Origin of the sequence: Klebsiella sp. D-Nf1, from assembly GCF_002810515.1 — a bacterium.
Taxonomy (GTDB): domain Bacteria; phylum Pseudomonadota; class Gammaproteobacteria; order Enterobacterales; family Enterobacteriaceae; genus Klebsiella; species Klebsiella variicola.
This window is the reverse complement of record NZ_PIOK01000001.1, coordinates 1,141,714-1,367,848: the sequence shown is the minus strand read 5'-3', so window position 1 is coordinate 1,367,848 and position 226,135 is coordinate 1,141,714. Positions and strand designations below refer to the sequence as shown.

Here is a 226,135-nt window from a genome sequence, read left to right as displayed (position 1 = left end):
GTTTTCCAGCCGTTTTTTGGCCAGGTCCACGCTCTGCAAAGTGAAATCCAGGCCGCTTTCGCGCAGGGCGATGTGCGAGGCAAGGGAACAGGCGCCGGGTTTGTAGAACAGTTTCATGCGTAACTCCTCGTGGCTGCAGTTTTCTGTATGTTAGTCCCGCCAGGGGTAAAAAAAAAGCCGCTAACCTAACGTTAGCGGCTTAAAAATAATTGGTTTTCCCTGCGGCGTCAGGCTGCCGCGGTTTCGCGTGCTTTCAGGTCTGCGCTGTCGTCCTGAGTCATACGATTCAACTTCGGCGCGGTCAGCAGCATCAGGGCGGCAATAACCGCGGTGACGATACCAATCTGCAGGAACACGTGGCCGTAGACTTCCAGCGACACCAGCGGGTCAGTAACGTTTTCCGGCACCGCCATCAGGTTGGCGATTTTCCCGGCGATGATCGCCGCGCCGGCGGTGGTGAGGAACCAGCTGCCCATAATGAAGCCCATCAGACGCTGAGGAACCAGCTGAGCGACCATCGCCAGACCGAGGCCGGAAATCATCAGCTCACCGATAGACTGCAGCGCGTAGCTCAGGATGAGCCAGTTAACCGAGACGATACCTGCGTCGCTGGCGAACTTCGCCCCTAAAGGCAGGACGAGGAACGCGCCAGAGCACAGCACCATACCGAAAGCGAATTTATGCGGCATCGGCATGCGGTCGCCCATCTTGTTATAAATGGCTGCCAGAATAGGGCTACCAATCATGATCCAGAACGGGTTCAACGCCTGATACTGTTCCGGTTCGAAGGCGATACCGAGGATCGAGTGCTCAACGTTACGGATAGCGAAGAAGTTCAGGGAGGTCGGCATCTGGCTGTACAGTACGAAGAAGACAATCGCTTCTACCATAAGCAGGAAGGCGACGATCATTTTACGACGTGCGGCACCTTTCAGACCCATGGTTTCTTTGGCGAAAATCACGACGATACCCAGCGCGACGACGCCCAGCACCATACGTGCGATACCCTGGTTGTGCAGCAGCCAGGTGGCGATGGCGACCAGCACCACCACGCCAGCGATGGTCGCCAGCAGTTTACCCATGTGTACCGGGGCAAAGTCCGGTTTGGAGCCGTACTGTTTAACCCATTTCTGGCAGAAGGCAAAGTTAATAATCGTGATCACCATCCCCACCACGCTGAGGGCAAACGCCACGCTCCAGCCGAAGCGAGCGGCCAGCCACGGGGTTGCCAGCATAGAGAAGAACGAACCGATGTTGATGGACATATAGTACATGGTAAATGCACCGTCCAGACGTGGGTCGTTTTTGTCATAGCAGGTCGAAAGCAGGGAAGACGGGTTGGCTTTAAACAGGCCGTTACCGACGGCGATGGTCGCCATACCCATATAGACGATGGCAGCATCATGGCCGGACCAGGCCACTAGTGCGTAGCCGATGGCCAGCACGACAGCGCCCAGCATGATGACACGTTTGGTGCCGAGCACTTTGTCGCCCAGCCAGCCGCCAATGGCAACCAGGCCATAGACCAGCGCGCTAAAGGAGGAGAACAGAGTAATGGAATCCGCTTCCGACATACCCAGCTGTTTTACCAGGTAAACGGCCATGATCCCTTGCAGGCCGTAATAACCAAAACGCTCCCATAACTCGATCGAGAAAATGAGATAGAACGCGCGTGGTTGCTTGAAAGCGTTCAGACTCACACTTTCTGCTGGTTTATTGTTTGCAGTAGACACATATACCTCTTTTTTTACATCCCATATTTACTGGGGGGTGTTCGGGGCGCAATCTCGTTGGACCGCCGCCTTTATAGTTATTTTGGGAGGGAAAACGGCAGGTAATGTTCACTATCCTGGCGCATCAGGCAAGGCCTTTGTAATAATCTGTTACACATAATATGCGCGGCATAATGCTCCGGACATATGAATGTTATCCAGAGTTAAATTTCACAGTTTCGTTATCGTTGCTATTTTTATCTTTTTAATCAGCCTGATTTTGCCAAAAAGGCGATATATTCTGCTGAATGGCCTTATGGGCAGTGATATGGTCCATTATCCTAAAAATTAATGGGCTATTATCCTGACAATCTTTGCTCAATCGTTGTAATGCCTGACATTTATTTTCATTTTCACAACATGTAATCAACATAAAGTTGCGAGCATGATCTTGATCACAAATGTATAGAAATTTTGCGGCGAGAAAAAATGAATAAACTGACTGTTCGTTATATGACCGGATTATTACCCACCATAAAGCACATTTTCTGGTGTTAACGACGGGTTAAATGCATAAATTCGAGCCATAACTGAAAGTGAGGTTATGGCTCAGGCGAAGGTATCAGGCGTAGACTTTCTCTTTGAATTCGCAGAGGTCTTCAATCAGGCAGGAGCCGCAGCGCGGCTTGCGGGCAATGCAGGTATAACGTCCGTGCAGGATCAACCAGTGATGACAGTCGACCTTAAACTCGGCGGGGACCACCTTCAGAAGCTTCTCTTCCACCTGCTCAACATTCTTGCCCGGGGCGAACTGCGTCCGATTACAAACGCGGAAGATGTGCGTGTCCACGGCGATGGTTGGCCAGCCAAAGGCGGTATTCAGCACCACGTTGGCGGTTTTACGGCCCACGCCGGGCAGTGCTTCCAGCGCTGCTCTGTCTTCCGGCACCTCGCCGTTGTGCTGCTCCAGCAGGATGCGGCAGGTCTTGATGACATTTTCCGCTTTGCTGTTAAACAGGCCGATAGTCTTGATATACGATTTCACCCCATCCACCCCCAGCGCCAGCATCGCTGCGGGCGTATTGGCCACCGGATAGAGTTTGGCTGTCGCTTTGTTGACGCTGACGTCGGTGGCCTGCGCCGAAAGCAGAACGGCAATCAGCAGCTCGAACGGCGAACTGAAATGCAGTTCGGTAGTGGGGTGGGGATCGTTTTCCCGCAGCCTGGTGAGGATCGCCAGGCGTTTGGCTTTGTTCATATTATGCTTTCCCTGTCACGTCAGACGGGGCGACAGAAACGGCCCGGGCCGCTTGCGCCTTCCGCTGCTTGCTACGTTCATCGATGAGGTATTTTACCGCCAGCATCATGCCGAGGCCAATAAAGGCGCCTGGCGGCAGCATAGCCAGCAGGAAGGGGGTATCCGTATGGAAAACTTCGATGCGCAGCACCTTCGCCCAGCTGCCAAGCAGACTATCGGCGCCGTCAAATAGCGTGCCGTTGCCAAGGATCTCGCGCAGGGAGCCCAGCACAAACATCGCGCAGGTGGCGCCCATGCCGATAGAAAAGCCATCCAGCGCCGACAGCGCCGGCCCTTTTTTGGCGGCAAAGGCTTCGGCGCGGCCCACCACGATGCAGTTGGTTACGATAAGCGGGATGAAAATCCCCAGCGACTGGTACAGGCCGAAGGCATAGGCGTTGATCAGCATCTGTACGACGCTCACCACCGAGGCGATGATCATCACGTAGATGGGAATACGGATCTCCGCCGGCGTCCAGCGGCGCAGGCTGGAGATGGTCAGGTTGGTTAAGGTCAGCACCAGGGTGGTCGCCAGGCCCAACCCAAGGGCGTTGGTGGCGGTCGAGGTGACTGCCAGCAGAGGGCACATACCTAGCAGCTGTACCAGGGCGGAGTTATTTTTCCACAGACCCTGGACGATGACGTCTTTAACTTCGCTCATGGTTATTCTCCACAGGCGGTGAATTCAGGAAGTTGCGCAGGCAGCGTTTGTGCATACAGGCCTGCGCGCTTAACGGCATTGACCACCGCCCGGGGGGTGATGGTGGCGCCGGTGAACTGGTCAAAATCGCCGCCATCTTTTTTGACCGCCCAGTGGCTGTCGCCCTGGCCGTGGATGACTTTCCCGGCAAAATGGGTGATCCAGTCCGACAGACGAAGCTCAATTTTATCGCCCAGACCCGGCGTTTCATGGTGCTCGGTCACGCGGGTGCCGAGGACGGTGCCGCTAAAATCGGCGGCAACCAGCAACTGTATTGCCCCGGAGTAGCCATCCGGCGCGGTGGCTTCCATGACCGCGCCGATCGGCTGGTCGTTATTCTTAGCGATCCATACTTTATGCTGGCCTTTGCCCAGCGCCGGGGCGCTGACCAGATAGCAGCTCTTGAGCAGATCGTTATTATAGCGGTCGGCAGGTAAGACCTGATCAAATAACGCTTTCTGCTGCAGGGCCGCCTGCTGATCAATAGTGCTTTTCGTCAGTTCATTGATCGCCGCCGTCAGCCCGGTGGAACCGGCGGCAAACAGCGCCAGCGTGACGCCGTGTTTTCGCATCGTTTTTAACATCATCGCTCTCTCAACGGTGGCCATACACGCGCGGACGCGTGTAGTAATCGATCAGCGGCACGGTAATATTCGCCAGCAGAACGGCAAATGCCACGCCATCCGGGTAACCGCCGAAGCTGCGAATAAGCCACACCAGCAGGCCGGCGAGGGCGCCAAAGATCAGACGGCCGCGGTTGGTTGTTGAAGCCGTCACCGGGTCGGTCAGAATAAAGAAAGCGCCGAGCATGGTGGCGCCAGAGAACAAATGCATCTGCGGCGACGCCAGGCTCTGCGGCGAGAATAACCAGCCGAGGGTGGCACACAGGCCAAGGCTGACGAGAAAGCTGACCGGAATATGCCAGCGGATCGCTTTCTGCCACAGCAGGAACAGACCGCCCGCCAGCCAGGCGATATTCACCCACTGCCAGCCAAGGCCCGCCAGTACGCCACCGTAAACCGGCAATTGCAGCACCTGCTGGACGCTATGCCCGGCATGCAGAGAGGTTTTAAAGGTATCCAGCGGCGTTGCCTGGCTGATGCCGTCAATACCCAGTCGCAGGCTGGCCATGTCGCCCCCGGCGGCGGTATGCCCGGTGAAGATCATCTGCAGCACATCGCTGAACGCCGGAATCTGGGCGGCAATTTCATATGAAGGCAACCAGGAGGTCATCTGTACCGGGAACGAAATCAGCAGCACGACGTAGCCGATCATCGCCGGGTTGAACGGGTTATGGCCTAATCCACCGTACAGCTGCTTGGCGATCACCACGGCAAAGGCAGTGCCGAGCACCACCATCCACCAGGGGGCCAGCGGCGGAATACTCACCGCCAGAAGCAGGCCAGTGAGCAGGGCGGAATTGTCCTTCAGGGTCGCCACAATATGCTGTTTACGCAGTTTGAGAATTGCGGCTTCCGTTGCCCAGGCCGTCAATGCGGCGAGGACAATCTGCAGTACGGTACCCCAGCCGAAAAACCAGGTCTGGACCACAATGCCAGGCACGGCGGCGAGCAGCACCAGCAGCATAATGCGCGAGGTCTGCCGCTGGTTATGGGTATAGGGGGAGCTTGCGATTCTGAAAACCATTTATTCCTCGTTAACTGCCTGCTGTGTTGCTTTACGCGCCTGAACGCGAGCGATCGCCGCGGCGACGGCCGCTTTGCGTGGGTCGTCATTGGCTGCGGCTGACGCGATATCCGGTTGTGCGGCCTGCTGTTCGGCTTTGCGCGCTTTGGCGCGGGCGATAGCGGCTTCCACCGCGGCCTTGCGCGGATCGACGGCGTCCGTTGCCGGGGTTTCCACCGGCGCGGCCTGCTGTTCGGCTTTGCGCGCTTTGGCGCGGGCGATAGCGGCTTCCACCGCGGCCTTGCGCGGATCGACGGCGTCCGTTGCCGGGGTTTCCACCGGCGCGGCCTGCTGTTCGGCTTTACGCGCCTTGGCGCGGGCGATAGCGGCTTCCACCGCGGCCTTGCGTGGGTCGACGGTGTCGGTTGCCGGCGTGTCTACCGGTGTAGCCTGCTGTTCGGCTTTACGCGCCTTGGCGCGGGCGATAGCGGCTTCCACCGCGGCCTTGCGTGGGTCGACGGTGTCAGTTGCCGGGGTTTCCACCGGCGCGGCCTGCTGCTGTGCTTTGCGTGCCCGGGCTTCGGCCTTCCGCGCTTCGCGGGCGGCAATTGCCTCGCTGTTATCCGGTTTGGCGCCAGACTGAATCACGATCGGTTGCGACGCATCACGCTGTTTGTCGCGTACCCGAGCCAGAGCGGCGTTAATCGCATCCTGATCTTTGGCGGCAGGCTGAACGGCAGCTTTTTTATGCCGTTCGGCGCGGGCGGCTTTTTCACGCTCCAGGCGCGCCTGTCGGGCTTCGAATCGCGCTTTGGCTTCTGCGGCGCGCTGCTCTTCCTGGCGAATCGCGCTGATCTCCGCTTTCTCCTGACGGAAGTACTGCACCAGCGGAATATTGCTTGGGCAAACCCACGCGCAGGCGCCGCATTCGATGCAGTCCGCCAGATTGTGCGCGGTAGCTTTATCGTGCTGCTGGCCTTTGCTGAACCAGTACAGCTGCTGCGGTAGCAGATCGGCCGGACAAGCGTCGGCGCAGGCGCTGCAGCGAATGCAGCCTTTTTCTTCCTGCGGCTCGCCCATCTCGCTGGCGGAAGGCGCCAGCAGACAGTTGGTGATCTTCACCACCGGGACGTCCAGCCCCGGCAGGGTAAAGCCCATCAGCGGGCCGCCCATGATCACCATCGGCTCGGCGCTGGCGCAGAAGCCGGCGTCGTTTAGCAGATGGCGTACCGGGGTACCAAGGCGCGCCCAGACGTTGCCTGGCCGCGAGACCGCCTCGCCGGTCAGGGTGACCACGCGCTCCGTTAACGGCTCGCCGTCAATCACCGCGCGTTTTATCGCATAGGCCGTCCCCACGTTCTGCATCAGCACGCCAATATCCGACGAACGACCGCCGTGGGGCACCTGCTTGCCAGTGAGAATTTGGGTAAGCTGCTTGGCCCCGCCGGAGGGGTATTTAGTGGGGATCACCCGCAGCGAGATGCCATGGGCGTCGCAGAGCACCGCCCGCAGCATCGAAATGGCCTGAGGTTTATTGTCTTCAATGCCGATCAGCACTTCGTCAGGCTGCAGAATATGCGCGAGGATGCGGATCCCGTCGACAATCTGCGCCGCGCAATCCTGCATCAGGCGGTCGTCCGCCGTGATATAGGGTTCGCATTCGGCGGCGTTAATAATCAGCGTCTTAATTTTATCGCCGCCGCCGCGCAGTTTGCTGCCGGTGGGGAAACCGGCCCCGCCGAGGCCCGCGACGCCAAACTGATGAATGCGTTCGATAAGCGCTTCGCGCGTGCGGACCTGATAATCACTCCAGCCATCGCGCTCAATCCAGCGGTCTTCGCCGTCGGCGTCAATGATCACGCTCATCTCCGCCAGCGCCGACGGATGAGCGGTGGTGTGCGGGGCGATGGCGGCAACGGTACCGGAGGTCGGGGCGTGTACGGGCAGCATTCTTCCCCATCCGCGGGTCAGCGGCTGCCCGCGCTGCACCCGATCGCCCACCTTGACGCACAGTTCGCCTTCGGCGCCAATATGCTGCTTCAGCGGAATGATAAGGCGCTGCGGCAGGGAAACCTGGCGCAGTGGGGTACCGTTAGACTGGGTTTTCATTTCTGGCGGATGAATACCGCCGTTAAAATCCCAGACTTTATCTTTTCGGAAAGCGGAAAATAACTTAAACATGTTGTTCCACAGGAATATTACGCACCGGGATCGTATGGAGATCCCATTTCCAGGTTTCCGGGGTGGTCGCCACCGGAACGAGCGAAATGCACTGGGTCGGGCAGGGGGCTACGCACAGATTACAACCGGTGCACAGGTCGTTCATCACGGTATGCATGGCGCGGGTTGCCCCGACAATCGCATCCACCGGACACGCCTGGATGCATTTGGTGCAGCCAATGCAGTTCGGCTCGTCGATTACCGCGAGCATGCGAACTGGCTCCGCCTCCTGTTCATCGCCATCGACCGGCTGCGGGTCGACGTTCAGTAAGGCAGCGATTTTTAACATCACGGCTTCGCCACCTGGCGCGCAGCGGTTAATTTTTTCACCCTGGGCACCGACAGCTTCCGCATAGGGGCGGCAGCCGGGGTATCCGCACTGCCCACACTGGCTCTGCGGTAACAGTTCATCAATTTTTTCCACCACCGGGTCGTCCTGCACCGCGAAACGGCGGGAGGCATACCCCAGTATTAAGCCGAAAATCAGCCCTAAGAGGCTGATGGCGATGACGGCTATCCAGACTGCGCTCATTACAACTTCACCAAACCACTAAAGCCCATAAAGGCCAGAGACATTAAACCGGCGGTAATCAATGCGATGGCATTACCGCGAAACGGCGCGGGCACATCGGCCACCACCAGGCGCTCGCGGATCGCCGCGAACAGCACCATCACCAGCGAGAAACCGACGGCGGCGGCAAAGCCGTACAGCGCGGACTGCAGGAAATTGTGCCCCAGATTAATATTCAGCAGCGCCACCCCGAGTACGGCACAGTTGGTGGTGATCAGCGGCAGAAAGATACCCAGCAGGCGATAGAGCGCCGGGCTGGTTTTACGCACCACCATTTCAGTGAACTGGACCACCACGGCGATGACCAGAATAAAGGCCAGCGTGCGTAAATAAACCAGATTTAACGGGATAAGGATCCAGGTATCGATCAGCCAGGCGCATATAGAGGCCAGCGTCATCACGAAGGTGGTGGCAAGCCCCATCCCCATTGCGGTTTCCAGCTTTTTGGAAACCCCCATAAACGGGCACAGGCCAAGAAACTTCACCAGAACGAAGTTATTGACAAGGACAGTACCAATAAAGAGCAGTAAATAATCAGCCATCATGCGACCTGAAACGAAAAAAAGCCGCTTATTATCGAATAAAACGATACCGGCGACAACAGGTTAAATGTGGGGTTATTACGGATGAACAAAGGTCCGTTTTACCCGCTGTGAACGGCGAAAATAGGGCGCCAGGAGCGCGGCAGCCAACAGTGGAAACAGCAGTTGACGCAAAGCAAGAACATCCGAGACGGGAGAGAAGGCAAAAGCCTTTATCGCCAGCAGCAGAGTAATGAGCAACCAGATAATATAGTGCTTAGGGACCAGCGAGCGCCGCTTGAAGAACGCGATAGTCAGCCAAAGCGTGTAATACCACATGGCGACAGCAAACAGCAGCGAAGCGAGCCACAGTACCATATGTCCGGTGCTCATTGCGCGCAGCAGGGCATACGTCTGCGTCGACATGAGGGCATTGGCAAAAAACAGCAGCGATAAGGAGGCGCTCAACAGCGCCACCAGCAACCAGGCCAGCGGTGCCAGCAGCCATCCGCCGATGCGTTCTGCAGATTGAGACGTCATGTTACTCCCCTATTCAACGCCAGTAATGAAAATCAGGCCGGGAAGTATAAGCAACTGGCGTGAAGGATGACAGCCTTACTGCACGAATCGCCAAACGGATTTAGGCACCTGGCCCACATCGAACAATTTACCGCCGGAGACCAGCTCTGCCCGGCGGTGGTCGGCCGCACGATACATATTCACGATCTCTTCGGTGTCGGTCAGGGAGTAGTTAAGGTGATCAAATAGTTTTTCAAGACTTTCGAGCGAACTGATTTTGCGGAATTTTAATAAATAGTCCAGAACGGTCATTTTCGTATCCATTTTATAATCGGAATAATTATGTTGAATATTATCAGCATTCACTAAACCTACTCTCAACCAACGGCGCCTTCTGAATGGGGCCGGGTGGAATGATTCAGGTTATATAAACCCATGACAAGGGGCGAGAGCCGACCTTGAAGAGCAGGGAGAAGTTTAAGAATATTCTAAAACCAGACCGGGCGCCGAATGGCGCCCGCGAGTGAAGATTAACGCTGTTCGCCGTGACTGGCAATAACAGATTTGTACCAATAAAAACTCTTCTTTCGTTTGCGTGCCAGATTTTGCTGGTGATCGACATAGACAAAGCCGTACTGCTTTTGATACCCGTTAAGCCAGCTCAGCAGATCGATAAACGACCAGGGATAATAGCCGCGCACATCCGCCCCTAGCGCCAGCGCCTTTTCCACGGCGCCAATATGGCTGCTCAGGTAGTCGATTCGCGGGTCGTCGACCACTTCACCGGCAATAATCGGGTCTTTCGCCCCCAGGCCATTTTCGGTGATATAGATCGGGATATCGCCATAGCGTTCCTTGATCATCATCATGCCGTCCGTCAGCCCCTGCGGCCAGATTTCCCATCCCCATTCGGTATAGGTGCTCTGCGGATTACGCACGAAATAGAACAACCCCTCCACGCCAGGTTCGCCACCGGTGGGGATGTCGGGCGGCAGGGCGGACACCGTTTCCCGGCGATAGTAATTCAGCCCAATAAAGTCACAGCGGTTCTCGCGCAGCAGTGCGTCATCGTCCGGGGAAAAGCGCGGTACCCCCCACAGAGCCTGGGTCTGCGCCAGCAGAGCAGCAGGATAGGTGCCTTTCAGTACCGGGTCGTAAAGCCAGTGAGTATGGATGGCGTCAGCCAGTTCGGTGGCCTTTTTGTCCGCCTCACTGTCGGTGAGCGGAGTATGCGGCTGTAGCACATTGACGAAGCCAATCTCGCCCGCCACGCCACTCTTGCGGAACGCCTTCACCGCCAGCGCATGGGCGATAAACACGTGGTGGCAGGCCTGAATGGCACGCGCTGGATCGCGGACCGCCGGGGGATGCAGACCGTTGATGTAGCCGTGGCCAATGAACACGATGGTTTCGTTAAAGGTCGCCCACAGCTTCACCCGTGAACCAAAGCGCGCATAGCACAGGCGGGCGTACTCGGCGAAGGCCTCGGCGGTACTCCGTGCTTCCCAGCCGCCCTCATCCTGCAGGGCCTGCGGCAGGTCCCAGTGATAGAGGGTGATCATCGGCTCAATATTGTGCGCCAGCAGTTCGTCGATCAGATCGCTGTAAAACTGTACTCCCGCTTCATTCACTTCACCGCGCCCGTTGGGCAGCAGTCGTGGCCAGGAGATAGAGAATCGATAACTTTGCAGGCCCATTTCGGCCATTAAAGCGACGTCTTCGCGAAAACGGTGATAGTGGTCGACCGCGACATCGCCGGTGGTGCCTTCAAAGGTGGTACCCGGCAGGTGAGAGTAGATATCCCAGATTGACGGTCCTTTGCCGTCTGCGTCGTGCCCACCTTCAACCTGATACGCTGCGGTAGCGGCACCCCATAAAAAATTGTGCGGAAAAGCGGCCATGAATAAGCTCCCTGTCTGATGATAAAGGGAGTGTAATGAAAGCGATGATAACTGTGCAACCGGTTTCTGAAACCGGTTGCACAGTTGCGAAGCGGGTCACTGTTTTACGGCGGCGCTACTTTGTCTGCACCACATCCGCTGGCGGTGGGGCCTGATAGTTATCAATATGGTGCGCGATAACCAAAAGCAGTGCGGAAATACCAAAAACAATCCAGCCAATAAGTTCTACAATACGGGTAAAAACAGTCGTCATAACACGTCAATATCCTTTGAACACAGCGTGAAATGTTACTCCATGGTCAGCAGATCACAAGGGGTATCTGTCTGATTTTGCACATGTGCGGGAAAAAATCGGGGTGTTAAATGATAAATTTTGCTCACTATTTGTAAGATTATTCTCATCAACATGATATTGACATCAGCTGAATAAGTGAGGCGGTAACATGAGTGACGCGATCCGGGTAGGGCTATTAGGCTACGGTTACGCCAGCAAAACGTTTCACGCGCCGCTGATCGGCGGCACGCCGGGCATGGCGTTGACGATGGTCTCCAGCAGCGAGGCCGGCAAAGTTCATGACGACTGGCCAGGGGTGAGGGTGGTGAGTGCGGCAAAGGACTTGCTCAACGATCCTGATATTGATCTGGTGGTCATCGCCACCCCGAACGACACCCACTTTCCGCTGGCGAAAGCGGCGCTGGAAGCGGGCAAGCATGTGGTAGTGGATAAACCTTTTACCGTGACACTGTCACAAGCGCGCGAGCTGGAGGGGCTGGCGAAGCATTGTGGCCGGGTGCTGTCGGTGTTTCATAACCGCCGCTGGGACAGTGATTTCTTAACCGTCAGGGCACTGATTAACGAAGGTCAACTGGGGGAAGTGTGTTACTTCGAGTCGCATTTCGATCGCTTCCGCCCCCAGGTGCGCCAGCGCTGGCGGGAACAGGGAGGCCCCGGAAGTGGGATTTGGTATGATCTGGGGCCGCATCTGCTCGATCAGGCGGTGGTGCTGTTTGGTCTGCCGGTGAGTATCACGGTCGATCTCGCTCAACTTCGCCCCGGCGCGCAATCCACCGACTATTTTCACGCCGTACTGGCCTATCCCCAGCGGCGGGTGGTGTTGCACGGTACGCTACTCGCCGCCGCAGAGAGCGCGCGCTTTATCATCCACGGCTCGCGGGCCAGCTATATTAAGTATGGCCTTGATCCCCAGGAGGAACGGCTAAAAAACGGTGAGCGGCTGCCGCAGGAGGACTGGGGGTATGATATGCGCGACGGTACTCTGACCCGCGCCGAAGGCGACGAACGAAGCGAGGAGACATGGCTGACGCTGCCGGGCAATTATCCCGCCTATTATGCCGCCATTCGCGATGCGCTTAACGGGGAGGGAGAAAACCCGGTCCCGGCCAGCGAGGCGATTCAGATCATGACGTTGATTGAGCTGGGTATCGAGTCGGCCAGACATCGCGCCACGCTCAGCCTGGTGTGAGGGGGAGCCCGGCAGCGCGGCCGCCGGGCTGGTGATCAACCTTTCGCCACCCGCTGAATGTGAGCGGCTTTTTCCTGTTCGCTCAGAAACGCCTGGGTCAGACCGTTGATCTGCGCCTGACGGATCTGCTCCCGGCTCAGGCCCGCCGCCGGCGCCGCCACGGTGTACTCGTGAATGATATCGACGCCCTGCACCGCCGGATCGTCAGTGTTGAGGCTCGCCAGCACGCCGTGCTCAAGGAACTGCTTCAGCGGATGTTGGGCCAGCGAAGCCACGGTGCTGGTTTGCACATTCGAGGTCAGGCACGATTCAATGCCGATCTGATGTTCGGCCAGGTAGTCCATCAGGGCCGGATCCTCTACCGCTTTGACCCCATGACCGATGCGCTCCGCGCCCAGCTCGCGGATGGCCTGCCAGATACTTTCCGGTCCGGCCGCTTCGCCAGCGTGGACGGTAATATGCCAGCCAGCGTCGCGGGCCTGATTAAAATGGTTGAGGAACAGCGCGCCCGGGAAGCCCAGCTCATCACCGGCCAGATCCAGCGCGGTGATGCCCTCGCGGTGGGCGAGCAGCGCCGCCAGCTCTTCCTGACAGGCCGCTTCGCCGAAGGTGCGGCTCAGAATGCCGATCAGGCGGGCGTCGACCTGAAAATCGCGGCTGCCTTCACGTACGCCCGCGATCACTGCTTCTACCACGCCGTCGACGGGAAGCTGGTGGGTCATCGCCATATAGCGAGGAGAGAAGCGCAGCTCAACGTAGTGCAGGCCATTGCGCGCGGCGTCTTCGACGTTCTCGTATGCCACGCGACGGCAGGCTTCCAGTGAAGCAAGGACTTTAACCCCCCAGTCGAGCTTGGCGAGAAAACTGACCAGATCGGGCTCGAGGCTGGTGACCTGGACGTGGGGACGCAGCGTGTCGAGGGTGGAAGCGGGAAGGGCGATATTAAACTCGCGGCCAAGATCGAGGATGGTTTGGGCCCGGATGTTACCGTCAAGGTGGCGGTGAATGTCGGTTAATGGCAATGAAGAATCAATCATGGTCGCACTCTTTTTTTAGTTAAAGTGCACGTCATTATACAACATGTACATAACTGTTTAAAAGCATTGAAAAAATCCATTCGATACAAACAGCTGGGGGCACTCAGGTCATTTTTCCGCTCTTTTTCGCTGCGCCATTTTAAAACGAGCACGACGTTCATGATTGACGCGATCCTGACCAGACCAGAAAAGCGCACGCGCTGACCGCGGCGCCGGCAAGGCAGACCGCCTGCCATCCCCAATGGGAATAAAGTTGCGTGGCGACGATAGCGCCTGCCGCGCTGCCCAGCGAATAAAAACACATGTAAGCCCCAACCAGCCGGCTTGCCGCTGCAGGCCTGGCGGCAATAATCAGGCTCTGGTTGGTGACATGCACGGCCTGCACCGCGAAGTCCAGTGCGATAACACCCACTATTAGCCAGAGCAGAGAGGTTTCGGCAAAGGCGATAGGCAACCATGAGAGCGCCAGCAGCGTCAGCGCCAGGCCGGTCGTGCGCTGCGCCCATCCCTGGTCAGCCCACTTGCCCGCCCTTGAGGCGGCCAGCACGCCAGCGATGCCGGCCAGGCCAAACATCCCTGTCTGGGTATGCGACAGGGAAAGGGCGGTGAGCGGCATGACCATGGTCGTCCACAGCATACTGAAAGCGGCGAAGATCAGTAGCGCCAGGATCCCGCGCTTTCTCAATTGCGGTTCAGTGGTATACAGCTGAAAAACTGACTTCAGTAAGGAAAGGTAAGTGGGCTTTTGCGACTGCGGCGTGGGCGACGGCATGACTTTCCAGACGACGCCGGCAATCAACAACATCAGACAGGCAGCCGTGAGATAAACGGCTCGCCAGCCGGCGATATCAGCGATCGCGCCTGATATAAAACGAGACAACAGGATGCCTGAAACAATTCCGCTGGTCAGGGTACCCACCGCCTGGCCCCGTTTCTGCGGCGTCGCCAGTATCGCCACCCACGCCACCATCAACTGCACCACCACCGCCATCAGGCCAACGATCAGCATGGCACCCAGCAGGATCGCGATATTTGGGGATAACCCTGCCACGACTAACGCCACCACTGACAGCAACAGCTGAGTCATCATCACGTGTTTACGGTTCAACCCGTCCCCGAGCGGAACCAGGAACAGCAAGCCGATGGCATAGCCCACCTGTGTCGCGGTGATGACGCTGCCTATCATGCCGGGCGACACCTTCAGGCTGACCGCCATCGAGTCGAGTAAAGGCTGAGCTGAATAAACGTTGGCTACCGCCAGCGCGCAGGTCAGTGAAAACAGCGTCGTTATCCCCGCGGTCAGCATCGTTGCAGGGGCGGAGGCGGTCGGGATTTCGTGCTCGGTACACAAACTTGCCTTGCATTTCATAAGAGGCCTGCACTCTGGTTGCTTTTTAAAACTAGTGTGCCTATAAAATTAGCCATAGTGGTTTTCTTTTGCAACTGCTACGTGTGAAGATTAAGCTGGCATCAGTAGACTGATTGACGGAGAGCACGCAGATGGCGAAACAGGAATCACTCAGAACCAGTGAATGTCCGGTGGCAAGGACGCTGGAATCAATTGGTGAACGCTGGTGCCTGATGATTATTCGCGAGGCATTTGACGATGTGCGGCGATTCAGTGAGTTTCAAAAGAATCTAGGGCTGGCCAAAAATATCCTTGCCTCGCGGCTGAAGCACCTGGTCGATATCGGTATTTTCGAGATTTTACCGGCATCGGATGGCAGCGCCTACAAGGAATATGTCCTGACTGAAAAGGGGCGATCTGTGTTTCCCATTGTTGTGGCGATGCGGCAATGGGGAGAGCGTTATATGTTTGATCACGGGGAAACCTATTCTGTCCTGCTGGATAACGAACACGGTCAGCCGCTTCAGTATCTGGATGTGCGTTCCGCTCAGGGGGAGAAACTGCAACCTGGCGACTGCCATCGCCGGCGCGTTGTGTCGGATATCAGCGGTGAATGAAGGCCTGAAGAGGGGCGCGGTGCGGTGGGAATCGGTTCGATGACATCGCGCCCCGGCCGTACAGCGAAAAGCGGACATATTAGCGTTCGGCAACCTTCGTTTCAGGTAAATCTATGATAACCAGTGTGCCAAAGCTGCCTGTTTCCACAATATGAGGAATGCCAGCTTTGGCGACATAAAGCTGGCCAGGCGTGACAGAGATTTTTTCTCCTTTCACATTCAGCTCCAGACGTCCGTCAATGACCAGTAACCCCTCGTCATACTCATGTACTTCTTCGATTAATGAGCGTTCATCCATTCGTAAAACTTTGAGATTCGCTGTGCCAATGCGGCCTAATACTTGTGAGTGCCAGGCTTCCGGTAACACCTGTGCTTCGGCGCTAAGGTCATAAAGCGACATAACGTATTCCCTTTGATATTCGTTTTAGGTACTTATGTCATAGAAATGCTCTGCCGTCCTATAACAAATATGGAAAAACAAGTCGAAGAAGTGGCTAACCCTTTCTCCTCAGCCCCTTGCCCCCCAGAATATTGACATATCTTTTTCCTGGTGGCTTGTGATGACCCCCCCTGTGCGTCGGGACAGGCGACTCACTGCCAGCAGAATAATCATTTACATTTATATTTTATTTGAATGTATTCATGTTACATATTAAATTCTGCTTACTTTATCGACGATGAGGCAAGGATGCGGATGTGGAGAGCGTAATCCATAACAATATTGAGGGTTTTCTGCTGCTGTTATTAAGCATGTGGCCGATTCTGATTGTGGTCTTTATTGGCGTTGCGATTTCTTTCTATACCATGCTGTTACGCAAAACGGCGCTGGCCTGCCTGCTGTTCGCCGTCGCCATCGGCGCCGCAGGCTGGAGCTTCGCTTAGCGTCTGTTCTCAGGGTTTATCCAGCAGGCTCATGCTGGAGGTGGCGGCGCCATCATTGAGATTGGACGGTGCATGCCAGTCGCGGCCAGCCAGCGCGCTATCGCCCTGGCCGCTGCTGGCGACGGTATCCTCCTGTGTCGATATCGTCGAGCCCGCCAGTGCTTCATCTGCCCCCGACTGATCGGGCAGGGAGCTGGTATACCCGCCATTGTCCGAGTAAGTATCCATACCATTCACTTCATTCGGGACCGTGTCGGTGGTGGTGCCATCATCGTTTATGCAAAATGATCCGCCAATGCCATTAGGCTGGCAGTCCGCGGCAAAAGCCGGGCCGGCCAGCGAGGCCAGCAACAATAGCGGTAAGCCGATTTTCTTCATTCTCATCTCCATGCGCAACGTGGCTCGACAGATGCTCTCTACTATAGAGAAGGACAGGGCGGTGGAAGGTGACAAAACTGTTTAATTTTGTAATAGCGGACTGACGTCCGGTTGCCCGTTCGCTTCAGCAGGTCGAGGCAGGCTGCGCCTTCCCGGAGCGGCGCACTGCGCTAATCAATTGTTAATTCAACGTAAAGGTTAATGAAAATTTAAGAGAAGGCCGCTATGTTGGCGACATCACTCTTTCCATGAAGGAAATTCCATGCGCGATAAATATTCGGGCCTGCAGATCGGTATTCACTGGTTGGTCTTTTTGCTGGTGGTGGTGGCTTATGCGGCAATGGAGCTACGTGGATTTTTCCCCCGTAGCGACCGGCCGCTGATTAATATGATTCATGTCTCCTGCGGGATCACCATCTGCGTGCTGATGGTGACGCGTCTGCTGGTGCGGCTGAAGTCGCCAGCGCCGCCGATCGTGCCGAAACCGTCGCCGATGATGACCGGTTTTGCTCATCTTGGCCATCTGGTTATCTATCTGCTGTTTATTGCCCTACCGCTGATTGGCATGGTGATGATGTACTGGCGCGGAAATCCCTGGTACGCCTTTGGCCTGACCATGCCGTATGCCCCGCAGAGCGATTTTGAGCGAGTGGACACCCTGAAGGCGATCCATGAATGGTTAGCCAACGCGGGCTACTTCGTGATTGGCCTGCATGCCCTTGCCGCGCTGGTCCATCATTACTGGTGGAAAGATAATACCCTGCTGCGGATGATGCCCCGTAAGCGCTAAATAGTCGTTACCGTTTTGCCTGACCCCGTCCCGCGACGGGGTTTTTTTTGCCTTTATGGGCAATAAAATATAGTATACCCCCCTATATGATACGGAGGCGTAATCGTGCCACATTCACCTGAAGATAAAAAACGGGCGCTCAGTCGCGTACGACGCATCCGCGGCCAAGTCGAAGCCCTCGAGCGCGCGCTGGAGTCCGGCGAACCCTGCATGACAATCCTGCAGCAGATTGCCTCGATTCGCGGTGCGGCAAATGGCCTGATGGGCGAAATGGTGGAGATCCACCTGCAGGACGAGCTGGTTAGCGGCGAGACCACCCCGGACCAGCGGGCCGCGAGAATGGCAGAGGTCGGTCATCTGCTACGATCCTATTTAAAATAACATCACGACGAGGAAGAGACAGTTATGAAATCACGCGCAGCAGTTGCCTTTGGCCCTGGCCAGCCGTTAAAAATCGTAGAGATTGACGTCGCGCCGCCGAAGAAAGGCGAAGTTCTGGTCAAAATCACCCACACCGGCGTGTGCCACACCGATGCCTTCACCCTCTCCGGCGACGATCCGGAAGGTGTTTTCCCGGCGGTACTGGGCCATGAAGGCGGCGGGGTTGTCGTGGAAGTGGGCGAGGGCGTCACCAGCCTTAAGCCGGGCGACCACGTGATCCCGCTGTATACCGCGGAATGCGGCGAGTGCAAGTTTTGTAAGTCGGGTAAAACCAATCTCTGTCAGGCGGTGCGTGCCACCCAGGGTAAAGGGCTGATGCCAGACGGCACCACCCGTTTCTCCTATAACGGCGAACCGATTTATCACTATATGGGCACCAGCACCTTCAGCGAATATACGGTTTGCGCCGAGATTTCGCTGGCGAAAGTCAATCCGCAGGCGCCGCTGGATAAAGTGTGTCTGCTGGGCTGTGGTGTCACCACCGGTATCGGCGCAGTGCACAATACGGCGAAGGTCAAGCCCGGGGATAGCGTCGCGGTCTTTGGTCTGGGCGGCATTGGCCTGGCGGTGATCCAGGGCGCGGTGCAGGCGCAGGCCGGACGCATTCTGGCGGTCGATACCAACCCGGATAAGTTCACCCTCGCCAAAGAGATGGGCGCAACCGACTTTATCAACCCGAACGACTACGATAAGCCGATTCAGGATGTGATTGTCGAGTTGACCGACGGCGGGGTGGATTTCAGCTTCGAGTGCATCGGCAATGTCAACGTGATGCGCGCCGCGCTGGAGTGCTGCCATAAAGGCTGGGGTGAGAGCGTGATCATCGGTGTAGCCGGTGCGGGCCAGGAGATCAAGACCCGTCCGTTCCAGCTGGTGACCGGCCGCGTGTGGCGCGGTTCCGCCTTCGGCGGCGTGAAAGGGCGCAGTCAGCTGCCGGGAATGGTGGAAGACGCCATGGCCGGTAAAATTCGCCTCGACCCGTTTATTACCCATCGCCTGCCGCTGGAGCAGATTAACGAGGCCTTTGATCTGATGCATGAAGGCAAATCGATTCGCACCGTGATCCACTTTGGCGACCAGTAATCGCTAACGCTGATGGCGTATCGTCACCCATACAAAAAGGGCCCGGATGGGCCCTTTTGCTTAGGTCGATCAGTGATGGTCTGGGAGCGCGTAGGCGATGATGTAATCGCCGCGATCCGGTGACTGACGGGCGCCGCCAGCATTGATAATAATGTACTGCTTACCGGTTTTCGGTGAGACGTAGGTCATCGGGCCGGACTGGCTGCCGACCGGCAGACGCGATTTCCAGATCTCTTTGCCGTTCGCGGTATCAAAGGCGCGCAGGTAGAAATCCTGGGTACCGGCGAAGAACAGCAGTCCGGACTGTGTGGACAGCGACGCGCCAAGGGTCGGCATGCCGATCGGAATGGGCATGTGCATACGGATCCCCAGCGGCCCGGTATCTTCTACGGTGCCAACCGGTACCTGCCACACCAGTTTCCCGGTTTTCAGATCCACCGCGGACATGGTGCCGAACGGCGGTTTCTGGCATGGAATGCCCAGCGGCGACAGGAAACGTTCGCGCATGGCGCCAAACGGCGTGCCTTCCATCGGCACGATGCCCATCTCGATCCCGCTGGCGTCTTTCGCCACCTTCGCGCGCGGTACCATATAGTTGGCGAGGCCCAGACGCATATCGTTGACGAACATCAGGCTGTTGTTCGGATCCACCGAAACGCTGCCCCAGTTCATGCCGCCGAGCGAGCCCGGGAACTGCAGGGAACGGTCTTCACCTGGCGGGGTAAAGACGCCCTGATGGCGCATCTCTTTGAACTGAATACGGCACAGCAGCAGGTCGATCGGTGTCGCCCCCCACATGTCGGATTCGGTCAACGTCTGGTTGCCGATCATCGGCATCCCTACCGAGTAAGGTTGCGTCGGAGAGTAGCGTTCACCTTTGACGTTGCCCGCCGGTACCGGACGCTCTTCCACTTTGGCCACCGGCTCGCCGGTCTCGCGGTTGAGCATAAAGATCATGCCCTGCTTGCTGGTTTGCACCAGCACCGGAGTGGTACCACCCTTGCCGTCAGGCAGATCGTACAGCAGCGGCTGAGACGGCAGGTCAAAGTCCCACAGATCGTGGTGCGTGGTCTGGAAGTGCCAGCGCACCTGGCCGGTGGTGGCATCCACAGCCACGATAGAGGAGCTGTATTTATCGTCCAGCGCGGTACGTTCGCCGCCAAAGAAATCTGGCGTGGCGTTGCCGGTTGGCAGATAGATCAGATTCAGCTTCGCGTCGTAGGACATCGCCGACCAGACGTTTGGCGTACCGCGCGTATAGGTCTGGCCTTCCGGCGGAACACCGGTCAGCGCTGGATTGCCGGGATCCCACGCCCACGCCAGTTTGCCGGTGTGGACGTCAAACGCGCGGACCACGCCCGGCGGTTCGCCGGTGGAGTAGTTATCCGCGACGCGGCCGCCCACCACTACCACATTGCCCGCTACCAGCGGGGTGGAGGTCTGCTGATAGTAGCCCGCTTTCACTTCACCCATGCCGACGCTGAGGTCGACAATACCGCCATCGCCGAAGCTTTCGCACAGTTTACCGGTATCGGCATCAATGGCGATCAGGCGGGCGTCGATCGTCGGCAGGAACAGACGACGGGAACAGGCGGCAGGCTGCGTGCCTGACGCTGGCGCGGTTTGCGCCTGGCTATCTTCGTAATAGCCTAAGCCGCGGCAGCGCTGCCAGTTGGGCGAAGAGGATTTGGAGTCATAGCGCCATTTCTCTTTCCCACTGTCCACATCCAGCGCCAGCACTTTGCTGTAAGGGGTGCAGACGTACAGAGTATCGCCAATCTGCAGCGGGGTGTTTTGATCTTCCGCCCCGGAACCATTGCTCTGCGGGATATCGCCAGTATGCGCTACCCAGGCCACCTGTAGCTGGTTGACGTTCTGTTTGTTGATTTGGTCCAGCGCGGCGAAACGGTCGCCGTGGGTGGTGTTACCCCAGTGCGCCCAGTTTTTCTGCTGTTCGCCCGGCGCGACGGGCTTCACTGGCACCGCTTCAGTGGCGCTAACCAGTGGTTCGGATTTGAACATCCAGCCAAAGCTCACCGCCAGCGCCACGGCGAGAACGGCGGCAACGCCATATGCCGGGCCTTTTTTTGCCGGTGGGCTGGCGAGGAAAGGCCAGACCAGGGCGGCAAGGAAGGCCAGCACACCAAGCGCAAACAGGCGCGAGAAGAGCGGCCAGTAGTTCCAGCCAGCGTCACTAATCGCCCAGATCACCGAGGCGATAAACGCCACGGCGTATAACAAAATACCACCGCGGCGGTTGCGGAAAATCAACACCGCCGCGATGACCATCACCACGCCCATCAGCGCGAAGTACAGTGTACCGCCGACGAGGGCCAGTTTTGCCCCAAGAATACCCACAGCCAGACCGATGATAAGCATCAGTCCGGCGAGAAGCCACTGCAGGATCCGGGGGAATCCGCGCGGCGCGTTGCCAGTTGCCATGTAATCTCCTTAACCACTCCCGCCACTTCATCATGAACCAAATGAAACAGGTGCTTTCTGTTTTATTTTTGAATGAAGAGGTTTGTACCTTCATAAACGCAGGTTTATTGCTTGATGTGATTTCGAATGAACCATTTGGTGAAATCGCGATATGATAGATCTGTTAAAGAAATTTACGCAATTGTTAATGAATGATTTCGCACTAAATGATTATTTTGCTAAATGTGTTGCGCCGTCAGGCGCACCACATCGAAGCGCATAGGCTCCCCGGCAGGGGCTACCGGGGAGAAAGCGGGGTCAGGCAGGCATTGACTTGCGGATGGCGCTGAGCAGGGTTTGCGTACCTGGCGTGAGCGTCGCATCGACGCGGGTTAGAATGCCGATGGGCTCTCCGGCGCCCTGGGTGGCAATTGGCAGGGCGCTCAGCACGCCACGGCGAAGATCGTCTTTCACCGCCCCGGAAGGTACGAACCACACATAGTCAAAATCGACCGTCAGCTGGCGTGACAGCGAAGCCGAGAGGGTCTCGATACAGCCGGCGGGCATTTTACAGCCCTGGCTCTGGAGCAACGTTTCGGCGTTTTGCCGCGGTACGGTGCCCTTCGGCGAAACGACGACGGGCCACTCCATCACCCGGCTCAGGGTCACGGTCTCCTGAAGCAGGGGGTGTCCCGGGCGAACCACCAGTTTCAGGGATTCGAGGAACAGCAGTTCATAGTTGAGTCCACTCATCAGATCCGGGTCGGACATGCGTCCGATACCGATATCGATCTCCCCGGATTTTAACCCCGCCAGCAGCATGGTGTTGTTCATGGTGGCGACCTGCAGCGTGATGTCTTTTTGCTGCTTATGGAACTGGCCGATCACCGTTGGCAGGATCCCCAGCGCGGCGGTAGGCAGCGCGCCGATACGCACAATGTCGTTATTCAGCCCCTCTTTACGGTTCAGCGCCTGACCCGCTGAGTTAAGGGCATCAAGTACCTTAACGGCATGAGTCAGAAACTGTTCGCCGACCAGGGTGAGTTGCGCCCCCAGACGGCCCCGCTCGAACAGCCGGGTACCGGTTAGCTGTTCAAGCTCGTTAAGCGTTTTCGAGAGTGCAGGCTGGCTCAGATTTAAAGTTTCAGCCGCGCGCCCCAGCGTTCCCTGTTGAGCGACGGCCACGAAGGTGTGTAGATGGCGCAAGCGAATGCGCTGACTGAAGAGACCATTTTTTTCCATAGTAGATGATGTTAAAAACACAGCGGTGAAAGAGACAAGCGGCCTTGTTTAAATTTGATAACCAGATAGCAAAATATTATTAACATTTGACCTGATTACATTACAAGATCTTTCCCCACGGTTTAAAACGCCTTCCCCCCGCTGGACGGGGGGAAGGCGTTTATCGGCGTGGCCGCTAGATATCGAAAAAGACGGTTTCGTTTTCGCCCTGCAGATAAATATCGAAGTGATAGACCACTTCCGAACCACGAACCTCGCGTTCGGCGATTAAGGTTTTGCGTCTCACTTCCCACTCGATCAGATTCAGTACCGGGTCGCTGGCGTTGGCCTCGTGTTCATCGGCGAAATACATCCGCGTGTTCAGGCCGATGTTGATCCCCCGCGCGACCACCCACAGGTTGACGTGCGGCGCCATCAGGCGGCCATCGCGGCCGACAACCGGGCCCGGCTTAATGGTGTCAAAGCGCCAGACGCCGGAGGTGAAATCAGAGCAGGTACGCCCCCAGCCGCGGAAGCCCGGGTCGACGGCTTTCTGCTGCTGACGGTCGTCAGGATGGTTATAGCGTCCCGCGGCGTTGGCCTGCCAGATCTCCAGCAGCACATCACGGACCGGTGTTCCGGAGCCGTCGATAACCCGGCCTTCAATGGTGATCCGCTCCCCGGTGGTATCGGCGGTGGTGAGGACCGGGCCAAAGTTTTTCTCAAAAATATGAAAGCCCGCGGCGTCAGGCGCCAGACCGATATGAACATAGGGTCCCGCCGTCTGCGAGGCGGTTTCAGGCAGATACTGTTTCATCGGGCGGCCCCCTGAGTGCGATTTTCAAACAGCGTGGCGCGATGGCCGCGCAGAACAAGGTCGAAGCGGTAGGCCAGGCAATCCAGCGGTACGGCGGCGTGCATGTCCAGCTCGGCGATCAGCGTGCGCACGGCGTCGTCATTATTAATGGTCCGGACGATCGGGCACTGTTTGATCAGCGGGTCGCCTTCGAAATACATCTGGGTGATCAGGCGCTGCGCCCAGGCGTCACCCGAGAGCGAGAAATGAATATGCGCCGGACGCCAGTCGCTGGCCTGGTTACGCCACGGGTAGGGGCCGGGCTTGATAGTGCGAAAACAGTAATAACCGTTTTCATCGGTCAGCACCCGGCCGCAGCCGCCGAAGTTCGGGTCAATCGGGGCCAGATACTGATCTTTTTTATGTCGGTAGCGGCCGCCGGCATTGGCCTGCCAGACTTCCACCAGGGTGTTTTTCATCGGTCGGCCAAAACCATCACGCACATAACCGTGGACAATGATCCGCTCGCCAATCGGCAGGCCTTCTTTGGCATAGTTAAGGATGAGGTCATTATCCAGAGGGCCTAGATCGTCGCGGCTAAAGACCGGCCCGGTGATCTCTGACAGCGAGTTCTGCAGGGAGATCAGGGCATTCTTCGGTGAGCGCAGGACGCTGGTTTTATAGCCCGGCGCGTAAGCGGGCGGGTGACTACTGTAATCGCGATGGATGACCTCGCGCGGGGACCATTTGTCGTTCATCGGGTACTCCGTGTAGACGGTAGAGGGGCATGTTGTTGTAATGTCGCCAGAAACAGTGTGTGTAAATGCATTGTTAATTTAAAGTGAAATTACCGGGTGTTTTTCATAACCGTGGGTTATGTTTTGTGCAATGACTGCTAGCGGAAGCAGGTTATCGCCATCACAGTTTGTAAATTCTTCCCCCCGCCAGGAGGCAGCTTTCCTACACTCCAGGAAGTATTCACTGGAGGTAACACATCATGGCGAACACCATCACGGCTGATGAGATTCGGGAGCACTTTTCGCAGGCCATGTCGGCCATGTACCAGCAGGAAGTTCCGCAGTACGGGACGCTGCTGGAGCTGGTGGCAGACGTCAATCTGGCGGTACTGGAAAATAATCCGCAGCTGCATGAACAACTGGCCAATGCCGACGAGCTGGCGCGCTTAAACGTGGAGCGCCACGGCGCAATCCGCGTGGGCACAGCGGAGGAACTGGCGACGCTGCGTCGCATGTTTGCCATCATGGGGATGTATCCCGTCAGCTATTACGATCTCTCACAGGCCGGCGTGCCGGTCCATTCCACGGCCTTTCGTCCCATCGACGATGCCGCGCTGGCGCGCAATCCGTTTCGGGTTTTCACCTCGCTGCTGCGCCTGGAGCTGATTGAAAATCGCGCCCTGCGCGAGCGGGCCGAGGCCATCCTTGCCCGGCGCAAAATCTTTACCCCCCGCTGTCTGGCGCTGATTGCGCAGTATGAAGCTGAGGGCGAATTCACCTCTGCCGACGCGCGCGAGTTTGTGCAGGAGGCGCTGGAGACCTTCCGCTGGCACCGGCATGCCACCGTCGATGAGGAGACCTACCATGCTCTGCATCGCGAGCACCGCCTGATTGCCGATGTGGTCTGCTTTCCGGGATGCCATATCAATCACCTCACGCCGCGGACGCTGGATATTGACCGCGCCCAGGCCCTGATGCCCGAGTGTGGTATTGAACCCAAAGCGCTGATTGAAGGGCCACCGCGCCGGGAGGTCCCGATCCTCCTGCGGCAGACCAGCTTTAAGGCGCTTGAGGAGCCGGTGATGTTCGCCGGTGAGCATAAAGGCACCCACAGCGCCCGCTTTGGTGAAATTGAGCAACGCGGCATTGCGCTGACGCTAAAAGGACGCGCGCTGTACGACCGCCTGCTGCAGGCAGCGGGGACCGGAAAGGACAATCTCAGCCATCAGTTGCATCTGCAGGAGGTATTCCGCGAATTCCCGGACAGCGAATTTTTGCTCCGCCAGCAGGGGCTGGCCTGGTTTCGCTACCGCCTGACGCCCGCCGGCGAGGCGCATCGCCAGGCGTTTCGCCCGGGCGACGATCCGCAGCCGTTGATTGAGCGCGGGTGGGTGGTTGCCCAGCCGATTATCTATGAAGACTTTTTACCGGTCAGCGCAGCGGGTATTTTTCAGTCCAATCTGGGCAACGAAACGCAGGCGCGCAGCCACGGGAATGCCAGCCGCGAGGCCTTTGAGGCGGCGCTGGGCTGCCCGGTGGAGGATGAGTTTGCCCTGTACCGACAGGCGGAGGAGCGCAGCAAACGACGTTGCGGTCTGCTGTAAAATCAGTACCCTGCTGGCATCAGCCTTACAGGGAGCAGGTTATGCAACATCCGTCGAAACCGTTGGCGAAAACCCGCCAGGGAACCGTATCCGGGAGCGCAGAGCAGGGGATCCATATCTGGCGCGGCATTCCGTATGCCGCGCCGCCTGTGGGCCCGCTGCGCTGGCGCGCGCCGCAACCTCCTGCCCGCTGGCAGGGCGTCCGCCAGGCCGACGCCTTTTCCGCCGCCAGCTGGCAGGACATTGACTACTGCCGTGAGCTCGGCGGCGGCGATCCCGGCGCTTTCAGCGAAGACTGCTTATATCTCAATATCTGGGCACCTGCTGCTGCGGCGCAGCCGCTGCCGGTGATGGTCTGGCTGCACGGCGGCGGGTTTACCATCGGCGCCGGCAGCCTGCCGCCTTACGATGGCAAAGCGCTTGCCAGCCGCGGCGTGGTGGTGGTGACGGTCAACTACCGACTGGGCCACCTCGGCTTCTTCGCCCATCCGGCGCTGGAGGAAGAGGCGGGCGAACGTCTCTATAATTTCGCGCTGCTCGATCAGATTGCCGCTCTGCAGTGGGTTCAGGAGAATATCCATGCCTTTGGCGGGGATGCCGCTAACGTCACGCTGTTTGGCGAATCCGCCGGGGCGCGCAGCGTGCTGTCGCTGATGGCCTCGCCGAAAGCGAAAGGGTTGTTCCATAAAGCGATTATTCAGAGCGGGTATACGTTACCCGACCTGCCGCGAGAGAAGGCGCTGGAGAAAGGCCGCCTGCTGGCGGAACACTTTGCCTTACCGCAAGCCAGCGCTGAGGAATTACGGGCGATCCCCGCGGAGGCCTTCTGGTCACTCACCGCGCCGCTGAACACAGGGCCGGCCCCCATCGTCGGCGACGCGGTGCTGCCGCAGCCGATGCTGGAGACCTTTTTTGCCGGACGTCAGCACCCAATGCCGGTGATGATCGGCTCCAACAGCGATGAAGCCAGCGTGATGGCCGTGTTTGGCGTCGATATCGCCGGGCAGATCCAGAAGCTGCGCCGTGAGCGTCGCCTGGGACTGGGTCTGATCAAACTCCTTTATCCCGGCGTGAAGGGCGATGAAGCGCTGGGGCGGGAAGTGTGCCGCGATATGGCCTTCACTACCCTCGGTTATGTGGTGATGCAGGCGCAGCAGCGTGTGGGGCAGCCGTGCTGGCGCTACTGGTTTGATTATGTTGCGGAAGCGGAGCATGACACCTATCCGCACGGCGCCTGGCATGGCAACGAGGTGCCCTACGTGTTTGATAACCTGCGGTTGACCGACCCGGTGTGTCAGTACGCCAGCGAAGCGGATCTGGCCTTCGCCGCTCAGGTCGCTGATTACTGGGCCCAGTTTGCTCGCGTCGCCAGCGGCGACCAGGCGCTTGCCGGCGCGGTGCGCTGGCCAGCGTGCCTGCGCGGACGGGATCGTCTGTTGCGCATTGGCCTGCATAAGCGTGCCGGCTTTAAAGTGGAAAATCGCTTTATGCGCGCCCGGCTGGCGCTGTTTCGCCGGGTGATGAAGCATCACGTGACGCTGGAGTGAATGCGCTGAGGGCGGCTGAGTCACTGCCGCCACCGGTTGGTGGCGGCGTTCACTCACATGACGACCACGGGCTTTATCACCTTACCAGACGCCGAATCGGCGAAAGCCTGGTTGATATCGGCCAGCGGGTAGCGAACGATAAGCTTATCGATAGGGAATTTCCCCTGCTTATACTGCTGCACCAGCAGTGGAATAAACAGCGCCGGGACGGCATCACCCTCAATCACCCCGACCAGCGACTTGCCCTCCGCCATCAGATCGTTCTGCACGTTAAAAGTGATATCCCCGGTAAAGCCGACGATGGCCACCGTACCTAATGGTTTCACCGCGTGCACGGCCTGCAGCACGATGGCCGATACGCCGGTGGTTTCCACCGCGTAGTGAGCGCCTTTGCCGGTGATCTGTTTAATCAGGGCGACGGCATCCTGTTCCTTGCCATTGATCTGATGGGTGGCGCCCAGTTCGCCCGCGAGGGCGAGGCGACTGGCATGAATATCGACAGCGATGATCTGCGAACAGCCGGTTAATTTCGCCGCCATGATGGCGCTGAGCCCCACGGCGCCGCAGCCAAACACCACAATCGATTCCCCAATCACCGGTTTCAGGCGGTTGAGCACCGTCCCGCTGCCGGTCTGGATGCCGCAGCCCAGCGGGCCGAGCAGGGTGAGATCGACCTCCGGGTCGACCACCACGGCGTTGCTGGCGCGGGTGACCACATACTGGCTGAAGGACGACTGGCCAAAGAACAGGGACAGATCCTGATCGCCCAGCCGATAGGGGGTGGTGCCATCCTCGCGTCGGCCGCCAAAATTAAGCGTATTAAAATCTTCGCAAGCCGAAGGGTGGTTGCTTAAACAATTTTCGCAATGGTGGCAGGCGGCATAGCTGAGCACCACGTGGTCTCCCACCCTGATACCGCTGACCGCCTCCCCGACGCTGGCGACGATCCCGGCGCCTTCATGGCCGAGGATGGCTGGCATAGGCACCACTCCCGGGTTATCACGCATCACCGCGTCGGTATGACAGACCCCGGTGGCGACAATTTTCACTAATATCTCATCCTTTCCCGGTGGGGAGACGTCGACATCCTTGAGGACGAAAGGTTGCTGGTAGCCCAGCGTGACGGCTGCTTTCACTTGCATGGCATGACTCCTGAATGAATTCCCTGGAGAGCGTGGCGGGACAGCCCGAACGGCTCTCCCGTGTTGGCCGCTAACATGACGAAATATAGCGGTTACCGGTGAAAAGTTAGCACCGGATGTGGCGGAAATTTGCGCCAATTGTGCCTAAAAAAAAGCATGGCGCTGGGGCATAGGTGTGATGAATATAACGCAGCGGGGAAAAGCTATCCGCTCAATAGTCAGGCGAAAAAAGCGGCAGACAGTGTGTTCGCCTCCCGGCCAAACGCCGAAGGAAAAGTAAAAAAACGGGCTGTTCTGGTAGACAGGGCTTTTTTACCTTTTTTCTGCGGGCAACAATTGGATTATTAATCGTTTTTGTCTAGAGTGGGCGGAATTTATCACGCAGCGTGATGACGCGTTGCGAATCAATTCACCCGTGCAGAAGGACGCTTTCTCAGGCATGAACCGCAGACGTTTTCTTAAATCTTCCATGGCTGTTGCCGCCGTATGCGGAACGTCAGGAGTCGCATCCTTATTCAGTCAGGCCGCTTTTGCCGAAGACGCGGGCATTGCCGACGGGCAGACGCGTCGTTTCGATTACACCGTGCTGCAGGCGATGGCCCACGATCTGGCGCGCCAGCCATGGGGCGGCGCCCCGCGCGATCTGCCGCCAACGCTGGCCAATCTGACTCCGCAGGCTTATAACAGCATCCAGTATGACGCCAACCACTCGCTGTGGAACAACATTGAAGAACGCAAACTGGACATCCAGTTTTTCCACGTCGGGATGGGGTTCCGTCGCCGCGTGCGGATGTTCTCTCTTGACGCCGCCACCCAGCAGGCGCGCGAGATCCATTTCCGCCCTGAGCTGTTTAAGTACAATGACGCCGGGGTCGACACCCGCCAGCTGGAAGGCCAGTCCGACCTTGGCTTCGCCGGATTCCGGGTGTTTAAAGCGCCGGAGCTGGCGCGCCGCGATATCGTGGCGTTCCTCGGCGCCAGCTACTTCCGCGCGGTAGACAGCACTTACCAGTACGGCCTGTCGGCTCGCGGGTTGGCGGTGGACACCTTTACCGATACCCCGGAAGAGTTCCCTGATTTCACCTCCTTCTGGTTCGAAACGGTTAAAGGGGACGCCACGGTCTTTACCGTTTACGCGCTGCTGGATAGCCCGAGCATCACCGGGGCCTACAAATTCACCATCCATTGCCAGGATACCCAGGTCATCATGGATGTGGAAAACCACCTTTATGCCCGCAAGGACATCAAACAGCTGGGTATCGCGCCGATGACCAGTATGTTCAGCTGCGGCAACAACGAGCGCCGGATGTGCGATACCATCCACCCGCAGATCCACGACTCCGATCGGCTGTCGATGTGGTTGGGGAACGGCGAATGGGTCTGCCGGCCGCTGAATAACCCGCAGAAGCTGCAGTTCAACGCCTTCCAGGACAAGAACCCGCGCGGCTTCGGTCTGCTGCAGCTGGACCGCGATTTCTCCCATTACCAGGACGTGATGGGCTGGTATAACAAGCGTCCCAGCCTGTGGGTTGAGCCGCGTAACCAGTGGGGGAAAGGGGCGGTCAGCCTGATGGAGATCCCGACCACCGGCGAAACGCTGGATAATATCGTCTGCTTCTGGCAGCCGGAAAAAGCGGTGAAGGCGGGCGACGAACTGGACTTCCGCTACCGTCTCTACTGGAGCGCGCAGCCGCCGGTGAGCACTCCGCTGGCGCGTGTGCTCGCCACCCGCACCGGGATGGGGGGCTTCCCGGAAGGCTGGGCGCCGGGCGAGCACTATCCGGATAAGTGGGCGCGCCGTTTTGCCATCGACTTTGTCGGCGGCGATCTGAAGGCCGCCGCGCCGCGCGGTATTGAACCGGTGATCACCCTCTCCAGCGGCGAAGCGAAGCAGATTGAGATCCTCTATGTTGAGCCGTTCGATGGCTACCGGATCCTCTTCGACTGGTATCCGACCTCCGACTCGACCGACCCGGTGGAGATGCGCCTGTTCCTGCGCTGTCAGGGCGAAGCTATCAGCGAAACCTGGCTCTATCAGTACTTCCCGCCGGCGCCGGATAAACGTAACTACGTTGACGACCGGATCATGAAATAGTCCCGTGACAGCCGCGGCCCGCAGGCAACGCCTGTGGGCCAGTAGAGAACCCCATGACTACAGACATTCCCGCAGTACCTGAGTCGATCCCGGTGACCGACGCGCTGACGCTTATCGCGATTGATGAGCGCTACGTCAGCGATCTGCACCAACTGGTGGTCAAAAACCGCCACTGGCTGCAGCAATCGCTTAACTGGCCCGCCGAAGTGAACAGCGAAGAGGAGACCCGCCGCCATGTGCAGGGTAACGTGATTCTGCATCAGCGGGATTACGCCAAAATGTTTTTGCTGTTTCTTGACCATCGACTCGTTGGCGTCCTGTCGTTCAACCAGATCGAGCCGCAGAACAAAACGGCCTATATCGGCTACTGGATCGATGAAGATCACCAGGGGCAGGGGCTGCTTTCGCGCTCCCTGCAGGTCTTTATCCACCATTATGCCCGCAGCGGGCTGGTGCGCCGGTTTGTGATCAAATGCCGGGTGGCCAATACCCGCAGTAACCAGGTGGCGTTGCGCAATGGGTTCGTTCTTGAAGGTTGCCTCAGGCAGGCCGAGTATCTGAACGGCAGCTATGACGATCAGAATATCTATGCGCGCATTATTGACCGCGACGAGGCGCTAGAGGGCGCCTAACAGCGGCGTACGGGTGATGTGCTGCTGGCCGTCAAGCGTTTTCGGGCCGCGCAAATGAATGGCCTCTCCCTCCTGCGCGGCGATCTGCACCTCGTCATTGATGGTGACCTGGTGCTCAATGATCACATCGCCGAGGATAACGGTCCGCCCCTGGATCAGCACGTCGTCGTCGAGCAGAATCGGACCACCGCGCAGCTGCGCCTCGCCACCGACCATCGCCCGGTGCTTTAACAGGCAGTTGCCTTCAATCACCGCATTCTCCGCCACCTGCGAACTGTAGCGCACGGTGGGGATGGCATCCTCTCCGCGACCGGCGATCAGACGCGCATGACCATAAACCCGAGCGTTATCGCACACCCAGACGTCGTTTTCTTCGTTCCCCTCCAGTCTTGCCTGGTCGAATACTTCTGCCCGATGTTCGACAAAAGCGTGCTCGACAAAGGCATCGCCGTAGATTTGCGCCTGGTGGAGAATACGCGAGGCGCTAACAGTGGCTCGCTGATAAATCTGCAGGACTTTGTCGCGATCGGCGGTCAGCCCGCGGGCGGCAATCACCTGGCAGTGGGGCAGGAGACGCGCTTCGTCGGCAAGACGACAATAGCCGCGCACCTGGCTGTGATTAACCGTGACGTTGTCACTTATCTGCGCGTGATGGCTAATGTGCGAGGCGTGAATGCATGCCCGTCCGCTGATGGCGGCCTCATGGCTGACCACGCAAGGCCCGGTTACGCGGGCGTCGTCGCGGATGCATGCCCCGGCGAAAACCACGCTGTTGGCATCGTAGATCCAGCACAAGCCCTGTTGGCTGAGAGCGCTTTCCTCGTCAACCCAGCCGCCTTCGCTGCCCGCTTTCACGTCAGCGAAATCGATAAGCGCCACTATCTGGCGCAGGGTGACGCTCTGTTTGCCATCCTCTTGCTGGTAACAATACTGCCGGGTCTGTTCGCTGAGACGGTATTTACGCATTCCCGATCCTCATTACTTATGGTTAACATAAACATAGCAAAGATCGCCGTAGCGCGCGGGATAAGGTTCCTTTAAAATGCAACTTCAAATTAAATTGATATCATCAACAAAATGAAGAACAAGCAAACGCCGCGGCAGGCGCTGAACCTGCCGGCAGGCTATTTTGGTATGGTGCTCGGCACCATCGGAATGGGCTTCGCCTGGCGCTACGCCAGCACGCTCTGGCCGGTTAGCCGCAGCATCGGCGATGGTCTGGTGATGCTGGCGATTGCGATGTGGGCGCTGCTCAGCATGGCGTTTATCAGCCGGGCAATTCGCTTTCCGGCGAGCGTGCTACGGGAGATGCGTCATCCGGTCAGCAGCAGCTTTGTCAGCCTGTTTCCGGCCACTACGCTGCTGGTGGCGATCGGGCTAGTGCCCTGGTGGCGACCGCTGGCGCTGGGATTGTTTGTGCCGGGGGTGGCGCTGCAGCTTGCCTATGCCGCCTGGCAAAGTGGCGGCTTGTGGCGGGGGACGCATCCTCACGAGGCCACCACGCCGGGGCTCTATCTGCCCACGGTGGCCAATAATTTCATTAGCGCGATGGCCTGCGGCGCGCTGGGATTTACCGACGCGGGGCTGGTGTTCCTCGGCGCCGGGGTCTTCTCCTGGTTGAGCCTCGAGCCGGCGATCCTCCAGCGTCTGCGCAGCGCGGGCGAGCTGCCGACGCCGCTGCGCACCTCGCTGGGGATCCAGCTGGCGCCTGCGCTGGTGGCCTGCAGCGCCTGGCTCAGCGTCAACGGTGGGGAAGCGGATACCTTCGCGAAGCTGCTGTTTGGTTACGGCCTGCTGCAGCTACTGTTCATGCTGCGCCTGATGCCCTGGTATCTTCGCCAGCCGTTCAATGCTTCCTTCTGGAGCTTCTCGTTCGGTATTTCCGCGCTGGCCACCACCGGCCTGCATCTCGGCCAGGCCAGGGCGGACGGCTTTTTTCACCATCTGGCAATGCCGCTGTTTATTTTTAGCAATCTGGTTGTCGGCCTGCTGTTACTGCGCACAATTTTGCTGTTAGTGAGCGGGAAACTGCTGGTACAGGTCGACCGGGAAACACTCCTGAATAAGAAGGAAAGATCATGACAACGCGTGACGCGGATTATTTTAGTGAAAAATATGGCCTGACACGCACCCATTCCGAGGTGCTGCATGCTGCGACGGTGGTGCCGCCGGGGCGGGCGCTGGATCTGGGCTGTGGCAACGGGCGTAACAGCCTTTATCTGGCGGCGAACGGATTCACGGTGACGGCGTGGGATAAAAATCCGATGAGCATCAATAATCTGGAAAGTATTCGCGCTGCCGAGGCGCTGGAAAATCTCCGCACCGCGGTAACAGACCTCAATAACCTGACCTTTGATGGGGAATATGACCTGATCCTCTCCACCGTGGTGATGATGTTCCTGGAGCCTGACACCATCCCGGGCCTGATCGCCAATATGCAACGCTGCACCGCCGCCGGCGGCTATAACCTGATTGTGGCGGCGATGGATACCGAAGACTATCCCTGCACCGTCGGCTTTCCGTTTGCCTTTAAACCCGATGAGCTTCGTGAATATTACCAGGGCTGGGAGCTGCTGAAATACAATGAGGACGTCGGCGAGCTGCATCGCACCGACGCCAACGGCAATCGCATCAAACTGCGCTTCGCCACCCTGTTGGCGCGCAAGCCTGCCTGATATGCGGCGGCGTGGGGAATCAGGACGTGGCCCGCGCCGCGTAGTAAGGTGAAGAGCAGGGAAAATAAGCGACGAAGTCCCCGTAAAAAAGAGGGATAAAAAGCAGGCTTCTGCCTGTTTTAAGTGATTATTTAATAACGTAATGTTCATCCTATCAATATTTGTAAATCTTCCTTGACGAAGCCCATTTTTTGTCACAAAACTAGTGGGTCTTATTTGCTATAACGTCTGCCGAAAAAAACTGCATTTACAGGGATCTCTCTATGCGTACTCGCGTGTTATTGAAAGTCGCCGCTCTGGCGGGGATGTTAGCGTTGACCGGCTGTGCGTCGAAAGTGGCGCAACCGAATCAGTATTCGGGCTTCTTAAAAGATTATTCCAACCTGAAAGAAACGACCTCCGCCTCCGGCAAGCCTGAGCTGCGCTGGATCGATCCAAACTACAATCCGGCCAACTACGATAACGTCGTGTACCATCCGGTAACCTATTATCCCGTCCCGAAACCGACCACCCAGGTAGGGGAAAAGGCGCTGCAGGATATTCTGAATTACACGAACAAAGAACTGAAACAGGCTATTTCGGAGCGTAAACCGTTGGCCACTACCGCCGGCAAACGCAGCCTCATCTTCCGTGGCGCGATCACCGGTGTGGACTCCAGCAAAGAGGGACTGCAGTTCTATGAAGTGATCCCGGTCGCCATGATTGTTGCGGGTACCCAGGCCGCCACTGGCCATCGTACTATGGACACCGACCTCTATTTTGAAGCCGAGCTGATCGACGCCAGCACGAACAAGCCGGTGATCAAGGTTGTTCGTAAAGGGGAAGGCAAAACCCTGGCCAATGAAAACACGCCGCTGACCGTCGATACCCTGAAGCAGGTGATCGATGATATGGCAGTGGACGCCGTCAAATTTGACCCTTCTCAGCGTTAATCGCACCAGCGCCGTCTGACCGACGGCGCTGTTCTCCCTGATATCGCCTTCTCAGGCCAGCTTGCGACGCAGCAGCAGCTGTTCCGGTTTGGCAAACATCACCAGGTTACCCAGCAAGATCAGCGCCAGCCCGATAACGGCGTTGCTGTGCCAGATATATCCTTCATAGACGGTGGAAATGGATAACGCCACCAGCGGAAACAGCAGCGTACTGTAGGCGGCTTTGCTGGCGCCGATGCGCCCCACGAGAGTGAAATAGGCCCCAAAGGCAATGACCGAGCCGAACAGCGCCAGGTAAAGCAGGGCGCCGAGGTAACTGACGGTCCACTCCGGCATAAAATTATCGCCACGTAGCAGGGCGATCGCGCCCATCACCAGCGTCCCGTAGAGCATCGCCCAACTGTTGGTGGTGAGGGTTTCCAGCCCTCGCCGCTGGTGGCGAATGCTGAACATATTGCCCAGTGAAAAGCCGTAGGTGCCCAGGGCGCTCAGACCGATCCCCCACAGCAGCGAGGCGTTTAGCCCATTGGCCAGCAGGTCATCCCAGAATAGGGTGACGATACCGGCGAGGCCCAGTGCGGCGGCGGCCCAGAAGCGGCCCGGCGGCTGCTGGCGAAAAAAAAGAAAGCTGTTAATGGCGTTAAACAGTACGGCCATGGAAAAGATCACCGATTCCAGACCGGTGTTGATCCAGGCCGCGGCGGTATAAAAACACCAGAAATTAAAGCAGAAGACGCAGCAGCCCTGCAGCAGGCAGCAAAAGTGATCTTTCGCGCCCAGCGGCCGTAGCCGTCGCGTGACAAGCAGAATCGTCAGCATCGTGATGCTGGCCACGGCAAAGCGCCAAAAAATGGATACCGGCGCCGCCACCGGCCCTTGTTGTAAAAAAATCGCAATCCACGTTGTACCCCAGATCACGACAACGAGTGCATAAAGTAATGCGTTCACCCTGACTCTCCTCTGCTTGTTGAAGGGAGGAGTATGCCGCCTGTCGCAACCGGCAGCTTTCACCCGCTTGTTGTCGGCTTGCAAATTCTTGCGCTTATTTGTCATTCGCCTGCGGTGAGGACTGGAAACCGCGCGGGAGTCTCCCTAGACTAGAGCTTTTACGGGCAGATGCGTGAAGGCGATGGGTTACGGGACGTTTGAAACATTACGGCGACAGAACGCGGTGCTGCGGGGCACGGTGGAGCTGAATTCCGGAATTCAACTGGCCGCCTGGTACAACAATTGCGATACCGTGACGGTGCGCAGCGATCACCATACGTTGAGCCTGTACGTCGCCGATGGCTATGAAAGCTATCAAAAGACGCCGCACGGCTGGAAAAATGGCGGCGGCCCGGATCGCTTTTGTCTGATGCCGAAAGGGGATGAGAGCGTCTGGGATATCCGCGGCGATCTGTCTTTTGTGCATCTCTACTGTACCGATGAGCACCTGCGCCGCGTCGGCGAAGAGGTGTGGGATCGTAGCCCGGCAAACTTCACCCTGCAGGAAAAAACCTTCGCCAGCGATGACAAAATCACCGCGGTGTACCGCCAGTTTTTACTGGCCAATGACTGGCGACAGCCGGCGAACCAGTTGACCCTCAGCGCCGCCAGCAGCTTACTGCTCACCCATCTGATCCAGCACTACTCCACCGTGCAGTGGCGTTTGCCGACGGTCACCGGAGGGCTGGCGCCGGGCGTGAAGCGTCACGTGCTGGCCTGGATCGATGCCCACCTCGATCAGCCGCTGACCCTGGCCGACCTGGCGCAGCAGGCGGGACTCAGTGAGTTCCATTTTGCCCGCATGTTCCGCCAGTCGTTGAATATGGCCCCGCATCAATACGTCATGCAGCAGCGAATGGCCAGGGCGCAAAATCTGCTCTGCCACAGCGCGCTGCCGTTAACGGAGATTGCGCTGGTCTGCGGCTTCAGCTCCGCCAGCCATTTCAGCCATCGGGTGAAAGCGGCCACCGGCCTGACGCCGTCCCAGCTACGGGCGGCGCAGCGCGGATAAGACGCCATAGCTTACCCCACCAAGCACCACGCCCCAGAAGGCCGACCCAATTCCCGCCAGCGTCACGCCGCTGGCGGTGACCAGGAAGGTCAGCACCGCCGCATCGCGTTCACTGGCCTGATGTACCGCCTGAAACAGGCTGCCGCCGATGGTGCCGAGCAGCGCCAGGCCGGCCAGCATCTGGATCCACGCCGTTGGTAAGGCCGACATCAGGGCGGTGATCGACCCGCCAAACAGACCGGCCAGCAGATAAAAACCGCCTGCCGCCATGGCCGCCAGCCAGCGCTGTTGCGGATCCGGATGCGCTTCCGGACTCTGGCAAATCGCGGCGGTGATCGCCGCGATGCAGAGGGAGTACACCCCAAACGGCGCCAGCAATAGCGCCAGTCCTCCACAGACGACGAGCAGTGCCGACACCGGTACGGTGTAGCCGGATGCCTGCAGGGTGGCGAACCCGGGAGCGTTCTGCGAGGCCATGGTGACGAGGAAAAACGGCAGGCCGACGCTGAGCAGCAGCGCCGGGGTAAACTGCGGCGCGATCCACTCCGGTGCCGCGAAGGCCAGCGGTACGGCCGTCCTGGCGACGTCCCCGGAGGCCGCCGCGATCAGCGCCCCCACCACCAGCGCGGCGACTACCGCGAAGCGGGGCCACAGCGCTTTACAGAGAAGCCAGGCGGCGAGCATGCCGCCGCACAGCAGCAGATGGTCCTGCAAGCCGGCGAAGGCCTGCAAACCGAAACGCAGCAGGATCCCGGCCAGCATCGCGGCGGCCAGCGAATGGGGAATGATCTTCATCAGCCGGGCAAACAGGCCCGTCACGCCGCAAAGGACGATCAGCGCGTTGGCGAAGATAAACACCCCCACGGCCTCGGCGAGGGTGACCCCCTGTAGACCGCTGACCAGCAGCGCGGCACCCGGCGTTGACCAGGCGGTGAGCACAGGAACTTTACGCCAGCCGCTCAGCGCAAGGGTGCTGATACCCATGGCGAGGCCAAGGGCCGTCATCCAGCCGGCGATCTGCCCGGGGGTAGCGCCAGCAGATGCAGCAGCTTGCCAGATAATGGCGGCTGAACTGGCGTAGCCCACCAGTACAGCGACGAAACCCGCCAACAGCGTGGGAAGAGGAAGGGTAAACGAGCGCATAGGGTTCTCTTGTGCGTTATAACATACGAATACTCTATCACTGTGCGTTATAGCGCACAAGGTGCGGATGTGGAGAGCGTAAGACAGCTGTTCGCATCGGTGATATGCCGAGAAACGCCCTGTAGAATCAGGCAAATGGGGATATACTCTTGCCTGTACAAGTCAGGAGGTAGGATGAATATTGCGCAACATCTGGCGGCAACGCTCAAAACCCTGCGCCAGCAGCGTGGCTGGAGCTTGTCGCGTCTGGCAGAAGAGACGGGGGTGTCGAAAGCCATGCTGGGGCAGATTGAGCGTAATGAATCGAGCCCGACGGTGGCGACGCTGTGGAAGATTGCTACCGGACTGAACGTGCCGTTTTCGGCGTTTATCGTTCCGGACGCCAGCGCGGCGCCTTCCGCTTTTGATCCGCAGCAGCAGGCGATGGTGGTGACCCCGGTCTTCCCGTGGGATCCGGAGCTGCGCTTTGACCATTTTTCGATAACCCTTGCCCCCGGCGCGTTGAGCGAATCGACGCCGCATGAGAGAGGGGTGATTGAACATGTGGTGGTGATTAGCGGCGCCCTGGATCTCTGTTTACAGGGAGAGTGGCATTTACTGCAGCCAGGTGAGGGACGGCGCTTCGCCGGCGATGAGGCGCATGCGTATCGTAACCGCGGCGTTCAGGCGGCCCATTTCCATTCTCTTATCCATTATCCAAAAGAAAAAACCGCGGGCGAACCCGCGGCCAGACAAGATGACTGATGATAACCACTCACAACGTGACGAGGAAAATCCGGAATACGTGATGACAGTACGCTGCGCGAGGATGTGAAGGAACTATCTTTTCCATCAATACTTTGCTGAAAAATGAAAATTCGTCGTCGCGCGGCGGTGGAAAAGGTTTTCGTCTGTGCCCGGTTCTGACTACAATAGCCGCCATTTCGACCCCCTTATACTGGATAACAACACGCGTATGCGCCTGCACAATCATCGTCTTGAACTTCTTAGTCCTGCCCGCGACGCCGGTATCGCTCGCGAAGCGATCCTCCACGGCGCCGACGCCGTTTATATCGGTGGGCCTGACTTTGGCGCTCGTCACAATGCCAGCAACAGCCTGAGCGACATCACCAGTCTGGTGCCTTTTGCCCATCGCTATGGCGCCAAAATCTTTGTCACACTGAACACCATTCTGCATGATGATGAGCTGGAGCCGGCGCAGCGGCTGATTACCGATCTTTATGAGGCGGGCGTTGACGCGCTGATTGTGCAGGATATGGGGATCATGGAGCTGGATCTGCCGCCGATTGAGCTGCACGCCAGCACCCAGTGCGATATCCGCAGCGTGGAAAAAGCGAAATTTCTCTCCGACGCCGGCTTCAGCCAGATCGTGCTGGCGCGTGAACTGAATCTCAGTCAGATCAAAGCCATTTACGACCATACCGACGCGACCATTGAATTCTTTATTCATGGCGCGCTGTGCGTGGCCTATTCCGGTCAGTGCAACATTTCGCACGCCCAGACCGGACGTAGCGCCAACCGGGGCGACTGCTCGCAGGCTTGCCGCCTGCCGTATACCCTGAAAGACGATCAGGGACGGGTGGTGGCCTATGAAAAACATCTCCTGTCGATGAAGGACAACGATCAGACCGCCAACCTGGCGGCGCTGATCGACGCCGGGGTACGTTCCTTCAAAATTGAAGGCCGTTACAAAGACATGAGTTATGTGAAAAACATCACTGCGCACTACCGTCAAATGCTGGATGCCATTATCGAAGACCGCGGCGACCTGGCGCGCGCCTCGGCAGGGCGCACCGAGCACTTTTTTATTCCGTCTACCGATAAAACCTTCCACCGCGGCAGCACCGATTACTTCGTCAATGCCCGTAAAGGCGACATCGGCGCCTTTGATTCGCCGAAATTTATCGGGCTGCCGGTGGGCGAAGTCTTGAAGGTGGGGAAAGACCATCTTGATGTCGAAGTGAGCGAACCGTTAACCAACGGCGATGGCCTTAACGTGATGATCAAGCGTGAAGTGGTGGGCTTCCGTGCCAATACGGTGGAGAAAACCGGCGAAAATCGCTATCGGGTGTGGCCGAACGAGATGCCGGCGGATCTGCACAAAGCGCGTCCGCACCAGGCGCTTAACCGTAACCTCGATCACAACTGGCAGCAGGCGCTGCTGAAGACCTCCAGCGAACGCCGCATCGCCGTGGACGTTACGCTGAGCGGCTGGCAGGAACAGCTGGTTCTGACCATGACCTGTGAAGATGGCGTCAGCGTGACCCATACACTCGACGGAGAGTTCGCCGAAGCCAACCAGGCAGAAAAAGCGCTGGCCAATTTGCGTGACGGTGTCACAAAACTGGGGCAGACCATTTACTACCCGCGCGAGGTGCAGGTCAACCTGCCGCCGCTGTTTGTCCCCAACAGCCTGCTCAACCAGCTGCGTCGTGAAACGGCTGAAATGCTGGATGAAGCGCGCCTCAACGCCTGGCAACGCGGCACCCGCAAGCCGGTCTCCGTACCGCCGCCGGTCTATCCGGAGACCCATCTCTCCTTCCTCGCCAACGTCTATAACCATAAGGCGCGGGCCTTTTACCAGCGCTATGGCGTACAACTGATTGACGCCGCCTATGAAGCGCACGAAGAGAAGGGCGATGTGCCGGTGATGATCACCAAACATTGTCTGCGGTTTGCCTTCAACCTCTGCCCGAAACAGGCGAAAGGCTCCATCAAGAGCTGGAAAGCCACGCCGATGCAGTTGATCCACGGCGATGAAGTGCTGACCCTGAAATTTGACTGTCGCCCGTGCGAAATGCATGTCGTCGGGAAGATTAAAAATCACATCCTCAAAATGCCGCTTCCAGGGAGCATCGTCGCCTCCGTCAGCCCGGATGAGCTGATGAAGACCCTGCCGAAACGCAAAGGGGCCTGATCCAGCACGACGCTACTGGCAGTGAGGCGCCCGCGGTTTGCGGGCATCCTGCCAGCGGTGATGCTCGCGCAGGTCGGCGGCAGCCTCCTCGCACTGACTGCGAAGCTCATCGCTGTCCGCCTCGTGCAGCAGTTGCTGTTCGAGGCTTTGCACCGGAAAGTAATCGTGCCCCTGACGGTGGGCCAGCAGATGTCCTGAAAACAGCGCGCACAGCAACAGCAGCGCGCTCATGCTTCTCCTCAACATACCTTTTCTCTGCGAATCAATGGAGTGGGCTTACTATGCCAGGCGCTGTGCAGGTTTTTTTCTCGGCTTCTCAAAGAAGGGCAAGATTTTGTCAACGGTGGCTGAAGGACGATGAAAAAAAGCCTGGCGCAGAAGGCCAGGCCTGAGGGATTACGCTTTTGGCGGCAGCGGTTTCCCGCTGTGCTTGCCGTCACGCTGCGGCTGCTTGCCGTCACGCTGCGGCTGTTTGCCGTTGTGTTGCGCTTGCTTACCATCGTGTTGGCCGTTTTTCGCCGGCGGTTTACCCTGATGCTGCGCGCCTTTTTCTGGCGGCGGCGGCGGGTTGTCGGCAGCGAAAGCCCATGACGATATTCCCAGCGTCATCACGGCGGACAGTAAAGCTAACTTCTTCATAGCAATATCCTTTCTTCTGATGTATCGCCGTATTTCATCAGGCAAAAGTGAAGATAAGATGGAGAAGTCCCTTTTCGGACTTCTCTGCATCCCACTCAGACTTTTAGCCCTGCGGCGGTCATCAGCAGGCGAAACAGCAGGCTGATGGCGGCCAGCGTCAGTACGCTGCCTCCCCAGATCGCGATCAGCCACAGCAGACGTTTAGGCCAGGCAGTATGCATCAGTGATATCCCTCCCCGGGCTGAACTTTGCCGCGGAACACGTAATAGCTCCAGCAGGTGTAGCCAAGAATGACCGGAATAATCAGCAGTGCGCCCACCAGCATAAAGCCCTGGCTTTGCGGGGGAGCGGCAGCCTGCCACAGCGTGATGGCCGGCGGGATAATATGCGGCCAGATGCTGATCCCCAGTCCGCTAAAGCCGAGAAAGACCAGCCCCAGCGTCAGCGTGAAGGGCGAAACATGGCGGTCGCGCTGATGCAGCGTGCGCCACAGCCAGCCGCTGATGAGGAGCACCAGCAGCGGCACCGGCAGCAGGAAATAGAGATTCGGCAGGCTGAACCAGCGGGCGGCAATTGCCGGGTGCGCCAGCGGAGTCCACAGGCTGATGACGGCAAACACCGCCAGCAGGGCAACCAGCAGCTGCCGCGATGCGCTGCGCATCCGCTGCTGCAGCGCGCCTTCGCTTTTCATCACCAGCCAGGTGGCGCCGAGCAGCGCATAGGCCACGCACAGCCCGAGTCCGCAAAACAGGCTGAACGGGGTCAGCCAGTCAAACATGCCGCCGCTGAAGGCGCGACCGCTGACGGTGAAACCGTTGATCACCGCCCCGACCACCACGCCCTGGCTGAAGGTCGCCAGCAGGGAACCGCCAAAAAAGGCACGGTCCCAGAAGGGCCGGTGCGACGGCGTGGCCTGGAAGCGAAACTCAAAGGCGACGCCGCGAAAAATCAGGCCGATCAGCATCAGGGTCAGGGGGATCGACAGGGCGTCGATTATCACCGCGTAGGCGAGGGGAAAAGCGCCAAACAGACCGGCGCCGCCCAGTACCAGCCAGGTCTCATTGCCATCCCACACCGGGGCGACGCTGTTGACCATCACGTCGCGCTCGGTGCTGCCCCGTACTGTGCCAAACAGCATGCCGATGCCCAGATCAAAGCCATCCATGACGATGTACATCAGCGTGGCAAAGACGATAATCACGAACCAGATCACCGATAATTCGATACCCATTAGCGGGACTCCTTCTGCAGATAACCTTCAGTGGCGGCGGATAGCGGGCGGGCTGGCGTACCGGTTGTCGCGGGCTGCACCTCCTGCGGCCCCTTGCGGATCAGACGCAGCATATAGCTGTAGCCGACGCCGAAGACGGCGCTGTAGACCACGATAAAGGTCAATAAACTGACCGACATATGCAGGTCACCGTGAGCGGAAACGGCGTCTGCAGTGCGCTGAACGCCATACACCACCCATGGCTGACGGCCCACTTCGGTGGTCACCCAGCCAGCGAGAATAGCAATCAGTCCTGAAGGGCCCATCCACAGCGCAAAGCGCAGAAATGGCCGTGAATGGTACAGTCGGCCGCTGCGACGCAGCCACAGGGCCAGTACGCCGAGCAGAAGCATCAGCATGCCAAGACCGGCCATCAGGCGAAACGACCAGAACACCACGGTAGCGTTCGGGCGATCCTCAGGAGCGAACTCTTTCAACGCCGGCACCTGTTTATCAAGGCTGTGGGTGAGGATCAGGCTGCCCAGGGCCGGGATCTCAAGCCCGTAGCGGGTGCGCTCCTGCTCCATATCAGGCCAGCCAAACAGCAGCAACGGCGTTGGCTCGCCCGGCGGGTTTTCCCAGTGGCCCTCAATGGCGGCTATTTTCGCCGGCTGGTGTTTCAGGGTATTCAGACCATGCATATCGCCGATCAGCGCCTGGACGGGGGCAACCAGCAGCGTCATCCAGAGCGCCATAGAGAACATCTTACGGATCGCCGGCGACTGATTGCCGCGCAGCAGATGCCAGGCCGCCGAGGCGCCGACAAACAGCGCGCTGCTGAGAAACGCCGCCACTGTCATATGCAGTAAGCGGTAGGGGAACGACGGGTTAAAGATCACCGCCAGCCAGTCGACGGGCACCACCTGGCCATCGACGATCTCAAACCCTTGCGGGGTCTGCATCCAGCTGTTAGAGGCGAGGATCCAGAAGGTCGAGATGATGGTGCCCAGCGCCACCATACAGGTGGCGAAAAAGTGCAGCCCCGGCCCCACGCGGTTCCAGCCGAAGAGCATCACTCCGAGAAAGCCTGCTTCCAGAAAGAACGCTGTCAGGACTTCATAGGTCAGCAGGGGGCCGGTAATGCTGCCCGCGAACTGAGAGAAACCGCTCCAGTTGGTGCCGAACTGATAGGCCATCACCAGCCCGGAAACCACCCCCATGCCGAAGTTGACGGCGAAGATTTTCGACCAGAAGTGGTACAGCGAACGCCAGGTGGGATTTTTGCTTTTTAGCCACAGGCCTTCGAGTACCGCCAGGTAGCTGGCCAGCCCAATAGTAATGGCGGGAAAGATAATATGAAATGAGACCGTAAAGGCGAATTGAATTCGCGCAAGATGGAATGCATCAAGACCGAACATGCAGGACTCCACAACAAAATTGATTCAGCGCAATTTTAGGCAGGGAGAAGGCAAGGGGGCAGAAGCAGTCCGGCCATTTTTTATCATAACAGTTGGCCGCTGTTATGATTTTTCACCTCGCGTCCAGATCATCGGCCGGCACGAATAAATACCGATGGGGTGGGTCGCTTAACCAACAGACCAGCGGAGATTTGGCCGTTATCCCGGGGCCGGTTGATCGGCGGACTCGGCCGCCGGTACGGCACTGCTTCTGGCCGGAATAATATATCCCGAATATCACGCGGTGCTGTATTAATTCTTGCGATAATGCACAGCGAGTTTTAGCGTCATTTATTCTCACGCATTAGTATGAGAATAAGTAAAAACGCTGAGCGGGTTAATCGTAAATTAAATAATAATAAATTGTCGACTCCGCGGGTAATTTGTACTGTATGCGCTCGGGAATAAATAAAAAGGAATGCCCATGTCTGAAAAAGGATTACAGAGTTTGTGCATTACGCTTGGCGTGATGATTATCTTCTGGTTTGCGTTAATCTCGCTATTCTGGGTGGTGATATTTTAAACCCATCCCGTGCTATGACGGGGACGCGACTGCCGCTGCAGATATAACAGTTACAGGAAACTATGATTTTTTTATAACTGATATATGATAATGAGAGGTTATCGTACGGGGACGGCCGCAATGAAAAAGTATCAACAGCTGGCGCAGCAGCTGACCGAACAGATCGCGCTTGGCGTCTGGTTGCCTGGCGATCGGCTGCCGTCGCTGCGCGAGCAGGTGATCAGCAGCGGCATGAGCTTTATGACCGTCAGCCATGCCTATCAGCTGCTGGAAAGCCAGGGGCGCATCGTCGCCCGTCCACAGTCGGGTTATTATGTCGCCCCCCAGCCGGTGAAGCTCCGGCAGCCGGCGCCGCCTGCCCTGGTGACCCGCGATGAAGCTGTCGATATCAATACCTATATCTTTGAGGTGCTACAGGCCAGCCGCCAGGCGTCGATGCTGCCCTTTGCCTCGGCCTTTCCGGACCCGCGTCTCTTCCCGCTGCAGCAGCTTAACCGCTCGCTGGCGCAGGTGAGCAAAACCGCCACCGCCATGAGCGTCATTGAGAACCTGCCGCCGGGCAATGCGGAGCTGCGGCACGCCATTGCCCGACGCTATGCCCTGCAGGGGATGAACATCTCGCCGGACGAGATCGTCATTACCGCCGGGGCGCTGGAGGCGCTTAACCTCAGCCTGCAGGCGGTGACCGAGCCGGGCGACTGGGTGGTGGTGGAAAACCCCTGTTTCTACGGCGCCCTGCAGGCGCTGGAGAGGCTGCGCCTGAAGGCGCTGTCGGTGGCGACCGACGTCAAAGAGGGCATTGACCTGACGGCGCTGGAAGCGGCCCTGCAAAATTACCCGGTCAAGGCCTGCTGGCTGATGACTAACGGGCAAAACCCGCTCGGCTTCACCCTTAGCGCCGAAAAAAAAGCGGCGCTGGTGGCGCTGCTGGCGCGCTATAACGTGATGCTGATAGAAGATGATGTCTACAGCGAGCTTTACTTTGGTCGCGAGAAACCGCTACCGGCGAAATACTGGGACCATCAGGATATGACGCTGCACTGCAGCTCGTTTTCAAAATGTCTGGTGCCCGGGTTTCGTATCGGCTGGGTGGCGGCCGGCAAACAGGCGCGGCGGATCCAGCAACTGCAACTGATGAGTACGCTCTCCACCAGCTCGCCGATGCAGTTAGCCCTGGTGGATTATCTGTCCACCAAGCGCTATGACGCCCACCTGCGCCGTTTGCGCCGCCAGCTGGCGGAGCGTAAACAGCTGGCCTGGCAGGCGCTGCTGCGCCATCTGCCGCCGGAGGTTATCATCCACCACAGCGACAGCGGCTACTTTCTGTGGATTGAACTGCCGGAAGGGGCCGACGCCAGCGCGCTAAGCGCCCGGGCGCTGGCGTCGCACATCAGCATTGCCCCGGGAAAAATGTTCTCCACCTCCGCCAGCTGGACCTCGTTTTTCCGTTTTAATACCGCCTGGGGCTGGGGAGAACGCGAAGAGCAGGGGGTGAGGCGGCTGGGTGAACTTATTCGTGAGCAGCTTACCTGACGACTCAGGCTATTTTTCGTCGCCATCAACTCTCGGAAAAAATAAATGCGGGTGAGTTTTTATCAAGGCCGGTCATTATTTTACCGGCGCTCACCATAGGAAATATGCATACCCCTCCTTTTTCTCTAACTCGTTGTCTATAATCCATAAAGTCCTGCTTGTGTTGGCGATTTTTGCGTAATGCGTCCCGGGTCACAACCTGAATAAATTCCCCAGGGGGCGTTAATCCGCTGACTACCCTTATTTCAGGAGATATTTTTACGGCACGGCTGCCGCTAATTACCTTGTGACAGGAGTAACACCTGATGAGCAAAAAATTTGCCCGTTGCAGCCTTTATGTGCTGAGTATGGCCTGTTTGACCGTGCAGGCGGCGGAGCCACTCACCTCGCTGGATAAACCGGAAGGGCGGCTCGATATTATTGCCTGGCCGGGGTATATCGAACGCGGCCAGACTGACAAGCAGTACGACTGGGTCACCCAGTTTGAAAAAGAGACCGGGTGTCAGGTTAATGTCAAAACCGCCGCTACCTCTGACGAGATGGTCAGCCTGATGGCCAAGGGGGGCTACGATCTGGTGACCGCGTCGGGCGATGCCTCGCTGCGTCTGATCATGGGCAAACGCGTTCAGCCGATTAACACCGCGCTGATTGCCGGCTGGCACACCCTCGACCCACGCATTGCGCAAGGGGCATGGTTTAACGTCGGCGGTAAAGCCTACGGCACGCCGTATCAGTGGGGGCCGAACCTGCTGATGTACAACACCCGCGTATTCCCGACGCCGCCGGACAGCTGGAGCGTGGTCTTCGTTAAACAGAACCTGCCGGACGGCAAAACCAATCAGGGGCGAGTGCAGGCCTATGATGGCCCGATCTATATCGCTGACGCCGCGCTGTTTGTCAAAGCCACCCAGCCGCAGCTGGGGATCGAAGATCCCTATCAACTGACCGAAACCCAGTATAACGCGGTGCTGAAAGTGCTGCGCGACCAGCAACCGCTGATCCATCGCTACTGGCATGACGCCACCGTGCAGATGAACGACTTCAAAAACGAAGGGGTGGCCGCCTCGAGCTCGTGGCCCTATCAGGCCAACGGCCTGAAGGCTGAAGGCCAGCCCATCGCCACCGTGTTTCCGAAGGAGGGAGTGACCGGCTGGGCGGATACCACCATGTTGCACAGCGAAGCGAAGCATCCGGTCTGCGCCTACAAATGGATGAACTGGTCGCTCACGCCGAAGGTGCAGGGCGATGTGGCGGCCTGGTTCGGCTCGCTCCCGGTGGTGCCAGAGGGGTGTAAAGCCAGCGCGCTGCTCGGTGATAAAGGCTGTGAAACCAACGGCTATGACCAGTTTACCCGGATCCACTTCTGGAAAACGCCGGTTGCCGAAGGCGGGAAATTCGTACCCTACAGCCGCTGGACTCAGGACTATATTGCGATAATGGGCGGCCGCTAAGGACGGGAGGCAGACAATGACGTACGCGGTCGAGTTTCAGAATGTTTCGCGCCTGTACGGCGATGTGCGGGCCGTAGATGGGGTTAGCATAGGCATTAGGGATGGTGAATTTTTCTCAATGCTGGGGCCCTCCGGTTCGGGCAAAACCACCTGCCTGCGGCTGATTGCCGGTTTCGAGCAGCTCTCCGGCGGCACCATCCGTATTTTCGGTCAGCCAGCCAGCGAACTGCCGCCCTGGCAGCGGGATGTGAATACGGTGTTCCAGGACTATGCGCTGTTTCCCCATATGTCGATCCTCGACAACGTCGCCTACGGCCTGATGGTCAAAGGCATGGCGAAGAAAGCGCGCCATGCCCGCGCCCAGGAAGCGCTGGAAAAAGTGGCCCTTGGTTTTGCTCATCATCGCAAGCCTTCTCAGCTCTCCGGCGGCCAGCGGCAGCGGGTCGCGATTGCCCGGGCGCTGGTGAACCAGCCGCGGGTGCTGCTGCTCGATGAGCCGCTGGGCGCGCTGGATTTGAAGCTGCGCGAGCAGATGCAGGTGGAGCTGAAAAAGCTGCAGCAGTCGCTGGGGATCACCTTCATCTTCGTGACCCACGACCAGAGCGAAGCGTTGTCTATGTCAGACCGCGTGGCGGTGTTTAACAATGGGCGCATCGAACAGGTGGATGCGCCGCAGGATCTCTATCTGCATCCGAAGACCGCGTTTGTCGCTGGCTTTGTCGGTACCGCCAACGTTTTTGAAGCCGAGGCGGCCCGGCGATTGTGCGGCATGCCGGGCAACTGGTCGCTGCGTCCGGAGCATGTTCGCCTGCAGGGCGGCGGCGAGGTTCAGGTACAGGGCGTGGTGCAGGCGGTACAGTATCAGGGGGCGGCGACACGGATTGAGCTCAGGCTGGCGGAGGGGGACAAGCTGCTGGTCAGCCAGGCGAATATCGATGGCGCGGCGGCAGCCAGCGCCCCGCGGATGGGGCAAACAGTGCTGGCGTCATGGTCGCGGTCAGCGATGACCCCGCTGGAAAGCGGAGGCTGAGATGACCATGACGATGATTCCTGCGCAGGCCGGGCGCGTATCCGGGATCTTCTGGCGTCGGCCAGCATTGGGCCTGTTTTTACTGCTGCTCGGGCCGCTGATGTGGTTTGGCATCGTCTATCTGGGATCACTCCTGACCCTGCTGTGGCAGAGTATTTATACCTTTGACGACTTCACCATGTCGGTGACCAGCGACTTTACGCTGGCCAACCTGCGGGCGCTGTTCAACCCCGCCAATTACGACATTATTGTCCGTACCCTGGTGATGGCCCTGAGTGTGACGCTCGCCAGCGCCATTCTGGCGCTGCCGATGGCCTGGTACATGGCTCGCTATACCAGCGGCAAAATGAAGGCTTTCTTTTATATCGCGGTGATGTTGCCGATGTGGGCCAGCTATATCGTCAAAGCCTACGCGTGGGTACTGCTGCTGGCCAAAGATGGCGTGGCGCAGTGGTTTCTGGGCCATCTTGGACTGGAAGGGGCGCTGAATGCGCTTCTGACCGTCCCGGCGGTCGGCGGCAACACCTTGTCCACCTCCGGGCTGGGACGCTTTCTGGTGTTCGTCTACATCTGGCTGCCGTTTATGATCCTGCCGGTGCAGGCGGCGCTGGAGCGCATTCCGGGCTCCTTGCTGCAGGCGTCGGCCGATCTTGGCGCCGGGCCACGACAGACCTTCCGCTATGTAGTTCTGCCGCTGGCTATCCCCGGCATTGCCGCCGGATCGATTTTCACCTTCTCGCTGACGCTGGGCGACTTTATCGTGCCGCAGCTGGTCGGGCCGCCGGGGTACTTTATCGGCAACATGGTCTACTCACAGCAGGGGGCGATAGGCAATATGCCGATGGCGGCGGCGTTCACCCTGGTGCCGATCGTGCTGATTGCCCTTTATCTGGCGTTCGTGAAACGTCTGGGAGCCTTCGATGCACTCTGAACGCGCACCCTGGTATCTGCAACTGGCGACCTGGGGCGGAGTGGTGTTCCTCCACTTCCCGTTGCTGATCATTGCCATCTATGCTTTTAATACGGAGGATGCGGCCTTCAGCTTTCCGCCGCAGGGGTTGACGCTACGCTGGTTTAGCGAGGCAGCAGGGCGTAGCGATATTCTCGAGTCCGTGACGTTGTCACTTAAAATTGCCGCCCTGTCGACGGCCATTGCCTTAGTACTTGGCACGCTGGCTGCAGGTGCCCTGTGGCGCAGCACTTTTTTTGGTAAGAATGCGGTATCGCTACTGCTGCTGTTACCGATCGCCCTGCCGGGGATCATTACCGGCCTGGCGCTGCTGACGGCGTTTAAAGCCGTCGGTCTCGAGCCAGGACTACTGACCATTGTGGTGGGGCACGCGACCTTTTGTGTGGTGGTGGTGTTTAACAACGTCATCGCCCGCTTTCGTCGGACCTCGTGGAGCCTGGTGGAAGCCTCGATGGATCTGGGCGCGACCGGCTGGCAGACCTTTCGCTACGTGGTGTTGCCCAATCTGGGATCGGCGCTGCTGGCGGGGGGAATGCTGGCCTTCGCGCTGTCGTTTGATGAAATTATCGTCACTACTTTTACCGCGGGGCATGAGCGTACATTGCCGCTGTGGTTACTGAATCAGCTGGGGCGGCCGCGCGATGTGCCCGTCACCAACGTTGTCGCGCTGTTGGTGATGCTGGTAACGACGATACCAATCTTAGGGGCCTGGTGGCTCACCCGTGACGGCGATAACGACGCCGGAAACGGGAAATAAAACCATGAAACAGGATAATGCTATGCAACACAACCTTTTGATAAACGGTAAGTTAGTGGCAGGTGAAGGCGAAAAGGTGCCGGTATACAACCCTGCGACCGGCGATGTGATCCTGGAGATTGCCGAAGCGACAGCGGCCCAGGTCGATGCCGCCGTTGAGGCGGCGGATCGGGCGTTCGATGCCTGGAGCCAGACAACGCCGAAAACGCGCTCGGAATGCTTGCTGAAGCTGGCGGACGCCATCGCGGCGCAGGCGGAGACCCTGGCGCAGCTGGAGTCGCTGAACTGCGGCAAGCCGTTGCACTGCGTGATTAACGATGAGATGCCGGCCATTGCGGACGTCTTCCGCTTCTTCGCCGGCGCCGCCCGCTGCCTGCCGGGAATGGCCGCCGGAGAGTATCTCGAAGGGCATACCTCAATGATCCGCCGCGACCCGGTGGGCGTGGTGGCCTCTATCGCCCCCTGGAATTATCCCCTGATGATGGCGGCCTGGAAGCTGGCCCCGGCGCTGGCGGCAGGCAATTGCGTGGTGATAAAACCCTCGGAGATCACCCCCCTGACGGCGCTGAAGCTGGCGGAGCTGGCAAAAGATATCTTCCCCGAAGGGGTGATCAACGTGCTGTTTGGCCGCGGCAAAACGGTAGGCGACCCGCTGACCTCGCATGCCAAAGTGCGAATGGTTTCGCTGACCGGGTCGATTGCCACCGGGGCCCATATCATCAGCCATACCGCCTCGTCGATCAAACGCACCCACATGGAGCTGGGCGGCAAGGCGCCGGTCATTGTTTTTGACGACGCGGATATCGATGCGGTAGTCGACGGGGTACGAACCTTCGGCTTTTATAACGCCGGCCAGGACTGCACGGCTGCCTGCCGGATCTACGCTCAGCAGGGTATTTACGACCAACTGGTGGAGAAACTCGGGGCGGCGGTGGCCAGCCTGAAAATGGGCGCGCCAGAGGATGCCTCTACCGAGCTGGGACCGCTGAGCTCGCTGGCGCATCTTGAAAGGGTTAGTGCCGCAGTGGAAGCCGCAAAGGCACTGCCGCATATTAAAGTGGTCACCGGCGGTCGCCGGGCTGACGGCGCGGGCTATTACTTCCAGCCGACGCTGCTTGCCGGCGCCCGGCAGGAAGACGCCATTGTGCAGCGCGAAGTGTTTGGCCCGGTGGTCAGTGTGACGCCTTTCAGCGATGAAGCGCAGGCCCTGAGCTGGGCGAATGATTCCCAGTATGGTCTGGCGTCCTCGGTATGGACCAAAGATGTTGGCCGCGCCCACCGGCTTAGCGCCAGGCTGCAGTATGGCTGCACCTGGGTCAACACCCACTTTATGCTGGTGAGCGAAATGCCGCACGGCGGCCAGAAACTGTCGGGCTACGGAAAGGACATGTCGATGTATGGCCTTGAGGATTATACTGTGGTCCGCCATGTCATGGTTAAGCATGGCTAAAGCATTGACCCTTTAGTGGCTGGCGATGATTGCGCGACGGTTGTGTTAGTTCGCTAATAGTCACAATGGCAAAAATTGTCAAAAATCAGCGAGGGGGATATGAGATTATTCTGATGCCCCTTCAAGAGCTAAGCCAATGTGAGTGCCGGAGATAAGCGCCGGATGGGGCCCGCCAGTCACCCTGGGCGCGTTGCGCCCGGCGGGTGAGGCGACAACGTCGCGGTCCGCGAGCGTATACCGGCCTCTGCCTGTTGGCAGGGGCTTTTTTATGCCCTCGGCGTCGCGGGATGAAGACCGAATAGCCATCAGGAAGCGCATCGTCTGCCCGCCATTCAGCGCTTGGTTTTTTTGCTCGGCAAACTGGCGCTACGACGGTCACGAATATAGGAAATAAGATTATACACCGCCGCGACCAACAGGATCAGCGCGATGACCAGCGTGATGATTCCGGACATATCCACCTCGAAATATAAAAAGCGCCCTGGCGCCAAAACATTACCAATAGTTATGAATGTAAGTATTATCTGAAGGGAAGGCAAATGATATTTGTTGTCATTTAGCGCTATTTTTGGCGATTAACCGCGAGATCCACAATGAAGGGGTTATGTAACAACGGCTTGTAGCGGCCTTTTATCGTATTAAGATGGAGGCCCTGCGTGGAATATCGCATTTTTGGTGAACGCGGCGACAATCTTTTCCCCCTGAGAACGGGGACATATTATCTTTATCAGACCAATCGAATTGCCCTGAACCGAAATTATTTCACGACTATAAATAAGGATTTAATATTTGCTGTTATTGCATGATATTTGTTCTGAATATTAAATATTCCGTGAGGCGGGCAAAATGCAGGCTGCAGAGGCGCGTGGGCGCTGCCGGGTTTGACTTTCCGTCGCTGCTCATGCGATCATTTAGCGCATATTAGGTTTTAACGTTGATGTCGCTGTGAAAATTTTGGCTTTTATTCTGCTGGCTATCGGCGCTGTGACGCTGAGCTATGGTAACGCCCCGGCAAAACGCATTCAGGGCTGTGAGAACGCGGGAGTGGGGCAGGCCGTCTGCGCTGCCGCCGAATGGGATAGTGAACAGATGAATTTTCTGCCGCACTATAACCCGGAGCTTAATAAGGTTATTGCGGCAGGCCAGTCAGCACCTGTCGCTTATAACCTTTATAATATCGCCCGTGTTCGCGCGTAAAAAAGCAGCCCCAGTGGGCTGCTTTTTTAGGTTTCGTTGCTGAGTAAAATCATTAAAACCAGCCAAATCTCACGGACAGCAGGCTGATAAGTACGCACGCGGCGCAGACATTAATCAGAATGACGGTTTTGCTGGAGACATCCATAACGCCACCTTAATGAGTAAGTCCCTAAAGGTATAGTACGGCGCCTGCGGTTGCGCTATCGGATTAAGACGAATCAGGCTTTATTCTCAATATTCAGCCCGTTTCTGAATTTGTTATACAGGTATCTCTGAATCACGACGTCATGGCAGATGATCATCCCACCATGGAACGCCCCTCAGGGAAGGAAGAGTAAGAATGACGTTATATCAAAAAATGCTGGTGTTTTACGCCATTATGGGCGTGATATGCGCCGTGATTAGCTGGTTTTTGACCAAAGAGAGCCGGGTGATCCGCCTGCTGGCGGCCCTGTTGATCGGCGCCACCTGGCCGTTCAGCTTTCCGATGGCGCTGCTCGTCTCGCTGTTTTAACCCTCAGATGCCGGACGGCAGAAAAGGGTGGCGGAAAGGGTAAGGTTACTGTATAAAAAAACAGTAATCTTATCATGGAGGCATACAGGTGAACGGTTTCTTTTCCTCCGTCGCAGGCGCCACGCTGCGTTGGCTCGATCTTCCGGGAGATGGCCTCCCGGTGGTGTTTATCCACGGTCTCGGCTGCGCGTCATCCTACGATTATCCCCGCGTCGCCAGCGATCCTGCGCTGAACGGACGGCGTAAAATACTCATCGATCTGCCAGGCTTCGGCTACAGCGATAAACCGCATGACTTTAGTTACAACATACATATTCAAGCGCAAGTCGTGGAGCAGCTACTTAACCATCTGTGCCTGCAGCGCTTCGCGCTGTTCGGTCATAGCATGGGAGGAAGCATCGCCATCGAAGCGGCGGGGCTGTTGGGCGAGCGCGTGACCACGCTGCTGGTCTCAGAACCCAATCTGTTTGCCGGCGGCGGTGAGTACAGCAGGCGCATTGCGGCGCAGACAGAGGCGGCCTTTATTGCCGAAGGCTATGCCAGAATGCTGGCTGAGGAGCGCTCGCCATGGGCTGGCTGTTTGCAAAACAGCGCGCCCTGGGCCGTCTGGCGGGCCGCCAGCAGCCTGATGCGCGGCAGCGATACCCCCTGGTTTACTCAGCTCTGCCAGCTGCGCTGTCAAAAAAGGCTGATCGTCGGCGAGCTCTCGCTGCCTTATGCCGATATTGACCTGACTGAGGCGCAAGGGATCCCGGTCGGGATTGTGCCCCGCGGGGGGCACTCGATGGCGTGGGAGAATCCGCAAGGGCTGGCGCAGATCATCGCCAGCCAGGGTTAAAAGAATACCGGCTCAGAAAGGGAGTTCGCGGGGCTGGGTCTGGAGTGTTATCCAGCGCAGCTCGGTGAATTCCGCGATGCCGGCCCGGCCCCCAAAGCGGCCATAGCCCGAGGCTTTGCAGCCGCCAAACGGCATTTGCGCTTCATCATGCACCGTTGGGCCATTGATATGGCAAATGCCCGTTTGCAGACGTTGCGCCACGTTCCACGCTCTGGCGCTGTCGCGGCTGTAGACCGCAGCGGAAAGACCGTATTCACTGTCGTTGGCTACCGTCAGCGCCTCTTCTTCATTCTTAACCCGAATAATCGCTTTTACCGGGCCGAAGGACTCTTCGTTCCACAGCCGCATCTCGCGGGTCACGCCGTCCAGCAAGGTCGGCGCCATGTGGGTATCGCTTGCTTTACCACCGGTTAGCAGGCGAGCGCCTTTGGCTAACGCATCGTCGATTAACGCGTTGCAGCGGGTGATGGTGTTCATATCAACCACCGGCCCCGTCAGGCTGGCGGGCAGGGCGGCGGCGCGCCTGGCCAGCAGCGGGATAAACACCTCCGCTACGGCGTTGTCGACAATAATGCGCTCGGTGGACATGCAGATCTGGCCGGCATTGGCGAAGGCGCCAAAAACCGCGCCCGCCGCCGCTTGCTCGATATCAGCATCGTCCAGCACCAGCAGCGGCGCTTTACCGCCGAGCTCCAGCACCGCCGGTTTAAGATATTGCCCGCAGGTGCGGGCGATAATCCGCCCCACCGGCGTGGAGCCGGTAAAGTTAACGCGCCGCACCGCCGGGTGGGCGATGAGCGACTCCACCAGCGCCGGCGCATCTTCAGGCGCACAGGTAAGATAGTTCACCACCCCCGGCGGGAAGCCCGCCGCGTCAAGGGCGTCGATAATCAGTCCCTGAGTGGCCGGCGACAGCTCCGCGCCCTTGAGGATCACTGCGTTGCCGCAGGCTAGCGGCGTTGCCAGCGCCCGGGTAGCCAGAATCAGCGGTGCGTTCCACGGCGCCATGCCCAGTACCACCCCCGCTCCCTGGCGGACGCCCATCGCCAGGTTGCCCGGCACGTTGGAAGGAATAATTTGCCCTTCAATTTGGGTGGTCAGCGCCGCCGCTTCGCGCAGGATATCGGCCGCCAGATGAACGTTAAAGCCGGCCCAGTGCGCGGTCGCGCCGGTCTCCGCCGCCATGGCGGCGATAAATTTAGCCTCCCGCAACAGCATATGTTCCGCGGCGTCGAGCAGTAAGCGACGCCGTTCCGCCGGAGGGGTATCACGCCACAGTGGGAAGGCTTTCGCCGCGGCCTCGATGCAGCGTTTGCCGTCGGCGAGACTGGCGGCGGCGGCCACCGAGGCGACGTCGTCGTGGGCCGGGTGGCGGCGGGTAAAGGTGCGGCGGCCTTCGGCATCGTGCCACTGGCCGTCAATGTACAGATTGCAGGTGATTGTCATGGTGGAAACCTCTTGTTCTGCGGTTCCCCCAGTGTACCGGGCACTACTGATGGTGAGCGTGAGCAGGGCGGTTATCGCACATTTTTTTGCAGGAATTATGTGTGGCTCACAACATCCCGACACCCGCTGGCGTAAAAAACAGCGCTACGCCGATTAAAACAGCGATTTCAGCGTGATTTGCATAAGGTGATAGCCATTGATTATTTGCCGGAGGCGGGCGCCTGTGCTGATATTACGGTTCTTATAATCAATAATCAGGACTTATAACCATGTCTACAGGGAAAACCACGCTGGCGCTGCTGCTGAGCGCACTGCTGCCGGCCGGCGCCGCCTGGGCCGCTGGCAATGACACACTGGTCTACTGCTCAGAGGCCTCCCCGGAGTCCTTTAACCCGCAAATCGCCAGCTCCGGCCCGTCGTTTGTCGCCAGCTCGCAGGTGCTGTATAACCGCCTGGTCACTTTTGACCCGGTGAAGAACACGCCGATCCCGTCGCTGGCCACCGAGTGGCACGTCTCTGAGGATGGCAAAACCTGGACCTTTACTCTGCGTCAGGGGGTGAAGTTCAACAGCAACAAATTCTTCAAACCAACCCGCGATTTTAACGCCGACGACGTCCTGTTTTCCGTGCTGCGCCAGATGGATCCTCAGCATCCCTATCACAAGGTGTCGCAGGGGAACTATGAGTACTTCCACGACGTGGGCCTCGATAAGTTGATTAAGTCGGTGAAAAAGGTCGATGACTATCACGTCCAGTTCGTGCTTAACGAGCCGAACGCGGCGTTTCTTGCCGACTGGGGTATGGACTTCGCCTCTATTCTGTCGGCGGAGTATGGCGAGGCGATGCTGAAGAAAGGGACGCCAGAGAATGTTGATAACTGGCCTGTCGGTACCGGGCCGTATGCCCTGCAGCAGTATAAAGTGGATTCCCAAATCCGCTATATCGCCAATCCCCACTACTGGGAAGGCGAGGTACCGACTAAGCACCTGATCTTCTCCATTACGCCGAACGTCGAGACCCGTCTGGCGAAACTGCAGACCAACGAGTGCCAGATTATTCCTGCGCCTTCGCCGGTTCAGTTCCCGGTGATTAAGGGCAATAAAGATCTGGCGCTGCATGCGGTTGAAGCGCTGAATGTCGGCTATCTGGCGTTCAACACGGAGAAAAAACCGTTTGATAATGTGCTGGTGCGCCAGGCGTTAAACTATGCCACCGACAAGCAGGCGATCGTCAAGGCGGTATTCCTCGATTCCGGCAGCGTGGCGAAATCACCGATCCCATCCGCGATGCTCGGGTATAAGAAAGATCTCCCGGACTACGACTATGATCCGCAGAAAGCCAAAGCGCTGCTCAAGCAGGCGGGTCTGGAGCAAGGGACGGAAGTGACCCTGTGGTCGATGCCGGTCCAGCGCCCCTACAACCCGAACTCGAAGCGGATCGCCGAAATGATCCAAAACGACTGGGCTAAAGTGGGCGTGAAAGCGAAGATTGTCAGCTATGAATGGGGCGAATACCTTGCTGGTATGCGCAAGGGAGAAGATGACAGCGCATTGTTTGGCTGGATGTCGGACAACGGCGACCCGGACAACTTTGCCGGCACGCTGCTCAGCTGTGATAATATCCAGACCGGCTCCAATGTCGCCCACTGGTGCGATAAGTCCTATGACGCGCTGGTGAAGAAAGCGCTGCTGGTGAGCGATCCGCAGGCGCGCGCCAAACTCTATGAACAGGCGCAAGAGATCTTCTACCAGCAGGCGCCGTGGATCACCCTGGCGACCGGCAAGACCTTCTATGCCACCCGTAGCAACGTCAGCGGCTACCGCGTGAGCATGATGGGGAGCGATTTTTCCAAAGCGAAGCTGAATTAAGCGAAAGGAGAACAGGATGGCACATCTGGATGAGGTTATCGTCAAAGTCGATAACACCCTTGCCGAGGGCGTTATCACTCATATGAATGAGCTGCTGATCGCCCTGAGCGATGATCCACAACTCAGCCGTGAGGAACGCTATACCCAGCAGCAGCGCCTGCGCACTGCCATCGCCCACCATGGGCGACAGCATCAGGAAGAGCTGGACGCACGCCGCGAGCAACTGACGAAAGGCGGCGCGATCCTCTGAAGATGCGCTCAGAACTGGCGCCTGGCCACCAGCCAGGCGCCCACCACCAGCATCACCGCGCCGCATAACGGCCCAATCAGCCCCCGCACCGGCACGCCGTGGGCGCGTACTAAATCCATGATCAACCCGCCAACCAGTTGGCTGGCGACCAGTACCGCAATGGTGGTGGCCGCGCCCACGCTCTGATAGCCGCTGATGCTGGCGAAGACGAAAAAGGACCCCAGCAGGCCGGGGATCAGCGTCCACCACTTCACGCTCAGGGCCAGCTCCTGAAAGCCGGCGACTCCCTGGCGCAGCAGTAACATCGTCACGAAAATAACAATTCCCACCAGCGAATTGAGCAGCATGGCGATAAGGATCGTCGACGCCGACTGGGTGATGCGCACCATCAGGGTATTTTGCACCACCAGACCAACGCCGGCGGCGACCAGGCAGGCGAGGGTAAGCGACGCATTCATGCCTTGCCGTCCGGATCCTGACGCTCATCCAGCTGCAGCTGCATAAAGGTGAGATCCAGCCAGCGACCAAATTTGGTTCCTACCTGCGGCATCTGCCCGGTGGTGATAAAGCCCAGCGTTTCGTGCAGATGCAGCGAAGCGTGGTTCTGCGATTCGATACCGGCGACCATCACATGTTTATTCAGCCGACGCGCTTCGGCGATCAGCGCAACCAGCAGTTTGCGGCCCAGCCCTTTCCCCTGATGATCGGGGTGAACGTACACCGAATGCTCTACGGTGTGGCGGAAACCGTCAAACGCGCGCCAGTCGCCAAAAGAGGAATAGCCGGTGATGACACCGTTTTCCTCGTTCACCAGCACCGGAAAGCCTGCCAGTTGGCGGGCTTCAAACCACGCGATGCGGTTGTCGGTATCCACGGTTTTATCATTCCAGATGGCGGCGGTATGCACGACGGCGTGGTTATAGATCTCGGCGATCGCCGCACAGTCGTCTTTAATGGCAGGGCGGATGGACATAGCAAACCTCAGTTTTTTGTACACTATAGTAGTACGATATTATTACAATAATGAACATCGCGCTGTCATCCGTTTTCCGCATAATTTTTACTGATGACCCGGTAATAACGCGGCCAGACGGGCAGTTGTGTAATGGGTGGATGCACACTATAGTATTACGTTATGAATACTATAGAAGACAACCTCAATCAGCGCATCAGTGCACGCATCCGCATCGAGCGCGAGTCCCGCGGTTGGTCGCTGAACGACCTCGCCGAACGGGCCGGCGCCTCGCGGGCGATGATCCATAAAATCGAGCGCGGCGAAAGCAGCCCGACGGCCTCGATGCTGGGCCGTCTTTCCGGCGCCTTCGGCATCAGTATGTCAACGCTGATCGCCCGGGCGGAAATGCAGGAGGGTAAGCTGCTACGCTTCGCCAGCCAGCCGGTGTGGCACGACCCGCAAAGCCACTATCTCCGCCGCCATGTCTCGCCGCGCAGCGATCTGCCGATCGATCTGGTGCAGATTGAGCTGCCGCCTGGCAGCGATGTGCCCATGCCGGCCTCTTCCTATGCGCTCGCCCGCCAGCTTATCTGGCTGCAGCAGGGCGAGCTGGTGTTTGTCGAAGGGACTACCCGTCATCAGATGCAGAAGGGGGATTGTCTGGAGCTTGGCCCGCCCAACGATTGTCGCTTTATCAATGAATCTGCGGAGACCTGCGTCTATCTGGTGGTTCGCCTTAATCAATCGCCATCCGGCTCTTAATGGTAAAGCACGTTGCGCATAAAGCAGCTAGCCTCAGTACAGTCTGCTAACAAGAGGAGTTTGCTATGACAGTTCAACCGCAACGCCAACACCGCTGGGTACTGGCTTCCCGCCCCCATGGTGAACCGACGGCAGAGAATTTCCGCCTGGAAGAGAGCGAGGTGCCGACGCCGGGACCGGGGCAGGTTCTGCTGCGTACCGTTTATTTATCGCTCGACCCCTATATGCGCGGGCGCATGAGCGACGCGCCTTCTTATTCGCCACCGGTGGCCATTGGCGCGGTGATGGTGGGAGGGACCGTGAGCCGCGTGGTCACCTCAAATCATGCTGATTTTCAACCTGGCGACTGGGTGCTGGGCTACAGCGGCTGGCAGGATTATGAACTCTCCGATGGCAACGGACTGGTGAAGCTGGGTGACGACCCGCAACACCCGTCCTGGTCGCTGGGAGTCCTGGGGATGCCGGGCTTCACCGCCTACATGGGATTGCTGGACATCGGCCAGCCGAAAGCGGGCGAAACGCTGGTGGTCGCCGCGGCGACCGGGCCGGTGGGCGCCACGGTTGGACAGATCGGCAAAATTAAGGGCTGCCGTACCGTCGGGATTGCCGGCGGCGCGGAGAAGTGTCGCTATGCGGTTGAGACGTTAGGCTTTGATGTCTGCCTTGACCATCGCGCCGCGGATTTCGCCGAACAGCTGGCCCAGGCCTGCCCGCAGGGTATTGACGTTTACTACGAAAACGTCGGCGGCAAGGTCTTTGACACGGTGCTGCCGCTGCTGAATACCGCGGCGCGGGTCCCGGTCTGCGGGCTGGTGAGCGGCTATAACGCCACCGGTCTGCCGGACGGACCAGACCGTCTGCCGCTGCTGATGGCGACCATCCTCAAGAAGCGCATTCGGATGCAGGGCTTTATTATCGGCCAGGATTACGGGCATCGGATCGCGGAATTCCAGCAGCAGATGGGGCGCTGGGTGCAGGAGGGGAAAATCAAATATCGCGAACAGCTGATCGACGGTCTGGAGCAGGCGCCGCAGGCGCTGATCGGCCTGTTAAAAGGTGAGAACTTTGGTAAGGTGGTGATCCGCGTCGCGGCGGACGACTAGTCCGGCGGATCCGACTTACTCTGCCCCTTTTCCCGCGACGGAAAAGGGGCGTGTCAGGCGTGTCAGGCGTAAAAGGCTAACCGCTGGGCGAGCAGATCGACAAAGGCTTCGCGGTCCACATCCAGCATCAGGGTGGTATTGGGTGGGTTGCCGGTCAGATGGTAGTAATCGACCACCGTCATCCCCTGGGTATATTTTCCTTCCGTTTCCACGCCGACCCAGCGTTCGATAGTGGTAAAGATCTCCGGCTTGAGGAGCCAGGCGATGGTGCAGGGATCGTGCAGCGGCGCGCCGTCGAACCCCCACTTTTCATCCTTGTGGTAGGCCATAAAGAAGTCGAGCAGCTCGGCGACAATGGTCGACACCGGGTTGCCAATCTGGCGGAATCGCTCGATATCCGCAGGGTGGATTTGCGCCTTATGGGTGACGTCAAGGCCCGCCATCACCACCGGGATCCCCGACTGAAAGACCATTTCCGCGGCCTGCGGATCGACGAAAATATTAAACTCCGCCGCTGGCTGCCAGTTGCCCAGCCCCATTGCGCCCCCCATGATCACGATGCGGGCGATTTTCGCGTGCAGCTCCGGGTGGCAGGCGAGCAGCAGGGCCACGTTAGTTTGTGGCCCGGTGGCCACCAGGGTTACCGGCTCCTGGCTTTCCCGCAGCACCCTGGCCATCAGCTCGACGGCGGTGCAGTTCTGCGGGGCAAAGGTTGGTTCCGGCAGGCTTGGGCCATCCAGTCCGCTCTCGCCGTGCACGTTATCGGCGATGATCAGATCGCGCATCAACGGTTTCCGAGCGCCGCCGGCAACCGGGATATCCGGCCGGTTCAGCAGCGTCAGCATACGCAGCACGTTGTGCAGGGTCTTGTCCGGCGTCTGATTGCCCGCGGAGGCGGTGACGGCTTTTACCTCCAGCTCCGGCGAGGCGAGGGCGAGGACCAGGGCGATCGCGTCATCATGTCCCGGATCGCAATCAATCATCATCGGCAGTGCCATAGCAGCTCCTTGTTGGCGTTGTTCTGTGACCAGACTAACGCTGTGAGGCGAGGCAGACGAGATGGTGTGCAGAATTGTGTGATGGAGGCCACGATTGCTGCGATGGCATCGCGTATCGTCACGTGACCGTCCGCAATCATGTTGCCTCGTTTTGCGGTGGCGCAAGCTGGCGCCCGCCGCGGCGCGATATAATTAAAAAATCGCTAATCCTTACGGATATTAATGGTTTGCTTTTCAGCGAGCGGATTCTTATCCTTAAGAAAACTCAAGAGGTTATTACGATGAAAGATGTAGTAGATAAATGCAGCACCAAAGGTTGCGCCATTGATGTCGGGACGATCATTGATAACGAAGACTGCGTCTACCGGGCCGAGAAGGTGTTCCCGAGCCGCGAAGAAGCAGAATCCACCGTTGCTGCCGTGCGCGAACGTGCCGCCGCCGCGGCGCCGGCCAGTGAACCGCCGCAGGTTGATTACACCATTGCCGCCGCCGGCGACGCGGTGAAACTCGATCTCGCCATCGCCTTCTCCTGCCAGGCGGAAAAGATCATTTTCGAGTTATCCCTGCGAAATCTGCTTTAACCCGCGTCCGTGGCGGAAGCGCAACAACGTTAAGCCTTCGCCCGCCGCTCCGCGGGCGAAGTCGAGTGTTATTCGAAGCGCCAGGCGAGGTTCAGGCCGATGCCGTAGTTACGTCCGGGGGCAGGCTCGTAGTAGCGCCCGTTGGACTCATTAACGATAACGGACCCGACGTACTCCCGGTCGAACAGGTTGTCGATGCGGCCGAACAGATCCATATCCATCCTGCCATAGCTCCATTTATAGCCGGTCGTCAGGCCAACCACCGTCCAGGAAGGCGCTTTAGCCGTGTTTTCGTCATTGGCCATGATGTCGCTCATGTAGCGAATATCGCTGCCGGCGTACCAGCCCTGCTCCGGCTGATAGCCAAAGGAGGCGAAGCCCATATTGCGTGCGATCCCCGGAATGCGGTTGCCGTTGCAGCTGGCGTCGTCGCAGACGTTGGTGCGATAGGTCGCGTCCAGCCAGGTCCATGCCGCCTTCAGACGCCAGCTCTCGCCAAACTGCTGATCCAGTCCCAGCTCCATCCCCTGACGACGGGTTTTGCCGGCGTTTTTATAGCTGGTGCGCCCGCCGCTGCTGCTGTCGACCACGATCTCATTATCAGTATTGGTCTGGAACAGGGCGGCGGTGAGCAGCCCATTGCCGATCCGCGTCTTACTGCCGATCTCCACCGTGTCGTTGGTGGAGGGCTTCAGACCGAAATTGAGGCCGCTCTGGTTATCGGAGCGGTATGACAGCTCGTTGATAGTCGGCGTCTCGAAGCCGCGGCCAGCGGAGAGGTAGACGTTCCACGCGTCGGTCAGGGCATACTTCAGCGAGCCTGCGGGCAGCCACTTGTGATAGCTGGCATCGCCGCTGTCATCGCCATTGCCTGGGGTGATGTAGTAGTCATTCGAGTCGAACCATACTGAGCTGTAGCGAACCCCGGCATCGAGCGAGAGTTTGCCCGTTAACTGCCACTGGGTCTGCAGGTAGGGGTCGACGTTCCACATCAGGTTGCGTTCGTTACGGCGCAGCGCGCCCTGTTCGCCATACTGTGGCGCGCCGTTGACCATCACAAAGTTTTCATACCCTTTGCGGCGCTCGCTCATGTTCTCGTAATCGAGACCGGCGGTCAGGGTGACGGGCACCAGCAACTCTCCGCGATGGGTCAGGCGGGTATCGATCCCCTGGTAGTGACGGGTGAGATCGATCACCCCGCCCGCATGGCTCGGTTTCAGCTGCGGTGCGCGGGGGATCGACTGGTACTGCGTGGTTTCGCGTTCACCGGCGTACATCATGACGCTGAGATCGTCCTGGGCGCTGAGCTGGCGCTCATAGCGCAGACCGGCCTGGGTCTGCCGGGTATTCTTGCGGGTATCATACTGGTCGCCGCGCGGCGACTGGCGCGGGTTATCGCGCCATTCGTCGGCGGTTAAGCCGCCGGCGTCATTGGCTTTGATATCGACGCTGTTCAGCAGCAGAGTCAGCTTACTGACATCGTTGATGCGCACCCCCAGTCGGGCGTTCGCCAGATTTTTGCGGGCGCCGCTGTGGTCACGATAGCCATGGGTGGTGAAGCGGTTGGTCGAGACCGTGTAATCCACATCGCCTGCGTGGCTGCCGTCGCCAACCGCGCCAGTGGCCTTCATCCCGTAGTGCCAGGTACCGAAGCTGCCATAGTAGCTACTGGCTTCCACGGTGGGCGGCTGGGTACCGGTCTGGCTGGTGACGTTGATCACTCCGCCGGACGAGTTACCGTACAGGGCAGAGAAGGGACCGCGCAGCACCTCAATAGTGTCAACGCTGCCAATATCGATATTCGAGGTCTGCCCCTGGCCGTCGGGCATGGTCGCCGGAATGCCATCGACATAGATGCGCAGTCCGCGTACGCCATAGGTTGAGCGGGAGCCAAAGCCACGAATCGACAGTTGCAGATCCTGGGCATAGTTTTGCCGGTTCTGCACCTGCAGGCCCGGCACGGCGCCCAGTGATTCAGAGAGGTTGACGCGCGGGGCGGCCTGGCGCATTTCATCCCCATTGACCACGCTGACGGCGGCGGGGGTATCCAGTTCAGAAACAGTGGTTGGCGCGGCGGTCACCACCATGGTTTGTTCATCAGCGGCCTGGGCGGCGGCGATGAGCGGCAGCAGCAGAGCCGGCAGGGCCGCGTGACGCACGGATAGGATTTTCATCGATAGTACTCGGGAGACGAACCAAATGGAACATATGTAGATATGTTACCCCGTTTGTAAAATATTTGAAAATTATTAACCGCCGTTGGTTAACGGATCGTGCTTCTTGCTGATGAATTTACCGAACTACAACAATTAGCGCTCCACTTTGAGATAAATAATGATTACTATTCGCATTCAAAAATAAAGGTAAAGCGAGGACTTTACCGCCGGAAGCGATGTCGGGTCAGCACATACTGGTTTATCAAAGGGAGTCGTCATGTCACTACGTCATTTTGCCGCGCCGCGTCTGCGCCATTCACTGTTATTCACCTCTCTGCTGCTGGCAGGTAGCTTTAGCGCCCACGCTGCGGATGAGATGCTGCGTAAGGCCGTCGGAAAAGGGGCCTACGAAATGGCCTACAGCCAGCAGGAGAACGCGTTATGGGTCGCCACGTCGCAGAGTCGCTCACTGGACAAGGGCGGTATTGTTTATCGTCTTGACCCCACCACCCTGGACGTGACGCAGATTATTCACAACGATCTGAAGCCGTTCGGCGCTGCTATCAACCATGCCACCGGCACGCTGTGGTTTGGCAATACCGTCGACAGCACCGTCACCGCCATTGACGCCAAAACCGGCGCGGTGAAAGGGCGTCTGGTGCTGGACGAGCGTCAGCGCAGTGAAACCGTGCGCCCGCTGCAGCCGCGCGAGCTGGCGGTCAATGAGCAGACCAACACGGTCTACATTACCGGTCTGGGCAAAGAGAGCGTGATTTGGGTGGTGGATGGCGCGACCCTGAAGCTGAAAACCACTATTACCGGCACCGGGGCGATGGCGACGGGCCTGGCGCTCGATCCGCAGGCGAAACGTCTCTATACCACCAATGCCGATGGCGAACTGCTGACCATCGACAGCGAGAGCAACACCATTGTGTCGCGCAAAAAATTGCAGGACGATGGCAAAGCGCACTTCTACTTAAACCTGAGCCTTGATACCGCCGGTCACCGCGCCTTTATCACCGACAGCAAGCAGCCGGAAGTGCTGGTGGTTGATACCCGCGACGGTAAGGTGCTGGAGAAAATCGCCGCGCCGGAATCGCTGGCGGTGCTGTTTAACCCGACGCGTAATGAAGCCTATGTGACGCACCGTAAGGCCGGGGAAGTCAGCGTCATCGACGGCAAGCGCTACAAGATCGTGAAGACCTTTAAAACGCCGACTCACCCCAACAGCCTGGCACTCTCTGATGACGGCAAAACGCTGTACGTCAGCGTGAAGCAGGCTTCCAGCCGTGAGAAAGAGGCCACTGCGCCGGATGATGTGATCCGCATCGCGCTGTAAGATGCCCGGGCGCGACGACGATCGGTCAAAGTCGCGCCCCGTATGCCGTCCGGCACCTCACCCTCTGTTACAAACGCGTATTGGCCTGATAAACCAGATGGTTATACACTTAACCCTTTCCCGCCTCGCGCGGGCAGTGGTAATCAGTGGAGATAAAATGAAAAAGCCATTTATGGTGATTTGCGCCGGTGCGATGCTGGCGCTGCTGGCAGGCTGTTCGTCCAACTACGTTATGACCACCAAAAGCGGTCAGACGATCGTCACCCACGGCAAGCCGCAGCTGGATAAAGAAACGGGGATGACAAGCTATATCGATGAGTCGGGTAATAAGCGGGAAATTAACAGCAGCGACGTGTCGCAGCTGGTTGAGGATAACTAAATCCTGACCTCCCGGTTTACCCGCGACGGACAAACCGGGAGTCCTGCCTGTTACTTCCTGAGCGTCGGCGCCGTACTGTGGATCGCATGCACGCGTTTACGCACGCCAAACCAGCCAGCTACCAGCAGCACCGCCAGCAGTGGAATTGAGCCAATGGTGTAAGTGCCGTTCGGATAATCGAAGGCCATCAGCACCAGCACGCTGAACAGGAACAGCAGCGTCAGCCAGGAGGTGAATGGCGCCCCCGGCATTCTGAAGCTCACCTTCGCCGCTTTTCCTTCCTTGATCGCTTTGCGCAGACGCATCTGACACACCACGATAAAGCCCCACGAAGCAATGATCCCCAGCGACGCGACGTTCAGCACGATCTCAAACACCTGCGACGGCACCAGATAGTTGAGGAACACCCCCACCACATACACCGCCAGCGTCGCCAGGATCCCGGCGTAAGGGACGTGGTGACGGCTCATCTTCGACATAAACTTCGGCGCGGAGCCCCCCATCGACATGGAACGCAGGATACGTCCGGTGCTGTAGAGGCCGGAGTTGAGGCTGGAGAGGGCGGCGGTTAATACCACGATGTTCATCACGCTGCCGATATAAGGCACGCCCAGTTTTGAGAAGAAGGTGACGAACGGGCTCTGTCCTGCCTGGTAGGCGGTCCACGGCAGGAGCAGCACCAGCAGCACCACTGAACCGACGTAGAACAGGCCGATACGCCAGATCACGCTGTTAATGGCCTTCGGTACCATCGACTCCGGATCTTTACACTCGCCGGCCGCGGTGCCCACCAGTTCAATGGAGGCGAAGGCAAAGACCACGCCCTGCACCAGCACCAGCGCCGGCAGAAGGCCGTGAGGGAAGAATCCGCCGTTATCAGTGATCAGGTGTAAGCCGGTGGTATTACCGTCCAGCGGCTTACCGGATCCGAGAAAAATGGTGCCGACCACAAGGAACGCAACGATAGCCAGCACTTTGACCAGCGCGAACCAGAATTCCATCTCGGCGAACCATTTTACGCCGATCATGTTCATGGTACCGACGATCGCCAGCGCGCCAAGGGCGAAGACCCACTGTGGCACATCGCCAAACGCGCCCCAGTAGTGCATATACAGCGCCACGGCGGTGATATCGACGATCCCGGTCATGGCCCAGTTAACGAAGTACATCCAGCCGGCCACGTAAGCGGCCTTTTCACCGAGGAATTCCCTGGCATAGGAGACGAAGCTGCCGCTCGAGGGTCGGTGGAGAACCAGTTCGCCGAGGGCGCGAAGAATAAAGAAGGAGAAGATGCCGCAGACCAGATAGACCAGTGCGAGCGCTGGCCCTGCCATTTGTAAACGTGCCCCGGCGCCGAGGAACAAACCGGTACCGATAGCGCCGCCGATGGCGATCATCTGTACCTGACGGTTGCCCATCGCTTTGTGATAACCCGCTTCATGCGAGTTGAGCCAGTGGCGTTTTGCAGCATGGTGCTCCGCTGCAGTGTCGTGTTTCGTATTCATTGATGTATCAGTTTCCTGTCAATGCCCATGTTTGCAGCCGGAGTGGATGACGGCTGGCACATTATGCTGGCTTTCTCATCATTCTGACGTAGGAGATAAGCTCAGACATGGCGCTGAATCCTACACGTAACGTAATAGTTACGCACCTAAAACATTTACCGATAGCATTTGACAGATTTATCAATGAGATCAGCGTCGCAGAGTTTCCAGCAACAGAGTGAAAGCGCTGGTATGCTGGCGTCGACTGGGGTAGTAGAGATGGTAGCCGGGGAAGGTGGGGGTCCAGTCCGCCAGCACTTGCACCAGCCGGCCACTGGCTAAGGCCTCCGCCACGCAGTCATCCGGAACGTAGGCCAGACCGAGGCCCGCCTCCGCCGCATCGATGCGCTGCGGCAGGCTGTTGAGGATCACTTGCCCCTCCACCCGGACCTGGATATCCCGGCCGTCGCGTGCAAACTCCCAGGCGTAAAGTCCACCTCGTGTCGGCAGGCGCAGATTGATGCAGCGATGCTGCGCAAGATCCCAGGGCGTCTGCGGCGTACCGGCCTGCTGCAGATAGGCTGGCGAACCCACTACCGCCATCCGCATATCCGGGGCAATGCGCACGGCAATCATCTCTTTCGCCACCTGTTCGCCGAGTCGCACCCCGGCGTCAAACCGGCCATCCACGATATCCGTGAGGCCATTATCAACAGTGATTTCGATGTTAATATCCGGATATTGCAGCATAAATGGCTTTAGCGCCGGCCAGAGTACAGTACTGGTGGCATGCTCCCCGGCGGTGATGCGCAGGTTGCCCGCCGGGCGTTCGCGCGTATCGCGCAGCGCGGTCAGCGCCCGCTCCATCTCCTCCAGATGCGGACCGAGGCGCTGTATCAGTCGCTCACCCGCCTCGGTCGGTACCACGCTGCGGGTGGTGCGGGTCAGCAGCCGCACATCGAGACGCGCTTCGAGATGGCGCATGGCATGGCTGAGCGCCGACTGTGACACGCCGAGCTGGGCCGCTGCGCGGGTAAAGCTGCGCTCACGCGCCACCACCATAAAGGAGAGCAGATCGTTTACGTTCTCTTTTAGCATAATCTTTCCGGATTGATGAATACCGCTCACAGGTACGCAGATTGTAAGCCCGACGGAGGGGAGGCGCCAGTCTGATAGCCGGACGCAGTGGAGCAGAATGACCACCACGGTTAACAACGCAGGGTTTAATTCATCAAGACGGTGAATGTAATGTAAGATGTCCAAAAAACTGCAGCGCCAGGCGAACCCACACAATGACACCCTTACACTTTCATAAATATCACGGGCTGGGTAATGATTACCTGGTATGCCATCGCGACGTTGCCGAACAGTTGAGCAACGAGCATATTCAAATGCTGTGCCATCGCCACTATGGCGTGGGATCGGATGGTCTGCTGATCGACAGCGGCGATCAGATCAATCCCACACTGCGTATTATCAATCCGGACGGCTCTGAGGCGGAGAAAAGCGGTAACGGGCTACGGATCTATGCGCGTTATCTTTTTGATATCGGTCGTGTTGGCCATGAGCCCTTTCTGGTACACACGGCGGGCGGTGACGTTTATTGCACTGTGCATGGCGATGTTCATCAGATTAGCGTCGACATGGGGCGGGCGAATTTCAATCCGGCGGCGCTGCCCGCCTTAGTGAATTTGCCTGAGGCGGTGAATTATCCTTTGCCGCTGGCGGATGAAACCCTGTCCGTCGTGCTGGTCTCCATGGGCAATCCCCACTGCGTTGTCCTCGTCGATAAGCTCGACCTGGCGCAGGTTCATCGTTTAGGGCCGCAAATCGAAAACCATTCCTTGTTCCCCAAACGCACCAATGTCCAGTTCGTGGAAGTTATCGATCGCCATACGCTAAAGATTGGTATCTGGGAGCGGGGCGCCGGGTTCACGATGGCCTCCGGGAGCAGCAGTTGCGCGGCTGCCAGCGCGATGCGCCGGTTAGGGAAGGTGGACGATCGGGTGGATGTCAACATGCCTGGTGGTCAGCTGCACATCACCTTCGACGCGGATTTTCAGGTCCGTATGCGTGGCCCGGTGCATAAAATCGCCAGCCTGACGCTGGATAAAGACTGCTTTGTTGGCGGCAGCGCCATCTTCACTGGCGCTGCATAACAGGTGGCGCGGTCAGCCTGAAATTAACTCTTCTGAGGATCAGCCGACGGCCCGTTTGCCGAACAAACGATGGTGGCATGATCCCACCAGGCATTGTGCTTAACATCGGTGGCAAGGACGCTAAACTGCGCCTGCTGTATCTCATTCAGTAAAGCCGGGAGGGGTTTAAGCGTACGCCAGGGCTGCCCCTCTTTCAGGAGATGATGCTTGACAGGATCGTAAGTGGCGAGGTCTTCAGCATAACGAGGAAGCCCGCACATCGAGCCGATCACCAGCCGGCCTGCGGGTTTCAGCAATCTTCTCGCCTCGGCGAAAAAACGGCGACGCTCATCTTCCAGCAGACAATGTAAACAGCTGCCATCAATGATTAAGGCAAACTGGGCATCCTCACATTGAGAAAGATGACAGACGTTGCCGACGAAAAATGTGGCGTCCAGACCCGCTTGCTGAAAACGGTCTTCTGCCCAGCGGATCGCCGTTTCGGACACATCAACACCCGATACGGCATAGCCTCTTTCCGCCAGATACTCGGCAGCCATGGCACCATTGCCACATCCCAGTTCAAGTACCGGCGCGCCGGGAGCGGGTAAATAGCCATGGGCATCCAGCCAATGAAATGTTTTTTCTTGTTGTATCTTTGCCCTGGCAAAACCATCACCCGCCCAGGCGCTGGCTCCGTTGGCTAACAGTTGTCTGTAGCGGGCTTCATAGGGGTTCATCCTGAAAACACCTTTTATCATTGATAAACATCACTACTATATACGCCATTTAACATTGAAATAAGTATTCGTTTGGCTACCAGGGAGAAACAGAGATGAACATCAACGTGGTCGGCACCAGCGGCTCAGGCAAATCCACTCTGGCCCGGCGCCTGGCGCACAGGCTGGGACTACCCTGGATCGAGCTCGATCGCCTGTACTGGCGGCCGAACTGGCAGGGCACACCGGATGAGGCGTTTTTCGCCGCTATTGCCGCCGCTACGGCCTCGCCGGGCTGGGTGTTGGATGGCAATTACAATCGCAGCCGCAGCGTCAAATGGCGCGAGGTGGATCTGGTGATCTGGGTCGACTATAGCCTCTGGCGCACGCTGCGCCAGGCGGTGTGGCGGGCGGCGAGCCGCGCGTGGCGGCATCAGGAGCTGTGGCCGGGCACGGGCAACCGCGAGAGCTTTCGCCGTTCGTTCTGCAGCCGGGAATCCATTATCCTCTGGACGCTGAAAACCTGGCGGCAGAATCGCCGACGCTATCTGGCCGATATGCAGGATCCGCAATATCGTCATATTCGCTTCGTCCGGGTGCGCAATCCGCGGCAGGCTGAGGCGCTGCTCCGCGAGCTGGAAGCGCAGCGGTCAGGCGGGCATATCTAATTTTCAGCAGTACACATGTGAATTAATTGTTTCTCAATAGTTAGCAGAGATTTTAATAATGCAGGCACGTACTTTCATATGAGCCTGCGAAATGTCTTATCGAATCAGTATCCTGGATAAAAGTCCGCTTGCCGCCGGGGAAACCGCCGCGCAGGCGCTGGCGCGTACATTAACGCTGGCGCAACACGCCGAAGCCTGGGGCTATCACCGCTTCTGGGTCGCCGAACACCACAATACCGATCAGCTGGCGAGCCCCTCGCCGGAGCTGGTTATCGCCTGGCTGCTGGGCCACACCCGGCGCATTCGCCTCGGGTCCGGCGGCGTCATGCTCCAGCACTATAGCCCCTATAAGGTCGCGGAAAACTTTAACCTGCTGGCCGCCCTCGCGCCGGGTCGCATCGATCTCGGCGTCGGCAAAGCGCCTGGCGGGCTGCCGCTCTCCACCCGCGCCCTGCAGCAGGGCCTGCATCAGGAGGAGAAAGGAACCTTTGCCGATCAGCTGGCGCAACTGGATAACTGGCTGTCGCTGACTGAGCCCGGTGGAGAGGAGAGCCTGCGCGCCACGCCGATCCCGCCGCGTCGGGCCGAGGGTTTCCTGCTCGGCGCCAGCCTGGAGAGTGCGGAACTGGCGGCTCGTCTTGACTGGAACTTTGTGTTTGCCGCTCATCTCAATGGTGACAGCGCCCTGCGCCGCACGGTGATCAACCGCTGGCGCGAGCTCAGCCCGCGTGAGGCGATTGTCGCCGTGCAGGTGGTGGTGGCTGACGATCCGGCCACCGCCGCCGCGCTGGCGCAGCAGGTCGAGGTGTGGGGCGTCGAGCTGGAGAACGGCCAGCGGGTGACCGTCGGCAGTGAGGCTCAGGCCGTCGCCTTTGCCCGCCAGGCCGGCAGCCGGCCGACGCGCATTGCCCGCCGTGAATCTTCGCTGATTTCGGGCACCCCCGAACAGGTTAAAGCCCGGCTTGACGCGCTGCAGGCGGAAGATCAGCTGGATGAATTAATCATTGATACCCCTATTAGCGACGGGCCAGCGCGCCTGCACTCCCTGCGCCTGCTGGCGCAGGCTCACTACGGCAAGGAGGTGCTGAATGTCCTTTGAACAACAACTGATTAGCTGGCGGCGCGAGCTGCACCAGAACCCGGAGCTCTCCCTGCAGGAGGTGGCCACCACCGCGCGGATCCGCGACTGGCTGCAGAGCGGCGGGCTGACTCTGCTGCCCTACGATCTGAAAACCGGGCTGGTCACCGAAGTCGGCAGCGGCGACAAGGTGGTTGCCCTGCGGGCGGACATCGACGCGTTGCCCATCGAGGAGGCGACCAGTCTGTCCTATCGCTCGCAGAACCCCGGGGTGATGCATGCCTGCGGCCATGATATTCACACCAGCGTGATGCTGGGGGCGGCGCTGCTGCTGAAGGAGCGGGAAGCGGAACTCCCGGGGCGGGTGCGGATCCTGTTTCAGCCGGCGGAGGAAAATTTTGGCGGGGCGAAAACCCTGATCCGTGCCGGGGCGCTGGAGGACGTGTCGGCGATCTTTGGCATGCACAATGAGCCCGGCCTGCCGGTGGGCGAATTTGCCACCCGCGGCGGCGCGTTCTACGCCAACGTCGATCGCTTCGTCTTCAAAGTGACCGGGAAGGGGGCGCATGCCGCCCGCCCACATGAAGGAAAGGATGCGATCCTGCTGGCCAGCCAGCTGGTGACGGTGCTGCAGAGCGTGGCCAGCCGGGAAGTGAACACCCTCGACTCGGTGGTGCTCAGCGTGACGCGGATCCAGGGAGGCAATACCTGGAACGTGCTGCCGGAGAGCGTTGAGCTGGAAGGGACGCTGCGTACTCACAGCAGTGAAGTGCAGCAGCGGGTCAAGGCCCGGGTCAGCGAGATCGCGGCCGGTTTCGCTAGCGCCTTTGGCGCACAGATTGATGTCTTCTGGTATGCCGGCCCGACGGCCCTGGTCAATGACGCCCGCTGGGCCGACTTCGCCAGCGATGTGGCGGCCCAGGCCGGGTACCGTACCCATCACGCCGATCTGCATCTCGGTGGCGAAGATTTTGCGGTCTATCTTCAGCATATTCCCGGGGCGTTCGTCAGCATCGGCAGCGCCAGCGAATATGGTCTGCACCATCCGGCATTTAATCCGGACGAACGGCTTATTGCGCCCGCAGCGCACTATTTCGCCCAGCTGGCGGAGCAGGCATTACAACATATTTAATGGATGACAGGGGAAGGGGTAACTATGTCTGAAAATCGACAATTGCGTCTGGGAACGATATTACATGGCGCATCGGGAAATATGTCCGCCTGGCGTCATCCGGCGGCGCAGGCGGACGCCAGTATTAATTTTAACTTTGTCACGCAGACGGCGTTAAAAGCGGAAGAGGGGAAGCTGGATTTTATTTTTGTCGCCGACGGGTTATATATCAATGAAAAATCGATTCCCCATTTTTTAAATCGCTTCGAACCTTTAACGGTACTTTCCGCGCTGGCCGCGGTCACCCGGCGTCTGGGACTGGTGGGGACCTTATCCACTTCGTATAGCGAGCCGTTTACTACCGCCCGCCAGTTCGCCAGCCTCGACCATTTAAGCCAGGGACGGGCGGGGTGGAATGTCGTCACTTCGCCGCTGGAAGGGTCGGCGAAAAACTTCTCCCGGGCCCAGCATCCGGATCATGCGCTGCGCTATTGCATTGCCGATGAATATCTGCAGGTGGTGAAAGGCTTATGGGATTCGTGGGAAGAGGACGCCTTCGTGCGCAATAAAGAGAGCGGCCAGTTCTTTGACAAAAATAAACTGCATACGCTCGATCACCACGGCGATTTCTTTAAAGTTGCCGGCCCGCTGAACATTGCCCGCACGCCACAGGGACGGCCGATTATTTTCCAGGCCGGCGCGTCGGACGACGGCAAGAAATTAGCCGCACGCCACGCCGATGCCATTTTTACCCATCAGGAATCGCTGGCCGAGGCGCAGGCATTTTATCAGGATGTCAAAAGCCAACTCAGCGCATATCAGCGCACCCCGGACCAACTGCATATCTTCCAGGGCGTCAGCGTCATCGTCGGGGATGACGCTGAGGATGCGGAACGTCAGTACCAGACTACCGCGGCGCTGGTCTCCATCGAGGATGCGCTGAATTATCTGGGGCGGTATTTCGAACATCATGATTTTTCGCAGTATCCGCTTGATGAGCCGTTCCCGGATATTGGCGACCTCGGACAAAACAGCTTCCGCAGTACCACCGACGAGATTAAACGTCATGCGCGCGAGCGGGGATTAACCCTGCGCCAGGTGGCCCTGGAGGCAGCGAGCCCGCGTCCGCGCTTTACCGGCACCGCCAGCGATGTCGCCGATGGCCTGCAATTGTGGTTCGAACAGCACGCGGCGGACGGCTTCATTATTCAGGGCGGCACGCCGGAAACCTTCCCGCGCTTTGTGGATGAGGTGGTTCCGCTGTTACAGGCGCGCGGCCTGTTCCGTCGCGACTATCCGGGCACCACCCTGCGGGAAAGTCTGGGTCTGGCGCTACCTGCTAATCAATTCCAAAAATAATAAAAGAGAATCACGCTATGCAGAAAACAACACTCTTGCTGGCCGTCGCGTTGGCATTTAGCGCCTCGTCGTGGGCACAGGACGTCAAGATCAATGGCACCGGGGTGAGCCTGGAGGCCAACAAAACGCCGATTCACACCGCGAAAAATCCACAGGCCATTGCGCTGTTGCCGAAAGATCTGCATCTGGCGGTGCCGGGGAAATTCACCGTCGCGGTGGCAGCCCTGAACTCACCACCGCTGACGGTCTTCGCCGATGACAACAAAACCCTGCTCGGCAGCGAGACGGATATCGCCCGACTGGTGGCGGAGAGCCTCGGACTGGAAGTGAACGTGGTTCCTACTTCATGGGAAGACTGGCCGCTGGGGGTCACCTCCGGCAAATATGATGCCGCGATCAGCAATATTACCGTTACCAAAGAGCGCAAAGAGAAGTTCGATTTCGCCACCTACCGCAAAGATTCGCTGGGCTTCTACGTCAAAAGCACCAGTCCGCTGAGCAAAATTGACAAGGCGGAAGACATCGCCGGGCTGAAGATTATCGTCGGCTCCGGTACTAACCAGGAGGCGATCCTGCTGGCGTGGAATGCAGAGAACGTCAAGAAGGGGCTGAAGCCGTTTACCCCGGTCTACACCAAGGATGACGCCGCTCAGACGCTGGCCCTGCAGACCGGGCGCGCCGATGCCTACTTCGGCCCCAACGTGATAGGCGCGTGGAAGGCGGCGCTGACCGGCAAAACCAAACTGGTGGGCAGCGTCGACGGCGGCTGGCCGAAAGCGGCGCATATCGCGGTGACGCTGAAAAAAGACAGCGGGCTGGTGAATGCCGTCCAGGCGGCGCTGAACGGCGCTATCGCCAGCGGCGATTACGCCAAAGTGCTTAACCGCTGGGGCGAAGGGGTGGAGAGTATTCCGCAATCAGAAATCAACCCACCCGGACTGGGCGACTGACAGGAGGCGCGATGAGCGAAGCATTCCGCGATATTTCTCCGGACGCACCGGAGCTGCAGCCGATTATTAGCGGGCTGTTTGCCGAATATGCCGCCCGCTACGGCGACTATTTTTCCCGCGATGCGGAAGTGGAGTTGACTGAGTGGTATTTGCCGCCGCAGGGGCTGTTTATCGTCCTTGAGCGTGAGGGCGAAATTATCGCCACCGGCGCGTATAAACCGAAAGATCGCCACACCGCGGAGATCAAACGTATCTGGACGCACCGCCGTCTGCGCCAGCAGGGGCTGGCGGCGAAGGTGGTCCAGGAGCTGGAGCGGCGGGCGGTGCTGGCCGGGTACAGCCATATCTACCTGACTACCGGCTTCCGTCAACCGGAGGCGGTAAAGCTCTATCTCAGCCAGGGGTATGAGGCGCAGTTTGACCTCACGCGAGACCCGGAAGAGTACAGCCAGCCGCCCTATGATGGCCGACTGCGGTTCACTAAAGCGCTGGCGGTGAGCGCCTTCAGCCACAGCGCCTGAGGAGGCATGATGCATTCATCTGAAACAATAAAAGTGGTGCCGGCGCGCTATCCGCTGCGGGTGGTCGGGGCGCTGGTCGCCCTGCTGGTGCTGGCGGTGGTGATCCAGTCGGTGGCCTTTAACCCGCGCTGGGAGTGGGGCGTCTTCGCCCGCTGGTTCTTCGACCCGGTGATCCTCGAGGGGTTGGGACAAACCCTGCTCCTGACCCTGCTCGGCACGGTGCTGAGCGTGATCTTCGGCGGCCTGCTGGCGCTGGCCCGCTTATCCTCATCGTGGCTGCTCAGCAGCCTCGCCTGGGGCTATATCTGGCTGTTTCGCTCGCTGCCGCTGATTGTGGTGCTGATTATTCTGTACAACTTTTCTTATCTCTACGACACCCTGTCGCTGGGGATCCCCTTTACCGGCGTCACCTGGGCCAGCTATCAGACCATTAACGTGCTGGGGCAATTCTCCACGGCGGTGGTGGGCCTGACGCTGGTGCAGAGCGCCTATACCGCGGAGATCATTCGCGGCGGCTTTTTGGGGGTCGACCATGGGCAGTATGAAGCCGCCGCCGCGCTGGGGCTTCCCGCCTGGCGACGTACGCTGCGCATTATTTTGCCGCAGGCGCTGCGCACCATCCTGCCCTCCGGCTTCAATGAGATCATCAGTCTGGCCAAGGGAACGGCGATGGTGTACGTCCTGGCGATGCCGGAACTGTTCTACACCATCCAGATGATCTACAACCGTACCCAGGAGGTGATCCCGCTGTTGATGGTTGGCGCCGCCTGGTATCTGGCGATTACCAGCGTCCTCTCCGCCATTCAGTATCTGGTGGAACGCGCCCTGGCGCGCAGCGAGCGCCGCTCGGCGGTAAACAGCGCCCGCAGCAGCCGTCTGAATCAACCAGCACGTCAACCACAGCCGCAGGAGGCCGTTCATGCCCAGCTCTCATAATGGCCATATCTCTATCACTGGGGTCAGCAAATACTATGGCCGCCACAAGGCGCTGGACGATGTGTCGCTGGAGATCCCCCCGGGCACGGTGACGGTGATCCTCGGCCCTTCCGGCTCGGGCAAGTCCACGCTGCTGCGCACCATCAATCACCTCGAACGCGTCGATGAGGGATTTATTCAGATTGACGGCGACTATATCGGCTATCGCCGCAAAGGCGACAAGCTGTATGAGATGAAAGAGAAGGAGATCCTCCGCCAGCGGATCAACGTCGGCTACGTTTTCCAGAATTTTAACCTGTTTCCGCATCTGACGGTGCTGGAGAATCTGATAGAGGCGCCGATCGCCCACAAGCAGGTCACGCGCAAAGAGGCCATTGCCCGCGCCTATGAACTGCTGGACGTCGTCGGACTGCGCAATAAAGCCGACGCCTGGTCGCGGCATCTCTCCGGTGGCCAGCAGCAGCGTATCGCGATTGCCCGGGCGCTGGCACTGGACCCGCGGGTGATCCTGTTTGATGAGCCCACCTCGGCGCTGGATCCGGAGCTGGTGGGCGAGGTACTGGATGTGATCAAGAAGCTGGCGCGCTCCGGTACCACCCTGGTGGTGGTGACCCACGAGGTAGGCTTTGCCCGCGAGGTGGCCGACCAGGTGGTGTTTATGGTCGACGGCAGGATCGTCGAGCAGGGCAGCAGCGACGAGGTGCTCAACCATCCGCAGCATCCGCGTACGCGACAGTTTTTATCCAGGGTGCTGCCGTCATGAACAGAGCGATAGTGACCCTTGTGCTCAGCGCCCTCGCCATGGACGCTCATGCGGCGCTGGATCTGCGCGCCAATGAGCAGCCATTGCCGGTCACCCGCGACCCGCAGGCGATAGCGAAAATTCCGCCAGGCTATCGCTTCGTGGAGCCGGGGACGCTAACGGTGGCGATCTCGGCGCTCAATTCGCCGCCGCTGGCGCTGCTGGCCAGCGACAACCGCACGCGGATCGGCAGCGACCCGGATGTTGCCCGCCTGCTGGCCGGAAGTCTTGGCCTGAAACTCAGGCTGGTGCCCACCGCGTGGGAGGACTGGCCGCTGGGCATCGCCTCCGGCCGCTACGACGTGGCGCTGATCAATATCGCGGTGACCGAGAAGCGCAAAGAGAAGTTCGATTTTGCGACTTACCGGGTGGACTCCCTGGCCTTCTCGGTGAAATCCACCAGCGACATCGCCGCGGTAAACGGACCAGCTGACCTCGCCGGGCGCAAAGTGATCGTCGGGTCCGGCACCAATCAGGAACGGATCCTGCTGGGCTGGAACGACGACAACCGGGCAGCCGGGCGGCCGCTGGCCCAGCCGGTCTACCTGACCGATGATGCCTCCGGCAATCTCTATATCCAGTCCGGGCGAGCGGATATCTTTTTCGGCCCGCAGTCGGTGGCAGCCTATAAGGCCGCCCTTAACGGCCAGACCCGGGTGGTGGGCCTGGGGCCGAAAAAAGCGTGGGTGGCGACGACCACCAAAAAAGGCAACGGCCTGGTCTTTGCCCTGCAGGCAGCCCTCGACGGGGCGATTGCCCGCGGTGAATATCAGCAGGTGCTGGCGCGCTGGGGGGAGCAGGGCGAGGCGGTGGCGCAGTCGGTGGTCAACCCGCCGGGGATTACCTACTAAAAAACCGCTGTTTCGCCGGAGTACGACGCGAAACAGCGGAGGCGAATGCTCGCCAGGGTCTTCAATCAAACGGTGCGCGGAGTGAGCGTCAAGCGATCCAGCGGCCCAACGATAAACAGATAGGAGAACAGGCCCAGCACGCCCATGGAACCGACGTAGAGGATGGCGTAATCAAACGAGTGGGTGTTGGCGAGGATCACCCCGATGACCAGCGGTGTAATGATGCTCGCCAGGTTGCCGCACATATTGAACACGCCACCGGCAATACCGAGCATCTCTTTCGGCGAGGTGTCGCTCAGCACGCACCAGCCGAGGTTCCCGAAACCTTTGGCAAAGAACGCCAGACTCATGGCGGCGATCACCACCACTTCCGAAGAGGTGTAGTTGGCGACGACAATGACGCAGGAGAGCAGCATACCGCAGATCACCGGGAGCTTACGAGCGGTGGTCAGACTGTAACCGCGTTTCAGCAGCCAGTCCGAAAACACGCCGCCCAGCAGGCCGCCGATAAATCCGGCAATGGCCGGGATACTGGCGACAAAGCCGACCTTGAGGATTGACATGCCTTTAGCCTGGTAGAGGTAAGTCGGAAACCAGGTGAGGAAGAACCAGGTAATCGATGTGACGCAGAACTGGCCGATATAAACCCCGATCATCATGCGATTGACGCAGACGCTTTTAATCTGCGCGAGAGTTAATTTTTGCGGCGTTTTTTGGCTACCTAATTCCGGTACGCCGCCGCCTTCACGAATATAATTGAGCTCCTGCGGGTTAATTTTAGGGTGATGTGAAGGATCCTTAACTTTTACCAGCCAGAATATTCCCAGCACCACCCCGATAGCACCAATATAATAAAAGACATAGTGCCAGCTTAAATTATGCAGAATGATGGTCATCAGCGGCGTAATAATGCCCAGCGAAATATACTGCGCGGCCTGATAGACCGAGGTGACAAATCCACGCTCTTTATTGGGGAACCACTGGACGCTCAGGCGACTGTTGGCCGGAAAAGCGGGCGCTTCAATGGCGCCCATCATCAGACGCAGGATCACCAGCACCACCAGCGGACTGGCAAACAAATAAATAGTGCCCTGAAACATAGTGACGACCGACCAGCCAATCAGCGCGCAGCCGTAGACCAACCGCGAACCATATTTATCCAGCAGCCAGCCACCGGGGATTTGCATAATGACGTAGGAAATACCAAACACCGAAAAGGCCAGGCCCATTGCTTCAGGATCAAAACCTAACTCTTTACTCATCATCGGCGCGACAACGGACAGGGTGGCCCGGTCAGCATAATTAAATACGGTCGCGAGAAATAAAAAAACTAATATACCGTAACGCACGTTGCTGCGTTTTATTTGCTGTTGCATGTTATTCAACTCCTTTGCAGGGTTGTGAAGACACGTCATCTTTCATACTGCCTTAATGCTTGCCTGAATGATTTCGTGTATTGCGAGTACAGCGGGTCAGCGATTATTTCCGGTGGCGCTGCGCTTACCGGGGCTACGGGTTCTCAGTGGTCTGCGGACCGGTAGCCCGGATAAGGCGTGGACGCCGTCATCCGGGAAAAGTCATTACGGGCGTGTTCCAAACTCGCAGCTTTGCTGGGTCCAGCGGCGGGCCTGCTCGCTGAGGGTGAAGCCCAGACCATGGCGTTCGGAAACCCACATCCGGCCATCGCGCAGTTCTAACTGCTCGTTAAACAGCGGGTTCAGCCACTCGAAGTGCTCCAGCCACGGTTCCAGCGGGTAGGCGGCGGCGAGATGCAGGTGCACCTCCATCGCAAAGTGCGGGGCCAGTTTGCGACCGTGCTTCGCGGCCAGATCCATTATTTTCAGGAACGGGGAGATCCCACCGACGCGCGGGGCATCCGGTTGCACGAAGTCGCTGGCGTTGCCGAGGATCAACTGCTCATGTTCGCGGAAGCTGGTCAGCATCTCGCCGGTGGCAATCGGCGTATCCAGCGCGGCGGCCAGCTGCGCGTGGCCTTCGACGTCATAGGCATCCAGCGGCTCCTCAATCCAGATCAGATTGAACGGCTCCATTTTGCGCCCCATGCGGATGGCGGTTTCGCGATCCCACTGCTGGTTGGCATCGACCATCAGCGGGAAGTCATCACCCAGCACTTCGCGCACCGCCGTCAGACGACGGATATCCTCGGCAGTATTAGGCTGACCGACTTTTAGTTTAATCCCGCCGATGCCGTTTTCACGGGAGATAGCCACGTTTTTCAACACCTGATCCAGGGGGGTATGCAGGAAGCCGCCGGAAGTGTTGTAGCACTGCACGGAATCACGATGTGAACCCAGCAGTTTGGCCAGCGGTAGACCGGCGCGTTTGGCTTTCATATCCCACAGGGCAATATCGATAGGGGAGATAGCTTGTACCGCCATGCCGCTACGGCCGACGGAAGCCCCGGCCCACAACAGTTTGGTGTAGATCTTGTCGATGTCGTTTGGATCTTCGCCAAGCAGATTATCGGCTATCTCTTTGGCGTGAGCGTAAATGCCCTGGCCGCCCGCACGTTTTGAGTAGCTAAAGCCAACGCCGGTGAATCCATCCCGGGAATGAATTTCCGCGATGATAATCGCCACTTCGGTCAGCGGTTTTTGGCGACCGGTCAGCACTTTGGCATCGCTGACGGGAGTGGCCAGCGGCAGAAAAGCCAGCGACAGCCTGACGTGGTCAATGCGGTCACCGGTTTCAGCGGCGGTTTTGACGCCGGTGGTTTTGGCGTAGGTTACGGACTCGGAATTGGCGCTTGAGGTCATAGTGGTGTCCTTTTCGATAATAAAATGATTGCGCTATCATTTGTAATGGTGAAATGCTTTTGACGCTATGGTAGTGGTTTTAATTTGTACAAACGATCACAATTGGCCGTTATAAAGGCGAAAAATTTGCTGTGCAGGTCACGATCCAAAACAGTTTGTGAAAAGTGACAAGTTATAATGATAGCGATAACATTTTCTATTGCAGGTCGTTGATTCTGTTAGGGGAGACGCGGCGGTCGCTGGCAATTACGTGGGGCATCATCAATAATGCCCACAGGAAACGACTTAACACAGGGGCTTAGCCGTGAAAAGCAAAAAACCGACGCGGGCGCCGACGCTGGAGGATGTGGCTCGCAGCGCCGGGTTGTCGCCGATGACGGTCAGTCGGGCGTTGAATACGCCCCAGCTGGTCAGGCCAAAAACGGTAGAGAAAGTGATGCAGGCGGTGCAGGCGACGGGCTATATCCCCAATGCGCTGGCCGGCGGCCTCGCCTCCAGGCGCAGCAAACTGGTGGCGGTCGTGGTACCGCAAATCAATAACAATATGTTTGTCGATACCATCCAGGCGCTGAGCGATACCCTGGCGGCGCGCGGCTACCATATGCTGCTGTGCGTGGCGGGCTATGACCGGCAGACCGAAGCCGAGCTGGTCTCCACCTTGCTTTCGCGGCGCCCGGATGGCGTGGTGTTAACCGGCATCCAGCATGCACCGCTGTTAAAGAAAACGATTCTTAACGCCGCCACGCCGGTGGTGGAAATCTGGGATCTCACCCCGACGCCGCTGGATATGCTGGTCGGTTTTTCCCATGAAAAAGTGGGCGAAACCATTGGCGAGTACGTGCTGGAGAAAGGCTACCAGCGACCAGGCCTGCTGTGGGCGGGCGATGCGCGCGCGATGTTGCGTAAGCAGGGGCTCTGTGCCCGACTGGCTAAAAAAGGGCTGGACGATGCGCCTCAGGTTGAAGCGCCGCTCCCGGCGTCGCTGGCGCTGGGGCGGCGCGGTCTGGCGGAGCTGCTCGCCGCCGGCGAGTTTGATGTGATCATCTGCAGCTCAGACACCCTCGCCCAGGGGGCGATTATGGAAGCCGAAAGCCGGGGGCTACGCGTACCGCAGGATCTGGCGGTGATCGGTTTTGGCGATCTGGATTTCGCCGCCAGCAATCGTCCGGCTATCACTACCGTCAGCGTCGACCGTCATGCTATCGGTGAACGGGCCGCTACGCTGCTGGCTGACCGCATCGAAGGGGGAGAAGAAAGCGGGGTGATTATCGATATCGGCTTTCAGCTGGTGGCACGAGAATCGGCGTAGGCCTGCCTTTTCAGGGCGTGGTGTGCCGGGTGGGTGAGCGGCGAATTTCTGCCTACACTTAGGCTTTACCCTGGAGGCAGACCATGATAACCGTTTATGGCGTGCCGGGGTGGGGCTCGACGATTAGCGAGCTGATGCTCTCCCTGGCCGATATTCCCTACGAGGTGGTTGACGTGGAGGGCTTTGACCAGCCCGGTCCGGCGCGCGAGCGTCTGCGGCAGATTAACCCGCTGTGCCAGGTGCCTACCCTGCAGCTGGCCGACGGGAGCATCATGACCGAAACCGCCGCCATCGCGCTGATGATCCTCGACCAGCGTCCCGATCTGGCCCCCGCGCCAGGGACACCGCAGCGTCAGCAGTTCCAGCGTCTGCTGGTCTGGCTGGTGGCCAACGTCTATCCTACCTTTACTTATGCCGATTACCCGGAACGCTGGGCGCCCGCCGCCGCGGAGCAACTGGTGGAGAATTGTCGCCAGTACCGGAAAAATCTCTATCTCTGGTTTGAGCAACAGCTGGCCGCCGGGCCGTGGGCGCTGGGCGCGTCGGTAACGTTGCTGGATTGCTATATCGCGGCGATGTACAGCTGGGGGCCGCGACAGGCGTGGTTTGACGACCACGCGCCAAAATTCGCCGCCATCGCCCGGGCGGTCTGTCAGCGACCGGAGCTGGCTGCGGCGCTACGCCGTAACAAGCTGATTTAACGCACGAGATGCCAACCAGAACGGCCATTCTGTGGTAGCGTTATGGTTCTGACCACAAGGAGTCTTTGCTATGCCGCATGTTGATATTAAATGCTTTCCCCGTGAACTGACTGACGAACAAAAAACCGCGCTGGCCGCCGACATCACTGAGGTGCTGATCCGCCATCTGAACAGCAAAGAGAGCGCCGTCAGCGTCGCGCTCACTCAGGTTGAGCCGGACGCGTGGCAGGCGGTGTGGGACAGTGAGATCGCCCCGCAGATGGCGCAGTTAATTAAGAAGCCGGGTTATAGCATGTAGTTGCCACTGGCGGGCATGATGTCCGCCAGTGACGATCGGTCAGAACCAAATCTCAGTCTGCACGCCGAAGTTCCATGTCCCGCCGGCGGTAAAGCCTTTACTGCCGAAATCATCGTTGATCGCATAACGATCCAGGTCTTTATCCCAGTTCATCCACGTGACAAAGAAACGTATCTCCGGCCGCGCTTTGATATCAAACACATCGCCCACTTTAAAGGTGGGGGCGAAGGTCAGCTTGTAGAAATCACCGCGGACCGCCTGATACTGATAAACGTTGTCATTATAGCGATAGCTGCGCCCGTTCGGATTGAGATCCATATACTGCCACGAGGCCTCATACAGCAGGGCGAAGTGAGCGGAGATCCCTTGCGATACCCGCAGGTTAAACGTCGCCCAGTCGTAGCGGTCGCCGTCGCGATAGCGGTCTTCGCTGTGCTGGGCTATCACCGACGGCGCCAGCTGCCAGTTTTTCCCCAGCGGCAGGATCCCGTACGACGCAAAGCGCAGGGAGGCCGCGTTCTCGGTCAGGTCGCCATCGCTCCCCGGCTGACGCGCTTCGGCGCCCAGCCCGACGCCGTACTGCAGGGCGCTTTCCGACACCCCTGGCGCCAGGCCGTAGAACTGCTGTTTGTCGTGCAGGGCCAGCATCGCGTAGTAGCCGTTTTTGGCGGTGTTATCGCTGCGCAGGGCATAGCTTCCGGTGGTCGAGGTATTATCTTTCAGGTCATCGTTACCCTGGGCGGTCATCACCGTGGTCATCAGCTGCCAGTTGCCGTAAAAATGGTTGGCGGTGAACAGCAGATTCTGAATGTCATTATCCGCGTAATTATCGCTGCCAAGGTCGCCGAAGTTACGCGCATATACCGAATAATCGCCGCGCAGGCCGCTTCCCCAGTCGACATCATTGATCCCGCCGCCGGTGCCACCGAGGAACATGATGTCGCTATCGGTAAAGTGGATATCGAAGTTATCCCGATCAAAGCGTTTGCCAGCCCAAATCGAGGCGCGTTTTAACGGTCCGGTGAACTCGGCGAAGTCGCCCATTTCGACGTACAGCTGACGAATGTTCAGATGGTGGCTGTCGTTGTCCTGAACCCACGGATCCGGGTTGGTGGCCCCGTCGGCGAGCATGGTCTTAAAGCGCGCCCATGAGCCATCGTTGAAGGTAAGCTTTTTGCCAAAGCTCAGCTCAGCGTAATTATCTTTTTCGTTGCCGAGACGACCGACGTGGGCATCGCCGTTGAGCGAACTGGCCGGGGAGATGCCTGGCCCGCCGCGGGCGCCTTTGCCGTGGCTGTTGACTAACATTCCGGAACGGGCGTAGGCGTTAAAGGTAAAGCCATCGTCCGGGGCGCGCTTCGCCAGCTGCTCGCTCAGTTGCTGATTGGTAGCCTGCTGTTTTTGTTCGCGAGCCGTGGTCTGTTGGCTGAGCGCCTGCACCTGCTGCTCCGCCGCCGCCGCGCGCTGTTCGGCGGCGGCAGTTTGCTGTTCTGCCCGCTGCGCGCGGCGGCTGGCTTCGCTGGCCTGCTGTTCGGCGAGATTGAGGCGCGCTTCAAGTTGCGCCAGCCGTTGTTCGACGCTCAACCCGGCGGCGCTGGTGAGTGGAAAAAGGGCGCAGCAAACCGCTGCGCTAATCACAGAGATACGCATAAAAGTCCTTAATTTATCCAGAGGTTAAATCAGCGGGGCGCCTTACATGGCGGGGGATTCTCCGGTGGTCGGGGTCGGGGCTGGCGAGGCGCCGCGTCCGGCATCGAGGTCGGCACGGATCTGCTCATAGTGATCGTCGAGGCGGTAGAAGCGGCCCATCCACAGCATCGAGGCGAGGATCAACAGCGCCGGAATGTACAGATAGCAGGCCTTGATGGCCAACAGGGCGCTGTCGCTTTGCGCCTGGTTGGCGATATAGCCGCCGGAGGAGAGCAGTGCCCCGGTGATCGCCCCGGCGCCGGCCATCGCCACCTTGCCGAGAAAGCCGTTTATCGAGGTCAGGATCCCAGCGGTATTAATGCCGGTTTTCCACACGCCGTAATCCACCGGGTCGGCCTGCATCGAGAAATAGATAGCCGTGCGCTGACCGGCGCCAAGGGAGAGGATCACCGCCCCGACGATCAGCCCCAGCGCGTAGGTGCCAGAGAGCATCATCATCCCCATCCCGAGCAGATTGATCGCGCTGGCGACCAGATAGACATGACGTTTTTTCATGCGCCGGGCCAGCAGCGGGACGGTGAGGGTGCCGAGCAGGGGAACGAAGGTGGAGATCCCGGCGATAACCGCCGTCAGCTCGGTATTCCCGACGTAATAGTGGAAGAAGTACACCAGCGCTCCGGTCTGAAAGAAAAATGCCCCCCACATCAGAAAGATATTGCTGGCGAAGATCCACCACGGACGATTGGCGCGCAGGCTAATCCAGGCGCGTTTCAAGGTCATGGGCTCCCCGGTGAGGGTGATCTTTTCTTCGACGTTGCGAAAGCTCACCAGCAGGAAAAAGGCCGCCAGTACGCCAAAAATCACTGCGGTATAGAGGAACCCTTGCTGCTGGTCGCCTTTGCCCAGCATGCCGACCAGCGGCAGGGTGGCCACGGCGACGATGGTGGCCCCGAGAGATCCCAGCAGAATACGTACCGCCGACAGCGTGGTGCGCTCTGCGGAATCACTGGTTAAAAACGGCAGCATGGCGCAGAACGGAATGTTCACCAGGGTGTAGAGGAACGACAGACACAGATAGGTGATAAAGGCGTACAGCAGTTTGCCGGTGGTGCCGAAATCCGGCACATAGAAGGCCAGAATACACAGCAGACCAAAAGGCAGGGCGCCCATCAGCAGCCACGGACGGCAGCGCCCCCAGCGGGTGGCGGTATTGTCGATCACCAGCCCCATCAGCACGTCGGCCACGCCATCCACCAGCCGGGTGACCAGGAACATCAGCCCGACGTAATAGGCCGGGAGGCCCATCACGTCGGTGTAAAAGAACATCAGATACAGAGAGAGCATCTGCCACACAAGGTTGCAGGAGAGATCGGCAATGCCATAGCCAAGGCGCTGCCGCCACAGGGTAAACGTTGTTTCTGCCATAAATCACTCGCTTATCGTTGTTGTTAAAGTCCGTACTGGCGAATAAACCAGGCCGGGGTACAGCTCCACGCATGGCAGTAACTGTTGATGAGCTTACTGCCATACGGGGAAAAGTCAGGATGCTGTGGGTCGAAAATTTCCCAGAAGGTGTCGGCGCCGTAGTCAACCATCGCCCCCCAGTAGGCCTTGATCTCCGCTACCGCCTCCTCGCGCAGGCCGCACTGCAGCAGGGCGACAATGTGATGATGGCGCAGGTACGGGGTATTCATGGCAATGGTGGGCGGCTGTTGCTGCAGGCGGCGCATCAGCGCTTGCCGCTGCCCGGCGGTGCCAACCTCCGCCAGCACCAGCCAGATCTGCGATGCCCATGAGACCTGGCGCGCGGCGCCGCTGATAAACACCTGCCGCTCGCTGTCCCACAGGTGCTGCTGAGCGGCCTCTTTCAGCTGCGCCAGTGTGGCGGTGTCGTCGGGCACCCGCTGTGGCTCAATACGCTGCGCCAGCCAGATGGCGCGCTGCAGGCAGTAGATAAGCACCCCCTGCGCCGCCGCCTGTTTATTCAGATCCGCCTGCCAGTCGATAAACACCCACCAGTCATCGCTGTCGCGCACCAGGCCGCGGGTATCGCAACGGGTCAGCGCCAGCTCGATTTGCCGTCGCGCCGTGGGCCACAGTTCACGGGCGGTTTCCATGTCGCCAGTGCTTTGCAGGTAGTGATAGAGTACGTCGACAAAAAATAATGAGTAATCAAAGAGAAAGGTGTCATCGGCGCGCACGTCAGGCTGGACAAAGACATTGGCGGAGACCATGCCATCTTCCCGGGTATGGCCGGCAAACAGGTACAGGCAGCGGCGGACCAGATCGTGGTGGCCGAAGGTCACGTCATTGACCAGCGCCTGCAGGCGCAGGTCGCCGAGCCACAGCCGACGGTCGCGTTTCGGCCCATCCTCAAACACCTCCTGCATGCAGTTTTGCAGGGTGCGAACCGCGACGTCATCAATGGCTTTCAGCTGCGGATCGGCGATGACCGCCGGCTGCGGACTGCCGGCAGAGGTAACGGTTTCCAGGGCTATCTCATCGAACTGCAGACGAAACTTGCGCGACAGCGCTTTGACCTCCACCTTCAGGTAGCGCAGGCAGTAGCGACGCGGCAGGTCAACCCGAGCGGGCAGGACGTCGAGCCACAGATCCTGTTGCTGCAACCAGCTGCTGCTCAGCCACCCCTGGTACTCGCTGAACGGCTCGCAGACTTCGCTCAGCGTTTCGCCGAAGGTGAAGTGCAGATGCGCCGGGGCATCCGGCGGGCTGCCGACGCTGCGGCAGCTGAACTGCAGGTAGCCAACAAAATGGCTGCCAAAGTCAATAATGATGCTGTCGCCGACGCTGAGCGGTTGCTGATAAAACTGCTCCGGGGTGCAGACGACATGCCCCCGCCAGCCGGTCAGCGCCTCGGGATCGGGTTCAGCCCTGACGATGGCCTGTGGCGCCTGGCGTTGACGATGCAGCGCGGGCGTCAGAGCGGCCGCACGCTGTAATAAATGCGGATGGCGGGTCATCGCCACACTGGAATTGTATTGAATTGCCTGTGACATACTGCGTCCTCTCTATTAGGTTAGGCGCAGCATAGGCCGTCGTCTGGCGGCGCCACCACTCTGGCAATGCCAAACCGTCAGTGAAAATGGCAGGAATAATGAGGTGGGGGCGCTGGCGATCACAAATCCGCACATCGGGCGAGTGACGAAGGCCGGAATAGATTATCGTGCCCCTGCGCACCAGGCTGTTCAGGATTTGCTGTAATGATGACACTGACCGTTGAGTATTATTTCACCCATCCCCAGGATAAGCTCGGCATGTACGCCAGCGACCCGGAAGATAATAGCCAGGAGCATGGCCACGAGTTTGCCGAGCTGGTGATCGTCGAGGAGGGGCATGGATTACACGTTATTAATGGCCGCCCGCTGTATATCCAGCAGGGCGATGTATTTTACGTCCAGCCGGGCGATGTCCACTATTATGATGAGCTGGGGACACTGAAGCTGATTAATGTCTTAATTAATCCGGCGGTGGCCTTTCGCTATTTACAGCAGGTGGAGGAATTGCTGCAGCAATTATCGGCGCAGCGCGCCGCCTGCTATGGCTGGCTGGCGCCGGAGACCCGCAGCTATTGTCGGGAACTGGTGGAAAAGATATTTTCCCCGGCGCTGAGGGCGGCGGATAATACCCCGCTACGGGAGTCTCTCTTTTTCCATCTGGTGACCACCATTCTCACAGCCGAGTCGGAAGCCGAATATAGCAGCACCCGCTATAAACTCCATAAATTACTCACCTGGCTGCAGGAGCACTGTTTCGAAGAACATAACTGGCAGCAGCTGGCGGAGCAATTTCATCTCACCACCCGCACGGCGTTTCGTCATATTAAAGAGGCTACCGGCTTAACGCCGGATAATTATCTGAAACGTCTGCGACTGGTCTCCGCGCGGGTCAAATTACGTGAAACGGAGATGTCCATTACCGAAGTGGCTTATCTGTGCGGCTTCGCCAACAGCAACCACTTTACCACCCTGTATAAAAAAGTGTTTGGCCTGACCCCCAGCGCCGATCGCCGCCGCCCTCCGGGTTGAAAAGGGGGGGGGGGGCCGCAGGCCGGGCAGGGGAAAACCTGCCGCCTGCGGCAAGTCACGCTTATTCGTCGAGGGAGTTTGCCCGCACATGACGACCGCTGGCGACAAAATTGCCGGTGCCAAGATGATGCAGGGTATTGAGCTTATCGTCGTCGAACTGCCAGCGTCCGGTGACGAACGCGCGCTCATCGGCGGCGGCAGACACCACCTCCCCAAACAGGGTGTCGTACTGGGTCTGGGCCGCCGTCGCCGGCAGCAGTCGGCACTCCATCCATGCCAGACACTTCTCCTCGATCAGCGGCAGCCCCAGCTCCGGACCGGTCACCACCGGGATCCCCCAGGCATTGAATTTGTCCTCATCGCGGCCGCTGACGCTGCCGACGGCGTAGGTCCAGCTGGCGGCGGCGACGCCGGGAACCACAATGCCGAAGGTGCCGTTGCGCTCGATGATCTCCCGCGTCCAGGTGCTTTTATCCACCACAATAGCCACCCGCGGCGGGGCGAATTCCACCGGCATTGACCAGGCGGCGGCCATGACGTTGCGCCGGTCGGACGGCGCATCGTAGCTGGTGATCAAAATGGTCGGGCCGTGGTTGAGCAGGCGGCTGGCATACTGCAGTTCAACGTGGCGAAAGCGGCTCATAGGCGTTCCTTGAATAATGGGTCGGTTGGCAGGTAACACGTTAAGCCGCAATGAAAATGTAATCAATACGTCATCTCGTCTGACTATAGTCGCCAGCACTAAGTCCCAAAGAGGATCACAATATGTTGGCTCCCCTGATGTTATCCCAGGTGAGCGTGCCCCGTCGGATGTCGGCCGCCGGGCAGGTCTCGCTGTCCCGAAAGGGAGGGCGATGATGCGCACGCTGACCCCTATCACCCTGCAGGAGGTCTCTTTTGCCTTCGCAGAGACTCCCGTTCTTGACCGTTTCTCGTTGCATATCGAACCCGGCCGCATCGTGGCGCTACTGGGGCCGTCCGGCTGCGGCAAAAGCACTTTGCTGCGTCTGCTGGCCGGGCTGAGCGTGCCGGCCAGCGGCGAAATCCGCTTTGGCGACAGGCTGGTCGCCCGCGCAGGATGGGGGTTGCCCCCGGAGCAGCGCGATATCGGCATGGTTTTTCAGGATTACGCCCTCTGGCCGCATATGAGCGTGGCGCAGAACGTCGCCTTTCCGCTGCGCATGCGCGGTGTCTCCCGTAGCGAACGCGAGCGCCGGGTCAGCGAGGCGCTGGCGCGGGTAGGCCTCAACGGTTTCGCCGAACGTAAACCCTCTGGTCTTTCTGGCGGTCAGCAGCAGCGGGTGGCGCTGGCGCGGGCGATCGTCGCCGCGCCGCGGGTGCTGCTGTTTGATGAACCGCTCTCCAACCTGGACAGTGAACTGCGCGAATCGCTGTGTGGCGAAATGAGCCGCCTGCTGCGACAGCTCGGCATCACCGCCGTGTATGTCACCCATGACCGACGTGAAGCCGAGCTGTTAGCCGACCAGATTGTCTATTTATCCGCGGGCCGCGTGGCCGCTGTCCGCGCCGTTACGCCAACCTCAGGGGAAGTTGCATGAACACCGTTATGACCGTTAAGAAAGGAGTGGTACTCGCGATGGCTCTTTCCGCCATGATGCTCTCCAGCGCCCATGCGCTGACCGTATACACCGCCGGCCCTGGCTCGCTGGCGAAAAGCCTGGCCAGCGGTTTTGAACAACAGACCGGGGTGAAGGTGACGGTTTTCCAGGCCACCACCGGCAAAGTGATGGCCCGACTGGAGGCCGAGCAGGCCAACCCGCAGGCGGATGTGCTGATCTCCGCCTCGTGGGATACCGCCGAAGATCTGCACCAGCGGGGCTGGTTGCTGCCTTTTGCGAGCGCCAATGCCGACCAGGTACCGGCGAACCTGAAATCGGCGGACTATATCGCCCAGGGTGTCTCCGCCCTGGGCATTGTCTGGAACAGTAAAAGCGGTACCCCGGAACCGAAAGAGTGGCGGGATCTCACCCAGCCGGCGTTTAAAGACAAGGTGACAACCCCCGACCCGGCGCTCTCCGGCGCGTCGCTGGATTTGCTGATCGGGCTGCAAAACAGTATGGGCGACCAGGCCTGGCAACTGTTTGACGATCTGAAAAAGAACGGCATGGTGGTCAGCGGACCCAACGCCCAGGCGGTGACGCCGGTGATGCAGGGGGCGAAAGCGGCGGTATTTGGCGCGGTGGATTATGTCTCCTACGGCAATATTCAGCAGGGCGAGTCGCTGAAGGTGATCTTCCCGGCCAGCGGAACGGTGATTGCCCCGCGCCCGATGATGATCCTCAAAACCAGCCAGCATGCCGACGATGCTAAAGCCTTTATCGATTATGTTCTGTCGCCGGAAGGTCAGGCGAGAGTTGCCGATGCCTGGCTGATGCCCGCCCGCCGCGACGTGGCGGCCAAACGTCCGTTACTGGACGCGCTGAAGGTGCTGCCCACCACCAGCGAAGGCAGCAGCGAACGGGGCGCCGTGCTCGCCCGCTTCAGTCAGCTGTACGCGCAGTAATTGCTCCTGTTCCTCCGGCGCTGGCCGCCGGGGGGACCCCTCAGCTTCAGGAACCGGTTGTGAAACAAACATTCCTTTCCGGCGCGACCCTCGCCGCCCTGGTGATGCTGGTCGCGTTACCGTTAGTGTTTATTCTGCTGCAGGCGATTTTTCCCCATTTTAGCGCCGGTTCGCTCGGGGACGCCTTTGGCGGCGTCTCGGCGCTGCTGGCCGATCCCCAGTTGCCGGCGATGCTCGGCGGTACGCTGTGGATCGCCGCCGGCGTGGCGCTGGTCAGCGTAATGATTGGCCTGCCGCTCGGCATCCTGCGCGGTATGTTTTCGCTGCCGCTGCCCCGGCTGTGGGATCTCCTGTTTTTGATCCCCTTTCTGACGCCGCCCTATATCTCGGCGCTCTCCTGGATGCTGGCCCTGCAAAGCCAGGGTTATCTGCAGCAGCTGACCGGTTGGCAATTGAACGATCTGCTGTTCAGCCGCAGCGGGATCGTGCTGGTGATGACCTTTAATATTTTCCCGGTGGTGTACTTTGCCGTCTCCCGCAGCCTGCTGGCGAGCGGGACCCGGCTGGCGGTGGTCGCCCGCGTCCATGGCGCCAGCGCCTGGCGCGCCTTCTGGCACGTGACGCTGCCGATGCTCTCCCCGGCGCTGGCGGCGGGCACGCTGCTGGCGTTTACCCTCGCTATCGAGGAGTTTGGTGTACCGGCGGCGCTGGGCAGCCGGGCGGGAGTGGTGATGCTGACGGTCGGTATTGAGAAAAAGCTGGCCGACTGGCCGGTGGACCTTACCGGCGCCGCGCTGCTGTCGCTGCTGCTGATGGCGGTGGCGTTGTTCGCCTGGTGGCTGCAAAGGCGGCTGGTGGGGGAGAAAGAGGTCACCAGCGTCACCGGCAAGCCGGGAGAAAACCGCGGGGCATCGCTGGGCTGGATGACGCTGCCCGCCGTGCTGGCGATGGCGGCCGTCGGCGGCCTGGCGGTCGGCGTCCCTGCCGCCTCGATGATGCTCACCAGCGTGATGGGCACGCTCTCAGGGGGCGTGAGTGTTGAGAATGTCACGCTGCGTCACTTCGCGGCGCTGTTTGACCAGCAGGGGGATGCCCTGTCGGCCCTCGGCACCAGCCTGTCGCTGGCCCTGGGCTCGGCGCTGATCGTCGGCGTGCTGGGCCTGCTGGCCGCCTGGCTGGTGATGGTGCAGAAGATTAAAGGGCGCGGGATGGTGGACGCGCTGTCGCTGATGCCGGCGGCGCTGCCGGGCGTGGTGGTGGGAGTCGGTTTGATCCTGCTGTGGAATCAGCCTTTCTGGCCGCGCTCGCCCTATAACACGCTGTGGATGTTGCTGCTCTCCTATTGCTGCCTGCTGTTGCCCTGGCCGGTGCGCTATGTCGGCAGCGCGCTGCGCCAGCTGGGCCCCAATCTTGAGTCCGCCGCCCGGGTGCACGGGGCGTCGCCACTCCAGGCACTGCGGTTGATTGTCCTGCCGCTGGTCTTTCCGGCGCTGCTGGCGGCGATGCTGATGGTGTTCGCGGTGGCCTCCCGGGAGCTGGTGACCTCGCTGCTGCTCTCTCCAGCCGGTACGCAAACCGTGGCGGTGTTTATCTGGCGCCAGTTCGAACAGGGTTCCGTCGGTCAGGGCATGGCGATGGCCAGCCTGACGTTGTTGACCGGTCTGGTCCTGATGCTGACGGCGCTGGCGCTGATGCAGCGCAGCACGCGCGGTTAACGACAAGCGCACAAAAAAGACGGTCGGCGCGGAAAAATAGGCTATAAATGTCGGACACCTACAGCTGGAGGCCTTGATGAGTCCCTTTTTACGCGCCTATTTTTCCCGTCTGGGCTGGACGGGTGAGCCTGATGTATCCATTGATACCCTACGGGAACTGCATCTGCAGCATAACAGCGCCATCCCCTTTGAAAACCTCGACGTCCTGCTGCCGCGTGAGATCCACCTTGACGATCGGGCGCTGGAAGAGAAGCTGATCGCCGCCCGCCGCGGGGGGTATTGTTTTGAACAAAATGGTCTCCTTGAGCGCGCGCTGCGCGAGATAGGCTTTAACGTCCGCAGCCTGCTGGGCCGCGTGGTGCTGGCCAATCCGCCGCAGATGCCGCCGCGTACTCACCGTTCATTGCTGGTGGAAGTGGCGGGCGAGCGCTGGATCGCCGACGTCGGCTTCGGCGGCCAGACATTGACCGCGCCGATCAAACTGCTGGCCGATATCCCGCAGCAAACGCCGCACGGTAGCTATCGTCTGGTGCATGAGGGCGATGAGTGGACGCTGCAGTTCAACCATCACGAACACTGGCAGTCGATGTACCATTTCGATTTAGGCCGCCAGTATGCGTCTGATTATGTGATGGGTAACTTCTGGTCGGCGCACTGGCCGCAGTCCCACTTCCGTCACCATCTGCTGATGTGCCGTCATCTGCCGGACGGCGGCAAAATGACCCTTACCAATTTCCACTTTACCCACTGGGAGAATAACCACGTGGTGGAGAAGATCGATTTTGCCGATGTCTCCGCGCTGTATGAAGCGCTGCAGACCCGCTTCGGGCTGGGCGTGGACGATCCTAAACATGGCTTTAGTGAAGCGGCGCTGGCGGCGGTAATGGCGGCGTTCGATACCCATCCGGAAGCCGGGAAGTAAATCATTCCCGGAAAGAAGATGCTTTGTTGAGCATCTTCGCCTCTGCCAGACAAGGCATTTCTGTTTTTGACATTTAGTCTGACGGTCGCGAGGGCGTTGAAAAGACAAGCGCGGGAGCCTGTTTCCGCGGCTTATATTTGCAAAGGGGATAGTTAGAACAAGAGCGGAACTCACCGTAGGGCCCGCTGCGCTGAACAATAACACCTTGCCCGCAGGCGGGGCAGCGCTCCTCGGCGATCGCTTGGCCATGGATGTCGGTAATGGAAACGACGCCGTCGTCGCACAGTTCATGTAGAAAACGAGAGTGCTTCCCCTTCACGGTAAAAAGTGTGACCCGACGTCTGGCGCGGGTGAGCGCCACATAAAACAACCGCCGCTCTTCACTGTCAGGAAAGTTATCGCCCTCCGGCATCGCCAGCTTCAGTACCGGATCATCACCGCGCGTACTCGGAAAACTGCGCCCCTTTAGCTGGGTTAGCATCTCCGGCAAAATAACATAATCCGCCTCACTGCCTTTGGCGCGATGGATGGTCAAAAAGGACACGTCCAGCCAGGTGTTATAGCGATGTTCGCGACCGGGCAAGTACTGCCGGTCGGCATTATAACGACCGAGGATATACACCGAGATGCGTCCATTCCGCCCGGGCGGGATCACACCTGCTGCGATGTCGTTGGCCAGACTCATGATGAAGGTATCAATGGCGTCTGCCAGCTTCTCCTTTTGATCAACCTGAAAAGCCTCGATCACCGCCCCCTGTTGCGGGGTCATTGAACGTACCTGCTTGCTTAACTGGTGAGGGTTCTTGCTGACAAATTGACTCGAAATATCACACAGCACTTGCGGGCAGCGGAAGGTCTGTTCAAGTCTGAGATATTCACTGGGACCGAACCAGTCGCGAAACGCGGTCATTACCGACAGGTCAGCCCCGGCAAAACGGTTAATGGATTGCCAGTCATCACCCACGGTAAACAGATAGCGCCCGGGTTTCTTGACCAGGGCTCGGCACAAGCGTGCCCTGGCCCGGGAAGCATCCTGAAACTCATCGGCCATTACCAGTTCGTAGGGGGGAATATAGTTTCCAGCTTCAAGGCACTGTGCCGCCAGATTAATCATATCTTCAAAATCAATACCGCCCTCAGCGGCGAGTGCAGCATCCCATGCGTTAAGCAGGGGCTCGACGATATTTAAGAATAACGTATGGCGATATTGAAAAGTGCGATCGTGACGGCGCGAAATACGCTGGCGGATGCTTTCAATGCTCAGGCTGTTGCTCTTGGCATGACTGATAAAGATGCGAATCAGGCCGACCAACTCTTCCGCTTTTAGCGGCGTCTGGCCGTTTTCCGGGATCTCCCGGTCAGGGAGGGGGGTGAGGTGTATCCCGCGCTCGGTTAGCTGGTCCGCCAGATGCTGGAATGCAACACCGGATCGTATTTGTGCAGACGTGGTTTCAATCAGCGTAGTGCCCTGCGCTTCATGCAACTGTCGCTTCCATTTCACCCCGTCAAGATAGCCGGTAAAGTGTTTCGGCGGCTGGCCCTGCTCATTCAGGGCAAAATGTTCATGGTAAACATCAATATCCGGGTAATAAAAATCAGGAAGATACTGGCGATGCGCATCGTCCGCGGTATCCACTTTATACCTTGCTTCATATTGATAATTGACACCATTAAGAAACAGCCAGTTGCAGATAGCGGCCTCTTCCTGGCTGCGGACAAGCTTGCCGTCAATGGTTAGCACCAGTCCACGGCCTTGCGCATCCCAGCTGGTCGCGGAAACCGTGCTGCCAAAAGGTGGTAAATCCTGGCCAAAGACAAAACGAAAGAGGTGCCACTGCAGGGCGAACCCCACAGAGTCAGCCTTAAGTTGCTCGACCAGCGAGCCAAGTTTGCGCAGCCCGGCTCCGGTGTCGATAGCCCACCCCGGAATATCGGGCTTGCTCCCGGTTGCTTTGCCAATGATGCTTAAACCCAGCGCATGGAAGGTGGATGTTTCAACTTCAACCCCATGCAGCCCCGCACGCTGAAAGGCGTCCCTGCAGCGTTGATTCAGCTCTTCCGCTGCTTGCTTGTTAAACGCCAGCATGACAATTCGTTCCGGACGCACAATATCCCGGCTAATGGCATAGGCTGCCCGGGCGACCATGGTTGAGGTTTTACCGGAACCGGCAGAGGCAATAACCTGGACTTTATTGTCAAAACAGACCACGGCTTTCGCCTGCTCCGGGGTGAGCGGTTGGCGCTCAACGGTATCAAACAAGGATTTATTGGCGATGAGTTCGCGCGCGGTATGCCGCGCGTTACGTTGGCGCCATGCCGCGCGATGGTCCATCTGCCAGAGCATGAGTGTCGCTTCAATGGTCTGCAGTGTGTCGCCAAGCGCTGAAATCACGGCGGGTTTGCGCAGTAGGCGCGCCAGAGTATCGACTTCCACAGCCGGCTTGCGACGCTCTAGTTCGTCCTGTATTTCCTGCGTAAGCCATCGGCGTTGGCTCTCTACCAGCATTTCCTGGCGGGATATCTCTTCCAGCCAGTCGTTAATGCGCGCCATAGTATGGTGAATTGCAGCCAGTTCGCCGGTCGTTTGCTTTTCACCAAGCGCCTGTTCCAGCATCAGGACTAACGTGCTGACCTGCGCATTGGGCAGGCCATCGACTTTAATTTCCACAGAGGCGGCGGGACGCAGCGTCACTCTCGCCCACAAAAAGCCCTTGCGGATCCGCCAGGCGCGTGGGTTCTCAATATTGATCTTATAAATGATTCCATCAACGGTCAGGATCAGCTCACTGCCCTGCAAGCTCAATTGCCAGTCGGGGGAACCCGTTAATTTTCGTCCCCATCGTGAAGGGGTCCAGTGCTGTGCCATGCCGTTCTCAGAGTACATCAAAACGGCGCCAGTACAGGGGGCGCTCGTTTTTACTGAAGGGAGAAAGCGGTAAGCATAGAGACGTTAACTAATAAAGACCATCTCATTTAGAGAGTGAATAGCGTTTTCTGTCGGGATAAGCATTGATACCTAAAATGGAAGACCATTATTGCAGGCCGAATATTGCCATTAATCGGCAGGCCGCTGACGTCTGCGACAGAACTTATAGGCAGGCGATGTTCCGGTGAAAAATGGACTAAAACAATTCCATGGTAATCATCTTATTCAAATAACGGCTAAACGCCGCATCGTCCAGGGGCTGGGTGCCGAGGGCATAAATCCCGTCGAGGCCGCACACCAGGGCGATAAAACGCCAGGCGATATCCGCCGGTGATTCAGACGATCGAAATTCGCCGCAGGCGAGGCCCTGCTCGATGATGGCGACGGTCTCTTCATGCCACATGTTCATGGTCAGCAGGTAGGCCGCTTTGATGTCCGGGTCGCTGTCGGCCAGCACCTGGCCTTCGCGCCACAGGCGGATATAGGGTTCCAGCCTGCCATCTTCGCTGCCGATCATCGAGAATAACCGCTCGCGCCAGGTGGCGTCTTCGGCCACCAGCGGCATATCGAGCATCTCGCGGATCAGACGGATGAAAACCTGCGATTTCAGCTCGCCGATGGAGGCGAAGTGGTGGTGCAACTGCCCGGCGGCCACCTCGGCTTCGCGGGCGATCTGCCGCACGGTCATGGCGGCAAAGCCGCCGCGCAGCGCCAGCCGCATGGCGGCCTGCATAATCCCTTCCCGTCGTGCATCCCGCTGTAAATAGTGCATAGAACCCCGCTGTCATCTGACTTTGGCCGAGTGTAACAAAAAGTTGGACATGCGTTCAACAATCCGGCAGGATCGCCATCCTGGACGTGTGTCCAATTTCCAACATTGAGGTACAAGCTATGTCACGGCAATGGATGACGCTGATGGCGATTTTGCTGGTTTATATTCCGGTGGCGATTGACGCCACGGTATTGCATGTGGCCGCGCCGACGCTCAGCGTCGCGCTGGGTAGCAGCGGCAATGAACTGCTGTGGATCATTGATATCTACTCCTTAGTCATGGCCGGTATGGTGCTGCCGATGGGCGCCCTCGGCGATAAAATTGGCTTCAAGCGCCTGCTGCTGCTCGGCAGCGCCATTTTTGGCGTCGCCTCGCTGTGTGCCGCGCTGTCGCCGACGGCCCTGACGCTGATTGCCTCACGCGCTTTGCTGGCGGTGGGGGCGGCGATGATCGTCCCGGCGACGCTGGCCGGGATCCGCAGCACCTTTGCCGAGGCCAGCCAGCGCAATATGGCGCTGGGTCTGTGGGCGGCGGTGGGCTCCGGCGGCGCGGCCTTTGGCCCACTGGTGGGCGGCATGCTGCTGGAGCATTTCTACTGGGGGTCGGTATTCCTGATCAACGTGCCGATCGTGCTGGTGGTTATCGCCATTAATGCGAAGGTGGTGCCGCGCCAGCCTGCACGCCGCGAACAACCGCTCAATCTGCTGCAGGCGCTCATTTTGATTGCGTCGATCCTGATGCTGGTGTTTAGCGCGAAATCGGCGCTGAAGGGCCAGCTGGCGCTGTGGCTCACCGCAGTGGTGGCGATCGGCGGGGCGGCGATGTTGACCTGGTTTATCCGCAAGCAGCTGTCGGCGGCCCGCCCGATGGTGGATATGCGGCTGTTCACCCATCGTATTATTTTAAGCGGGGTGATGATGGCGATGACGGCCCTGATTACTCTGGTCGGTTTTGAACTGCTGATGGCGCAGGAGCTGCAGTTTGTGCATCAGAAAACGCCGTTCGAGGCGGGGATGTTTATGCTGCCGGTGATGGTCGCCAGCGGCTTCAGCGGCCCGATCGCCGGAATACTGGTGTCGAAACTGGGACTGCGGCAGGTCGCGACGGGCGGAATGTTGCTCAGCGCCTTCAGCTTTCTTGGCCTCGCGCTTACGGATTTCAGCACTCAGCAGTGGCAGGCGTGGGGGCTGATGACATTGCTGGGCTTCAGCGTCGCCAGCGCGCTGCTGGCCTCCAGCTCCGCGATTATGGCGGCGGCGCCAAAGGAGAAAGCGGCGGCGGCAGGGGCGATCGAAACCATGGCCTATGAACTTGGCGCCGGTCTCGGCATTGCGCTGTTCGGCCTGATCCTGACCCGCAGCTACAGCGCCACCATTGTGCTGCCGCCTGGCCTGAACGATGCCATGGCGCAGCAGGCGTCGTCGTCTATTGGCGAGGCGGTCAGTCTGACCGAGGCGCTGCCCGCCGGGGTGGCCGAAGCGCTGATGGCGGCGGCGAAGGCGGCCTTTACCCAGGCTCACAGCCTGGTGCTGGCGACGGCGGGCGTACTGCTTCTGCTGCTGGCCGCCGGCATCTGGCGCAGTCTGGCGAGCGTGGCGAAACCGCAGTCAACGCTATAGCTGTAGCGACAGGTCCATCGCCGCGCGTCGAAGTGGGGCGAGGGCCTTCTCTTTTAACGCCGCGGCGCTGATCGTCGCGGCGGGGACTCCGACATTAAGCGCCGCCACCACCTGGCCATGGCGCGACAGCACGGGCACCGCCAGCGAACACAACCCCACCTCTATCTGCCGGTCGGCGAGGGCATAGCCCTGCATGCGCACCCGGGCAATCTCCGCGCGTAGCCCGGGCATATCGCACAGGGTATGCGGGGTGTAGCGGATTAACGCTGCTCGTGACAGTGTCACTTCAAGCTGTTCCTCCGGCAGCGCGCTCAGCAACACCCGTCCCATAGAGGTCGCCCACGCCGGCAGGCGACTGCCGCGCCCCAGGTCGACGCTCAGTAAATTATTGACCGCCGCGCGGGCGATATAGAGCACGTTGTCGCCGTCCAGCGTCGCCGCTGAGCAGGATTCGCCGAGCGCTTTGCCGAGGCTATCCAGCGCCGTCTGCGCGACTTTCGCCAGCGGCGTGCCGGCCAGATAGGCGTGGCCGACGGCCAGCACCCGGGGCAGCAGTTCATAGCTGCGGCCATCCGGGCTGTGTACCATGCCCAACGCGGCGAGGGTATACAGGCAGCGGCGTACCGCCGCGCGGGAGATTTGGGTTTTCTGGCTCAACTGGGAAATGGTCAGCCGCTGGCGCTGGGGGGTAAAAGCGTTAAGGACCTCCAGCCCGCGGGCCAGAGACAGCATAAAATTGGGATCGTGCTCGGCCTGCCTGGCGCTCAAGGTGGTGGGGGTATGGTCACGCATTGATTCCCTCTCCGTTGCAATGCAAAGCTCACGGGGCATCACTATACCGTGCGCAAACCGCACCGTCCTGAATTGTGCCGGTTTTACCACCGCGATCACATTATTAACTGCCTTTTAACAAACGTGCCGATAATCGCACAACATTTCGATTATCGCCGTTGACCATCGGCCAGGCTGAACCCTATTGTCAATGGCACACACCTCCCCGTTATGGATGTGGGTACAAAAAGTTATACATCTCATCAGGAACCGAAAATGACCGCCACCGTAGAACGTATTGAGAGCTGGATAGTGGATGTCCCGACCATCCGGCCACACAAGTTATCGATGACCACCATGGGCTGCCAGACGCTGGTGATCGTGCGGCTTACCCGCTCCGACGGCATCTGCGGCATCGGCGAAGCCACCACCATTGGTGGTTTGAGCTATGGCGTCGAGAGCCCGGAGGCCATCTCGTCGGCGATAACCCATTATCTGACGCCGCTGTTGAAAGGGCAGCCGGCCGATAATCTGAATGCGCTGACGGCCCGCATGAACAGCGCCATTAAAGGCAACACCTTTGCGAAGTCCGCCATTGAAACCGCGCTGCTGGATGCCCAGGGCAAAGCCTTAGGGCTGCCGGTGTCGGCGCTGCTCGGCGGGGCGCTGCAAACGGCGTTGCCGGTGCTGTGGACCTTAGCCAGCGGCGATACCGCGAAAGATATTGCCGAAGGGGAAAAACTGTTAGCCGAGCGCCGCCATCAGGCGTTCAAACTGAAAATTGGCGCGCGGGAATTAGCCACCGACCTGCGTCATACCCGGGCCATTGTGGAAGCGTTAGGCGATCGCGCCAGCATCCGCGTCGACGTCAACCAGGCCTGGGACGCCGCAACCGGCGCGAAAGGCTGCCGCGAACTGGCGGCGATGGGCGTCGACCTCATCGAACAGCCGGTCAGCGCCCACGATAATGCCGCACTGGTGCGCCTGAGCCAGCAAATTGAAACCGCGATCCTTGCAGATGAAGCGGTCGCGACCGCCTACGATGGTTATCAGCTGGCGCGGCAGGGCTTTACCGGCGCTTATGCCCTGAAAATCGCCAAAGCCGGCGGTCCGAATAGCGTGCTGGCACTGGCCCGCGTCGCGCAGGCGGCGGGGATTGGCCTGTATGGCGGCACCATGCTGGAAGGGACCGTCGGTACCGTCGCCTCGCTGCACGCCTGGTCGACGCTGCCGCTGCAGTGGGGCACCGAGATGTTCGGCCCGCTGCTCCTCAAAGACGATATCGTCAGCGTGCCACTCACCTTTGCCGATGGACAGGTAGCGCTCCCGCAGACGCCAGGGCTCGGCGTGGAGCTGGATGAAGACAAGCTACGCTTCTATTCCCGTAAAGCATAACAGGAGTAAATCATGCTATTTAAAGTGGAGATGACCGTTAATATTCCGCTCGGTTTTCCTGCCGCCGAAGCGGATGAAATTAAACAACGCGAAAAAGCCTATTCGCAACAATTACAGCGTGAAGGCAAATGGCGACATATCTGGCGCGTTGCAGGTCTTTACGCCAATGTCAGTATTTTCGATGTTCAAGATGCCGAAGAGTTACATCAAATTTTAATGGGATTGCCGCTGTATCCTTTTATGGATATTCGCGTCGAGGCGCTATGCCGTCATCCCTCGTCTGTTCGTGAAGACGATAGCTAATAATAATAACATCTGACCTCATGCCGGGAACACCCGGCAAATATCCTACAACGATAAGAGAGAATAATTATGAGTAATGCTTTCGTACAACAAGAAGCCGTGCAGAAATTATTACGTGAAGGCGCGGGGTTAAATGTTCCTGGCGGTAATGAACGCTTTAAAGCCATTGTCCACCGTCTGCTGGAGAATATCTGCACGCTGATCGACGACTATAACGTCACAGAAGAAGAGTTCTGGCATGCGGTGAACTACTTGCACGAACTGGGTGGCCGTCAGGAAGCGGCGCTGCTGGCGGCGGGGCTGGGACTGGAGCATTTCCTCGACCTGCGTCAGGACGCCATTGACGCGGCGGCGCGGCGGGAAACCGGCACCCCACGCACCATCGAAGGACCGCTGTATGTGGCCAATGCGCCGCTGGCCGACAGCCATGCCCGCATGGATGATGGCACCGATGCCGGGGAAGTGATGTGGCTGCACGGCCAGGTTAAAGATAGCCAGGGCCAGCCGATCGCTAATGCCATCGTTGATATCTGGCATGCCAATACTCTGGGTAATTATTCGTTCTTCGATCAGAGTCAGAGCGATTACAACCTGCGTCGTCGTATCCGCACCGGTGCCGATGGCCGTTACAGCGTACGCAGCATCATGCCGTCAGGCTACGGTTGTCCGCCGGATGGACCGACGCAGAAACTGCTGGACCAACTGGGTCGCCACGGCAACCGTCCGGCGCATATTCACTTCTTCGTCTCCGCGCCGGGCCATAAACATCTGACCAGCCAGATCAACCTCAGCGGCGACAAATACCTGTGGGATGATTTTGCCTTTGCCACCCGCGATGGTCTGATTGCCGACCCGGTGAAAGTGAGCGACCGCCAGACGATTGCACAGCGTGAACTGGACGGAGAACACACCGAAGTGCGCTTTGATTTCACCCTCTGTAAAGCGCTGAGCCCCGACGAAGAGCACCGCGGCTCGCGTCTGCGCGCCAAAGAGTAATTGGTTTTACTGGTCACGGGCACGCTGCTGCCCGGGCCAGACATTGCACCCGAAAACGACAAATTCACCCTGTTTCTTTCATCCTGAATCCTGCAGGAGGGACTGACTCATGCAAAAAACGCTCTCAGCGCTCAAAGACAAAATCACCAACGCGTTAATTGTCGACCGTGAAAATCATATCTACCGTTGTCATCGTTCTATATTTACCGATCAACAGTTATTTGATTTCGAAATGAAAAATATATTTGAAGAGAATTGGGCTTTTCTCGCCCATGAAAGTCAAATTCCAGAGTCGGGTGACTATTATACTCTGACGCTGGGACGCCAGCCGGTTATTATTACCCGCGATAAAAAGAATGAACTGCATGCGTTAATTAATAGCTGCGCCCACCGCGGCGCGATGTTATGCCGACGCAAAACCGGAAATAAAAACTCATTTACCTGTCCGTTCCATGGCTGGACCTTCAGCAATAATGGCAAATTATTAAAAGCCAAAGATGAGAGCACCGGCGGTTATCCTGAAACCTTCAAACAGGAAGGATCTCACGATCTGCAAAAGTTGCCGCGCTTTCAGTCTTACCGCGGTTTCTTATTCGGTAGCCTCAACGCCGACGTGCGGCCGCTGGAGGAGTATCTCGGCGAAACCCGCAAAATCATCGATCTGATTGTCGATCAGGCGCCGGACGGGCTGGAAGTGCTGAAGGGCTCGTCGAGCTATGTATACGAAGGCAACTGGAAGCTGGGCGCGGAGAACGGCGCCGATGGCTATCACGTCAGCGTGGTCCACTGGAACTACGCCTCAACCATGTCGCGCCGCAACTATGAAGCGGAAGGGACGCATGCGGTTGACGCCAACGGCTGGTCAAAGAGCGTCGGCGGCGGCTACGGTTTTGACAATGGCCACATGCTGCTGTGGACCCGGGCGCTGAACCCGGAAGTGCGCCCGGTCTATGCCCACCGCGAGCGTCTGCAGGCGGAATTTGGCGAACGACGCGCCGACCAGATGGTCAACGAAACCCGCAACCTGTGCCTGTACCCCAACGTCTACCTGATGGATCAGTTTTCTACCCAGATCCGCGTGATCCGCCCGATTGCGGTGGATAAAACCGAAGTCACCATCTGGTGCTTTGCGCCAAAAGGCGAATCTGACCAGGCGCGGGCGCTACGCATCCGCCAGTATGAAGATTTCTTTAACGTTAGCGGGATGGGGACGCCGGACGATCTGGAAGAGTTCAGCGCCTGTCAGCGCGGCTATCTCGGCGAAAATCTGCCATGGAGCGATCTGAGCCGCGGCGCGCTGCGCTGGGTCGATGGCCCGGATGAGCACGCCAGGCACGCGGGCTTTACGCCACGACTCAGCGGGGTGAAATCGGAAGATGAAGCGCTGTACATCGCCCATCACCATCACTGGCAAACGGTGATGCTGGCGGCGCTGGAACAGGAACAGCAGCGTTACGACCAGTCGATTACCCAGCGTGTGGAGGTGGCCTGATGCTGACCCTCGAACACGTTCGCCAGTTTCTCTATTACGAAGCCCGCCTGCTGGATGACCGTCAGTGGGACGAATGGCTGAGCTGTTACAGCCCGCAGGTGGTCTACTGGATGCCGGCGTGGGGCGACGATGACCAGCTGACGCGCGACCCGCAAAAAGAGATTTCCCTTATCTACTACCCCAACCGTGAAGGCCTGGAAGATCGCGTCTATCGCATTAAAACCGAACGTTCCGGCGCCAGCACGCCGGAGCCGCGTACCACGCACATCATCAGCAATGTTGAGCTGATGGGCGAAAGCGACGAGGGACTGGCGGTGCGCTACAACTGGGTCACCTGGAGCCATCGCTATCAGCACACTGACGCTTATTTCGGCTCTACCTGTTGCACGCTAATCGAACAGGACGGCAGACCGCAAATCATCCGTAAAACCGTGCGCCTGAATAACGACTATATCCGTCAGGTGATTGACGTTTACCACATTTAAGAGGCGCTTATGACCTTCAATATTGCTCTTAATTTTGAGGACGGCATTACCCGCTTTATTCAATGCAATGCCGGGGAGAAGGTGCTGGATGCGGCTTATCGCCAGAAGGTGAATCTGCCGATGGACTGCTCGGACGGCGTTTGCGGTACCTGCAAATGCCACTGCGCCAGCGGTGAGTACGACCTGGGCGAAGATTATCTCGACGAGGCGTTAAGCGACGACGAAGCGCAGGCCCGTCAGGTGCTGACCTGCCAGATGGTCCCGACCAGCGACTGTGTGATCGATGTGCCGGTGGCCGCCGCGCAGTGTAAAACCGCGCTGACCAACACCGGGGCGCAGGTGCGGCAGGTGAATTGTCTGTCCGATACCGCCATCGAACTGGTGGTCGCCCTGGATGAGCCGCTGGCTTTTCTGCCGGGACAATATATCAACATTCAGGTACCGGGCACGCCTCATGTGCGCGCCTACTCATTTAGTTCGCTGCCGGGTTCTCTCGAAGGGCGCTTTCTGATCCGTAACGTGCCTGGCGGCATGATGAGCCAGTGGTTAACCCAGCAGGCGCGGCCCGGCGATCGCTTGACCCTCAGCGGCCCCATGGGCAGCTTCTATTTGCGCAGCGGCGAACGCCCGCTGCTGATGCTGGCCGGCGGCACCGGGCTGGCGCCGCTGCTGTCCATGCTGCACACCCTGCAAACACAGGGCAGTCAGCGCCCGGTAACGCTACTGTACGGCGTGACCCGCGATTGCGATCTGGTGAAAACCGACGCGCTGGATGCGTTTAACCAACAACTGACGGGATATCGCTGGCTGCCGGTGGTGGCGGATGCAAACAGTACCTGCCCGCAGCGCGGTTTTGTCACCGGCCATCTTGACGACGCCATGCTCAATAACGGCGACGTCGATATCTATCTTTGCGGGCCGCCCCCGATGGTCAACGCGGTCGCCACGACGCTGCGCGACAGAGGAATTTCCCCGGCAGGTTTCTGGTATGAGAAATTTATCGCCAGCCAGAGCGCGGCGGCATAAGGAGGCAGTATGCGTTTTACCGATAAGGTCGTTGCCATTACCGGCGCGGCGCAGGGGATTGGCCGCCAGACCGCGGAGCAGGCGGCAGCCGAAGGCGCTGCCCTGTTGCTGATTGACCGCTCGCCTTACGTACACGAACTGGCTGCCGTACTAGCCCAGTCCGGAAGTCAGGTGCTGGCGTTGGAGGCCGATCTGGAACAGTGGTCGAGCACCGAGCAGGCGTTTGCCTCGGGCGTTGCCCATTTTGGCCGCCTCGATGTGCTCATCAATAACGTCGGGGGGACTATCTGGGCGCGGCCGTTTGCCGAATACCAACCGGAGCAGATCGAGAAAGAGATCCGCCGCTCGCTGTTCCCCACGCTGTGGGGCTGCCGTGCGGCGCTGCCCTGGATGTTGAAGCAGGGGAAAGGCAGCATCGTCAATATCTCGTCGGTGGCAACGGCGGGGGTGAACCGGGTGCCTTACTCGGCGGCGAAAGGCGGCGTGAACGCGCTGACCCGGTCGATTGCCATGGAGTACAGCGGCAGCGGTATTCGGATTAACGCCGTCGCGCCGGGTGGCACGGAGGCGCCGCCGCGTCTGACGCCGCGCAACGAAGAGCTGCCGAGCGAGCAAGAAAAGGCGTGGTATCAGCAGGTGGTCGATCAGACGGTGGCGAGCAGCCTGATGCACCGTTACGGCACGCTGGCGGAACAGGCGAATGCGATCCTGTTTCTCGCCAGCGATGAAGCCAGCTATATCACGGGTGTGACGATACCGGTGGCGGGGGGCGATCTCGGTTAGCGGCGGGTGGCGTACCAGCAGAGCAGAGAGCCGAGACACACCATCCCGGCGCCCTGCCAGAAGGACCACGATAGCGTGGCGCTGAGCAGGACTGCCGCCAGCGCGGAAGAGAGCACCGGCGTGAAGTACGACGCCGCCGCCAGCAGGCTGACGTTGCCGTGCAGGATCCCGACGTTCCACGCCGCGTAGGCCAGCCCCAGCGCCACGGAGACCGTCATCAGCTTAATGACTACCGGCCAGCTAAACAGCATCGGCGGCTGGTCGCTGGCGAGAAATTTCAGCCATAGCGTCAGGGCGGTTAACAGGACAAAGAGGGTAATGCCATTTTTACCTTTGGCGTAATTCGCGGTCACCGTGCAGTACGCCGCCCAGATAAACGCGCCGACAAACGCCAGAATGTAGCTTAGTGGGCTGGACACCACGTTATTGATGATTTCCTCGGGGTTGAGTCCGTGCTCGCCGCCAAGTACCCAGCTCACGCCGAACAGCGCCAGCACTAAACCTGGGATCACCAGCCAACTGCTTTTCTGGCCATTAAAGAGAATGGCGAACAAAATCGTCAGGCTGGGCCACAGGTAATTGACCATCCCCACTTCAATGGCCTGCTGGCGAGTGGCGGCGAACCCCAGTGACAGGGCGAGGCAGATTTCATAGCTGACAAACAGCACGCTGCCGGCCAGCAGATAGCGGCGCGGGATCTGGCGCAGGTTGGGAAAGCCAACGGTAAAAATGAGCAGCAGGCCGCTGAGGCTATAAATCATCGCCGCGCCGCCAACCGGGCCTAACCCTTCGCTGACGCCGCGAATCAATCCGACCATCGTGCTCCATAAGATAATGGCGGCGAAGCCTATTGATGTCGCTCTCTTTTTTTGCATATTTAACCTGATAGTGACGCAAACGCAGCCGGAATTTATAACATCTTTTGCCGGTTGATGGTCGATATTTCCCGCCGGCGTTAACTCTTTGGTATTAGTCAAACTCGCCGCCGCTGACTATTAAGGGGGCGAGCGTTTTCGACCTTGATTTGACGCAAATAAAACAAAGGTATTGCTGTTAGTTTCCTCCGCGCGATGAATCAACATCCTGCATGGAGGAATGCAATGGACGTCAGCCGCAGAAAGTTCTTTAAGATCTGCGCAGGCGGTATGGCCGGAACCACAGCCGCCGCCCTGGGCTTTGCCCCTAAAATGGCGCTGGCTCAGGCACGCAATTTCAAATTGCTGCGTGCGAAAGAGATCCGCAACACCTGCACTTACTGCTCCGTGGGCTGTGGGCTATTAATGTATAGCCTCGGCGACGGCGCGAAAAACGCCAAAGAAGCGATTTACCATATTGAAGGGGACCCGGACCATCCGGTGAGCCGCGGCGCGCTGTGCCCGAAAGGCGCAGGCCTGCTGGACTATGTCCACAGTGAAAACCGCCTGCGTTATCCGCAATACCGCGCCCCGGGCTCGGATAAATGGCAGCGCATCTCCTGGGATGAAGCTTTTAACCGCATCGCCAGACTGATGAAAGCCGACCGCGACGCCAACTTTATTGAAAAGAACGAGCAGGGCGTGACGGTTAACCGCTGGCTTTCCACCGGCATGCTGTGCGCCTCGGCGGCAAGCAATGAGACTGGCATGCTGACGCAAAAATTTGTGCGTTCGCTCGGCATGCTGGCGGTAGACAACCAGGCACGCGTCTGACATGGACCAACGGTAGCAAGTCTTGCTCCAACATTTGGTCGCGGTGCGATGACCAACCACTGGGTTGATATCAAAAACGCTAACGTCGTGGTGGTGATGGGCGGCAACGCCGCCGAAGCGCATCCGGTGGGATTCCGCTGGGCGATGGAAGCGAAAAACAATAACGATGCCACGCTTATCGTCGTCGACCCGCGCTTTACGCGTACCGCGTCGGTGGCCGATATCTATGCGCCGATTCGTTCCGGTACCGACATTACCTTCCTGTCGGGCGTGCTGCTGTACCTGATCGAAAATAATAAGATCAATGCCGAGTACGTGAAGCATTACACCAATGCCAGCCTGCTGGTACGGGATGATTTTGCCTTCGAAGAGGGCCTGTTCAGCGGCTACGATGCGGAAAAACGCCAGTACGATAAATCGTCCTGGAATTACCAGTTCGATGAAAACGGCTACGCCAAACGCGATGAAACGCTCACCCACCCGCGCTGCGTGTGGAATCTGCTGAAGCAGCACGTTTCCCGCTACACGCCGGAAGTGGTGGAGAATATCTGCGGTACGCCGAAAGCGGACTTCCTTAAAGTGTGTGAGGTGCTGGCGTCAACCAGCGCCGCGGAACGCACCACCACCTTCCTGTATGCCCTGGGCTGGACGCAGCACACCGTCGGCGCGCAGAACATCCGCACCATGGCGATGATCCAGTTGCTGCTCGGCAACATGGGCATGGCCGGCGGCGGCGTCAACGCGCTGCGCGGCCACTCTAATATTCAGGGGCTGACCGATTTGGGACTGCTTTCGACCAGTCTGCCGGGTTATTTGACGCTGCCATCCGATAAACAGAGCGATCTGCAAAGTTATCTTAGCGCCAACACGCCGAAAGCGACGTTGCCCGACCAGGTGAACTACTGGAGCAACTACCCGAAATTCTTCGTCAGCCTGATGAAATCGTTATACGGCGAGGCGGCGCAGAAAGAGAATGACTGGGGCTTCAACTGGTTGCCGAAATGGGATCAGGCTTACGACGTTATCAAGTACTTCAATATGATGGATAACGGCAACGTCACTGGCTATATCTGTCAGGGCTTCAACCCGGTAGCGTCCTTCCCGGACAAAAACAAAGTGGTGCGTAGCCTCAGCAAGCTGAGGTATCTGGTGGTTATCGATCCGCTGGTGACCGAAACCTCGACCTTCTGGCAGAACCACGGCGAGTCTAATGATGTCGACCCGTCGGCGATTCAGACCGAAGTCTTCCGCCTGCCGTCGACCTGCTTTGCCGAAGAGGATGGTTCGATCGCCAACTCCGGTCGCTGGCTGCAGTGGCACTGGAAAGGTCAGGATGCCCCAGGTGAAGCGCGCAACGATGGCGAAATCCTGGCTGGGATCTATCATCGTCTGCGCGAGCTGTACCGTCGCGAAGGCGGGAAGGGCGCGGAACCGCTGCTGAAAATGAGCTGGCGCTATAAGCAGCCAGACCATCCGGAATCGGCAGAAGTGGCAAAAGAGAACAACGGCTACGCGCTGGCGGATCTCTACGATCAAAATGGCGCTCTGCTGGCGAAAAAAGGCCAACTGCTCAATAGCTTCGCGCTGCTGCGCGATGACGGCAGCACCGCGTCGTCGTGCTGGATCTATACCGGCAGCTGGACCGAGCAGGGTAACCAGATGGCGAATCGTGATAACGCCGATCCTTCGGGCCTGGGCAATACGCTGGGATGGGCCTGGGCGTGGCCGCTCAATCGTCGGGTGCTGTATAACCGCGCTTCGGCTGATATTAACGGCAAGCCGTGGGATGCGAAGCGGATGCTGATCCAGTGGAACGGCAGCAAGTGGGTCGGAAATGATATTCCGGACTTCAATACTGCGCCGCCGGGGAGCAACACCGGGCCGTTTATCATGCAGCAGGAGGGACTGGGTCGCCTGTTCGCGCTGGATAAACTGGCGGAAGGGCCGTTCCCGGAGCACTACGAGCCGATGGAAACCCCGCTGGGCACCAACCCGCTGCACCCGAATGTGGTCTCCAGCCCGGTGGTGCGTCTGTATGAAGAGGACGCCATCCGCCTGGGTAAGAAGGATAAGTTCCCGTATGTCGGCACCACCTATCGTCTGACCGAGCATTTCCACACCTGGACCAAGCATGCGCTGCTTAATTCCATCGCGCAGCCAGAACAGTTTGTCGAAATCAGTGAAGGGCTGGCGAAAAGCAAAGGTATCGCCAACGGCGATTGGGTGAAAGTCAGCAGCAAGCGCGGGTTTATTCGCGCGGTTGCCGTGGTGACCCGGCGCCTGCGCACGCTGAACGTCAACGGCCAGCAGGTCGAAACCGTCGGGATCCCGCTGCACTGGGGCTTTGAAGGTGTGGCCCGCAAAGGCTATATCGCCAACACCCTGACGCCTAACGTCGGCGATTCCAACTCGCAAACGCCGGAGTATAAGGCGTTTCTGGTCAACATCGAGAAAGCGTAAGGAGCGATTCAATGGCGATGGAAACACAAGACATTATTAAACGCTCCGCGACCAACCCGATCACGCCCGCGCCGCGCGCGCGGGACTATAAGGCGGAAGTCGCCAAGCTAATCGATGTCTCTTCCTGCGTGGGCTGTAAAGCCTGCCAGGTGGCCTGTTCCGAGTGGAATGACATTCGCGATGAAGTGGGGCACTGCGTCGGCGTGTACGACAATCCGGCGGATCTCAGCGCTAAATCCTGGACGGTAATGCGCTTTAGCGAGACCGAACAGAACGGCAAGCTGGAGTGGCTTATCCGCAAGGATGGCTGTATGCACTGCGAGGAGCCGGGTTGCCTGAAAGCCTGCCCGTCCGCCGGGGCGATTATTCAGTACGCCAACGGCATCGTCGATTTCCAGCAGGAAAACTGCATTGGTTGCGGCTACTGCATTGCCGGGTGTCCGTTTAATATTCCGCGCCTCAATAAAGAGGATAACCGGGTCTATAAATGCACCCTGTGCGTGGATCGGGTCAGCGTCGGCCAGGAGCCGGCCTGCGTGAAAACCTGTCCGACCGGCGCGATCCACTTCGGCACGAAAAAAGAGATGCTGGAGATGGCCGAGGAGCGGGTGGATAAGCTGAAAAAACGCGGTTATGCCAACGCCGGGATTTACAACCCGCAGGGCGTCGGCGGCACCCACGTGATGTACGTCCTGCATCATGCCGACCAGCCGGAGCTGTATCACAAACTGCCGAAGGAACCGCAGATCGATACCAGTATCAATCTGTGGAAGGGGGCGCTGAAACCGCTGGCGGCGGCGGGCTTTATCGCTACCTTCGCCGGGCTTATCTACCACTACATCGGTATCGGGCCGAACAAGGAAATTGACGACGAGGAGGAACATGATGAGTAAATCGAAGATGATTGTGCGCACGACGTTTATCGATCGCGCCTGTCACTGGACGGTGGTTATCTGTTTCTTCCTCGTGGCACTGTCGGGAATATCGTTTTTCTTCCCGACGCTGCAGTGGCTAACGGAAACCTTCGGCACGCCGCAGATGGGGCGTATCCTGCACCCGTTCTTTGGGGTGCTGATTTTTGTCGCGCTGATGTTTATGTTTGTGCGTTTTGTCCACCACAATATCCCTGATAAACAGGATATCCCCTGGCTGAAAGGCATCGTGGAGGTGCTGAAAGGCAACGAACATAAGGTCGCGCGCGTCGGTAAATATAACGCCGGGCAGAAGATGATGTTCTGGACCATTATGAGCATGATTTTCGTGCTGTTGGTGACCGGGGTGATTATCTGGCGGCCGTATTTCGCGGCATATTTCCCGATTCAGGTGATTCGCTATAGCCTGCTGATTCATGCGACGTCGGCGATTATCCTGATCCACGCGATCCTCATCCATATGTACATGGCATTCTGGGTGAAAGGGTCGATTAAAGGCATGATTGAAGGTAAGGTCAGCCGCCGTTGGGCGAAGAAACATCACCCGCGCTGGTATCGCGATGTCGAACGCCTGGAAGCGATCAAAGAGAGTCGCGAAGGGATGAAGTAAGCCTTCACGGCGCAAAACCCGCTCCGGAGATGTCGGAGCGGGTTCCCGACAGTCAGCAGTTCGTGATAAGTGTATCGATTGAATCGATAACGCCCTGGCGCGCATGACTCAGATTGCAGACGAAATCCTGTGGCTGGATCCGTTTATTATTTAAGTTACTTATCATTGGCGTACAAAGTAAAAAGCTGTCAAATTCTATATTTATCCTTGGTACGACATGCTGATGCCAGCGTGGTAACTGTTGTGGTCGCATTAAAGGAATAATGACTCTCGTGGCCAGGTCTGCATAATAATCATTCTGCACGATCATATAATACGGCAGGGTTTTATTTGTCTGAGCAGAACAATTTCGATAAACATTGAATTGTTCAAGCATCATAGTACCCTGAAAAATTCATCATCAGTAAGAGTGCCTCCTTTTGCAATAAATTCATTCATTGCGGCAATGAATTCCTTGTGCTGTCGCTGTTTATCTGCTTCTCGTAAATCCTTACCTGGCTGTGCTGACGCCTTCTGGACGGGTACGTCAGTGGGTCTTTTACGTAGCGTATTACTTTTCATCATAGGCTCCTTGCGGTTGGTTCTGTGATTATTCACTTTACTCACTAAAAAATAAATCCCAGCAGCAACTTTAATATTTATTTTGCGAGACCGCTTCCAGAGGAAAGTAATCGCATGAAATACTCATGGTCATTGTAATAAACCCGGCGCTGGTATTAACCAGCGCGGCGGGGAATAATCAGAACTTCTCCGGAATAAAGCGGAAGGGGAAATTGGTCTGTTTCATTTTGCCAATTTTGCGCTTCGGCAGCGTCACATGCTCCACCGGTAAAGCTTCATAGGGGATCTGCGACAGTAGATGGGTGATGATATTCAGACGTACGCGCTTTTTATCCTCCGAGCGGGCGACGAACCACGGCGCCCAGGCGGTATCGGTGGCGGCGAACATGGCGTCGCGGGCGGCGGTATATTCATCCCAGCGGTTGAAAGACTTAATGTCCATCGGCGAGAGCTTCCAGATTTTACGGCCGTCATCGATACGATCCCGCAGGCGGCGCTCCTGCTCCTGTGGAGAGACCTCCAGCCAGTACTTGAGCAGAATAATGCCCGATTCGACCATGCCGCGCTCCACCATCGGCGCGCCGTCGAGAAACTTCTGCACCTCCTCCGGCGTGCAAAAGCCCATCACCCGTTCGACGCCGGCGCGGTTGTACCAGCTGCGATCGAAAATCACAATCTCGCCAGCCGCCGGAAGGTGCTTGATATAGCGCTGAAAATAGAGCTGGCTTTTCTCACGCTCGGTGGGTGAGGGCAAGGCGACGACCCGGAAGATACGCGGGCTGACGCGCTCGGTGATCGCCTTAATGGTGCCGCCTTTGCCGGCGCCGTCCCGGCCTTCAAAGACGATGCACACCTTCAGCCCTTTATGCACCACCCAGCGCTGCAGTTTCACCAGCTCAACATGGAGTTTGCGCAACGCCTTCTCATACGCTTTATTGTCGAGCGGAGCGGTCTTCACCGCCGCGTCGACCGGATTACCGTTTTTCTTATTACCCATCGCCATGCTCCGTGTTGCCGAGGTATCCCTTTGAAGTGTAATCCTTCGCCGGCGAGGCGGTGGAAAATATTCGCGCAGGGGACGGGCTAGCTGGCGTTCCCCGCCGCAATGACTTCCAGCCCCACCCGCTGCCCCCATGACAGCTCCAGGGTGTTACCGTCCGGGTCGGCAAAGAAGGCGAAGTATCCCACCGGATCGCCCAGCTGTTCCGGTTCCCGCCGCAAAACGCCTTCCCGACGCGCCTGAGCGACCTTCTCATCGATCTCCGCCTGGGTGGCGCAGGCGACGCCGAGATGGCCGAACGGGCCCAGCGGCGTGTCGGCCGGATCGTCACTCTGCACCAGCACCAGAGCGAAGGGCCGGGTGCGATCGCTGAGCCACGCCACCTTACGCGCTGAGGGCAAGCCGGGCTCGCGCTGGTGAATGACAGTCATCGCGGTATAGCGAGTGTAAAAATCAATACTGCTGGCCAGACAGCGGACGGTAAAGGCGACATGGGTAAAACCGACATCAATAGTTTGCATCGATTATTCTCCAGAGGTGAATGATGGGGAGACTTTACAACCTCAAGTTAAGTTGAGATCAATTGGGCGTTTATCGCTTTGAGCCCACTGATTTTAATAGGGGAGGGTCATTGCTAAGCCACGCAGTCGCTGGCTCGATGACGGCCTGCCGCGCGGGCGGCGAGCATGAACGAATCAGGCCGTTGTATGGAGGAAGCTGCCGTCGGGCGTTTTTAGCTGGTGTGTCGGGGCGGGATAGTCAATAATGCCGGCCGTCTCTCAATACCCCTATAAGATGTATGAAAAAAACGATTTTTTCACTGGCGCTGGGCACCTTCGGACTCGGCATGGCGGAATTTGGCATTATGGGCGTGCTACCGGATATGGCGCACGATGTCGGGATTTCGATCCCTGCCGCCGGCAATATGATTGCCTGGTATGCCTTCGGCGTGGTGATCGGCGCGCCGATCATGGCGCTGCTCTCCAGCCGGTTTTCGTTGAAATCGGTGATGCTGTTTCTCGCTGCCCTGTGTATTCTCGGCAATACCCTGTTTACCCTCTCCAGTAGCTACGCCATGCTGGCGCTTGGCCGCCTGGTTTCCGGTTTTCCCCACGGGGCGTTCTTTGGCGTCGGGGCGATAATCCTGTCGAAAATCGCGCCGCCGGGGAAGGTGACCGCCGCGGTGGCGGGGATGATCGGCGGGATGACGGTGGCTAACCTGGTGGGGGTCCCCGGCGGCACCTGGCTTGGGCATCACTTCAGCTGGCGCTATACCTTTGCCCTTATCGCGGTGTTTAACGTCGCCGTGTTGATGACTATTTTCTGCTGGGTGCCCACCCTCTATGATCGCACCAGCACCCGGCTGCGCGAGCAGTTCCGTTTTCTGGCCTCCCCGGCGCCGTGGCTGATTTTTGCCGCCACCATGTTTGGCAACGCCGGCGTGTTTGCCTGGTTCAGCTATATTAAGCCCTTTATGCTCAATGTCTCCGGCTTTGCCGAAAGCAGGATGATGCTGATTATGATGCTGGCGGGGCTGGGAATGGTGGTCGGTAATCTGTTCAGCGGCAAAATTTCCGGACGCTTCAGCCCGCTGCGTATTGCGGCCATGACCGACGGGGTCATTGCCGTGACGCTGCTGCTGATCTTTGCCTTCGGTGAACATAAAGTCGCTTCGCTGACCCTGGCGTTTATCTGCTGCGCGGGACTGTTCGCTCTGTCGGCACCGCTGCAGATCCTGCTGCTGCAGAACGCCAAAGGCGGCGAGATGCTGGGGGCGGCAGGAGGGCAGATTGCCTTCAACCTCGGCAGCGCCATCGGCGCCTTCTGCGGCGGGATGATGATTGCCCAGGGCTTTGGCTGGAACAGCGTGGCGCTTCCTGCCGCCACGCTGTCGTTTCTGGCGATGAGCGCCTTGCTCATCTATGGCTGCCATCAGCGCCGACAAGCTTGCTAACGACGCTTACTCACGCCAGGGTTCGCCAAGGGTCAGCATCAGCCGGTTGGCCCAGGCGAAAAAGGCCGCCGACTGCAGCAGATCCAGCTGGGCCAGGGTATCTAAACCCTGCTCATCAAGCGCCGCCAGATGGCGGGCATTCAGCCCGGGCGGCGTCACCGACAGCGCAGCGGCGGCGTCGATTTCCGCCTGCCAGCGCGGCGACTGGCCGTCACTCAAATTCTCCCCCGGCGTCACCGCCAGCAGCGTGTCGACGGCGGTCTCGTCCTTTGCCAGCTGCGCCGCTTTGCGGGCATGCACCGAGGCGCAGTAAATACAGCCGTTGATTTTGCTGGTCACCGTGGCCGCCAGTTCGCGTTCGGCGCGCGGCAATCCTCCGGGGGTATAGAAAATGCCTTTATCGGTCAGCGTCCGCTGCTCCAGCACCGGCTGGTTGCGCGCCAGCAGGCGAAAGTAGGGGGAGTCGCTATGGCCATATTTGGCCAGAATCGCCTGTTCTTCAGCGTTGAATTCCGCCAGCGGTTTATCGGCCAGCCAGGGTTCCCAGTGCAGCTCGTCGCGGGTGAAGCGAACCGGGGCCGCTTTGCCGCTCTGGGTGTGGGGTGTGGTATGCCAGTATCCGGCGACCAGCGGCGTATCGGCGCTGACAATGGGCTTATGGTTCAGCGCCCGCAGGCCCAGCAGCAGTCGGCTCTGGAAGCTGACAAAGGCCACCAGTTGCGCCAGAGTGACGATGCCCCGCAGGCTCCAGCCCGCGCCGGTTAAGGTGTGCAGCGCGCCGGGGGTGGCTTCGACGGGGGTGAAGGTGAGCAGGCGGGCAAAGGCCAGCGCCGGGACCAGACGATCGGTGGTTGGATCGGCGAGCCCGAAACCGGCATAGTGCGCCGCCAGCGCGTCCGCCTGGTGCAGTTTCGCCACCTTCGCGGCCACCGCGAAGCGTTCATCAAGAGGAAAGTCAGCGTCCTGCTGGCTGAACAGCACTTCATAACTTCCCTGGGCGTGACGGGTGGCGGCATCGCGTACGGCGCGCGCCTGGTCGAGCGGGGAACCGGGGGCAATCTCCGCCAGTTCGGCCAGAATATCCTGACTCAGCGTCATGGTGACTCCTTATCTGATGTGGGGGGCAATATGCTGAGCGATCAGCTCAATGGAACGCAGCGTATCCCGGTGCGAAGGCTCCACCGAGTGCACCTGAAACGAAATATCGGTGGCGCGGGCCAGCACGCTGTCCTGCGCCAGGGAGGCAATAACATGCTCTGGGTCGCCAACGTGGGCATCCAGCTGTTGTAGATAGTCGGTGACACTGTCACCTTCTATCGTATGACCCGCCGCCCGGTGCTGTGTCGCCTGCTTGCGCAGACCGGGCTCGGCGACCTGCAGGGCGTGGGCGTGACTGTCGGCGACGAAGGCGGTGCGCGAGGCGAGGATCCGCGGTGCAACGCCGTCCGGCAGCGCCGCCAGGTAGGCGTCGATGATCGGGTTCTGAATGGCGTCCAGCGGCAGGCGTGGCTCTCCGGGTGGACGTGGCTGAGTGCGCGACAGCATCAGCCCGTGTCCCGCCTGACCGGCACGGATGGCGCCCTCCGCCGAGAAGGTGGCGATCCAGATACGTTCCGCCAGCTGCGGCGCGGGCGGATAGAGACGGTTGTCCGGGTGGCTCAGGGTATCGCCGCGCCAGGCACTATGGATCAGGTGCAGATGGTCGGCAAACACCGCCCCGCGCTGCTCGCTGGTCAGGCCGAAGGGCAGAAACGACGTTGGCGTGCCGCCGGAGCCAAACCCCACCTCCAGACGCCCGTCGGTGAGTAAATCCAGTACCGCCGCGTCTTCGGCGACGCGCAGCGGATTTTCCATCGGCAGAGTGATAATCGCCGTGCCGAGACGGATCCGGTCGGTCTGTGCCGCCACGTGGGCGAGAAACACCAGCGGCGAAGGCAGGCCGCCTTCCTGTTCATGAAAATGGTGCTGGGCAATCCATGCGCTGTCGAAGCCCAAACGCTCCGCGTGGCGGATCTGTTCGGCCGCCAGCCGGTAGCGCGTTTGCGCGGAGCCCTGATCGAGCAGACGGGTAAAAAAGCCGAGGCGTTTAGGCATTATGCGTTCTCCGTGTGGGCCTGTGCTATGCGGGGTGAAACCTGAGGAATGGCGGCGATCAGTTCGCGAGTGTAGGCCTGCTGCGGGGTAGCGAACAGGCGGCCAACGTCGCCATGCTCCACCACCTGGCCGGCGCGCAGTACCGTGACGCTGTCGGCAATCCGCCTGACCGTCGCCAGATCGTGGGTAATGAACAGGTAGCTGAGACCCAGCTGCTGCTGTAACTGCTGCAGCAGGGCGAGGATCTGCGCCTGAACGGTGACGTCGAGCGCCGAGGTCGCTTCGTCAAGGACCAGTATCGCCGGCTCGAGGATCAGCGCCCGGGCAATCGCCACCCGCTGCCGCTGGCCGCCGGAGAGCTCCCGCGGCGTACGCGATAGCAGCTCCGGGGCCAGCGCCACCCGCGCGGCGACGGTCTCCACGCGCAGGCGACGTGCCGACGCGCTGAGGCGCTCAAAGTTTTTTAACGGCTCTTCGATAATCGCAAACAGCGTCTGGCGCGGGTCGAGCGAGGCGAAGGGGTTCTGGTAGACAAACTGGATTTTCCGCCGCAGCTGACGCTGCGCCTCGCGGCTGAGATGCCCGGCGTCGATACCGTCGATGGTCACCTGTCCGGCATCGGCGCGCTCAAAGCCCAGCAGGATCCGCGCCAGGGTGGTTTTTCCGGAACCGGATTCGCCCACCAGCGCATGGGTGGTGCCGCGTCTGACCTCAAAACTGACGCTGTCGAGCGCCTGCAGCGCCTGTTTGCCCAGCGAGAAGCGTTTACTGATCCCCTCCACGCGAATGGCCGGTGTTGCCAGCGGCCGGTGACGAGACGCCGTCAGCCCCAACGGCGCATCCTGCAGGTCGTGGAGCAGCTGGCGGGTGTAAGGGTGTTGCGGACGCTGGACAATCACCTCGGTGGGGCCCTGTTCCTGAATCTCTCCCTGGCGAAACACCATGATCCGGTCGGCGCGTTCAGCGGCCAGCGCCAGATCGTGGGTGACAAACAGCACGGCGGTACCCGACTCGCGGCGCAGGATATCAAGCAGGTCGAGAATGCGCTTCTGCACCGTGACGTCGAGAGCGCTGGTGGGCTCGTCAGCAATAATCAGATCCGGCTGCAGGGCAATGGCGATGGCAATCAGCACCCGCTGTTTCATCCCGCCAGACAGCTGATGCGGATACTGGTCAAGGCGCTGTTCCGGGTGGCTGAGCCCGACTTTAGTGAGCAGGTTAAGGACCTGCTGTCGGCGCTCAGCGGCGGAGAGGGACTGATGCAGCCGCAGGATCTCTTCCACCTGCTGACCAATGGTTTTTACCGGGTTAAGCGAATTGCCGGGATCCTGCGGGACCAGACTAATGCTCACCCCACGCAGGCGGTTAAGGCGTTTTGCCGACCAGTCGCTAATCACTTCGCCATTGAGGACAATCCGCCCGCCATCCCGGCGGGCATTATCCGCCAGCAGACCGATTATGGCCTGCGCGGTGGTGGTTTTCCCCGAGCCGGATTCTCCGACGAAGGCCAGCATTTCGCCACGCTGGATGGAAAAACTCACGTTATGCACCACTTCGCGCCATTCGCCCCGCGAGCGGTAGCTGATGCGCAGATCTTCAACGGACAGAACGTTCATGGGCGTACTCCACTCCACTGGCGGCTAAGACGATTGGCGGCAAGGACCACGGCGACCACGGCGAGGCCGGGGAAGGTGGTTAGCCACCAGGCGGTCGACAGGTAGTTGCGACCTTCGGCGATCAATAATCCCCACTCCGGGATCGGCGGCGGGGTGCCGTAGCCGAGGAAGCTGAGGGTGGCCAGGGCCAACATCGCCTGTCCGAACTGCAGCGTCGCGAAAGCAAGCACCGCAGTGAGCGAGTTGGGCAGAATATGGCGCCAGAAGACGGCGAAAAAGGTGCCGCCGCTGCCCCGGGCCGCCTCGACGTAATCGCTGTGGCGCACGCGCACGACCTCCGCCCGCGCCAGGCGTGCGAAGCTGGCGATAGCCGCCACGCCGACCGCCACCGCCGCATTCACCGTACCGAAACCGAGCAGAATAATTACCGTGAGCTGCAGCAGCAGGGAGGGGATAGCCAGCAGGACATCGACCAGGCGCATGATCGTGGATTCAACGCGTCCGGTCAGCGCCCCGGCGAGCGTACCAAGGGCGGTACCCACCACCAGGCCGATGGCGACGGCGATCAGCGCCGCCGACAGGGAATGTACCGCGCCGTAAACCACCCGCGTCCACAGGTCGCGCCCCAGCTGGTCGGTACCCAGCCAGTAGTGCGCTTGCGGCGCCAGGCGCTGAGCGCCGGGGATCCCTTCCAGCGGGTTAGCGGCGGTAAACCACTGCGGGGCGAGGGCCATTAACAACGCGGTGATCATCACCGCCCACGCCAGCCACAGGCCAGGCTGCAGACGCACCCTGCGCCATTCCGGGCGGCGGCGAACCGCGATGGCATAATCGACCAGGCTCATTTCGCACCTCCGGTCTGTAAATGGAGTCGGGGATCCAGTCGCGGCATGACCAGGTCGACAAGCAGGTTTATCAGGACGAAGCCGAGGGCGGAGATCATCACCACTGCCTGCAGCACGGCGATATCCTGGTTATTGACCGCCTGCTGGGTCAGCTGGCCGAGGCCGCTGCGGCCGAAGACGGTCTCAGTGATCAGCGCCCCGGCAATCAGCTCGCCCAGCAGCAGCCCGGCAATATTCAGCGCCGGCAGCAGGGCATTACCCATCACATGGTGCCAGAGGACGCCGGTCTCGCTCATTCCCTTGGCGCGGGCGACCGCGACGAAGGGCTGAACCGCCACCTGATCCATGCTGCGCATCAGGATCTGCGCCAGCGGGGCCGAAATGGGCAGCGCGACGGCGATAACCGGTAAAATCAGCCCTTCCAGTGGCCCGGGGTTGATCACCGGGATCCAGCGCAACTGAAACGAGAAGAGCTGGATCAGGGCGATACCCAGCCAAAAGGTAGGCAGAGAGATAAACAGCACCGGCAGCGACTGCAGGAGGTTGCTCAGCCAGCGCAGCCCCGGCAGACGCGAGGCGAAGGCGAGGGCGAACGCCAGCGCTACAGCCAGCAGGAAGGCCGGCAGCGCGAGGCTTAAGGTATCCGGCAGGTTGCTGGCAATCAGACTACTGACCGCCAGACCCGCCTGCAGGGAATAGCCGAAGTCGCCGTGCAGCATCGCCAGCAGCGTGTGCAGGTACTGGCGCCACAGCGGGCTATCGGCGCCGTAGGCCAGCCGCATGTCAGCGATTTGCGCCGGGCTCAGGCCGAGGTCCGGGTTCTGAAACTTGATCAGCACTGCATCTCCCGGCAGCACCTGCAGCAGGAAAAAGGTGAGGGTAAATGCCGCCCACAGGACCAGCAGTCCCTGGCCGAACCGTCGCAGAAGATAAGCGCTCATATCCGGCCTCTTAGTGCTTGTCCAGCCACGCGCCGTAGAACGACGGACGACCGACGGCCTCGAAGCTGACGCCTTTGACCCACGGCGCGCCGGCGAACACCTGCGGCTCTTCGAAAATGGGGATCACATAGGCGTTATCGATCAGATAGCGCTGGGCGTCACCGGTTAACTGCAAGCGCTGCTGCGGCTCTACCGCCGCGGAGATGCCGGTCAGCAGGTCATTCAGCTTATCATCGCGGAAGTGCTGCACTTTATCGCTGGAGCCACCTTTCTGCAGCAGCGCATCGCGATTGTTGGGGAAGAACATACTTTTCACCACATCCGGGTCGGCGCGGCCCACTTCTGAGACAGTGAGCGGGGTTTTCTGCGGGTCGAGGTTGTCCAGCGTACGGCTACCGGCATCCCCGGCTTTGACGGTCAACGCCACACCCACCTGGCGCCACTGCTGGGCGATCAGCTGCAGCACTTCCTTATTCTGCGGCTGCGGCAGCGATTCATACACCGTCAGCGCCAGCCGCTGGCCGTCTTTACTGCGAATACCGTCGGCGTCGGGCTTCCAGCCGGCGTCGTCCAGCAACTGTCGGGCTTTGGCCTGATCGAAGGTCAGTTTATCGCTCAGATTGACATAGCCGGCGGCGGAGCTGGCCAGTACGGAGGTCGCTTGCGGGTAGTTAGCGGAGAACAGCGTCTCCACCACCTGTTTGGCGTTGGTGGCATGGAGCAGGGCCTGGCGCACCCGCAGGTCGGCGACCAGCGAGTTATCCGGGCGGAAGCTCAGGCTGTCGTTGACCCCGCGGGTAGGGGCGGCGTAGACCTTAAATCCCTGATCGGTCGCCTGCTTTTCATCGTAGGCCTGCACCTGGCGAATAAAGCCCGCCTGACCCGCCAGCAGCGCGCCGATGCGCACACTGTCTTCCGGGGTCACAATATAGGTGATGCCATCGAGGTTAGCGGGCCCCTGCTGGGCAATGTTTTTCGGCCCCCACTGATAATCCTTGCGTGCCACCAGCGTCAGCTCGCGGCCTGGCTTTTCATCCTGCACCACAAAGGGCCCGGAGCCGATAATATGCCGGGCATCGCCCAGCTCTTCAAAATTGCGCTGCAGGGTGCTGAGTGATACCAGACCGGAGCCGATGGTAGCGGTTCCCTGCAGGAAGCCCGGCGACGGTTTGTTGAAGTAAAATTTCACCGTCAGCGGGTCGATCACTTCGCTGCGCTGGTAGTTATTGATGACCTCCGAGACGGGCAGGCGATGGGCTTTATCTCCCAGACCATAGGTGTCGAAGTTTTTGGCCACGGCGGCGGCGTCAAGCGGCGTGCCGTCCGAGAAGGTGACCCCTTTGCGCAGGTGGAAAGTGTACTCGGTTTTATCGGCATTGCTGGTCCAGCTCTCGGCAATCCACGGCTCAATCTCCAGCGTTTTCGGGTTCTGCCAGGTGAGCTTGTCGGTTATCTGATTGAGAATACCGCCATTCGGATAAAAGCCGCCGGCGGGCGGATAGAGATTGGTGTGCGGTTGCTGCTCCAGATAAATTAAGGTGCCGCCTTTAACCGGCGTGTCGGCGGCCCAGACGGAAAAGGCGCCGGAGAGAAACAGGGCGGCCAGCGCAGGCAGGCGAAAATGACGATGCATGGTGAATTCCTTTGTTATCTATTGTGTTGCCATCATCGGGCGCGGCTAAAAACAAAGGAACCAAGGAATTGCGCTAAGCATTTGCGGAAATTGGATTTACTTCGCGAGTGGGAAGCGTGGGGCAAGCGCCTCTCCCGGGCGGGAGAGGCGTCGGCGATTAGCTGCGCAGATCGATAACCATACGACCGCGGATCTGACCTTGTTCCATCTCTTTAAAGATGGCGTTGATATCTTCCAGCGGGCGCAGGGTAACTTTCGGCACCACTTTACCTTCGGCGGCAAACTGGAAGGCTTCCACCAGATCCTGACGAGTACCGACCAGCGAACCGACCACCTCGATGCCGTCGAGCACCAGACGTGGAATATCGAGGCTCATCGCCTCCGGCGGCAGGCCTACCGCGACCACGCGGCCACCGGCACGAACGGCATCCACCGCCGAGTTAAAGGCCGCCTTAGCTACCGCGGTCACCACGGCAGCATGCGCGCCGCCGGTTTTTTCCTGAATCACTTTCGCCGCATCTTCATTACGGGAGTTGATGGTCAGATCGGCGCCCATCGAGGCCGCCAGTTCCAGCTGCCCGTCGTTGACGTCGATAGCGATCACTTTGGCGTTAAAGACATTCTTCGCATACTGCAGCGCCAGGTTACCCAGCCCGCCGAGACCGTAGATAGCGATCCACTGACCCGGTTTGATGTGGGAGACCTTGACCGCTTTGTAGGTAGTGACGCCCGCGCAGGTGATACTGCTGGCGGCGGCAGAGTCAAGGCCGTCCGGCACTTTAACTGAGTAGTTAGCGGTGACGATGCACTCTTCAGCCATGCCGCCGTCGACGGAATAGCCGGCGTTTTTTACCGAGCGACACAACGTCTCATTGCCGCTGTTACAGTAATCGCAGTGGCCGCAGCCTTCGAAGAACCACGCCACGCTGGCGCGATCGCCTGGCTTCAGGGAGGTCACGCCCGGTCCGACTTTTTGCACCACCCCGATCCCTTCATGGCCGAGAATGACGCCGGTTTTATCGCCAAAATCGCCGTTTTTCACGTGCAGGTCCGTATGACACACGCCGCAGCATTCCATTTTCAACAACGCTTCACCGTATTCCAGCGGGCGCAGCGTTTTTTCCGTGACGTTAACCTGATGGTCGTGGGTAACAACAGCAGCCTTCATGCCTGTCTCCTTGTGAGGGGATTGTTTAATTTTATTAATGCAATAGTACCCAATAAGGATTAGACGCTATGGAGAAAAATACAAGGCGCTTTAGTACAGGATGTGGTTTTTTGCTACAGCGGTAGCACAAAATTCAGACAATGCCTCTAATTTTGGTAGGTAATAATAGCGTCACTGAATGGTCATGTTTTCTTCATCACCCAACTCTATCGTTTTGCGCATCAATTTCTTATAACAACAGAGTGATACAACAATGCATCTGGTAAAAACCATCCTCACTGCCGGTCTGTTTCTGTCCGCCGCCGCGCAGGCGCAGAACGTGCTGGAATTCCCCCAGCCGGAAAACAACCCGGAAGAATTTTACGCCGTCACCGAGATCCCGGCAGGTGGCATTATTAAGTATGAAACCGACGCCAAAACGGGGTTTATTATCGCCGACCGCTTTCAGTCGATGCCGGTGGCTTACCCGGCGAACTACGGCTCGCTGACCCAGTCGCTGGCCGGAGATGGCGACCCGCTGGACGTGGTGTTTTACACTCGCGCGCCGATGGCGCCGGGCACACTGATTAAGCTGCGGCCGATCGGTGTCCTAAAGATGATAGACGGCGGTGAGAAAGACGACAAAATCATCGCCGTGCCGGCCAGCAAAATTGATCCGACCTATGACGACATCAAGACCATTACCGATCTGCCGAAAATCGAGCAGCAGCGGCTGGAGGCCTTCTTCCGGGTCTATAAAGAACTGCCAGAGGGGCGTAAAAAGGTTGAGCTGGCCGGTTTTAATGATGCCGCCGCTGCGAAGCAGGAGATCAAATCGGCCTGGGAGGCCTGGAAAGCGAAGAACCCGCAATAATATTCATCGCGGGCGCTGTCCGGCGCCCGCGGTATTCGCTCTCACGACCCCAGTGGCGGCGAAATCACAGGTCACACGGCAACGCTTATCTCACCATATTGCATCTTGACGCAGGATGAAGATGATGGTTGTATTGTACAACCATTTCATGTTTCGGACCCGCTGTCATGCCTGACACCCCTTTAATCCAACAGATTCGTACCGCCTCGCGGTTAATGGTGCGCGAGCTGGGCTTTATGAGCACCACTCTGGCCGCCACCCATTATTCACCTTCGGCGGTGCACACCCTGCTTGAGGTATCGATGAGGGGGGAGATGACGGCCGCGCAGCTGGTCACGTTGCTGGGACTGGAAAAATCAAGCGTCAGCCGGATGGTCTCTCGTCTGCTGGCGGCCGGTGAGCTGGAGGAGCGTCCTTGCGCGGAGGATGCGCGCGCGAAATCACTCGCCCTGACGGCAAAGGGGCACGATACGGTGGCGAAAATTAACGCCTGGGGTACCCGCCAGGTGGTGGAGGCGTTAGACCATCTGGATGAGACGCAGCAGCAAACTGTCGCCACTGGACTGGCGGCCTATGCCCGGGCGCTGGCGCAGTGTCGGGATAGCGCGCTCGCGGATACGGCTCCGCAAATTTCGCTGATGACCGGCTATCAGCCGGGGATGATCGGCCGGATTGCCCAGATGCACGGGGAGTATTACGCCCGTCATCATGACTTTGGCGCTTTTTTTGAAGGCAAGGTCGCCAGCGGCGTAGCGGAATTTGCCACCCGGCTTTCCTCCCCGGCCAACCAGATCTGGCTGGCGATCCGCGAAGGGAAAATCGTCGGCTCGCTGGCTATCGATGGCGAGGACCTCGGCCAGCAGGAGGCGCATCTGCGCTGGTTTATTCTCGACGACAGCTGCCGGGGAAGCGGCATCGGCAGGCGTCTGCTCAGCGAGGCGATGACTTTCTGCGAGAGTCGCCAGTTTAGCGCGGTGCAGCTGTGGACCTTTAAAGGGCTGGACGCGGCCCGCAAACTGTATGAATCCTTTGGCTTCACGTTAACCCGCGAATGGCAGGGGGAGCAGTGGGGAAAGGTAATGACCGAGCAGCAATTTACCCGGTCCGGAAACACCGGCTAAGCACGTTGCGCTTAGTCGGTGCGGGTACAGGAGATTACGCCAGCTGGTTAAGCAGGCGGTTAATCTCCTCTTGCCACTGTGCCTGCAGTGACGGCTTTTGATGTTTTGGCTTGCGGGCCATGTCGTCAGCCAGCCATTGCTCCAGGTCAATCAGCCGCGCCAGCAGCACCTCCTCATCATCGTCAGCCCTGGCGGGCGTACTCTGCAAAGCGAGTCGACTGTCCGGGGCGGGCGCCACGGCCTGCAGACGGGCATAGACCTCCTCCAGGCTGTGCCATTCCGTTAACCCGGCGTTGTCGATCAGCCAGAAGCGGTTACAGCTTTCACTAATCAGCTGGCGGTCATGACTGACCAGCAGCACGCCGCCGGGGTAATCGCGCAGCGTCTGCGCCAGCGCCGCTTTACCCTCCATATCAAGATGATTGGTGGGTTCATCCAGCAGCAGCAGACTGTAGCGCGCCAGCGAGAGTCCAACGAACAGTAGCCGCGACCGCTCGCCGCCGCTGAGGGTGCTGACCTTCTGGCTATGTCTCGCCCAGCCAAACCCGGCGGCGATCAGCGCCCGTTTACGGGTGTCGGCCGACGGGGCGAACGGCGTCAGCGCGTCGAGCAGGCTGGCATCGTCCGGTAACTGCTCCAGCGTCTGGTCATAGTAGCCGGGGTGCAGCCGGGGATGCAGGCGCAGCCCCGGGAGAGGCGATGCGTCGTTCATCTGCTGCCACAGCAGGCGCAGCAGGGACGATTTACCGCCGCCATTGCGCCCCATGATGGCCACGCGATCGCCGCTGCGCAGGCGCGCCACGCCGGTGGTGAAGAGGGATGGCAGGCCCGGCGCGGGCGCGACGGGAAGGGTGTCCATCTCCAGCAGGCGGTCAGCCGGCAGGGCGTCCCCCTGCAATGACAGACGCCACGGCGGGCCGACGCTGAGCTCGGTTTGCTCGTCTTTCAGGCGGGCGACCTGCTTCTCCATCTGTTTGGCTTTGCGGGCGAGGTCTTCGTTGTCATAGACCCGACCCCAGGTGGCCAGGCGCCGGGCGCTGGCGCTGACCCGGTCGATCTCTTTTTGCTCGGCCTTATGGCGCAGCGCGGCACTTTCATCCTGCTCCTGCAGTGCCTGACGGGCAGCGCTGCAGGGCAAGGCGAAGCTGTGCAGCGTCTGGTCGCGGAGGATCCAGCTGGCATTAGTTACAGCATCCAGTAAGGTGTTGTCGTGTGACACCAGCACGAAGCTCCCCTGCCAGGTTTGCAGGAAGCTTTCCAGCCACAGCAGGGTCGGCAGATCGAGGTGGTTGCCGGGCTCATCCAACAGCATCAGGTCAGGTTGGCGGATCAGCGCCCGGGCCAGTAGCAGGCGCGTGTGCTGGCCGCCGCTCAGGGTAGTGGTTTGCTGCTCCATCACCGCCGGGGTAAAGCCCATCTGCGCCAGCAGGCGTTCGGCCAGCCAGCGCTGCGCTTCCCGTACATCAGCGGGTAACGGGGCCAGTACTGCCTGCAACAGCGACTGCGAACGCAGCGCCTCCGGCAGATGCTGTTCAACGCGGGCCATCAGACACTGACCGGCGAGTGAGACGCTGCCCGAGGTGGGCGCGAGGGTGCCGTCCAGCACCTGCAACAGGGTGCTTTTGCCGCAACCGTTATGGCCGATGAGACCGATACGGTCGCCTTTCTTCAGGGTGAAGGAGAGGGTGTTAAACAGCGGCCCAAAGGCAGTCTCCACGTGGAGCGCATGGGCAGTTAGTAATGTACTCATAGTCAACTTACTCAAGAGTTACAGGCATGCAAATGCCTCGTCAAAACTCGCTGACGATAACCCGGTAAGCCGGAGAGAAGGGATTGCGTGAAGTGTCTTCGCTCAAGCCATAGTTATCGCAGCACGATACCGATAACGCTTGAGCTGGCGCAATTGCCTAATGCATGTGAAACAATAAACATTTCACAATACAGCATGAGGGGCCTCCTTTTTTATTTAGTCAGTGGATGGGTGGTGGCAGTGTAGTGGGGAAAGGCTAGCGACGCCAGTGACAAAACTGGCAGGGGGTGCGCGCGGCGCGCGCTCAGAGTTTAGCGTACAAAGGGAAACCAATACGCTTTTGCCAGTACCGCTTCGGTCAGTGTATTAGCGTCAGTTATTTTTTGGCACTGGGCTTCGAGGACATCAGGTTTATCCTTCGGGAACCAGCGTTGAGAAATGTAAAGCGTCAGGAAAACAGTTTCACGTGTTTGCTCACAGTGATAAGCATTTTTAATGTTATCAATTCCTCGGAATCCATATGGATCTCTGTATTCTATGTAAGTTTCATAGCGGGATCTGGATTCAAAATAATTATCTGGATCCATGCTTGCCCAGACAATACTGAGATAATGCTTCTCATGAAGGAAGTAACGATAACGGGTTGTCTCTCCACCGGGAATAACGCCGGGGAACAATCCAAAAAAGATGAAAATCAGCAAAGAAAGCATAACTGGAATAGCCGGGTGACGCAGTTTACGATGCGTTGATTTTCTCGTTGATAACAGCCAAATCAACGGTATAACGAGTGAGCAGAGCGTAGCGACAAACGGTTTATAGAAGGTGTACAGACTATGTTCGATAAGATCGCCAGCAACGGCATCATATGAACTGATTTCAAAGGGGGAATGCAGTGTTTCACCACTTAGTGAACATAAGCCATAGACTAACCCTGTTATTCCTGTAAGTGCTAAATATAAAATGATCATCCTATTCGTCATGTTTTTTGTCGCAACCTGGTGGGGCATATTAACGTTCCTTCTTCGTCTCAGTAGTGAGAATCATTGAAAGTATTATCATTGATTTATTTAAATATAATGGGAAACCAGCGGGCGTGGTCGCGGGTATATTCCGTCATCGCCTGGGGATCCTTTATCGCCTGGCAGGGGGCGTCGAGAATATTCGGATACGCATCCGGATACCAATCTTCCTCGGTCGTTAAGGTCAAAAAGCGAGACTCCCGGTGGGTTTCACAGCTATAGGCGTTTTTAATATTGTCGGCTTCGCGATATCCCTTGGGATCGCGATATTCGATATACACTTTGTACTCAGAGCGGGTACCCCGCCACGCGCCCGGCTCCGGTTTCTGCCAGCGGACCGTCTGGTAGTAGCGCTCCCGCTCGCCGTAGCGATAGACAGGGGTCTCTCCGCCGGGAATCACGTCGGGTCTCAGGAAGAAAAACACCAGTCCCGCCAGCAGGAGTAACACCGGTGGGAGAATGTGTGTCAGCAGCCGCGGCGCCTGGCGGTTAACCAGCAGCAGCCACAGCAGCGGCGGGATCGTGCTGACGATAAAAGGAAAGAGGATTTTTGCCGGCGTATAGAGTTCATGCACCGAAACCTCGCCGGCTTTCGCCGCGTAAAACGCCTGCTTATCGCCGAAATACCAGAGCTCACCGTGAAAGGCGCTGAAGGCGCTCACCAACAACAATCCGCTAAACAGCCCCAGCCAGAGGCGTAATATCGGTTGCAGAACGATTTTTTGCTGGCTCATTTACGGTGCCTCCACAGGGACGGTGGCGATCGGGCGGGCAATCATGATTGCCGTTTCACTGAGCGCATTCAGATCGCTTACCTGAGTACACTGGCGGGCCATGACCTGCGGATCGGCGTCCGGAAACCAGCCCTCATTGAATGACAGGGTGTAAAACTGGGTATGCCGCTTGACTTCACAGCGCCAGGCGCGGCCAAGATTGTTTCTGTCGATAAGCCAGCGGGGATCTTTCGCTTCAACAAAAATTTCATATTTAGAGGGTTGAGTGACATGTCGATCTGAATTCGTTTTGCTCCAGAAAATGGCAGTGTAAGAAATGTTGTGTTTACCGTACTGAATACTGGCATCCCGACCCGGGGTGACCTCCGGATGGAGGAAAATAAATATCCCGGCGGCAATCAGTACCATCAGCGGTAATATAGGATGCTGTATTGGCCGCCAGGGGGTTTTACGTACCGCCAACAGCCAGACCAGGGTAATAATAAACACGTAGAGCAGGGCGAAGAAAAATTTACTCGGTTCATAGATGACGACATCCACCAGATCGCCGGTGGCGGGCTGATACTGGTCAGCGCGCGGGGTGAGCATCCACATATCGCCGCTGAAGAGGCACATTCCGGTGATGATGGCGATACCGCCGATAAGAAACAAGACAATCCGGATCAGAATAGCATTCGCTTTATTCGCGCCAGGGGTTAATTTTTGCATTTCACATTCCGTTGTGAAGAGTTGAGAGGAGACTATTTTGCACAGTAGAGGACACACGGCAAATGCTATCCGTTTTATATTTTTACGATGAATGAATATGGGCGAAAAAGGCGTTTCTGTGGCGGGAGATATTATTCTGACGTTATTAAAAACCGGGCCGATATGTCGACCCGGTGAGCGTGATTAAATCGAGGTGCGGCGATAATTGCGATATTCCGGCAGCCAGAAATTATCGCTAATGGCCTGCAGCAGCGCTTCAGCGGAGGTTTTCACCGCCACGCCTTGCTCCTGCGCCACCTTGCCGACCGCGAAGGCAATTGCCCGTGAGACGGTCTGGATATCCTTCAACTCCGGCAGCACCGGACCTTCGCCGTTGTTCACCAGCGGCGAGTGTTTCGCCAGGGTTTCACTGGCGGCCATCAGCATCTCGTCGGTGACCCGCGACGCGCCGGAAGCAATCACCCCCAGACCAATCCCCGGGAAGATATAGGAGTTATTGCATTGCGCGATAGCGTACTGCTTGCCTTTCAGGGTGACCGGGGCAAACGGGCTGCCAGTGGCGACCAGCGCCTCGCCATCGGTCCAGCTCAGGATATTCTGCGGCGTCGCTTCCACCCGTGAGGTCGGGTTTGAGAGCGGCATCACGATTGGCCGCGGGCAGTGCTTGTGCATCTCGCGGATAATCTCTTCCGTGAACAGCCCCGGCTGACCCGAGACGCCGATCAGAATGTTCGGCTTCACGTTACGCACCACGTCCAGCAGGGACAGCACATCGTTAGTGGTATCCCAGCCCTGCAGATGCTCACGCTTCTGCACCAGCTTGTTCTGGAACGGCAGCAGGTTAGGCATGCCGTCGGTTAACAAGCCGAAGCGGTCAACCATGAACACGCGCTGGCGGGCCTCTTCTTCGCTAACGCCTTCGCGGACGATCTGGGCGATAATCTGCTCGGCGATACCGCAGCCGGCGGAACCCGCACCGAGGAAGACGATTTTCTGCTCGCTGAGCTGGCTACCGGCGCCGCGGCTGGCGGCGATCAGCGTCCCGACGGTGACCGCCGCGGTGCCCTGAATATCGTCATTAAACGAGCAGATTTCATTGCGATAGCGGTTGAGCAGCGGCATGGCGTTCTTCTGCGCAAAGTCTTCAAACTGCAGCAGGACGTCCGGCCAGCGGGCCTTAATTGCCTGGATCACGTCGTCAACGAACTGATAATACTCGTCGTCGGTAATGCGCGGATGGCGCCAGCCCATATACAGCGGATCGTCGAGCAGCTGCTGGTTGTTTGTTCCAACGTCCAGCACGATGGGCAGGGTATAAGCCGGGCTGATGCCGCCGCAGGTGGTGTACAGCGACAGCTTGCCGATCGGGATCCCCATCCCGCCGATCCCCTGGTCGCCGAGGCCGAGAATACGCTCGCCATCGGTGACCACAATCACTTTCACGTTATGGTTCGGGACGTTCTGCAGGATGTCGTCAAGGTTATGGCGATTCTGGTAAGAGATGAAGACGCCGCGGGCGCGACGGTAAATCTCGGAGAAACGTTCGCAGGCGGCGCCCACCGTCGGGGTATAGATAACCGGCATCATCTCTTCGAGATGGTTGCCGATCAGGCGATAAAACAGGGTTTCGTTGGTGTCCTGGATGTTACGCAGGTAGATGTGTTTGTCGATTTCAGTTTTGAATCCCTGATACTGGATCCAGGCGCGTTCCGCTTGCTCTTCGATGGTTTCAACCACTTCCGGCAGCAGGCCAAGAAGGTTGAAATTGCTGCGCTCTTCCAGACTGAAGGCGCTGCCCTTGTTGAGGAGGGGGAATTCAAGCAGAACGGGACCCGCGTAAGGGATGTACAGGGAACGGTTTTTCTTATGAGTAAATTGCATCGCACTAACTCCTTGATCATGACCACAGTCCCGGCGCGGCGATAAGCGAGGGCGGGTGGAAAGCAGCGGGCAGAGTATAGAGCAGATGGTCGTCAAGCGGGTAAACAAGCAATCAATTGCCATAAAAAAACACCATCCTGGCAACAGGACGGTGTTGTTTATCATCACTCAGACTGAAAATTAACCACCGCGGCGTTTGCGGCCGGTAGCATGGATGTGGTTGAGGGTGGTTTCTTCATCGCCTTCCAGCACCACTTTTTTCTGCTGGGAAAGCTTATAGTTCAGACCGAGAAGATGACGTGCCTGATGGTTCGATTTCATTCTGACTCCTTTATCCTGTTCTGGTTTCAAGGGCAAACCCGGTGGTGACCGGATGAAATGTAACCCAAAGTCGGCCGCACGTTTTTTGTGCGACCTCAGCTAGGGTGGTCCATTTTCAGGGCAATAGCAACCTTCGCGCGCCAGATTAAGAACAGTCTCCCTCACGCGCCGCCGGGATCACCACTTCATCTCGCCGGTATTAACTTTGGCGCTTAACTCCAGCGAGCTGGTCTCCGCCAGGCCCGGCCACTGCGTCTCCATGGCCTTGATCACCCCGGCCGAATCCTGATGCGTCTTCAGCGCTTGCTCAAACTGCTGGAGATACGTTTTTGTGAAGCGCACCGCGCTGTCTCCCTCCGGTGGGGTGCCGAGGTAATGACCAGGGATCACCCGCTGCGGGTGCAGGGCGATCATCTGGTCCAGCGTGTGGCGCCATTGCTGGCGACTGGCCGGCGTCTGGGTGTCGGCGGTCCAGAGATGCATGCCCCACGCCACGCCGGTGCCGCCGAGGATCGTTTTGTTCGCCCGGATCCAGACGAACGCCGCGTAGTCATGCGGCTGCATAATGGTTACTTTCTCGCCGTCGATGGTAAAGCTGTTGGCCTTCAGCGCCTGCGGAACGTACACCTGTGTCGGCGCGCCATCTTTCATTTGCGGGCCCCAGTACGCCAGTTTGGCCGCTTTGGTGGCTTCAATATGTTTGACGACCTCCGGCGTGGCGACCACTTCCGCCTGCGGGAAGGCTTTCATCAGCGGTTCAAGACCAAAATAGAAATCCGGATCGCCAGAGGTGATCACAATCCGCGTGAGCGGCTTGCCGTTTTTCTTGATCATGTCTACCAGCTTTTCGCCGTCTTTGACGCTGAACTGCGCGTCAAACAGCACTGCTTCGTGCGGGCCGGAAACGAGAGTGGAGTTAACGGCAAAGATGCCCTTTTCCTGCGGATTGTAGGTTTGCAGCGTCAGAGGCGCCGCGAAGACAGAACCGCTGAACAGGGCGGTGGCAACAGCAAGAGCAGATAATTTCATGATGTGTTCTCAGTAACAGGTGAATGCGTTCCATTGTACGGATTTCGCTATTTGATAGAATTCCTGAAATAAGAGATGCTGAGTTTCATAAATCGTGCAGATGAAGGGGGCATGATGGATAGAGTGATTGCTGCGCAGGTGTACCTGCGCATCTGCGAGCTGGGAAGTCTCAGCGCCGCGGCGCGGGCGCTGGGGATGTCGCGTCCGATGGTCAGCCGCTATCTGGAGCAGATGGAGAACTGGGCTGGCGCCCGGCTGATCCATCGTTCCACCCGCCGGCTGACCCTGACGCCGGCGGGGGAAAAAGTGTTGCTTAAGACCCGCGGGTTGACGCGGATCGCCGATGAAATCGCCGGCGAGCGCCAGCGGGCCGACCCCAGCGGCACGCTGCGCGTCGCCTGCGCGCACTTCACGGCAATGCAGCTGATCTCACCGCTGCTGCCGGACTTCCTCGCTCGCTATCCGCAGCTGCGTCTGGAGCTGGATATCAATAACCATCCGGTCAGCCTGATCGGCGAGCGCATCGACGTGGCTATTCGCATTACCGACAACCCGGAGCTTGGGGCGATCGCTCGCCGCCTCGGGCTGTGTCGTTCGCTCCTCTGTGCCGCACCGCGCTGGCTCAAGCAGCATGGCCCGCTGACGACGCTTGACGATCTGCAACAGCATAACTGTCTGTTATACAGCCACTTCTCCGGCCAGCGCTGGCAGTTCAGTGATGCGCAGGGGCAGGAGGCGTCGGTGGCGGTGAGCGGCAATCTGAGCGCGGGGATCTCTTCTCTGCTGCTGGAGGCGGCGGTTTCCGGGTGTGGCATTGCGATGCTCCCCGAACTGGAGGCGCGGAGCGCGTTGGCCAGCGGGGCGCTGGAGGTGGTGCTCCCTGACTGGACGCCGAAGGCGCTGAGCGTCTATGGCATCTATCTTTCCCGCGACTATCAGCCCGATGGGCTACCGCTGTTTCTGGATGCGTTGCAGCGACGTCTGGGGGAGACTGCCGCCGGGGCCTGAACATGGGCGTTGCGTTCAGCGGCAACACCGGCGGGCGGTGGCCCTGCCGGTGAGCTGACGATGAGACTTACTCGTTGCCCCATTGATTAAGGAAGTTGGCAATATCGTCAATTCGGCGTTCATCAATAGCCGCTTCACGGGCCATCTCCTGCTGCGCCTCTTCATCGATCTCTTCGTTATTCATCAGTCGCTCAATCAGCAGTTGAAAATAGCGCGCCAGCGCATCGCGTTCCGTCTCTTTGACCGGCGTGGCCGCTTCGGTCTCGTATTCGTCCACGATGTCATAAAATTTCAGGGGGATCTCATTACTCATCAGTTGTCCTCAGGGTCAGCGCACAGCGGCGGGCGGATATCATAGCATGCAGCTGGCTAAACACGCTGCGGGAGAGGAAAAATCGCCACGCAGGGGCTGCGCGGCGATCGTGCTGGGGAGGGACCGGCATAACGCCGGCCCGGTTATCGTTCCGGAGGCGAGGGATTTAGACCACGCCGTCCCCGCCGTCAGAACACCATACCTGACCGGAGGTATACGAGCAGGCATCCGATGCCAGGGTGACATACAGCGGGGCGATCTCGACCGGCTGCCCCGGGCGGCCCATCGGTGTGTCTTTCCCGAACTGTTTCACTTTCTCGTCCGGCTGGCCGCCGCTGGATTGCAGCACCGTCCAGTAAGGACCTGGCGCCACGGCGTTGACACGAATGCCTCGTTTCGCCACCTGCTTGGCCAACGATTTGGTGAAGATCGCCAGGCAGGCTTTGGTCTGGGCATAATCGAGCAGGATCGGGCTGGGTTTATAGGCCTGCACCGAGGTGGTATTGATGATTGCGCTCCCGGCCTGGAGATGGGGCAGCGCCGCGCGAGTGATCCAGAACGGCGCGTAGACATTGGTTTTAAAGGTGGCGTCAAAGTCTTCGGTGGTGAGCTCCTCGAGGGTCTCGCAGTATTGCTGACGTCCGGCGTTATTGACCAGGATGCTCAGTCCTCCCAGTTGTTCCACCGCGTCGGCCACCAGCGACTGACAGAAGGACTCGGAGCGGATATCCCCCGGCAGGGCCACCGCGGTGCGGCCTTCGGCTTTGATCAGCGCGATGACTTCATCGGCATCCTCTTGCTCCTCCGGCAGATAGCTAATGGCGACATCGGCCCCTTCGCGGGCAAAGGCGACCGCCACCGCGCGGCCAATGCCGGAGTCGCCGCCGGTAATTAACGCTTTCTTACCCGCCAGCCTCCCGGTGCCGGTGTAGCTGGTTTCCCCGTGGTCCGGTGACGGCTCCATCTCCGCATCCAGACCCGGTGGGTTTTGTTCTTGCTCCGGGAACTCCGGACGTGGAGCCGTCTCTTCTGGCAACATGGAGGTGGGTAATTTTTTCATTGGCGGTTTTTCATCTTGCATAGTCATCTCCTTCAGACAGAACGGGCCAGACCTAAGGATAGGCCAGCTTCACCCCAGGCCTGGCAACGCGAGAGGATCATCTATCTTGTTTAACAGGCAAAATAGGGACCTTATTTGACTTTAACCGGCTGATCCTTGGCGAATTTCGTTGTATGTCGCTGCGTTATTATTGGTGGTGTTAAATTAGGATTATTCCATCCTTAATTTGCGGGGAGGGGCTATTTTTATCTGGCGGGCTGAATGACGGTGTGATTTTTAAAAGCGAAGGGGTGGCATATTGTGAAAAAATATTCTTTCGCACCCATGGATGAATGATGAACCACCTCATTATGAGTATTTTCTATGACTGAAGTACCTGGCTGATGAAAAAATAAAAAAAATCGCCCATCATTTTCATTTTTTTACAAAAGCGCCGGGGCGAAAAAATTTCATGATAGTGAATGGAGATAATCTAAGGCGAATAAGTGAGTTACACTGTATTTATTTTTACTGCCGCTTCGTTATTTATTTTTTATTTGCCATTTGGCGTGGATAAAAGCCTGGCGTTAATTTGACTCCTGCGAGCATTCCTCTAGTGTTAGATATCGAGGGCGATGATTTGTAACAGGGTCATTTTCCATTTACCAACCGAGATCGAGTAAACCTAAAAGGTGAAATTATGGCAGAGCACAGAGGCGGTTCAGGTAACTTTGCAGAAGATCGTGAAAAAGCATCCGAAGCCGGGCGTAAAGGCGGACAGCACAGCGGCGGGAACTTTAAAAATGATCCTGAACGTGCATCCGAAGCCGGTAAAAAGGGTGGTAAGAACAGTCATGGCGGTGGTCGTAAAGCCGGTGACAGTTAATGACTGAAACCTGAGGCGCTTTAAAATGGGCGCCGCAACAAAACCTGTGGGCCTGCCGGTCCGCAGGTTTCTGTTTATATGGGCTGGTAATAATAAATTGTGTCGCCTAATCCATATTTATTTATCTGTGAAACGCGAAGGGTAAATGATATTAACAATATGCTGGTCAATGGTTAAGTATTTATAATATAGACAGGTAATAAAAATGAAACTGACACCGGCATTGATTAAACGCTGCCATCTTGTTGCTGCAGTGATGTGGGTAATATTGGCAATACCCTCGTTAATCTGGTGGAAAAACAGCGTCCTGTGGGTCATTCTCATTAGCATCTATGCGAATATCGTTGGGCATTTATCCGGATATAGCGCAGCGCGAGCGGATCAGGCGGCGGAAGAGAATGAAGACCCTCCATCTAAATAAAGGATTGGTTATCAGAGGTATTTATGACGGATATTGAAATTATCACAACTGGCTGCGCGATGCTCATGCGATGGAGAAACAGGCCGAAGTAATATTAATCACGGCAACCAGAAGGAGTGAAAACTATCCGCCACTGCGCACGCGTCTTGAACAACATCTCTATGAAACCCGCCGGCAATTATCGTCTCTGCAGGATATCATTGCCCGTAATCATATTTCCCGCTCCGCGCTGCAGGATGCGATGAGCCGGGTCGCCGCGTTGGGCCAGTCCATTGGGATGATGCTGCCCGGCGATGAGGTCATTAAAGTCATTATTACGGCCTATGTTTTTGCGCAATTCGAGGTCGCCTGCTATACCGCCTTATTGACTGCGGCGAAACGGGTAGGCGACCACCATGCCATCCACGCCCTTGAGGCGATGCTGGCGGAGGAGCGAGGCATGGCTGACTGGCTGCTTCATCATCAGCCGACAATCGTCGGGCAATTTCTGCATCGTGCTGAACTGCCTGGCGTTGAGGCCGGAAAATAAGCCGCCGGAGAAAAACTATGGTTAAACGCCACACGATCGCGCTTCATGCTGTCGAGGAACAGGTTCCTCTGAAATTAACCGCCAGACAGCAGGCTCTGGTGGACGCGGTGGCGAACCGGGCGCCTTCAGCGGAGCACGCTACCGTATCGCCTGTCGCCAAACCCCGGCCGACGGCGAGGGGCGGGCGTAAACCGCGCTGAATCTGCTGGCGAGTGACGGGCCACCCGTCAGGGTGAATAAGCAAGGTGATAGTGATGCAACGGGAACAGTGGTTTCACAGAGCGGTCATTTATCAGGTTGATAGTTCACTGTTTTATGACGCTAACGGTGACGGCTACGGCGATCTCGCCGGTATTCGCCAAAAGCTACATTACATTCGCAGCCTCGGGGCGACGGTGCTCTGGCTGACGCCTTTCTATCTCACCCCTCTGCAGGATGATGGCTATGATATCAGCGATCATCTGCAGCCTGACCCGCGATTTGGCACCATCGCCGATGTGATTGAGCTGATTGCCCGCGCCCGGGAGCTGGGACTGCGGGTCATCGTCGAGCTGGTGATCCAGCATACCTCCGCGCAGCACCCGTGGTTTCAGGCGGCCAGGCACGATCCCCGGTCGCCGTGGCGGCCAGGCACGATCCCCGGTCGCCGTGGCGGCCATACTATCTTTGGGCCGACAGGCCGCCGGAGAAGGACGATCCCCCCATGTTTCCCGGCGTCGAGGAGAGCGTCTGGCGCTGGGACGAACAGGCCGGGCAATACTATCGCCACATGTTTTATCGTCATGAGCCGGATCTGAATCTTGCTCATCCGCCGGTGATCGCTGAAATCGAAAACATCATTACCTTCTGGCTGCAGGCGGGGGTGTCAGGTTTTCGCCTCGATGCCGCGTCGCATCTGGTGAAACAGGCCGGGAAGGGTGACGAGGCGCGCGGCTACCCGCTACTGACCCATCTCCGGCAGGTCGTTCAGCGCCTCAATCCCGAGGCGATACTGCTGGGTGAAGTAGACGTTGCGGTAGAAGATTACCGCCATTATTTTGGCCACGGCGATCGGCTGCAGATGGTGCTCAATTTCTGGCTTAACAAATACCTCTATCTCAGTCTGGCGCAGCAGCGAGCCGCCCCGGTGGTGAAGGCTCTGCAGGCGATGGTGACCCCGCCGGACGGGTGCTGCTTCGTCAACTGGCTGCGTAACCATGATGAACTGGATCTCGAGGGGATTGGCGAACGCAATAAGCGCCAGGTTATCCGCACCTTTGCCCCTGATAAAGCCATGTCCGTTTACCAGCGTGGCGTACGCCGGCGACTGGCGCCGATGCTGGATGGCGATACCCGGCGCATGGCGCTGGCCCATGCGATCCTGCTGGCGCTGCCCGGTGTGCCGGTGATGCGCTATGGCGACGAGATTGGCATGGGAGACGATCTGAGTTTACCGGAGCGCTATGCGGTCAGAACGCCGATGCAGTGGTCGGCGGCGCCCAACGGCGGCTTCTCCCGGGCGGCGCGGGACGATCTGCCGGTAAAACCGATAGCCAGCGGGCGGTGGCGCTACCAGCGGATCAATGTGGAAGCAGCGCTACGCCACCCCCGATCGCTGCTGAACCGGGTGCGCAACATGGTACTGGCGCGGGCGGAATATACCGAGCCGGGCTCCATTCCTTTCGCCATCCTCGCGGTGAAACCTGCTGCGGTGCTGGGTTTGTGCTATCGCAGCGAATCGCGGGAGGTGGTGATGCTGGCGAACTGCAGCCAGCAAACGGTAGAGGTGCAACTCCCGCCGCTGGCCAGGGGCTACTGGAGCCCGATACTGGAAGATAAATACTACCGGGACAGGTTGACCGGCGGGGATGACGCGCGGCTGGCGCTTTCCGGGTATGGTTACCGCTGGTTCAGCCGGAGCCTGAGTTAGCGTCGTTTCCCGGAACGACGGAACAACGCCCGCAGGGCCATCGTCGCCACCGCCACGCCGACGCCGGCAGCCACTTTTCCCGGGAGATCGGCGCTGATGGTCACCGCTTTACGCCGCGCGCCATCGTTAAAGGGGCCGTGTCCGGGGTGATTGCCGCGCACCGGCGTGAACAGGTCGTCCTGATGCTCTGCCGGCTTCGGCTGGCCGGTAAACTGTCCCTCCCACGCCTTTTTCACCATCAGACGATCGAGCAGGCGAGGGAAGAAGACCTGGCCGAGGATCGACTGGATGGTGCTTTTCCCGACCCACAGCTCGTTGACCGGACGCTGGATGACGCTGTAGATAGCCTCGGCGGCGACTTCCGGCTGATAGACCGGCGGCACCGGCTGCATGGCCTGATCCATTTTATTCCGCGCCCAGCCAAACTGGGCGGTGTTCATCCCCGGCAGCTGGACCATGGTCAACTGGATGTGGCTTTTCTCGTGCATCAGTTCGGTACGCACGGCATCGGTAAAGCCGCGGATCGCCGCTTTGGCCCCGCAGTAGGCCGATTGCAGGGGAATCGACCGCCATGCCAGCGCCGAGCCGGCCTGAATAATCACTCCCCGATCCCGGGGCGTCATCACCTCCAGCGCCGCGCGGGTGCCATTGACATAGCCGAGATAGGTGACCTCCGTCACCCGGCGAAATTCCTCCTCGCTCATCTGACGAAAGGTGGCCAGCACGGTGGTCATGGCGTTGTTGATCCAAACGTCTATCGCGCCGAGTGTGGCTTCCACCTCGGCGGCGGCGCGCTGCAACGCCCCGGCATCGGCGACGTCGGCGCTAATGGCCAGCGTTTTAATGCCAAACCGTGCGCAGGCCTGCTGTGCTTCCTGCAGACCCGTCTCATCTCGGGCGATCAGCGCCACGTGATATCCTGCGCGGGCGAAACGCAGCGCGGTGGCTTTGCCCGCCCCCGCAGTTCCGCCGGTAATTACCATCACAGACATAGTGACCTCATTCTTTTTGGCTAGCGCAATATTAACTGCACGGATCGGTTAATTATTCCTCACAAATGACAATGAGGAGGTGGGAAATATCCTGGAATAACCGCAGTGTGAATCAGGCGACATATCCGGGTGACGCTGGCTGGATCGTGCCTGCATCGGCGAGGACGTTCTATAATCTGTTAGAACCCTGACAACCCGCGAGGAGGAAAAATGGTGACATTAAACATGCTTAGCGTTGAAAAAGAAGAGGATGACGCCACCCGCGCCCCGGAATCGGGTGATAAACAACCGGAGCGCGATAAATAAAATTGAGACTATTCCTTTTCAGGAATAATGGATATCTGGCCGTTACGCTCGAGGATAGCGAATTTGATCGCTTTGAGCTCATAGATCCCATGGTGCTGCCTGGCTGCCAGCAGGATATCATCGACAGAGATATTGACGAGCTTTATCTTTTCGTCGATGACAGCACCATTTTCCACCACAATAACCGGGCTGCCATCAATGAAATTTTCCGCCTGCGAGAAGCGTTTCTTAATATAGCCGAATAAAATATCAACACCCACCAGAGTGACGATGGTGAGCATCGAACCGGTGACGGAATAGTCTGTGCTGAGCATCGCCTGTTGGGTGGCTTCGCTAATTATCAGCAGCAATATCAGATCAAAGTTGGTTAACTGCATCAGTGTTCTTCTGCCAGCAATCTTAAAAATAATCAACAGGATAAAATAGATTGCTGCGGCTCTGAGGACCATTTCCATAGCCACTCCTACGGATAGACAAACTGGTTCCAGGTGACAGGCGCCCGATCGTTCACTGCCGCCTGCAGGGAGATATTGCCGGCCGTTTTTGGGGTAATGGATAACCACACCGACATCGGCAAACGGTTGGCCGTTTGCTGATACACGAGGTATAATTTCCCCTCGGCGCTATACATTTTATCCGGCTGCGGGCGGATATCACCGACCTGGTAGCGTGATAAAAACGGGGCGGTGAAGCTGATAATGTTTTCATTCCCCCCATCGGGTTTAATCTGGATATTCACTTCGGTTTCACTCATCAGTCTGGCATAGCGCTGATAATCGACGCTTAATTCACCTGCGGCACTTTCCCGGTACGCTTCACTGAAATAACCGGAGGACCACAGACCGCTTAACGCGGTAAGAATGATGAGACTCAGAACAATTATCCCATAGCGCCGGAATCGATATTCGAAGCGTAGTGCTCGTTCATTCTCGTCAACGATGGGACAATCCTGTTGATTCTTAATCATTATTATTTTCCCCGCGTTTCGTTTCGGCAACAGCGTAACGATAAGGACATTCTTATATTAGTCGATATCAGAACAATTGACTTTGTAAAAGTGGATAGCCTCAGCCAGGCTTTATTCTAATCACTTATAAAATGACGGAGGGATGATGAAAAAATTAGCGCTCGCTATGGCCTGTGTACTCGCCGTGGGTATTGCACAGGCGGACGATAAGGGCGGTTTTAGTCAGGATGCCGCACCGCCGCCGCCGCACAAACTGGATGACGGCTATCGCGGCGTCGAGGATGGCCGGATCATGACCGTTGAGCAGGCGAAAACCATGCACGATGGCGCGACTATTTCGCTGCGCGGTAATTTGCTCACCCGCCAGGACAATGACCGTTATCAGTTTCGCGATAAAAGCGGCACCATCACCGCCATCATTCCGGCCGCCGCGTTTAACGAACAGCACGTAGAGCCTGACGATCTGGTCAGCATCAACGGTAGCCTCGATCGCAAAATGACGCCGTCGGTGGTGCGTGTCGATCGTCTGCTCAAGCAGTCGCCTAAGTAAGCGGAGAACGCCGATATGAGTCACACATCTCAGCCGCAAGGTGAGCAGGGCGGAAAGCATCCTGCGCGCGAGGCGCCTGCCGAGCATGGCGAAGTGCCGCGTAAACGGGACGACAGCAAGGACGACAAAACCGATCCTTATCATCCCCACGATGGCCGTTAGCGAGGCTGACCACGAGATCCTTAAGGGCACAGTGATGCCCAGGCCGCAGAAAAGGCGCAGGTTCGGCATCACGCACTATACTTTTTGTTCGACATCATCACAGGAGGAGTCACATGGCGATTCATAAGAAAGGGCTGGCGCACTGGGAAGGCGATCTGAAACATGGCAAAGGCACCGTGTCGACAGAGAGCGGGGCGCTGAGCCAGCAGCCCTACGGCTTTAACACCCGTTTTGAAGGGGTGAAAGGCACCAACCCTGAGGAGCTGATTGGCGCCGCGCATGCCGCCTGTTTCTCAATGGCCTTGTCGCTGATGCTCAGCGAAGAGGGCTATACCGCGACTTCTATCGACACGACGGCAGTGGTCACCCTCAATAAAACCGACGGCGGCTTTGCGATAACCGACATCGCGCTGCAAAGTCAGATTGTTCTGCCGGACGTTGCGCCGGCGGCGTTCGATGAGATCATTCAGAAAGCGAAGGCCGGTTGCCCGGTATCGCAGGTGCTGAAGGCCAATATCACCCTCGACTACCAGCTGAATCCGTAAACTGTCGTGCCCGCGCGTAGCGGGCACCCTTTCCCGATATCTCTCCCTGCGCTGCCCAATAGTGGTATCTTTTGTCCTTTAGTTGCACGTAAGGGACATCATCATGATCGGCATTCGCGGGATGATCGAGGCGCAGGTGCTCGGCCTGACCGGCATGGCGCTAAAAGAGATCGACTTTGAACAGCCTAAAGGGGAGCCAGGGCTGTTTGGCCCGCAGTCGGCCATCTGGCAGGTACACGGCGATTTTACCTCGATGCTCTGCGGCGGCATCAGCGCGCTGCTGCTGCAGATGCTGCATCCCCTGGCGCTGGCCGGCGTCTGGGATCACTCCCGTTTCCGTGAGGACATCTTTGGCCGCCTGCGCCGCACCAGCCAGTTTATTTCCGCCACCACCTTTGCCACTACCCCCGACGCCGAGCGGCTCATCGCCAAAGTGCAGGGGATCCATCAGCGGATCGGCGGGGTGGATAAGGACGGAACGCCTTATCAGGCCAGCGACCCGGCGCTGTTGACCTGGGTGCACGTCGCCGAGTGCAGTCGCTTTATGGCCTCCCACCTGCGCTACAAGCGGACGGTGGTCAGCGCCGAGCGCCAGGAGGACTATTTCCGCGAGTCGGCGGAAATCGCCCGTCGGCTGGGGGCCCAGGACATCCCTCAGACGCCTCAGGAAGTGGCGGACTATCTCGAGGCGATGCGCCCGCAGTTGCGCTGTGACGAACGTACCCGGGAGGTAGCCGAGGTGCTGCTCTCTACTCGTCTGCCGGGTAGACTGAGCCAGCCGGTGGGTCAGGTCATGATGCGCGCCGGGATCGATCTGCTGCCGGAATGGGCGCAGGAGATGCTGGGGCTGTCGCTCACGCCGCTGCAGCGGCGCACGACGCGCCTGCTGGTGCATGGCGTGGCCCGCGTGCTCCGTGCCTCGGTACGCAACGGCGCCTGGCATTGCGCCATGCGCCGGATGCAAGTGGAGTGAAGGTCACTCCGCCTTGCCCAGCTGTCGGGTAATCAGTGCCTCCAGGCTGCCATCCGCCCGCCACTCGCTCAGCGCGTCATTCACCGCGTTGAAGCCAGCGACATCCTCCCGGGCGACGCAGATGGCCTGCTGGATCTCGGTAAAATTATCCGCCAGTACCCGCACCCCAGCGTGCTGACGGGCTGTTGCCTCCAGCGGCTGTCGGATACCGGCGACCATATCCCCTTCACCGGCGAGGAAGGCGTCGATGGCTTCCTGCGAGGAGGGAAGGCGATTCAGGCTGGCGTGCTGCAGATGACGGGTTAACCACAGATCGTAAGCGGCGTTTTGCCCGACGTTAATGGTGGTTGCCGGGCGATCCATGTCAGCCACCCGCTGACAGGCCGAATCGGCTCTGACCAGCGCGGTCCCCTGGATGGTGATGTAGGGAGGCGTAAAACGCAGGGTCGCTTCCCGGGCCGGGTCGATGGCCAGAAACGCGATGTCCCAGTGATCACCGCCGGCGTCAGCCACCACTTTTCCGGCGGCAGGATAGGGGACGAACTCGGCTGTGACGCCCCAGCGCGTCGCCAGCCGATGGCTAAGCTCGACGGTGATGCCTGCTGGCTCCCCCGTCTCCCCGAGATGGGCCAGGACCGCGTTGCCCAGGTTAATGGCAAAACGCAGCCGGGATGAGGTGATCTCTGACATCGCTGACTCCTGTGGTGGTTAAGAGGAAGTGGCCCGACCTGCCGGGCCAGTCATAAGATAGCCCATCCGTGCGCGGTTGTACCTGTCCTGCCACCCTTTCAGAATATATTAATAATCGACAGCGCCGATATCATTAAACGGAAAGGCAATGGCTTTTATATTGTTAAGCATAAACTCAGCTTGTCAGTTTATTCTTCCCGCTCACAAAGGGAGAGAAATAATGACACAACATAATTTTGAAAATGATAATAAATATCATGAGCGTTCGATGCAGGCGCGAAAGAGTACCCTTATTAGCGTGGTGGTCAATATTTTCCTTTCCGCGTTTCAGGTTGTGGTGGGAATATTCTCTGGCTCCCAGGGGTTGATTGCTGATGGGATGCACTCTTTTTCCGATCTGGTCGCCGATGGGGTGGTGCTGGTGGCGAATAAAAAGAGCCGTCGACCCTCAGACCACGATCACCACTATGGTCACTGGCGCTACGAGAATGGCGCCTCGCTGATCCTCGGCGCGATCCTGGTGCTGGTCGGGATTGGCATGCTGTGGTCCGCGGCGGGTCACCTGGCGCAACCGCAGACGATTCCGGCGGTGCACAGCGTGGCGCTGTGGATGGCGCTGGTGGCGCTGGCCGTCAAGGAGGGGCTGTTTCGCTATATGCTGGCGGCCGCCACGCGGCTGAATTCATCGCTGCTCATCGCCAACGCCTGGCATGCCCGCTCCGACGCCGCGTCATCTCTGGTGGTGGCGCTGGGGATTATCGGTAATCTGGCCGGGTTCGCCTGGTTCGACCCGCTTGCCGCGCTGGCGGTGGGACTGCTGATCACCCGCATGGGCTATCGTTTCGCCGCCACGGCGCTGCACGATTTAATGGACCGCGCGGTCGATGAAGAGACGCAGCAGGCGATCGCCGGCACGCTGCAGGCCACGCCGGGCGTGGCGGGTCTGCACGATTTGAAAACCCGTAAGGCGGGGGATCTGGTGCTGGTGGATGTCCATCTCGAGGTGGCGGGAGAGATGTCGGTAGCCGAGGGACACCAGATCGCCCGTCAGGCGCGGGAGCGGGTCCTGGCGCAGCATCCGGTGCTTAACGTAATGGTGCATCTTGATCCCAGCGAAGCGCCCAGCGCGCTATGCGGGGCCGGTGAAAGCGGCCTGGCGCACCCGGCGCCGTAAGACGACAATTTTATTGGCTCAGCGGCTATTTTTTCCTGAGCCTTAATTTCTGACGTAACGCGCCCGCGCATCGATTGCCTGAAATATAAAAAAGGCCCATACTAAAAACGCCATTACCATCGCTAAATAATGGCGAAGATCTGCCCATCGCAGTTAACGATAAAATAAACCAATCGGTTCATAGATAATCTCTATTCTTTATTCAGAGATAATGACCAGAGCGGTAATTCAGGAAGTCAGACAATGATCATTCGGCCAGAACAACACTGGTTTCTTCGCTTATTTGACTGGCACGGCTCCGTGCTGTCGAAAATCATCTTTCGTCTGCTGCTTAATGTGCTGATGTCCATCATCGCCATTATCAGCTATCAATGGTACGAGCAGCTGGGGATCCACTTAACGGTGGCGCCGTTCAGCCTGCTGGGGATTGCGATTGCGATTTTTCTCGGCTTTCGCAACAGCGCCAGCTACAGCCGGTTCGTCGAAGCGCGCAATCTGTGGGGGACGGTGCTTATCGCCGAACGTACGCTGGTACGCCAGTTGCGCAATATCCTGCCGGCCGAACACGATGTCCATCGCCGCATCGTCAGCTATCTGGTGGCCTTTAGCTGGAGCCTGAAGCACCAGCTGCGCAAAACCGATCCGACGGCTGACCTGCGGCGGTTGTTGCCGGAGGACAAGGTGGCGGAGATCCTCGCCAGCTCAATGCCCACCAACCGGATCCTGCTGCTGGTCGGCAACGAAATTGGCCAGCTGCGGGAGGCGGGCAAGCTCAGCGACATCACCTACGGGCTGATGGACAACAAACTCGATGAGCTGGCGCACGTGCTGGGCGGTTGTGAAAGGCTGGCGACCACTCCGGTGCCATTCGCCTATACCCTGATCCTGCAGCGCACCGTGTACCTGTTCTGCACGCTGCTGCCGTTCGCGCTGGTCGGCGATCTGCACTACATGACGCCGTTTGTCTCGGTGTTTATCTCCTACACCTTTTTGTCGTGGGATTCGCTGGCGGAAGAGCTGGAAGATCCTTTCGGTACCGCCGCCAATGATCTGCCGCTGAACGCCATGTGCAATACCATTGAGCGCAATCTGCTCGACATGACCGGTCAGCATCCGCTGCCGGAGACGCTGCGTCCGGACCGTTACTTCAATCTGACCTGAATCAGACCCACCGGGCGGTTTCCGCTGCCCGGTCATCGCTTTCCCGTGGGTCTTTTATCCGTCAGCGCACAGCGACGATAACCGCGAAAATTTGCAAATAAGTTAAATTTAACACCTGATAGATAACATCAATTATACAGATTTGTGGTGTATGTTATTATTCAGTTAACAAACGCAGTACCTACGCTTTCCCATCGTACTATCCTTGAGAAACCGCATCCTAATCAGGTGACGCCGCGCATATCACGCCACGTCGCCCGGGGCCGTCGTACGCCTTTTTTCGGGCTGCGGCGGCCAGAACAGAGCAGCAGGAGTTAAAAGATGACCAACAAAAGACGCGCGGTGCCCGGTGTTCACCCCTATGATGGCCCGGCAGGCGGGTGGGGCGCGCTGAAGGCCACGGCCATCGCTGTGCGTACCCAGATGGATGCCTTCGAGGCGCCCGCCACGCTGCTGCGAACTAACCAGCCGGATGGGTTTGACTGCCCGGGCTGCGCCTGGCCGGATAAAGAGCATAAATCCACTTTTCAGTTTTGCGAAAATGGCGCCAAAGCCGTGACCTGGGAGGCGACCACCAAACGGGTGACGCCAGCGTTCCTCGCGGCCAACACCGTGACCTCCCTGCTGGCGAAGAGCGATTTCGAACTGGAGGGCTATGGCCGCTTAACGCATCCTTTAGTCTACGACCGCGCCAGCGATACTCTGCGTCCGGTGGAGTGGGAGCAGGCCTTCGCCCGCATCGGCGAGATCCTTCGCGGCCTGCAGCCTGATGAGGTCGAGTTCTATACCTCTGGCCGGGCGTCCAATGAGGCGGCATGGCTGTTCCAGCTGTATGCCCGCGAGTATGGCACCAACAACTTCCCCGACTGCTCCAACATGTGCCATGAATCCACCAGCGTGGGCCTGCCGCAGTCGATCGGGATTGGCAAAGGCACCGTCTCCCTCGACGATTTTGACCAGACCGAACTGGTGATTTCCATCGGCCATAATCCGGGAACCAACCACCCGCGGATGATGGGCACCCTGCATGAGCTCTCCCGCCGCGGCGTGCCGATTATCGTTTTTAACCCGCTGCGTGAGCGGGCGCTGGAGCGTTTTGCCGACCCGCAGAACGTGATGGAGATGGCGACCCGGCGCTCGACGCCGATCGCCTCGACCTACTACCAGGTACGGGCCGGCGGCGACGCGGCGGCGCTCAAAGGGATCGCCAAAGCGCTGCTGCAGCTGGAGGAGGAGCAGGGCAATGTGCTCGACAACGCGTTTATTGCCCAGCATACCCAGGGGTTCTCCGCCTTCGCCGAGGATCTGCATGCCACCCGCTGGCAGGATATCGAACAGGAGTCCGGCCTGACGCGTGGATCCCTGACCCAGGTCGCCGTGGCTTACGCCAAATCCAGGGCCACCATCGTCACCTACGGCATGGGTATCACCCAGCATAACAAAGGCACCTCCAACGTCCGTCTGATTGCCGACCTGCTGCTGATGCGCGGCAACATCGGCAAGCCGGGCGCTGGCATCTGTCCGCTGCGCGGCCACTCAAACGTGCAGGGAAACCGCACCGTCGGGATCAGTGAAAAACCCTCCGCGGCCTTCCTCGACAGCCTGCAGCGGGTGATGGGGATTACGCCGCCGCGGCATCATGGTCACGATGCGGTGAAGGCCCTGGAGGCCATGATCGCCGGCGACGCCAAAGCTCTGATCTGCCTCGGGGGGAACTTCGCCGTGGCGATGCCGGACCACGAACGCGCCTTCCCGGCGATGCGCGGCCTTGAGCTTAGCGTTCACGTCGGCACCAAGCTCAACCGCTCGCACCTGCTGACGGCGAAAGAGACCTTTATTCTGCCGTGTCTGGGCCGCACCGAGCTTGACCTGCAGGCCAGCGGCCGGCAGTCGATCACCGTTGAGGATTCGATGTCGATGGTGCATGCTTCCTCAGGCAAGCTTAAGCCCGCCTCGCCGACGCTGCGCTCGGAGCCGGCGATTGTCGCCGGTCTGGCGAAGGCCACTCTGCCGGCCAGCAAAGTGGACTGGCTGTATCTGGTGGAAGATTACGACCGCATTCGCGATCTGATCGAACAGACCATTCCGGGGTTCGAGGAGTATAACCAGCGTATTCGTCATCCCGGGGGCTTCCGCATGCCGCTACCGCCGACCGAGCGCATCTGGCCAACGGCCACCGGTAAAGCGATGTTCTCGGTCTTCAAAGGGGTGCATGAGAACGTGGTGGTGGAGGGCGAGGACGTGATGCGCCTGGTGACGCTGCGCAGTCACGATCAGTACAACACCACCATCTACGCGATGGATGACCGCTACCGCGGCGTTTTTGGCCGCCGCGACGTACTGTTTATGAATGAACAGGACATGGCTGCCCAGGGGCTGGAACATGGCGATCGGGTAGATATTCATACCGCGCTGCCAGACAGCGAGCTGACGCTGGAAGATATCACGGTGGTAGCCTACGGCATCGCGCCCGGCACCGTCGGCGCCTATTATCCGGAAGCCAACGTGCTGGTGCCGCTGAACTATCTGGATGAAGAGAGCGGCACCCCTTCATATAAGTCGGTTCCCGTTCGTCTGACGCTGCGCTCGAAAGAGATCCGTCCGCTGGCCGGCGTACGCTAAAAAAGCAGGGCGCAGGACAGCATCGCGCCGTCCTGCGCCCCGCAGCCCCTCGTGATGTCCTCGCTTGAATTTATCGCTAGTGAAACTAACATTCTGGTAACCTGTGCGCGGCCCCGGGGGTGAACGGCGGGGTTCAAACGGGAAAGAGAATGGATATTAAGCAACTCAAGTATTTGATCGCGCTCGATCAGACGCGCCATTTTGGCCAGGCGGCGGCGGCATGCCATATTACTCAGCCGACCCTCTCCATGCGCATTCGTAACCTGGAAGAGGAGCTGAACCTGACGCTGATCCAGCGCGGCCAACGCTTTGAAGGTTTTACCCCGGAGGGAGAGCGGATCCTGGCCTGGGCGCGGGCGGTGCTGGCCGCCCATGATGGTCTGGCGGCAGAGGCGGCGATCTGCCGCGGGCAGATGGTCGGTCAGCTGCGGGTCGGCATGGTGCCGCTGGCGAGCTCAACCCGATGCAGCTAATTAAACCTCTCGCGGAGAAATACCCGGCGCTGCAGTTCAGCCTGCTGTCGATGACCTCGGAGCAGATTATCGATGGCGTCAGCCGTAACCAGTTGGATCTGGGCATTTGCTATCTCCAGCATCTGGACCAGCGCCTGTTTAAGGTCGCCCGGTTGCCGCAAACCCGGATGGGGCTCCTGCATGATAAACGCCATTTCGACTTCAGCGGTGGAACGCCGGGGTGGGAGGCGCTGTCGACGTTGCCCCTCGGCTTTCTGACCAAGGGGATGCACTACCGGGAATCCATAGAAATCAGCTTTAAGGCCAAAGGGTTAACGCCGAAATATGTCTTTGAAAGCGATTCGACGTTCCAGATAATCCAGGCGGTGCAGGCGGGGATCTGCTGCGCGATTATGCCGCTTAACAACGGCCTCGAAGCGCTCAGCGATAATCTTGACATTCTGCCGATCGCCGAAACCCAGGTCGATTCACAGCTGGCGCTGATTATGCGCCAGCAGGAGCCGGTATCAACCCTGGCGGAAAAATGCTTCGCCGAGGCACAGGGGATTTTTGGCTGAGGCCAGCCCCTGCGACCGCCGTCAAATATTCTCCAGACGAATACCCCGCGTTTTGGGGCCGAAGATCCCTACCGACAGCATCACCATCAGCATACTGACGACGATAAAGCTAATCACCCCCGGCGTGCCGGCGTATTGCAGAATAATGCCGATCAGGATGCTGGTCACCGCGGTGGAGAGTCGGCTGAACGAGTAGCAGAAGCCGACGGCGCGGGCGCGAATATGAGTCGGGAAGATCTCGGCCTGATAGGCGTGGTAGCTGATGGTCAGCCAGGCGTTGGACCAGGTGATCATAAACCCGCAGATCACCAGCAGGATCGGGCTGTTTTGCAGGGCGAACAGGGTCCCGAAGATGACGGTCATCAGCGCGGAGAGGACAATCTGCCACTTGTTCTCAAAACGATGCACGAAGCGGGTGCAGAACAGGCAGCCCAGCGGATAAGCGAGGGTGATAAAGAAGGCGTACAGCAGACTGTGGGTGATGCTGGCCCCCTGACCGGAGAGCAGCGCCGGCAGCCAGTTGCCAAAGCCGAAGAAGCCGATCGCCTGGAAGAAGTTCATCACCATCAGCATCAGGGTGCGCTGCCGATACTGCGGCGCCCAGATCTCGCGAAAGGTGCCGCGTTTGACGACGCTCTGTGCCGCATGCGCATGCTTCGGCGACGGCGTCAGGCCACAGCGCGCTTCCATCTCACTCATCACCGCATGCGCGTCATCATGCCGCCCTTTGCTTTCCAGCCAGCGCGCTGACTCCGGCAGCTTTTTGCGGATAAACCAGATCGCCAGCGAGAACAGCGCGCCAAAGATGATCACCCAGCGCCAGCCGCTGAGGCCGAAGAGGGTGGTTGGCACCAGCATCCAGGACATCAGCGCCACCGCCGGAACCGACAGGAACTGGATGAAGAAAGCGAAGGCAAAAGCTTTATTGCGCAGATGGGTTGGCATCCATTCGCTGAGGTAGGTGTCAATGGTCACCAGCTCAATGCCAAGGCCGATCCCCACCAGAAAGCGGAAAAAGATCACCCCTTCCGCGGTGCTCTGCATCGCCATCAGCAGCGAAAAGAGGCCGTACCAGGCGAGCGCCACCATAAACGTCAGACGGCGCCCCAGCCTGTCCGCCAGCGGCGCCAACAGACTGGCGCCAATAAACAGCCCCATAAAGGTGGCGGAGGCAAAAGCCGCCTGATCGGCAATCCCGAATATCCCCGCCTGCCCGGTGTGGAAAATCCCGTCGGCCAGCAGCCCTGCGCTGATATACCCGGTCTGGAAAAGGTCGTAGAGCTCGAAGAAGCCACCGAGGGAGAGCAGGGTGATAAACGACCATAACCCGAAGGAGGCGGGCAGCGCATCAATGCGCCCGGTTAAGCTGGCGTGCGGTTGTCCTGGCGAGGCATAAGGCGCGCCGCCGAGAACCTGGGTGGTAGACATGGTGTTGTATTCCTCAGGATGAATGGTTTGCCTGGTAATGTTAATTGATTGTTAATAGTTTTAAATTTTTAATCCTACGCGTTAGCCGCAATCTTTAGCGCAAGATCGCGCGGTACAACGTGAAAAATGCGATTCATGCTGGTTTTCGCCGCATGCCAGGCGAAGAATTGAAGTAAATCACCGTGGACGGTATTTCCCGTTGTGCGATTCGCCAACCCGCGGGAAAGCGGCTAGAATGGCCTCCTCGCAGGAGGTTAAAAGAATGTTAAACAATGGACGTATGGCGTCGAATTCTGAGCAGACAGAGACGACGGCTGAGTTTCGCTTTACCCGTGTGATGGCCGAGCAGGCGGCGCGGGCGCGTCTGACGCTCGATGACGATCAGCTGTCGCTGATCGCTCGCCTGGATGCTCTGGGCCAGCAGCTGTTGTCCGCGGCGGGTACGCCGCAGGGGTTGTATGTCTGGGGACGGACCGGGCGGGGGAAAAGTTTTATCCTCGACCACTTTTTTGCCAGCCTGCCGCTCGCCGCCCGGCGTCGGGTCCATTTTCATCACTTCTTCCGCGAGCTACATCAGCGGCTGAATGCCCCCGGAGCGCCCGATCTGCAGGCGGTGATGAGGCAGATGACCTCTGGCTGTCGCCTGCTGTGCTTCGACGAATTTCATCTTCACGACCCCGCCGACGCGATGCTGATCAAGGTCTTACTGGAGCATCTCTTTCAGCGCGGCATTGTGCTGTTGGCAACGTCAAACTATCCACCGGAGATGCTGCTGCCCAATCCGCTGTATCACGATCGCTTTTTACCGTCGATCGCGCTGATCCGCGCCCACCTGACGGTTATCGCGCTGAACGGTGAGGAGGATTATCGCCAGCGTCATCTGAGCGTCGATAATGCCTTCTGCAGCGGGCGGATGTGGGTTAATCCGAATGCACAACAGCGTCAGCTGTACGATCTGCCGTCGCTGCCTGCCGAACCGGTTTCGCTGGCGGTAGGTTATCGCACCCTGCTGGCGGCCGCGGCGTCATCCACTCTGCTCCACTTCACCTTTGCCCAGCTCTGTCAGGCCGCCACGGCGGTGATGGACTACCTGTCACTCAGCGAAAGCTATACCGTCTGGTTACTGGACGAGGTGCCGCCGCTGGCTACGGTGGGGCCGGCGGCCCAGCAGCGCTTTATTAATGTGATTGATGTGCTGTATGAAAAGCAGATCCGCTTGCTGTTGGTGACCGGCTGTGATCTGGAGACGCTGGTGGCCGGGGTGGAGCTGGAGGATATTCAGCGTACGCGGAGTCGCCTGCAACAGTTGCCGCGGGCGGTGTGAGAAAAACGCCCCGGCGGGATGCCGGGGCGGGGGGATTACAGATCGAAACGGTCGAGGTTCATCACCTTGGTCCAGGCGGCGACGAAGTCATGGACGACCTTCTGCTGCCCGTCGGCGCAGGCATACACTTCCGCCAGCGCGCGCAGTACAGAGTTGGAGCCAAACACCAGATCCACGCGGGTGGCGCTGTACTTCGCTTCACCGGTTTTACGGTCGCTACCGGTAAACAGCTCCGCGTGGTCATCGGCCGCTTTCCAGACAGTGGCCATATCCAGCAGGTTGACGAAGAAGTCATTGCTGAGCACGCCGACGCGGTCGGTAAATACCCCGTGTTTGCTGCCGTCGTAGTTCGCGCCCAGTACACGCAAGCCACCGACCAGCACGGTCATTTCCGGGGCGGTTAGCGTCAGCTGCTGGGCTTTATCGATCAGCAGGGTTTCCGTCGATACACCGCCTTCGATACGGCGATAGTTGCGGAAGCCATCCGCCAGCGGCTGCAGCAGGTCAAACGACTCGACGTCGGTCTGCTCAGGCAGGGCGTCGACACGGCCTGGGGTAAACGGCACGTTAACGCTGACGCCTGCCGCGGCAGCAGCTTGCTCAACGCCGACCACGCCAGCCAGCACGATGATATCGGCTAACGACGCTTTGCCGGAGGCGCGCTGGATCGCCTGCAGAGTCGGCAGCACCCGGCTGGCGATAGCATTGACCGGCCAGTCTTTCTGCGGGGCGAGGGCCAGGCGTGCACCGTTGGCGCCGCCACGCTTATCGCCGCCGCGGAAGGTGGAGGCGGACGCCCAGGCGACCGAGACCAGCTCACTAACCGACAGGCCGGCGCCGGCGATGGCGGTTTTCAGGCTGGCGATATCCTCAGCGTTCGGCTGATGAGTCGCTGCCGGCAGCGGATCCTGCCAAATCAGATCTTCTTTCGGCACTTCCGGACCGAGGTAACGGGATTTTGGCCCCATATCACGGTGGGTCAGCTTGAACCACGCCCGGGCAAACGCCTCGTTAAAGGCCTGCGGATCGTTGAGGAAGCGGCGGGAGATCTTTTCAAACTCCGGGTCGAAGCGCAGGGTCAGGTCGGTGACCAGCATGGTCGGTTTGCGCTTTTTCCCCGGATTAAACGGATCCGGGATAATTTCCGGCGCGTCTTTGGCTTCGAACTGGATAGCGCCAGCCGGGCTGCGGGTCTGCACCCATTCGTATTTAAACAGGTTCTCAAAGAAGTAGTTGCTCCACTGGGTGGGCGTCTGCGTCCAGACCACTTCCAGACCGGAGGTGATGGCATCCGCACCTGCGCCGCTGCCGTAGCTGGAGTGCCAGCCCAGACCCTGCGCTTCCAGTGGGGCGGCTTCCGGCTCGGCGCCGACGTGGCTGGTTTCAGCGGCGCCGTGGGTTTTGCCCAGCGTATGGCCGCCGGCGATCAGGGCGACAATCTCTTCATCGTCCATCGCCATATTGCCGAAGGTGGCGCGAATGGCTGCCGCGGCGGACAGCGGCTCACCGCTGGCGTTCGGTCCTTCCGGGTTGACGTAGATCAGCCCCATTTCGGTGGCGCCGATGGCCTGTTTCGCCAGGCTTTCCGGGTGACGGTGGGCCAGCCACTCTTTCTCATCGCCCCAGTCGACGTCCAGATCCGGTTCCCAGACATCTTCACGACCGGCGCCAAAGCCAAAGGTGCGGAAGCCGGCGTTTTCCAGAGCGACGTTACCCGCCAGCATGTAAAGATCGGCCCAGGAGATTTTCTGGCCATATTTCTGTTTTACCGGCCACAGCAGGCGACGGGCTTTATCGAGGCTGACGTTGTCAGGCCAGGAGTTCAGCGGTGCAAAGCGCTGCTGCCCGCGGCCCGCGCCGCCGCGACCGTCAACGGTGCGGTAGGTGCCGGCGCCGTGCCAGGCCATGCGAATAAACAAGCCAATATAGCTACCCCAGTCTGCCGGCCACCACTCTTGCGAATCGGTCAGCAACGTTCTGAGGTCAGCTTTCAGCGCGGAGTAGTCGAGCTTTTTAAACTCTTCCCTGTAGTTAAAATCCTCACCCAACGGGTTGGAACGACTGGAGTGCTGGTTCAGCAGATCGACACGCAGCTGGTTAGGCCACCAGTCGCGGTTGCCGGTGCCGCTGCCGGCGCTCTGTTTTGGCGTCTCGGCGTGGAAAGGGCACTTCCCGGCGGATGCGTTGTTGGATGGGTCGTTAGACGTGCTCATATCAGGCTCCGTTTGCTTTTGTGAATGCCATTACGATATACACTGCTACCAATAAGCGATATTTGAATGAGTCTACGGATTTAATAGCTAATTCCGTTCAACGAAGGGCGAAATACCCTCTCATGGGACCTGGCGGATCCAGGGTGTAAAATAAACCTCACCATTAACCATAGACGTAACGAGACGGCAAAGGAAACGATCTGCAGCATTCTGGCAATCGGAATGCTAATTGTTTGAGATATGACAATTTTACTGCGAGAAAAAGATGAGGCTTGTCTGTTGAGCAACCGTAGCGAATGTCCGGTGCAGGGGTTGTTGCCTGACACAGAATAAGCTAATACTTAGGCACCATGTGACTGGCGCTAAAGACAGAATACTGTTGGGGAGCATGGTCGCCGTCGCCGCGCGCCTGGGCATTACCGATATCTGGAGATAAGTTATGCCTGAATTCGCTTCATTAATGGCCTTTGCCGCGGTGGCGCTGGGGTTGGTGTTAACCCCAGGCCCCAACATGATGTATCTCACTTCGCGTTCGATTTGCCAGGGAAAACGCGCTGGCTTTATCTCCCTTGCCGGTGTGGCCGTGGGGTTTTTCTTCTATATGTTGTGTGCCGCGTTCGGCATCACCGCATTGGTTTTCGCGGTCCCTTACGCCTACGATGCCTTGCGTTTATGCGGGGTCGCTTATTTGCTCTATCTGGCGTGGCAGGCGATTAAACCGGGAGGGCGGCCGATATTCGCGGTGCGCGATTTACCCGCGGACAGTGGGCGTAAGCTGTTTCTGATGGGATTTATCACCAGCCTGGCGAATCCCAAAGTTGCCATCATGTATTTGTCCCTGCTGCCGCAGTTTATCACCCCCGGACTCGGCAGCGTGCTCAGTCAGTCGTTAATATTAGGCTGTACCCAGGCGATCATCAGCGTGGCGGTGAACGGCATGATTATCTTGCTGGCCGGGCAGGTGGCGCTATTTCTTGGTCGGCGGCCGGGCTGGCAACAATTTCAACGCTGGCTGATGGCGACGGTACTGGCCGGGATGGCGGTAAAGATCGCTTTTGAGGCCAGAAAATAAGCGGGTTGACCGTGTAAACAGATGCCAGCAATCCCCGTTGCTGGCTAACCTCGCACCCTGAAGCCTTTCTTCCACACAGAAAGGCTTCCCACGCTCTAACATGCTGAAACATTTCTGCCAGATCATTAGCAACCTTTCAGTAGGGCTGGCGCCGCGATAAGGCTATGCTTCCCGGCCGTTACGCTGTTGGTTTTTCTTGTGATTCAGGTGATGTACCGCTAATGCCCCTTTTGAGAGATGAAATTCGCGACCACTCCGCGGAAGAGATGCTGTTTATCCGCCGGGCCGCAATTGCTTTTCTGCTGGTGGTGGTCTGCTTTGGCGTGCTGATCGTCAACCTCTACCATCTGCAGGTGGAGCAGCATGATTTCTACCAGACCCGATCGAACCAGAACGACATTAAGATGCTGCCCATCGCCCCCAGCCGCGGGCTGATATTCGATCGCAACGGCATTCCGCTGGTGCAGAACATTACCCTGTATCGCCTGCAGGTGATCCCGAGCAAAATTCCCGATATGGCCGCGCTGCTGCAAACCCTGACCCCGATCGTCGACCTGACACCGGATGACATCGCCAGCTTCCGCGACGATATGCACCACAACAGCCGCTATAAAGCGGTGACGCTGAAGTCCGACCTCAGCGACGTGGAGGTGGCGCGCTTCGCGGTTAACGAATTCCGTTTCCCCGGCGTGACGGTGGAGAGCTATCAGCAGCGCGAATACCCGTACGGCGCCGAGCTGGCGCACGTGGTGGGCTATGTGTCGAAAATTAACGACAATGACCTGCAGCGGCTGGCGAAAGACGGTGAAGAGGAGAACTATGCTGCCGACCACAATATCGGCAAGCAGGGGATCGAGGGCTATTACGAAAAAGCGCTCCACGGCACCACTGGATATCAGGAAGTGGAGGTGGATAACCACGGCCGGGTGGTGCGTCTGCTGAAAGAGGTACCGCCGGTGGCCGGGAAAAACCTCTACCTGACCCTCGACCTGCACCTGCAGCAGTATATTGAGTCGGTGCTGAAGGGGCAGCGCGCGGCGGTGGTGGTGGTCGATCCCCGGGATGGCGGTGTGCTGGCGATGGTCTCCAGCCCCAGCTACGATCCTAATCCGTTCGTCAAAGGCATCGGCTATCAGGCCTATAAATCGCTGCTCGATAATCCGGACCGGCCGCTAATCAACCGTGTCACTCAGGGTCTTTACCCGCCGGCCTCGACGGTGAAGCCCTATATGGCGCTGTCGGCGCTCTCCGCTGGGGTCATCACCCCGAACACCACCTTCTTCGGCGCGCCGACGTGGACGCTGCCGGGCACGGAACGCCGCTACCGCGACTGGCTGAAGACCGGCCACGGGATGCTCAACGTGACCAAAGCCATCGAAGAGTCGGCTGATACCTTTTTCTACCAGGTCGCCTTCGAGATGGGCATTGACCGGATCCATGAGTGGCTGAGCAAGTTCGGCTACGGCCAGTCCACCGGCATCGACCTTAATGAGGAGTATGCCGGGGTACTGCCCAGCCGGGCGTGGAAACAGCGAGTGCATAAAAAGCCCTGGTACCAGGGGGATACCATCTCGGTCGGCATCGGCCAGGGGTACTGGATCGCGACCCCGATCCAGATGGTGAAGGCGCTTACCACCCTGCTGAACAATGGCAAGGTGCAGGATCCGCATCTGCTCTATTCGATGAAGCAGGGCAATCATGTGGAACGTTATCAGCAGCCGGCGAACCTGCCGCAGGTGGGCGATCCGAAATCCCCGTACTGGGGCATTGTGCGCAACGGCATGTATGGGATGGCGAATCTGCCCAACGGCACCGGCTACAAGTTGTTCCATACCGCACCGTACCAGATCGCGGCGAAATCCGGCACCTCGCAGGTGTTCAGTCTGAAGCAAAACCAGACCTATAACGCCAAAATGATCCCGGTGCGTCTGCGCGACCACATTTTCTATACCCTGTTTGCCCCTTATCAGCATCCGAAGGTGGCGATGGCGCTGATTCTGGAGAACGGCGGCGGGGATGGCGTAGTGGCCGGACCGACGGCGCGCGCCATTCTGGACCACATCTTTGTTCCACAGCAGGCGTCATCCGCGGCGGCTGACGTGCCGCAGCGTGACAGCGCCGATGCCCAGTAAGCGACAGGACTTATTCCTGATACGCATCGTTCATAGATATTGGTTATTTGTCCCGCGGCTTTCCCGGCGGCATAGTGATGGCAGGAACATGACCCGGAGCGAGGAGGAAGGGTGACACGTAACCGATTATTGCTGGTTCAGACCGGCACGCCGCCGGCAGCCATCCGCGAGGAGCATGGCGATCTGCCGCACTGGTTCCGTACGCTGCTGGCGCCGTGGCAGGCGCAGCTGACCGCGGTGCGGGTGTTTGAAGATGAACCGCTGCCGGCGCCGGATCGCCAGACCGTGGCGGTTCTCACCGGTTCGTGGGCAATGGTGTCCGATCGCCTGGCATGGAGCGAGCGGACCGCCGACTGGATCCGTCAGGCGGCGGCTATCGGCATGCCGCTGTTCGGCGTTTGCTATGGTCATCAACTGATGGCCCATGCGCTGGGCGGTGAGGTGGCTTACCATCCTGCCGGGCGGGAAAGCGGCAGCAAAACGATTGCGCTTTCGCCGTGGGGTGTCGATGACCCGCTGCTGAGCGGCCTGCCAGCGACCTTCCCCGCGCATTTGAGCCATTTGCAAACCGTGACCCGTTTGCCGGAGGGGGCTACCGTGCTGGCCGCATCCTCCCACGATCCCCACCAGATTGTGCGCTACGGGCCGCAGGCGGTCTCCACGCAATTTCACCCGGAATTCACCGCGCCGATTGCCCGCTCGCTGATCCGCTACCGTGAGGCGGTGCTGCAGGCGGAGGGCATCGACCCGCAACTGTTACACGACGAGGTGCAGGAGAGCCCGCAGGCCGCGGCGATCCTCACGCGCTTCGTCAGCGACTTTCTGACCCCGGATGCCCCGGCCATTAACTCCCTGTCGTGAACAGCACTCGCCAGCGGCGACGCCGGCGGGTCATCTCACGCCACAGGGCGACCACCTCTTCAACGCGCAGCGCGTCAGCCGCCTGCGGCGTCACCCCCGGCAAGTTATACTCCTGGCGCAGCGCGTCCAGGGCGCGCACTTTCGGTTGTAACCGGGTGCGGGCCTGAGCGGCCAGCCGCAGCTGTAACAACCTGAAGGTCGCCTCATCCATGGGGGCCAGCTGGCGGAGAAAGGTTTTACAGCAGCGGAGGAGTTCTCCGGGGCGGCGTTCCGGGGACTGGAGCGCCAGCAGCAGCCCATCGCGATCGGCAACCCGTTGATAGCGGCAGCTCACCACATAGCCAATCTGCTGCTCCACCCGCAGGCGCTGGAAAAACTGCGGCTCGCAGAGCTGCGCCAGCACCCGCAGGGCCGCCAGCGAAGCGCCTTCCGGCAACGGAATAAAGACCAGCAGCGCCGTGCCGTCCCCGGGGAAAGCCAGCCGCTCGACACCGTGGCGGCAGGGGGCCGGAGCGGGCATCGGCGGATTAACCGGGACGGTAAGCCGACTCAGCTGACGCGCTACCCACTGCGCATCTTCCGCGCTGCCGCCGGCCAGGGCCGCCAGCCAACCTTCCTGGTGCGCTGACGTGCCCAGCCGTTCGGGGAGCTGGGCCATGAGATGACGGATCGCAATACTCTCCGGCGGTGGGGTCAGCGGGGCGACCGGGAGCGCGAGCTGCCCCACAATGGCCTGCAGAATTGCCTCCGGCCGTTGGCCGGACGTCGGCAACTGCAGGATCAGCTGCCAGCTGCCGTCGAACAGATGCCACTCGCCGTGTCCCCCGGCATGGCGCAGTGCGGCAAGCAGTGGGCGCAGCTGTTCCCCGCGAGCCAGCCCTTCGGCCGGCGTGGGCGAGCAGTAGAAGGGCGGTCGGAGCAGGAGCGTCGGCGGCTCTCCCGGTGACGGGAGGTGACGCAGTGGCGCGGCTTCCGCCGGGCTTTCGGCCTCGAGGTCGCCAGCGGTCTGCGGATAAAAAGCGAACGCCAGCGCCGGGTCAGAGACCGGACGTGGCGACCATCGGCTGAGCGGCAGGCTAAAGCCCTGGGTGGCTACCGTTGCTCCGGGGGGCAGCGTCTGGCAGGCCAGCCTGACCGCGGGGGCGGCCTGCAGGGCGGCGCAAAAATCGGCGAACCCGGTGGGCGGCGCCCCGGGGGCAAAGCCTAATGCCCGCTGGCGCAGCTGATCGAGGGGCGACAGCCCCTGAAAACGGCGCCGGGACAGCTGATAGTAGTGTTGCTGCTGCTCAGGCGTCGTTTGCTGTAGCGCCTGCAACCAGTGGGTTATCTGCCGGTCGACCTGTTCCGGCCGGTCGCTGGCGAAAATCAGCGCCAGCCAGCCGAAGTGCTGATCCTGATACAACCAGTTCAGCGCCACGTCCCCGGCCAGCTCGCGCTGGCGCAGGCCGGCCATCAGGCCACCGGGGGCTTCATCCAGCAAAAACTCGCGCAGTAACGTGACATTGTCACTTAAGGCGATCAGCGGGCAGCGCCACAGCGCGGGCAGGCTGGAGACGGCCAGCTGCAGTTGAGGGGGCTCGCCCAGAGTGAGCGGCGGCGCCGGCGGCGGAGCCTCGCCCGGGGCAAGCCCGGCGGCGAAACGTGCCGCCAGTTCGCCAAGCACCTCCAGCGACTGCGGCCCCTGCAGCCAGAGTTGCATCCGGCGGGCGACGTAGTGGCTGCGGTGAAAGTCACGTAAGGCCGCCTGTAGCGCGAGGAAATCCTCCCCCAGCGACCCGGCGTCGCCGACCTGAAAGCGGCGAAACGCCGCGGGCGCGATGGCGGCGTGACGCACGGCGGCTTCCCGTCGCGGCGGCTCATGCTGCTGGATCAGGCGGTTTTCAGCGTCGATAACCGCGACTTCGCGTTGAATATCGTCCCTGAGCAGCAGCGGCGCCTGCAGCATCTCCTGCAGGCGCGCGACGCCGTCAGCCAGGCCCTCGGCGGCGACCTCGAAAAAGAAAGCGCTGTGGCGGGCCAGGGTGGTGGCATTCACATTCCCTGCCTGGCGCTGCACCCAGCCCATCAGTCGTTCATCATTGCGGTAGCGCTCACCGCCGTAAAACAGCAGGTGTTCCAGCAGGTGCGCCAGACCGGGGAAGCACGACGGTTCGTGGTGACTGCCGGCGGCAACTCGCACCAGGGCTGCCGCGCGATCGGCCTGCGGCTGATGAACCAGGGTGGCCTGCAGGCCGACCGGCAGGGTGACGGTGCGGGTCGCCAGCGTCATTACAGTTCCCGGGTTTTGTAGATCAACTGCGAGCGGGTACGGTTGCGGAACTGCAGCTGGCTGACTTTGATGTCGCTGCAGGCCGCTTCACGCCGGGCCTCAATGATTTTGTGATGATGTGGGGATTTGCTGCACACCGGGTCGGCGTTATCGGCGCTGCCGGTCAGCATAAAGGCCTGACAGCGGCAGCCGCCGAAGTCTTTCTCTTTTTCATCACAGGAGCGGCACGGCTCCGGCATCCAGTCATACCCGCGATAACGGTTGAAGCCGAACGAGTCATACCAGATCGATTCCAGACTCTGCTCCAGCACCGACGGGAACGCCACCGGCAGCTGGCGCGCGCTGTGGCACGGCAACGCAGTGCCTTCCGGGGTGACGCTAAGGAAAATCGATCCCCAGCCGCCCATACAGCCTTTCGGGCGTTCCTCGTAATAGTCCGGGGTGACGAACAGCAGGTTGGTGAGGTTGCCGCTGGCGGCCATTTTCTGCCGGTAATCGGCGACCACCTGCTCGGCGCGGGCAATCTGTTCCCGGGTCGGCAGCAGCCCTTCGCGATTAAGAAACGCCCAGCCGTAAAACTGGCAGGTGGCGAGCTCGACGTCATCAGCTTCCAGCTCAATGCACAGCTCGATAATTTTATCGAGCTGGTCGATGTTATGCCGGTGGAGGACGAAGTTCAGCACCATCGGGTAGTCGCGCGCTTTCACCGCTCTGGCCATAGCCAGCTTCTGCTGGAAGGCTTTTTTATTGCCGGCAAGAGCGGCGTTGAGCACCTCATCGCTGGCCTGGAAGCTAATCTGGATATGGTCCAGTCCGGCCTCGCTGAAGGCGTCGAGTTTGCTCTCGGTTAGCCCAATTCCCGAGGTGATCAGGTTGGTATAGAACCCGAGGTCGCGCGCGGCGCGGATCAGCTCCGGCAGATCTTTACGGGTCAGCGGCTCGCCGCCGGAAAAGCCCAGTTGTACGCTACCCATCGCTCGCGCCTGGCGAAAGACCTCGATCCATTGTTCGGTGGTCAGCTCCTTTTCCTGCCGGGCGAAGTCCAGCGGATTGGAACAGTAGGGACACTGCAGCGGGCAGCGGTAGGTTAGCTCCGCCAGCAGCCACAGCGGCGGATTGACGGCGGGTTTATTCTGGCTCACGGCAGGTGATCCACTTCTGTTGACAGGCGATCTGCAGGAACTCGACGACGTCGTCATCGACGCCGCCGGCTTCCGGGAAACGTTCGTTAAGCATGGCGATAATCGCCGCGACGTCGCGCCGGCCATCGACCAGCTCGAGGATCGCCGCGGCGGTCTCATTGAGTTTCGCCATTCCCTCCGGATAGAGGATCACATGGCTCTCCTGGGCGGCTTCCCACTGCAGTCGGTAGCCGCGACGAAAGGCAACGATGGACGTTTTTTGCATGATTACACCAGTCGGGTCGTGTGCCAGGCCGCCTTGTCGGTGACCGTGTGGTAGGGCGGGCGCTGCAGAGCGTAGGCCATGGTCATGGCATCGAGCATCGACCACAGGATGTCGAGCTTAAACTGCAGGATCTCCAGCATCCGGTTCTGTTTTTCAGCGCTGTCGCAGTAGGCCTTCGCCAGCGCCAGACCATGCTCAACGTCGCGGTTAGCCTGGCTCAGACGACTGCGGAAGTAAAAATAGCCTTCCTCTTTGATCCACGGATAGTGCTGCGGCCAGCTGTCGAGGCGCGACTGATGGATCTGCGGGGCGAACAGCTCGGTCAGGGAGCTGCAGGCCGCCTCCTGCCAGCAGGCGCGACGGGCGAAGTTGAGATAGGCATCCACCGCGAAGCGCACGCCGGGCAGCACGTGACGCTCGCTGAGCAGGTCGTCGCGGCTCAGACCGACCGCTTCCCCCAGCCGCAGCCAGGCTTCGATCCCGCCATCTTCGCCGTGGCTACCGTCGTGGTCGAGGATCCGCTGCACCCATTTGCGCCGGGTCTGCGCATCCGGGCAGTTGGCCATAATCGCCGCGTCTTTCAGCGGAATGGTGGTCTGGTAATAAAACCGGTTCGCCACCCAGCCCTGAATTTGTTCGCGGGTCGCTTCGCCGTTATGCATGGCGATATGGTAAGGGTGGTGAATATGGTAGAAGGCGCCTTTGGCCCGCAGAGCCTCTTCAAAGGCCTGCGGCGACAGCGTGTCGGTGATCAGCATGCGGTATCCTGAAGGGTGATAGCCATCCCGTCCCAGCTCACTTCAATCCCCTGTTGCGTTAGCGCCTGGCGCTGGGGAGACTGCTCGTTAAGGATCGGGTTGGTGTTATTAATATGAATGAGAATTTTGCGCTTTGCCGGCAGGGAGGCCAGCAGGGCCATCATCCCGTGCTCATCGCCGAGCGCCAGGTGGCCCATATCGCGACCGGTATTGCGCCCGACGCCGGCGGCCTGCAGCTCGTCATCCTGCCAGACGGTGCCATCGATCAGCAGACAGTCCGCTTTTTGCAGCCACGGCAGAAGGGCTTCATCCGGTTCACCCAGCCCCGGGGCATAGAACAGCGTCTGCCCGTTGCGGCGGTTTTCGATAAACAGCGCCACGTTATGGCCCGGCAGCGGCCGGTCGCGATACGGCGAATAGGGCGGCGCGTTGCTGGCGATCGGCACCGCGGTAAACTGCAAATCAGGGCAGGCGTCAACGGTAAAAGGCTGCTGCGGGGCGATGGGATGATGCACCAGGCCGCCGTTCCAGTGTCGCAGCATGGTAAACACCGGGAAGCCGGTGGAGAGATCCTCATGAACCTCCGGCGTGCACCACACCTGGTGCGGGCAGCCTTCGCGCAGGCTCAGCAACCCGGTGGTGTGGTCGATCTGGCTGTCGGTGAGAATAATGCCGCCGATAGACGTCCCGCGCAGTACGCCGGGTTTATTTAACTCGGGGGTATGGGCAATCTGCTGGCTGATATCCGGCGAGGCATTGCACAGCACCCACTCTTTGCCGTTATCGCTGACGATGATCGACGACTGGGTGCGTGCGCTGGCCTGAATGGTGCCGTTGCGCAGACCCTGACAGTTGGCGCAGTTGCAGTTCCATTGCGGGAAACCGCCGCCGGCGGCGGAGCCGAGGACTTTAATTAACATGAAGACGGACCGGGTAATGAATGAAGATGCCCGCGCGAACGGCGGGCGGGGCGACTAGCGGTTAGAAATGTACAGCGTCACTTCCAGACCAAGACGTAAATCGATAAAAGCAGGTTTCTTCCACATGTTTTGTTCCTCTTAAAAATGACGACAGGCCTCACGGATAACGCTGGATCTGTGACGGCCGCCGCATATTGCGCTTCACCGGGAGAGAGATCAACCCGGAATCTGTAAGGAATTAACTTTATGTTTACAATATAACCTATTGTTGCCAAACCTTTTTTAATACCCGCAGCCAGTTGTTCCACAACAGCTTATCCAGCACCAATTGATCATAGCCATTGTCCCGCAAGGCATTGATAAGCCGCGGTAAGCCGGCCACATCGCCCAGCTCGTCGGGCAGGGTGATGCCGTCAAAATCCGAGCCGAGAGCCACATGATCCTCACCCATTATGTTAATAAGATAGTCGATATGCCGGACAATGGTGGTTAAGGGCGTGTCGCTGTCGCGCCGTCCGTCGGCGCGCAGGAAAGCATTGCCGAAATTGACGCCCACTACGCCGCCGCTGTCGCGGATCGCCCGCAGTTGCCGGTCGGTCAGATTGCGCGGCTGCGGGCACAGGGCGTGGGCATTAGAGTGGGTGGCCACCAGTGGGGCGGTGGAATGGCGGGCGGTATCCCAAAAGGCCTGTTCATTCATGTGCGAAACATCGATCTGCATCTTCAGGGCGTTGGCCTGAGCGATGAGCGCAATGCCCTCGCGAGTGAGACCCGGCCCGCTGTCCGGGCTGCCGGGAAAGGCGCCGGTGACCCCGCAGCCGAAGCGATTGGCGATGTTCCAGAACGGACCGATGCTGCGCACCCCGGCGCGATAAAAGGCCTGCAGATCTTCGCCTTGCGCGTCGAACCCGCCAGCACCTTCGATGTGCGCCACCATCGCCAGCGCGTTATCCTGGCGACAGCGTTCGATATCCGCCGCGCTCAGGCACAGCCGCGCGCGGCTGGCGTCATGGGCGCAAATCGCCTTGAGGATAGCCAACTGCTGCCAGAGGATCGCCAGCGGATCCCACGCCTGGCTGGCGTACTGCGGCGCCACGCGGGCGATATACTCCTGCGGCGGCACAAAGAGGGCGAACAAGCCGCCGGCCAGCCCGCCCTGGCGGATACGCGGATAGTCGAGATGGCCGTTTTCTATCCCGGCAAAGAAGGCGCTCACCGGATCCTCGCGATGGTGAAGCCAGAGATTCAGCAGCAGGTCATTGTGACCATCAAAAATCGCCATAGCGGGTTCCTGCGTTCTTAAGTGGTGAAAAATGCCTGCCACGGTAACGGATTTATGCCCTGGGGCAAGCAGAAATTCACATGCCCGCAACAATTGCCAACCTCGACTCTGTATCACACTGTATCCCGCGGCGCAGCGCTGACATTAAGAGATAAAAACGGCCCCGGTCGGGCACATGGCGGATACAAATTTCCGCTTAACTGGTCACGTACTCTCTTGATGACGATAAAAAGGTGAGAAAGTGATGAACAGATTATCCCTGATCCGCTATACCAGCGCCGCGGCGCTGGGGTTATCCACCCTGTGGTCCGCCGCCGTTTGCGCCGCTGAAGACGCGGGGGCGTTCGACAAAATCCACCAGATCCGCGCCGGCGATCTGAATATGGGCTACGTGGATATCGGCCCGCGCGACGGCCAGCCGGTGATCCTGCTGCACGGCTGGCCCTACGATATTCAGAGCTATGCCCAGGTGGCGCCGGCTTTAGCGCAGAAGGGTTACCGGGTCATTGTGCCGTATCTGCGCGGATACGGTACGACCCGTTTCCTCTCCGCCAGCACGCCGCGTAACGGTCAGCCGTCGGCGATGGCGGCCGATATTGTCCATCTGATGGACGCCCTGAACATCAGGCAGGCGGATCTGGCCGGCTTTGACTGGGGGGCGCGCACGGCGGATATCGTCGCCGCGCTGTGGCCGCAGCGGGTGAAATCCCTGGTCTCGGTCAGCGGGTATCTGATCAGCAGTCAGCAGATTGGCGAAAAACCGCTGCCGCCGCAGGCTGAGCTGTCGTGGTGGTATCAGTTCTATTTTGCCACCCCGCGCGGCGAAGCCGGCTACCGGCAGAACACCCACGACTTTGCGAAATTTATCTGGCATCAGGCGTCGCCGCAGTGGCAATTCAGCGACGCGACCTTTGCCAGAACCGCCCGGGCGCTGGATAACCCGGACCACGTGGCGATCACCATCAGCAACTACCGCTGGCGCCTGGGGCTGGAGAAGGGGGAAGCGAAGTATGCCGGCTATGAACAACGGCTGGCGGCGCTACCGCCGATAACCGTGCCCACCATCACCCTTGAAGGGGCGAATAACGGCGCGCCGCATCCGGCTCCCGCCAGCTACCGGGCTAAATTTACCGGAAAATATGAACACCGGGATCTGCAGGGGGCGGTGGGCCATAATCCGCCGCAGGAGGACCCGGCAGACTTTGTCCAGGCGGTGGTGGACGCCGACCGTTTGTAATCCGCGCCTTGCCGGCGGCGCGACGTTGCGCTTCCGGCAACACGGCTTATGCTTGTGAAGAGTTTATTTTGCCGCAGGAGCACCCTTTGGAGCGTATTGACCACATCCTGGTCGTCGATGACGACCGCGATATTCGGGAACTGATTGTCGACTATCTGGAAAAATCGGGATATCGCGCCAGCGGCGCGGCGAACGGCAAAGCCATGTGGTCGGTGCTCAAAAATCATCAAATTGACCTGATTGTGCTGGATATCATGATGCCGGGCGAGGATGGCTTAACGCTCTGTCGCCAGCTGCGCGCCAACCCGCAGCAGGATATTCCGGTGCTGATGCTCACCGCCCGCACCGATGACAGCGACCGGATCCTCGGCCTGGAAATGGGGGCTGACGATTATCTGATTAAACCCTTTGTGGCCCGCGAACTGCTGGCGCGCATCAAAGCCATTTTACGCCGCACCCGGGCGCTGCCGCCCAATCTGCAGATCACCGAGGCGGGCAGGCTGATCGCCTTTGGCGACTGGCTGCTCGACACTGCCGCCCGCCACCTGCTGGACGACAGCGGCGCCATCGTCGCCCTCAGCGGGGCGGAGTATCGGCTGCTGCGGGTGTTTCTCGATCACCCCCAGCGGGTATTGAACCGCGACCAGCTGCTGAATCTGACCCAGGGACGCGACGCGGAACTGTTTGAGCGGTCAATTGACCTGCTGGTGAGCCGACTGCGCCAGCGGCTACGGGAGGATGCCCGCGAGCCGGCCTACATTAAAACGGTGCGCAGCGAAGGCTATGTGCTGTCGGTGCCGGTCTCCATCCGCGAGAGGCATGAATGAGGTTTTGGCCCGCCTCGCTGCAGTCGAGGCTGATGGCGCTGCTGTTTCTGGCGCTGCTGCTGGCGAATACTTTAACCCTGTCGCTGCTGTTTTATGAGCGCATGAGCAGCGCCCGCAGCGTGATGCTGGGCAACCTGGCTTCCGATGTTGCGACCAGCGTGGCGATCCTCGACCGTCTGCCGGCCGCTGAGCGCCCGCAATGGCTGCCGAAGCTGGCGCGCGGCAACTATCGCTATCTGCTGGGCGCCGGAGAGCGCGGCGACTACCCGGACAGCTGGCGCGCCCGGGACGCGGCCCGCTCCCTGCAGGAGGCGCTGAGCGCGCAGTACCCGGTCAGTATTGTGACGATCCCCGGCCCCCGGCAGCATATTCAGGCCCATATTACCCTCCACGACGGCGCCCCGTTGACTCTCGATCTGTGGCCGAAGCTACCGGCCATCGCCCGCTGGCTGCCGGTGGTGCTGATTGCTCAGTTTGTTCTCCTGCTGGCCTGCGCCTGGTATGCCGTTCGCCAGGTGTTGCTGCCCATCACCCGCTTTACCCGCGCGGTGGATGCCCTTGAACCGGCCAGCGATACGGCGGGAACCATGGCCGAGCAGGGGCCGGAAGAGGTCCGCCGTGCCGCTCGCACGTTTAACGCGATGCAGGCGCGCATCCACGACCATCTGCAGGAGCGGGCGCGGATCCTCGCCGCCATCTCCCACGATCTGCAAACCCCGATCACCCGAATGAAGCTGCGGGTGGAGATGGCCGACCAGCCGGAACTGCGCGATAAGCTGCTGCAGGATCTCGACAATATGACCCGTCTGGTGCGGGAGGGCATCGCCTTCGCCCGCACCTCGCAACCGCTGGCGGAGGCGCGCCAGCGGCTGAACCTTGACGCCTTTCTCGACACCATCGTCTGCGATTATGCCGATGTCGGCCGGCCGGTGCGCTTTTGCCCCGAGGAGACCGCCGGGGTGGTGTGGATCCCACCGCAGGCCCTGCGCCGGGTGATGACTAACCTTATCGATAACGGGCTGAAATTCGGTACGACGGTCACGGTAACCCTGACACGTGACGCCGCCGGGGATGTCACCCTCCATGTGCTGGATGAGGGGCCGGGGATCCCGGATGCCTCGCTACAGGCGGTGTTGCAGCCATTTTATCGCCTGGAGGACTCGCGCAATCGCGATACCGGCGGCACCGGTCTGGGGCTGGCGATTGCTGCGCAGCTGGTCAGCCAGATGAACGGCACGCTGCGCCTGACCAACCGCCCGCAGGGCGGCCTGGACGCCAGCGTTCGCCTTGCCGCGGCGGGATTGTATCCTGCTGTATCTCCGGCGCAGACGGATAACTAAGCCGACAATTCTCCCGCTTTCCCGACACATCCGCCTTACATGCTCTTGCTGTAATGTCGTGGCTGCCACTCTCGGCAGCGACGGCATAATGAGGAGAAGGCGATGTCGATATTCATTGCATTTTTGGGCGGAATGTTAACCCTGCTGAGCCCCTGTACGCTGCCGGTGATCCCGCTGCTGTTCGCCAGCGTCCGGGGCCGCCCGGGGCAGCTGGCGATTATGCTGGCTGGAATGGCGCTGATGTTCGGCGCGGTTTCGTGGCTGGTGACGGTCGCCAGCGGCTGGGTGGTGAATTTGACTCTGGCTGGCCGCGGCCTGGCGCTGGCGTTCTTCGCCCTTGTCGGGCTGAGCCTGCTTTCGCAGCGCGTCGCGCAGCGGCTGACCTCACCCCTGGTGGCGCTGGGAAATCAGCTTAACAACGCCAGCTCACGCCAGCGCGGCTGGATCGGATCGCTGCTGGCCGGGCTGGCGGTGGGCCTGCTGTGGGCCCCGTGCGCCGGGCCGGTATTGGGGGCGATACTCAGCCTGGGCTTTGTGCATCCGGGCCAGGCGACCACCGGCGGGGTGCTGCTGGCCTACGGCAGCGGCGGGGCGCTGATGTTATTCCTGCTGGGGTGGTGTGGTGCAGCATTGATCGCCCGACTGCGTCGCGGGCTGGCGTTCGGCGAACGGCTGCGCCGGCTGGCGGGGGTGGCGATGCTGGCCTCGGTGGCGCTGATCGCCAGCGGCGGCGATCGCTATCTGCAAAGCGCGGAAGGATGGAGTCAGGCGCTGGAGCAGCGGCTGGCCGCCCGTCTGCCGCAGCCGGAGCAAAAGACCATCCTCCAGCCCATCGCCGCGCCGCAGCCCAGCAGCGCGATGCCCTCCCTGGCGGGAGGCAGCGCGTGGCTCAACAGCCCGGCGTTAACCCCGGAGCGTCTAAAGGGCAAAGTGGTGCTGGTGGATTTCTGGACCCGGGAGTGCATCAACTGTCAGCATACCCTGCCTTACGTACGCGACTGGGCGAACAAATACCGCGCGGCCGGGCTGGTGGTGATTGGCGTCCATACCCCGGAATATCCCTGGGAGCGTTCGCTGCCTCTGCTGCGCCAGGCGGTGAAGGACTGGCGGATAACCTACCCGGTGGTGGTGGATAATGAGTACGCCATCTGGAATGCCTTCGGCAATCAGTACTGGCCGGCGCATTACATTTTCGACGCTCGCGGACAGCTGCGTTATACCGCCTTCGGCGAAGGGGATTATGCCCGCCAGGAGCAGGCGATCCAGCAGCTACTGCAGGAGAGCAAAGCCTGACCCGCGGCGCGGGTGACTGGCGGACGGATCCCTCCAGCCCTTATACTGATGCCGGGCGGCGCTGCGCTTGCCCGGCCTACCTGGTTACGGAGCCGCGTGTAGGCCCGGTAAGGCGCAGCCGCCACCGGGCATTGAAGCGGGAACGGCGCTGGATGCCCATTGCCGGTGACTGCCCCCTTGTGCCTGTTGCCGGGCGGCGCGGCGCTTGCCCGGCCTACAGGAGCGCGCAGGGAGAATGTAGGCCCGGTCCGCCACCGGGCATCGAAGCGGGAGAGGCGCTGGATGCCCATTGCCGGTGACTGCCGAACGGTTCCCTCTCCCTTCAGGGAGAGGGTTAGGGTGAGGGTGAATGGAAGTAGCGTGACACCGTCACATCTCGACCCACCCCTGCAGGGCCTCGGCCATCAGTTCGCCGAGCAGCGCCACGGCGGCGGAATGCTGTCCCTCTCGCGGGGTTTGTTGCAGGTTAACGGCCAGGCTCCCTGGCGATGGCAGCAGCCCGGCGACGGTGCGCAGGTTGCCGGGCATGCCGATGCGGGTGCGTATCGTCAGCCCCAGGCCAGCCTGTACCGCCGCCCAGATGCCGTTCAGGCTGTGGCTGACGAACACCACCTGCCAGGGGATCCCCGCGGCATCGAGACAGGCAATAGCGCGAGAGCGCATCAGGCACGGGCTATCGAACATCACCAGCGGCAGCGGCTCGCCGGACGCCAGCAGAGCACGAATATCCAGGTCAGGATGCGCAATCCACGCCAGCGGGCAGCGACCCAGCCCGGGGCCCTGATCTTCGGTTTGCCACAGCAGCGCCAGATCCAGCGTATCCTCCGCCAGCGCCTGGCGCAGCGGACCATTGCGATCCACCCTGGCGACTATCCGCACCTGCGGATGGTGCCGTTTAAACTGCCCAAGGATCCCCGGCATCAGCGATTCGCCAAAATCTTCCTGCATACCAAGGTGGATCTCGCCAGTGAGCCGCTCGCCCTGCAGCGCGCGCAGGGTTTCATCATTGAGCGCCAGCAGTCGTCTGGCGTAGCTCATCAGCTTTTCGCCTTCCGCGGTGAGCACCAGATGCCGCCCCTGTTTGGCCACCAGCGCCGCACCGCACTGGCTCTCCAGCTTTTTAAGCTGGGCGCTGACGGCGGAAGTGGAACGCGACAGGCGCTGCGCTGCCTGGGCGAAGCTGCCGCACTCCATGCCGGTCACAAAGCTGCGCAGGGCGTCGAGATCCAGCCCCGGTAAGCGTTTCTCCATCATCATCCTCATTTTCAGGATGTTTATCCTGAACGTTGTTATTCTCGGGATAGTACTGTGGCATCGCGAAAGGCAGGCGTCAACGGGCCCTGCGACCAGCCAGGGAGCAGAGAACGTCAGTGGCGCGGAAAAAAATAAAAAAGCCGATAAGGACATTATCGGCTTATTGCAGGCAAGGCTGACAGCGGGACGGCAGGCGCCGCCTCGCTAAGGCAGGTTATTGCGCCAGCAGCTCCTGAGCGGTGCGTTCCACCAGGTTCAGCAGCACCTTCACGTCATCCAGCGTCACCACCGGGTTCAGCAGGGTCAGCTTCAGGCAGGTGACACCGTTGTGCTCGGTCACGCCAACGTTAGCGCGGCCGGAAGCCAGCAGAGCATCGCCGACACGCTGGTTGAGCAGGGCGATAGCCGCCGCGTCGCTCTGCGCCATCTGCGCCGGACGGGAACGGAACAGCACGCTCGCCAGCTGCGGCTGCATCACCAGCTCCAGCGTCGGCTGAGACTTCACGTACTCCGCCACGTTTTTCGCCATCGTGACGCCGTGATCGATGATCGCCGCATACTGTTTCTGGCCGAGCGCTTCGAGACCCATCCACAGCTTCAGCGCATCGAAGCGACGGGTGGTCTGCAGCGACTTAGACACCAGGTTCGGTACGCCGTGTTCTTCATCGAACTCGGAGTTCAGATAGGCCGCCTGATAACGCATCAGCTCGTAATGGCGCGCGTCCTTCAGCAGGAAGGCGCCGCAGCTGATGGTCTGGAAGAACTGCTTGTGGAAGTCCAGGGTAACGGAATCCACCAGCTCCAGACCGTCAAGGTAGTCGCGATACTGCTCAGACAGCAGCAGCGCGCCGCCCCAGGCTGCGTCAACGTGCAGCCAGATCTGATGTTCCGCGGCGATACCGGCGATGTCGCGCAGCGGGTCGATAGCCCCCGCGTCGGTGGTGCCGGCGGTGGCGACGATCGCCATGATCTGCTCGCCGTTAGCCTGCGCTTGCGCAATCTTCGCCTTCAGATCGGACACGTCCATCCGCGCGAATTCGTCGGTTTTCACCAGCGTGACCGAGCGGTAGCCGAGGCCCATCAGCGCCATGTTCTTCTGCACCGAGAAGTGGGCGTTTTCCGAGCACAATACTTTGTACTTGCGGATATCCCCCGGCAGCCCATCCTGCTGGATGGAGTGCCCCTGACGGGCGAAGAAGGCGTCGCGCGCCAGCATCAGGCCCATCAGGTTGCTCTGGGTGCCGCCGCTGGTGAAGACGCCAGCGTCGCCAGCCGGATAACCGACCCGGGCGCGCAGCCATTCAATCAGCTTCATCTCAATGATGGTTGCCGACGGGCTCTGGTCCCAGGAGTCCATGCTCTGGTTGGTGGCGTTGATCAACACTTCCGCCGCCTGGCTAATCACCAGGCTCGGGCAGTGCAGGTGCGCCACGCACTGCGGGTGATGCACCGACAGGCTGTCTTTCAGGAAGTACTCGATTGCACGATCAATCGCTGCCTGGTTACCCAAACCCTGTTCGTTAAATTCAAGGGAGATACGCTCACGCAGCTCGTCAACGCTTTTCCCCTGATACATCTCAGGTTGCTTCAGCCACTGCACAACGGCCTGGCTGGTCTGCTCGATAACCTGCTGATAGGCCTCAACGCTCTGCGCTGAACCAGCAAGAATCGGATTCAATGTGGACATGGTGGTCACTGACTCCACTCAGACCGGCTTTACGCCGGCGGCCAGCAGGGCCTGTTCAAATTTGTCAAGGAACACATCCAGTTCCGCGTTGCTGATCAGCAGGGACGGCAGCAGACGCAGCACGCAGCCGTGACGACCACCGCGCTCGAGGATCAGGCCCGCTTCGAAGCATTTCTTCTGCAGCAGGGCAGAGAGTTCGCCGTCAGCCGGGTAGCAGCCCATGTGATCCTGAGCTTCGTTCGGCTTGACGATTTCGATACCGATCATCAGACCAAGACCACGTACGTGGCCAATGACCGGGTAGCGTTTCTGCAGCTCGGCCAGTTTGCCTTTCAGCCACTCGCCCTGGGCAGCGACTTTGTCGGCGATCTTGTTGTCGCGCAGGTGACGCAGGGTGGTCAGACCGGTAGCCATCGCCAGCTGGTTGCCGCGGAAGGTGCCGGTGTGGTGACCCGGTTCCCAGGCGTCGAACTGTTTTTTAATGCCCAGCACCGCCAGCGGCAGACCGCCACCGACCGCTTTCGACATCACGATGATGTCCGGCTGGATACCGGCGTGCTCGAAGGCGAAGAATTTACCGGTACGGGCAAAGCCAGCCTGCACTTCATCGACGATCAGCAGAATGCCATGCTCTTCGGTCACTTTGCGGATGCGCTGCAGCCACTCGACCGGCGCCGGGTTCACGCCGCCTTCACCCTGCACGGCTTCGAGGATCACCGCCGCCGGTTTACGGACGCCGCTCTCCACGTCGTTGATCAGGTTTTCGAAGTAGTAGGTCAGGGCTTTCACGCCGGCTTCGCCGCCGATGCCCAGCGGGCAACGATACAGGTGCGGGTAAGGCATGAACTGGACTTCCGGCATCATGCCGTTAACCGCTGCTTTCGGCGACAGGTTGCCAGTGACGGACAGCGCGCCATGGGTCATCCCGTGATAGCCGCCGGAGAAGCTGATCACCGCCGTACGGCCAGTGTATTTTTTCGCCAGTTTCAGCGCAGCTTCCACGGCGTCAGCGCCGGAAGGGCCGGTGAACTGCAGGCAATACTCTTTCCCTTCGCCCGGCAGGCAAGAGAGCAGGTATTCGGAGAAACGATCTTTTAACGGGGTAGTCAGATCGAGGGTATGTAACGGCAAGCCGCTGGTAATGACACTTTGGATGCTCTGCAATACATCAGGGTGGTTGTGGCCCAGAGCGAGAGTACCGGCGCCCGCGAGGCAGTCCAGGTACTGTTTGTTATCCGCATCCGTCAGCCACACGCCTTCAGCTTTAGTGATAGCCAGCGGTAACTTACGCGGGTAACTCCTGACATTCGATTCGAATTCGGCCTGACGGGCCAAAAAGGTTTCGTTGTTTGCGTCTAATAAATCGGCACGTAAAGTATCAATACGGACTTTATCCGTCATCATATCACTCCCACAACCAGCATTGCGGTTGAACGCTGGTTGAATAATTGGTCTAAGGAATTGAATTGGCATTCATAAAGCGCGCACAATATATGGCTTTTTAAATCCGCATTCAACGTTTTATTGATTGCGCTATTTTGACGTTATTCTTACCGGGGTAATAATTAACGTAACCTGCTGAATTATAATAGAACAACTGCGTGTCACGATAACCCTTTAAAGTGTAATTATTAGTGAGAAAGTCTCTATATTTTTATTGCCGCTGCGTTAAAGCGCTGACGGAATGCCTTCCGTCAGCGATAGCAAGACTCAATGCAGTTCAACCGCATAATTTGTTAAAGGTGTGACTTTTTTCACCAACTTATTGTTATATAAAAACTGTTCATAAGCTTCGTAGCGCGGTTTATCCAGTGCCGCCGGATCGGTGGCGAACAGCGGCACGGTTTGCAGCCACGCCTGGTGGTTGAGCTCGGTTTTCAGCTCCGGGTGGGCGGCGGCAAACGCCTCCCAGCTCTCCTGCGGGTGGGCGCGCAGATAGCTCACCCCGGCCTGCAGGGCGGTGAGGAATTTACGGATCCTGGACTCATGAATCGCGTCGCGATGGGCGACAATCACCAGCTCGTCATAGGTCGGTACGCCATAATCTTCGACGTTCATCACCACCGGCGTTTTGCCCTGCAGCTTCAGCTCCTGCGCTTCTATATTACGATAGCCGCCGATGACCGCGTCCACCTGGCCCGCCAGCAAGGCGCTGGTCAGCTGGAAATTGACGTTAACCAGTTTGATGCTGGCCGGATCGATACCCGCGTGTTGCGCCATGGTCGACAGGGTGGCCTGCTCAATGCCGCTGACCGAGTAGCCCACCTTCTTGCCTTGCAGGTCTGCCGGAGTTTTGATGTGCTTATCCAGGGCGATCACTGTGTTCAACGGCGAGTTAATCAGGGTTCCGACGCGCACCAACGGTAACCCTTCGTCAGCGAAGAAGTGCACCTGCGGCTGGTAGGTGATGGCCAGATCCGCCTGACGGGCGGCCACCATGCGGGGAGGCAACGCAGGATCGGAGGGAGGGACAATCTTGACGTCCAGCCCCTGAGCCTTAAAGGCGCCGATCTGCTCGGCCACCATAATCGGCGCATGGTCGGGGTTAATGTACCAGTCCAGCACCAGCGTCAGCGGTTCATTGGCCAGCGCGTGGCCGCTGAACAGGGCCGTCAGGGTTGCCCCGGCGAAAAGCGACTTTTTCATCTGTTTTCCTTTATTACTTCATCTTTATTCCGGTGACCAGTCGATCAGCCGGTGCAGCAGGGTATCTACCGCCAGCCACAGCAGGAGGGTCAGTAGCACTAAAATAAACAGCGCGGCGAAGCAGATATCGGTTTGCAGCCGCGCATTGGCATTGAGCATGACGTAGCCCAGCCCCTCAGCGGAGCCGACCCATTCGCCAATAATCGCGCCGATGGGCGCCACCGCCGCCGCCATCCGCAGGCCCGAGCCCAGCGCGGGCAGGGCTGCCATCAGGCGGACATGCCGCAGCTGAGCGCCAAAGGAGGCGTTCATGCTGCGCGCCAGATCGAGATATTCCTGGTTGACCCGTCGCAAGCCATCAAAGAAGGCGGAAGTCACCGGAAAGAAAATCACCAGCACGGCCATTGCCACTTTGGCGCTCATGCCAAAGCCCAGCCAGAGCACCAGCAGCGGGGCGAGGGCAAAGACCGGAATCGCCTGACTGGTGAGCACCAGCGGCATCAGCCAGCGCTGCAGGTGCGGAGAGAGGATCATGCCCAGCGCCAGGGTGACGCCGAGCGTTACGCCCAGCGCCAGGCCGCTCAGGATCTCACTGAGCGTGATAAGCGTATGCCAGCCGAGATAGGCGCGATTGACCCACAGCGCCTCGGCGACCGCCATCGGGGAGGGTAAAAGAAAGTGAGGAATACCGCTGCGGCTGGCCAGACCCCAGAGGATCATCAACCCGCAGAACACCATGCTGCCCCGCCAGAGACGTCCGGTCATGGATGAGCCCTCATCAGTTGCTGCAGCAGGGCGGCCTGGCTGTTCAAGAGATCGGGCGCGTCCGGCGCGCGCGGAGGTGTGCCGACGAGGTGATGGCTGTCATCGATGTCGCCGTCGGCCGCCGAGAGGACCAGCAGGCGGTGGCTCAGCCGGCAGGCCTCCTGCGGATCGTGGGTGATCAGCACCACCGTGCGACCAGCCAGCAGGGTGGCTGCCAGGGTTTGAATGCGCGTGCGGGTGAGGGTATCCAGCGCCGAGAAAGGCTCATCCATCAGCACGATGGGTCGGTCCTCATACAGGGTGCGGGCCAGCGCGGCGCGCTGACGCATGCCGCCGGAGAGGGTTGCCGGCCGGGCGTCGGCGCAGGACGAGAGCTCCACCTGCTCAAGCAGGGCGGCGACCCGGGCGCGATCGACTTTTTCACCGCGCAGCCGCGCGCCGAGGGCGACGTTGTCCCGGACGCTCAGCCAGGGGTAGAGCAGATCTTTCTGCCCCATCCACGCCAGACGGCCCTGAATCGGCTGCCCATCGCTGGCGACCACCGCTCCACGGGTGGCGGGCGCCAGACCGGCCATTACCCTCAGCAGGCTGGTTTTGCCAGCCCCGCTGGCGCCGAGCAGCGACACCCACTGCCCGCCGGGGACCGTAAACGACAGGTTGTCGAACAGCCGACGGTCGCCGAAATGCAGGCTCAGGCCACGGACCTCAATACCCGGCGCCGTCACGCCCGGGTCTCCGCCGTCGCGTTGAGGCCCATCTGCCAGAACTGCGCCTCAAGGCGGGTGGCGGTGGTGAAAATCTCGCTCAGCTCAGTGATCCGGGCCTCGCTCCCGCGCTGCTGCCACACCGTTTCCAGCAGCGCCAGCGCGGCGTTGACGCCGTGCAGATAGCCTTCATCGCCATAGTTGCGGATCCACGAGGCGTAGGGGTTATCGTCCAGTCGGGTGGCGGGATGCTGCAGCAGGCCGAGACCGATTTCCGCATAACCGGCCACGCAGGGCATCAGCGCGACCAGCAGATCCAGCGCGTCACCCGAGTGGCCAATATCCAGCACGTAGCGAGTATAGTTAATGGTTTCCGGCGCTTCAGGCTGGGTAGCCATCTCCTGCTCGCTAATGCCCCACCGGGCGCAGTAACCGACGTGCAGCGGCAGTTCGTTGAGGATGGCGTTCATTGAGGCGGCCGCGGCCCGCATCTCCGGCAGCGTGCGCAGTTTACTCACCAGCAGCGCGTAGCTGCGGGCAAAGTGGATCAGAAACAGATAATCCTGGGTCAGGTAGCGACGAAACGCGCTTTCCGCCAGGGTGCCCTCGGCAAGCTGCTGGACGAAAGGATGCGCCACATAGTGCTGCCAGTCAGCGGTGGCCAGCTGGCGTAAACGGCCGTAAAGACCATGGCTAAACGCGGGAACAATCACAGGACCTCCAGTCATTCAGGGGAGATCCGGGCGTGCAGGGGTGTGAACAGGCAATGGCGGTAATGCAGGCAAAATTGCCGACCCGTCCCTTCGCTGGCATGACCCAGATCAGGTTCAAAGGGTTCGGCTTGCGCCATCTCAGCCCTCACGGGACACCCCTCGGTAGCGCTATGTTATACGACATTCACCTTTTGAATACAATCACCGCGCTGTCCTGTATTGCGATGGCATTTTTCTGTGATAGCCAGCACTTTTTCGTATAAAAATAACCAAAAAACAGGCGGCTGCGCGTTGGTGAGCATTATTCTCTTACGTTATATTTTCATTATCCCGTTGTGATAATCCTGTTCGCCACGCGTGTTGTGCGCGCCCCAAAGCCCCGGAGTGAGCATGAAATTCCTGTTGTCCGCACTGGCGGTCGCGGGCCATTAATCAATCATTCATCCACCATGAAAACCCTTTGATGTCCCTATTTCGCGTTACCGCTATCAGGGTGACGACGTGGTCACGGCGCAAACCCAGCAGGCCTGGGCGTTCACCCCGCGCTGGATCCTGCAGGGATTCGTTGGCGCGGGGAGCGTCGCTGACACGGCGGGCGCGCTAGGGGAACAGTCAGAGGTGGCATGGGGGGCCGGTTTTCGTTACCTGATTGCACGGCAGTACGGTTTGCGTACCGGGATTGACGTGGCGTTCAGTGAGCATGAGCAGGCGGTCTATTTCAATGTCGGTTCGGGTTTATAACTACACATGAGAATAACAATGAGAGCATCCGGAACGGTGTTAACGCTGCTGTTGGCGGCCTGTGGCGCGTCGGCCGCGGAGCAGAGCGAGAGCGACAGCTATTTTCCGATATGGGGCGATGAGGCTCGCGCCCGGGGGTATTCGATCCCGTTACCCTACGGCGTCAACCTGAGCTATATGAATATCCGTCAGGATATCATGGTCGACAGTATTACCTTTTCCGGGCTTAAGCTGGGCAACCATCCCATTCCCAGCGATATGTTCGCCATCGATGCCGGGCACACCCGCGAGAAGAGCAAAACCGAAAACCTGCGCCTCGATATGTGGGTCTTTCCGTTTCTCAACGTTTACGGGCTGGTGGGGCATACCCGCGGGTCGTCGGTCTCCCAGGTCTCCGTGGATTCGGATCCTTCGCAGTTTCGCGGTCTGGATCGGGTGATCGCCGGCGCGGTTCACCAGCTTTATCAGAGCGGAAAACTGCAGAATATTGATTTTACGCTTGATTTCAAAGGAACCACCTGGGGAACCGGCTTTACGCTCGCAGGGGGATACGGCAACTGGTTCGGGTTAGTAGACACTAACTACACCCGTACCGATTTCGATATTCTCGACGGCAGCATCTCGGCGGTCACCGTCTCGCCGCGCGTCGGCTACCGCTTCAGTTTTCAGGGGATCGACGGACCGTCCCACCTCAGCCTGTGGGTCGGGAGCATGTATCAGGACGTGCAGCAGGAGTTTAAAGGCGATCTGGCCGACCTGCATATGCCGCCAGAGCTTCAGCCCCTGATTGCCGCAGTCAATAAAGACGGCGAGGGGAAATTCGACGTCAAGCAGAAGCTGACCTCGCCCTGGAATATGCTGATTGGCGCCCAGTATGAAGTCACCAAAAACTTTAACGTGCTGACTGAATTTGGTTTTAACGAGCGCAATAGCTTCTTTGTCTCCGGTGAATACCGTTTTTAACTAAAACTGCTGGCGCCATCTGCCGGTAAGATGCGCGCTCTTTTGTTGTTGTGGAGAGGCTGTTGATGCGTAAAGCCTTATGGCTGCTGTTTGCACTGTCGCTGCCGGCGCTGGCGCAGGATCCGGTGCTGCCCGCTGTGACGGCGATCCATCCGGTGCCCACCCTGGGTGAGCTGCCGCCGCCGGAGTCGCTGCGACCGTGCTGCGCTTTTGGTTACGACCTGCACGTGCGCGCGGTGGGCATCCCGATCCCGGTATACCAGATTGGCAATGTGCTGACCCTGGATACGCTGGGCAAGCACCATTACAACGACAGCGCGTTCGGGGCGGTGAAAAACCTGCTGGGGCTCAGCGAGGAGCAGAACGGGCTCATCTATACCCGTCGCGGCGGGTTTATTGATATCGCCCATGTGCGCGATACGGCGGACTACACCTTCTATCTGTTCAATCGTATTGCGCCGACGCTGGGCCAGGCGGGGCGGATCTTCTACAGTGAAGAGCTGGGCGTGCGTCGGGTTCAGCTGAATGCCTTTACGCCGCCGGTGGGCGTCAGGCAGCGCTATCAGCTGGCCGCCGGGCTGGCGGGTCATCTGGCCTTCGAAATTGCCCAATGGCATGAGATTGCCCAGTGGTATGGCTTCCAGTCGGTCCCCGGGTTTTCTGAGGAGATCTCCGCTTTTTCGCCAGAGGATCTCTACTCCAATTTACTCGGCGCCAGGCTGGCGATTAACGTGATCCTCAGCGGCCACGGTGGTTCGCTGGAAGACTATAACCAGGCCATGGATGCGGCGCTGAAACAGGCGCTGACCCGACTGATGGTGGCGACGCGAGGGGAGACGGAAGCGATGTTTCAGCGGATCGACGGCGACTGGTGGAACAGTCACCGGCGGGTGCCGGATAAGTTTCTGGTGCTGAAACGTAACTACGATCTGCAGGAAAATCGGCTGCCGACGCCGGTCCCTTTCGAAACCCTGCCGCCGTATCGCCTGACCATGCCTGAGCAGGTTGGGGGGTTCCGCTTACGCGACCTCGGCGAACTGCAGATCTACCCAGGGCACGATATGCAGGCGCTGCCGGTTCCCGCGCAATACTATGGCGCCGGAGCGTTCCAGGCGCTGGCGGATAGCGCACGTGAGGCGGACAAGACCCAGCTGTCACGAATTGAAAAATAGCCGTAAAGGCTCAGGGCGAGCGCCCTGAGCCAGTGAGTTAGCGGAAGTCGACCCAGCAGGCGCCGTTGTCGGCAGACCGTACGCAGTTTTCCACCCAGCGCACGCCGAACGCGCCGGCGCGAGCGTCCGGATACCAGAAGTCGGCCAGCAGCGCTTCGTCGCGACGGTCGGCGGCATCCATGGCGATGGCGAAACGGCGATAGAGATTCGACCATGCCTCAAACAGCCCCTCCGGATGACCGCCGCCGATGCGGTCATCCTGACGCGCCAGCGGATCGAGGTAGTCCATGCCGCGCTCGAGGATGCGCACCGGCTCGCCCTGGATTTCATAGCGCAGCTGGTTGGGCTGTTCATCCCACCATTCGAGACTGGCTTTTTCACCGACGATACGCACCTTTTGCCCGTGCATGGAGCCGCAGTTAACGGCGGAGCTCCACAGCGAGCCAACGGCGCCGTTGTCATACTCCATCAGCACATGGGCGTTATCTTCCAGCGGCGCGCGGCTTTTGACGAAGCTTTGTCTGGCGCACATCAGCCGGGTGATGTTCAGCTGTGGGGCCATGGTTTCAACCAGAAACAGCGGATGAGTGGCCAGGTCGCCCAGAACATAGCTGGGGCCGACAAAGCGAGGATCAACCCGCCAGCGGGTACTGGCGTTTTCCAGCTCCACCGGCTGGGCGTGAAAACCGTGGGCAAACTGCATATTGACGATACGGATGTCGCCCAGCAGCCCGTCGGCGATCATCTGCCGGGCCTGCAGGATCAGCTGGTGGCCGGCATAGCCGTAGGTCACCCCGATGATTTTGTGCTGCCGCTGGCTGAGCGCCACCAGTTCGTCAGCTTCCTCGCTGCTGAAGCACAGCGGCTTTTCGCACACCACGTGCAGCCCGGCCTCCAGCGCCGCCCGGCAGATGGCATAATGGGTGTTATTTGGTGTAGCAATCGACACCGCCTGAATGCCGTCCGGACGCTCCGCCTCGCCGCGGAACAGGCTCTGGTAGTCGGCGTAACAGCGTTCGGGATCCACCCCCAGCTGTTGGCCGAACTGGCGTCCGCGCTCGGCATCAATATCAAAGGCGCCGGCCAGCAGCGTAAAGGTGTTATCACGCAGCGCCGCTGAGCGGTGAATATAGCCGATCTGGCTGCTGCCGCCGCCGCCGACCATGCCCCAGCGCAGGGTGCGGTCGAGAGGTTTTAAACCGTTAATCATGTTGCGTCTCCTGTCAGAATCCCACGTCGCGCAGATAGCGCAGACTTTCCGTGACCGCCTGCAGGCTGCCTGCGGCATGGCGCGGATCACGCTCTTGTTCAATGGTTATCCAGCCCTGATACCCCCGCCGGGCGAGAAAGTCTTTGATGGCCGGATAGTCAATGGCGCCGCTGCCGAGCGGGCACATTACCCCTTCGGCGCAGGCGGTGAAAAAGTCGATGCCCTCGGCGATGGCGCGCTGGTAAACCTGCGGATCCACATCCTTGAAGTGCAGGTAGTCGAGTCGCGCGTAATAGCGATCCAGCCAGTCGAGCGGATCCATACCGGCGTAGTAGAGATGCCCGGTGTCCAGACACAATCCCGCGACGTCGTGCGGAATATCGTTCGCCAGCCGCTCGATTTCATCCGCAAATTCGATGCAGCCCCCGGCATGGGGATGGATAACCGCCCGGACGCCATACTCCTGCCAGGCGAGGGTGCTGAGGGCGGTAATGTGCGCCATCATGCGCTGCCAGTCTTTGTCATCAAGACGTGGAGCCAGCGCGCCGCGCCCGGCAAAGCGCGCTCGCTCAGGGTTGCCGAAATCAATAATCACCAGGTAAGGCGGCTGAACAGGATGTCCTGGCGTGGGTTCGGCGGCCGGAACCTGCGAGAGATTGCGGCAGATCTGATGCGTCAGCGCTACCAGGGTGGGGAAATGGGCTTCGCTGACCAGATCGTCAAAGATCGTACCGGCTACCAGCGACAACTGATGCTGTTCCAGCGCCGCGCGCAGGCTGGCCGGGTCGGTGGGCAGGTAGCCCCAGGGCCCAAGCTCAATGCTGCGATAGCCGGCCTGCGCCGCCTCCTTGAGCACGGTAGCCCAGGCGGGAAGGTCAGGGTTTTTTGGGTCATCCACGCCCCAGCTGCATGGGGCATTGGCGATAGAGAGTGTCATGTTGGCTTCCTTTTTACACAGGGGATGCCGCTGAGTATTGAATAAATATTTCATTCTCAACAATGATGGAATGATGATTTTTTGATGGGCATCATGCTTTGAATTGATGTGGTTTTTGATAGTTTTTTATCAAATTGAGGGCGGGCGCGGTCTGCCCGTTAACTGGCCCCGGCGGCGGCGGGGCCGGGAATTTACATATTTTCTTTGGTGATGATATCGAAAGGCTGAGGGAGAGAAATCACCTCGCTGTGCGAGCGAGAAACCGCGTCCGTTATGGTGCGTAGCGTGGCAGCGGCAAACGCATCCAGCCGGTGGTTAAGCATGATGTCGATGGTGCCATCGATCAGCGCCAGTTCACTGTCGTTTAGCGGGCCGTGGCAGACCAGGGTGATCGCCTGCTGACGGCCGCTGTCGCGCAGCGCCTCGACAATGCCTTCGACGCCGCCGCAGGGGGCATAGATCGCCTGCAGGGCCGGGTACTGACTCAGCATCTGCTCCGTCACGGTCCTGGCGATATCCGCCCGTTCATGGCTGCGAACCGGCTCCAGGATCTGCTGCCCCATGCCTTGTTCACGCAGGCAGGAGCGGAAGCTGATCTCACAGCTTTCCTGACAGGTAAAACGATTGTCGCCAATGATAATACCTATTTCACCATCCCCGCGGCATAAGCGCTCGATAAACCAGGCGGCGGTGCGCCCGGCTTTTTGATTATCGAGGCCGATATATCCGCTGCGCTGGGGGACCGACAGATCCGAAAGCAGGGTGAACACGCGAACGCCGCGGGCGGCGGCCCGGGCGACTGCGTGTCGAATCAGCGGGTGATCCAGCGCCACCAGGCCTAACACGTCCACCTCGTCACTTAGCCGGTGAATGGCCTGAGCCATCGCTTCCACCGCATCGATGGCAAAATGCAGTATCACCGGCGCCTGGCCTGCCGGTAGCCATGGGGCGGCCTCGCGCGTCAGCGCTCGGGCCAGCGGCAGGTAGAAGGAGTGGGTCTCTTGCAGCAGGATAAAACCCATTCTGACCGTGACCGGCGCTTTACCCGCCGCCAGACGATAGTGGGGTTGCTCGAGGGTAAACCCCAGCCGTCGTGCCGCCTCCAGTACGCTGAATGCCGTGGACTCCTTCACCGCCGCACGCTTGTTCAGCACCCGGTCGACGGTGGCAATACCGACTTTGGCTTCACGAGCGATATCGGCAAGTGTGATTTTGGTAGCGTTTTTTTTCACTGTGATGGCCGTTTTTGATGAGAGTTATGATAGAAACTATCACGATTAGTCTGGGCATAAAAGCCGCAACGCGGGCGTCCTGGACAAAGCCAATACGCAGCCAACTGGGGGGTAAGACCGATATACACACTCTGTGATCAAAAGCGACTACCAGTTCTGGTATTGCTGCTATGCTGTTGAAATAGAATTAATAAAAAAGACATTTTCGCATCCAGTCGGTTAAACCACGCGCAAAGTCGCCTCGGGTGGGCGTTGCTGCGTGCAGAACCGACTATACTTGCCGCGCACGCGCGTCATTAAGGTTTTCGGTTTCTTTTTGCTATCACTTTATACCAGCGTCAGGGCCGCTCATCGTTGTGCGTCGCTCCGGCGCCGGGAATTGGTCGGTTTGGGGCCTGTATGTTATTAAAAGAACTGGCTGTTTTTGATGTATTAAGTACCCCGATATGGGTAGTCCATCCTTTTAATGAAAGTGTGGTCTATGCCAATCAGGTTTCCCGGACGTTGAGCGGCGATATGTCGCTGAAGGAGATGCGTAACGGTATCTATTCGACCTGTCCTGAAACACAGTTACAACATTATCTTCGCTATCTCGATACGATGACCGAGATATTTGAAGTCTGGACGCTACAGACTGAGAAGGGCCTGCAGTCGGTGTATTGTAAAACCACCCTGGTTGAGACTGACGACAGCGGTACCTTACTGCTGTTTGAAGCCGTGAAGCTGCTGGCGCAAAATCAATCCATTCACACCGGCTCCCGCCGCTACCAGCGGCGCAACAATGGCTTTTTTGCCCGTTTTTTTATGACCAATACCGCGCCGATGCTATTGATCGATCCCAATAAGGATGGTCGAATTGTCGATGCCAATATTGCGGCGCTGCGTTTTTATCATTATTCCGATGAGGAAATGCGCAATAAACATACCTGGCAAATTAATACCCTTGGTCGGGACGTGATCCCCATCATGAATAATATTGCCAATATGCCAGGCGGGCATAAACCGCTTAATTTTACGCATATTTTAGCCGACGGTACGCTGCGCCATGTCCAAACCTACGCCGGGCCCGTAGTGCTTTATAATATTCGACTGATGTTGTGTATTATTCACGATATCACCGAGGAAGTGCATCTGAAAAAAGAGCTGGAATTTTCTGCCGCCCACGATCCCCTCACCGGATTGCTTAATCGCCGCGAATTTTATCGCCTCGTCGAGGCACCGTCATTTATCGCGCAAGGCTTTTGTCTGCTGTTAATCGACATCGATCATTTCAAGAGCATTAATGATATTCACGGTCATCAAAAAGGGGATGAAGTCCTGCTGGTGATCTCGCGCATTCTGGAAACGTCGGTTGATCGTGAAGATAAAATTTATCGCTGGGGGGGAGAAGAGTTTCTGCTCTTTTTACCCCATTCGCCGATAGCGCGCGCCCTGATACTGGCGGAAGGGATCCGCCAGGCGGTCAGCGAGTATCAGACGCTGTCGGTGACGGTGAGCATCGGCGTGGCCGAACACCATGACGGGGAAGCGATTGATCAGCTTTTTTCCCGCGTCGATAAAGCGCTGTATGTGGCCAAAAATGATGGGCGCAACCGGGTCTCGCGCATGCCGTTTGAAAATGTGGAACTGCTGCACAGCCGCGGAGGCGCGGCCTGACCAGCCCAATGCTTTTTCTCCCCGCCGGACGCGCAGGCTGACTCACCGACTATACTGAGTGAACGCCAGCCTGTTGATTTGGGTGGCAATATTGTTAGCCTGTCGCTGAGGTGGCAAACGACATATGGTGCGTCTTCTCGTTCTCCTGTCGGTACTTTCGCTTTCCGCGCCAGCGACGCTGGCGGCGAACGGCCACGCCATCAAACAGCGTGCCGATGCCGTATTGACCCTGATGAGCTATACCGTCGTCCCTGACGTGACCGCCAGCGATCTCAACATTGGTTCCGGCAGCAACGACAAGCATAACCTGGCCATCACCCAGTTTGGCGGCGGGGCAACCCTCAGCGAGTCGTTCCCGCTGTATCTTGAAGGTACGATGGGTTACAGCCGTTACGACCCGCGCTTTGTGGTCAGCAATGGCGAACAGACGCGGAATGTGCCGACCAAATGGAACAGTCTGACCACCACCGGCGGTGTCGGCTGGGATTTTTCGCTGTACCGGGACAGCCTCGGAGGCAACCTGGTGTTGCGGCCGATCGTCAATGTGATGCTCGGTACCCTGGCCAGCGATGCGCGCCTCGGCAGCTGGGCAATTGAGCGAAAAACCAACGCCGATCTGCAATTCCTCGACGGCGGTCGGTTCAATGCATGGGGGCTCGGCGGGGCGTTGATGCTGGATTACGAACGCTTTTCCGCCACCCAGGATATTGATGCCGAACTGCGTTACTCCTATATGCATCTGCAAAGTTTCGGCAGTAGCGCTGAGGTGGTGCAGGGAGAGGCCAGCGCGGAGAATCTCGGCCTGTATCTTCGCCGCCGCGCGCCGATAGCGGACTGGACGCTGTTGGGTAACCCGCTGCGATACGTTTTGGAGGGGGCGCATACCGAATTTCTCGGCGACCAGCGAGGGGCGCTGGGCTTTACCGGTTTGACCTCCCTGGGGATTGGCCTCGAGCTGGACAGCAGTAAATACCCGGTCTTTATCACCCGCACCCGGCTGGTGGCGCGCTATATGTTCGGCAATAACACCACAGGCTATGGCGTAGGCCTGGCAATGAGTTTTTGATGACCTCAAATCTGGTGCCGGACAGTTCCCTGGCTCTCAGGGAGAGGGCCTGAGTCGCAACGATTATCGGACGATGCCCTCTCCCTTTGGGAGAGGGCCAGGGTGAGGGTCAATCCTGACACCACACCCGCTCGCCATTCACCCACGTCTCGCTGATATTGCGTTCATCTCCCAGGGTCATCAGCACGAACAACTGCTCATAAATGTCATGGCAGCGGCCTGTGCGCAGACGCTGCAGCGGGGTGACCGCCGGGTCAATCACCACAAAATCTGCCTCTTTGCCCGGCTGAAAATTGCCAATTTTCTCCTCCAGCCGCAGGGCGCGCGCCCCGCCGAGGGTGGCGTGATAGAAGGCCTCGCTGGCGCGCAGGCGATAGCTCTGCAGTTGCCCTACCTTGTAGGCCTCGCCCAGCGTCCGCAGCATGCTGAAGGTGGTGCCAGCCCCGACGTCGCTGCCAATGCCCATCCGCACCTGGTGCTGCCAGCAAGCGGGCAGGCGGAACAGTCCGCTGCCGAGAAACAGATTCGAGGTCGGACAGAAGGCGACGGCGGACCCGGTGTCATGCAGGCACTGCCACTCGGCATCATCGAGATGGATCCCGTGAGCAAAAACGCTGCGTTCGCCGGTGAGTTGATAGTGATGATAGACATCCAGATAGTGCTCATGCTCAGGCCACAGCTGTTTAACCCAGGCGATCTCCTCGCGGTTTTCACTGAGATGTGTCTGCAGCCAGGTGTCGGGAAACTCAGTCCGCAGGCGCTGCACGGCCTCCAGCAACGCCGGTGTCGAGGTAGGGGCAAAGCGCGGGGTGATGGCATAGCCCAGCCTCCCGCGCTGATGCCAGCGGAGGATCAACTCACGGGTCTGCTCGTAGCTCTCCCCGGCGGTTTCGCACAGATAATCCGGCACATGGCGATCCATCATCACTTTTCCGGCGATCAGCCGCATATTCAGACGCAGCGCCTCGCTGAACAGCGCCTCGGCCGAAGCCGGGTGCAAGGTACAAAACACCAGCGCGGTGGTGGTGCCATGGCTAATCAGCTGGTTAACAAAAAACTGCGCTATCTCCTGCGCATAATCCGCATCGGCAAACTGGCTCTCCACCGGGAAGGTGTAGGTGGTGAGCCACTCCAGCAGCTGTTCGCCAAAGGCGCCGATCATCTCAGTCTGCGGATAGTGAATGTGGGTATCGACAAACCCGGGCAACAGCAGCTTGCCTCGCTGGTCGAGATAGCCCTTCAACGGCTGCAGAAAGGCTTCTCCCTCCTGCCATGGCAGTAGCGCGATAATTTTCCCATCCTGCAAGAACAACAGGCCATCATCGAGATAGCGGGCCTGGGCGGCCACCTCATCCGGGGTCTCTGCTACGCCGGCGATATCAAAAAATGCACCGCGCACCGCGGTCTGGTAATCCATCATCGAACCTGCCTTCTCTTAACGCTCCGGGAATAGTGATAAAAAGCAATATTGGTGCCAGTTTGCAGACTGCCGCGGCCAGACGCCGCGGCAGGTAGTGAGGGTTACTCTTTTTGCGCTACCGCGCCGGAACGGAAGGCTGCTGTCGCCTGCACTTCACGCTCGTCGCGGGCCAGCCAGCGGTAGAGGGTGCCACCGAGGAAGACGCCGATAAACCAGCTGAAGTTCGCCACTTCATGCAGGGCCGGAATAAAGCTGATGATCAGCCCCAGGGCCACCGTCGGCAGCAGGGCGGTAATCGCTTTCGGGTTAAAGCCGTTGCGGTACCAGTATTTACCCTTCGGCGTATCGTTAAACAGATCGTCCACCGACACCCGGCCGCGTTTGATGAGGTAGAAGTCGGCGATCAGGATGCCAAACAGCGGGCCAATAAAGGCGCCCAGTACGTCGAGGGTATAGTGGATCAGTTCCGGAGAGTTAAACAGGTTCCACGGCGTCAGGAGTATCGAGCCCACCGCGGCAATCATCCCGCCGGTACGGAAGCTGATTTTCTGTGGCGCGCAGTTGGAAAAATCGAAGGCCGGAGAGACGAAGTTAGCCACGATATTAATGCCGATGGTGGCGGTAATCATGGTCAGCAGGCCAATGGCCACCGCCAGATCGTTACCCACGCGGCTGACGGTTTCGATCGGGTCAGTGATCATTTTGCCGAACAGCGACTGGGTGCCGGAGACAATCACCACGGTCACCACCGAGAACAGCAGGAAGTTAAACGGCAGCCCCCAGCGGTTACCGCGGCGGATCTCGCCCATGCTTTTGCCGTAGCGGGAAAAGTCACCGAAGTTGAGCAGCGGTCCGGAGAAGTAGGAGACCACCAGCGCCGTGGCGGTGATCATCTGCCAGGTCTGCTCGCCGGCGCTCAGGGATTTGCTGGCGAGGGTAAAGGAGATCCCGTCCAGACCGGTCTTGTATACAATCCAGCCAGCCAGCGCCAGCATCACCACATAAACCGCCGGACCGGCGATATCGATAAAGCGTTTGATGGCGTTCATGCCATGCCAGAACACCATCGCCTGCAGCAGCCACATGGTGGCGAAGCACAGCCAGCCTAGCGTCGACAGCCCGAGAAAGCTGCTGCTGGTCAGCGAGGCAAGGGAGGGCCAGAACTTGAGCAGGACCAGCATCAGGGCGTTAGCCGCCAGATAGGTCTGAATACCGTACCAGGCGAACGCGATCAGCCCGCGGATCACCGCCGGGATATTGGCGCCGAAGACGCCAAACGCCTGACGGCAGATAACGGCGTATGGCACCCCGGCCATCTGGCTCGGCTTCGCCACCAGGTTAGCGCACAGCTGCACAATACAGATGCCGACCAGCAGGCAGAGCAGAACCTGCCAGCTGGCCAGTCCAAGCGTAAAGAAGCTCGCCGCTACGACGTAGCCGCCCATGCTGTGCACGTCCGACATCCAGAATGAAAAAATATTGTACCAGCTCCAGTTCTGGTCGCGGGTGGGCGCCAGATCCTCATTACATAGCCGCGGACTGTAGCTGGCGGCCGCCTCGTGAGTCTTCTTCTGCTGCGTGTGGGATGAATGTGGCATGAAACCTGCTCCTATGAATGAAAACCCTTTGATATGGATTGCTGAGGCTATTGCAGGATCCAGGCCAGAATGATGAATCTTGTATACAAAAAATAAATTTTATGTATACGATCTGCTATCGATAAGTGAAACCGGAGTGGGTTAATGAATAATGAACATCGTCTCCAGGCCGCGCCAGCGCTGCAGGACAAGGACGAAAGCATTTACCAGGCGCTGATGACGGCCATCGTCGAACATCAGTTGCCGCCGGGCAGCAAACTGCCGGAAGAGGCGCTGGCGGAGGTGTTCGCCGTGAGCCGCACCGGCATCAGAAAGGTGCTGCAACGACTCGCCGCTGTGCAACTGGTCACGTTGACGCCCAAACGTGGTGCACATGTCACCAGCCCCAGCGTGGAAGAGTCCCAGGCGATCTTTCGCACCCGGGCGCTGCTTGAGGTCGCCAATTTGCCCGATGTGATCGCGCGCTGTCAGCCGCCGCATCTGGCGGCGCTGGAGAACATTATTCAGCGTGAACAGCAGGCCCATGAGGCGCACGACGGCCCGGCGGCGATCCGCCACTCCGCTGACTTTCATATTCAGTTGCAGGCCATCTCCGGTAACCCGGTGCTCACCGAGATGGTGACCCGCCTCAGCCAGCGCTCCTCTTTAGTGATTGCCGCCTGGGGTGCCCCCTGGCGACAGGGCTGCCGTTGCGACGATCACCAGCAGCTGGTGGGTTTGCTGCGGGATAAAGCCCTGCAGCCACTTAGCGAGGCGCTGATGCACCATTTTGATCATATTGTCGCCAGCCTGTGCTTCGAGCGCGATGGCGTCAGCCTGCCCGATTTTTCCCGATTGTTCGCCGGCCACAAGGAGTCGTGATGTCTGCCATATGTATACAAGTGATCAACCCCAATACCAGCCTGGCGATGACCGAAACGATAGGCGCCGCCGCGCGTGCGGTCGCTGCGCCGGGTACCGAGATCCTTGCGGTCTGTCCACACGCCGGGGTGCCGTCAATTGAAGGCCACTTTGACGAGGCCATCGCGGCGGTCGGCGTGCTGGAGCAGATCAAGGCCGGACGCGAGCTGGGGGTGGATGGGCATGTGATCGCCTGCTTCGGTGACCCGGGGCTGCTGGCGGCGCGGGAGCTGGCGCAAGGACCGGTGATCGGCATTGCGGAAGCGGCGATGCATATGGCGACGATGGTTGCCACCCGTTTCTCCATTGTGACAACGCTCCCGCGCACGCTGATCATCGCCCGTCATTTACTGCACCAGTACGGATTTCATCAACACTGCGCGGCGCTACACGCCATTGATTTGCCGGTGCTGGCACTGGAAGACGGCAGCGGCCTGGCGCAGGAGAAAGTGCGTGAGCGCTGCATTCGCGCGCTGAAAGAGGATGGTAGCGGGGCGATTGTCCTTGGCTGCGGCGGGATGGCAACCCTGGCGCAGGAGCTGACCCGCGAGCTGCGGGTGCCAGTGATCGATGGCGTCAGCGCGGCGGTGAAGATGGTGGAGTCACTGGTCGCGCTGGGCCTGGCGACCAGCAAGCACGGGGACTTAGCGTTCCCGGAGAAAAAAGCGTTAAGCGGACAGTTTCAGTCGTTAAATCCATTTTAAAAGGGGCAGGAGATGGGAGAGAACCAGGAACACTATCCTCGCGATCTGCGAGGTTATGCAGGGGAGCCGCCGCACGCGCGCTGGCCGGGCGGGGCGCGGATCGCGGTGCAGTTCGTCCTCAACTACGAGGAAGGCGCTGAGAATCACGTCCTGCATGGCGATGCGGGTTCGGAACAGTTCCTGTCCGATATTATTGGCGCCGCCAGCTACCCGGCACGCCATATGTCGATGGATTCACTCTATGAGTACGGCAGCCGGGCAGGGTTCTGGCGCATCCATCGTGAGTTCAGCCAGCGTGGGCTGCCGTTGACCGTTTTCGGCGTGGCGATGGCGCTGGCGCGGCACCCGGAGATTGTGGCGGCGATCAAGGCCGCGGATTACGATGTGGTCAGCCACGGTTGGCGCTGGATCCACTATCAGCACATGGATATTGCCGAGGAGCGCGAGCATCTGCAAAAAGCGGTGCAGGTACTGACCGACCTGTTCGGCAAACCGCCCACCGGCTGGTATACCGGCCGCGACAGCCCCAACACCCGCCAGCTGGTGGTGGAGCACGGCGGCTTTGACTACGACAGCGATTATTATGGCGATGATTTACCTTTCTGGAGCGAAGTGGCCTGCAGCGACGGCAGCCAGCGGCCACACCTGATCGTGCCTTATACCCTCGACGCCAACGACATGCGCTTCGCCACCGCCCAGGGATTCAACACCGCGGAGCAGTTTTATACCTATCTGAAAGACAGCTTTGACGTGCTGTACGCCGAGGGTGAAACCGCGCCGAAGATGATGTCCGTGGGGATGCACTGCCGGCTGCTGGGCCGCCCGGGCCGTTTCCGCGCGCTGCAGCGTTTCCTTGACTATATCCAGCAGCACGACAAGGTGTGGGTCTGCACCCGGCAGCAGATCGCCGACCACTGGCGCGAAACCCATCCGTATCGCGGGTAGCTTGCTGCCACTGAACCTGGCTCTTGTATGTATAAAGTCATTACAGTTTATCCGCCGTCAGGCGGGTAAACTATCATCAACTGCATCATTTTTCCTTTAAACCCGAGCAGCCACTAGGATAGCTTTAGGCCAGCCCGAATCCTGCAAGGTCGGGAGATATGAACATGATGGAATATACTTTTGTTGGCGTGAATATCACCAAAGCCATATTCGATTATTTATCATCCCTTCCGGCATCTGGAATGTTTTTTCACTCATAGCAGATTACATCCATATTCCATTAATCAATTAGGATGCTATGATTTTGTCGATTAGGGCATCTCGACCGGCATCTGGCGCCGTATTTCTAGCAGTCATAATTTGTCTCGCATTTTTTACGGCATTTCTAATGTCTGTTTTTTCTTGACTTCCTACTAATGCCATGCGTGCGCTAAGTACACTGGCAGCCTGATATCCACAAAAGGCTGGTTCTTCAAATAATCGGTTTGCGAGCCAGGTAATATAGTTAGGATCAAATTCCATTTGTAGGATACATACTGCAGCCAGTCGCTCACCAGGGGAGTTACTCACTGTTAGTTGTGGAAGAAAATATTTCGCTGCAAAGCCAAGACGTCGCATTCCGGCAGTAATAGAAGACATAAGGAGCGTACGCTTGTCTCCCGAGGGCATTGAAATCCGTGCTTGTTCATAGTTGTTTACGAGACTATGCAAGCTGGGTTTTATAGCGTCAGGATTATTACCTGGAAGTGTATCTTTTATCTTTTTTGCTATAGCCACATCGGTTGGCGTGGGTACAACAGGTGTTCCTTCTTTGAAAAACTCATCAGCATCTGCTTTTAAGACATCATCCAGAGTTTTGTAAAATTGACTATCAGAACGTTGGAATGCACCTTGTAAAAAAAGACGCGTATATAAATAGCCACACAGAAAACCGATCGTCGAAAACCCCAAAATTAAAGCAATTGACAAAGATTTCATGCTCTCATTAGGTTTGTCGCTCATCGAAGCAGCAACGTAATTACTAATAACTATTAGATGGTTCCCTAGTGTCTTTAAATTCACCAAAGTTAAACCAATAATGATTTTAGTAAGCCAATCGGAAACCTCTTCCAGATTTGTATTTGGCCGTCCTTGATAGATATCGCTTGTCGCAGTATATGTCTGTATTTGCTTGTTGTTGGGTGTTATCTTATTGGCTTGATCCTTATTTCCAGCTCTCGGGATGCCAAACAAAAAACCAATCCCCGCACCAACCGACAGGCAAGCCATTACCCATAACAGAAGATAGCCGAGTTCTATTTTGAAACTTATGATAATAACTGAAACAACCCCCAGAGTCATCAGCGGGAATATCGCAGAATTCACAATCAATAAATCATCTCTCCCTGGTTTAAGAGAGGAGTGTTCGTATACTAGCACTGAGCTAAACCAAGTTTTTAAAGAAAGAATAAGAGGCTGGATAATCATGTAACACCTCGATAATGAGCTCTGCGCTCATGACTCTAGATTAAATTTTAGTAAGCAGTAGCCACAATATAAGTATATATATAGCAAGGGAAAAACCTGTGGCGTAATCCTGAGACTGGAGCGGAGTTAACAGTTGGATTAAATATTTAATAGCTAACCACACCCCCCATGTAATTGCTCCAACAAGTATCCAGGCGATAGGCGGGAAATGGCTTGTAATGGCAATCCATTTTGTTCTTGACAGGCTAAGTGGAATGTTATTTTTGGACGGGAGTTTGCCGTTACGAATAAAACTGGCGATATGATCCCACAGTGGTTCTTCTATTGCTGCCCCGTGACCACCCTTGATATAGGTCAGTTGATGAATTCTAGGATGTGGGTTACTCAGGATAAAACCGTCATGACCTGCGCTACCTAAGTCTTGCCAGTGAGCAAATTGGAATAATTTTGAAAAGAAAGCTACCACCCAGTCTGTTGTTGCTACGAAATTCAGTACTGCATTAACTCGCGGCGGGGAACTGTTCAGATACTTGTGCCAGTTAAAGTCCTGCCGTACAACGCTGCCAGCGAAAACAACATTTTTGAACGTGCAGCATGGATAAAGTTCGAGCGCTCTTGCTAGTAGATAGGTACCGTTGCTATGTCCAACGTAAGAAAAACTGGCTTTGGGGTATTTTGCGAGTGCTTCCGTATACTGATCCATTAACCACTCGACTTTCTTACGGCGATATAAGGGGAAGAGAAAAGGCAGCATCGGGAAGTAGCCATAGCTCGATGTTTCTGTTGCCCATTTTTCATTATCTGGCACTTGAATACGCCGTGCAAGCTTGTGTGTCCAATAACCGGCATCTCTAATACCGTGTATGACAAAAGCTACTTGAGTGACCGATTCATCTGCTTTTGTGACTCGTTCGTCAGCAGGAAGAATATTATCGGAAGCCAGTTCAGAGGGAGATAGTATCAGAGCTTTTATAAAGACAGAGAAACGGCTCTGACCGTAGTCTGAATCATAGAGTTCGATAATGGACTTATGTCCTGAGTACGGCACATCTAGATAGATAAAATCCCCTCCAGAAATAAGGTCTATGTTATCATCGGGAGATACAATATCATCGCGCGAGCCTAACAACTGGATGGTAATAGCATTTCCGCCTGCTTTGGAATCGGAAGCATACTCTCGACGCATGTATAACCACTGAACACGTAACTGAGTGATAAATTCTGCACCTCGGCGAATTGTGAGAATTGCTGGTGGTCGATGTTTGAATGCATACAGTAAATGACCCAAAATCACACCTAATGTCCAAAGCGGTGCCTTCGTAATACTCATATGATGACTAATACTCCAGCCTCGGTTCATACCTGCCATCAGAATCAGACGAGAGACACGTTTCGCCCAATATCTAGCTGCAAGCCTACCATTATCTAATGATGATTCAGATCTGAAGTAGCAAGCTTCGAACGGTGCTTTACGCGTCTCACCACAAGCGACGATATAGAGTTTACGGGCAAGCAGTGCACCAAAGCTGTGACCTATTAATATAATATTTGTAATTGGATTTGTACCATTTTCTGATTGCTGTATGATAGTATCTAACTGATTTAAATGAAGGTTAACTATCTCATTTGGGTTTGCCGTTGAAAACCATGACAGTGGAAGGTCAGGGCAATACATCTGGGCATTAGGCCATTGTTTTTTAACTGCATCAATAACTGAAGATAAAGAAGTGGCATTGTTGGCATAGGCGTGGAATACAACTACTAGAATTCCTTTGCCGTCATGTGTAAATTTTTTTTCTGTCATACCCCCTCCGGACGACCCAATCATGAAACTACCTATGGCCATTACTCTTTCAAGGCCATATCTATTGGTTAATATATTTGCTTGAGGGCTTAAGAATAAAATAAGCTAAGCCAGTCTGCAGTTGTATCATAAATCCACTCAATCTCAATGTGGATGACTTGGCATGGTTATATTCCCCACTCGTTCAAGTAAAATTAATTTTAAGACTTTCTCCATGCTTCGATTTTTATATATTGCAAGTCAAAATTAATGTATACAGATTGATTTAAATTTAGGAAGATAGTATATCCTCGCCCACCAATTCATCGTAATTGATTATTAAGAGTGAAGGGTAGGGGTATTAACTTTTCATGCAAAATTTCAATGAGTAAATTAATTCATCTTATGAACTTAACACAAAATATGAGCTTATAACTTATAAGAATGCATTAAACCACAACTCTTACAACAACATTGTTTCAAACTCTCTGACCGCATCGCGACGCAACCATGGATCAATTTCGTGTCTTGATACTGGTCCATGATGGTGAATGGTGCGACGCAGCAGTCGTGACACATATTCCATCGCAAGGGGGTGATTCTCTTTCATCGCTTTTTGAAAAATATTACCATCAAATGTCCCAACATCTCTTAATACCAAATCCTTAAGTTCCTGTCCAAAATGCATTGAGTTTGCACTTACCTGCCAAGCTCCAGCCTCAATAGTTTCTGGTGTTACTGATGTCGGATTATTTTTGTCTCGCCCTGCATTCCAGTCCCACGACGATTCAAAACCAGCGAGTACGCGCATGACTTCGAGCATTACTGCGCGGCGATGGTTAATATCACGCCATGGGCCTAGTATATTTTTAATGCTTGAGTAGATATCACTTTCAGAGTTTGGTGCAAATATTTCATCGGGAGCATTTTTTCCCCAATCAATTAACTGTTCCAAGAAATCATTCGTCGGTACACCTCGGTTTGAAACATGTTGCTTGGTTGAGATAAATTTTATTTCAATCGGCTTCTTCAATGCTTCTGTCTGAAAAAACTGATTAACCTCGAAATGCATAGGGTCATTAAAAGACTTTCCCCAAGTAAATCCAAAAGACTGAAAAATAGGAGCGAAGGGAGCAACCGAGTCGCCAAATCCAGGATCATCTTCATTTAAGTCGATCGCGATTCCAAAAGCATGATTCGAAGGAAGCTTGCTTAAGGCGCCACTGGTGGGTTTTCGTAAGCGTGGATTCAGTGTTCCAGCACATGATTTAACAAGGTGAAGATAGCCTTGCTCTTCAATTGCTTTAAAAACCGCGAGTATTTGTTGATGGGCAAGTCTATGAAAATGTAATTCTCCATCATTTGAACCTGGAATACCTTTAAGCTGCGGAATTGTAATAGGTGTAACATCGTTAATGTTAAAGCCACTAATAAAGAAAATAGCATCCCCACGTTTCCATTCAGGACTGGCTGTTCGGAATGTAACTTCACCAAATAATGGATGAATAAAACTGCTAAGAGGCATGATTCACTCCTGTTATGTTGGGATGTTAATAAGATGAAATCAAGCTATACCATGCTGGAACGTGTCTTTTTATGAAACATTCTTTTGAATGGTAAAATCAGTGTAATCTATAGGTGCAAGGCGAGCAAGTTGTACTGCATAAGTTCGATATAATAATTCTTTTAGATAGGAATTAAAACCATCTGCTAATCATTAGTATGGTTACAATTAAAGGTGGTTTGGGTGTTCATTATTAGTAATTTCAATTATATGACGATCATTTACGGGTCAAGAATGCAGTGCCTTGTGACTATTATCCGAAATCCTGTTCCATGCAGAAATAGAACTCCGGCATGATAAATACTCACCTGAACAGAGATTGCGCCAGTGAAAAAGCTATGACTTACCGAAATGCTGATTGTCTTTTCCCACAAACAGTCTGAGCTGAGTACGTTTGTGCCGGAATTCTGCCACAAGCTGAGCATCTCCGACGCCATGTTTTCACCTTGCGCAAAAGGACGGCGGAGCTTCTCCTTCAGAACTGAAGCACATGCTTAAGCTTGAAGAGGAAAACCTTTGCCTGAAGTAATGGGTTGTCGTCACTCTACGCAGACTATTCCTTGCGACTGTCTTTGTTATCGAATAACGGACTTAACAGCCATAAGGGTCCTTTTTCGAATCCATCCACTGCCTGCCCGTATTGCCAGCCAGTAAGCCGTCATTTTCAGCAGAGTCGCGCTATCCGGACAGTAAATAAACGTTTCAGTTTGCAGCTCATGTTGCCCTTCATTCACTGTTTTTACTCGGTAGCGCAGTAAGAGCTTCGCGCTGCCCGGCATCAAAGGCGCCAGATAAGCTTCAGTATTCGGCACGTTTTCCAGGCCGAAGTCCGCACGCCAGAATTGTCCGCGCAACCCGTAGCAGAGCTCGGATGCTGACTTTTCCAGAAGGATAAAACTGTCCAGGCCAAAGCGGCTAACCGGCAGGGGGTATTTATTGCGCCGAATTTTTTGCGGAAATTGTCGTACAGACATCAATAACCGGATAACGGCGTCCTGCTGAATATCGAATGTCGCTATTAACGGCAGGATTTTTTCAGGCGAGTGCGTCCTGATGATAGTCTGGTGTTTTTCATGGAACTGAAACTGTGGCAAGAAAACGGGTATATCCTGCCATTGAGCAAGTGCTCTACTGGTAACGAATCCCGGGTTCAGCATGTTATTTCCTTATTATCCTTCAAGCCCAACCAGAGTAACAGATGCTTCACGGCAAACAAGAACCGCACAGGATCCGGTGATGACACTGTGATAGGTTACTTTATGGGGAGCAGTTAACATCACTTAATTCAACGGCATATATACAAGCTGAATACGGAGCACTTGATGGTCACCACACATGTTTTTATCGCGGTCAGTCTTGATGGATACATCGCCCGACAGGATGGCGATATTGACTGGCTGTTGCAGCGCGATGACCCGACAGAAGATCATGGCTATGCAGCATTCATCGCGGACAAAGATTGGATCGTTATGGGGCGAGGTAGTTATGAGAAGGCGCTGACCTTTGACGAATGGCCTTATGATCGACCCGTACTGGTTCTCTCCCGACAGCTAACCGATACCTCCGTGCCCAAAGCGTTGAAGGACAAAGTGCAAATCTCATGCCGCACGCCAAGGGAGGTGCTTGCTGACCTGACGGTAGAGAACGCGCGTCGCGTCTATTTAGATGGCGGGCAGGTCATACAGTCGTTCCTGCGCGAGGGGCTGGTCGCCGATATCGTTATCACGACCATTCCTGTCCTGCTTGGCTCGGGAAAACCGTTGTTCGGATCCCTGACCAGGGATATCGATTTGACTCTGTTATCAAACCGCAGCTTCCCTTCGGGTCTGGTGCAGTCGCACTATCGGGTGACGTCATAAACTGCCTATAAACATAGTGGTGTCCTACGTTAAAGCGAGAGTACCGTCCTGCCGCCAGCGGCACTCTATTATATAGGGCATTCACTTCATTTCTGGTGGGCTTTAGCAGGGGATCAACCGGCTATAGACAGATTCACCGCTACATCCACCGGAATGAAAACGAATGTTACCCCTACATTTAGTGATGGCTACCTACAGGTGGTTCGTCTATTCTGCCTGTATTAACGACCAGGCCGGAGTCACGCTTTGTGGATAATCCCATTATTCTGAAAACCATCGTTAGCTTTATTCTCATTCTGTGGGTAATCGATGTATTCAGGACCAGGAAAAGAAAACGTTTTGATCCCGCTATTGAAGCCGCTGATGCCAGAGAACGCCATCAATGGCGCTATTTCAGATGGGCGTTCCGGATCATACAAGTGGTAGCGGGAGTGTATATCTTCGTGCAGCTGATTCAGGTTTTACTGAGATAGATTCTACAGCCAGGTACGACTGGACAGAACATCCTGGTGAGCTGAATAACGCAAGTGAATTGTTCTGTGGCGGCGCGCAGAAACTTCTGCTGCCGATGAAGATGTGCTCCGCGCCACGCTGCTGGCGACTGCCCGCCGGGTGTTTACCGAGCATGGCTACGCCGACACCTCGATGGATGACTTCACCGCGCAAGCGAAGCTGACCCGTGGTGCGCTCCAGGGAGAAAGAATGTCGCTCTCACCAATGAAGGAGGATAAGTTAAGCAATAACCAGAGAGTAAACGTCTTGCACCGAAAGTAACCTATCGTATGGTGCAGGGTTAATCTGAAGCTTCGTTGAATAAAAGAAATGCCACGCCTCATTTTGGTGCTTTACGGTATCTCTCCTGCATCATGATGATCCATGCTCCATAGTAAATTACCCTTACGCATCATGTTATCTTATTGATAATAAATGAATAAATTAATGGCACGCTTTGTGCTTAAATTAGTGTGAAAGCTTAAAAATTTAACTCCATGAACAAGTGATAATAACCTGTAGCTTGCATTGTCGGTACCGATGCGATGGGCCAAAAATGATTTTCAATGCGATCATAATTTAACTCGCAACCGATTAAACGTTCACATTGACGATGATGGCCAAGGGGAGGTGACTGTACACAATATAACCATCAATACTAAATCAAAAATTCATGCAGAGATTTTTTATAAAATGACTCTGTGTTGCAAATAATAACTCCTATGTTTTGAGAAACGAAAGCTTTGAAGCTTTGTTCTGTGAAAGTAAAGTCTATACTGCCCAGGTCGGCGATTTAACAAGGATACAATGCTGATGCATAAACTCATAAAAAATTACGAAGCCGACATCTTTTTCGATGAGCTGATCGACCATGAGGGCAATCCACGTTTTTCCGCACAACGTCTGATTCAATGCCTTGATTCTCTCCCGCCGGATGAACTGGAGAAACGTCGTCTGACGGCAGAGGCGACAATTCAGGAAATGGGGATTAGCTTTACGGTATATACCGATAAAGGAAATATCGACAGGATTTGGCCATTCGATATTATTCCACGCATTATTGATGCCAGAGACTGGGCAATAGCGGAAACAGGTCTGAAGCAACGTCTGACCGCTTTGAACCGCTTTATCGATGACCTGTATAATGAACAAAACTGCATCAAAGATGGCATTATTCCTGAATATATTATTAAGGAATCTAAAAATTTCCGTCCTGAGTGTGTTGGCATGAAGCCGCCGTATGGCGTATGGGCGCATATTTGCGGTACCGATTTAGTCCGGGATGAAACCGGGCAATTCTACGTCCTGGAAGATAACCTGCGAGTGCCTTCTGGCGTCTCCTATATGCTGGAAAACCGCGCCATTACCAAGCGCGTCCTGCCAGAACTGTTTGAAAGTGACGAGATCAAACCGATTGATGCTTATCCGGCACAGCTGCTGGAAACTCTGACGGCCCTGTCGCCGCGGCAGATTGAACGCCCGGAGATCGTGGTGCTGACACCGGGTATTTATAACTCCGCCTACTTCGAGCATGCCTTCCTGGCTCAGCAAATGGGGGTGGAACTTGTCGAGGGCGCCGATCTGTTTGTCGGCGACGACGACTGCGTCTACACCAAAACGATCTATGGCCCGGAGCGGGTGGACGTCATTTACCGGCGCATTGACGATATGTTCCTCGATCCGGAAGTCTTCCAGCCTGAGTCGGTTCTTGGCGTGCCTGGCCTGATGCGGGCCTGGAAAGCCGGAAATGTCGCGCTGGCTAATGCGCCGGGTGCCGGAGTGGCGGACGACAAGGTGGTCTATGCATATGTTCCGGACCTGATTCGCTACTATCTTGACGAAGAACCCATTCTCCCGAATGTCGAAACCTTCCTTTGCCAGAACGATGACGACCGCGAATACGTACTGCAGAATCTGAATAAGCTGGTGGTGAAACCGGCTAATGAATCAGGTGGTTACGGTATGTTGGTCGGGCCGCATTCAACCAAAAAAGAGCAGCAGATATTTGCCAAACTGATCCAGGAAAATCCCCGTAATTATATTGCTCAGCCGACGCTGAAGCTCTCCACCGCACCGGCGCTCATCGCCAAAGATTATCTCGAGCCGCGCCACCTTGATTTACGTCCATTTATTTTGCAAAGCAAAGAGACTTACGTGACGACCGGCGGCCTGACGCGGGTGGCGATGAAAAAAGGTTCGTTAGTGGTGAACTCATCGCAGGGCGGTGGCAGTAAGGATACCTGGATCGTGGAGAGCAAACGATAATGAATATGCTATCAAGAGTTGCGGCACGCCTGTACTGGAGCGCGCGTTATCTGGAACGTGTGGAGAATATCGCACGGTTAGTCAGCGTGTATGACGATCTGCTTTACGATCTGCCACGCGATATTGCGGTTTCCTGGTATAACCTGATTGAAATTAACAGCGGTGTCGTCTTGTTTAACCAGCGCTATAAGATTAAAGACGAACGTAATGTTCTGAAATTTCTGCTGGCTGACGAGAGCAACCCAGATTCACTGCTGTCGTCATTAAAAATGGTCCGTGAAAATATCCGGACCAGCCGCGATGTGGTGCCGGGCGAAATGTGGGAGCTGATTAATGAGCTGGATCTCTATGCCCGCCAGAATATCCGCCTCGGTATCAACCGTTCTGAACGGCATACCTACCTTAATACCATCATAGAAGGATGTCAGAAAATTGTTGGTTTACTGACCGGTTCGATGAGTCGTGATGCCGGCTGGTATTTTCTGAACATGGGGCGCTATCTCGAGCGCGCCGATATGAATACACGCATTCTTGACGCCGCGAATTCCCTGATGATGCAGGCGCGCGAGGAAGAGAGCATTAAGTTAGGCCAGGTCGTGTGGTCGAAGGTACTGAAATCACAAAGCGCCTATCTCAGCTTTCGCCGGGTGATGCGCTGCTCTATTAAAGGCTCGCTGGTGGTCACTTTGCTCCTTACGGACAGGCATTTCCCCCGTTCGCAGCGCTTTTGTCTGGAGCAGATCAAACTGGCCGCCGCTGAGCTGCCGCGGGCATCAGCCGTTTCTGTGCACATCGACAGCCTGCTGCTTGCGACCCGGGGCGTTGAACACTCTCACGATCTGAACCGAGAGTTCAGCCTCTATCTTAATGAAATCCAGCTCAGCCTGATTGCGCTTCATCATCTGATTACCGACAACTGGTTTCATTTCCTGCAAGGAGATGCCGTATGACCATCCGGGTAGCGATTCAACATAAAACGACCTATGACTTCGATCGTTTGATCAACGTGGCGCCACATATTTTGCGTCTGCGGCCTGCGCCACATTCACGTACGCATATCCATGGCTACTCCCTGAAAGTGACGCCAGAGGACCATTTTATTAACTGGCAGCAGGATCCCTTCGGTAACTATCAGGCACGTCTGGTGTTTCCTGAAAAAGTGAAGCGCCTGGAGTTTGCGGTGGAGGTGATTGCGGATATGACCGTGATCAACCCGTTTGATTTCTTTATCGAAGAGTATGCCGAGAATTTCCCCTTTGCCTATGATGCCTTGATGCAAGAAGAACTCGCGCCTTATCTCAAGGTCACCGAACAGTGTCCTGAGCTGGAGGCGTGGCTGGCAAGCGTTGATTGTGAGGAAATGGTGCCTATCGTAACCTTCCTCGTGCAGCTCAATAGCCGACTGGCCAACGAAATTGACTACGGTATTCGCCTTGAACCCGGCGTGCAGAGTTGTCAGGAGACGCTGACATTAAAAAAAGGCTCGTGCCGGGATACCTCATGGTTGCTGGTACAGATACTGCGTAATCTGGGGCTGGCCGCGCGCTTTGCCTCTGGTTATCTGGTGCAGCTCACCGCCGATGTGAAAGCGTTGGATGGCCCCTCAGGCCCGGAACAGGATTTCACCGATCTGCACGCCTGGTGCGAGGTCTATTTACCCGGCGCCGGGTGGGTGGGGCTCGACCCGACCAGCGGTCTGTTCGCAGGCGAAGGGCATATTCCTTTAGCCTGTACGGCTGACCCGCAGTCTGCGGCGCCGATTACCGGCGCAACCGACCCGTGCGAATGCGAGTTTAGCTATTCCAATATTGTGACCCGCATCCATGAAGATCCGCGGGTCACACGGCCTTATAGCGAAGACGAGTGGCTTAACATCAACGCACTGGGGCGCGCTGTTGATGCCGAACTGCAATCTAACGATGTGCGACTGACAATGGGAGGCGAACCGACGTTTATCTCCATTGACGATATGGATTCCGCACAGTGGAATACCGATGCGCTGGGTAAAGATAAATTACGCCTCGCGAAAGATCTGTTACTGCGCTTAAAAACGCAGTTTAGTCGCGGCGGATTGCTGCATTATGGTCAGGGAAAATGGTATCCCGGCGAAGAGGTTCCGCGTTGGGCGCTTGGATGCTTCTGGCGTACCGATGGCGAGGCGTTGTGGCACGACCAGGCGCTCCTGGCCCGTGTCGATCGGGATTATGGCCACACCCTTAGCGACGCAGAACGATTTGGTGAGGCTCTATGCCGGCAGTTAGGGGTTGCCGCCCGCTATTTACAACCCGCTTATGAAGATTCGCTCTACTATCTGTGGCTGGAGCGTTCTCTCCCTGAGGGGGTCGATCCGAGGACCGCGGATCTGAATCATGACCTTGAACGGCGGAGACTGGCGAGTTTGCTTAGCCGCGGGATGGAAAACCCCACGGGCTACATCCTGCCTGTCGAATTCGATGGCGCATGCTGGCAAAGTAGCCCCTGGCCAATGCGTGCCGGGCTGATTACACTGATCCCCGGTGATAGTGCGATGGGCTACCGTCTGCCGCTCAATTCGCTGCCGCCATTAGCCGACGATGAGATCGTCGTCGAACGAGATCCTTTTGAACCTCGCGAACCCCTTCCGGTCTTTGCTATGGGGGGAGAGACGGCCCCTGTTCGTGCCCGGCAGACCTTACAGCAACAAAAAAAGGTCGCCAACGGCACTAAAAGCGTGGTCCGTACCGCACTGTGCTTCGAACCGCGAGAGGGCAAGCTGCATCTGTTCCTGCCCCCGGTTACCCACCTCGAGAATTATGTGGCTCTGGTGCATGCCATCGAGGAGGCGGCCAGTGAACTGCAGCTTCCGGTGGTGATTGAAGGTTATGAGCCGCCAAAAGATCCTCGCTTGCAAAAGCTGTTACTGACCCCCGATCCGGGGGTTATCGAGGTCAATATTCACCCGGCCAGCCACTGGGATGAGTTGGTGCATAATATTGAAACACTCTACGAGCAGGCGCACCAGGCAAGGCTGGGGGCCGAGAAGTTTATGCTTGATGGTCGGCACACCGGTACCGGAGGGGGAAACCATGTCACTTTGGGCGGGAGTACGCCAGCCGACAGTCCGGTACTTCGACGTCCCGATCTCCTGCGTAGCCTGGTGACCTACTGGCAACATCACCCCGGTCTTTCCTACTTATTCTCCGGTATGTTTATTGGACCAACCAGTCAGGCTCCGCGCCCGGATGAAGGGCGCGATGAAGCCCTCTATGAAATGGAAATTGCCTTCCAGAATATGCCGGAAGGGCTGGTTGATACGCCATGGCTGGTGGACAGACTGATGCGCAATCTGCTGGTGGATGTCACCGGCAATACCCACCGTTCAGAATTCTGCATTGACAAACTCTATGCGGCAGGCAGCAGTAGTGGTCGCCTGGGGCTGCTGGAGTTCCGCGGTTTCGAAATGCCCCCTCACGCTCGCATGTCGCTGGTGCAATTACTGCTCCTCCGGTGTCTGGTGGCGCGTTTCTGGAAAGAACCGTATCACCAGCCGCTGGTCCGCTGGGGGACACAGCTGCACGATAAATTTATGTTGCCGCATTTTGTCTGGCAGGATGTGAAAGAGGTGGTGGATGACCTGCAACGTCATGGTTATCCCTTCAAACTGGCGTGGCTGTTGCCGTTTGAAGAGTTCCGCTTCCCACACTATGGCCGTCAGCAAATCGATGATATTGAGCTGGAGCTGCGCTGGGCCATCGAACCGTGGCATGTTCTGGGTGAGGAAGTGACGCTGTCCGGGACGTCGCGCTATGTTGATTCCTCCGTCGAACGTATACAGGTGCGCCTGTCTGGTTTAACCGAAGGGCGCTACGTGCTGGCGTGTAACGGCCGCCGCGTGCCGCTGCGGGCTACCGGAAGACAAGGAGAGATGGTGGGGGCGGTACGTTATCGGGCGTGGGCGCCACCGTCAGCGCTGCATCCGACGATTGGGGTAAATACCCCGTTAGTGTTTGATTTGATTGATACCTGGAATGGTCTTTCCATCGGCGGCTGCACCTATCGCGTCAGCCACCCCGGCGGACGTAACTATGAGACGCGTCCGGTTAACAGCAACGAAGCCGAAGCCAGGCGTGTCAATCGCTTCTGGGATCATGGTTTTACCCAAGGTACATTGATCCCCCCACCGGCATTCAGCGCGCTAAGGACCTTCTATGAGCATGAGCAGGTACCACGCCCGATGGCTCCCCCTGTAGAGGAACCTGGTGATGAATACCCACATACTCTGGACCTTCGCAGGAAGTATACTAGGATTTAGTTTTGAGCCGGGTAATCAGAATACATGACTGCTTCTTTTTCTGAATCAATCGCGCCGGCCTGTGAGCCGGCTTCTTTCTCTGTCGAGAACGCGTCGACAGCAATTTATAACGAGGCCTGCGATCTGACGAACATCCTCCGTCCACACTGGACGGAGGTGATGAACAGCGTCAGTGAGATGGGTGTGGAAGGGATGGAAAACCGTCTTCGCCAGGCACAGCGTATTTTGCGTGATGATGGCGCCACCTATAACCTTAATGGTGATCCGCTTTCGCCAAACGTCTGGTCGCTGGATATCATTCCCACTCTGTTGGCGGAGGGGGAATGGTCAACCGTGGAACGTGGGCTGGCTCAGCGTTCGCTGCTATTCGATCTGATGCTTAAAGACCTCTATGGTGAACAGCGCCTGCTGAAAGAGGGAATCATCCCGTCAGAAATTGTCTTCTCTCACCCAGGTTTTCTGCGTCAATGCCACGGTATTCGCTTGCCTGGGGCTCACAATCTGATCTTCCATGCTGTCGATTTGGTTCGCGGTGGGAATGGACAGTTTGTGGCGATAGGCGATCGCACTCAGGCCCCGAGTGGTACTGGCTATGTTCTGGAAAACCGAATCGCTGTTTCCCGCGTACTGCCATCGTTGTTTCGTAACAGTCATGTCCGGCGACTTTCCGGTTTCTTTCATGCTCTGCGGCATACGCTGGCCAGCCTTGCCAGCCACAAAACCGATACCCCGCGGATCGTCGTCCTCACTCCCGGCGCCTACAGCAGTACCTATTTTGAGCACGCTTATCTGGCAAACTATCTCGGCTTTCAGCTGGTGCAGGGAGGCGACCTGACCGTGCGTAACGGCAGAGTATGGTTGAAATCCCTGAATGGCTTGTCGGAAGTGGATGTGATTTTGCGCCGGATGGATGATACCTACTGCGATCAGACAGAACTCCGTTCCGACTCTCGCCTGGGGGTACCAGGGCTGCTTGAAGTGGTGCGCAACGGTAACGTCGTGCTGGCTAATCCTCTGGGCTCAGGGGTCCTTGAAGCTCCGGCGTTGCTGGCATTTATGCCTGAAATAAGTCAGTTTTTGCTGGGTGAACCGCTGTTGATCCCCACGGTGAAGACCTGGTGGTGTGGCCGGGCGGAGGACCGCGACTTTGTGATCCACCACCTTGATCAACTGATCATCAAACCGTCTTATCGGAGTTTTGATAGCAAAAGTATCTATGGCCATAGTCTGGATGACGCAGGCCGCAAGCTAATTCTTCAGCAAATTACTGCTAGTCCGCACAGCTACGTGGCTCAGGCCTATATTCCGGGTTCACGTGTTCCGGTGTGGGATAATCAGCAAATTGAGTATCGCCCCACGATTTTCCGTGCTTTCACCGTTGCCGCACCGGAAGGATACTGCGTCATGCCAGGAACGTTGTCGCGGGTAGCAGAGTCTGCAGATGATTTTATTGTCAGCGACTTATCCGGCTCACGGAGTAAAGATACGTGGATACTTGGTGAAAGCTTCGATACCGCGCAGCCACTTCTGACAGACTCGATTCCCCGCGATGAGGGAAATTTGCCAAGCCGGGTGATAGAAAACCTGTTCTGGTTCGGCCGCTATGCGGAACGCGCGGAAATGAGCCTGCGCCTGATACGTATTCTGTTCAAACAGCTTAACGGCGTTGAGCAATTTATGCCTGAAAGTCGCGAGATTCTGCTGGGAGCATTATCAGCGCTCACCGGGACATTTCCTGAAAGCGACGCTGTCGGCGACCAGAATCATGAACTGTCTTCACTGGTTTGCGATGGCCAACGTGCGGGATCGATAAAATTTAATATCCTCAACATGCTGGCCTGCGGTGAGCAGGTGAAAGAGATGCTATCGGCCGATACTCGCATAATCATCAATGAATTACGTGATTATATTCGGACGGTGGAAGTCGCCTATCAAGACGGACTGCCGGAGTTGCCCGAGGAGTCGCTGGATAATCTGGTCACCTCTTTACTGGCCCTGTCCGGACTGAGTCATGAGAGCATGCTGCGGGGCATGGACTGGCGGTTCCAGGAAATTGGTCGCCGCGCTGAACGGGCGCGTCTGACCGCCATTCTGCTGAAACATACCTTAACCCGCGCCGTTCCTGGTTTGCAGCAACAGCAAATTTTAGAATCGGTACTGATGAGCGTCGAGGCGCTAATTTCCTTTCGACGACGTTACCGGGGGCAGATGAATATCATTTCCGGTCTGGATTTATTGATGCTGGATGGGACGAACCCGCGTTCATTGATTTATCAGGTTGATCGGTTGCGTAAATATCTCCTCGATTTGCCGCGCCTGGAGGGACAAACCTCCAGCCTGACATCTGATATGCGACCGGTGATGAAATCACTCACGGATATTCAACTCGCCGATCTTGATCTACTGGCACAGGTTGATGAACAAACCGGACTGCGGGAACAACTGGATACGATAATGACGCAGATAATCAGCCAGCTGGAGCAATTCACGACCTTGCTGAGCGACAAATATTTCGACCATGCCAATGGACCGCAGCAACTGATTAACACCCAGTGGAAGACCGACTTATGAAATACCGGGTACGACATCTTACAAAGTACCAGTACAATTCTCCGGTGACGTTATGCTACAACATGACGCACCTGTTGCCGCGAAATACCGCGAATCAGCACTGCCTGCAACGGCGGATCATCGTAACGCCGATGCCGGTTTATCAGAACGAAGGGTGTGATTATTTCGGCAATTTGACGTTTTATTTTTCGATCCAGGTCCCGCACGACACCCTGACCATTGAGATGGAAAGTGAGCTTGATATTGACGAAATCAACCACGCGGACCTGCTGAATAGCCACTCTCTGACCTGTGGAGAGTACCGGCAGCGATTACATGAGTCCGGTACGCCGGAGCTGCGGATGGCGAAAGAGTATTTGCTCGATTCCAGTTTAATTCGCCGTTCTCAGCAACTGGCTTCCTACGTGGCGGATATTTTCCACGATGATGCCCCGGTCATTCAGGCGGCGGCGGCATTGACCCATCGTATTTTTGAGGAGTTTACTTTCGATCCGATTGCGACCAGTGTCAGCACCCCGCCAGAGCAGGTCTTACAGGAAAAGCGGGGCGTCTGTCAGGATTTTGCCCATCTGGCGATCGCCTGCCTGCGTTCCGTCGGCTTACCCGCTCGCTATATCAGCGGCTATATTGAAACGCTACCGCCCGAGGGGCAGGAAAAATTAGTCGGGACCGATGCGTCGCATGCGTGGTTTGCCATTTTTATCCCGGATGCAGGCTGGCTGGAGTTTGATCCGACTAACGATCTCATGCCTCAGGGACAACATATTGTGACGGCGTGGGGCAGGGATTACGCCGATGTTGCCCCATTGCAGGGGGTTATTTTTGATGGCGGAGCCACGCTGGCCCTCGAAGTTGCGGTCGATGTACAGCGCGGCTGAGCACTACTATTTCCCCCTCAGCAAGAGCGGAGGGGGAAAATTGGAAGTAACCCTGGGCGTTTAGTGTATAACCTGCGACAAAAACGTACGGGTACGTTCTGATTTTGGATGGGAGAAAAATTCCTGTGGCGGCGCCTGTTCGACAATCTCACCGCGGTCCATGAAGATCACCCGATCGGCCACCGTACGGGCAAAACCCATTTCATGCGTGACGCACAGCATAGTCATACCATCTTCCGCCAGGCCAATCATTGTATCGAGCACTTCTTTGACCATCTCCGGATCAAGTGCCGAGGTAGGCTCATCGAACAACATGATTTTGGGTTTCATGCACAAAGAACGGGCGATCGCCACACGTTGCTGTTGACCACCCGACAGCTGCCCGGGAAATTTATGCGCATGTTCCGCAATACGGACACGTTGCAGATAGTGCATTGCCAGCGCTTCCGCTTCTTTAGCCGGCATCTTCCGTACCCAGGTCGGCGCCAGGGTACAGTTCTGCAAAACGGTCAGGTGGGGGAACAGATTAAAGTGTTGAAATACCATGCCAACTTCAGTGCGTACGCGTTCTATGTTGCGGACATCATCGTTCAGATGAATGCCATCAACGACAATCCGCCCTTGCTGGTGTTCTTCCAGGTGGTTGATGCAACGAATCGTGGTCGACTTACCCGATCCTGAAGGCCCGCAAAGAACAATGCGTTCACGAGGTTTCACCTGCAGGTTAATATCTTTTAAAACGTGAAACTGACCGTACCATTTATTCACATTTTCGAGCGTAATCATCATGGCGTCAGCAGAATTAATCATAGTATGTGTCATGTAAAACCTCAGTGCGATTTGCGCCCGGTGTGAAAGCGCTTTTCCAGATACTGGCTGTAGCGCGACATGCTAAAACAGAAAATCCAATAGACGAGGGCTGCGAAAACATACCCCTCTGTCGACATACCCAGCCAGGCAGGATCTACCGTTGCCTGCTGTACGCTACTGAACAGATCGAACAGTCCAATGATGATCACCAGACTGGTGTCTTTAAATAGCGCGATAATCGTGTTTACCAGCCCCGGGATGGTGAGCTTGAGCGCCTGGGGGAGAATAACCAGAACCTGCGTTTTCCAGTAGCCCAGCGCCAGCGATTCCGCCGCTTCATACTGTCCTTTGGGAAGCGCCTGTAGCCCCCCACGCACGACTTCGGCAATGTAGGCCGACTGGAACAGAATCACCCCGACCAGAGCGCGCACCAGCTTATCGATAGTGCTCCCTTCGGCCATAAACAGCGGCAGCATCACCGATGACATAAACAGCACGGTAATCAGCGGCACGCCTCGCCAGAATTCAATAAAGATGACCGACAAGGTACGAACCACCGGCATCGTTGACCGCCGTCCCAGCGCCAGTAAAATCCCCAATGGCAACGCGCCGGCAATCCCGACAGAGGCGATAATTAATGTCAGCGTCAGCCCTCCCCACTGGCGGGTTTCGACACGTTCGAGGCCGAAAAACCCGCCGTACATCAGGAACCAGACCATAAGAGGATAGATCACGGCCCAACAGGCGATATAACGGCCCCGGCGCGGCATCGACTTGATAAACATCGGGATAATCGACAGCACGCCGATTATCAGAGCGAGATTAATGCGCCAGCGCAGTTCATGCGGATACAGCCCATACATAAACTGGCCAAAGCGTGCATGGATGAACACCCAGCAGGCGCCTTCTTTGGTACAGTCGGCACGGGTGGTGCCCATCCAGTTAGCCTGAAATACCAGCCAGTTTAGCGCTGGCGGTATAATGTTGCAGATAATCCACAGGCACAACAGTGTCAGCAGCGTATTGAACCCGCTGGAGAACAGATTTTTACGTGCCCAGCGCCAGGCTTTACGCACCGGGCTGGTGGGGACTGGCGGTGTTTCATGTGTGGTAGCAAACATAGTCATTCCGTTCTCTTAACGCTCAACCAGCGCAATTTTGCGGTTGTAGAGGTTCATCAGCAGCGAAATCATCAGACTGATAACCAGGTACACTGCCATGGTGATGGCAATCGTCTCGATAGCCTGACCTGTCTGATTCAGTACCGTACCGGCAAACAGCGAGACCATATCCGGGTAGCCGATCGCAGCCGCCAGTGAGGAGTTTTTTACAATGTTGAGGTACTGACTGGTCAGCGGGGGAATGATGACCCGCATCGCCTGCGGGATAATCACCTGCCGCATCGTTACGGGATTCGGCAAACCCAGCGAACGGGCCGCTTCATTCTGTCCATGTGGAACAGACTGGATACCGGAGCGAATGACTTCGGCAATAAATGAAGAGGTGTAGATCGACAGCGCCAACGTCAACGACGCCAGTTCCGGTATCATCACGAATCCGCCACGGAAGTTAAACCCGCGCAGCTGTGGGATATCCCAGTGAGTGGCAGCGCCAAACAGGATATGGGCAATCAGCGGGAAGAGAACGATCATTGCCGCCGCAATCGGCCATGTTCGTCGCAACTGGCCGGTTTTCAACTGATGTTGACGGTTGTAATGCCGTAAACCGACGCTACCAGCGATCGCCAAAACCAGCGCAATAATGAACGGCCAACTGCCAGGTGCGTAGGTAGGCCAGGGGATGTAGAGACCGCGGTTGCTGACAAATGCCAGGTCGAATGCGCTCAATGCTTCTCGCGGACCCGGTAAATTACGCAGCACGGCGAAGTACCAGAAGAAAATTTGCAACAATGGCGGAATATTACGGAATGTTTCGATGTAGATGGTCGATAGCCTTCGCAGCAACCAGTTATCCGATAGCCGCGCGAGGCCGATGAAGAACCCAAGAACAGAAGCGAACACAATGCACAGCGCGGAAACCAGCAGGGTGTTGGTTAATCCCACGAGAAAGACGCGAGCATAGGTATCGCCTTCCGTATAATCAATCAGATGCTGGACGATACCGAAACCGGCGCTTCGCTCAAGAAAACCAAAACCGGAGGTAATACCGCGATTGGCAAGGTTGATCACCGTGTTGTGGATCAGATATCCCACAATAGCAAGCACGGCTATGATGGCGGCCATCTGGTAAAGCCAGGCGCGAACCGTGGGGTTACCGAACGAAAAATCCCTTTTCACGGTTGGGCGTTGAGACATGTTGAAACCTCATTAAAAAAAGCGCATCGGCTACCCCCCGCGAGGGGCGGTAGCCGTCTGGAAGGCAGAATTAACGTACCGGCGGTGCGTACTGGATGCCGCCCTGGTTCCAGAGCGCATTCTGTCCACGCGCGATTTTCAGAGCACTATCTTTACCGACGTTGCGGTCAAAACTTTCCTGGTAGTTACCCACCTGTTTAATAATGTTGAACGCCCATTTGTTGTCGAGCTTCAGATCTTTGCCAAAGTCACCTTCAGCCCCCAGGAGGTGAGCAATGTCAGGGTTAGACGGTTTTGCCGCCATCTGCTCAACGTTTTTCGACGTGATCCCCATCTCTTCTGCGTTCAGCATGGCGTACAGAGACCATTTAACGATGGTGAACCAGTCGTCATCTCCACGGCGAACAACTGGACCCAGCGGCTCTTTTGAAATCACTTCCGGCAGAACAACAAATTCATCCGGTTTGCCCAGCTTAATACGCAGCGCATACAGTTGAGACTGGTCGGAAGCCAGCGTATCGCAACGACCGCTGTCGAGGGCTTTCGCGGACTCGTCAGAGCGATCAAAGGTCACTGGTGTGTATTGCATTTTGTTGGCTTTGAAGTAATCAGCCACGTTCAGTTCAGTATCCGTACCGGCCTGGATACATACGGTGGCGCCATCCAATTCTTTAGCGCTTTTAAGACCCGCTTTTTTATGGGTCAGGAAGCCAATGCCGTCATAGTAGTTAACCCCCGCGAACAAGAACCCCATCCCGCCATCGCGCGAAGATGTCCAGGTTGTATTACGCGACAGAATATCCACTTCACCTGATTGCAGGGCGGTAAAACGCTCTTTGGCCGTCAGCGGGGTATATTTGACCTTACTGGCATCACCAAACACTGCCGCTGCCGTAGCACGGCAGATATCGACATCAATACCAGTGAATTTGCCGCTCGCATCTGCATAAGAGAAGCCCGGTAAACCATCACTGATACCGCACTGAACAAACCCTTTTTTCTTAATTGCATCCAGCGTGGTACCCGCATGCGCTTGCTGCGCGACAGCGAACAGAGAAGCCGCGGCGACCAGAGTGGAGAACATTATTTTTTTCATAAATCATCCTGTGTGGATAAGTCGTGGTGTTATGTGGTTGTGTTGGGCACTGTACCGTGCATTTTTCATGTGGCGGTCTGCCATTTTGGCTTAAGCAAATTTGATGCCATGCCTTCATGTCACTGAATTTACAGGAGGATTTGCGCATAATCTGAATCAGCAAGTAAGTTACAATCACTCTTGAGCACTAAAAGGAGACAATGTGAATCCTCGTGAGCAAAAACAGTGCAAAAGTTTCACGAAAGAAAGCAGCGTGAGCCGAAAAAGGGACCCGTAGATGGCAATGGAATTTAATGACGAAGCAGCTTACGGGCATAGAAAGTGGATTCTTAAGGGGGGAAAGGGGAGGCGTTGGACAATATCGCTGACAGTAGAGGAAATTTGCAGGCAAAATCGAACTATTTTACCTGCAACTATTGTTTCTCTCAGGAAGCTAAATGTTTCATCACTTATTGCTGATTTGCCATTGATACAGCAATACCAGGTTTAAGGCCCCACTCACTTTTGTCATAAGCAGGATGCAAAATTCAAGACGAGCAATAAAGTTGCAGAACTTATTGAGACTGCCAGTAAAGCGGTGAACCGAACGCGTCCAGGTAGTAATCGATAATCGCCCGAACGTTCAGCGGAGGGTGGCGGGCATTCGGATAGATTGCCGCGATGTGCTGTGGCTCCGTTTTTATGGACCTATCCAGTTCCGGCAGCAGTCCGACAAGCTCGCCGCTCTTCAGCCGGTCTCCAATCAGCCAGTCAGGAAACAGCACAATCCCCATCCCCCCAAGTGCGGCAATCAGCAGGGTTTCAGCATTATTCGATGACATCAGGGGCGAGACGGGGTAGTGCACCCATTCCTCTCCGTGCCTGCGCAGCAGCCATTGGTTTGGTCCTGACGAACCGCGATAGACCAGGCATTTATGCCGCGCGAGCTCTTCGGGTGATCCCAGCATGCCGTGCCGGCGGATGTAATCCGGTGACGCGGCAAGATGATAGAACTGCTGGCCAAACACGCGCGCATGAAAGGCGGAATCCGTCAGCACGCCAATCCGGAAAATCACGTCAGCCGGCTCCCGGTGCGGATCGATGTAATCATCCGTCAGCGTAAGCTCAATACTGAGCTTCGGATATCGTTCCGTCAGGCCGGGTAACGCGGGTGCGACATGGCGTTGTCCAAAGAATACCGGTGCGTTTATGCGGACCATTCCGGAAGGCTCAAGCATTCTCTCGTTGAGTTCCCGCCGCGCCTCCTCCATGCTGCCAGTCATCGCTCGCGCATAGCGGATAAAAAGATGGCCGCTTTCCGTCGGGATTATCGCCCGGGTATTGCGGTAAAAAAGCTGCTGCCCGAGCACATCCTCCATCTGATGGATGACGCGCGAAACCTGAGAGGCAGATATCCCTTCCCGCCGTGCCACCACCGAGAAATTCTGCGTTTCATAAACGTCTATAAAAATCAGCAGGGCGCGAATACTGATGTTCCCAAGCTCATTCATTAATGCATATCCTGCACAGGTGTTTATCTCATTATGGCATTTTTCACATCCATGTTAAGTCGTAATCTTCTCCGCCTGGACTACTGGAGATTGATTGCTATGCAACTAATGTTGATTTTTATCGTCATTGCCGGAGGCATGGGACTGTCCATAGAGGCAGGATTGCTCGGGCCACTGGGTGGGGAGGTCGGGGACCTCTGGGCTACCTTCAGCATATTTGGCGTGGGCGCGGCGCTGACCTTTCTGCTGATGCTTTTTTTCAGCCCGCGTAACAGCCCGTCATTCTTTGCGCAACCAGCGTGGCAGCTACTTGGCGGCGTGCTTGGGCCGATTTACGTCATCATCCTGACCGTGGTAACGCCGGCAATCGGCATCGCCATGACTATGATTGGCATCCTGGCAGGCCAGGTGTTCAAGAGCCTGATTATTGATCACTTCGGCCTGCTCGGTACGTCGCACAGGAAAATTGACAGTAAACGTATTATTGCGCTGATTTTCATCATTGCAGCGCTGGTTATGGTTGCACAGGGGTAAATTAACTTTATGACTATTATTATGATTCTTCTTGCCGTCGCCGGTGGCGCCATGCTGAGTATCCAGGCGGCTATCAATGGCCAGCTGGGCAGCAAGGTCGGGGTATTCAAAAGCGCGTTCCTGACATTTTCTGTCGGCGCACTGGTGACGGGGCTGCTGATCTTTTACTTCGAACCCAAACACACCCTGACGTTGATGGACGTACCTAAATGGCAACTGCTGGGCGCAATGTTTGGCGTACCGTATATCGTCATTATGGTACTGGCCGTCCAGCGTATTGGCGCGGCAGTTGCTACGGTCGCTGTCATTTTTGGCCAGTTAACCATGAGCATGCTGATCGATAACTTCGGCTGGCTGGGCAATGCGTCGATTCCATTCTCGATGAGCCGTCTCGGCGCCATTGTCTGCCTGGGTATCGCGCTGTTCTTCATTTACTCCAGCAGCAGGTCAAAAGCCGCAACGGCGAAAACCCCCAGGCAGCAGGAAAACGCTAACACATAAGCCCAGGCAGTTCAGATGTTACACTGCAATGCCAAAGCTAAGTTCAGATGTCCGGGGCGGGCAACACTCAAATTCCCGCACCTCGCCATGGCTGATCTTTGGCTCAGTTAGCTGTCTGCTCTGTGCCAGAAGCGGATATCAAGAGCATAGCCAGTGTTAATTTATCGGGAAAAGGGATATTATCCTTAATAGCGTTTTTGGTTCAGAGTGAAGTATTGCACCCATTTCTCAATAATTTGAAGTGAGCTTGTGGTATGAATAATAATCTTTATCGTTTGATTGTTGACTTTCAAGATAATGTCCAGGTGGCTTTAAAGCTAATGCATCGGTCTGGAATTAAAATGCCATCAAGTTGCTATGAGTGGATTGAATCTGATATACCCAATGTTGGTGAGCTAGATGGTGGTGTCAAATATTATAAACATGGGGCTGGATGCAGGGTAGATCTAAACTCCGGGAGCGTAGATTTTGATTTTGGGGGGCGAGGTGAGGTAGGAGGGTTTAATTCTTGGTGGTTGACCAACTTTGCAGGGGAAAATCTAATAGATTACGGATTCAGAAATTTTGATGATGTTTCTGATCATTTAAAAAAGGCCCTAGATGATGGAGAACTGATTTTTCCAGATCATGATCTTTATTATTTTGCTAATGTCCCACATACTTACGCTATAGATACAGATTGCCGCTTCCCTGAGGACAGGCTCCCATGTCGCAATCACGACCGCGTATTAACATTACAAATTCATTATTTCGAAACGGCTGATCTTATGTTTAAAAATTACAATAAGCTCAACACGAAAATGACTAAAAATGGCCATTTGAGTGAGAGAGAAAAATTTGATATGAGAATTTTTCTTTCTACATGGTTAGGTTTTTTAGGTGTGGTCTGCGAAGGATTTAAAAGCTTAAACATGCGACTCTTACTCGATAATGAACGCCCTAGAGAATTTAAAAAATTATTACCAATTTCAGATGGTATCGGAAAATTGATGAAAGAACATTCGAACTCACTCAGGATATTTAGAAATAATGTTTTTCATCTTAGAGAAAGTACTGACTTTATACATCATTTTTTTGATAAGGAAGTTGAGCGTCTTCCATGGGCAGGTGAATTACATAAAGCACTTTCAAATTTCTTTTCGCAGTATAGAATTTTTTGCGAAGTGCATTATGTTATTAATGGGCGTAAAGGAGAGAGCAATATGATAAAGAAAAAGGTAACACGCCCTAAGAAAGTTGCTTTGAGATATTAAAGATACATGCTAATGAGTTGAGCCATTCATCTTACCTAAAAACAATGTCTTCTTCTCTTCTTAATCGAGCTTGATGATTTTTCATAGCGTCCGCTTCGTGCCAACAGCGGACGTTCACGGAGCTGGTTCATTATCAATGAAGTATGGATTTCGAGGATAAATTAATGATCAGACGCCAACGCAAACCAAAAGCATCCCTGGAACGGATTTGTTAATCCAGCTTCTGACCATTGATTATTCTAAAGAATAGACATATTGCCGTTACTCTGACAGGCGCAACTTTCTTAATCACCGGCAGCCACGTTATACAGGCCAGTTGATGGATCGATTGTTATCAATGATATCTTCATGAGTCGGTGTCTCACCCAGCTTACCGAAGCTGGCATAAAGTGAAGGCAGACGGGCCCGTCCTTCTCCCTTTTTCGCCAGAGGGAAAGCGCGAAGCATGGTGGCAGCCTCCCAGTCACAACAATAGGATGGTGTGCACGGCTGCTGACGCCATGATTCAGCGATAGAGCCGGAAAATACGGGGTCAAAGCCGGTATCATTAACCAGAGTCATCGTGACCTGTACTGCGTCTGGATGATCTCCTGCTACTGCAACTGCCAGGCGACCGCGGCTCCCTTCAGGTAGTCCCAGTCCTGCCAGAGAGTCGGCGAGTATATTGTTGAAGGCTTTGATAACTGGATGCCCAATCTGCTCCTGAACCCATTCACTTTCCGTCTGACCTTCATCCAGCGCAGCAATCTGCGGATCACGCAGACCTGGATAGTAGTTGCTCGTGTCAATGACAGGGACATGTGGAGGTAAACCCGAGAAAAGCCCATCAGGCAGACTACTCACCGCCGGGAATGGAATTGACAGAATAACGGCATCTATGTCAGTAACTACACCATGAATGTCCGCCGGCACTGCGTTAATTTCACTGGCAAATTTCCTTACAGCGTCTAAACCGCGTGAATTTGCCACTTTTACCTCATGCCCAGCTTCGCTTAACTTACGTGCAAGCGTACCGCCAATATTGCCTGTACCAATTACGCCGATTTTCATATTTAACTCCTGAAGTTGTAAGCAATAGGGTGTACACTAATCCCATACTGTGATAACGACAAGAACCTACAAAATAGTGGGTTGCTTACCTGGAGGTAAGTATGGAAAGAGATTGGCGTTGTGATGAACCTGAACAACGACTCGTATGGGCGCAGGTTACCAGCGAAGCACTGAAGATTATTGAAGGTAAATGGAAGACAATAATTTTATGCCAGCTTTTCGCCGCTAAAGTCCCACTGCGCTTTTCTGAGCTTGAACGTAGGATCGAGGGTGTAAATCAAAAGATGCTCATACAGCAGCTTAAGCAACTGGAAAAGGATGGGATTGTACTACGGACGCTTTATCCTGAAGTCCCGCCTCGTGTTGAATATTCCCTCACGGAACTAGGAACAGCACTGGGTCCATCTATGGCGGCATTGATTGAATGGGCCCTGCTGCGTCGGGAAACTCTTGGCCTTGAGTCTGGTTGAGATTATCAGGCCGGTATATCCCGGATTGTTTATATTTCCCGAAATGATGTTCGAAACTTGTTTCGTGATAACCGACGTTCGCTGTTCGTTCAAAGCGGACCTCACGGCGCTTCAGAGGGTCCACGCTTTGTCAGAAATAGCCGTTTAACATGGCGATAAGATGATTCACGCTTGAGCGCTCATCTTCGTTTACGTAGCGCATTAAGCAGCGCCTGTGTGGCATCAGAAGACGTTCCGGATGGCGAACAAACCAGCCCAAATTCACGATGAATAGCCGGCGTCACTGGCACCACGCACAGATTGCGCAAGGTCTCCGGCAGGGCGGATTCCGGTACCAGCGCGACACCCATCTCTTCACCGACCAGTTTACAGGCGCTTATCCAGTCGCGAACCGTCACGCGGATATCAGAGAGTTGCAACCCGGCCTTTTCCATCAGGCTTTTGCCATTCACGACACAGCCGCCCGTCGCCAGAACAAAGGGCTGGTCCGCCAGCGCCTTTAACGTTATGCCATCAGCTCTCGCATGCTGTACCAGCCGATGGCTGGCGGGCAGGACCGCGACCCATGCATCCTGTCCTAATACCACCTCTGCACGTCCGGGAACGGAATTCATGACTACCCCAAGCTCAACGGTGTCTGCGGCAAGCCACGCTTCGACTTCTTCGTCAGAGCCTTCCAGCACGACAACGTCAATACCCGGATGCAGGCGCTTAACGTCGCGCAGCAGGCCGGGCAACAAGGTAGACGTCACGGAGGGAAAACTGGCCAGCCGAATGCGACCGTGGGTGACGTTCCGGCCCCGATCAGCCAGTTCGCGGATGGCGTTCAGTTGCGAAAGCATGTTTCTGGCATGTTCCACCACCTGCTCACCGAGGGCGGTAATCCCGATGTATCGTCGCTCACGGATAAATACCGGAAAGCCCAGGGAAGCCTCCAGCTGGGCAATGGCCTGGCTGGCGCCGGACTGGGTCATGCCTATCTCCTCGGCAGCGCGTGAGATATTGCCAGCATCCGCCACGGCTACCAGCAGGCGCCAGTGTAAAAGATTCATCATGATTATCAGTAGCTCAGCTAATAGTGCTTTTCTATATCATTAATTTTACAGTGCGATCGGCGTTAAATACAGTGTGCTGAGGATCGTTCAGGACGTTGTCCGACGGCTTTACACATTAACGGAGACAAGATGAAACTCTATTACGCGCCAGATACCTGTTCATTATCACCGCACATCGTGCTGCGCGAGCTGAACCTTGAGTTTGAACTGGTGAGAGTCAACAACAGAAGCAAGATCACCGCTGATGGTCGCGACTTCCTCACCATTAACCCTAAAGGGTATGTTGCTGCGCTTGAGCTGGATGATGGGCAGATACTCACCGAGGGGCCAGCGATGGTGCAGTACCTCGCCGATCGTAAACCCGAATATGGCCTGGCGCCGCGCGCGGGCAGCTGGGAAAGGGTGCGCCTGCAGGAATGGCTTAACTTTATCACCAGTGAAATACACGCGGGTTCGGCGCCGCTGTTTAATCCCGCGCTGCCGGAAGATGTCAGAACGATGTTCCGGGACAAGCTATTCCGACGGTTCGATTTTCTCCAGACGACGATCAGCGAAAAAACCTATCTGACTGGCCCGTCCTTTAGCGTGGCGGATGCCTATCTCTTCACGGTGCTGGGATGGTGCAAATTCTTCGCGATCCCTCTGGATCGCTGGCCAGCGCTATCGTCGTACATGGAAATAATAAATGCCCGTCCTGCTGTACAGGCGGCATTACTGGCTGAAGCGTCTCAACAGGGCAGGTAGAAGGCGACATGCGTAGAGAAGGCCGCACAAGAGAGGCGGCCTTCGGTGTCAGACTGCCAGTTCAGGCATCTGCGCCATCACAAACGCGAAAACTTTTTCCGCGTCGAGTGAGGCATAGGGCAGACTTTCAATCACCGCAATAGGACGAGCGTCGCCAACGATCCCTCTTATCTCCGCGACCTTATACTGAATATGCGGCGCAACGAGAAATCCGTCGAAAGCGGGCGCCACGCTGGCAAAATTTTCCAGGCCCACTGCGCTGACAATGAGAGGATGGCCCTTTTTTTCCGCCAGTAACTGTATCTTTTTGGCGAGAGAATTGGCGGTGTTGCCAAACAAACAACATATCAGAAGCTTTTTCATGGTTTTACCTCCTGAGAATTAGTCACAGGATATGACTCGCCATGCACATAAAATGAGCGCCACCTCATAATTGCGTGAAGAATTCATCATGATGATGATTTCTAAGCATCATGCCTGCTGACCACCTGAGAGAGGTTGTTTGCGGATAATGAAGACGATGGGGTCTGATTTTTGATCCGCTCTTTGTAATTCCCAGGAGACATGCCCATGACACGACTGAAAGCCCGCCTGAATGCGGTCTCATCACTATATCCGCAGGCGTTGGCGACCTGAGAAATCGTTTTGCCAGGAATATCCAGCATAAGCGTCGCCGTTTCAATACGAACCCGCGTGATAAAGTTTTTCGGATTCTCCTGGATCAGCGCCATCATTTTGCGATTGAGGGTACGGGGTGTCAGGTTCAAGGCCTCAGCCAGCTGATCTACCGTGATTCCGGGGTTTTGATAACGCACCAGATGTTCAGCCTTCATCAGAAGAGGATGCCTTGAATTAAGAAATCCGGCAGGCGCATAAAGCTGCTGTGATAATGGCTGGCTATCCGCAACGGCCATATCAGCCGTCAGTTTGGCAATCTCATTGCCCGCATATTTGCGAACAATATAGATAACCAGGTCAATCCACGAAAACGGGCCTCCTGTGGTAATGATGTTGTCCTGTTCAGCCATGACTTTCCCCCAGACGGGCTTCGCCAGTGGGTATCGCGATCGCAAGGTATGATACAGCCACCAGGTCGTGGTACAGGCGCGTCCGTTGAGTAACCCGGCTTCACCCAGAATAAATCCGCCGGCGCAGGCCCCTGCAATGCAACTGCCCTGAAGATATTTTTCTTTCATCCATTCTGCGGCAGCGGTAACGGCCTCTTGCGCAAGGGGAAGCTTCTGCTCGTCAAGCTGCATACCGCTGGCAATAACCAGATCAACAGGTTCGGCATCATTGAACGAGCCATCGCTAACGATTTTTCTCCCCTGTACGTCCATGACTGGCAGACCATCGGAGGTGACCACCATGACCTCAAAAAACGGTGACGTCCGTGCAATATCCGCGTTGACTTGCGGATTTTGGACGATGATCTGATTGGCGAGCCAGAACATGTCGGCTATGCCGGCAAGTGCCGATCTCATGCTGCCCGGTATAGCCAGTAACGCAATTCGCATGGTGAGTCCTGGTAATAATTTTGTCTGATTTAGCATTATAACTGTCATTTAAGACACTTTATAGGTTTCAGCCTGGCGCGTTAAAGTGAGCGACGTTCTTTTAACGTCAACGGTAGAGTGAGAGTCGATGAACCATTTTCTTAAGAAAAACATTCGTCTGGGAGCATTCGTTATGTCTTTGATGACCTCATTCGCCTCGCCTCTCCGGGCAGAGGCGACGGATATTAAAAACATTGTTCTGGTCCACGGGGCGTTTGCGGATGGCTCCAGCTGGTCTGCCGTTATCCCGTTGCTTCAGGCTGACGGTTATCACGTCACCGCCGTGCAGAATCCCTTGACCTCATTGCAGGATGACGTGACGGCGACGGAACGCGTCCTCGAGCGTCAGAAGGGTGGCGTTCTTCTGGTGGGGCATTCATGGGCTGGCGCGGTTATTACCCAGGCAGGTAATGCACCAAACGTGAAGGGACTGGTCTACCTTTCTGCCCTGGCGCCGGACTCAGGAGAATCTGTCGCCGATGCGCTGACACGGCTTAATGCGCCGATGGAGGGGATGGAGGCGGATAAAAACGGCTTGATCTGGCTGGATGATGCGAATGCTTTTCATCAGATCATGGCGAATGACCTTTCTGCATCACAGGCACGCCTTCTGGCGGCGCAGCAGCAGCCCATCGCTGCGGGCGCCTTCAGCGAAAAGATAGAGACCGCCGCCTGGCATAGCAGGCCATCATGGTACCTGATCACCGAAAATGACCATGCGCTGAATACGTCGGTCCAGGCGCGTTTTGCCCACGAGATGGGCGCCCACATTTCGCGGATTAATTCCGGTCACCTGTCCATGATTTCCCATCCCGCTCAGGTTGCTGAACTGATTAATCAGGCGGCGCTCAGCATAAAATAAATTCAGCGTTTGCTGGAGCCATGAAACCCGTTATTCAGACAGGTGCAGTTAAAAGAAATAAGTCAGACATTGAGAGCAGTTTTTCAGAACAACAACGACGATTTGCTAATGAGGTGTAGGCCATGATGCACGCGATAACATTGACATACCTGAGTTCGGAAGAGGAAATCTCAGCCCATCTTGAGGCACACAAGCAATGGCTTATGCGCGAAATTAAAGAAGGAAAAATTCTGTTTGCCGGCCCTGTTGATAATCATGCCGGTGGGTTCATTCTTATGCGCGGAAACGATAAGCCCTTGATTCACGCTTTTCTGCAGGAAGATCCTTTTATCGAGCACAACATTGCTGATGCGGTGCTGCTCAGTTTTGAACCCCTGTTATGCGCTCAGGGCGTGCCTGTTGCATGGGCAGATAAGGCTAAATTTATTTAATCCATGTGGCGCGCCCGTATTCTGATTACCCCCGCCGGCCAGTGCCGGCGGGGGAGCTGACGATTATTCCCAGCGTTTCAGCAGCAGGCTGGCGTTAACGCCGCCAAAGCCAAAACCGTTCGACAGCGCATAACGCATCTTCTGCGGGCGGGCCTGCAGCGCCACCAGATTGAGACCTGCCGCCTCTTCATCGGGGTGATGCAGGTTCAGCGTCGGTGGCACCACCTGGTCACGCAGCGCCTGAATGGTGAAGATAGCCTCAATCCCGCCGGCCGCGCCTAACAGATGGCCGGTGGCGGATTTCGTCGAGGTAATAGCGACCGGATGCGCGCCAAACAGCGTTTTTATCGCCGCCAGCTCACCCTTGTCACCGACCTGCGTTGAGGTGGCGTGGGCGTTGATATGA

General features: G+C 57.8%; 213 protein-coding genes, 8 pseudogenes and 2 riboswitches (2 of these 223 running past the window's edge). Of the genes and pseudogenes, 111 read left to right on the top strand and 110 right to left on the bottom strand.

Going from position 1 to position 226,135, the window contains the following annotated elements:
• From gstA (CWM54_RS06705) to blr, 13 genes are all read right to left on the bottom strand, one after another.
• Positions 1-117 carry the 5' end (the start) of a glutathione transferase GstA gene (gene gstA, locus CWM54_RS06705; protein WP_061154384.1) on the bottom strand. 489 nt of this gene lie to the left of the window's left edge, so 117 of the gene's 606 nt are visible here — the first part of the coding sequence; its start codon is at positions 115-117; its stop codon lies beyond the left edge, outside the window.
• A 110-nt stretch (positions 118-227) separates the two neighbouring features.
• The gene (gene dtpA, locus CWM54_RS06700; protein WP_061154385.1) at positions 228-1,733 is read right to left on the bottom strand and encodes a dipeptide/tripeptide permease DtpA; all 1,506 of its coding nucleotides are present in this window, start codon (positions 1,731-1,733) and stop codon (positions 228-230) included.
• A gap of 601 nt (positions 1,734-2,334) precedes the next feature.
• Positions 2,335-2,970 carry an endonuclease III gene (gene nth, locus CWM54_RS06695; protein ID WP_008804641.1) on the bottom strand — a complete coding sequence of 212 codons (636 nt, stop codon included), beginning with the start codon at positions 2,968-2,970 and terminating at the stop codon, positions 2,335-2,337.
• 1 nt (position 2,971) lies between these two features.
• Positions 2,972-3,670, bottom strand: coding sequence for an electron transport complex subunit E (locus tag CWM54_RS06690; RefSeq protein WP_008804642.1), 699 nt, complete (start codon positions 3,668-3,670; stop codon positions 2,972-2,974).
• A 2-nt stretch (positions 3,671-3,672) separates the two neighbouring features.
• Entirely contained in the window at positions 3,673-4,293 is a 621-nt protein-coding gene (rsxG, locus tag CWM54_RS06685) for an electron transport complex subunit RsxG (protein WP_032691405.1), read from the bottom strand.
• Between the two features lie 10 nt (positions 4,294-4,303).
• Positions 4,304-5,356 (bottom strand): electron transport complex subunit RsxD, encoded by a 1,053-nt coding sequence (rsxD, locus tag CWM54_RS06680; RefSeq protein WP_061154386.1) that lies wholly within the window; start codon positions 5,354-5,356, stop codon positions 4,304-4,306.
• Complete coding sequence (gene rsxC, locus CWM54_RS06675; protein WP_100696513.1) at positions 5,357-7,516, bottom strand: electron transport complex subunit RsxC; 2,160 nt, start codon at positions 7,514-7,516, stop codon at positions 5,357-5,359.
• Entirely contained in the window at positions 7,509-8,087 is a 579-nt protein-coding gene (gene rsxB / locus CWM54_RS06670) for an electron transport complex subunit RsxB (RefSeq protein WP_074385673.1), read from the bottom strand. The genes rsxC and rsxB overlap by 8 nt, the downstream gene beginning before the upstream one ends.
• Positions 8,087-8,668, bottom strand: a complete 582-nt coding sequence (gene rsxA, locus CWM54_RS06665) for an electron transport complex subunit RsxA (RefSeq protein ID WP_002907658.1) — start codon at positions 8,666-8,668, stop codon at positions 8,087-8,089. Before rsxA ends, rsxB begins: the two co-directional genes overlap by 1 nt.
• Before the next feature lie 78 nt (positions 8,669-8,746).
• Entirely contained in the window at positions 8,747-9,187 is a 441-nt protein-coding gene (locus CWM54_RS06660; RefSeq protein WP_074385674.1) for a DUF2569 domain-containing protein, read from the bottom strand.
• A 75-nt stretch (positions 9,188-9,262) separates the two neighbouring features.
• Entirely contained in the window at positions 9,263-9,478 is a 216-nt protein-coding gene (gene ydgT, locus CWM54_RS06655; protein WP_004202843.1) for a transcription modulator YdgT, read from the bottom strand.
• A 218-nt stretch (positions 9,479-9,696) separates the two neighbouring features.
• Positions 9,697-11,067: a GH1 family beta-glucosidase gene (locus tag CWM54_RS06650; protein WP_100696511.1), complete on the bottom strand. Its 1,371-nt coding sequence runs from the start codon at positions 11,065-11,067 to the stop codon at positions 9,697-9,699.
• 115 nt (positions 11,068-11,182) lie between these two features.
• Positions 11,183-11,320, bottom strand: coding sequence for a division septum protein Blr (gene blr / locus CWM54_RS06645; RefSeq protein ID WP_061154391.1), 138 nt, complete (start codon positions 11,318-11,320; stop codon positions 11,183-11,185).
• 190 nt (positions 11,321-11,510) lie between these two features.
• On the opposite strand from blr, the gene CWM54_RS06640 reads away from it, so the two are divergent.
• A complete protein-coding gene (locus tag CWM54_RS06640; RefSeq protein ID WP_100696509.1) occupies positions 11,511-12,551 on the top strand; it encodes an oxidoreductase in 1,041 nt (346 codons plus the stop codon).
• A 35-nt stretch (positions 12,552-12,586) separates the two neighbouring features.
• Here the strand turns inward: CWM54_RS06640 and add are convergent, their stop codons facing one another.
• Positions 12,587-13,588 (bottom strand): adenosine deaminase, encoded by a 1,002-nt coding sequence (add, locus tag CWM54_RS06635; protein WP_100696507.1) that lies wholly within the window; start codon positions 13,586-13,588, stop codon positions 12,587-12,589.
• 157 nt (positions 13,589-13,745) lie between these two features.
• Positions 13,746-14,894: an MFS transporter gene (locus CWM54_RS06630; protein WP_100696505.1), complete on the bottom strand. Its 1,149-nt coding sequence runs from the start codon at positions 14,892-14,894 to the stop codon at positions 13,746-13,748.
• 194 nt (positions 14,895-15,088) lie between these two features.
• On the opposite strand from CWM54_RS06630, the gene CWM54_RS06625 reads away from it, so the two are divergent.
• Positions 15,089-15,553 carry a winged helix-turn-helix transcriptional regulator gene (locus CWM54_RS06625; protein ID WP_061154395.1) on the top strand — a complete coding sequence of 155 codons (465 nt, stop codon included), beginning with the start codon at positions 15,089-15,091 and terminating at the stop codon, positions 15,551-15,553.
• A gap of 79 nt (positions 15,554-15,632) precedes the next feature.
• Here CWM54_RS06625 and CWM54_RS06620 read toward each other — a convergent pair whose 3' ends face one another.
• A complete protein-coding gene (locus tag CWM54_RS06620; RefSeq protein ID WP_100696503.1) occupies positions 15,633-15,953 on the bottom strand; it encodes a cupin domain-containing protein in 321 nt (106 codons plus the stop codon).
• A 296-nt stretch (positions 15,954-16,249) separates the two neighbouring features.
• On the opposite strand from CWM54_RS06620, the gene CWM54_RS06615 reads away from it, so the two are divergent.
• A complete protein-coding gene (locus CWM54_RS06615; protein ID WP_061154397.1) occupies positions 16,250-16,435 on the top strand; it encodes a hypothetical protein in 186 nt (61 codons plus the stop codon).
• A 9-nt stretch (positions 16,436-16,444) separates the two neighbouring features.
• Here the strand turns inward: CWM54_RS06615 and CWM54_RS06610 are convergent, their stop codons facing one another.
• Positions 16,445-16,813 (bottom strand): RND transporter, encoded by a 369-nt coding sequence (locus tag CWM54_RS06610; RefSeq protein ID WP_100696501.1) that lies wholly within the window; start codon positions 16,811-16,813, stop codon positions 16,445-16,447.
• 262 nt (positions 16,814-17,075) lie between these two features.
• Here CWM54_RS06610 and cybB point away from each other — a divergent pair, with 262 nt between their 5' ends.
• The 3 genes from cybB (at position 17,076) to CWM54_RS06595 (ending at position 19,127) form a co-directional block, all read left to right on the top strand.
• Positions 17,076-17,603: a cytochrome b561 gene (gene cybB, locus CWM54_RS06605; RefSeq protein WP_061154399.1), complete on the top strand. Its 528-nt coding sequence runs from the start codon at positions 17,076-17,078 to the stop codon at positions 17,601-17,603.
• A 105-nt stretch (positions 17,604-17,708) separates the two neighbouring features.
• Positions 17,709-17,984 carry a metal/formaldehyde-sensitive transcriptional repressor gene (locus CWM54_RS06600; RefSeq protein WP_004101746.1) on the top strand — a complete coding sequence of 92 codons (276 nt, stop codon included), beginning with the start codon at positions 17,709-17,711 and terminating at the stop codon, positions 17,982-17,984.
• Between the two features lie 24 nt (positions 17,985-18,008).
• Positions 18,009-19,127: an S-(hydroxymethyl)glutathione dehydrogenase/class III alcohol dehydrogenase gene (locus CWM54_RS06595; protein ID WP_012968056.1), complete on the top strand. Its 1,119-nt coding sequence runs from the start codon at positions 18,009-18,011 to the stop codon at positions 19,125-19,127.
• A 69-nt stretch (positions 19,128-19,196) separates the two neighbouring features.
• Here CWM54_RS06595 and CWM54_RS06590 read toward each other — a convergent pair whose 3' ends face one another.
• The 4 genes from CWM54_RS06590 to pcaH form a co-directional block, all read right to left on the bottom strand.
• Positions 19,197-21,569: a glucose/quinate/shikimate family membrane-bound PQQ-dependent dehydrogenase gene (locus CWM54_RS06590; protein WP_100696499.1), complete on the bottom strand. Its 2,373-nt coding sequence runs from the start codon at positions 21,567-21,569 to the stop codon at positions 19,197-19,199.
• Between the two features lie 297 nt (positions 21,570-21,866).
• Positions 21,867-22,790 (bottom strand): LysR substrate-binding domain-containing protein, encoded by a 924-nt coding sequence (locus CWM54_RS06585; protein WP_012541541.1) that lies wholly within the window; start codon positions 22,788-22,790, stop codon positions 21,867-21,869.
• Between the two features lie 175 nt (positions 22,791-22,965).
• A complete protein-coding gene (pcaG, locus tag CWM54_RS06580; RefSeq protein WP_100696497.1) occupies positions 22,966-23,586 on the bottom strand; it encodes a protocatechuate 3,4-dioxygenase subunit alpha in 621 nt (206 codons plus the stop codon).
• Positions 23,583-24,323, bottom strand: a complete 741-nt coding sequence (gene pcaH, locus CWM54_RS06575) for a protocatechuate 3,4-dioxygenase subunit beta (protein ID WP_004202816.1) — start codon at positions 24,321-24,323, stop codon at positions 23,583-23,585. The genes pcaG and pcaH overlap by 4 nt, the downstream gene beginning before the upstream one ends.
• A gap of 239 nt (positions 24,324-24,562) precedes the next feature.
• Here pcaH and CWM54_RS06570 point away from each other — a divergent pair, with 239 nt between their 5' ends.
• Together CWM54_RS06570 and CWM54_RS06565 are read left to right on the top strand one after the other, a co-directional pair.
• Complete coding sequence (locus CWM54_RS06570; RefSeq protein ID WP_100696495.1) at positions 24,563-25,906, top strand: VOC family protein; 1,344 nt, start codon at positions 24,563-24,565, stop codon at positions 25,904-25,906.
• Between the two features lie 41 nt (positions 25,907-25,947).
• Entirely contained in the window at positions 25,948-27,453 is a 1,506-nt protein-coding gene (locus tag CWM54_RS06565; protein WP_100696494.1) for a carboxylesterase/lipase family protein, read from the top strand.
• Positions 27,454-27,506: 53 nt separating this feature from the next.
• Here CWM54_RS06565 and CWM54_RS06560 read toward each other — a convergent pair whose 3' ends face one another.
• A complete protein-coding gene (locus tag CWM54_RS06560; protein ID WP_100680389.1) occupies positions 27,507-28,595 on the bottom strand; it encodes an NAD(P)-dependent alcohol dehydrogenase in 1,089 nt (362 codons plus the stop codon).
• Between the two features lie 439 nt (positions 28,596-29,034).
• Here CWM54_RS06560 and CWM54_RS06555 point away from each other — a divergent pair, with 439 nt between their 5' ends.
• On the top strand, positions 29,035-30,690 hold the full coding sequence (locus CWM54_RS06555) for a glucan biosynthesis protein D (RefSeq protein ID WP_012541545.1): 1,656 nt from the start codon (positions 29,035-29,037) through the stop codon (positions 30,688-30,690).
• A 53-nt stretch (positions 30,691-30,743) separates the two neighbouring features.
• Entirely contained in the window at positions 30,744-31,322 is a 579-nt protein-coding gene (rimL, locus tag CWM54_RS06550) for a 50S ribosomal protein L7/L12-serine acetyltransferase (protein ID WP_100680388.1), read from the top strand.
• Here the strand turns inward: rimL and ydcK are convergent.
• On the bottom strand, positions 31,308-32,288 hold the full coding sequence (ydcK, locus tag CWM54_RS06545) for a YdcK family protein (protein ID WP_100696492.1): 981 nt from the start codon (positions 32,286-32,288) through the stop codon (positions 31,308-31,310). The genes rimL and ydcK overlap by 15 nt on opposite strands.
• A 111-nt stretch (positions 32,289-32,399) precedes the next feature.
• Here ydcK and tehA point away from each other — a divergent pair, with 111 nt between their 5' ends.
• The 3 genes from tehA to CWM54_RS06530 all read left to right on the top strand — a co-directional run bounded on the left by tehA (position 32,400) and on the right by CWM54_RS06530 (position 34,929).
• On the top strand, positions 32,400-33,404 hold the full coding sequence (tehA, locus tag CWM54_RS06540) for a dicarboxylate transporter/tellurite-resistance protein TehA (protein WP_100680385.1): 1,005 nt from the start codon (positions 32,400-32,402) through the stop codon (positions 33,402-33,404).
• Positions 33,401-33,997 carry a tellurite resistance methyltransferase TehB gene (gene tehB / locus CWM54_RS06535; protein WP_100696490.1) on the top strand — a complete coding sequence of 199 codons (597 nt, stop codon included), beginning with the start codon at positions 33,401-33,403 and terminating at the stop codon, positions 33,995-33,997. The genes tehA and tehB overlap by 4 nt, the downstream gene beginning before the upstream one ends.
• A gap of 263 nt (positions 33,998-34,260) precedes the next feature.
• Positions 34,261-34,929 (top strand): DUF3313 domain-containing protein, encoded by a 669-nt coding sequence (locus CWM54_RS06530; protein WP_100696488.1) that lies wholly within the window; start codon positions 34,261-34,263, stop codon positions 34,927-34,929.
• 51 nt (positions 34,930-34,980) lie between these two features.
• On the opposite strand, the gene CWM54_RS06525 is transcribed toward CWM54_RS06530, so the two are convergent.
• On the bottom strand, positions 34,981-35,877 hold the full coding sequence (locus CWM54_RS06525) for a DMT family transporter (protein WP_038422644.1): 897 nt from the start codon (positions 35,875-35,877) through the stop codon (positions 34,981-34,983).
• A 181-nt stretch (positions 35,878-36,058) separates the two neighbouring features.
• Between CWM54_RS06525 and CWM54_RS06520 the strand changes: the two genes are divergently transcribed.
• Complete coding sequence (locus CWM54_RS06520; RefSeq protein WP_016161182.1) at positions 36,059-36,928, top strand: helix-turn-helix domain-containing protein; 870 nt, start codon at positions 36,059-36,061, stop codon at positions 36,926-36,928.
• Here CWM54_RS06520 and CWM54_RS06515 read toward each other — a convergent pair.
• On the bottom strand, positions 36,905-38,071 hold the full coding sequence (locus CWM54_RS06515) for a benzoate/H(+) symporter BenE family transporter (RefSeq protein WP_074385687.1): 1,167 nt from the start codon (positions 38,069-38,071) through the stop codon (positions 36,905-36,907). The two genes, CWM54_RS06520 and CWM54_RS06515, sit on opposite strands and share 24 nt — an antisense overlap.
• Positions 38,072-38,245: 174 nt before the next feature.
• Between CWM54_RS06515 and CWM54_RS06510 the strand changes: the two genes are divergently transcribed.
• Positions 38,246-38,815 carry a helix-turn-helix domain-containing protein gene (locus CWM54_RS06510; RefSeq protein ID WP_061154414.1) on the top strand — a complete coding sequence of 190 codons (570 nt, stop codon included), beginning with the start codon at positions 38,246-38,248 and terminating at the stop codon, positions 38,813-38,815.
• Positions 38,816-38,825: 10 nt separating this feature from the next.
• On the opposite strand, the gene CWM54_RS06505 is transcribed toward CWM54_RS06510, so the two are convergent.
• The gene (locus tag CWM54_RS06505; protein ID WP_165785099.1) at positions 38,826-38,993 is read right to left on the bottom strand and encodes a hypothetical protein; all 168 of its coding nucleotides are present in this window, start codon (positions 38,991-38,993) and stop codon (positions 38,826-38,828) included.
• A 33-nt stretch (positions 38,994-39,026) separates the two neighbouring features.
• On the opposite strand from CWM54_RS06505, the gene CWM54_RS06500 reads away from it, so the two are divergent.
• A complete protein-coding gene (locus tag CWM54_RS06500; protein WP_100680381.1) occupies positions 39,027-40,988 on the top strand; it encodes a peptidase U32 family protein in 1,962 nt (653 codons plus the stop codon).
• Between the two features lie 12 nt (positions 40,989-41,000).
• On the opposite strand, the gene CWM54_RS06495 is transcribed toward CWM54_RS06500, so the two are convergent.
• The 5 genes from CWM54_RS06495 to CWM54_RS06475 all read right to left on the bottom strand — a co-directional run bounded on the left by CWM54_RS06495 (position 41,001) and on the right by CWM54_RS06475 (position 44,255).
• A complete protein-coding gene (locus CWM54_RS06495) occupies positions 41,001-41,234 on the bottom strand; it encodes a DUF2554 family protein (RefSeq protein WP_061154416.1) in 234 nt (77 codons plus the stop codon).
• A 150-nt stretch (positions 41,235-41,384) separates the two neighbouring features.
• Entirely contained in the window at positions 41,385-41,627 is a 243-nt protein-coding gene (locus CWM54_RS06490) for a hypothetical protein (RefSeq protein ID WP_100696486.1), read from the bottom strand.
• A gap of 95 nt (positions 41,628-41,722) precedes the next feature.
• Positions 41,723-41,848, bottom strand: coding sequence for a DUF2474 domain-containing protein (locus CWM54_RS06485; protein WP_048271748.1), 126 nt, complete (start codon positions 41,846-41,848; stop codon positions 41,723-41,725).
• Positions 41,848-42,858: a cytochrome d ubiquinol oxidase subunit II gene (cydB, locus tag CWM54_RS06480; RefSeq protein ID WP_100696484.1), complete on the bottom strand. Its 1,011-nt coding sequence runs from the start codon at positions 42,856-42,858 to the stop codon at positions 41,848-41,850. The genes CWM54_RS06485 and cydB overlap by 1 nt, the downstream gene beginning before the upstream one ends.
• Entirely contained in the window at positions 42,858-44,255 is a 1,398-nt protein-coding gene (locus CWM54_RS06475) for a cytochrome ubiquinol oxidase subunit I (RefSeq protein ID WP_100696482.1), read from the bottom strand. Before CWM54_RS06475 ends, cydB begins: the two co-directional genes overlap by 1 nt.
• Before the next feature lie 682 nt (positions 44,256-44,937).
• Here CWM54_RS06475 and CWM54_RS06470 point away from each other — a divergent pair.
• The 6 genes from CWM54_RS06470 (at position 44,938) to patD (ending at position 52,008) form a co-directional block, all read left to right on the top strand.
• Entirely contained in the window at positions 44,938-46,350 is a 1,413-nt protein-coding gene (locus tag CWM54_RS06470; RefSeq protein WP_100696480.1) for a PLP-dependent aminotransferase family protein, read from the top strand.
• A 305-nt stretch (positions 46,351-46,655) separates the two neighbouring features.
• The gene (gene ydcS, locus CWM54_RS06465) at positions 46,656-47,801 is read left to right on the top strand and encodes a putative ABC transporter substrate-binding protein YdcS (protein ID WP_100680374.1); all 1,146 of its coding nucleotides are present in this window, start codon (positions 46,656-46,658) and stop codon (positions 47,799-47,801) included.
• 16 nt (positions 47,802-47,817) lie between these two features.
• Entirely contained in the window at positions 47,818-48,831 is a 1,014-nt protein-coding gene (locus CWM54_RS06460) for an ABC transporter ATP-binding protein (protein WP_100696478.1), read from the top strand.
• 1 nt (position 48,832) lies between these two features.
• Complete coding sequence (locus CWM54_RS06455) at positions 48,833-49,762, top strand: ABC transporter permease (RefSeq protein ID WP_061154422.1); 930 nt, start codon at positions 48,833-48,835, stop codon at positions 49,760-49,762.
• Entirely contained in the window at positions 49,752-50,558 is an 807-nt protein-coding gene (locus CWM54_RS06450; RefSeq protein WP_008804683.1) for an ABC transporter permease, read from the top strand. Before CWM54_RS06455 ends, CWM54_RS06450 begins: the two co-directional genes overlap by 11 nt.
• Positions 50,559-50,580: 22 nt before the next feature.
• Positions 50,581-52,008 carry an aminobutyraldehyde dehydrogenase gene (gene patD / locus CWM54_RS06445; protein WP_012541560.1) on the top strand — a complete coding sequence of 476 codons (1,428 nt, stop codon included), beginning with the start codon at positions 50,581-50,583 and terminating at the stop codon, positions 52,006-52,008.
• Positions 52,009-52,340: 332 nt separating this feature from the next.
• On the opposite strand, the gene CWM54_RS28420 is transcribed toward patD, so the two are convergent.
• The gene (locus tag CWM54_RS28420; protein WP_004175940.1) at positions 52,341-52,463 is read right to left on the bottom strand and encodes a small membrane protein; all 123 of its coding nucleotides are present in this window, start codon (positions 52,461-52,463) and stop codon (positions 52,341-52,343) included.
• A 490-nt stretch (positions 52,464-52,953) separates the two neighbouring features.
• On the opposite strand from CWM54_RS28420, the gene CWM54_RS06440 reads away from it, so the two are divergent.
• Entirely contained in the window at positions 52,954-53,205 is a 252-nt protein-coding gene (locus CWM54_RS06440) for a hypothetical protein (protein WP_100680371.1), read from the top strand.
• A 52-nt stretch (positions 53,206-53,257) separates the two neighbouring features.
• Here CWM54_RS06440 and yncL read toward each other — a convergent pair whose 3' ends face one another.
• Positions 53,258-53,350, bottom strand: coding sequence for a stress response membrane protein YncL (gene yncL, locus CWM54_RS06435; RefSeq protein WP_012968073.1), 93 nt, complete (start codon positions 53,348-53,350; stop codon positions 53,258-53,260).
• A gap of 195 nt (positions 53,351-53,545) precedes the next feature.
• On the opposite strand from yncL, the gene CWM54_RS06430 reads away from it, so the two are divergent.
• Positions 53,546-53,719 (top strand): GhoT/OrtT family toxin, encoded by a 174-nt coding sequence (locus CWM54_RS06430; RefSeq protein WP_008804686.1) that lies wholly within the window; start codon positions 53,546-53,548, stop codon positions 53,717-53,719.
• An 88-nt stretch (positions 53,720-53,807) separates the two neighbouring features.
• Entirely contained in the window at positions 53,808-54,557 is a 750-nt protein-coding gene (locus CWM54_RS06425) for an alpha/beta fold hydrolase (RefSeq protein WP_100680370.1), read from the top strand.
• A 12-nt stretch (positions 54,558-54,569) separates the two neighbouring features.
• Here CWM54_RS06425 and CWM54_RS06420 read toward each other — a convergent pair whose 3' ends face one another.
• Entirely contained in the window at positions 54,570-56,003 is a 1,434-nt protein-coding gene (locus CWM54_RS06420) for an aldehyde dehydrogenase (RefSeq protein ID WP_100680368.1), read from the bottom strand.
• A gap of 269 nt (positions 56,004-56,272) precedes the next feature.
• Here CWM54_RS06420 and CWM54_RS06415 point away from each other — a divergent pair, with 269 nt between their 5' ends.
• A complete protein-coding gene (locus CWM54_RS06415; RefSeq protein ID WP_100680367.1) occupies positions 56,273-57,871 on the top strand; it encodes an ABC transporter substrate-binding protein in 1,599 nt (532 codons plus the stop codon).
• A gap of 16 nt (positions 57,872-57,887) precedes the next feature.
• Positions 57,888-58,121 carry a YdcY family protein gene (locus CWM54_RS06410; protein WP_100680366.1) on the top strand — a complete coding sequence of 78 codons (234 nt, stop codon included), beginning with the start codon at positions 57,888-57,890 and terminating at the stop codon, positions 58,119-58,121.
• A gap of 8 nt (positions 58,122-58,129) precedes the next feature.
• On the opposite strand, the gene CWM54_RS06405 is transcribed toward CWM54_RS06410, so the two are convergent.
• Together CWM54_RS06405 and CWM54_RS06400 are read right to left on the bottom strand one after the other, a co-directional pair.
• Positions 58,130-58,579: a DMT family transporter gene (locus CWM54_RS06405; protein ID WP_061154429.1), complete on the bottom strand. Its 450-nt coding sequence runs from the start codon at positions 58,577-58,579 to the stop codon at positions 58,130-58,132.
• Positions 58,576-59,094, bottom strand: coding sequence for a GNAT family N-acetyltransferase (locus CWM54_RS06400; RefSeq protein ID WP_012541564.1), 519 nt, complete (start codon positions 59,092-59,094; stop codon positions 58,576-58,578). The genes CWM54_RS06405 and CWM54_RS06400 overlap by 4 nt, the downstream gene beginning before the upstream one ends.
• A gap of 162 nt (positions 59,095-59,256) precedes the next feature.
• Between CWM54_RS06400 and CWM54_RS06395 the strand changes: the two genes are divergently transcribed.
• Together CWM54_RS06395 and CWM54_RS06390 are read left to right on the top strand one after the other, a co-directional pair.
• On the top strand, positions 59,257-59,838 hold the full coding sequence (locus CWM54_RS06395; protein WP_100680365.1) for a helix-turn-helix domain-containing protein: 582 nt from the start codon (positions 59,257-59,259) through the stop codon (positions 59,836-59,838).
• Between the two features lie 65 nt (positions 59,839-59,903).
• Positions 59,904-60,941 carry an NADP-dependent oxidoreductase gene (locus CWM54_RS06390; protein WP_100696476.1) on the top strand — a complete coding sequence of 346 codons (1,038 nt, stop codon included), beginning with the start codon at positions 59,904-59,906 and terminating at the stop codon, positions 60,939-60,941.
• A 62-nt stretch (positions 60,942-61,003) separates the two neighbouring features.
• Here the strand turns inward: CWM54_RS06390 and rihA are convergent, their stop codons facing one another.
• Positions 61,004-61,939 carry a pyrimidine-specific ribonucleoside hydrolase RihA gene (gene rihA / locus CWM54_RS06385; protein WP_100696474.1) on the bottom strand — a complete coding sequence of 312 codons (936 nt, stop codon included), beginning with the start codon at positions 61,937-61,939 and terminating at the stop codon, positions 61,004-61,006.
• Between rihA and CWM54_RS06380 the strand changes: the two are divergent.
• Positions 61,901-62,131: pseudogene (locus tag CWM54_RS06380) on the top strand (hypothetical protein). The gene rihA and the pseudogene CWM54_RS06380 overlap by 39 nt on opposite strands.
• An 89-nt stretch (positions 62,132-62,220) precedes the next feature.
• Entirely contained in the window at positions 62,221-62,520 is a 300-nt protein-coding gene (locus CWM54_RS06375; protein ID WP_100696472.1) for a DUF406 domain-containing protein, read from the top strand.
• A 68-nt stretch (positions 62,521-62,588) separates the two neighbouring features.
• On the opposite strand, the gene pqqU is transcribed toward CWM54_RS06375, so the two are convergent.
• Positions 62,589-64,694 carry a TonB-dependent receptor PqqU gene (pqqU, locus tag CWM54_RS06370; RefSeq protein ID WP_165785891.1) on the bottom strand — a complete coding sequence of 702 codons (2,106 nt, stop codon included), beginning with the start codon at positions 64,692-64,694 and terminating at the stop codon, positions 62,589-62,591.
• 259 nt (positions 64,695-64,953) lie between these two features.
• Here pqqU and CWM54_RS06365 point away from each other — a divergent pair, with 259 nt between their 5' ends.
• Positions 64,954-66,015, top strand: coding sequence for a YncE family protein (locus tag CWM54_RS06365; protein WP_100696470.1), 1,062 nt, complete (start codon positions 64,954-64,956; stop codon positions 66,013-66,015).
• A 157-nt stretch (positions 66,016-66,172) separates the two neighbouring features.
• Positions 66,173-66,394: a YgdI/YgdR family lipoprotein gene (locus tag CWM54_RS06360; protein ID WP_002906779.1), complete on the top strand. Its 222-nt coding sequence runs from the start codon at positions 66,173-66,175 to the stop codon at positions 66,392-66,394.
• A 50-nt stretch (positions 66,395-66,444) separates the two neighbouring features.
• Here the strand turns inward: CWM54_RS06360 and ansP are convergent, their stop codons facing one another.
• Together ansP and CWM54_RS06350 are read right to left on the bottom strand one after the other, a co-directional pair.
• Positions 66,445-67,899 carry an L-asparagine permease gene (gene ansP, locus CWM54_RS06355; RefSeq protein ID WP_100696468.1) on the bottom strand — a complete coding sequence of 485 codons (1,455 nt, stop codon included), beginning with the start codon at positions 67,897-67,899 and terminating at the stop codon, positions 66,445-66,447.
• 189 nt (positions 67,900-68,088) lie between these two features.
• Positions 68,089-68,976 (bottom strand): LysR family transcriptional regulator, encoded by an 888-nt coding sequence (locus CWM54_RS06350; RefSeq protein ID WP_008804700.1) that lies wholly within the window; start codon positions 68,974-68,976, stop codon positions 68,089-68,091.
• A 194-nt stretch (positions 68,977-69,170) separates the two neighbouring features.
• Between CWM54_RS06350 and dapF the strand changes: the two genes are divergently transcribed.
• Positions 69,171-70,037, top strand: coding sequence for a diaminopimelate epimerase (gene dapF / locus CWM54_RS06345; protein ID WP_008804701.1), 867 nt, complete (start codon positions 69,171-69,173; stop codon positions 70,035-70,037).
• Positions 70,038-70,060: 23 nt separating this feature from the next.
• Here dapF and CWM54_RS06340 read toward each other — a convergent pair whose 3' ends face one another.
• A complete protein-coding gene (locus CWM54_RS06340; RefSeq protein ID WP_100696466.1) occupies positions 70,061-70,756 on the bottom strand; it encodes a class I SAM-dependent methyltransferase in 696 nt (231 codons plus the stop codon).
• A gap of 95 nt (positions 70,757-70,851) precedes the next feature.
• On the opposite strand from CWM54_RS06340, the gene CWM54_RS06335 reads away from it, so the two are divergent.
• The 8 genes and pseudogenes from CWM54_RS06335 (at position 70,852) to CWM54_RS06295 (ending at position 79,011) form a co-directional block, all read left to right on the top strand.
• Complete coding sequence (locus tag CWM54_RS06335; RefSeq protein WP_100696464.1) at positions 70,852-71,403, top strand: shikimate kinase; 552 nt, start codon at positions 70,852-70,854, stop codon at positions 71,401-71,403.
• A gap of 91 nt (positions 71,404-71,494) precedes the next feature.
• Complete coding sequence (locus CWM54_RS06330; protein WP_100680356.1) at positions 71,495-72,502, top strand: LLM class flavin-dependent oxidoreductase; 1,008 nt, start codon at positions 71,495-71,497, stop codon at positions 72,500-72,502.
• Positions 72,492-73,613: a M20 peptidase aminoacylase family protein gene (locus CWM54_RS06325; RefSeq protein WP_061154439.1), complete on the top strand. Its 1,122-nt coding sequence runs from the start codon at positions 72,492-72,494 to the stop codon at positions 73,611-73,613. The genes CWM54_RS06330 and CWM54_RS06325 overlap by 11 nt, the downstream gene beginning before the upstream one ends.
• Before the next feature lie 24 nt (positions 73,614-73,637).
• A pseudogene (locus tag CWM54_RS29210) lies at positions 73,638-75,901 on the top strand (NtaA/DmoA family FMN-dependent monooxygenase).
• Positions 75,902-75,912: 11 nt separating this feature from the next.
• Positions 75,913-76,422 (top strand): GNAT family N-acetyltransferase, encoded by a 510-nt coding sequence (locus CWM54_RS06310; protein WP_008804708.1) that lies wholly within the window; start codon positions 75,913-75,915, stop codon positions 76,420-76,422.
• A gap of 9 nt (positions 76,423-76,431) precedes the next feature.
• Positions 76,432-77,358, top strand: a complete 927-nt coding sequence (locus CWM54_RS06305) for an amino acid ABC transporter permease (RefSeq protein WP_008804709.1) — start codon at positions 76,432-76,434, stop codon at positions 77,356-77,358.
• Positions 77,342-78,121 carry an amino acid ABC transporter ATP-binding protein gene (locus tag CWM54_RS06300; protein ID WP_008804710.1) on the top strand — a complete coding sequence of 260 codons (780 nt, stop codon included), beginning with the start codon at positions 77,342-77,344 and terminating at the stop codon, positions 78,119-78,121. The genes CWM54_RS06305 and CWM54_RS06300 overlap by 17 nt, the downstream gene beginning before the upstream one ends.
• A 38-nt stretch (positions 78,122-78,159) precedes the next feature.
• Positions 78,160-79,011 carry a transporter substrate-binding domain-containing protein gene (locus CWM54_RS06295; protein WP_165785912.1) on the top strand — a complete coding sequence of 284 codons (852 nt, stop codon included), beginning with the start codon at positions 78,160-78,162 and terminating at the stop codon, positions 79,009-79,011.
• Positions 79,012-79,076: 65 nt separating this feature from the next.
• On the opposite strand, the gene CWM54_RS06290 is transcribed toward CWM54_RS06295, so the two are convergent.
• Together CWM54_RS06290 and CWM54_RS06285 are read right to left on the bottom strand one after the other, a co-directional pair.
• Positions 79,077-80,387: an MFS transporter gene (locus tag CWM54_RS06290; RefSeq protein ID WP_023340237.1), complete on the bottom strand. Its 1,311-nt coding sequence runs from the start codon at positions 80,385-80,387 to the stop codon at positions 79,077-79,079.
• Between the two features lie 204 nt (positions 80,388-80,591).
• The gene (locus CWM54_RS06285) at positions 80,592-81,788 is read right to left on the bottom strand and encodes an L-talarate/galactarate dehydratase (protein WP_061154444.1); all 1,197 of its coding nucleotides are present in this window, start codon (positions 81,786-81,788) and stop codon (positions 80,592-80,594) included.
• A 304-nt stretch (positions 81,789-82,092) separates the two neighbouring features.
• On the opposite strand from CWM54_RS06285, the gene CWM54_RS06280 reads away from it, so the two are divergent.
• From CWM54_RS06280 to pptA, 3 genes are all read left to right on the top strand, one after another.
• Positions 82,093-83,097, top strand: a complete 1,005-nt coding sequence (locus tag CWM54_RS06280; RefSeq protein WP_100696458.1) for a LacI family DNA-binding transcriptional regulator — start codon at positions 82,093-82,095, stop codon at positions 83,095-83,097.
• 83 nt (positions 83,098-83,180) lie between these two features.
• On the top strand, positions 83,181-83,798 hold the full coding sequence (locus CWM54_RS06275) for a glutathione S-transferase family protein (RefSeq protein WP_100630559.1): 618 nt from the start codon (positions 83,181-83,183) through the stop codon (positions 83,796-83,798).
• Between the two features lie 70 nt (positions 83,799-83,868).
• Complete coding sequence (gene pptA, locus CWM54_RS06270) at positions 83,869-84,096, top strand: tautomerase PptA (RefSeq protein WP_002906690.1); 228 nt, start codon at positions 83,869-83,871, stop codon at positions 84,094-84,096.
• Positions 84,097-84,135: 39 nt separating this feature from the next.
• Here pptA and CWM54_RS06265 read toward each other — a convergent pair whose 3' ends face one another.
• Genes CWM54_RS06265 through CWM54_RS06255 form a run of 3 tightly spaced genes read right to left on the bottom strand, consistent with a single transcriptional unit; the run spans position 84,136 to position 88,763 of the window.
• The gene (locus CWM54_RS06265) at positions 84,136-85,746 is read right to left on the bottom strand and encodes a carbohydrate porin (RefSeq protein ID WP_012968090.1); all 1,611 of its coding nucleotides are present in this window, start codon (positions 85,744-85,746) and stop codon (positions 84,136-84,138) included.
• A 42-nt stretch (positions 85,747-85,788) separates the two neighbouring features.
• The gene (locus tag CWM54_RS06260; RefSeq protein ID WP_100696456.1) at positions 85,789-87,171 is read right to left on the bottom strand and encodes an MFS transporter; all 1,383 of its coding nucleotides are present in this window, start codon (positions 87,169-87,171) and stop codon (positions 85,789-85,791) included.
• Positions 87,172-87,194: 23 nt separating this feature from the next.
• On the bottom strand, positions 87,195-88,763 hold the full coding sequence (locus tag CWM54_RS06255; RefSeq protein WP_100696454.1) for a family 78 glycoside hydrolase catalytic domain: 1,569 nt from the start codon (positions 88,761-88,763) through the stop codon (positions 87,195-87,197).
• Positions 88,764-88,967: 204 nt separating this feature from the next.
• Here CWM54_RS06255 and CWM54_RS06250 point away from each other — a divergent pair, with 204 nt between their 5' ends.
• On the top strand, positions 88,968-89,792 hold the full coding sequence (locus CWM54_RS06250) for a helix-turn-helix domain-containing protein (protein ID WP_100696452.1): 825 nt from the start codon (positions 88,968-88,970) through the stop codon (positions 89,790-89,792).
• Positions 89,793-89,853: 61 nt separating this feature from the next.
• Here CWM54_RS06250 and CWM54_RS06245 read toward each other — a convergent pair whose 3' ends face one another.
• Positions 89,854-90,435, bottom strand: a complete 582-nt coding sequence (locus CWM54_RS06245) for a flavin reductase family protein (RefSeq protein WP_004151228.1) — start codon at positions 90,433-90,435, stop codon at positions 89,854-89,856.
• Positions 90,436-90,646: 211 nt separating this feature from the next.
• Here CWM54_RS06245 and CWM54_RS06240 point away from each other — a divergent pair, with 211 nt between their 5' ends.
• From CWM54_RS06240 to nhoA, 4 genes are all read left to right on the top strand, one after another.
• Complete coding sequence (locus tag CWM54_RS06240) at positions 90,647-91,351, top strand: ABC transporter ATP-binding protein (protein WP_012541582.1); 705 nt, start codon at positions 90,647-90,649, stop codon at positions 91,349-91,351.
• Entirely contained in the window at positions 91,348-92,316 is a 969-nt protein-coding gene (locus CWM54_RS06235) for an ABC transporter substrate-binding protein (protein ID WP_008804721.1), read from the top strand. The genes CWM54_RS06240 and CWM54_RS06235 overlap by 4 nt, the downstream gene beginning before the upstream one ends.
• A 59-nt stretch (positions 92,317-92,375) precedes the next feature.
• Positions 92,376-94,031 carry an ABC transporter permease gene (locus tag CWM54_RS06230; RefSeq protein WP_100696450.1) on the top strand — a complete coding sequence of 552 codons (1,656 nt, stop codon included), beginning with the start codon at positions 92,376-92,378 and terminating at the stop codon, positions 94,029-94,031.
• Positions 94,032-94,107: 76 nt separating this feature from the next.
• Complete coding sequence (nhoA, locus tag CWM54_RS06225) at positions 94,108-94,953, top strand: N-hydroxyarylamine O-acetyltransferase (RefSeq protein WP_100696448.1); 846 nt, start codon at positions 94,108-94,110, stop codon at positions 94,951-94,953.
• Between the two features lie 73 nt (positions 94,954-95,026).
• On the opposite strand, the gene CWM54_RS06220 is transcribed toward nhoA, so the two are convergent.
• Positions 95,027-97,819 (bottom strand): UvrD-helicase domain-containing protein, encoded by a 2,793-nt coding sequence (locus CWM54_RS06220; RefSeq protein ID WP_100696915.1) that lies wholly within the window; start codon positions 97,817-97,819, stop codon positions 95,027-95,029.
• 256 nt (positions 97,820-98,075) lie between these two features.
• On the bottom strand, positions 98,076-98,651 hold the full coding sequence (locus tag CWM54_RS06215; RefSeq protein WP_100696446.1) for a TetR family transcriptional regulator: 576 nt from the start codon (positions 98,649-98,651) through the stop codon (positions 98,076-98,078).
• 119 nt (positions 98,652-98,770) lie between these two features.
• On the opposite strand from CWM54_RS06215, the gene kmrA reads away from it, so the two are divergent.
• The gene (kmrA, locus tag CWM54_RS06210) at positions 98,771-100,270 is read left to right on the top strand and encodes an efflux MFS transporter KmrA (protein WP_100696444.1); all 1,500 of its coding nucleotides are present in this window, start codon (positions 98,771-98,773) and stop codon (positions 100,268-100,270) included.
• Here kmrA and CWM54_RS06205 read toward each other — a convergent pair.
• Complete coding sequence (locus CWM54_RS06205; protein WP_165785890.1) at positions 100,265-101,101, bottom strand: IclR family transcriptional regulator C-terminal domain-containing protein; 837 nt, start codon at positions 101,099-101,101, stop codon at positions 100,265-100,267. The two genes, kmrA and CWM54_RS06205, sit on opposite strands and share 6 nt — an antisense overlap.
• Before the next feature lie 171 nt (positions 101,102-101,272).
• Between CWM54_RS06205 and CWM54_RS06200 the strand changes: the two genes are divergently transcribed.
• The 7 genes from CWM54_RS06200 to CWM54_RS06170 all read left to right on the top strand — a co-directional run bounded on the left by CWM54_RS06200 (position 101,273) and on the right by CWM54_RS06170 (position 107,521).
• Positions 101,273-102,436, top strand: a complete 1,164-nt coding sequence (locus CWM54_RS06200; protein ID WP_162677453.1) for a muconate cycloisomerase family protein — start codon at positions 101,273-101,275, stop codon at positions 102,434-102,436.
• 12 nt (positions 102,437-102,448) lie between these two features.
• The gene (catC, locus tag CWM54_RS06195) at positions 102,449-102,739 is read left to right on the top strand and encodes a muconolactone Delta-isomerase (RefSeq protein ID WP_061154455.1); all 291 of its coding nucleotides are present in this window, start codon (positions 102,449-102,451) and stop codon (positions 102,737-102,739) included.
• Positions 102,740-102,808: 69 nt separating this feature from the next.
• A complete protein-coding gene (catA, locus tag CWM54_RS06190; protein WP_100696440.1) occupies positions 102,809-103,735 on the top strand; it encodes a catechol 1,2-dioxygenase in 927 nt (308 codons plus the stop codon).
• A gap of 109 nt (positions 103,736-103,844) precedes the next feature.
• The gene (locus tag CWM54_RS06185) at positions 103,845-105,227 is read left to right on the top strand and encodes a Rieske 2Fe-2S domain-containing protein (protein ID WP_100696438.1); all 1,383 of its coding nucleotides are present in this window, start codon (positions 103,845-103,847) and stop codon (positions 105,225-105,227) included.
• On the top strand, positions 105,227-105,712 hold the full coding sequence (benB, locus tag CWM54_RS06180) for a benzoate 1,2-dioxygenase small subunit (protein ID WP_061154458.1): 486 nt from the start codon (positions 105,227-105,229) through the stop codon (positions 105,710-105,712). The genes CWM54_RS06185 and benB overlap by 1 nt, the downstream gene beginning before the upstream one ends.
• A gap of 9 nt (positions 105,713-105,721) precedes the next feature.
• The gene (benC, locus tag CWM54_RS06175; RefSeq protein ID WP_100680342.1) at positions 105,722-106,738 is read left to right on the top strand and encodes a benzoate 1,2-dioxygenase electron transfer component BenC; all 1,017 of its coding nucleotides are present in this window, start codon (positions 105,722-105,724) and stop codon (positions 106,736-106,738) included.
• A gap of 9 nt (positions 106,739-106,747) precedes the next feature.
• A complete protein-coding gene (locus tag CWM54_RS06170) occupies positions 106,748-107,521 on the top strand; it encodes a 1,6-dihydroxycyclohexa-2,4-diene-1-carboxylate dehydrogenase (protein WP_100696436.1) in 774 nt (257 codons plus the stop codon).
• Here CWM54_RS06170 and yddG read toward each other — a convergent pair.
• Entirely contained in the window at positions 107,518-108,396 is an 879-nt protein-coding gene (gene yddG, locus CWM54_RS06165; protein WP_100696434.1) for an aromatic amino acid DMT transporter YddG, read from the bottom strand. The two genes, CWM54_RS06170 and yddG, sit on opposite strands and share 4 nt — an antisense overlap.
• A 225-nt stretch (positions 108,397-108,621) precedes the next feature.
• On the opposite strand from yddG, the gene fdnG reads away from it, so the two are divergent.
• Genes fdnG through fdnI form a run of 3 tightly spaced genes read left to right on the top strand, consistent with a single transcriptional unit; the run spans position 108,622 to position 113,211 of the window.
• Complete coding sequence (gene fdnG, locus CWM54_RS06160; RefSeq protein WP_100696432.1) at positions 108,622-111,669, top strand: formate dehydrogenase-N subunit alpha; 3,048 nt, start codon at positions 108,622-108,624, stop codon at positions 111,667-111,669.
• An 11-nt stretch (positions 111,670-111,680) separates the two neighbouring features.
• On the top strand, positions 111,681-112,562 hold the full coding sequence (gene fdxH / locus CWM54_RS06155) for a formate dehydrogenase subunit beta (RefSeq protein WP_100696430.1): 882 nt from the start codon (positions 111,681-111,683) through the stop codon (positions 112,560-112,562).
• Entirely contained in the window at positions 112,555-113,211 is a 657-nt protein-coding gene (fdnI, locus tag CWM54_RS06150) for a formate dehydrogenase-N subunit gamma (protein ID WP_048330292.1), read from the top strand. Before fdxH ends, fdnI begins: the two co-directional genes overlap by 8 nt.
• A gap of 52 nt (positions 113,212-113,263) precedes the next feature.
• Here the strand turns inward: fdnI and CWM54_RS06145 are convergent, their stop codons facing one another.
• The 4 genes from CWM54_RS06145 to CWM54_RS06130 form a co-directional block, all read right to left on the bottom strand.
• Positions 113,264-113,590 (bottom strand): CcdB family protein, encoded by a 327-nt coding sequence (locus CWM54_RS06145; RefSeq protein ID WP_004202676.1) that lies wholly within the window; start codon positions 113,588-113,590, stop codon positions 113,264-113,266.
• Positions 113,587-113,772, bottom strand: a complete 186-nt coding sequence (locus CWM54_RS06140; RefSeq protein WP_025711567.1) for a hypothetical protein — start codon at positions 113,770-113,772, stop codon at positions 113,587-113,589. The genes CWM54_RS06145 and CWM54_RS06140 overlap by 4 nt, the downstream gene beginning before the upstream one ends.
• 178 nt (positions 113,773-113,950) lie before the next feature.
• Positions 113,951-114,769, bottom strand: a complete 819-nt coding sequence (ppk2, locus tag CWM54_RS06135; protein WP_012541603.1) for a polyphosphate kinase 2 — start codon at positions 114,767-114,769, stop codon at positions 113,951-113,953.
• 86 nt (positions 114,770-114,855) lie between these two features.
• Positions 114,856-115,293: a VOC family protein gene (locus CWM54_RS06130; protein WP_100696428.1), complete on the bottom strand. Its 438-nt coding sequence runs from the start codon at positions 115,291-115,293 to the stop codon at positions 114,856-114,858.
• Positions 115,294-115,571: 278 nt separating this feature from the next.
• Between CWM54_RS06130 and araJ the strand changes: the two genes are divergently transcribed.
• Complete coding sequence (gene araJ / locus CWM54_RS06125) at positions 115,572-116,726, top strand: MFS transporter AraJ (RefSeq protein WP_032730466.1); 1,155 nt, start codon at positions 115,572-115,574, stop codon at positions 116,724-116,726.
• 6 nt (positions 116,727-116,732) lie between these two features.
• Here the strand turns inward: araJ and CWM54_RS06120 are convergent, their stop codons facing one another.
• From CWM54_RS06120 to adhP, 7 genes are all read right to left on the bottom strand, one after another.
• Entirely contained in the window at positions 116,733-117,824 is a 1,092-nt protein-coding gene (locus CWM54_RS06120; protein ID WP_100696426.1) for an alkylhydroperoxidase domain protein, read from the bottom strand.
• Between the two features lie 9 nt (positions 117,825-117,833).
• A complete protein-coding gene (locus tag CWM54_RS06115; RefSeq protein WP_004891666.1) occupies positions 117,834-118,820 on the bottom strand; it encodes a putative FMN-dependent luciferase-like monooxygenase in 987 nt (328 codons plus the stop codon).
• Complete coding sequence (locus tag CWM54_RS06110) at positions 118,820-120,436, bottom strand: dipeptide ABC transporter ATP-binding protein (RefSeq protein WP_100680334.1); 1,617 nt, start codon at positions 120,434-120,436, stop codon at positions 118,820-118,822. Before CWM54_RS06110 ends, CWM54_RS06115 begins: the two co-directional genes overlap by 1 nt.
• Positions 120,433-121,281: an ABC transporter permease gene (locus CWM54_RS06105; protein WP_100680333.1), complete on the bottom strand. Its 849-nt coding sequence runs from the start codon at positions 121,279-121,281 to the stop codon at positions 120,433-120,435. The genes CWM54_RS06110 and CWM54_RS06105 overlap by 4 nt, the downstream gene beginning before the upstream one ends.
• The gene (locus CWM54_RS06100; RefSeq protein WP_008804745.1) at positions 121,278-122,222 is read right to left on the bottom strand and encodes an ABC transporter permease; all 945 of its coding nucleotides are present in this window, start codon (positions 122,220-122,222) and stop codon (positions 121,278-121,280) included. The genes CWM54_RS06105 and CWM54_RS06100 overlap by 4 nt, the downstream gene beginning before the upstream one ends.
• A gap of 10 nt (positions 122,223-122,232) precedes the next feature.
• A complete protein-coding gene (locus CWM54_RS06095; RefSeq protein WP_100696424.1) occupies positions 122,233-123,855 on the bottom strand; it encodes a TIGR04028 family ABC transporter substrate-binding protein in 1,623 nt (540 codons plus the stop codon).
• A gap of 157 nt (positions 123,856-124,012) precedes the next feature.
• Positions 124,013-125,023 carry an alcohol dehydrogenase AdhP gene (gene adhP, locus CWM54_RS06090; RefSeq protein ID WP_060875756.1) on the bottom strand — a complete coding sequence of 337 codons (1,011 nt, stop codon included), beginning with the start codon at positions 125,021-125,023 and terminating at the stop codon, positions 124,013-124,015.
• A 253-nt stretch (positions 125,024-125,276) separates the two neighbouring features.
• Here adhP and CWM54_RS06085 point away from each other — a divergent pair, with 253 nt between their 5' ends.
• Together CWM54_RS06085 and CWM54_RS29475 are read left to right on the top strand one after the other, a co-directional pair.
• Positions 125,277-125,876, top strand: coding sequence for an inorganic diphosphatase (locus CWM54_RS06085; protein ID WP_012968118.1), 600 nt, complete (start codon positions 125,277-125,279; stop codon positions 125,874-125,876).
• A 167-nt stretch (positions 125,877-126,043) separates the two neighbouring features.
• Positions 126,044-126,997: a helix-turn-helix domain-containing GNAT family N-acetyltransferase gene (locus CWM54_RS29475; protein WP_100696422.1), complete on the top strand. Its 954-nt coding sequence runs from the start codon at positions 126,044-126,046 to the stop codon at positions 126,995-126,997.
• 34 nt (positions 126,998-127,031) lie between these two features.
• Here the strand turns inward: CWM54_RS29475 and CWM54_RS06075 are convergent, their stop codons facing one another.
• The 5 genes from CWM54_RS06075 to CWM54_RS06055 form a co-directional block, all read right to left on the bottom strand.
• Positions 127,032-128,747 carry an ABC-F family ATP-binding cassette domain-containing protein gene (locus CWM54_RS06075; protein WP_100696420.1) on the bottom strand — a complete coding sequence of 572 codons (1,716 nt, stop codon included), beginning with the start codon at positions 128,745-128,747 and terminating at the stop codon, positions 127,032-127,034.
• A 311-nt stretch (positions 128,748-129,058) separates the two neighbouring features.
• The gene (locus tag CWM54_RS06070) at positions 129,059-129,754 is read right to left on the bottom strand and encodes a hypothetical protein (protein WP_100680329.1); all 696 of its coding nucleotides are present in this window, start codon (positions 129,752-129,754) and stop codon (positions 129,059-129,061) included.
• Between the two features lie 56 nt (positions 129,755-129,810).
• Positions 129,811-130,500: a hypothetical protein gene (locus CWM54_RS06065; protein ID WP_100696418.1), complete on the bottom strand. Its 690-nt coding sequence runs from the start codon at positions 130,498-130,500 to the stop codon at positions 129,811-129,813.
• Positions 130,501-131,208 (bottom strand): glycosyl transferase, encoded by a 708-nt coding sequence (locus tag CWM54_RS06060; protein ID WP_100696416.1) that lies wholly within the window; start codon positions 131,206-131,208, stop codon positions 130,501-130,503.
• A gap of 183 nt (positions 131,209-131,391) precedes the next feature.
• Entirely contained in the window at positions 131,392-133,089 is a 1,698-nt protein-coding gene (locus tag CWM54_RS06055; RefSeq protein ID WP_008804752.1) for an NAD-dependent malic enzyme, read from the bottom strand.
• A gap of 55 nt (positions 133,090-133,144) precedes the next feature.
• On the opposite strand from CWM54_RS06055, the gene CWM54_RS28410 reads away from it, so the two are divergent.
• Positions 133,145-133,273 (top strand): hypothetical protein, encoded by a 129-nt coding sequence (locus CWM54_RS28410; protein WP_046619973.1) that lies wholly within the window; start codon positions 133,145-133,147, stop codon positions 133,271-133,273.
• On the opposite strand, the gene sra is transcribed toward CWM54_RS28410, so the two are convergent.
• Together sra and CWM54_RS06045 are read right to left on the bottom strand one after the other, a co-directional pair.
• Positions 133,270-133,410, bottom strand: coding sequence for a stationary-phase-induced ribosome-associated protein (sra, locus tag CWM54_RS06050; RefSeq protein ID WP_012541615.1), 141 nt, complete (start codon positions 133,408-133,410; stop codon positions 133,270-133,272). The genes CWM54_RS28410 and sra overlap by 4 nt on opposite strands.
• A 177-nt stretch (positions 133,411-133,587) precedes the next feature.
• Positions 133,588-134,439, bottom strand: a complete 852-nt coding sequence (locus tag CWM54_RS06045; protein WP_100696414.1) for a Vmh family MBL fold metallo-hydrolase — start codon at positions 134,437-134,439, stop codon at positions 133,588-133,590.
• Positions 134,440-134,553: 114 nt separating this feature from the next.
• Here CWM54_RS06045 and CWM54_RS06040 point away from each other — a divergent pair, with 114 nt between their 5' ends.
• Complete coding sequence (locus tag CWM54_RS06040) at positions 134,554-135,447, top strand: LysR family transcriptional regulator (RefSeq protein ID WP_100696412.1); 894 nt, start codon at positions 134,554-134,556, stop codon at positions 135,445-135,447.
• 67 nt (positions 135,448-135,514) lie between these two features.
• On the opposite strand, the gene CWM54_RS06035 is transcribed toward CWM54_RS06040, so the two are convergent.
• Both CWM54_RS06035 and CWM54_RS06030 read right to left on the bottom strand, forming a co-directional pair.
• Complete coding sequence (locus tag CWM54_RS06035; RefSeq protein WP_061154472.1) at positions 135,515-135,760, bottom strand: DUF2543 family protein; 246 nt, start codon at positions 135,758-135,760, stop codon at positions 135,515-135,517.
• Positions 135,761-135,926: 166 nt separating this feature from the next.
• The gene (locus CWM54_RS06030) at positions 135,927-136,841 is read right to left on the bottom strand and encodes an SDR family oxidoreductase (protein WP_165785889.1); all 915 of its coding nucleotides are present in this window, start codon (positions 136,839-136,841) and stop codon (positions 135,927-135,929) included.
• A 658-nt stretch (positions 136,842-137,499) separates the two neighbouring features.
• Between CWM54_RS06030 and CWM54_RS06025 the strand changes: the two genes are divergently transcribed.
• The 5 genes and pseudogenes from CWM54_RS06025 (at position 137,500) to CWM54_RS06005 (ending at position 140,544) form a co-directional block, all read left to right on the top strand.
• Positions 137,500-137,685, top strand: coding sequence for a general stress protein (locus CWM54_RS06025; RefSeq protein WP_008804757.1), 186 nt, complete (start codon positions 137,500-137,502; stop codon positions 137,683-137,685).
• Between the two features lie 205 nt (positions 137,686-137,890).
• Positions 137,891-138,106, top strand: a complete 216-nt coding sequence (locus CWM54_RS06020; RefSeq protein WP_100696410.1) for a hypothetical protein — start codon at positions 137,891-137,893, stop codon at positions 138,104-138,106.
• Positions 138,107-138,129: 23 nt separating this feature from the next.
• Positions 138,130-138,635 (top strand): annotated as a pseudogene (locus CWM54_RS06015) (ferritin-like domain-containing protein).
• A 17-nt stretch (positions 138,636-138,652) separates the two neighbouring features.
• A complete protein-coding gene (locus CWM54_RS06010) occupies positions 138,653-138,835 on the top strand; it encodes a hypothetical protein (RefSeq protein ID WP_012968126.1) in 183 nt (60 codons plus the stop codon).
• Positions 138,836-138,889: 54 nt separating this feature from the next.
• Positions 138,890-140,544: pseudogene (locus CWM54_RS06005) on the top strand (alpha-amylase family protein).
• On the opposite strand, the gene CWM54_RS06000 reads toward CWM54_RS06005, so the two are convergent.
• The 3 genes from CWM54_RS06000 to CWM54_RS05990 form a co-directional block, all read right to left on the bottom strand.
• Entirely contained in the window at positions 140,541-141,536 is a 996-nt protein-coding gene (locus CWM54_RS06000) for an SDR family oxidoreductase (RefSeq protein ID WP_100696406.1), read from the bottom strand. The pseudogene CWM54_RS06005 and the gene CWM54_RS06000 sit on opposite strands and share 4 nt — an antisense overlap.
• A gap of 314 nt (positions 141,537-141,850) precedes the next feature.
• Positions 141,851-142,297, bottom strand: a complete 447-nt coding sequence (locus tag CWM54_RS05995; RefSeq protein WP_008804762.1) for a DUF421 domain-containing protein — start codon at positions 142,295-142,297, stop codon at positions 141,851-141,853.
• 8 nt (positions 142,298-142,305) lie between these two features.
• A complete protein-coding gene (locus tag CWM54_RS05990) occupies positions 142,306-142,809 on the bottom strand; it encodes a hypothetical protein (protein WP_100696404.1) in 504 nt (167 codons plus the stop codon).
• Between the two features lie 145 nt (positions 142,810-142,954).
• On the opposite strand from CWM54_RS05990, the gene CWM54_RS05985 reads away from it, so the two are divergent.
• The 4 genes from CWM54_RS05985 (at position 142,955) to CWM54_RS05975 (ending at position 145,039) form a co-directional block, all read left to right on the top strand.
• Positions 142,955-143,359 (top strand): YdeI family stress tolerance OB fold protein, encoded by a 405-nt coding sequence (locus CWM54_RS05985; RefSeq protein WP_100696402.1) that lies wholly within the window; start codon positions 142,955-142,957, stop codon positions 143,357-143,359.
• A gap of 15 nt (positions 143,360-143,374) precedes the next feature.
• Positions 143,375-143,521: a hypothetical protein gene (locus CWM54_RS28405; protein ID WP_165785888.1), complete on the top strand. Its 147-nt coding sequence runs from the start codon at positions 143,375-143,377 to the stop codon at positions 143,519-143,521.
• 113 nt (positions 143,522-143,634) lie between these two features.
• A complete protein-coding gene (locus CWM54_RS05980; protein WP_008804765.1) occupies positions 143,635-144,066 on the top strand; it encodes an OsmC family protein in 432 nt (143 codons plus the stop codon).
• A gap of 103 nt (positions 144,067-144,169) precedes the next feature.
• Entirely contained in the window at positions 144,170-145,039 is an 870-nt protein-coding gene (locus CWM54_RS05975; protein ID WP_012541625.1) for an oxygenase MpaB family protein, read from the top strand.
• Between the two features lie 3 nt (positions 145,040-145,042).
• Here the strand turns inward: CWM54_RS05975 and CWM54_RS05970 are convergent, their stop codons facing one another.
• Positions 145,043-145,729: an ABC transporter substrate-binding protein gene (locus CWM54_RS05970; protein WP_100696400.1), complete on the bottom strand. Its 687-nt coding sequence runs from the start codon at positions 145,727-145,729 to the stop codon at positions 145,043-145,045.
• 220 nt (positions 145,730-145,949) lie between these two features.
• Between CWM54_RS05970 and CWM54_RS05960 the strand changes: the two genes are divergently transcribed.
• From CWM54_RS05960 to CWM54_RS05945, 4 genes and pseudogenes are all read left to right on the top strand, one after another.
• The gene (locus CWM54_RS05960) at positions 145,950-146,903 is read left to right on the top strand and encodes a cation diffusion facilitator family transporter (RefSeq protein ID WP_100696398.1); all 954 of its coding nucleotides are present in this window, start codon (positions 145,950-145,952) and stop codon (positions 146,901-146,903) included.
• A 243-nt stretch (positions 146,904-147,146) separates the two neighbouring features.
• Positions 147,147-148,064: a bestrophin family protein gene (locus CWM54_RS05955; RefSeq protein WP_008804769.1), complete on the top strand. Its 918-nt coding sequence runs from the start codon at positions 147,147-147,149 to the stop codon at positions 148,062-148,064.
• A 321-nt stretch (positions 148,065-148,385) separates the two neighbouring features.
• The gene (locus CWM54_RS05950; RefSeq protein WP_100680317.1) at positions 148,386-150,686 is read left to right on the top strand and encodes an FdhF/YdeP family oxidoreductase; all 2,301 of its coding nucleotides are present in this window, start codon (positions 148,386-148,388) and stop codon (positions 150,684-150,686) included.
• A 149-nt stretch (positions 150,687-150,835) separates the two neighbouring features.
• Positions 150,836-151,716: pseudogene (locus tag CWM54_RS05945) on the top strand (LysR family transcriptional regulator).
• 21 nt (positions 151,717-151,737) lie between these two features.
• On the opposite strand, the gene CWM54_RS05940 reads toward CWM54_RS05945, so the two are convergent.
• Positions 151,738-153,144, bottom strand: a complete 1,407-nt coding sequence (locus tag CWM54_RS05940; protein ID WP_100696396.1) for an MFS transporter — start codon at positions 153,142-153,144, stop codon at positions 151,738-151,740.
• 262 nt (positions 153,145-153,406) lie between these two features.
• On the opposite strand from CWM54_RS05940, the gene zapE reads away from it, so the two are divergent.
• A complete protein-coding gene (gene zapE, locus CWM54_RS05935; RefSeq protein WP_100696394.1) occupies positions 153,407-154,468 on the top strand; it encodes a cell division protein ZapE in 1,062 nt (353 codons plus the stop codon).
• Positions 154,469-154,503: 35 nt separating this feature from the next.
• On the opposite strand, the gene katG is transcribed toward zapE, so the two are convergent.
• Complete coding sequence (katG, locus tag CWM54_RS05930) at positions 154,504-156,681, bottom strand: catalase/peroxidase HPI (RefSeq protein ID WP_100696392.1); 2,178 nt, start codon at positions 156,679-156,681, stop codon at positions 154,504-154,506.
• Positions 156,682-157,023: 342 nt separating this feature from the next.
• Positions 157,024-157,103: riboswitch (ZMP/ZTP riboswitch) on the top strand.
• A gap of 17 nt (positions 157,104-157,120) precedes the next feature.
• On the opposite strand from katG, the gene CWM54_RS05925 reads away from it, so the two are divergent.
• The 3 genes from CWM54_RS05925 (at position 157,121) to CWM54_RS05915 (ending at position 160,746) form a co-directional block, all read left to right on the top strand.
• Positions 157,121-157,753: a LysE family translocator gene (locus tag CWM54_RS05925; protein ID WP_100696390.1), complete on the top strand. Its 633-nt coding sequence runs from the start codon at positions 157,121-157,123 to the stop codon at positions 157,751-157,753.
• A gap of 221 nt (positions 157,754-157,974) precedes the next feature.
• The gene (gene mrdA / locus CWM54_RS05920; protein WP_165785887.1) at positions 157,975-159,885 is read left to right on the top strand and encodes a penicillin-binding protein 2; all 1,911 of its coding nucleotides are present in this window, start codon (positions 157,975-157,977) and stop codon (positions 159,883-159,885) included.
• 111 nt (positions 159,886-159,996) lie between these two features.
• A complete protein-coding gene (locus tag CWM54_RS05915; protein WP_100696386.1) occupies positions 159,997-160,746 on the top strand; it encodes a glutamine amidotransferase in 750 nt (249 codons plus the stop codon).
• On the opposite strand, the gene pqqF is transcribed toward CWM54_RS05915, so the two are convergent.
• The 7 genes from pqqF to CWM54_RS05880 form a co-directional block, all read right to left on the bottom strand.
• Complete coding sequence (gene pqqF / locus CWM54_RS29050; RefSeq protein ID WP_100696384.1) at positions 160,730-163,015, bottom strand: pyrroloquinoline quinone biosynthesis protein PqqF; 2,286 nt, start codon at positions 163,013-163,015, stop codon at positions 160,730-160,732. The genes CWM54_RS05915 and pqqF overlap by 17 nt on opposite strands.
• Positions 163,015-164,157 (bottom strand): pyrroloquinoline quinone biosynthesis protein PqqE, encoded by a 1,143-nt coding sequence (gene pqqE / locus CWM54_RS05905; protein WP_100696382.1) that lies wholly within the window; start codon positions 164,155-164,157, stop codon positions 163,015-163,017. The genes pqqF and pqqE overlap by 1 nt, the downstream gene beginning before the upstream one ends.
• Positions 164,144-164,422, bottom strand: coding sequence for a pyrroloquinoline quinone biosynthesis peptide chaperone PqqD (gene pqqD, locus CWM54_RS05900; protein ID WP_008804779.1), 279 nt, complete (start codon positions 164,420-164,422; stop codon positions 164,144-164,146). The genes pqqE and pqqD overlap by 14 nt, the downstream gene beginning before the upstream one ends.
• 2 nt (positions 164,423-164,424) lie before the next feature.
• Complete coding sequence (pqqC, locus tag CWM54_RS05895) at positions 164,425-165,180, bottom strand: pyrroloquinoline-quinone synthase PqqC (protein WP_019705683.1); 756 nt, start codon at positions 165,178-165,180, stop codon at positions 164,425-164,427.
• A complete protein-coding gene (pqqB, locus tag CWM54_RS05890) occupies positions 165,174-166,100 on the bottom strand; it encodes a pyrroloquinoline quinone biosynthesis protein PqqB (protein ID WP_100675547.1) in 927 nt (308 codons plus the stop codon). The genes pqqC and pqqB overlap by 7 nt, the downstream gene beginning before the upstream one ends.
• A 54-nt stretch (positions 166,101-166,154) precedes the next feature.
• Entirely contained in the window at positions 166,155-166,226 is a 72-nt protein-coding gene (gene pqqA, locus CWM54_RS05885) for a pyrroloquinoline quinone precursor peptide PqqA (RefSeq protein ID WP_002905689.1), read from the bottom strand.
• A gap of 136 nt (positions 166,227-166,362) precedes the next feature.
• Positions 166,363-167,382, bottom strand: a complete 1,020-nt coding sequence (locus tag CWM54_RS05880) for a dipeptidase (protein ID WP_100696380.1) — start codon at positions 167,380-167,382, stop codon at positions 166,363-166,365.
• 244 nt (positions 167,383-167,626) lie between these two features.
• Between CWM54_RS05880 and CWM54_RS05875 the strand changes: the two genes are divergently transcribed.
• The 4 genes from CWM54_RS05875 (at position 167,627) to CWM54_RS05860 (ending at position 172,079) form a co-directional block, all read left to right on the top strand.
• Positions 167,627-168,619: an alpha/beta fold hydrolase gene (locus tag CWM54_RS05875; RefSeq protein WP_100696378.1), complete on the top strand. Its 993-nt coding sequence runs from the start codon at positions 167,627-167,629 to the stop codon at positions 168,617-168,619.
• 86 nt (positions 168,620-168,705) lie between these two features.
• Positions 168,706-169,446, top strand: coding sequence for a response regulator (locus CWM54_RS05870; RefSeq protein WP_004180014.1), 741 nt, complete (start codon positions 168,706-168,708; stop codon positions 169,444-169,446).
• The gene (locus CWM54_RS05865; RefSeq protein ID WP_100696376.1) at positions 169,443-170,786 is read left to right on the top strand and encodes a sensor histidine kinase; all 1,344 of its coding nucleotides are present in this window, start codon (positions 169,443-169,445) and stop codon (positions 170,784-170,786) included. The genes CWM54_RS05870 and CWM54_RS05865 overlap by 4 nt, the downstream gene beginning before the upstream one ends.
• Positions 170,787-170,888: 102 nt before the next feature.
• Entirely contained in the window at positions 170,889-172,079 is a 1,191-nt protein-coding gene (locus CWM54_RS05860; protein WP_100696374.1) for a cytochrome c biogenesis protein DipZ, read from the top strand.
• 369 nt (positions 172,080-172,448) lie between these two features.
• On the opposite strand, the gene CWM54_RS05855 is transcribed toward CWM54_RS05860, so the two are convergent.
• The 7 genes from CWM54_RS05855 to tenA all read right to left on the bottom strand — a co-directional run bounded on the left by CWM54_RS05855 (position 172,449) and on the right by tenA (position 179,848).
• Entirely contained in the window at positions 172,449-173,342 is an 894-nt protein-coding gene (locus CWM54_RS05855; protein WP_100680303.1) for a LysR substrate-binding domain-containing protein, read from the bottom strand.
• A gap of 205 nt (positions 173,343-173,547) precedes the next feature.
• A complete protein-coding gene (locus CWM54_RS05850) occupies positions 173,548-175,029 on the bottom strand; it encodes a pyridoxal phosphate-dependent decarboxylase family protein (RefSeq protein ID WP_162493254.1) in 1,482 nt (493 codons plus the stop codon).
• 9 nt (positions 175,030-175,038) lie between these two features.
• Positions 175,039-176,424 carry a diaminobutyrate--2-oxoglutarate transaminase gene (locus tag CWM54_RS05845; RefSeq protein WP_008804788.1) on the bottom strand — a complete coding sequence of 462 codons (1,386 nt, stop codon included), beginning with the start codon at positions 176,422-176,424 and terminating at the stop codon, positions 175,039-175,041.
• Positions 176,425-176,730: 306 nt separating this feature from the next.
• Entirely contained in the window at positions 176,731-177,666 is a 936-nt protein-coding gene (locus tag CWM54_RS05840) for an ABC transporter substrate-binding protein (protein ID WP_100680302.1), read from the bottom strand.
• Between the two features lie 24 nt (positions 177,667-177,690).
• Positions 177,691-178,431 (bottom strand): ABC transporter permease, encoded by a 741-nt coding sequence (locus CWM54_RS05835; protein WP_100680301.1) that lies wholly within the window; start codon positions 178,429-178,431, stop codon positions 177,691-177,693.
• Positions 178,428-179,156, bottom strand: coding sequence for an ABC transporter ATP-binding protein (locus CWM54_RS05830; RefSeq protein ID WP_100680300.1), 729 nt, complete (start codon positions 179,154-179,156; stop codon positions 178,428-178,430). Before CWM54_RS05830 ends, CWM54_RS05835 begins: the two co-directional genes overlap by 4 nt.
• The gene (gene tenA, locus CWM54_RS05825; RefSeq protein WP_100680299.1) at positions 179,153-179,848 is read right to left on the bottom strand and encodes a thiaminase II; all 696 of its coding nucleotides are present in this window, start codon (positions 179,846-179,848) and stop codon (positions 179,153-179,155) included. The genes CWM54_RS05830 and tenA overlap by 4 nt, the downstream gene beginning before the upstream one ends.
• 68 nt (positions 179,849-179,916) lie before the next feature.
• Positions 179,917-180,018: riboswitch (TPP riboswitch) on the bottom strand.
• A gap of 301 nt (positions 180,019-180,319) precedes the next feature.
• On the opposite strand from tenA, the pseudogene CWM54_RS05820 reads away from it, so the two are divergent.
• The 3 genes and pseudogenes from CWM54_RS05820 to CWM54_RS05810 form a co-directional block, all read left to right on the top strand.
• Positions 180,320-180,589: pseudogene (locus CWM54_RS05820) on the top strand (glyceraldehyde-3-phosphate dehydrogenase); the annotation flags it as partial.
• Positions 180,590-180,607: 18 nt separating this feature from the next.
• On the top strand, positions 180,608-181,552 hold the full coding sequence (locus CWM54_RS05815; protein ID WP_012968151.1) for a hypothetical protein: 945 nt from the start codon (positions 180,608-180,610) through the stop codon (positions 181,550-181,552).
• A gap of 65 nt (positions 181,553-181,617) precedes the next feature.
• Entirely contained in the window at positions 181,618-182,724 is a 1,107-nt protein-coding gene (locus CWM54_RS05810; protein WP_100696372.1) for a DUF4056 domain-containing protein, read from the top strand.
• A 37-nt stretch (positions 182,725-182,761) separates the two neighbouring features.
• On the opposite strand, the gene CWM54_RS05805 is transcribed toward CWM54_RS05810, so the two are convergent.
• From CWM54_RS05805 to CWM54_RS05795, 3 genes are all read right to left on the bottom strand, one after another.
• Positions 182,762-183,934: a Gfo/Idh/MocA family protein gene (locus CWM54_RS05805; protein ID WP_022065966.1), complete on the bottom strand. Its 1,173-nt coding sequence runs from the start codon at positions 183,932-183,934 to the stop codon at positions 182,762-182,764.
• Positions 183,935-183,947: 13 nt separating this feature from the next.
• A complete protein-coding gene (locus tag CWM54_RS05800; RefSeq protein ID WP_008804796.1) occupies positions 183,948-184,871 on the bottom strand; it encodes a TIM barrel protein in 924 nt (307 codons plus the stop codon).
• A gap of 191 nt (positions 184,872-185,062) precedes the next feature.
• Complete coding sequence (locus tag CWM54_RS05795) at positions 185,063-186,103, bottom strand: LacI family DNA-binding transcriptional regulator (protein ID WP_100696370.1); 1,041 nt, start codon at positions 186,101-186,103, stop codon at positions 185,063-185,065.
• A 399-nt stretch (positions 186,104-186,502) separates the two neighbouring features.
• Here CWM54_RS05795 and CWM54_RS05790 point away from each other — a divergent pair, with 399 nt between their 5' ends.
• Positions 186,503-187,759, top strand: a complete 1,257-nt coding sequence (locus CWM54_RS05790; protein WP_100680296.1) for a sensor domain-containing diguanylate cyclase — start codon at positions 186,503-186,505, stop codon at positions 187,757-187,759.
• Between the two features lie 124 nt (positions 187,760-187,883).
• Positions 187,884-188,825, top strand: coding sequence for a hypothetical protein (locus CWM54_RS05785; protein ID WP_100696368.1), 942 nt, complete (start codon positions 187,884-187,886; stop codon positions 188,823-188,825).
• A 109-nt stretch (positions 188,826-188,934) separates the two neighbouring features.
• On the opposite strand, the gene guaD is transcribed toward CWM54_RS05785, so the two are convergent.
• Together guaD and CWM54_RS05775 are read right to left on the bottom strand one after the other, a co-directional pair.
• Positions 188,935-190,245: a guanine deaminase gene (gene guaD / locus CWM54_RS05780; RefSeq protein WP_100680295.1), complete on the bottom strand. Its 1,311-nt coding sequence runs from the start codon at positions 190,243-190,245 to the stop codon at positions 188,935-188,937.
• 101 nt (positions 190,246-190,346) lie between these two features.
• A complete protein-coding gene (locus CWM54_RS05775; protein WP_100680294.1) occupies positions 190,347-191,843 on the bottom strand; it encodes an NCS1 family nucleobase:cation symporter-1 in 1,497 nt (498 codons plus the stop codon).
• Between the two features lie 144 nt (positions 191,844-191,987).
• On the opposite strand from CWM54_RS05775, the gene CWM54_RS05770 reads away from it, so the two are divergent.
• From CWM54_RS05770 to puuE, 3 genes and pseudogenes are all read left to right on the top strand, one after another.
• Positions 191,988-192,704 (top strand): GntR family transcriptional regulator, encoded by a 717-nt coding sequence (locus tag CWM54_RS05770; RefSeq protein ID WP_002905523.1) that lies wholly within the window; start codon positions 191,988-191,990, stop codon positions 192,702-192,704.
• Positions 192,704-193,572, top strand: a pseudogene (locus CWM54_RS05765) (aspartate/glutamate racemase family protein); the annotation flags it as partial. The gene CWM54_RS05770 and the pseudogene CWM54_RS05765, both read left to right, overlap by 1 nt.
• Positions 193,460-194,392 carry an allantoinase PuuE gene (gene puuE, locus CWM54_RS05760; protein WP_004179983.1) on the top strand — a complete coding sequence of 311 codons (933 nt, stop codon included), beginning with the start codon at positions 193,460-193,462 and terminating at the stop codon, positions 194,390-194,392. The pseudogene CWM54_RS05765 and the gene puuE, both read left to right, overlap by 113 nt.
• A 288-nt stretch (positions 194,393-194,680) precedes the next feature.
• Here the strand turns inward: puuE and CWM54_RS05755 are convergent, their stop codons facing one another.
• The 4 genes from CWM54_RS05755 to CWM54_RS05740 all read right to left on the bottom strand — a co-directional run bounded on the left by CWM54_RS05755 (position 194,681) and on the right by CWM54_RS05740 (position 200,363).
• Positions 194,681-195,859, bottom strand: a complete 1,179-nt coding sequence (locus CWM54_RS05755; protein ID WP_100680293.1) for a hypothetical protein — start codon at positions 195,857-195,859, stop codon at positions 194,681-194,683.
• Between the two features lie 40 nt (positions 195,860-195,899).
• Complete coding sequence (locus CWM54_RS05750; RefSeq protein WP_133122409.1) at positions 195,900-197,663, bottom strand: alpha/beta hydrolase; 1,764 nt, start codon at positions 197,661-197,663, stop codon at positions 195,900-195,902.
• A gap of 442 nt (positions 197,664-198,105) precedes the next feature.
• Positions 198,106-199,167, bottom strand: coding sequence for a M15 family metallopeptidase (locus tag CWM54_RS05745; RefSeq protein ID WP_100696366.1), 1,062 nt, complete (start codon positions 199,165-199,167; stop codon positions 198,106-198,108).
• A 614-nt stretch (positions 199,168-199,781) separates the two neighbouring features.
• Complete coding sequence (locus tag CWM54_RS05740) at positions 199,782-200,363, bottom strand: hypothetical protein (RefSeq protein WP_206053109.1); 582 nt, start codon at positions 200,361-200,363, stop codon at positions 199,782-199,784.
• 165 nt (positions 200,364-200,528) lie between these two features.
• Between CWM54_RS05740 and CWM54_RS05735 the strand changes: the two genes are divergently transcribed.
• The 8 genes and pseudogenes from CWM54_RS05735 to CWM54_RS05700 all read left to right on the top strand — a co-directional run bounded on the left by CWM54_RS05735 (position 200,529) and on the right by CWM54_RS05700 (position 211,562).
• Positions 200,529-201,065 carry a dihydrofolate reductase family protein gene (locus tag CWM54_RS05735; RefSeq protein ID WP_100696364.1) on the top strand — a complete coding sequence of 179 codons (537 nt, stop codon included), beginning with the start codon at positions 200,529-200,531 and terminating at the stop codon, positions 201,063-201,065.
• 248 nt (positions 201,066-201,313) lie between these two features.
• Positions 201,314-201,538: a hypothetical protein gene (locus tag CWM54_RS05730; RefSeq protein ID WP_071839073.1), complete on the top strand. Its 225-nt coding sequence runs from the start codon at positions 201,314-201,316 to the stop codon at positions 201,536-201,538.
• Positions 201,539-201,641: 103 nt separating this feature from the next.
• Positions 201,642-201,755: pseudogene (locus CWM54_RS29190) on the top strand (TetR family transcriptional regulator); the annotation flags it as partial.
• A gap of 615 nt (positions 201,756-202,370) precedes the next feature.
• Positions 202,371-203,822 carry a circularly permuted type 2 ATP-grasp protein gene (locus tag CWM54_RS05720; protein ID WP_100696909.1) on the top strand — a complete coding sequence of 484 codons (1,452 nt, stop codon included), beginning with the start codon at positions 202,371-202,373 and terminating at the stop codon, positions 203,820-203,822.
• Between the two features lie 5 nt (positions 203,823-203,827).
• Positions 203,828-204,772: an alpha-E domain-containing protein gene (locus tag CWM54_RS05715; protein WP_061156364.1), complete on the top strand. Its 945-nt coding sequence runs from the start codon at positions 203,828-203,830 to the stop codon at positions 204,770-204,772.
• Positions 204,769-208,113: a DUF2126 domain-containing protein gene (locus CWM54_RS05710; RefSeq protein ID WP_100696362.1), complete on the top strand. Its 3,345-nt coding sequence runs from the start codon at positions 204,769-204,771 to the stop codon at positions 208,111-208,113. The genes CWM54_RS05715 and CWM54_RS05710 overlap by 4 nt, the downstream gene beginning before the upstream one ends.
• Before the next feature lie 24 nt (positions 208,114-208,137).
• Entirely contained in the window at positions 208,138-210,684 is a 2,547-nt protein-coding gene (locus CWM54_RS05705) for a circularly permuted type 2 ATP-grasp protein (RefSeq protein ID WP_100696360.1), read from the top strand.
• Positions 210,681-211,562, top strand: a complete 882-nt coding sequence (locus tag CWM54_RS05700; RefSeq protein ID WP_074385792.1) for a transglutaminase family protein — start codon at positions 210,681-210,683, stop codon at positions 211,560-211,562. The genes CWM54_RS05705 and CWM54_RS05700 overlap by 4 nt, the downstream gene beginning before the upstream one ends.
• Positions 211,563-211,622: 60 nt before the next feature.
• Here the strand turns inward: CWM54_RS05700 and CWM54_RS05695 are convergent, their stop codons facing one another.
• From CWM54_RS05695 to CWM54_RS05680, 4 genes are all read right to left on the bottom strand, one after another.
• Positions 211,623-212,384, bottom strand: coding sequence for an amino acid ABC transporter ATP-binding protein (locus CWM54_RS05695; protein ID WP_061154520.1), 762 nt, complete (start codon positions 212,382-212,384; stop codon positions 211,623-211,625).
• A gap of 8 nt (positions 212,385-212,392) precedes the next feature.
• The gene (locus CWM54_RS05690) at positions 212,393-213,493 is read right to left on the bottom strand and encodes an amino acid ABC transporter permease (protein ID WP_074385793.1); all 1,101 of its coding nucleotides are present in this window, start codon (positions 213,491-213,493) and stop codon (positions 212,393-212,395) included.
• Between the two features lie 15 nt (positions 213,494-213,508).
• The gene (locus CWM54_RS05685; RefSeq protein ID WP_100696358.1) at positions 213,509-214,687 is read right to left on the bottom strand and encodes an amino acid ABC transporter permease; all 1,179 of its coding nucleotides are present in this window, start codon (positions 214,685-214,687) and stop codon (positions 213,509-213,511) included.
• Positions 214,688-214,757: 70 nt separating this feature from the next.
• Complete coding sequence (locus CWM54_RS05680; protein WP_061154523.1) at positions 214,758-215,783, bottom strand: amino acid ABC transporter substrate-binding protein; 1,026 nt, start codon at positions 215,781-215,783, stop codon at positions 214,758-214,760.
• Between the two features lie 277 nt (positions 215,784-216,060).
• Here CWM54_RS05680 and CWM54_RS28015 point away from each other — a divergent pair, with 277 nt between their 5' ends.
• A complete protein-coding gene (locus CWM54_RS28015) occupies positions 216,061-216,273 on the top strand; it encodes a hypothetical protein (RefSeq protein ID WP_133123743.1) in 213 nt (70 codons plus the stop codon).
• A gap of 64 nt (positions 216,274-216,337) precedes the next feature.
• On the opposite strand, the gene CWM54_RS05675 is transcribed toward CWM54_RS28015, so the two are convergent.
• Positions 216,338-217,273: a LysR family transcriptional regulator gene (locus CWM54_RS05675; RefSeq protein WP_100696356.1), complete on the bottom strand. Its 936-nt coding sequence runs from the start codon at positions 217,271-217,273 to the stop codon at positions 216,338-216,340.
• Between the two features lie 99 nt (positions 217,274-217,372).
• On the opposite strand from CWM54_RS05675, the gene CWM54_RS05670 reads away from it, so the two are divergent.
• The 3 genes from CWM54_RS05670 (at position 217,373) to CWM54_RS05660 (ending at position 219,561) form a co-directional block, all read left to right on the top strand.
• On the top strand, positions 217,373-217,807 hold the full coding sequence (locus tag CWM54_RS05670) for a DMT family transporter (RefSeq protein ID WP_061154525.1): 435 nt from the start codon (positions 217,373-217,375) through the stop codon (positions 217,805-217,807).
• A 9-nt stretch (positions 217,808-217,816) separates the two neighbouring features.
• Entirely contained in the window at positions 217,817-218,308 is a 492-nt protein-coding gene (locus CWM54_RS05665; RefSeq protein ID WP_061154526.1) for a DMT family transporter, read from the top strand.
• A gap of 254 nt (positions 218,309-218,562) precedes the next feature.
• Positions 218,563-219,561, top strand: coding sequence for a DUF6896 domain-containing protein (locus CWM54_RS05660; RefSeq protein WP_100696354.1), 999 nt, complete (start codon positions 218,563-218,565; stop codon positions 219,559-219,561).
• Between the two features lie 303 nt (positions 219,562-219,864).
• On the opposite strand, the gene CWM54_RS05655 is transcribed toward CWM54_RS05660, so the two are convergent.
• Positions 219,865-220,611 (bottom strand): NADPH-dependent F420 reductase, encoded by a 747-nt coding sequence (locus CWM54_RS05655; protein WP_100696352.1) that lies wholly within the window; start codon positions 220,609-220,611, stop codon positions 219,865-219,867.
• A 101-nt stretch (positions 220,612-220,712) separates the two neighbouring features.
• Between CWM54_RS05655 and CWM54_RS05650 the strand changes: the two genes are divergently transcribed.
• Entirely contained in the window at positions 220,713-221,081 is a 369-nt protein-coding gene (locus tag CWM54_RS05650; protein WP_063266891.1) for a winged helix-turn-helix transcriptional regulator, read from the top strand.
• 179 nt (positions 221,082-221,260) lie between these two features.
• Here the strand turns inward: CWM54_RS05650 and CWM54_RS05645 are convergent, their stop codons facing one another.
• Positions 221,261-222,136, bottom strand: a complete 876-nt coding sequence (locus CWM54_RS05645; protein ID WP_100696350.1) for a LysR family transcriptional regulator — start codon at positions 222,134-222,136, stop codon at positions 221,261-221,263.
• Positions 222,137-222,265: 129 nt separating this feature from the next.
• Here CWM54_RS05645 and gstA (CWM54_RS05640) point away from each other — a divergent pair, with 129 nt between their 5' ends.
• Entirely contained in the window at positions 222,266-222,880 is a 615-nt protein-coding gene (gene gstA, locus CWM54_RS05640) for a glutathione transferase GstA (protein ID WP_100696348.1), read from the top strand.
• Positions 222,881-222,928: 48 nt separating this feature from the next.
• Here the strand turns inward: gstA (CWM54_RS05640) and CWM54_RS05635 are convergent, their stop codons facing one another.
• On the bottom strand, positions 222,929-223,243 hold the full coding sequence (locus CWM54_RS05635; RefSeq protein WP_100680279.1) for a PTS sugar transporter subunit IIB: 315 nt from the start codon (positions 223,241-223,243) through the stop codon (positions 222,929-222,931).
• A gap of 101 nt (positions 223,244-223,344) precedes the next feature.
• Complete coding sequence (locus CWM54_RS05630) at positions 223,345-224,445, bottom strand: GlxA family transcriptional regulator (RefSeq protein WP_100696346.1); 1,101 nt, start codon at positions 224,443-224,445, stop codon at positions 223,345-223,347.
• A gap of 124 nt (positions 224,446-224,569) precedes the next feature.
• Here CWM54_RS05630 and CWM54_RS05625 point away from each other — a divergent pair, with 124 nt between their 5' ends.
• Positions 224,570-225,298 carry an alpha/beta fold hydrolase gene (locus CWM54_RS05625; RefSeq protein ID WP_100696907.1) on the top strand — a complete coding sequence of 243 codons (729 nt, stop codon included), beginning with the start codon at positions 224,570-224,572 and terminating at the stop codon, positions 225,296-225,298.
• Between the two features lie 122 nt (positions 225,299-225,420).
• Positions 225,421-225,729 carry a YciI family protein gene (locus CWM54_RS05620; RefSeq protein WP_100696344.1) on the top strand — a complete coding sequence of 103 codons (309 nt, stop codon included), beginning with the start codon at positions 225,421-225,423 and terminating at the stop codon, positions 225,727-225,729.
• 63 nt (positions 225,730-225,792) lie between these two features.
• Here CWM54_RS05620 and fabF read toward each other — a convergent pair whose 3' ends face one another.
• A protein-coding gene (fabF, locus tag CWM54_RS05615; protein ID WP_100696342.1) for a beta-ketoacyl-ACP synthase II crosses the window boundary here: on the bottom strand, positions 225,793-226,135 show its end. The gene runs 932 nt beyond the window's last position; 343 of the gene's 1,275 nt are visible here — the last part of the coding sequence; its start codon lies off the right edge, out of view; its stop codon occupies positions 225,793-225,795.

Bases quoted from the DNA above. Each gene is read 5' to 3' on its own strand.
- CWM54_RS06565 (WP_100696494.1), top strand. From the start codon at position 25,948: ATGCAACATCCGTCGAAACCGTTGGCGAAAACCCGCCAGGGAACCGTA.
- CWM54_RS05630 (WP_100696346.1), bottom strand. From the start codon at position 224,445: ATGACAGTTATAATGCTAAATCAGACAAAATTATTACCAGGACTCACC.
- CWM54_RS06520 (WP_016161182.1), top strand. From the start codon at position 36,059: ATGGGTTACGGGACGTTTGAAACATTACGGCGACAGAACGCGGTGCTG.
- CWM54_RS06185 (WP_100696438.1), top strand. From the start codon at position 103,845: ATGCAAAAAACGCTCTCAGCGCTCAAAGACAAAATCACCAACGCGTTA.
- nhoA (WP_100696448.1), top strand. From the start codon at position 94,108: ATGAGTCCCTTTTTACGCGCCTATTTTTCCCGTCTGGGCTGGACGGGT.
- rimL (WP_100680388.1), top strand. From the start codon at position 30,744: ATGACTACAGACATTCCCGCAGTACCTGAGTCGATCCCGGTGACCGAC.
- CWM54_RS05710 (WP_100696362.1), top strand. From the start codon at position 204,769: ATGACCATCCGGGTAGCGATTCAACATAAAACGACCTATGACTTCGAT.
- CWM54_RS28420 (WP_004175940.1), bottom strand. From the start codon at position 52,463: ATGTCCGGAATCATCACGCTGGTCATCGCGCTGATCCTGTTGGTCGCG.
- cybB (WP_061154399.1), top strand. From the start codon at position 17,076: ATGCGCGATAAATATTCGGGCCTGCAGATCGGTATTCACTGGTTGGTC.
- CWM54_RS06470 (WP_100696480.1), top strand. From the start codon at position 44,938: ATGAAAAAGTATCAACAGCTGGCGCAGCAGCTGACCGAACAGATCGCG.
- CWM54_RS06400 (WP_012541564.1), bottom strand. From the start codon at position 59,094: ATGTCCATCCGCCCTGCCATTAAAGACGACTGTGCGGCGATCGCCGAG.
- CWM54_RS05720 (WP_100696909.1), top strand. From the start codon at position 202,371: ATGCATAAACTCATAAAAAATTACGAAGCCGACATCTTTTTCGATGAG.
- CWM54_RS05625 (WP_100696907.1), top strand. From the start codon at position 224,570: ATGTCTTTGATGACCTCATTCGCCTCGCCTCTCCGGGCAGAGGCGACG.
- CWM54_RS06055 (WP_008804752.1), bottom strand. From the start codon at position 133,089: ATGCAATTTACTCATAAGAAAAACCGTTCCCTGTACATCCCTTACGCG.
- CWM54_RS06025 (WP_008804757.1), top strand. From the start codon at position 137,500: ATGGCAGAGCACAGAGGCGGTTCAGGTAACTTTGCAGAAGATCGTGAA.
- CWM54_RS05670 (WP_061154525.1), top strand. From the start codon at position 217,373: ATGCAACTAATGTTGATTTTTATCGTCATTGCCGGAGGCATGGGACTG.
- CWM54_RS06255 (WP_100696454.1), bottom strand. From the start codon at position 88,763: ATGTCACAGGCAATTCAATACAATTCCAGTGTGGCGATGACCCGCCAT.
- ydcK (WP_100696492.1), bottom strand. From the start codon at position 32,288: ATGCGTAAATACCGTCTCAGCGAACAGACCCGGCAGTATTGTTACCAG.
- CWM54_RS05695 (WP_061154520.1), bottom strand. From the start codon at position 212,384: ATGACACATACTATGATTAATTCTGCTGACGCCATGATGATTACGCTC.
- CWM54_RS05770 (WP_002905523.1), top strand. From the start codon at position 191,988: ATGAATAATGAACATCGTCTCCAGGCCGCGCCAGCGCTGCAGGACAAG.
- CWM54_RS06570 (WP_100696495.1), top strand. From the start codon at position 24,563: ATGGCGAACACCATCACGGCTGATGAGATTCGGGAGCACTTTTCGCAG.
- CWM54_RS05645 (WP_100696350.1), bottom strand. From the start codon at position 222,136: ATGATGAATCTTTTACACTGGCGCCTGCTGGTAGCCGTGGCGGATGCT.
- CWM54_RS05745 (WP_100696366.1), bottom strand. From the start codon at position 199,167: ATGCCTCTTAGCAGTTTTATTCATCCATTATTTGGTGAAGTTACATTC.
- CWM54_RS06105 (WP_100680333.1), bottom strand. From the start codon at position 121,281: ATGAGCCTGGTCGATTATGCCATCGCGGTTCGCCGCCGCCCGGAATGG.
- CWM54_RS06290 (WP_023340237.1), bottom strand. From the start codon at position 80,387: ATGCAACAGCAAATAAAACGCAGCAACGTGCGTTACGGTATATTAGTT.
- CWM54_RS06365 (WP_100696470.1), top strand. From the start codon at position 64,954: ATGTCACTACGTCATTTTGCCGCGCCGCGTCTGCGCCATTCACTGTTA.
- dapF (WP_008804701.1), top strand. From the start codon at position 69,171: ATGACACCCTTACACTTTCATAAATATCACGGGCTGGGTAATGATTAC.
- CWM54_RS06260 (WP_100696456.1), bottom strand. From the start codon at position 87,171: ATGGCAGAAACAACGTTTACCCTGTGGCGGCAGCGCCTTGGCTATGGC.
- CWM54_RS06075 (WP_100696420.1), bottom strand. From the start codon at position 128,747: ATGAGTACATTACTAACTGCCCATGCGCTCCACGTGGAGACTGCCTTT.
- CWM54_RS06295 (WP_165785912.1), top strand. From the start codon at position 78,160: ATGGACGCTCATGCGGCGCTGGATCTGCGCGCCAATGAGCAGCCATTG.
- CWM54_RS05860 (WP_100696374.1), top strand. From the start codon at position 170,889: ATGTCGATATTCATTGCATTTTTGGGCGGAATGTTAACCCTGCTGAGC.
- nth (WP_008804641.1), bottom strand. From the start codon at position 2,970: ATGAACAAAGCCAAACGCCTGGCGATCCTCACCAGGCTGCGGGAAAAC.
- rsxB (WP_074385673.1), bottom strand. From the start codon at position 8,087: ATGAGCGCAGTCTGGATAGCCGTCATCGCCATCAGCCTCTTAGGGCTG.
- puuE (WP_004179983.1), top strand. From the start codon at position 193,460: ATGGGAGAGAACCAGGAACACTATCCTCGCGATCTGCGAGGTTATGCA.
- CWM54_RS28015 (WP_133123743.1), top strand. From the start codon at position 216,061: ATGGCAATGGAATTTAATGACGAAGCAGCTTACGGGCATAGAAAGTGG.
- CWM54_RS05855 (WP_100680303.1), bottom strand. From the start codon at position 173,342: ATGAGGATGATGATGGAGAAACGCTTACCGGGGCTGGATCTCGACGCC.
- blr (WP_061154391.1), bottom strand. From the start codon at position 11,320: ATGACGACTGTTTTTACCCGTATTGTAGAACTTATTGGCTGGATTGTT.
- tehA (WP_100680385.1), top strand. From the start codon at position 32,400: ATGAAGAACAAGCAAACGCCGCGGCAGGCGCTGAACCTGCCGGCAGGC.
- benC (WP_100680342.1), top strand. From the start codon at position 105,722: ATGACCTTCAATATTGCTCTTAATTTTGAGGACGGCATTACCCGCTTT.
- CWM54_RS06205 (WP_165785890.1), bottom strand. From the start codon at position 101,101: ATGCCCCGTGAGCTTTGCATTGCAACGGAGAGGGAATCAATGCGTGAC.
- CWM54_RS05845 (WP_008804788.1), bottom strand. From the start codon at position 176,424: ATGATGACGGATAAAGTCCGTATTGATACTTTACGTGCCGATTTATTA.
- CWM54_RS06560 (WP_100680389.1), bottom strand. From the start codon at position 28,595: ATGCAAGTGAAAGCAGCCGTCACGCTGGGCTACCAGCAACCTTTCGTC.
- CWM54_RS05955 (WP_008804769.1), top strand. From the start codon at position 147,147: ATGATCATTCGGCCAGAACAACACTGGTTTCTTCGCTTATTTGACTGG.
- CWM54_RS06690 (WP_008804642.1), bottom strand. From the start codon at position 3,670: ATGAGCGAAGTTAAAGACGTCATCGTCCAGGGTCTGTGGAAAAATAAC.
- pqqF (WP_100696384.1), bottom strand. From the start codon at position 163,015: ATGACGCTGGCGACCCGCACCGTCACCCTGCCGGTCGGCCTGCAGGCC.
- CWM54_RS06020 (WP_100696410.1), top strand. From the start codon at position 137,891: ATGAAACTGACACCGGCATTGATTAAACGCTGCCATCTTGTTGCTGCA.
- CWM54_RS05675 (WP_100696356.1), bottom strand. From the start codon at position 217,273: ATGAATGAGCTTGGGAACATCAGTATTCGCGCCCTGCTGATTTTTATA.
- CWM54_RS05805 (WP_022065966.1), bottom strand. From the start codon at position 183,934: ATGATTAACGGTTTAAAACCTCTCGACCGCACCCTGCGCTGGGGCATG.
- CWM54_RS05705 (WP_100696360.1), top strand. From the start codon at position 208,138: ATGACTGCTTCTTTTTCTGAATCAATCGCGCCGGCCTGTGAGCCGGCT.
- CWM54_RS06660 (WP_074385674.1), bottom strand. From the start codon at position 9,187: ATGACGTCTCAATCTGCAGAACGCATCGGCGGATGGCTGCTGGCACCG.
- CWM54_RS06310 (WP_008804708.1), top strand. From the start codon at position 75,913: ATGAGCGAAGCATTCCGCGATATTTCTCCGGACGCACCGGAGCTGCAG.
- CWM54_RS05840 (WP_100680302.1), bottom strand. From the start codon at position 177,666: ATGAAAAAGTCGCTTTTCGCCGGGGCAACCCTGACGGCCCTGTTCAGC.
- rihA (WP_100696474.1), bottom strand. From the start codon at position 61,939: ATGGCACTGCCGATGATGATTGATTGCGATCCGGGACATGATGACGCG.
- CWM54_RS06140 (WP_025711567.1), bottom strand. From the start codon at position 113,772: ATGAAAAGTAATACGCTACGTAAAAGACCCACTGACGTACCCGTCCAG.
- CWM54_RS06170 (WP_100696436.1), top strand. From the start codon at position 106,748: ATGCGTTTTACCGATAAGGTCGTTGCCATTACCGGCGCGGCGCAGGGG.
- CWM54_RS05835 (WP_100680301.1), bottom strand. From the start codon at position 178,431: ATGACCGGACGTCTCTGGCGGGGCAGCATGGTGTTCTGCGGGTTGATG.
- CWM54_RS06505 (WP_165785099.1), bottom strand. From the start codon at position 38,993: ATGGCGGCTATTGTAGTCAGAACCGGGCACAGACGAAAACCTTTTCCA.
- CWM54_RS05960 (WP_100696398.1), top strand. From the start codon at position 145,950: ATGACACAACATAATTTTGAAAATGATAATAAATATCATGAGCGTTCG.
- CWM54_RS06145 (WP_004202676.1), bottom strand. From the start codon at position 113,590: ATGATGCTTGAACAATTCAATGTTTATCGAAATTGTTCTGCTCAGACA.
- CWM54_RS06625 (WP_061154395.1), top strand. From the start codon at position 15,089: ATGGCGAAACAGGAATCACTCAGAACCAGTGAATGTCCGGTGGCAAGG.
- kmrA (WP_100696444.1), top strand. From the start codon at position 98,771: ATGTCACGGCAATGGATGACGCTGATGGCGATTTTGCTGGTTTATATT.
- zapE (WP_100696394.1), top strand. From the start codon at position 153,407: ATGTTAAACAATGGACGTATGGCGTCGAATTCTGAGCAGACAGAGACG.
- araJ (WP_032730466.1), top strand. From the start codon at position 115,572: ATGAAAAAAACGATTTTTTCACTGGCGCTGGGCACCTTCGGACTCGGC.
- CWM54_RS05800 (WP_008804796.1), bottom strand. From the start codon at position 184,871: ATGACACTCTCTATCGCCAATGCCCCATGCAGCTGGGGCGTGGATGAC.
- CWM54_RS06325 (WP_061154439.1), top strand. From the start codon at position 72,492: ATGTCCTTTGAACAACAACTGATTAGCTGGCGGCGCGAGCTGCACCAG.
- CWM54_RS06485 (WP_048271748.1), bottom strand. From the start codon at position 41,848: ATGCATACTGCCTGGCCTAAACGTCTGCTGTGGCTGATCGCGATCTGG.
- CWM54_RS05880 (WP_100696380.1), bottom strand. From the start codon at position 167,382: ATGGCGATTTTTGATGGTCACAATGACCTGCTGCTGAATCTCTGGCTT.
- patD (WP_012541560.1), top strand. From the start codon at position 50,581: ATGCAACACAACCTTTTGATAAACGGTAAGTTAGTGGCAGGTGAAGGC.
- CWM54_RS06500 (WP_100680381.1), top strand. From the start codon at position 39,027: ATGCGCCTGCACAATCATCGTCTTGAACTTCTTAGTCCTGCCCGCGAC.
- CWM54_RS06360 (WP_002906779.1), top strand. From the start codon at position 66,173: ATGAAAAAGCCATTTATGGTGATTTGCGCCGGTGCGATGCTGGCGCTG.
- CWM54_RS06215 (WP_100696446.1), bottom strand. From the start codon at position 98,651: ATGCACTATTTACAGCGGGATGCACGACGGGAAGGGATTATGCAGGCC.
- CWM54_RS06335 (WP_100696464.1), top strand. From the start codon at position 70,852: ATGAACATCAACGTGGTCGGCACCAGCGGCTCAGGCAAATCCACTCTG.
- CWM54_RS06350 (WP_008804700.1), bottom strand. From the start codon at position 68,976: ATGCTAAAAGAGAACGTAAACGATCTGCTCTCCTTTATGGTGGTGGCG.
- CWM54_RS28405 (WP_165785888.1), top strand. From the start codon at position 143,375: ATGAGTCACACATCTCAGCCGCAAGGTGAGCAGGGCGGAAAGCATCCT.
- CWM54_RS06130 (WP_100696428.1), bottom strand. From the start codon at position 115,293: ATGCAAACTATTGATGTCGGTTTTACCCATGTCGCCTTTACCGTCCGC.
- CWM54_RS06010 (WP_012968126.1), top strand. From the start codon at position 138,653: ATGGTTAAACGCCACACGATCGCGCTTCATGCTGTCGAGGAACAGGTT.
- CWM54_RS05635 (WP_100680279.1), bottom strand. From the start codon at position 223,243: ATGAAAAAGCTTCTGATATGTTGTTTGTTTGGCAACACCGCCAATTCT.
- CWM54_RS06115 (WP_004891666.1), bottom strand. From the start codon at position 118,820: ATGCCTAAACGCCTCGGCTTTTTTACCCGTCTGCTCGATCAGGGCTCC.
- CWM54_RS06245 (WP_004151228.1), bottom strand. From the start codon at position 90,435: ATGAGCCGCTTTCGCCACGTTGAACTGCAGTATGCCAGCCGCCTGCTC.
- CWM54_RS05655 (WP_100696352.1), bottom strand. From the start codon at position 220,611: ATGAAAATCGGCGTAATTGGTACAGGCAATATTGGCGGTACGCTTGCA.
- pqqU (WP_165785891.1), bottom strand. From the start codon at position 64,694: ATGAAAATCCTATCCGTGCGTCACGCGGCCCTGCCGGCTCTGCTGCTG.
- gstA (WP_100696348.1), top strand. From the start codon at position 222,266: ATGAAACTCTATTACGCGCCAGATACCTGTTCATTATCACCGCACATC.
- CWM54_RS06085 (WP_012968118.1), top strand. From the start codon at position 125,277: ATGCATCTGGTAAAAACCATCCTCACTGCCGGTCTGTTTCTGTCCGCC.
- CWM54_RS05990 (WP_100696404.1), bottom strand. From the start codon at position 142,809: ATGATTAAGAATCAACAGGATTGTCCCATCGTTGACGAGAATGAACGA.
- CWM54_RS05785 (WP_100696368.1), top strand. From the start codon at position 187,884: ATGGTGCGTCTTCTCGTTCTCCTGTCGGTACTTTCGCTTTCCGCGCCA.
- sra (WP_012541615.1), bottom strand. From the start codon at position 133,410: ATGAAATCGAACCATCAGGCACGTCATCTTCTCGGTCTGAACTATAAG.
- CWM54_RS06275 (WP_100630559.1), top strand. From the start codon at position 83,181: ATGATAACCGTTTATGGCGTGCCGGGGTGGGGCTCGACGATTAGCGAG.
- catC (WP_061154455.1), top strand. From the start codon at position 102,449: ATGCTATTTAAAGTGGAGATGACCGTTAATATTCCGCTCGGTTTTCCT.
- CWM54_RS06300 (WP_008804710.1), top strand. From the start codon at position 77,342: ATGCCCAGCTCTCATAATGGCCATATCTCTATCACTGGGGTCAGCAAA.
- CWM54_RS05715 (WP_061156364.1), top strand. From the start codon at position 203,828: ATGCTATCAAGAGTTGCGGCACGCCTGTACTGGAGCGCGCGTTATCTG.
- ydgT (WP_004202843.1), bottom strand. From the start codon at position 9,478: ATGACCGTTCTGGACTATTTATTAAAATTCCGCAAAATCAGTTCGCTC.
- guaD (WP_100680295.1), bottom strand. From the start codon at position 190,245: ATGATGGATTACCAGACCGCGGTGCGCGGTGCATTTTTTGATATCGCC.
- rsxA (WP_002907658.1), bottom strand. From the start codon at position 8,668: ATGGCTGATTATTTACTGCTCTTTATTGGTACTGTCCTTGTCAATAAC.
- CWM54_RS06650 (WP_100696511.1), bottom strand. From the start codon at position 11,067: ATGGCCGCTTTTCCGCACAATTTTTTATGGGGTGCCGCTACCGCAGCG.
- CWM54_RS05980 (WP_008804765.1), top strand. From the start codon at position 143,635: ATGGCGATTCATAAGAAAGGGCTGGCGCACTGGGAAGGCGATCTGAAA.
- CWM54_RS05650 (WP_063266891.1), top strand. From the start codon at position 220,713: ATGGAAAGAGATTGGCGTTGTGATGAACCTGAACAACGACTCGTATGG.
- CWM54_RS06110 (WP_100680334.1), bottom strand. From the start codon at position 120,436: ATGAACGTTCTGTCCGTTGAAGATCTGCGCATCAGCTACCGCTCGCGG.
- pqqB (WP_100675547.1), bottom strand. From the start codon at position 166,100: ATGTTAATTAAAGTCCTCGGCTCCGCCGCCGGCGGCGGTTTCCCGCAA.
- CWM54_RS06405 (WP_061154429.1), bottom strand. From the start codon at position 58,579: ATGAATGCGTCGCTTACCCTCGCCTGCCTGGTCGCCGCCGGCGTTGGT.
- tehB (WP_100696490.1), top strand. From the start codon at position 33,401: ATGACAACGCGTGACGCGGATTATTTTAGTGAAAAATATGGCCTGACA.
- CWM54_RS05975 (WP_012541625.1), top strand. From the start codon at position 144,170: ATGATCGGCATTCGCGGGATGATCGAGGCGCAGGTGCTCGGCCTGACC.
- CWM54_RS05810 (WP_100696372.1), top strand. From the start codon at position 181,618: ATGCGTAAAGCCTTATGGCTGCTGTTTGCACTGTCGCTGCCGGCGCTG.
- cydB (WP_100696484.1), bottom strand. From the start codon at position 42,858: ATGGGTATCGAATTATCGGTGATCTGGTTCGTGATTATCGTCTTTGCC.
- rsxG (WP_032691405.1), bottom strand. From the start codon at position 4,293: ATGTTAAAAACGATGCGAAAACACGGCGTCACGCTGGCGCTGTTTGCC.
- CWM54_RS06265 (WP_012968090.1), bottom strand. From the start codon at position 85,746: ATGCGTATCTCTGTGATTAGCGCAGCGGTTTGCTGCGCCCTTTTTCCA.
- rsxD (WP_061154386.1), bottom strand. From the start codon at position 5,356: ATGGTTTTCAGAATCGCAAGCTCCCCCTATACCCATAACCAGCGGCAG.
- CWM54_RS06640 (WP_100696509.1), top strand. From the start codon at position 11,511: ATGAGTGACGCGATCCGGGTAGGGCTATTAGGCTACGGTTACGCCAGC.
- CWM54_RS06515 (WP_074385687.1), bottom strand. From the start codon at position 38,071: ATGCGCTCGTTTACCCTTCCTCTTCCCACGCTGTTGGCGGGTTTCGTC.
- CWM54_RS05685 (WP_100696358.1), bottom strand. From the start codon at position 214,687: ATGTCTCAACGCCCAACCGTGAAAAGGGATTTTTCGTTCGGTAACCCC.
- fdnI (WP_048330292.1), top strand. From the start codon at position 112,555: ATGAGTAAATCGAAGATGATTGTGCGCACGACGTTTATCGATCGCGCC.
- CWM54_RS29475 (WP_100696422.1), top strand. From the start codon at position 126,044: ATGCCTGACACCCCTTTAATCCAACAGATTCGTACCGCCTCGCGGTTA.
- CWM54_RS06415 (WP_100680367.1), top strand. From the start codon at position 56,273: ATGTCTACAGGGAAAACCACGCTGGCGCTGCTGCTGAGCGCACTGCTG.
- catA (WP_100696440.1), top strand. From the start codon at position 102,809: ATGAGTAATGCTTTCGTACAACAAGAAGCCGTGCAGAAATTATTACGT.
- CWM54_RS06200 (WP_162677453.1), top strand. From the start codon at position 101,273: ATGGATGTGGGTACAAAAAGTTATACATCTCATCAGGAACCGAAAATG.
- CWM54_RS06070 (WP_100680329.1), bottom strand. From the start codon at position 129,754: ATGCCCCACCAGGTTGCGACAAAAAACATGACGAATAGGATGATCATT.
- CWM54_RS06000 (WP_100696406.1), bottom strand. From the start codon at position 141,536: ATGTCTGTGATGGTAATTACCGGCGGAACTGCGGGGGCGGGCAAAGCC.
- CWM54_RS06250 (WP_100696452.1), top strand. From the start codon at position 88,968: ATGATGACACTGACCGTTGAGTATTATTTCACCCATCCCCAGGATAAG.
- CWM54_RS06475 (WP_100696482.1), bottom strand. From the start codon at position 44,255: ATGTTCGGTCTTGATGCATTCCATCTTGCGCGAATTCAATTCGCCTTT.
- CWM54_RS05970 (WP_100696400.1), bottom strand. From the start codon at position 145,729: ATGTCAGAGATCACCTCATCCCGGCTGCGTTTTGCCATTAACCTGGGC.
- CWM54_RS06395 (WP_100680365.1), top strand. From the start codon at position 59,257: ATGAATACTATAGAAGACAACCTCAATCAGCGCATCAGTGCACGCATC.
- CWM54_RS05985 (WP_100696402.1), top strand. From the start codon at position 142,955: ATGAAAAAATTAGCGCTCGCTATGGCCTGTGTACTCGCCGTGGGTATT.
- CWM54_RS06495 (WP_061154416.1), bottom strand. From the start codon at position 41,234: ATGTTGAGGAGAAGCATGAGCGCGCTGCTGTTGCTGTGCGCGCTGTTT.
- CWM54_RS06060 (WP_100696416.1), bottom strand. From the start codon at position 131,208: ATGCAAAAATTAACCCCTGGCGCGAATAAAGCGAATGCTATTCTGATC.
- CWM54_RS05940 (WP_100696396.1), bottom strand. From the start codon at position 153,144: ATGTCTACCACCCAGGTTCTCGGCGGCGCGCCTTATGCCTCGCCAGGA.
- CWM54_RS06490 (WP_100696486.1), bottom strand. From the start codon at position 41,627: ATGAAGAAGTTAGCTTTACTGTCCGCCGTGATGACGCTGGGAATATCG.
- CWM54_RS05875 (WP_100696378.1), top strand. From the start codon at position 167,627: ATGAACAGATTATCCCTGATCCGCTATACCAGCGCCGCGGCGCTGGGG.
- CWM54_RS05995 (WP_008804762.1), bottom strand. From the start codon at position 142,297: ATGGAAATGGTCCTCAGAGCCGCAGCAATCTATTTTATCCTGTTGATT.
- CWM54_RS06455 (WP_061154422.1), top strand. From the start codon at position 48,833: ATGACCATGACGATGATTCCTGCGCAGGCCGGGCGCGTATCCGGGATC.
- CWM54_RS06305 (WP_008804709.1), top strand. From the start codon at position 76,432: ATGCATTCATCTGAAACAATAAAAGTGGTGCCGGCGCGCTATCCGCTG.
- CWM54_RS06040 (WP_100696412.1), top strand. From the start codon at position 134,554: ATGGATAGAGTGATTGCTGCGCAGGTGTACCTGCGCATCTGCGAGCTG.
- CWM54_RS05925 (WP_100696390.1), top strand. From the start codon at position 157,121: ATGCCTGAATTCGCTTCATTAATGGCCTTTGCCGCGGTGGCGCTGGGG.
- CWM54_RS06610 (WP_100696501.1), bottom strand. From the start codon at position 16,813: ATGAAGAAAATCGGCTTACCGCTATTGTTGCTGGCCTCGCTGGCCGGC.
- CWM54_RS05950 (WP_100680317.1), top strand. From the start codon at position 148,386: ATGACCAACAAAAGACGCGCGGTGCCCGGTGTTCACCCCTATGATGGC.
- CWM54_RS05665 (WP_061154526.1), top strand. From the start codon at position 217,817: ATGACTATTATTATGATTCTTCTTGCCGTCGCCGGTGGCGCCATGCTG.
- CWM54_RS05620 (WP_100696344.1), top strand. From the start codon at position 225,421: ATGATGCACGCGATAACATTGACATACCTGAGTTCGGAAGAGGAAATC.
- CWM54_RS06100 (WP_008804745.1), bottom strand. From the start codon at position 122,222: ATGAGCGCTTATCTTCTGCGACGGTTCGGCCAGGGACTGCTGGTCCTG.
- mrdA (WP_165785887.1), top strand. From the start codon at position 157,975: ATGCCCCTTTTGAGAGATGAAATTCGCGACCACTCCGCGGAAGAGATG.
- ppk2 (WP_012541603.1), bottom strand. From the start codon at position 114,769: ATGGGTAATAAGAAAAACGGTAATCCGGTCGACGCGGCGGTGAAGACC.
- CWM54_RS06285 (WP_061154444.1), bottom strand. From the start codon at position 81,788: ATGACCTCAAGCGCCAATTCCGAGTCCGTAACCTACGCCAAAACCACC.
- rsxC (WP_100696513.1), bottom strand. From the start codon at position 7,516: ATGTTTAAGTTATTTTCCGCTTTCCGAAAAGATAAAGTCTGGGATTTT.
- CWM54_RS06120 (WP_100696426.1), bottom strand. From the start codon at position 117,824: ATGACGCTGAGTCAGGATATTCTGGCCGAACTGGCGGAGATTGCCCCC.
- CWM54_RS06390 (WP_100696476.1), top strand. From the start codon at position 59,904: ATGACAGTTCAACCGCAACGCCAACACCGCTGGGTACTGGCTTCCCGC.
- CWM54_RS05660 (WP_100696354.1), top strand. From the start codon at position 218,563: ATGAATAATAATCTTTATCGTTTGATTGTTGACTTTCAAGATAATGTC.
- CWM54_RS06590 (WP_100696499.1), bottom strand. From the start codon at position 21,569: ATGGCAACTGGCAACGCGCCGCGCGGATTCCCCCGGATCCTGCAGTGG.
- yddG (WP_100696434.1), bottom strand. From the start codon at position 108,396: ATGCAAAAAAAGAGAGCGACATCAATAGGCTTCGCCGCCATTATCTTA.
- CWM54_RS05700 (WP_074385792.1), top strand. From the start codon at position 210,681: ATGAAATACCGGGTACGACATCTTACAAAGTACCAGTACAATTCTCCG.
- CWM54_RS06410 (WP_100680366.1), top strand. From the start codon at position 57,888: ATGGCACATCTGGATGAGGTTATCGTCAAAGTCGATAACACCCTTGCC.
- add (WP_100696507.1), bottom strand. From the start codon at position 13,588: ATGATTGATTCTTCATTGCCATTAACCGACATTCACCGCCACCTTGAC.
- pptA (WP_002906690.1), top strand. From the start codon at position 83,869: ATGCCGCATGTTGATATTAAATGCTTTCCCCGTGAACTGACTGACGAA.
- CWM54_RS05815 (WP_012968151.1), top strand. From the start codon at position 180,608: ATGAGAGCATCCGGAACGGTGTTAACGCTGCTGTTGGCGGCCTGTGGC.
- ansP (WP_100696468.1), bottom strand. From the start codon at position 67,899: ATGAATACGAAACACGACACTGCAGCGGAGCACCATGCTGCAAAACGC.
- CWM54_RS06585 (WP_012541541.1), bottom strand. From the start codon at position 22,790: ATGGAAAAAAATGGTCTCTTCAGTCAGCGCATTCGCTTGCGCCATCTA.
- CWM54_RS06095 (WP_100696424.1), bottom strand. From the start codon at position 123,855: ATGCATCGTCATTTTCGCCTGCCTGCGCTGGCCGCCCTGTTTCTCTCC.
- CWM54_RS06240 (WP_012541582.1), top strand. From the start codon at position 90,647: ATGATGCGCACGCTGACCCCTATCACCCTGCAGGAGGTCTCTTTTGCC.
- fdxH (WP_100696430.1), top strand. From the start codon at position 111,681: ATGGCGATGGAAACACAAGACATTATTAAACGCTCCGCGACCAACCCG.
- CWM54_RS05690 (WP_074385793.1), bottom strand. From the start codon at position 213,493: ATGTTTGCTACCACACATGAAACACCGCCAGTCCCCACCAGCCCGGTG.
- CWM54_RS06420 (WP_100680368.1), bottom strand. From the start codon at position 56,003: ATGACAATCACCTGCAATCTGTACATTGACGGCCAGTGGCACGATGCC.
- pcaH (WP_004202816.1), bottom strand. From the start codon at position 24,323: ATGAACGACAAATGGTCCCCGCGCGAGGTCATCCATCGCGATTACAGT.
- CWM54_RS05790 (WP_100680296.1), top strand. From the start codon at position 186,503: ATGTTATTAAAAGAACTGGCTGTTTTTGATGTATTAAGTACCCCGATA.
- CWM54_RS05680 (WP_061154523.1), bottom strand. From the start codon at position 215,783: ATGAAAAAAATAATGTTCTCCACTCTGGTCGCCGCGGCTTCTCTGTTC.
- yncL (WP_012968073.1), bottom strand. From the start codon at position 53,350: ATGGATGTCTCCAGCAAAACCGTCATTCTGATTAATGTCTGCGCCGCG.
- CWM54_RS05775 (WP_100680294.1), bottom strand. From the start codon at position 191,843: ATGCCACATTCATCCCACACGCAGCAGAAGAAGACTCACGAGGCGGCC.
- CWM54_RS06220 (WP_100696915.1), bottom strand. From the start codon at position 97,819: ATGGCACAGCACTGGACCCCTTCACGATGGGGACGAAAATTAACGGGT.
- CWM54_RS05865 (WP_100696376.1), top strand. From the start codon at position 169,443: ATGAGGTTTTGGCCCGCCTCGCTGCAGTCGAGGCTGATGGCGCTGCTG.
- CWM54_RS06375 (WP_100696472.1), top strand. From the start codon at position 62,221: ATGAAAGATGTAGTAGATAAATGCAGCACCAAAGGTTGCGCCATTGAT.
- katG (WP_100696392.1), bottom strand. From the start codon at position 156,681: ATGAGCACGTCTAACGACCCATCCAACAACGCATCCGCCGGGAAGTGC.
- adhP (WP_060875756.1), bottom strand. From the start codon at position 125,023: ATGAAGGCTGCTGTTGTTACCCACGACCATCAGGTTAACGTCACGGAA.
- CWM54_RS06030 (WP_165785889.1), bottom strand. From the start codon at position 136,841: ATGCAAGATGAAAAACCGCCAATGAAAAAATTACCCACCTCCATGTTG.
- CWM54_RS06065 (WP_100696418.1), bottom strand. From the start codon at position 130,500: ATGAGCCAGCAAAAAATCGTTCTGCAACCGATATTACGCCTCTGGCTG.
- CWM54_RS06340 (WP_100696466.1), bottom strand. From the start codon at position 70,756: ATGAACCCCTATGAAGCCCGCTACAGACAACTGTTAGCCAACGGAGCC.
- ydcS (WP_100680374.1), top strand. From the start codon at position 46,656: ATGAGCAAAAAATTTGCCCGTTGCAGCCTTTATGTGCTGAGTATGGCC.
- pcaG (WP_100696497.1), bottom strand. From the start codon at position 23,586: ATGAAACAGTATCTGCCTGAAACCGCCTCGCAGACGGCGGGACCCTAT.
- CWM54_RS05750 (WP_133122409.1), bottom strand. From the start codon at position 197,663: ATGACAGAAAAAAAATTTACACATGACGGCAAAGGAATTCTAGTAGTT.
- CWM54_RS06595 (WP_012968056.1), top strand. From the start codon at position 18,009: ATGAAATCACGCGCAGCAGTTGCCTTTGGCCCTGGCCAGCCGTTAAAA.
- CWM54_RS06510 (WP_061154414.1), top strand. From the start codon at position 38,246: ATGAATATTGCGCAACATCTGGCGGCAACGCTCAAAACCCTGCGCCAG.
- CWM54_RS06620 (WP_100696503.1), bottom strand. From the start codon at position 15,953: ATGTCGCTTTATGACCTTAGCGCCGAAGCACAGGTGTTACCGGAAGCC.
- CWM54_RS06460 (WP_100696478.1), top strand. From the start codon at position 47,818: ATGACGTACGCGGTCGAGTTTCAGAATGTTTCGCGCCTGTACGGCGAT.
- CWM54_RS06430 (WP_008804686.1), top strand. From the start codon at position 53,546: ATGACGTTATATCAAAAAATGCTGGTGTTTTACGCCATTATGGGCGTG.
- CWM54_RS06530 (WP_100696488.1), top strand. From the start codon at position 34,261: ATGCGTACTCGCGTGTTATTGAAAGTCGCCGCTCTGGCGGGGATGTTA.
- benB (WP_061154458.1), top strand. From the start codon at position 105,227: ATGCTGACCCTCGAACACGTTCGCCAGTTTCTCTATTACGAAGCCCGC.
- CWM54_RS06045 (WP_100696414.1), bottom strand. From the start codon at position 134,439: ATGAAATTATCTGCTCTTGCTGTTGCCACCGCCCTGTTCAGCGGTTCT.
- CWM54_RS06555 (WP_012541545.1), top strand. From the start codon at position 29,035: ATGAACCGCAGACGTTTTCTTAAATCTTCCATGGCTGTTGCCGCCGTA.
- CWM54_RS06035 (WP_061154472.1), bottom strand. From the start codon at position 135,760: ATGAGTAATGAGATCCCCCTGAAATTTTATGACATCGTGGACGAATAC.
- CWM54_RS06630 (WP_100696505.1), bottom strand. From the start codon at position 14,894: ATGCTGACCGCGGGGATAACGACGCTGTTTTCACTGACCTGCGCGCTG.
- CWM54_RS06235 (WP_008804721.1), top strand. From the start codon at position 91,348: ATGAACACCGTTATGACCGTTAAGAAAGGAGTGGTACTCGCGATGGCT.
- CWM54_RS05735 (WP_100696364.1), top strand. From the start codon at position 200,529: ATGGTCACCACACATGTTTTTATCGCGGTCAGTCTTGATGGATACATC.
- pqqD (WP_008804779.1), bottom strand. From the start codon at position 164,422: ATGCAAAAAACGTCCATCGTTGCCTTTCGTCGCGGCTACCGACTGCAG.
- CWM54_RS05755 (WP_100680293.1), bottom strand. From the start codon at position 195,859: ATGATTATCCAGCCTCTTATTCTTTCTTTAAAAACTTGGTTTAGCTCA.
- CWM54_RS06450 (WP_008804683.1), top strand. From the start codon at position 49,752: ATGCACTCTGAACGCGCACCCTGGTATCTGCAACTGGCGACCTGGGGC.
- pqqC (WP_019705683.1), bottom strand. From the start codon at position 165,180: ATGCTGATCACCGACACGCTGTCGCCGCAGGCCTTTGAAGAGGCTCTG.
- CWM54_RS06330 (WP_100680356.1), top strand. From the start codon at position 71,495: ATGTCTTATCGAATCAGTATCCTGGATAAAAGTCCGCTTGCCGCCGGG.
- CWM54_RS05740 (WP_206053109.1), bottom strand. From the start codon at position 200,363: ATGCTGAACCCGGGATTCGTTACCAGTAGAGCACTTGCTCAATGGCAG.